The organism is Achromobacter sp. DH1f (assembly GCF_000633435.1).
Taxonomy (GTDB): domain Bacteria; phylum Pseudomonadota; class Gammaproteobacteria; order Burkholderiales; family Burkholderiaceae_B; genus Achromobacter; species Achromobacter deleyi.
In genome coordinates this window covers 57,672-265,773 of record NZ_AYMF01000025.1, presented here as the reverse complement: position 1 = coordinate 265,773, position 208,102 = coordinate 57,672, and the positions used below count along the sequence as shown (strand labels likewise).

The 208,102-nt window shown below is 68.1% G+C and carries 203 protein-coding genes and 1 pseudogene (1 of these 204 running past the window's edge); 112 read left to right on the top strand and 92 right to left on the bottom strand.

The window, feature by feature from the left end:
* Positions 1-59 precede the first annotated feature (59 nt).
* The 8 genes from U858_RS0122040 to U858_RS0122005 all read right to left on the bottom strand — a co-directional run bounded on the left by U858_RS0122040 (position 60) and on the right by U858_RS0122005 (position 8,594).
* Complete coding sequence (locus U858_RS0122040) at positions 60-542, bottom strand: YajQ family cyclic di-GMP-binding protein (RefSeq protein WP_006390968.1); 483 nt, start codon at positions 540-542, stop codon at positions 60-62.
* 76 nt (positions 543-618) lie between these two features.
* Positions 619-1,407 carry a heme ABC transporter ATP-binding protein gene (locus tag U858_RS0122035; protein WP_025139329.1) on the bottom strand — a complete coding sequence of 263 codons (789 nt, stop codon included), beginning with the start codon at positions 1,405-1,407 and terminating at the stop codon, positions 619-621.
* Positions 1,404-2,402, bottom strand: a complete 999-nt coding sequence (locus U858_RS0122030) for an iron ABC transporter permease (protein WP_029954200.1) — start codon at positions 2,400-2,402, stop codon at positions 1,404-1,406. The genes U858_RS0122035 and U858_RS0122030 overlap by 4 nt, the downstream gene beginning before the upstream one ends.
* A complete protein-coding gene (locus U858_RS0122025) occupies positions 2,386-3,219 on the bottom strand; it encodes a hemin ABC transporter substrate-binding protein (protein ID WP_025139327.1) in 834 nt (277 codons plus the stop codon). The genes U858_RS0122030 and U858_RS0122025 overlap by 17 nt, the downstream gene beginning before the upstream one ends.
* Positions 3,220-3,229: 10 nt before the next feature.
* On the bottom strand, positions 3,230-4,276 hold the full coding sequence (locus tag U858_RS0122020; RefSeq protein WP_025139326.1) for a hemin-degrading factor: 1,047 nt from the start codon (positions 4,274-4,276) through the stop codon (positions 3,230-3,232).
* Positions 4,277-4,358: 82 nt separating this feature from the next.
* Entirely contained in the window at positions 4,359-6,983 is a 2,625-nt protein-coding gene (locus U858_RS0122015; protein ID WP_081821676.1) for a TonB-dependent receptor, read from the bottom strand.
* Between the two features lie 121 nt (positions 6,984-7,104).
* On the bottom strand, positions 7,105-8,088 hold the full coding sequence (locus U858_RS0122010; RefSeq protein ID WP_232786581.1) for a FecR domain-containing protein: 984 nt from the start codon (positions 8,086-8,088) through the stop codon (positions 7,105-7,107).
* Positions 8,085-8,594, bottom strand: a complete 510-nt coding sequence (locus U858_RS0122005; RefSeq protein ID WP_025139323.1) for a sigma-70 family RNA polymerase sigma factor — start codon at positions 8,592-8,594, stop codon at positions 8,085-8,087. The genes U858_RS0122010 and U858_RS0122005 overlap by 4 nt, the downstream gene beginning before the upstream one ends.
* A 162-nt stretch (positions 8,595-8,756) precedes the next feature.
* Between U858_RS0122005 and U858_RS0122000 the strand changes: the two genes are divergently transcribed.
* On the top strand, positions 8,757-9,224 hold the full coding sequence (locus U858_RS0122000; protein ID WP_025139322.1) for a CopD family protein: 468 nt from the start codon (positions 8,757-8,759) through the stop codon (positions 9,222-9,224).
* Positions 9,225-9,381: 157 nt separating this feature from the next.
* Positions 9,382-10,245, top strand: a complete 864-nt coding sequence (locus U858_RS0121995; protein WP_025139321.1) for a hypothetical protein — start codon at positions 9,382-9,384, stop codon at positions 10,243-10,245.
* Positions 10,246-10,331: 86 nt separating this feature from the next.
* Here the strand turns inward: U858_RS0121995 and U858_RS0121990 are convergent, their stop codons facing one another.
* The gene (locus U858_RS0121990; RefSeq protein ID WP_025139320.1) at positions 10,332-11,273 is read right to left on the bottom strand and encodes a LysR family transcriptional regulator; all 942 of its coding nucleotides are present in this window, start codon (positions 11,271-11,273) and stop codon (positions 10,332-10,334) included.
* Between the two features lie 156 nt (positions 11,274-11,429).
* On the opposite strand from U858_RS0121990, the gene U858_RS0121985 reads away from it, so the two are divergent.
* From U858_RS0121985 to U858_RS0121970, 4 genes are all read left to right on the top strand, one after another.
* A complete protein-coding gene (locus U858_RS0121985) occupies positions 11,430-12,428 on the top strand; it encodes a tripartite tricarboxylate transporter substrate binding protein (protein WP_025139319.1) in 999 nt (332 codons plus the stop codon).
* Positions 12,429-12,544: 116 nt separating this feature from the next.
* Positions 12,545-13,450 (top strand): hypothetical protein, encoded by a 906-nt coding sequence (locus U858_RS0121980; protein ID WP_051593650.1) that lies wholly within the window; start codon positions 12,545-12,547, stop codon positions 13,448-13,450.
* Between the two features lie 155 nt (positions 13,451-13,605).
* A complete protein-coding gene (locus U858_RS0121975; RefSeq protein WP_025139317.1) occupies positions 13,606-14,298 on the top strand; it encodes a YafY family protein in 693 nt (230 codons plus the stop codon).
* 87 nt (positions 14,299-14,385) lie between these two features.
* On the top strand, positions 14,386-14,808 hold the full coding sequence (locus tag U858_RS0121970) for a VOC family protein (protein ID WP_025139316.1): 423 nt from the start codon (positions 14,386-14,388) through the stop codon (positions 14,806-14,808).
* On the opposite strand, the gene U858_RS0121965 is transcribed toward U858_RS0121970, so the two are convergent.
* Complete coding sequence (locus U858_RS0121965; protein ID WP_025139315.1) at positions 14,780-16,090, bottom strand: SLC13 family permease; 1,311 nt, start codon at positions 16,088-16,090, stop codon at positions 14,780-14,782. The two genes, U858_RS0121970 and U858_RS0121965, sit on opposite strands and share 29 nt — an antisense overlap.
* A gap of 122 nt (positions 16,091-16,212) precedes the next feature.
* Between U858_RS0121965 and U858_RS0121960 the strand changes: the two genes are divergently transcribed.
* Entirely contained in the window at positions 16,213-17,142 is a 930-nt protein-coding gene (locus tag U858_RS0121960) for a LysR substrate-binding domain-containing protein (protein WP_025139314.1), read from the top strand.
* On the opposite strand, the gene U858_RS0121955 is transcribed toward U858_RS0121960, so the two are convergent.
* Entirely contained in the window at positions 17,137-18,279 is a 1,143-nt protein-coding gene (locus U858_RS0121955; RefSeq protein ID WP_025139313.1) for a pyridoxal-phosphate dependent enzyme, read from the bottom strand. The two genes, U858_RS0121960 and U858_RS0121955, sit on opposite strands and share 6 nt — an antisense overlap.
* A 101-nt stretch (positions 18,280-18,380) precedes the next feature.
* Between U858_RS0121955 and U858_RS0121950 the strand changes: the two genes are divergently transcribed.
* Entirely contained in the window at positions 18,381-19,298 is a 918-nt protein-coding gene (locus U858_RS0121950) for a LysR family transcriptional regulator (RefSeq protein WP_025139312.1), read from the top strand.
* A 67-nt stretch (positions 19,299-19,365) separates the two neighbouring features.
* On the opposite strand, the gene U858_RS0121945 is transcribed toward U858_RS0121950, so the two are convergent.
* Positions 19,366-20,772, bottom strand: coding sequence for an amino acid permease (locus tag U858_RS0121945; protein ID WP_025139311.1), 1,407 nt, complete (start codon positions 20,770-20,772; stop codon positions 19,366-19,368).
* 62 nt (positions 20,773-20,834) lie between these two features.
* Positions 20,835-22,085, bottom strand: a complete 1,251-nt coding sequence (kynU, locus tag U858_RS0121940; protein ID WP_025139310.1) for a kynureninase — start codon at positions 22,083-22,085, stop codon at positions 20,835-20,837.
* 138 nt (positions 22,086-22,223) lie between these two features.
* Between kynU and U858_RS0121935 the strand changes: the two genes are divergently transcribed.
* Entirely contained in the window at positions 22,224-22,697 is a 474-nt protein-coding gene (locus tag U858_RS0121935) for an Lrp/AsnC family transcriptional regulator (protein ID WP_025139309.1), read from the top strand.
* On the opposite strand, the gene U858_RS0121930 is transcribed toward U858_RS0121935, so the two are convergent.
* Both U858_RS0121930 and U858_RS0121925 read right to left on the bottom strand, forming a co-directional pair.
* Entirely contained in the window at positions 22,694-23,332 is a 639-nt protein-coding gene (locus tag U858_RS0121930; protein WP_025139308.1) for a hemolysin III family protein, read from the bottom strand. The two genes, U858_RS0121935 and U858_RS0121930, sit on opposite strands and share 4 nt — an antisense overlap.
* Positions 23,333-23,481: 149 nt before the next feature.
* Positions 23,482-24,558, bottom strand: coding sequence for a P1 family peptidase (locus U858_RS0121925; RefSeq protein WP_232786580.1), 1,077 nt, complete (start codon positions 24,556-24,558; stop codon positions 23,482-23,484).
* A 204-nt stretch (positions 24,559-24,762) separates the two neighbouring features.
* Here U858_RS0121925 and U858_RS0121920 point away from each other — a divergent pair, with 204 nt between their 5' ends.
* From U858_RS0121920 to U858_RS0121910, 3 genes are all read left to right on the top strand, one after another.
* Positions 24,763-25,548 carry an amino acid ABC transporter substrate-binding protein gene (locus U858_RS0121920; protein ID WP_025139306.1) on the top strand — a complete coding sequence of 262 codons (786 nt, stop codon included), beginning with the start codon at positions 24,763-24,765 and terminating at the stop codon, positions 25,546-25,548.
* Positions 25,549-25,629: 81 nt separating this feature from the next.
* A complete protein-coding gene (locus tag U858_RS0121915) occupies positions 25,630-26,310 on the top strand; it encodes an ABC transporter permease subunit (protein WP_025139305.1) in 681 nt (226 codons plus the stop codon).
* The gene (locus U858_RS0121910) at positions 26,307-27,068 is read left to right on the top strand and encodes an amino acid ABC transporter ATP-binding protein (protein ID WP_025139304.1); all 762 of its coding nucleotides are present in this window, start codon (positions 26,307-26,309) and stop codon (positions 27,066-27,068) included. Before U858_RS0121915 ends, U858_RS0121910 begins: the two co-directional genes overlap by 4 nt.
* A 6-nt stretch (positions 27,069-27,074) precedes the next feature.
* Here U858_RS0121910 and U858_RS0121905 read toward each other — a convergent pair whose 3' ends face one another.
* On the bottom strand, positions 27,075-27,749 hold the full coding sequence (locus tag U858_RS0121905; protein WP_232786579.1) for a peptidoglycan DD-metalloendopeptidase family protein: 675 nt from the start codon (positions 27,747-27,749) through the stop codon (positions 27,075-27,077).
* A gap of 270 nt (positions 27,750-28,019) precedes the next feature.
* Here U858_RS0121905 and U858_RS0121900 point away from each other — a divergent pair, with 270 nt between their 5' ends.
* The 12 genes from U858_RS0121900 to cyoD (U858_RS0121845) all read left to right on the top strand — a co-directional run bounded on the left by U858_RS0121900 (position 28,020) and on the right by cyoD (U858_RS0121845) (position 39,360).
* Entirely contained in the window at positions 28,020-29,309 is a 1,290-nt protein-coding gene (locus U858_RS0121900; protein WP_025139302.1) for an MASE1 domain-containing protein, read from the top strand.
* The gene (locus U858_RS0121895; RefSeq protein WP_029954196.1) at positions 29,299-30,819 is read left to right on the top strand and encodes an acyl-CoA-binding protein; all 1,521 of its coding nucleotides are present in this window, start codon (positions 29,299-29,301) and stop codon (positions 30,817-30,819) included. Before U858_RS0121900 ends, U858_RS0121895 begins: the two co-directional genes overlap by 11 nt.
* Positions 30,820-30,929: 110 nt before the next feature.
* On the top strand, positions 30,930-31,367 hold the full coding sequence (locus tag U858_RS0121890) for a DUF2946 family protein (protein ID WP_025139300.1): 438 nt from the start codon (positions 30,930-30,932) through the stop codon (positions 31,365-31,367).
* A 62-nt stretch (positions 31,368-31,429) separates the two neighbouring features.
* Entirely contained in the window at positions 31,430-32,050 is a 621-nt protein-coding gene (locus U858_RS0121885) for an SCO family protein (protein ID WP_025139299.1), read from the top strand.
* A gap of 31 nt (positions 32,051-32,081) precedes the next feature.
* Positions 32,082-32,576 carry a copper chaperone PCu(A)C gene (locus U858_RS0121880; RefSeq protein WP_025139298.1) on the top strand — a complete coding sequence of 165 codons (495 nt, stop codon included), beginning with the start codon at positions 32,082-32,084 and terminating at the stop codon, positions 32,574-32,576.
* Between the two features lie 253 nt (positions 32,577-32,829).
* Positions 32,830-33,216: a DUF4148 domain-containing protein gene (locus tag U858_RS0121875; RefSeq protein ID WP_025139297.1), complete on the top strand. Its 387-nt coding sequence runs from the start codon at positions 32,830-32,832 to the stop codon at positions 33,214-33,216.
* 270 nt (positions 33,217-33,486) lie between these two features.
* Complete coding sequence (locus U858_RS0121870) at positions 33,487-34,689, top strand: HAMP domain-containing histidine kinase (protein ID WP_025139296.1); 1,203 nt, start codon at positions 33,487-33,489, stop codon at positions 34,687-34,689.
* 1 nt (position 34,690) lies between these two features.
* Complete coding sequence (locus tag U858_RS0121865) at positions 34,691-35,245, top strand: response regulator transcription factor (protein ID WP_369797704.1); 555 nt, start codon at positions 34,691-34,693, stop codon at positions 35,243-35,245.
* A gap of 259 nt (positions 35,246-35,504) precedes the next feature.
* On the top strand, positions 35,505-36,413 hold the full coding sequence (gene cyoA, locus U858_RS0121860) for a ubiquinol oxidase subunit II (protein WP_025139294.1): 909 nt from the start codon (positions 35,505-35,507) through the stop codon (positions 36,411-36,413).
* Between the two features lie 2 nt (positions 36,414-36,415).
* Positions 36,416-38,392, top strand: a complete 1,977-nt coding sequence (gene cyoB, locus U858_RS0121855) for a cytochrome o ubiquinol oxidase subunit I (protein WP_025139293.1) — start codon at positions 36,416-36,418, stop codon at positions 38,390-38,392.
* Between the two features lie 3 nt (positions 38,393-38,395).
* Positions 38,396-39,010: a cytochrome o ubiquinol oxidase subunit III gene (gene cyoC, locus U858_RS0121850; protein ID WP_025139292.1), complete on the top strand. Its 615-nt coding sequence runs from the start codon at positions 38,396-38,398 to the stop codon at positions 39,008-39,010.
* A complete protein-coding gene (gene cyoD / locus U858_RS0121845) occupies positions 39,010-39,360 on the top strand; it encodes a cytochrome o ubiquinol oxidase subunit IV (RefSeq protein ID WP_025139291.1) in 351 nt (116 codons plus the stop codon). Before cyoC (U858_RS0121850) ends, cyoD (U858_RS0121845) begins: the two co-directional genes overlap by 1 nt.
* A gap of 69 nt (positions 39,361-39,429) precedes the next feature.
* Here the strand turns inward: cyoD (U858_RS0121845) and U858_RS0121840 are convergent, their stop codons facing one another.
* Positions 39,430-41,961 (bottom strand): ankyrin repeat domain-containing protein, encoded by a 2,532-nt coding sequence (locus tag U858_RS0121840; protein WP_051593649.1) that lies wholly within the window; start codon positions 41,959-41,961, stop codon positions 39,430-39,432.
* A gap of 193 nt (positions 41,962-42,154) precedes the next feature.
* Here U858_RS0121840 and U858_RS0121835 point away from each other — a divergent pair, with 193 nt between their 5' ends.
* A complete protein-coding gene (locus tag U858_RS0121835) occupies positions 42,155-42,775 on the top strand; it encodes a nitrogen fixation protein NifQ (RefSeq protein ID WP_369797702.1) in 621 nt (206 codons plus the stop codon).
* Here U858_RS0121835 and U858_RS0121830 read toward each other — a convergent pair.
* Positions 42,769-44,820 (bottom strand): TonB-dependent receptor, encoded by a 2,052-nt coding sequence (locus U858_RS0121830; protein ID WP_051593659.1) that lies wholly within the window; start codon positions 44,818-44,820, stop codon positions 42,769-42,771. The genes U858_RS0121835 and U858_RS0121830 overlap by 7 nt on opposite strands.
* A gap of 104 nt (positions 44,821-44,924) precedes the next feature.
* Between U858_RS0121830 and U858_RS0121825 the strand changes: the two genes are divergently transcribed.
* Positions 44,925-45,140 (top strand): SlyX family protein, encoded by a 216-nt coding sequence (locus tag U858_RS0121825; RefSeq protein WP_006391018.1) that lies wholly within the window; start codon positions 44,925-44,927, stop codon positions 45,138-45,140.
* A gap of 79 nt (positions 45,141-45,219) precedes the next feature.
* Here U858_RS0121825 and U858_RS0121820 read toward each other — a convergent pair whose 3' ends face one another.
* Positions 45,220-46,038 carry a class I SAM-dependent methyltransferase gene (locus U858_RS0121820; RefSeq protein WP_025139287.1) on the bottom strand — a complete coding sequence of 273 codons (819 nt, stop codon included), beginning with the start codon at positions 46,036-46,038 and terminating at the stop codon, positions 45,220-45,222.
* Between the two features lie 217 nt (positions 46,039-46,255).
* Between U858_RS0121820 and U858_RS0121815 the strand changes: the two genes are divergently transcribed.
* Positions 46,256-46,615, top strand: a complete 360-nt coding sequence (locus U858_RS0121815; protein WP_025139286.1) for a DUF4148 domain-containing protein — start codon at positions 46,256-46,258, stop codon at positions 46,613-46,615.
* 226 nt (positions 46,616-46,841) lie between these two features.
* Positions 46,842-47,219, top strand: a complete 378-nt coding sequence (locus U858_RS0121810; RefSeq protein WP_025139285.1) for a hypothetical protein — start codon at positions 46,842-46,844, stop codon at positions 47,217-47,219.
* A gap of 137 nt (positions 47,220-47,356) precedes the next feature.
* On the opposite strand, the gene U858_RS0121805 is transcribed toward U858_RS0121810, so the two are convergent.
* Positions 47,357-49,651: an NADP-dependent malic enzyme gene (locus tag U858_RS0121805; protein ID WP_025139284.1), complete on the bottom strand. Its 2,295-nt coding sequence runs from the start codon at positions 49,649-49,651 to the stop codon at positions 47,357-47,359.
* A 106-nt stretch (positions 49,652-49,757) separates the two neighbouring features.
* On the opposite strand from U858_RS0121805, the gene U858_RS0121800 reads away from it, so the two are divergent.
* From U858_RS0121800 to U858_RS0121790, 3 genes are all read left to right on the top strand, one after another.
* On the top strand, positions 49,758-50,720 hold the full coding sequence (locus U858_RS0121800) for a LysR substrate-binding domain-containing protein (RefSeq protein WP_025139283.1): 963 nt from the start codon (positions 49,758-49,760) through the stop codon (positions 50,718-50,720).
* Between the two features lie 21 nt (positions 50,721-50,741).
* Positions 50,742-51,536 (top strand): AraC family ligand binding domain-containing protein, encoded by a 795-nt coding sequence (locus tag U858_RS0121795; RefSeq protein WP_025139282.1) that lies wholly within the window; start codon positions 50,742-50,744, stop codon positions 51,534-51,536.
* Positions 51,537-51,684: 148 nt separating this feature from the next.
* Positions 51,685-52,575 carry a DMT family transporter gene (locus U858_RS0121790; protein ID WP_025139281.1) on the top strand — a complete coding sequence of 297 codons (891 nt, stop codon included), beginning with the start codon at positions 51,685-51,687 and terminating at the stop codon, positions 52,573-52,575.
* 2 nt (positions 52,576-52,577) lie between these two features.
* On the opposite strand, the gene U858_RS0121785 is transcribed toward U858_RS0121790, so the two are convergent.
* On the bottom strand, positions 52,578-53,486 hold the full coding sequence (locus U858_RS0121785) for a LysR family transcriptional regulator (protein ID WP_025139280.1): 909 nt from the start codon (positions 53,484-53,486) through the stop codon (positions 52,578-52,580).
* 120 nt (positions 53,487-53,606) lie between these two features.
* On the opposite strand from U858_RS0121785, the gene U858_RS0121780 reads away from it, so the two are divergent.
* The 3 genes from U858_RS0121780 to U858_RS0121770 are packed head-to-tail and all read left to right on the top strand — an operon-like array spanning position 53,607 to position 55,999.
* The gene (locus U858_RS0121780; protein ID WP_025139279.1) at positions 53,607-54,200 is read left to right on the top strand and encodes an amino acid synthesis family protein; all 594 of its coding nucleotides are present in this window, start codon (positions 53,607-53,609) and stop codon (positions 54,198-54,200) included.
* On the top strand, positions 54,197-54,982 hold the full coding sequence (locus U858_RS0121775; RefSeq protein ID WP_025139278.1) for an alpha/beta fold hydrolase: 786 nt from the start codon (positions 54,197-54,199) through the stop codon (positions 54,980-54,982). Before U858_RS0121780 ends, U858_RS0121775 begins: the two co-directional genes overlap by 4 nt.
* Before the next feature lie 45 nt (positions 54,983-55,027).
* On the top strand, positions 55,028-55,999 hold the full coding sequence (locus tag U858_RS0121770) for a tripartite tricarboxylate transporter substrate binding protein (RefSeq protein ID WP_025139277.1): 972 nt from the start codon (positions 55,028-55,030) through the stop codon (positions 55,997-55,999).
* Positions 56,000-56,008: 9 nt separating this feature from the next.
* Here U858_RS0121770 and U858_RS0121765 read toward each other — a convergent pair whose 3' ends face one another.
* Positions 56,009-56,485 carry a MarR family winged helix-turn-helix transcriptional regulator gene (locus U858_RS0121765; protein WP_025139276.1) on the bottom strand — a complete coding sequence of 159 codons (477 nt, stop codon included), beginning with the start codon at positions 56,483-56,485 and terminating at the stop codon, positions 56,009-56,011.
* Between the two features lie 282 nt (positions 56,486-56,767).
* Here U858_RS0121765 and U858_RS0121760 point away from each other — a divergent pair, with 282 nt between their 5' ends.
* Complete coding sequence (locus U858_RS0121760; RefSeq protein WP_025139275.1) at positions 56,768-58,120, top strand: MATE family efflux transporter; 1,353 nt, start codon at positions 56,768-56,770, stop codon at positions 58,118-58,120.
* 17 nt (positions 58,121-58,137) lie between these two features.
* Here U858_RS0121760 and U858_RS0121755 read toward each other — a convergent pair whose 3' ends face one another.
* Positions 58,138-59,028, bottom strand: coding sequence for a LysR substrate-binding domain-containing protein (locus U858_RS0121755; protein WP_025139274.1), 891 nt, complete (start codon positions 59,026-59,028; stop codon positions 58,138-58,140).
* A 123-nt stretch (positions 59,029-59,151) separates the two neighbouring features.
* Here U858_RS0121755 and U858_RS0121750 point away from each other — a divergent pair, with 123 nt between their 5' ends.
* Positions 59,152-59,568, top strand: coding sequence for a hypothetical protein (locus U858_RS0121750; protein WP_025139273.1), 417 nt, complete (start codon positions 59,152-59,154; stop codon positions 59,566-59,568).
* Complete coding sequence (locus U858_RS0121745) at positions 59,565-60,335, top strand: sulfite exporter TauE/SafE family protein (RefSeq protein WP_025139272.1); 771 nt, start codon at positions 59,565-59,567, stop codon at positions 60,333-60,335. The genes U858_RS0121750 and U858_RS0121745 overlap by 4 nt, the downstream gene beginning before the upstream one ends.
* A 13-nt stretch (positions 60,336-60,348) precedes the next feature.
* On the opposite strand, the gene U858_RS0121740 is transcribed toward U858_RS0121745, so the two are convergent.
* From U858_RS0121740 to U858_RS0121730, 3 genes are all read right to left on the bottom strand, one after another.
* Positions 60,349-61,137: an SDR family oxidoreductase gene (locus U858_RS0121740; protein WP_025139271.1), complete on the bottom strand. Its 789-nt coding sequence runs from the start codon at positions 61,135-61,137 to the stop codon at positions 60,349-60,351.
* A 250-nt stretch (positions 61,138-61,387) separates the two neighbouring features.
* Positions 61,388-61,543, bottom strand: coding sequence for a hypothetical protein (locus U858_RS35985; RefSeq protein ID WP_175191165.1), 156 nt, complete (start codon positions 61,541-61,543; stop codon positions 61,388-61,390).
* Positions 61,544-61,730: 187 nt separating this feature from the next.
* A complete protein-coding gene (locus U858_RS0121730) occupies positions 61,731-62,618 on the bottom strand; it encodes a LysR family transcriptional regulator (RefSeq protein ID WP_025139270.1) in 888 nt (295 codons plus the stop codon).
* Between the two features lie 112 nt (positions 62,619-62,730).
* Here U858_RS0121730 and U858_RS0121725 point away from each other — a divergent pair, with 112 nt between their 5' ends.
* A complete protein-coding gene (locus U858_RS0121725) occupies positions 62,731-63,633 on the top strand; it encodes an alpha/beta fold hydrolase (RefSeq protein ID WP_025139269.1) in 903 nt (300 codons plus the stop codon).
* Positions 63,634-63,772: 139 nt separating this feature from the next.
* Complete coding sequence (locus U858_RS0121720) at positions 63,773-64,105, top strand: hypothetical protein (protein ID WP_025139268.1); 333 nt, start codon at positions 63,773-63,775, stop codon at positions 64,103-64,105.
* Positions 64,106-64,169: 64 nt separating this feature from the next.
* Here the strand turns inward: U858_RS0121720 and U858_RS0121715 are convergent, their stop codons facing one another.
* Positions 64,170-64,706 (bottom strand): GNAT family N-acetyltransferase, encoded by a 537-nt coding sequence (locus tag U858_RS0121715; RefSeq protein ID WP_025139267.1) that lies wholly within the window; start codon positions 64,704-64,706, stop codon positions 64,170-64,172.
* Between the two features lie 9 nt (positions 64,707-64,715).
* The gene (locus U858_RS0121710; protein ID WP_042885343.1) at positions 64,716-65,303 is read right to left on the bottom strand and encodes a helix-turn-helix domain-containing protein; all 588 of its coding nucleotides are present in this window, start codon (positions 65,301-65,303) and stop codon (positions 64,716-64,718) included.
* 91 nt (positions 65,304-65,394) lie between these two features.
* Here U858_RS0121710 and U858_RS0121705 point away from each other — a divergent pair, with 91 nt between their 5' ends.
* The 3 genes from U858_RS0121705 to alkB all read left to right on the top strand — a co-directional run bounded on the left by U858_RS0121705 (position 65,395) and on the right by alkB (position 68,394).
* Positions 65,395-66,936 (top strand): phospholipase D family protein, encoded by a 1,542-nt coding sequence (locus tag U858_RS0121705; RefSeq protein WP_025139265.1) that lies wholly within the window; start codon positions 65,395-65,397, stop codon positions 66,934-66,936.
* A 101-nt stretch (positions 66,937-67,037) separates the two neighbouring features.
* Positions 67,038-67,733 (top strand): 2OG-Fe(II) oxygenase, encoded by a 696-nt coding sequence (locus U858_RS0121700; RefSeq protein ID WP_025139264.1) that lies wholly within the window; start codon positions 67,038-67,040, stop codon positions 67,731-67,733.
* 1 nt (position 67,734) lies between these two features.
* The gene (gene alkB / locus U858_RS0121695) at positions 67,735-68,394 is read left to right on the top strand and encodes a DNA oxidative demethylase AlkB (RefSeq protein ID WP_025139263.1); all 660 of its coding nucleotides are present in this window, start codon (positions 67,735-67,737) and stop codon (positions 68,392-68,394) included.
* 55 nt (positions 68,395-68,449) lie between these two features.
* Here the strand turns inward: alkB and U858_RS0121690 are convergent, their stop codons facing one another.
* Complete coding sequence (locus U858_RS0121690) at positions 68,450-68,992, bottom strand: carboxymuconolactone decarboxylase family protein (protein WP_025139262.1); 543 nt, start codon at positions 68,990-68,992, stop codon at positions 68,450-68,452.
* A gap of 95 nt (positions 68,993-69,087) precedes the next feature.
* Between U858_RS0121690 and U858_RS0121685 the strand changes: the two genes are divergently transcribed.
* From U858_RS0121685 to U858_RS0121675, 3 genes are all read left to right on the top strand, one after another.
* Positions 69,088-69,978 (top strand): AraC family transcriptional regulator, encoded by an 891-nt coding sequence (locus U858_RS0121685; protein WP_051593648.1) that lies wholly within the window; start codon positions 69,088-69,090, stop codon positions 69,976-69,978.
* Between the two features lie 70 nt (positions 69,979-70,048).
* Entirely contained in the window at positions 70,049-71,041 is a 993-nt protein-coding gene (locus U858_RS0121680; protein WP_025139260.1) for a formylglycine-generating enzyme family protein, read from the top strand.
* A gap of 95 nt (positions 71,042-71,136) precedes the next feature.
* Positions 71,137-71,523, top strand: coding sequence for a VOC family protein (locus U858_RS0121675; protein ID WP_025139259.1), 387 nt, complete (start codon positions 71,137-71,139; stop codon positions 71,521-71,523).
* An 18-nt stretch (positions 71,524-71,541) separates the two neighbouring features.
* Here the strand turns inward: U858_RS0121675 and U858_RS0121670 are convergent, their stop codons facing one another.
* Together U858_RS0121670 and rtcR are read right to left on the bottom strand one after the other, a co-directional pair.
* Positions 71,542-72,081: an MgtC/SapB family protein gene (locus tag U858_RS0121670; protein ID WP_025139258.1), complete on the bottom strand. Its 540-nt coding sequence runs from the start codon at positions 72,079-72,081 to the stop codon at positions 71,542-71,544.
* Between the two features lie 98 nt (positions 72,082-72,179).
* Positions 72,180-73,808: an RNA repair transcriptional activator RtcR gene (gene rtcR / locus U858_RS0121665; RefSeq protein WP_025139257.1), complete on the bottom strand. Its 1,629-nt coding sequence runs from the start codon at positions 73,806-73,808 to the stop codon at positions 72,180-72,182.
* Positions 73,809-74,008: 200 nt separating this feature from the next.
* On the opposite strand from rtcR, the gene U858_RS0121660 reads away from it, so the two are divergent.
* The 3 genes from U858_RS0121660 (at position 74,009) to U858_RS0121650 (ending at position 77,279) form a co-directional block, all read left to right on the top strand.
* The gene (locus U858_RS0121660) at positions 74,009-75,238 is read left to right on the top strand and encodes an RtcB family protein (RefSeq protein ID WP_025139256.1); all 1,230 of its coding nucleotides are present in this window, start codon (positions 74,009-74,011) and stop codon (positions 75,236-75,238) included.
* A 55-nt stretch (positions 75,239-75,293) separates the two neighbouring features.
* Complete coding sequence (rtcA, locus tag U858_RS0121655) at positions 75,294-76,331, top strand: RNA 3'-terminal phosphate cyclase (RefSeq protein WP_025139255.1); 1,038 nt, start codon at positions 75,294-75,296, stop codon at positions 76,329-76,331.
* A gap of 174 nt (positions 76,332-76,505) precedes the next feature.
* Entirely contained in the window at positions 76,506-77,279 is a 774-nt protein-coding gene (locus U858_RS0121650; protein WP_025139254.1) for a short-chain dehydrogenase/reductase, read from the top strand.
* Between the two features lie 75 nt (positions 77,280-77,354).
* On the opposite strand, the gene U858_RS0121645 is transcribed toward U858_RS0121650, so the two are convergent.
* Positions 77,355-78,044 carry an HAD family phosphatase gene (locus tag U858_RS0121645; protein ID WP_025139253.1) on the bottom strand — a complete coding sequence of 230 codons (690 nt, stop codon included), beginning with the start codon at positions 78,042-78,044 and terminating at the stop codon, positions 77,355-77,357.
* Positions 78,045-78,182: 138 nt separating this feature from the next.
* Here U858_RS0121645 and U858_RS0121640 point away from each other — a divergent pair, with 138 nt between their 5' ends.
* Both U858_RS0121640 and U858_RS0121635 read left to right on the top strand, forming a co-directional pair.
* Entirely contained in the window at positions 78,183-78,938 is a 756-nt protein-coding gene (locus U858_RS0121640) for a DNA-3-methyladenine glycosylase (protein ID WP_025139252.1), read from the top strand.
* Positions 78,935-79,612 carry a 2OG-Fe(II) oxygenase gene (locus U858_RS0121635; RefSeq protein ID WP_025139251.1) on the top strand — a complete coding sequence of 226 codons (678 nt, stop codon included), beginning with the start codon at positions 78,935-78,937 and terminating at the stop codon, positions 79,610-79,612. The genes U858_RS0121640 and U858_RS0121635 overlap by 4 nt, the downstream gene beginning before the upstream one ends.
* Here the strand turns inward: U858_RS0121635 and U858_RS0121630 are convergent.
* Complete coding sequence (locus U858_RS0121630; RefSeq protein ID WP_025139250.1) at positions 79,596-80,594, bottom strand: tripartite tricarboxylate transporter substrate binding protein; 999 nt, start codon at positions 80,592-80,594, stop codon at positions 79,596-79,598. The genes U858_RS0121635 and U858_RS0121630 overlap by 17 nt on opposite strands.
* A gap of 86 nt (positions 80,595-80,680) precedes the next feature.
* Between U858_RS0121630 and acnA the strand changes: the two genes are divergently transcribed.
* Genes acnA through U858_RS0121615 form a run of 3 tightly spaced genes read left to right on the top strand, consistent with a single transcriptional unit; the run spans position 80,681 to position 85,413 of the window.
* Entirely contained in the window at positions 80,681-83,386 is a 2,706-nt protein-coding gene (acnA, locus tag U858_RS0121625; RefSeq protein ID WP_025139249.1) for an aconitate hydratase AcnA, read from the top strand.
* Between the two features lie 24 nt (positions 83,387-83,410).
* Positions 83,411-84,307 (top strand): GntR family transcriptional regulator, encoded by an 897-nt coding sequence (locus U858_RS0121620; RefSeq protein WP_025139248.1) that lies wholly within the window; start codon positions 83,411-83,413, stop codon positions 84,305-84,307.
* Between the two features lie 50 nt (positions 84,308-84,357).
* Positions 84,358-85,413, top strand: coding sequence for a lactonase family protein (locus U858_RS0121615; RefSeq protein WP_025139247.1), 1,056 nt, complete (start codon positions 84,358-84,360; stop codon positions 85,411-85,413).
* A 57-nt stretch (positions 85,414-85,470) separates the two neighbouring features.
* Here the strand turns inward: U858_RS0121615 and U858_RS0121610 are convergent, their stop codons facing one another.
* The 8 genes and pseudogenes from U858_RS0121610 to U858_RS0121580 all read right to left on the bottom strand — a co-directional run bounded on the left by U858_RS0121610 (position 85,471) and on the right by U858_RS0121580 (position 94,656).
* On the bottom strand, positions 85,471-87,933 hold the full coding sequence (locus U858_RS0121610; protein WP_025139246.1) for a TonB-dependent receptor: 2,463 nt from the start codon (positions 87,931-87,933) through the stop codon (positions 85,471-85,473).
* A gap of 119 nt (positions 87,934-88,052) precedes the next feature.
* Positions 88,053-89,003 carry a FecR domain-containing protein gene (locus tag U858_RS0121605; protein WP_025139245.1) on the bottom strand — a complete coding sequence of 317 codons (951 nt, stop codon included), beginning with the start codon at positions 89,001-89,003 and terminating at the stop codon, positions 88,053-88,055.
* Positions 89,000-89,521, bottom strand: coding sequence for a sigma-70 family RNA polymerase sigma factor (locus tag U858_RS0121600; protein ID WP_025139244.1), 522 nt, complete (start codon positions 89,519-89,521; stop codon positions 89,000-89,002). The genes U858_RS0121605 and U858_RS0121600 overlap by 4 nt, the downstream gene beginning before the upstream one ends.
* A 72-nt stretch (positions 89,522-89,593) precedes the next feature.
* Complete coding sequence (locus U858_RS0121595; protein ID WP_081821683.1) at positions 89,594-92,065, bottom strand: TonB-dependent siderophore receptor; 2,472 nt, start codon at positions 92,063-92,065, stop codon at positions 89,594-89,596.
* A gap of 109 nt (positions 92,066-92,174) precedes the next feature.
* Entirely contained in the window at positions 92,175-93,188 is a 1,014-nt protein-coding gene (locus U858_RS0121590; RefSeq protein ID WP_081821675.1) for a FecR domain-containing protein, read from the bottom strand.
* A complete protein-coding gene (locus tag U858_RS36235) occupies positions 93,185-93,397 on the bottom strand; it encodes a sigma factor-like helix-turn-helix DNA-binding protein (RefSeq protein ID WP_232786584.1) in 213 nt (70 codons plus the stop codon). The genes U858_RS0121590 and U858_RS36235 overlap by 4 nt, the downstream gene beginning before the upstream one ends.
* Before the next feature lie 127 nt (positions 93,398-93,524).
* Positions 93,525-93,704 (bottom strand): annotated as a pseudogene (locus U858_RS36230) (sigma factor); the annotation flags it as partial.
* Between the two features lie 151 nt (positions 93,705-93,855).
* On the bottom strand, positions 93,856-94,656 hold the full coding sequence (locus U858_RS0121580) for a LysR family transcriptional regulator (protein ID WP_025139241.1): 801 nt from the start codon (positions 94,654-94,656) through the stop codon (positions 93,856-93,858).
* 113 nt (positions 94,657-94,769) lie between these two features.
* On the opposite strand from U858_RS0121580, the gene U858_RS0121575 reads away from it, so the two are divergent.
* A complete protein-coding gene (locus U858_RS0121575; RefSeq protein ID WP_025139240.1) occupies positions 94,770-95,504 on the top strand; it encodes an SDR family oxidoreductase in 735 nt (244 codons plus the stop codon).
* A 45-nt stretch (positions 95,505-95,549) separates the two neighbouring features.
* Here U858_RS0121575 and fhuE read toward each other — a convergent pair whose 3' ends face one another.
* The 4 genes from fhuE to U858_RS0121555 all read right to left on the bottom strand — a co-directional run bounded on the left by fhuE (position 95,550) and on the right by U858_RS0121555 (position 100,037).
* Positions 95,550-97,871: a ferric-rhodotorulic acid/ferric-coprogen receptor FhuE gene (gene fhuE / locus U858_RS0121570; protein ID WP_369797705.1), complete on the bottom strand. Its 2,322-nt coding sequence runs from the start codon at positions 97,869-97,871 to the stop codon at positions 95,550-95,552.
* Between the two features lie 208 nt (positions 97,872-98,079).
* Positions 98,080-99,084: a FecR domain-containing protein gene (locus U858_RS0121565; RefSeq protein WP_025139238.1), complete on the bottom strand. Its 1,005-nt coding sequence runs from the start codon at positions 99,082-99,084 to the stop codon at positions 98,080-98,082.
* Between the two features lie 52 nt (positions 99,085-99,136).
* Entirely contained in the window at positions 99,137-99,640 is a 504-nt protein-coding gene (locus U858_RS0121560) for an RNA polymerase sigma factor (protein WP_025139237.1), read from the bottom strand.
* Between the two features lie 154 nt (positions 99,641-99,794).
* Positions 99,795-100,037, bottom strand: a complete 243-nt coding sequence (locus U858_RS0121555; protein ID WP_025139236.1) for a hypothetical protein — start codon at positions 100,035-100,037, stop codon at positions 99,795-99,797.
* A gap of 288 nt (positions 100,038-100,325) precedes the next feature.
* Here U858_RS0121555 and U858_RS0121550 point away from each other — a divergent pair, with 288 nt between their 5' ends.
* Positions 100,326-102,419 carry a PTS sugar transporter subunit IIC/EAL domain-containing protein gene (locus U858_RS0121550; RefSeq protein WP_025139235.1) on the top strand — a complete coding sequence of 698 codons (2,094 nt, stop codon included), beginning with the start codon at positions 100,326-100,328 and terminating at the stop codon, positions 102,417-102,419.
* Here U858_RS0121550 and U858_RS0121545 read toward each other — a convergent pair.
* Positions 102,412-103,254, bottom strand: coding sequence for a prohibitin family protein (locus U858_RS0121545; protein ID WP_115597002.1), 843 nt, complete (start codon positions 103,252-103,254; stop codon positions 102,412-102,414). The genes U858_RS0121550 and U858_RS0121545 overlap by 8 nt on opposite strands.
* Before the next feature lie 253 nt (positions 103,255-103,507).
* Positions 103,508-104,137 (bottom strand): DUF4375 domain-containing protein, encoded by a 630-nt coding sequence (locus U858_RS0121535; RefSeq protein WP_025139233.1) that lies wholly within the window; start codon positions 104,135-104,137, stop codon positions 103,508-103,510.
* 135 nt (positions 104,138-104,272) lie between these two features.
* Between U858_RS0121535 and U858_RS0121530 the strand changes: the two genes are divergently transcribed.
* From U858_RS0121530 to U858_RS0121520, 3 genes are all read left to right on the top strand, one after another.
* Positions 104,273-105,343: an ankyrin repeat domain-containing protein gene (locus U858_RS0121530; RefSeq protein ID WP_025139232.1), complete on the top strand. Its 1,071-nt coding sequence runs from the start codon at positions 104,273-104,275 to the stop codon at positions 105,341-105,343.
* A gap of 182 nt (positions 105,344-105,525) precedes the next feature.
* Positions 105,526-106,590, top strand: coding sequence for a M4 family metallopeptidase (locus tag U858_RS0121525; RefSeq protein WP_025139231.1), 1,065 nt, complete (start codon positions 105,526-105,528; stop codon positions 106,588-106,590).
* On the top strand, positions 106,587-106,925 hold the full coding sequence (locus tag U858_RS0121520; RefSeq protein WP_025139230.1) for a protealysin inhibitor emfourin: 339 nt from the start codon (positions 106,587-106,589) through the stop codon (positions 106,923-106,925). Before U858_RS0121525 ends, U858_RS0121520 begins: the two co-directional genes overlap by 4 nt.
* Positions 106,926-107,033: 108 nt before the next feature.
* Here U858_RS0121520 and U858_RS0121515 read toward each other — a convergent pair whose 3' ends face one another.
* On the bottom strand, positions 107,034-108,263 hold the full coding sequence (locus U858_RS0121515; protein WP_025139229.1) for an MFS transporter: 1,230 nt from the start codon (positions 108,261-108,263) through the stop codon (positions 107,034-107,036).
* A gap of 85 nt (positions 108,264-108,348) precedes the next feature.
* Between U858_RS0121515 and U858_RS0121510 the strand changes: the two genes are divergently transcribed.
* A complete protein-coding gene (locus U858_RS0121510) occupies positions 108,349-109,152 on the top strand; it encodes a helix-turn-helix domain-containing protein (protein ID WP_025139228.1) in 804 nt (267 codons plus the stop codon).
* Positions 109,153-109,207: 55 nt separating this feature from the next.
* Here U858_RS0121510 and tam read toward each other — a convergent pair whose 3' ends face one another.
* Positions 109,208-109,972 carry a trans-aconitate 2-methyltransferase gene (tam, locus tag U858_RS0121505; protein ID WP_025139227.1) on the bottom strand — a complete coding sequence of 255 codons (765 nt, stop codon included), beginning with the start codon at positions 109,970-109,972 and terminating at the stop codon, positions 109,208-109,210.
* 159 nt (positions 109,973-110,131) lie between these two features.
* Positions 110,132-111,130 carry a TerC family protein gene (locus U858_RS0121500; RefSeq protein WP_025139226.1) on the bottom strand — a complete coding sequence of 333 codons (999 nt, stop codon included), beginning with the start codon at positions 111,128-111,130 and terminating at the stop codon, positions 110,132-110,134.
* 107 nt (positions 111,131-111,237) lie between these two features.
* Between U858_RS0121500 and U858_RS0121495 the strand changes: the two genes are divergently transcribed.
* The 3 genes from U858_RS0121495 to U858_RS0121485 all read left to right on the top strand — a co-directional run bounded on the left by U858_RS0121495 (position 111,238) and on the right by U858_RS0121485 (position 113,284).
* On the top strand, positions 111,238-112,131 hold the full coding sequence (locus U858_RS0121495) for a LysR family transcriptional regulator (protein ID WP_025139225.1): 894 nt from the start codon (positions 111,238-111,240) through the stop codon (positions 112,129-112,131).
* Positions 112,132-112,218: 87 nt separating this feature from the next.
* Positions 112,219-112,620 (top strand): hypothetical protein, encoded by a 402-nt coding sequence (locus U858_RS0121490; RefSeq protein WP_025139224.1) that lies wholly within the window; start codon positions 112,219-112,221, stop codon positions 112,618-112,620.
* A gap of 49 nt (positions 112,621-112,669) precedes the next feature.
* On the top strand, positions 112,670-113,284 hold the full coding sequence (locus U858_RS0121485; protein WP_025139223.1) for a hypothetical protein: 615 nt from the start codon (positions 112,670-112,672) through the stop codon (positions 113,282-113,284).
* Positions 113,285-113,309: 25 nt separating this feature from the next.
* Here U858_RS0121485 and U858_RS0121480 read toward each other — a convergent pair whose 3' ends face one another.
* Positions 113,310-113,711 (bottom strand): hypothetical protein, encoded by a 402-nt coding sequence (locus U858_RS0121480; RefSeq protein ID WP_025139222.1) that lies wholly within the window; start codon positions 113,709-113,711, stop codon positions 113,310-113,312.
* A 95-nt stretch (positions 113,712-113,806) separates the two neighbouring features.
* Between U858_RS0121480 and U858_RS0121475 the strand changes: the two genes are divergently transcribed.
* The 3 genes from U858_RS0121475 to U858_RS0121465 are packed head-to-tail and all read left to right on the top strand — an operon-like array spanning position 113,807 to position 116,844.
* On the top strand, positions 113,807-115,153 hold the full coding sequence (locus U858_RS0121475) for a hypothetical protein (RefSeq protein WP_025139221.1): 1,347 nt from the start codon (positions 113,807-113,809) through the stop codon (positions 115,151-115,153).
* Positions 115,154-115,163: 10 nt separating this feature from the next.
* Positions 115,164-115,754 carry a vancomycin high temperature exclusion protein gene (locus U858_RS0121470; RefSeq protein ID WP_025139220.1) on the top strand — a complete coding sequence of 197 codons (591 nt, stop codon included), beginning with the start codon at positions 115,164-115,166 and terminating at the stop codon, positions 115,752-115,754.
* Positions 115,755-115,800: 46 nt separating this feature from the next.
* Entirely contained in the window at positions 115,801-116,844 is a 1,044-nt protein-coding gene (locus U858_RS0121465) for a histone deacetylase family protein (RefSeq protein ID WP_025139219.1), read from the top strand.
* On the opposite strand, the gene U858_RS0121460 is transcribed toward U858_RS0121465, so the two are convergent.
* The gene (locus tag U858_RS0121460; RefSeq protein WP_025139218.1) at positions 116,832-117,731 is read right to left on the bottom strand and encodes a LysR family transcriptional regulator; all 900 of its coding nucleotides are present in this window, start codon (positions 117,729-117,731) and stop codon (positions 116,832-116,834) included. The two genes, U858_RS0121465 and U858_RS0121460, sit on opposite strands and share 13 nt — an antisense overlap.
* Positions 117,732-117,874: 143 nt before the next feature.
* Between U858_RS0121460 and U858_RS0121455 the strand changes: the two genes are divergently transcribed.
* Positions 117,875-119,203 carry an aspartate aminotransferase family protein gene (locus tag U858_RS0121455; protein ID WP_025139217.1) on the top strand — a complete coding sequence of 443 codons (1,329 nt, stop codon included), beginning with the start codon at positions 117,875-117,877 and terminating at the stop codon, positions 119,201-119,203.
* 49 nt (positions 119,204-119,252) lie between these two features.
* Positions 119,253-120,272: an amino acid ABC transporter substrate-binding protein gene (locus U858_RS0121450; RefSeq protein ID WP_025139216.1), complete on the top strand. Its 1,020-nt coding sequence runs from the start codon at positions 119,253-119,255 to the stop codon at positions 120,270-120,272.
* Between the two features lie 40 nt (positions 120,273-120,312).
* On the opposite strand, the gene U858_RS0121445 is transcribed toward U858_RS0121450, so the two are convergent.
* Both U858_RS0121445 and U858_RS0121440 read right to left on the bottom strand, forming a co-directional pair.
* A complete protein-coding gene (locus tag U858_RS0121445; RefSeq protein WP_025139215.1) occupies positions 120,313-120,693 on the bottom strand; it encodes a hypothetical protein in 381 nt (126 codons plus the stop codon).
* Positions 120,694-120,700: 7 nt separating this feature from the next.
* Positions 120,701-122,035 carry an MFS transporter gene (locus U858_RS0121440; RefSeq protein WP_025139214.1) on the bottom strand — a complete coding sequence of 445 codons (1,335 nt, stop codon included), beginning with the start codon at positions 122,033-122,035 and terminating at the stop codon, positions 120,701-120,703.
* 224 nt (positions 122,036-122,259) lie between these two features.
* Between U858_RS0121440 and cyoA (U858_RS0121435) the strand changes: the two genes are divergently transcribed.
* The 6 genes from cyoA (U858_RS0121435) to U858_RS0121410 all read left to right on the top strand — a co-directional run bounded on the left by cyoA (U858_RS0121435) (position 122,260) and on the right by U858_RS0121410 (position 128,513).
* Positions 122,260-123,303 (top strand): ubiquinol oxidase subunit II, encoded by a 1,044-nt coding sequence (cyoA, locus tag U858_RS0121435; RefSeq protein ID WP_025139213.1) that lies wholly within the window; start codon positions 122,260-122,262, stop codon positions 123,301-123,303.
* 59 nt (positions 123,304-123,362) lie between these two features.
* Positions 123,363-125,366, top strand: a complete 2,004-nt coding sequence (gene cyoB / locus U858_RS0121430) for a cytochrome o ubiquinol oxidase subunit I (protein ID WP_025139212.1) — start codon at positions 123,363-123,365, stop codon at positions 125,364-125,366.
* Entirely contained in the window at positions 125,359-126,000 is a 642-nt protein-coding gene (gene cyoC, locus U858_RS0121425) for a cytochrome o ubiquinol oxidase subunit III (RefSeq protein WP_025139211.1), read from the top strand. The genes cyoB (U858_RS0121430) and cyoC (U858_RS0121425) overlap by 8 nt, the downstream gene beginning before the upstream one ends.
* Positions 125,997-126,392: a cytochrome o ubiquinol oxidase subunit IV gene (cyoD, locus tag U858_RS0121420; RefSeq protein WP_025139210.1), complete on the top strand. Its 396-nt coding sequence runs from the start codon at positions 125,997-125,999 to the stop codon at positions 126,390-126,392. Before cyoC (U858_RS0121425) ends, cyoD (U858_RS0121420) begins: the two co-directional genes overlap by 4 nt.
* 4 nt (positions 126,393-126,396) lie before the next feature.
* Positions 126,397-127,209 (top strand): SURF1 family protein, encoded by an 813-nt coding sequence (locus U858_RS0121415; RefSeq protein WP_025139209.1) that lies wholly within the window; start codon positions 126,397-126,399, stop codon positions 127,207-127,209.
* A gap of 197 nt (positions 127,210-127,406) precedes the next feature.
* Positions 127,407-128,513: a porin gene (locus U858_RS0121410; protein ID WP_025139208.1), complete on the top strand. Its 1,107-nt coding sequence runs from the start codon at positions 127,407-127,409 to the stop codon at positions 128,511-128,513.
* Here U858_RS0121410 and U858_RS0121405 read toward each other — a convergent pair.
* Positions 128,510-129,298: a helix-turn-helix transcriptional regulator gene (locus tag U858_RS0121405; protein WP_025139207.1), complete on the bottom strand. Its 789-nt coding sequence runs from the start codon at positions 129,296-129,298 to the stop codon at positions 128,510-128,512. The two genes, U858_RS0121410 and U858_RS0121405, sit on opposite strands and share 4 nt — an antisense overlap.
* Positions 129,299-129,388: 90 nt before the next feature.
* Between U858_RS0121405 and U858_RS0121400 the strand changes: the two genes are divergently transcribed.
* The gene (locus U858_RS0121400) at positions 129,389-130,570 is read left to right on the top strand and encodes a multidrug effflux MFS transporter (protein ID WP_051593657.1); all 1,182 of its coding nucleotides are present in this window, start codon (positions 129,389-129,391) and stop codon (positions 130,568-130,570) included.
* A 72-nt stretch (positions 130,571-130,642) separates the two neighbouring features.
* Positions 130,643-131,953 (top strand): ParB/Srx family N-terminal domain-containing protein, encoded by a 1,311-nt coding sequence (locus U858_RS0121395; protein WP_025139205.1) that lies wholly within the window; start codon positions 130,643-130,645, stop codon positions 131,951-131,953.
* Between the two features lie 29 nt (positions 131,954-131,982).
* On the opposite strand, the gene U858_RS0121390 is transcribed toward U858_RS0121395, so the two are convergent.
* On the bottom strand, positions 131,983-132,591 hold the full coding sequence (locus tag U858_RS0121390) for a glutathione S-transferase family protein (RefSeq protein WP_025139204.1): 609 nt from the start codon (positions 132,589-132,591) through the stop codon (positions 131,983-131,985).
* Positions 132,592-132,710: 119 nt separating this feature from the next.
* On the opposite strand from U858_RS0121390, the gene U858_RS0121385 reads away from it, so the two are divergent.
* Positions 132,711-133,694, top strand: a complete 984-nt coding sequence (locus U858_RS0121385; protein ID WP_025139203.1) for a YafY family protein — start codon at positions 132,711-132,713, stop codon at positions 133,692-133,694.
* Positions 133,695-133,773: 79 nt separating this feature from the next.
* Here U858_RS0121385 and U858_RS0121380 read toward each other — a convergent pair whose 3' ends face one another.
* The gene (locus tag U858_RS0121380) at positions 133,774-134,142 is read right to left on the bottom strand and encodes a hypothetical protein (RefSeq protein WP_025139202.1); all 369 of its coding nucleotides are present in this window, start codon (positions 134,140-134,142) and stop codon (positions 133,774-133,776) included.
* 175 nt (positions 134,143-134,317) lie between these two features.
* Between U858_RS0121380 and gvpU the strand changes: the two genes are divergently transcribed.
* The 4 genes from gvpU (at position 134,318) to U858_RS0121360 (ending at position 137,777) form a co-directional block, all read left to right on the top strand.
* Positions 134,318-134,773 (top strand): gas vesicle accessory protein GvpU, encoded by a 456-nt coding sequence (gene gvpU / locus U858_RS35980; protein ID WP_025139201.1) that lies wholly within the window; start codon positions 134,318-134,320, stop codon positions 134,771-134,773.
* A 52-nt stretch (positions 134,774-134,825) separates the two neighbouring features.
* Positions 134,826-135,476, top strand: coding sequence for a response regulator (locus tag U858_RS0121370; RefSeq protein ID WP_025139200.1), 651 nt, complete (start codon positions 134,826-134,828; stop codon positions 135,474-135,476).
* A 30-nt stretch (positions 135,477-135,506) separates the two neighbouring features.
* Positions 135,507-136,193, top strand: a complete 687-nt coding sequence (locus U858_RS0121365) for a pentapeptide repeat-containing protein (RefSeq protein WP_025139199.1) — start codon at positions 135,507-135,509, stop codon at positions 136,191-136,193.
* Between the two features lie 171 nt (positions 136,194-136,364).
* Positions 136,365-137,777, top strand: coding sequence for a DUF2252 domain-containing protein (locus U858_RS0121360; RefSeq protein WP_025139198.1), 1,413 nt, complete (start codon positions 136,365-136,367; stop codon positions 137,775-137,777).
* A gap of 1 nt (position 137,778) precedes the next feature.
* Here U858_RS0121360 and U858_RS0121355 read toward each other — a convergent pair whose 3' ends face one another.
* The 3 genes from U858_RS0121355 to U858_RS0121345 all read right to left on the bottom strand — a co-directional run bounded on the left by U858_RS0121355 (position 137,779) and on the right by U858_RS0121345 (position 141,357).
* Entirely contained in the window at positions 137,779-140,019 is a 2,241-nt protein-coding gene (locus U858_RS0121355) for a phosphocholine-specific phospholipase C (protein ID WP_025139197.1), read from the bottom strand.
* 40 nt (positions 140,020-140,059) lie between these two features.
* Positions 140,060-140,224: a hypothetical protein gene (locus U858_RS35975; RefSeq protein ID WP_198529750.1), complete on the bottom strand. Its 165-nt coding sequence runs from the start codon at positions 140,222-140,224 to the stop codon at positions 140,060-140,062.
* 155 nt (positions 140,225-140,379) lie between these two features.
* Positions 140,380-141,357 carry a helix-turn-helix domain-containing GNAT family N-acetyltransferase gene (locus U858_RS0121345; protein ID WP_025139196.1) on the bottom strand — a complete coding sequence of 326 codons (978 nt, stop codon included), beginning with the start codon at positions 141,355-141,357 and terminating at the stop codon, positions 140,380-140,382.
* Between the two features lie 72 nt (positions 141,358-141,429).
* Here U858_RS0121345 and U858_RS0121340 point away from each other — a divergent pair, with 72 nt between their 5' ends.
* A complete protein-coding gene (locus U858_RS0121340; RefSeq protein WP_025139195.1) occupies positions 141,430-142,242 on the top strand; it encodes a metallophosphoesterase in 813 nt (270 codons plus the stop codon).
* A 58-nt stretch (positions 142,243-142,300) separates the two neighbouring features.
* On the opposite strand, the gene U858_RS0121335 is transcribed toward U858_RS0121340, so the two are convergent.
* Genes U858_RS0121335 through nirB form a run of 3 tightly spaced genes read right to left on the bottom strand, consistent with a single transcriptional unit; the run spans position 142,301 to position 146,557 of the window.
* The gene (locus U858_RS0121335) at positions 142,301-143,566 is read right to left on the bottom strand and encodes a nitrate- and nitrite sensing domain-containing protein (RefSeq protein WP_025139194.1); all 1,266 of its coding nucleotides are present in this window, start codon (positions 143,564-143,566) and stop codon (positions 142,301-142,303) included.
* A 4-nt stretch (positions 143,567-143,570) separates the two neighbouring features.
* Positions 143,571-143,984 carry a nitrite reductase small subunit NirD gene (gene nirD, locus U858_RS0121330; RefSeq protein ID WP_025139193.1) on the bottom strand — a complete coding sequence of 138 codons (414 nt, stop codon included), beginning with the start codon at positions 143,982-143,984 and terminating at the stop codon, positions 143,571-143,573.
* Positions 143,984-146,557, bottom strand: coding sequence for a nitrite reductase large subunit NirB (nirB, locus tag U858_RS0121325; protein ID WP_025139192.1), 2,574 nt, complete (start codon positions 146,555-146,557; stop codon positions 143,984-143,986). The genes nirD and nirB overlap by 1 nt, the downstream gene beginning before the upstream one ends.
* A gap of 402 nt (positions 146,558-146,959) precedes the next feature.
* On the opposite strand from nirB, the gene U858_RS0121320 reads away from it, so the two are divergent.
* Entirely contained in the window at positions 146,960-150,892 is a 3,933-nt protein-coding gene (locus tag U858_RS0121320; RefSeq protein ID WP_025139191.1) for a sulfite reductase subunit alpha, read from the top strand.
* On the opposite strand, the gene U858_RS0121315 is transcribed toward U858_RS0121320, so the two are convergent.
* The 4 genes from U858_RS0121315 to dkgB all read right to left on the bottom strand — a co-directional run bounded on the left by U858_RS0121315 (position 150,886) and on the right by dkgB (position 154,652).
* A complete protein-coding gene (locus U858_RS0121315) occupies positions 150,886-151,677 on the bottom strand; it encodes a hypothetical protein (protein WP_025139190.1) in 792 nt (263 codons plus the stop codon). The two genes, U858_RS0121320 and U858_RS0121315, sit on opposite strands and share 7 nt — an antisense overlap.
* A gap of 27 nt (positions 151,678-151,704) precedes the next feature.
* Positions 151,705-152,754 (bottom strand): NADP(H)-dependent aldo-keto reductase, encoded by a 1,050-nt coding sequence (locus U858_RS0121310; protein ID WP_025139189.1) that lies wholly within the window; start codon positions 152,752-152,754, stop codon positions 151,705-151,707.
* 133 nt (positions 152,755-152,887) lie between these two features.
* Positions 152,888-153,778, bottom strand: coding sequence for an NAD-dependent epimerase/dehydratase family protein (locus U858_RS0121305; RefSeq protein WP_025139188.1), 891 nt, complete (start codon positions 153,776-153,778; stop codon positions 152,888-152,890).
* A gap of 70 nt (positions 153,779-153,848) precedes the next feature.
* A complete protein-coding gene (gene dkgB / locus U858_RS0121300; RefSeq protein ID WP_025139187.1) occupies positions 153,849-154,652 on the bottom strand; it encodes a 2,5-didehydrogluconate reductase DkgB in 804 nt (267 codons plus the stop codon).
* A 101-nt stretch (positions 154,653-154,753) separates the two neighbouring features.
* Between dkgB and U858_RS0121295 the strand changes: the two genes are divergently transcribed.
* Genes U858_RS0121295 through U858_RS0121285 form a run of 3 tightly spaced genes read left to right on the top strand, consistent with a single transcriptional unit; the run spans position 154,754 to position 156,418 of the window.
* Complete coding sequence (locus U858_RS0121295) at positions 154,754-155,656, top strand: LysR family transcriptional regulator (RefSeq protein ID WP_025139186.1); 903 nt, start codon at positions 154,754-154,756, stop codon at positions 155,654-155,656.
* Positions 155,657-155,703: 47 nt separating this feature from the next.
* Positions 155,704-156,063 carry a translation initiation factor Sui1 gene (locus U858_RS0121290; RefSeq protein ID WP_025139185.1) on the top strand — a complete coding sequence of 120 codons (360 nt, stop codon included), beginning with the start codon at positions 155,704-155,706 and terminating at the stop codon, positions 156,061-156,063.
* A gap of 4 nt (positions 156,064-156,067) precedes the next feature.
* A complete protein-coding gene (locus U858_RS0121285; protein WP_025139184.1) occupies positions 156,068-156,418 on the top strand; it encodes a DOPA 4,5-dioxygenase family protein in 351 nt (116 codons plus the stop codon).
* 5 nt (positions 156,419-156,423) lie between these two features.
* On the opposite strand, the gene U858_RS0121280 is transcribed toward U858_RS0121285, so the two are convergent.
* On the bottom strand, positions 156,424-157,335 hold the full coding sequence (locus U858_RS0121280; protein WP_025139183.1) for a LysR family transcriptional regulator: 912 nt from the start codon (positions 157,333-157,335) through the stop codon (positions 156,424-156,426).
* A gap of 155 nt (positions 157,336-157,490) precedes the next feature.
* On the opposite strand from U858_RS0121280, the gene U858_RS0121275 reads away from it, so the two are divergent.
* Positions 157,491-158,657: a mandelate racemase/muconate lactonizing enzyme family protein gene (locus tag U858_RS0121275; RefSeq protein WP_025139182.1), complete on the top strand. Its 1,167-nt coding sequence runs from the start codon at positions 157,491-157,493 to the stop codon at positions 158,655-158,657.
* Between the two features lie 24 nt (positions 158,658-158,681).
* Here the strand turns inward: U858_RS0121275 and U858_RS0121270 are convergent, their stop codons facing one another.
* Entirely contained in the window at positions 158,682-159,506 is an 825-nt protein-coding gene (locus U858_RS0121270; protein ID WP_025139181.1) for a helix-turn-helix domain-containing protein, read from the bottom strand.
* Between the two features lie 90 nt (positions 159,507-159,596).
* On the opposite strand from U858_RS0121270, the gene U858_RS0121265 reads away from it, so the two are divergent.
* A complete protein-coding gene (locus U858_RS0121265) occupies positions 159,597-160,787 on the top strand; it encodes an NAD(P)/FAD-dependent oxidoreductase (RefSeq protein WP_025139180.1) in 1,191 nt (396 codons plus the stop codon).
* Positions 160,788-160,866: 79 nt separating this feature from the next.
* A complete protein-coding gene (locus U858_RS33860; RefSeq protein ID WP_157838837.1) occupies positions 160,867-161,271 on the top strand; it encodes a lysozyme inhibitor LprI family protein in 405 nt (134 codons plus the stop codon).
* 66 nt (positions 161,272-161,337) lie between these two features.
* Here U858_RS33860 and U858_RS0121255 read toward each other — a convergent pair whose 3' ends face one another.
* The 4 genes from U858_RS0121255 to U858_RS0121240 all read right to left on the bottom strand — a co-directional run bounded on the left by U858_RS0121255 (position 161,338) and on the right by U858_RS0121240 (position 166,223).
* The gene (locus U858_RS0121255; protein ID WP_025139178.1) at positions 161,338-162,849 is read right to left on the bottom strand and encodes a tripartite tricarboxylate transporter permease; all 1,512 of its coding nucleotides are present in this window, start codon (positions 162,847-162,849) and stop codon (positions 161,338-161,340) included.
* 13 nt (positions 162,850-162,862) lie between these two features.
* Entirely contained in the window at positions 162,863-163,291 is a 429-nt protein-coding gene (locus U858_RS0121250) for a tripartite tricarboxylate transporter TctB family protein (protein ID WP_025139177.1), read from the bottom strand.
* A gap of 412 nt (positions 163,292-163,703) precedes the next feature.
* Positions 163,704-164,264 carry a CHRD domain-containing protein gene (locus U858_RS0121245; RefSeq protein WP_157838836.1) on the bottom strand — a complete coding sequence of 187 codons (561 nt, stop codon included), beginning with the start codon at positions 164,262-164,264 and terminating at the stop codon, positions 163,704-163,706.
* A 111-nt stretch (positions 164,265-164,375) separates the two neighbouring features.
* Complete coding sequence (locus U858_RS0121240; RefSeq protein WP_025139175.1) at positions 164,376-166,223, bottom strand: methyl-accepting chemotaxis protein; 1,848 nt, start codon at positions 166,221-166,223, stop codon at positions 164,376-164,378.
* A gap of 181 nt (positions 166,224-166,404) precedes the next feature.
* On the opposite strand from U858_RS0121240, the gene U858_RS0121235 reads away from it, so the two are divergent.
* The 4 genes from U858_RS0121235 (at position 166,405) to U858_RS0121220 (ending at position 168,888) form a co-directional block, all read left to right on the top strand.
* Complete coding sequence (locus U858_RS0121235) at positions 166,405-167,460, top strand: sensor domain-containing diguanylate cyclase (protein ID WP_025139174.1); 1,056 nt, start codon at positions 166,405-166,407, stop codon at positions 167,458-167,460.
* Positions 167,461-167,552: 92 nt separating this feature from the next.
* On the top strand, positions 167,553-167,867 hold the full coding sequence (locus U858_RS0121230; protein ID WP_025139173.1) for a helix-turn-helix transcriptional regulator: 315 nt from the start codon (positions 167,553-167,555) through the stop codon (positions 167,865-167,867).
* Positions 167,864-168,220: an SRPBCC domain-containing protein gene (locus tag U858_RS0121225; protein WP_025139172.1), complete on the top strand. Its 357-nt coding sequence runs from the start codon at positions 167,864-167,866 to the stop codon at positions 168,218-168,220. The genes U858_RS0121230 and U858_RS0121225 overlap by 4 nt, the downstream gene beginning before the upstream one ends.
* A gap of 62 nt (positions 168,221-168,282) precedes the next feature.
* The gene (locus U858_RS0121220; RefSeq protein WP_025139171.1) at positions 168,283-168,888 is read left to right on the top strand and encodes an ATP-dependent Clp protease proteolytic subunit; all 606 of its coding nucleotides are present in this window, start codon (positions 168,283-168,285) and stop codon (positions 168,886-168,888) included.
* Between the two features lie 44 nt (positions 168,889-168,932).
* Here U858_RS0121220 and U858_RS0121215 read toward each other — a convergent pair whose 3' ends face one another.
* Complete coding sequence (locus U858_RS0121215) at positions 168,933-170,183, bottom strand: MFS transporter (protein ID WP_025139170.1); 1,251 nt, start codon at positions 170,181-170,183, stop codon at positions 168,933-168,935.
* A gap of 243 nt (positions 170,184-170,426) precedes the next feature.
* Here U858_RS0121215 and U858_RS0121210 point away from each other — a divergent pair, with 243 nt between their 5' ends.
* The gene (locus U858_RS0121210) at positions 170,427-170,936 is read left to right on the top strand and encodes a DUF1993 family protein (RefSeq protein WP_025139169.1); all 510 of its coding nucleotides are present in this window, start codon (positions 170,427-170,429) and stop codon (positions 170,934-170,936) included.
* A gap of 68 nt (positions 170,937-171,004) precedes the next feature.
* Here the strand turns inward: U858_RS0121210 and U858_RS0121205 are convergent, their stop codons facing one another.
* On the bottom strand, positions 171,005-171,949 hold the full coding sequence (locus tag U858_RS0121205) for an AraC family transcriptional regulator (protein ID WP_025139168.1): 945 nt from the start codon (positions 171,947-171,949) through the stop codon (positions 171,005-171,007).
* A 93-nt stretch (positions 171,950-172,042) separates the two neighbouring features.
* Between U858_RS0121205 and U858_RS0121200 the strand changes: the two genes are divergently transcribed.
* A complete protein-coding gene (locus tag U858_RS0121200; RefSeq protein ID WP_232786577.1) occupies positions 172,043-173,254 on the top strand; it encodes an MFS transporter in 1,212 nt (403 codons plus the stop codon).
* Here U858_RS0121200 and U858_RS0121195 read toward each other — a convergent pair.
* Together U858_RS0121195 and U858_RS0121190 are read right to left on the bottom strand one after the other, a co-directional pair.
* Complete coding sequence (locus U858_RS0121195; protein ID WP_025139166.1) at positions 173,239-174,246, bottom strand: tripartite tricarboxylate transporter substrate binding protein; 1,008 nt, start codon at positions 174,244-174,246, stop codon at positions 173,239-173,241. The genes U858_RS0121200 and U858_RS0121195 overlap by 16 nt on opposite strands.
* Before the next feature lie 136 nt (positions 174,247-174,382).
* Positions 174,383-175,318 (bottom strand): 4-hydroxy-tetrahydrodipicolinate synthase, encoded by a 936-nt coding sequence (locus tag U858_RS0121190; protein ID WP_025139165.1) that lies wholly within the window; start codon positions 175,316-175,318, stop codon positions 174,383-174,385.
* A gap of 230 nt (positions 175,319-175,548) precedes the next feature.
* Here U858_RS0121190 and U858_RS0121185 point away from each other — a divergent pair, with 230 nt between their 5' ends.
* Positions 175,549-177,873, top strand: coding sequence for a molybdopterin guanine dinucleotide-containing S/N-oxide reductase (locus U858_RS0121185; RefSeq protein ID WP_025139164.1), 2,325 nt, complete (start codon positions 175,549-175,551; stop codon positions 177,871-177,873).
* A gap of 38 nt (positions 177,874-177,911) precedes the next feature.
* Here the strand turns inward: U858_RS0121185 and U858_RS0121180 are convergent, their stop codons facing one another.
* The 4 genes from U858_RS0121180 to U858_RS0121165 form a co-directional block, all read right to left on the bottom strand.
* Positions 177,912-178,787, bottom strand: a complete 876-nt coding sequence (locus U858_RS0121180) for an alpha/beta fold hydrolase (RefSeq protein ID WP_025139163.1) — start codon at positions 178,785-178,787, stop codon at positions 177,912-177,914.
* On the bottom strand, positions 178,784-179,233 hold the full coding sequence (locus tag U858_RS0121175; protein WP_025139162.1) for an acetyltransferase: 450 nt from the start codon (positions 179,231-179,233) through the stop codon (positions 178,784-178,786). Before U858_RS0121175 ends, U858_RS0121180 begins: the two co-directional genes overlap by 4 nt.
* Before the next feature lie 68 nt (positions 179,234-179,301).
* Entirely contained in the window at positions 179,302-180,177 is an 876-nt protein-coding gene (locus U858_RS0121170) for an NAD(P)-dependent oxidoreductase (RefSeq protein WP_025139161.1), read from the bottom strand.
* A gap of 63 nt (positions 180,178-180,240) precedes the next feature.
* Positions 180,241-180,948 carry a metalloregulator ArsR/SmtB family transcription factor gene (locus tag U858_RS0121165; RefSeq protein ID WP_232786576.1) on the bottom strand — a complete coding sequence of 236 codons (708 nt, stop codon included), beginning with the start codon at positions 180,946-180,948 and terminating at the stop codon, positions 180,241-180,243.
* A 58-nt stretch (positions 180,949-181,006) separates the two neighbouring features.
* On the opposite strand from U858_RS0121165, the gene U858_RS0121160 reads away from it, so the two are divergent.
* The gene (locus U858_RS0121160) at positions 181,007-182,431 is read left to right on the top strand and encodes an MFS transporter (protein ID WP_025139159.1); all 1,425 of its coding nucleotides are present in this window, start codon (positions 181,007-181,009) and stop codon (positions 182,429-182,431) included.
* Positions 182,432-182,441: 10 nt separating this feature from the next.
* Here the strand turns inward: U858_RS0121160 and U858_RS0121155 are convergent, their stop codons facing one another.
* Positions 182,442-183,413 carry a D-2-hydroxyacid dehydrogenase family protein gene (locus tag U858_RS0121155; protein WP_025139158.1) on the bottom strand — a complete coding sequence of 324 codons (972 nt, stop codon included), beginning with the start codon at positions 183,411-183,413 and terminating at the stop codon, positions 182,442-182,444.
* A gap of 90 nt (positions 183,414-183,503) precedes the next feature.
* On the opposite strand from U858_RS0121155, the gene U858_RS0121150 reads away from it, so the two are divergent.
* Together U858_RS0121150 and U858_RS0121145 are read left to right on the top strand one after the other, a co-directional pair.
* Positions 183,504-184,403 carry a LysR family transcriptional regulator gene (locus U858_RS0121150; RefSeq protein WP_025139157.1) on the top strand — a complete coding sequence of 300 codons (900 nt, stop codon included), beginning with the start codon at positions 183,504-183,506 and terminating at the stop codon, positions 184,401-184,403.
* A 101-nt stretch (positions 184,404-184,504) separates the two neighbouring features.
* Entirely contained in the window at positions 184,505-185,287 is a 783-nt protein-coding gene (locus U858_RS0121145) for a hypothetical protein (RefSeq protein WP_025139156.1), read from the top strand.
* 33 nt (positions 185,288-185,320) lie between these two features.
* On the opposite strand, the gene U858_RS0121140 is transcribed toward U858_RS0121145, so the two are convergent.
* Together U858_RS0121140 and U858_RS0121135 are read right to left on the bottom strand one after the other, a co-directional pair.
* Positions 185,321-186,082, bottom strand: a complete 762-nt coding sequence (locus U858_RS0121140; RefSeq protein WP_025139155.1) for a class II aldolase/adducin family protein — start codon at positions 186,080-186,082, stop codon at positions 185,321-185,323.
* 60 nt (positions 186,083-186,142) lie between these two features.
* Positions 186,143-187,588 (bottom strand): PLP-dependent aminotransferase family protein, encoded by a 1,446-nt coding sequence (locus U858_RS0121135; protein ID WP_025139154.1) that lies wholly within the window; start codon positions 187,586-187,588, stop codon positions 186,143-186,145.
* A 202-nt stretch (positions 187,589-187,790) separates the two neighbouring features.
* Between U858_RS0121135 and U858_RS0121130 the strand changes: the two genes are divergently transcribed.
* From U858_RS0121130 to U858_RS0121085, 10 genes are all read left to right on the top strand, one after another.
* A complete protein-coding gene (locus U858_RS0121130; protein WP_025139153.1) occupies positions 187,791-188,531 on the top strand; it encodes a sulfite exporter TauE/SafE family protein in 741 nt (246 codons plus the stop codon).
* Positions 188,532-188,682: 151 nt separating this feature from the next.
* Positions 188,683-189,558, top strand: coding sequence for a glycosyl transferase (locus U858_RS0121125; protein ID WP_025139152.1), 876 nt, complete (start codon positions 188,683-188,685; stop codon positions 189,556-189,558).
* Between the two features lie 261 nt (positions 189,559-189,819).
* The gene (locus tag U858_RS0121120; protein WP_025139151.1) at positions 189,820-191,205 is read left to right on the top strand and encodes an LLM class flavin-dependent oxidoreductase; all 1,386 of its coding nucleotides are present in this window, start codon (positions 189,820-189,822) and stop codon (positions 191,203-191,205) included.
* A 33-nt stretch (positions 191,206-191,238) separates the two neighbouring features.
* The gene (locus U858_RS0121115; protein ID WP_025139150.1) at positions 191,239-191,781 is read left to right on the top strand and encodes a carboxymuconolactone decarboxylase family protein; all 543 of its coding nucleotides are present in this window, start codon (positions 191,239-191,241) and stop codon (positions 191,779-191,781) included.
* A 32-nt stretch (positions 191,782-191,813) separates the two neighbouring features.
* A complete protein-coding gene (locus U858_RS0121110) occupies positions 191,814-193,040 on the top strand; it encodes an ABC transporter substrate-binding protein (protein WP_025139149.1) in 1,227 nt (408 codons plus the stop codon).
* Positions 193,041-193,820 (top strand): ABC transporter ATP-binding protein, encoded by a 780-nt coding sequence (locus tag U858_RS0121105; protein ID WP_025139148.1) that lies wholly within the window; start codon positions 193,041-193,043, stop codon positions 193,818-193,820.
* The gene (locus tag U858_RS0121100; RefSeq protein WP_029954171.1) at positions 193,817-194,560 is read left to right on the top strand and encodes an ABC transporter ATP-binding protein; all 744 of its coding nucleotides are present in this window, start codon (positions 193,817-193,819) and stop codon (positions 194,558-194,560) included. Before U858_RS0121105 ends, U858_RS0121100 begins: the two co-directional genes overlap by 4 nt.
* On the top strand, positions 194,557-195,417 hold the full coding sequence (locus U858_RS0121095) for a branched-chain amino acid ABC transporter permease (protein WP_025139146.1): 861 nt from the start codon (positions 194,557-194,559) through the stop codon (positions 195,415-195,417). The genes U858_RS0121100 and U858_RS0121095 overlap by 4 nt, the downstream gene beginning before the upstream one ends.
* Positions 195,414-196,295, top strand: a complete 882-nt coding sequence (locus U858_RS0121090; RefSeq protein ID WP_025139145.1) for a branched-chain amino acid ABC transporter permease — start codon at positions 195,414-195,416, stop codon at positions 196,293-196,295. Before U858_RS0121095 ends, U858_RS0121090 begins: the two co-directional genes overlap by 4 nt.
* A gap of 58 nt (positions 196,296-196,353) precedes the next feature.
* Entirely contained in the window at positions 196,354-197,082 is a 729-nt protein-coding gene (locus U858_RS0121085) for a hypothetical protein (protein WP_029954170.1), read from the top strand.
* On the opposite strand, the gene U858_RS0121080 is transcribed toward U858_RS0121085, so the two are convergent.
* The 3 genes from U858_RS0121080 to argH all read right to left on the bottom strand — a co-directional run bounded on the left by U858_RS0121080 (position 197,045) and on the right by argH (position 200,447).
* Entirely contained in the window at positions 197,045-197,710 is a 666-nt protein-coding gene (locus U858_RS0121080; protein ID WP_025139143.1) for a TetR/AcrR family transcriptional regulator, read from the bottom strand. The two genes, U858_RS0121085 and U858_RS0121080, sit on opposite strands and share 38 nt — an antisense overlap.
* Before the next feature lie 138 nt (positions 197,711-197,848).
* Positions 197,849-198,811 (bottom strand): tripartite tricarboxylate transporter substrate-binding protein, encoded by a 963-nt coding sequence (locus U858_RS0121075; RefSeq protein WP_051593643.1) that lies wholly within the window; start codon positions 198,809-198,811, stop codon positions 197,849-197,851.
* Positions 198,812-198,920: 109 nt separating this feature from the next.
* Positions 198,921-200,447, bottom strand: coding sequence for an argininosuccinate lyase (gene argH, locus U858_RS0121070; RefSeq protein WP_029954168.1), 1,527 nt, complete (start codon positions 200,445-200,447; stop codon positions 198,921-198,923).
* Positions 200,448-200,556: 109 nt separating this feature from the next.
* Here argH and U858_RS0121065 point away from each other — a divergent pair, with 109 nt between their 5' ends.
* Entirely contained in the window at positions 200,557-201,450 is an 894-nt protein-coding gene (locus tag U858_RS0121065; protein ID WP_025139140.1) for a LysR substrate-binding domain-containing protein, read from the top strand.
* Positions 201,451-201,481: 31 nt separating this feature from the next.
* Positions 201,482-202,702, top strand: coding sequence for a hypothetical protein (locus U858_RS0121060; protein ID WP_025139139.1), 1,221 nt, complete (start codon positions 201,482-201,484; stop codon positions 202,700-202,702).
* Between the two features lie 5 nt (positions 202,703-202,707).
* Here the strand turns inward: U858_RS0121060 and U858_RS0121055 are convergent, their stop codons facing one another.
* From U858_RS0121055 to U858_RS0121045, 3 genes are all read right to left on the bottom strand, one after another.
* Positions 202,708-204,069, bottom strand: coding sequence for a Fic family protein (locus U858_RS0121055; RefSeq protein WP_025139138.1), 1,362 nt, complete (start codon positions 204,067-204,069; stop codon positions 202,708-202,710).
* Between the two features lie 12 nt (positions 204,070-204,081).
* A complete protein-coding gene (locus U858_RS0121050; protein ID WP_025139137.1) occupies positions 204,082-204,561 on the bottom strand; it encodes a type III secretion system chaperone in 480 nt (159 codons plus the stop codon).
* 140 nt (positions 204,562-204,701) lie between these two features.
* Positions 204,702-205,838 (bottom strand): NAD(P)/FAD-dependent oxidoreductase, encoded by a 1,137-nt coding sequence (locus U858_RS0121045; RefSeq protein WP_025139136.1) that lies wholly within the window; start codon positions 205,836-205,838, stop codon positions 204,702-204,704.
* Between the two features lie 72 nt (positions 205,839-205,910).
* On the opposite strand from U858_RS0121045, the gene U858_RS0121040 reads away from it, so the two are divergent.
* Entirely contained in the window at positions 205,911-206,351 is a 441-nt protein-coding gene (locus U858_RS0121040; RefSeq protein WP_025139135.1) for a MarR family winged helix-turn-helix transcriptional regulator, read from the top strand.
* Here the strand turns inward: U858_RS0121040 and U858_RS0121035 are convergent.
* A complete protein-coding gene (locus U858_RS0121035) occupies positions 206,342-206,746 on the bottom strand; it encodes a PRC-barrel domain-containing protein (RefSeq protein WP_025139134.1) in 405 nt (134 codons plus the stop codon). The genes U858_RS0121040 and U858_RS0121035 overlap by 10 nt on opposite strands.
* Before the next feature lie 496 nt (positions 206,747-207,242).
* Positions 207,243-207,836 (bottom strand): TetR/AcrR family transcriptional regulator, encoded by a 594-nt coding sequence (locus U858_RS0121030; RefSeq protein WP_025139133.1) that lies wholly within the window; start codon positions 207,834-207,836, stop codon positions 207,243-207,245.
* A gap of 192 nt (positions 207,837-208,028) precedes the next feature.
* On the opposite strand from U858_RS0121030, the gene U858_RS0121025 reads away from it, so the two are divergent.
* Positions 208,029-208,102, top strand: partial view of a sugar phosphate isomerase/epimerase gene (locus tag U858_RS0121025; protein WP_025139132.1) — the beginning only. 982 nt of this gene lie beyond the right edge of the window; only the first 74 of its 1,056 coding nucleotides appear in the window; the start codon lies at positions 208,029-208,031; its stop codon lies off the right edge, out of view.

Sequence of the window (208,102 nt, the reverse complement as noted above, 5' to 3'; positions counted from 1 at the left end):
CCGAGGGGCGACCTACGAAGACCAAAACGCCCAACAAAAACAACAACGCCTAAAAAAACTCAATCCCGAAAGTTCTCAAACTGCAAAGGCAGATCCACATCCGTCTTCTTGAGCAAGGCAATAGCAGTCTGAAGATCATCGCGCTTCTTGCCACTGATCCTCAGCTTGTCCCCGTTGATCTGACTCTCGACCTTCAACTTCGCATTTTTAATAGCCGCGATCAACTTCTTAGCCACAGGCTGCTCGATCCCCTGCTTGATCGTCACCTTCTGCCGCGCCCCGCCCAGATTCTCAAGCGGATCCGCCACATCCAGGCAGCGCACATCGATCCCGCGCGCCGACAAGCGCCCGCGCAGAATATCCAGCATCTGCTTCAACTGAAACGCACTCGAAGCCACCTGCGTCACCACAAACCCTTCCAGCTCGAACTTGGCATCCGTGCCCTTGAAATCGAAGCGCGTCGCGAGTTCCCGGTTTGCCTGATCGATGGCGTTGGTGAGCTCGTGTTTGTCGACTTCGGAAACGACGTCGAAAGTAGGCATGACAAAAAGTCCCGTCAGTAAATGAAAAAATCCGGCTAACGCCGTTTGCCCCATTTTACCGGCCCCCGCGCCCCCGTCACGTCATCAGCACCAGCAGCCGCTCCGCCTGCAACGGATGCGCGATCACCTGCGCCTCGATGCCATAGGCCAGATAGAGATTTGCCGGCGTCAGCACCTGCGCCGGCGTGCCCAGCGCCACCGCGCGGCCGCCGCTCAAGAGCAACAACCGGTCGCACCAGCGCGCCGCCAGATTCATATCGTGCAGAATCACCAGCACCCCCGTATTGCCCTCGTGCGCCAGCTGCGCCGCGCGCCGCATCAGGTCCGCCTGGTGGCGGGGGTCCAGGCTGGCCGTCGGTTCGTCCAGCAGCAGATAGCGCGCCTCGCCCGCCGCGCGCCCCGCCCCGCACTGCACCAGCACCCGCGCGAACTGCACCCGTTGCTGCTCGCCGCCCGACAGTTCCGGATAGCGGCGGCCGTCCAGGTGCGTCGCGTCCGCCCAGTCCAGCGCCTGCTGCGCCAGCGTATCGACCTCGGCCGGCGACAGCTCGGGAAACGGATACGCTCCCATCGCCACCACCTCGCGCACACCCAGGTCGAACGTCAGCCCCGGCTTTTGCGGCAACACCGCGCGCTTGCGGGCCTGCTCGCGTAGCGGCATCGCCGCCAGCGAGCGGCCGTCCAGCGTCAGGCTGCCGCCGTCCGCGGCCAGTTCGGCCGACAACGCGCCCAAGAGCGTCGACTTACCCGCGCCGTTGCTGCCCAGCAGGCCCACCACCTCGCCCGGGCGGACGCTTAGCGACACCTGGTCCAGGATGCGCGCGCCGTTGCGCGCCAGCGTCAGATTTTCAGCAGCCAGCATCAACCGTGCCTCCGGCCGCGCGCCAGCAGCCACAGGAAGAAAGGCCCGCCCACCAGCCCGGTCACCAGCCCGATCGGCAACTCGGCGGGTATCACCACGATGCGCGCCAGCCAGTCGGCCAGCGTCAACACCAGCCCGCCGCCCAGCAGACACGCCGGCAGCAGCAGCCGGTGATTGGCGCCCAGCGTCATGCGCACCAGATGCGGCACCACCAGGCCCACGAACACGATCGTGCCGCTGGCGGCCACCAACGGGCCGACGATCAGCGTACATGCCAGTACCAGCCGGACCCGCACCTGCTTCAGCGAATAACCGAGGTGCTGGGCCTCGCGTTCGCCCAGCAGCAGCGCGTTCATCACGCGCCACTGGCGCATCAGCCACAACGACAGCACCAGCACCCACGGCGCCAGGAAAGCCAGCAGCTTCCAGCTCGCGCCGGCCAGGCTGCCCATGTTCCAGAACGTCAGGTCGCGCAATTGCGCATCGGTGGCCATGAAGGTGAACAGCCCGATCAGGCTGAAGGCGATGGCCGTGATGGCCACGCCGGCCAGCAGCAAGCCTGCCACCCCCGGCACGCGCCGGCCCACCGCGTAGGCCGACAGCGTTGCGATCAGACTGCCGATGAAAGCGCCCGGCGCGGTGTACCAGAAGCCGCCGTGCGTCAGCACAATCGCGGCCACCGCGCCCAGCGAGGCGCCCGCCGAAATGCCGATCAGGCCCGGCTCGGCCAGCGGATTGCGAAACAAGGCCTGCAACGCCGCGCCCGAAATCGCCAGGCCCGCGCCCATCACCACCGCCAGCAACACGCGCGGCAGGCGGATGTCGATCAGCACGTTGCGCCACAGCGCCTGCTCGGGCGTGGGCGTGCCCCCCAGCAGCGACGGCAGTTCGCGCAGCGGAATCGAAACCGCGCCGCTGGCGCTGGCGGCCAGCACCGCCGCCATCAGCACCACGGCCAAGGCCGCCAGCGCCAGCGGCGGATTAGCGCGCCATGACATGCGCGGCCTCTTGTTTGAGCTGGCTCAGCGCCAGCGGCAGCCGCGGGCCCAGGCCCAGGATCAGCAGATCATCCATCACGATGATGCGTTGTTTGGCCGCAGCCTGCGTGACGGCAATGCCGGGCAGGCGCGCAAAGCCCTCCAGGCCGCCGCTGGCCTGCAGCGATTCCCGGGTGACGATGATCAGGTCGGGCGCCAGCGCGCCGATGGACTCGGGCGACAGCGGCTTGTAGCCCTGCTGCCCATCCAGCACATTGACCAGGCCGGCCAGGTGCATGACCTCGGCCGCGGCCGTGTCGCGGCCGGCGCCCTGCGGCGCGCCGTTGCGGTTGATCAGCAGCAGCGCCCGCGCGCGCGTCGCCGGCAAGGCCTGGGCCTTGTCCAGGTCGCGCGACACGTCGGCCACCATCTGCTCGCCCGCCGCGGCCACGCCCAGGGCGTCCGCCACGGCGCGGATGCGCGCCTTCAATGAATCCACCGACGGTGCGTCCGGCACGCGCACCACGCGCACGCCGACCTCGCCCAGGCGCTTGAGCGCCTCGGGCGGGCCGGCCTGCTCCGAGGCCAGCACCAGGTCGGGTTTCAGCGCCAGCACGCCTTCGACCGGCACCGCGCGGTAGTAACCGACACGCGGCAGCTTGGTGGCGGCTTCCGGGTAAAGGCTGGACTGGTCGTCGCCGACCAGCCTGTCGCCCTGCCCCAGGCCGTACACGATTTCCGTCACGCTGCCGCCCAGGGTCACTACCCGCGCAGGCGGCGCCGCCTGCGCGCACGCCACCAGCATCCAGCCCGCCACCACCGCCAACCATGTCTTCATTGCGTCTTCCTCAAGCGGCCAGCGGCACGCGGCACAGGCCCATCATCAATTCACGCCACGCCGGCAGTTCAGGCTTGCCCGGCTTGCGTTCGCCAAAGAACTGCGCGATCAGGTCGCCGGTGGACGAATAGAGTTCCAGCGAGGTCACCCAGCCGTCGGACGTGGGCTTGTTGACCACCCACGCCGATTCAATGGCGGTGGTGTCCAGATGCAGATTGAACTTAGGGTCCAGCACGTTATACCAGGGGCCTGTGCGCCGCAATTGCTGCACCGGGCCGGTGTGGATCTGGATCATGCCGCGGTTACCCACGAAGCACATGATCGACAGGCCGCTTTGCGCGGCCGATTCCAGCATGCGCTCGACCGCGTCGGCCGGCACCGTCTGGGCCAGGTCTTCGCCGGCCGCGGCCAGGGCCGCCAGACGCGACACCTTGAACTTGCGCAGCAGCGGGAAGAATTCGTGCGTGTCCTGCATGCCCAGCCAGGCCTCGCGCCAGGCCGCGGCGTCGTCCACCTGCGGCGCATCAACGGCTGCGGCATAGGGCGTGGTCTCGGGCCAGCGCGACTCACCGGCGAACTTGGCCACCAGCGCGTCATACGCGACCCCGTCAGTGGCCTCGGTGCGGTACACCTTGTGCACCGCCACGCCCGCGCCGTCGAAGAACTGCAGGCTGTGGCGGCCGTCCTGCTCGACGGCCCAGGCCGACTTCCAGCACGAGAAGAACACGCGCAGGTCGATGTCGGCGCCCAGCACCAGGCCCACCGGGCCATCGGCCTGGATGTCCAGGTAGGCGCCATGGCGCTCGTGCACGCACCAGTCGTTGCGGGTCAAGGCCATCACCGGGCCCAGCGTGCCCAGTTCGCGAAAGATCGCCTGGGGCTGGCCGTGCAGTTCGGTGGCCTTGACCCCGGCACAGCCGGCGGCCACCCATTCGGCTTCGGACACGCCCAATTCCTGGGCCAGGTTGCGGGCGCGCAGGCCGGGCTTGGCCGCCGCCAGGGCTTCGTTGCGGGCGCGCAGCTCGGCGGCGCGGGTGTTGAAATCGGTCTGGTTCATCTCGTTGCTCATTGCGGGCTCTCCGGCCGGAATGGAAAATCGAAACTGCCGCCGCTGACGCGCAGCGGCGGCAGCGCGGGGGTCAGTATTGATAAGTCAGTGAGACGCGCAGGCTGCGTCCCGGTTCCGTGTACCAATCCACCGGCCGCGGCAGCGCCGTGGCGCCGGCGGTCGGCACGTTAATGGCTTCCCAGTACTTCTTGTCGAACAGGTTGAACACGCCAGCCTGCACTTGCAAACCCTTGACCTGCGTGGGGCGCCAGTAGCCCATCAGGTCCACCACACCGTAACCCGGCGCCTGGAAGTCGCGGTTGGGCGTGGTGGCGCTGGCATCAGGATATTCCACCTTGTTGCGGCGCAGGGCGGTGGTCAGCATGGCGTCCACGCCCCAGACGTCGCGGCCGTAGCCCACGCCCAGCACGGTCTTCAGCGGCGCCACCGAATTCAGGTACTGGCCCGTGCCTTCGTCCTTGCCCACGGCCCACGCCAGCGAGCCCCAGGTACGCCAACCCGGCGAGAACTTCCAGTGCGCGCTGGCCTCGGCGCCATAGATGCGGACCTTGGCGCGGTTGACGTTGCCCGTCACGCCCAGCGGGTACTGCCCGGCCCAGCCAGCTTGCCACTGCGGCGAGCCGGCATCCAGCGGCACGTTGCTGTCGATGAAGTTCTGGTAGCGGTTGTCAAAGAACGACAGCGCGCCGCCCAGCGCATCGGACCCCAGCTTGGCGCCCAGTTCCCAGCCCTTGCTGGTTTCCGGCTTCAGGTAGGGGTTGCCGACCCGCAGGTAGGTGCCCGGGCCGCCGTAGTTGGTGTAGAGCTGCGTCGGGCTGGGCGCCTTGAAGCCGTAGGCGTATTGCGCGTACAGGCTCAGTTCGTCGGCGGCCTTCCAGGTGGTCAGCAGCTTGGGCGAGAAGCGCCCGCCGCTGTTGGTCGACGGCAATGCGCCGGCGTTGCGATTGTTGGCGTAGCTTTCGGTGGACTGCGGCTTTTGTTCGTAATGGTCGTAGCGCAGCGCCGGCATGACCGTGTAGCGGCCCTCGGCGAAACTGAATTCGTCCTGCACCCACACCGCCCACTGGCTGCCCTTGGACTCGGGCACGTCGGCCTGGTTGGTGTGCAGCATGTCGCAAGCGCGCGGGCCGAACGGCGCCGGCGTGCCCGGCCGCACCACCGGGCAGTTGTCGTAGCCGCTGGAATTCTGCTGGGTCTTGTTGCCGAACCACTCGCCGCCCACCGTCCACAATTGCGCCACCGCGTCGCCCGCAAAGCGCTTGGTCAGTTCGGCGTTGGCGCCGAACATGGTCTGGCGGATGGAATTGTTGCGGCCATAGGCGCCGCTGGGGAAACCATAGCGGAAGGGGTCGCCACGAATGATGTCGGCGCGCGCATCGCGGCTGCGTTCGCCATCCAGGGCGCTGTCCAGCTGCATGCGCTGCCAGTACACGACCGCGGTGGCGCTGTCGATCAGGCCGCCGGTGCTGGGCGCCTTGTAGGAATAATCGAACGACACGCGCTCTCGCTCGGTTTCCTTCTTGGTGGTGTTTTCACCGATCAGGTAGCTGGTGCCCGGGCCTTGCTCGAACATGCTGTCCTGGGTGGCGTTGCGCTTGAAGTATTCGCCGGTCAGGCCGAAGCGGTGGCCGCCTTCGACGCGCTGCTGCAGCTTCAAGAGGAAACTGCGCTGGTCGTAGTTTTCAGGCGTGGGTTCGGTGCGGCGCGGGCCGTAGCCGCCGATGTCGCCGCGGTTGTCCAGCGCGTGGCCGTTGCGCAGGCCCGCCTGCACCAGCCAGAAGGTGTTGCTGTGGATCTGGCCGGCCAGGGCGGCATTGGCGCCCCAGCTGCTGTCAGCGGTGTCGTAGTCGGTCTTGGCCAGCGCGCCGAAGGTCTTGCCGTCGGTGAGCAGGTCGGACGGGTCCAGCGTGTGCAGGTCGGCCATGCCGGAAATGGCGCCCGAGCCGCCCGAGCTGGCGTCGGCGCCGCGCACGATGTCCAGGCGCGACAGCGAATTGAAGTCCACCGCTTCCAGGCCGCCCTTGACGCCGCGGGCGCCGTCGTCCAGCCACGGCAGCCGGATGCCGTCCACGCGGGTCAGCACGCGGTCCTGGTCCAGGCCGCGGATGTTGATGCTGTTGTTCTGGCGGTTGAAGCTCACGCCCGGCTCGGCGCGCTTGCCCAGGTCGCTCCAGTTCTTGATCTGCAGGTCGTCCATGCGCTTGCGGTCGGTGCGCGTTTCCCAGGCGGGCGTGGCGACCGCGCCTTCGCCTTCCACGGTAACGGGCGACAACTGCGTGACGCCGGCCTGCGGCGCCGGCTGCAGCACGAACACGCCAGGGCTGCGTTCCCGCGCGGCCAGGCCGCTGCCGGCCAGCAGGCGGGCGAAACCGTCGGCCACCGAGTATTCCCCGTTCAACCCCGCGCCGCGCCGCTGGCCCACCAGCGTGGCATCAAACAGCACCGTGACCCCGGCGTTGTCGGCAAAGCGCGACAGGTTCTCGGCCAGCGGGCCGGCCGGAATGCGGTAGCTGCGGGCCGCGCTCTGGGCGGCCTGGGCCTGGGCCTGGGCCTGCGCCGCGGCGGCCGGCCACAGCATCACGGCCGGCGCGGCCAGCGCCGTGGCCAGGCGCAGCGCGAGCGCCAGGCGGGTCAGGCGGCTGTGGGCGCCTGGGTGGGGGAAGCCGCTTGCGCGGCCGGCAGGGAAGTAAGCCATGGTCGTCCTTTCGATCCAACGGGTATCGGCATTCGTGTGCCTCTACTGACCATGACCCTCGGCAATCGCGGATCGGACAGCGCGTCCTCGTCTTTTTTGTAACAGTGGAAAATCCGCGCGTTCAGGCCTGGCCCTCGCGCGGTGCGATCGTCACCCAGTACGCGCTGCGATAGCGCACCTGCACCGGCAAGGTCGACGGCAACGCCGCCAGCACCGCGTCGGTGTCCTGCAACTGGAACGCGCCCGAAATGCGCAGCCCCGCCACCGCCGGGTCGCAGCGCAGGATGCCGGCGCGGTAGCGGCCCAGTTCGGCGGCGAAGGCTTCCAGGCGCCAGGCGCTGGCGTGCAGCACGCCGCGGGTCCAGTCGGCTGCGTGCGGGTCGGCGGGTTCGGCCTGCGGCGGGGCATTGCCGGTCAGCAGGGCCTGTTCGCCCGCCGCCAGCGCCACCACGGCGCCGCCGCTGTACACGCTGACCTCGCCTTCCTGCACGCTGACCAGGCAGGCGTCGCCGTCCTGGCGCACGCAAAAGCGCGAGGCCCGCGCGCGCACGTCGCCCTGGCGGGTGCGCACCACGAAGGGACGCGGATGCTCGCCGGTTTCGGCCACCGCATGCACGGCGATTTCACCGGCGCGCAGCCGCACCAGGCGCAGGTCGGCGTCAAACAGCACGTCGACCGCGCTGGCGGTGTTCAGGCGCAGCGACGAACCGTCGGCCAGGGCGACCTGGCGCTGCTCGCCGGTGGCGCTGCGATAGTCGGCCGTCCATTCGAACGGGCTGGCGCGCCACGCGGCCCAGCCCACCGGGCCGGCCACGATCAACGCGGCCAGCGCCTTCAGCGCGCGGCGGCGGTCGCCGGATTCGGGGCGGTTCAGTGTTGCCATGCCCAGCGCCGACGGAATCAACCCGAAACGCTGGTTGACCCGCTGCGCCCGCTGCCAGGCGTGTTCGTGTTCGGCCTTGCTGGCGCGCCATTGCTCGCAGGCATGGACGTCGGCGTCGGTGGCGCGCTCGGAACTCAGGCGCAGCAGCCAGCGCGCGGCTTCGCGCGCCACCTTGCGTTCGACGGCGGGCAGCTCGCCCGCCAGGCCCCATTGCGCGCTCACATCACCGCCATGATGCATTGTTCGTAGCCCTTGGCGATGTAGCGGTGCACCGAGCGCAGCGACACATTCAGCCGGGCCGCGATCTCGCCGTGGCTCAGCCCTTCCAGCTGCGCCATCAGGAACGCCTGGCGCGCCGGCAGCGGCAGGCCGGCCAGCATTTCATCGATTTCCTGCAGGGTTTCCAGGATCAGCAGGCGCTGTTCGGGCGACGGCGCTACCGCCTCGGGCAGCGCGGCCAGGGCCTCCAGGTAGGCCTGTTCGAGCGAACGGCGCCGGTGGTGGTTCAGCACCAGGCGCTTGGCGATCGTGGTCAGGTAGGCGCGCGGCTCGCGCAGCGCGTCCAGCTCGTGGCGATGGCGCAGCACGCGCAGGAACGTGTCCTGCGCCAGGTCGGCGGCGTCGAATGAATTGCCCAGCTTGGCCCGCAGCCAGTTGTGCAGCCACCCATGGTGCGCGCGGTACAGCAGGTGGACGGCGTCGCCAGAGGCAAGCGCAAGGTTGGACACGGCGGACTCCCGAACATTCTTGATTACAAATAACAATCAATCTCATTCTAAATGCAAAACCATGATGCAGGTCAAGCCGTCGTTGCGCGGGCCGTGCGGCGATATGATGGGGACAGATTCGTCCGCGGCTTGCGCGGCGCCCCCCTTTCCAGGCCCTTCCCCATGCTCTACAGCGTTCTGAAACTCGTGCACTTGCTGGCCGTCATCCTGTGGGTGGGCGGCATGCTGTTCGCTCACTGTTTCCTGCGGCCGGCGGCCGCGCAGCTGGAACCGCCGCAGCGGCTGCGCCTGATGGCCGCGGTGCTGGGCCCGTTCCTGAACGCCGTGCTGGCCGCGATCGTGCTGATCCTGGCGACCGGGGCGATGATGATCGGCCAGGAGGCCAGCCAGGCCACGCAGACCGGCGGCACGTTCTTCATGCCGCGCAGCTGGACGCTGATGGCGGCGGGCGGACTGGTGATGACGGCGATCTACGCCTATATCCGCGCGGTGCTGTATCCGCGGCTGCGCGCGGCGGTGGCGGCCTCGACGTGGCCGGCGGGCGGCCAGGCCATGGCGGGCATCCGCCGCTGGGTGGGAGTGAACCTGGTGCTGGGGCTGCTGATCGTAGCGGCGGTGTTCCTGGCCTGAGGCTTCGGGCCAGGTAAACAGCAGACGAAGTCGGCCCACCTATCGGGCCAACTCGGTTGGCTATCGGAATTCTTCGGTTTGGTGCAATACGCTGTACATCCGGCGTGGCCACACTGGACCGGACTCTCGCGGGTCTTACAACATAAAAGGAAAACCGATGATCAAACGCGTCTTGCAACTGGCCGCCCTGAGCCTGTCCACCGCTACTTTTTCCGCCGCCTTCGCCGCCGCGCCCATCGACAACAGCGCACTGGAGCAGCCCGGCTTTCGTGAACACAAGACCACCTACGGCCTGGTGTACCGCCTGCCCAAGGAAGTCAATGCCGTGCTGGACGCCAAGGTCTACAGCGCGCTGCGCCCCGACCTGGTGGCGCTGGGCTTGAAGACCGAGGCCGAAACGCCCAACATCCCGCACGTGACGGTGGTGCACATCCACAACGCCGACCCGGCCACGCCGCAGCGCATGCTCAAGGCGCTGCCCAAGCCGCCGGCCCCGCTGGCCATCACGCTCAAGAACTTCTACCCGACCGAAGCCGCCAAGGGCGCGGGCCACCCGTGGTGGCTGGACCTGGGCGTGGTCAAGAGCGGCGCGGGCTATGAGGCCATGATGGCCTACAACACCACCGCCACCGCCGCCCTGGCGCCGCTGCGCGACGGCCCGCTGCCGCGTGTGACCGGCCCGGTCTACGCCAAGATGGCCGACGCCGGCCGCGACCTGGTCAAGACCCTGGGCGTGAGCGGCGTGAACGTGGTCAAGGACGGCAAGGAAGTGCGCGCCCACAACCCGCACAACACGCTGGTCTACAGCATGGCGATCTACGACGAGCGCCTGGCCAATGCCATGAAGCAGGAATCGGACAAGTTCAATGCCGCGTTGCCCGACGGCATCGAAACGACCTTCAAGGACGTGTCCATCGTCGAACTGGGTTTTGCCGGCAACGTCACGCGCGAAATCTACCGCATCAGCCTGGAAGACGGCACCGTCACCGACGTGGCCACCGGCAAGGCCGTCAGCCGCTGAGTCAGCCCCCGCAGCCCTGCAACGGGGCTGCGCCAGCTTGCCCAAGGCGCGGGGCGCGTTACGTATACCGCCTCGCCGGCCGCGGCTCAGCCCTCGGCCAAGCGCTCGCGCAGCACCTCGCGCACCTGCCCGCGCAGCCACGCCTGCAAGGGCGAGGTGTGCTGGCGCCGCGCCCACACCATCGCCAGTTCCATCTTGCGCAGCCGCGCCGGCATCTCCAGCATCGCCAGCGGAAAGTGGCGGCAATGCACCCGCGCCACGCTGGCCGGCATGGTGGTGGCGTAATCGGTATCCACCAGCACGTACGGCGCCACGCCAAAGCCCGACAGGTAAGCCGAAAACGCCATGCGGCCGGCGCCCGGTTTGAGCAAGCGGTCGAAGGTGGTTTCGCGGCCGTACATCTGCTCGAAGGCGAACCACTTGATCGCGCCCAGGTCGGCCAGCGTCAAGGCGCCCCGATCCGCCCACGGATGCCGCGCCGACAGCACGCAGACGCGGCGATCGGTATGCAGCGCATCGCGGTGAAACCGCGCCGGCATCTTGCCGAACAGGCCGATGGCGATGTGCAGGCGTTCGGTGTCCAGGTCGTCGGGCGCGAAGTCGCCGTGCAGCGACTGAAAGCGCAGGGTCACGCCGGGCGCGGCGCGGTGCAGCCGTTCGATCAGCGGTGCGGCCAGCAGGATTTCGCTGTGCGCGCCAGTGCCGATATTGACTACGCCCTCGGCCCGCGCCGGGTCGAAGGCTTCGGGTGGACGCAAGGCCGTCTCGATCTGCGCCAGCGCATCGTGCACCGCGGCGTGCAGTTCCAGCGCCCGCTCGGTCGGAATGAAGCGGCCCTTCACCACCACCAGCAACGGGTCTTCCAGCCGCAGGCGCAGGCGCGCCAGGTCGCGGCTGATGGCCGGCTGCGTCTTGTGCAGCAAGGCCGAACTGGCGGTAGCGCTGCGCGTGCGCATCAACACATCGAAGGTCAGCAGCAGGTTCATGTCGAGCCTGCGCAGGTAGGGCAAGGGAGCGGAGTCGGTCATGCCGCCATGCTATGCCGTAAATGAATGCCTTGAAAGACCCATATCGATTTTGACATGGCGTGCTTGCGCCGCCGGCATTGGGCAAGCGGCGCGGCCTTGGCTACAGTCCGCCTCGGACCGGGCGTTTCGACCCGGCCGCCCCGCTACGGAGACACCATGGCCCCCCCCTCTTTCCGCCGCTTGCCGGCGCTGGCCCGCTGGGCCGGCAGCGCCGTGCTGGCGCTGGCCGCCGCCCTGCCGCTGGCCGCCCGCGCCGCCGACTTTCCCAGCCGCCCCATCACGCTGGTGGTGCCGTTTCCCGCCGGGGGCACGCCCGACATCCTGGCCCGGCTCATGGGCGACAGCATCGCCAAGCGACTGGGGCAGCCCCTGATCGTGGAAAACCGCGCCGGCGCCGGCGGCAACATCGGCGCGCAGGCCGTGGCCCGCGCCGCGCCCGACGGCCAGACGCTGCTGATGTGCGCCTTCGGCTGCACCGTGGCGCCGTCGCTGTACCAGCCGGCGCCCTACGACATCGTCAAGGACTTCGCGCCCGTCGCCATGATCGGCACCGTGCCCAGCGTGCTGGTGGTCAACCCCAAGGTGCCGGCCGACACGCTGCCGGCGCTGCTGGCCTACGCCCGCGCCAACCCCGGCAAGCTGAATTCGGCCTCGTCCGGCATCGGCGGGTCGGCCCACCTGGCCACCGAACTGCTCAAGCTGCGCGCCGGCATCGACCTGGCCCACATTCCCTACAAGGGCGCCGGCCAGGTCGCGGCCGACCTGCTGGGCGGACAGGTGGACATGTACTTCGACAACCTGCCCGCGTCGCTGGCCAACATCCGCGCCGGCAAGCTGCGCGCCCTGGCCGTGGCCAGCGCCACGCGCGCGCCGGCCATCCCCGACGTGCCGACCTTTGCCGAAGCCGGCGTGCCCGATTTCCTGATCACGCCCTGGTTCGGCGTGATGGCCCCGGCGGGCACGCCCGTGCCGGTGCTGGACACGCTGCACGATGCCTTCGACCAGGCGCTGAAGTCGCCCGAAGTGGCCGCCAAGATGCGTGAACTGGGCGTGGAAACGGCCCCGGGCACGCGCGCGGATCTCGCCCGCTTTGTCGCCGCCGAAACGGTGAAATGGCAAGGCGTCATCCAGGCCAATCACATCAAGGCCGAATGATGGCGCAGGTCATTGCCGTCGGGTCCGCGGCGGGTTCGCCTGCCGCAGGATCGCCTGCCGCAGGACCGCCTGCCGCAGGATCGCCTGCCGCCCTCCCTCCCATCCGGCTGCGGGACATGGGCGCGTTCCACGTCGGCGGCCGCGACATCCTGCTCGCCGGCCTGCCGCGGCGCGAACTGGTCATGGCCGAAGGCGGCCAGCCGGTGCAGCTGGACCCCAACGGCACCTACCGGGTCGAACAGATGTACGCCCAGTACTTCCTGGCCGATCCGGCCAGCGGGCGCACGCCTGTGGCGTTCTGGCATGGCGGCGGCATGACGGGCGCCGCCTGGGAAACCACGCCCGACGGCCGCCAAGGCTGGCTGCACTACTTCCTGCGGCGCGGCTGGGACGCCTACCTGTGCGACGCAGTGGAACGCGGCCGCGCCGGCGCCGCCCCGCAAGTCTGGCCCGAGGCGCCCGTGGTGCAGGCGCGGGAAGACTGCTACACCCGCTTTCGCATCGGCCGTCCGGGTACGCGGCCCGGACCCGGCAGCGCCTATCCGGATACGCAATTTCCGCTGGAATCGTTTCCTCAACTGGCCGCGCAGATGGTGCCGCGCTGGGTCCATACCGACGCCGCCATCGTGCGCGCCTACCTGGAATTCCTGGACCGCATCGGCCCGGCCGTGGTGGTGTGCCATTCGCAGGCCGGCGTGTTCGGCATCCGCGCCGCGCACGCCCGGCCGGCCGGCGTGCGCGCGCTGGTGGCGCTGGAACCGGCGAGCATCCCCGAACTGGACTCGGACACCCGGTACGACACGCCCACCCTGATCGTCATGGGCGACCACATGGACACCGACCCGCGCTGGCCGCGCATGCGCCAGCGCGCCCAGGCATTCGCCGCCCGCCATCCCTGCGTCACGCTGCTGTCGCTGCCGGACCTGGGCATCCACGGCAATTCGCACATGCTGATGATGGACCGCAACAGCCTGGAAATTGCCGAGCGGGTGCACGACTGGCTGATCGGGCAAACGGCGTAAACCCGGTGCAGTGAACGCCGTACCGCGCGGCCGGCCGGGGGATCCCGGCCGGCCGCCGCGGCGACGTCGGCTGGAAAACCCTTGCGCATCGCTTCCTGCCACTGCCATTTCGTGGCAGCATTGCAACCATCCCGCCTCAAGCCCCGCCGTCCCCCATGTCCCGCGCCGAACGCCTTCTGGATCTGCTGCAGACCCTGCGCTGCCACCGCCTGCCCGTCAGCGGTCATCGCCTGGCGGGCGACCTGGGCATCAGCCTGCGCACGCTGTACCGCGACATCGCCACGCTGCAGGCCCAGGGCGCCGAGATCGAGGGCGAACCCGGCGTGGGCTACGTGCTGCGCCCCGGCTTCATGCTGCCGCCGCTGATGTTCAGCACCGAGGAAATCGAGGCCCTGGTGCTGGGCACCCGCTGGGTGGCCGATCGCTCGGACCCGCGCCTGGGGCAGGCGGCCGCCAACGCGCTGGCCAAGATCAGCGCGGTGCTGCCGCAGGAACTGCGCGACGAACTGGACGCCATTCCGCTGCTGGTCGGGCCCAGCACCTGGGCGGTGGTGGACAAGGTCGACCTGGCGCTCATCCGCCAGGCGATCCGCGGCGAACAGAAGATTGCCATCACCTATCGCGACGACAAGGGGGCCGATTCCGAACGCGTAATCTGGCCCTTCGCGCTGGGCTTTTTCGACAGCGTGCGCATCGTCATGGCCTGGTGCGAACTGCGCCAGGACTACCGGCATTTCCGCACCGACCGCATCGCCACGCTGGCATCCGGGGAACGCTACCCGCGCCGCCGCCACGCCTTGCTCAAGGAATGGCGCGCCATCAATGCCGTCAAACGCGACGGCTGCTGAGCCAGTGCGACATCGCCCCAAACACTACTGACAAAATCTGACAGCATGCCTTTCTAAGATGAGCGCTCATTCACCCAGGAGCGCATCATGTCCGCCAAGAATTTCGTCATTTTCTACGTCGACAAGCCCTCGGCCAGCGCCGCGTTCTACAGTGCGCTGCTGAACCGCCCGCCCGTCGAAAGTTCGCCCACCTTTGCCCTGTTTGCCCTGGATTCCGGCCTGATGCTGGGCCTGTGGTCGCGCCACACCGTGGAACCGGCCGCGGCCGGACGCGGCGGCTGCACCGAACTGGCCTTCACCGTGCCCGACGCCGACGCCCTGAACCAGCGCCACATCGACTGGAGCCTGCGCGGCCTGCCCATCCTGCAGGCGCCCACCGACATGGACTTCGGCCGCACCTTCGTCGCGCTGGACCCCGACGGCCACCGCCTGCGGGTGTTCGCCCCGGCCCCCGAACCCGCTGCGGCCGAGGCCGAGCTCATCACGATCCCAGCATTCCCAGGAGCCTGAACCACAGGTAATCCAGCGGCACCAGCAGCACGAACGACACCAGCGCCGTCACCAGGCAGAGCGCCAGGCCGCTGCGCGCCGGCACCTGGCCCATGCCCATCGCCACCACGATGGGCGAGGCCTGGTACGGCATGATGACGGTGGCGTAGCCGGCCACCTGCGCCATCAGCACCGTCATCAACGGCAAGCCCGACGCCTGCGCCAAGGTCTCGGCCAGCGGCGTGTACAGGGCCGGCACGCCGTTGGCCGTCACCACGAAATTCAACGCGGCCGACAAGCCGACCAACGAAAAGAAGCTCTGCATCGGCGCCTCGGGCGACAGCGGCAGCCACGCCAGCAACGCCCGCCCGATGATGCCGCCCAGGCCGCTGTCGGCCACCATTGCGGCCAGGCCCAGGATGCCCGCCACGTAGATGGCGGTGCGAAAATTCACTTCCTTGCCGAACTGCTCGCCGCTGACGAATCCCACCTTGGGCAAGAGGCACACGCAGGCGGACGCCAGGCCCACCCAGGCCGGCGACACGCCATGCCAGCCGTCCGTCACCCAGCCCAGCAGGGTCAGTCCCAGCAGTACGGCCAGGCGCTTTTCGGCCGCCGACAGCGGCAGCGGCGCGGGCGCCGGCGCGGCCGGTTGCGGCGTATCGCGGAACAACCCCGCAATACAGGCCACCAGCACCGCGCCTTTCAGCACGCCCAGCACCGGCGCGTGCAACCACAGATAGGGCAAATACCCCAGTTGCAGGCCATAGCTGGTCTCGATGCTGCCCGCCATCACCAGGTTCGGCACGTTGGCCGGCAAGATCGAGGTCGACAGCTGGAATGTGCCGAAGCCCACCGCCAGCGCCAGCCCGATGCGGCCCCGGCTGCCCGGCGCCAGGCCGATCTGGTCGGCAAAGGCCAGCACGATCGGCATCAGCAAGGCGATGCGGCCCATGTTCGACGGCATGATGAAGGCCAGCAGGTACGTCAGCAGCACCACGCCCGCCACCACTACCGGATACGACCCCGACAGGCGCTGCGACAACGCGCTGGCCAGGCGGTCGGCCAGGCCCGTGTTCTTCAGCGCCAGGCCCAGCACGTAGCCGCTCAGCACCAGCCAGAACGCCGCCGACGCAAACCCCGAGAACACCACCTCGCGCGGCGCCACCGCCAGGATCGTCGCGGCGCTGAAGAACAGCAGCGCGGTCAGGTATTCCGGCAGGCGCGAAAAGGCCCATAACGCAATCGTGATGGCCGTGAGCAGCGCGGGTAGAATCGGAAAATTGGAGGCGACAAGATGCATGGGCAACCTACGGCGGTAACACGGATCGGCGCAGTGTACGGACCCTGTCCGCCGCTGGAAATGCGCGATTCGCAGAGGCTGCCTCAACGCGCCGCGTAGGCTCGTCGAACAGACCCCCCACCATGCGTTTCGACCTGACCGACCTGGCGCTGTTCCTGCACGTGGTGCAGGCCGGCAGCATCACCCACGGCGCGGCCCGCGCCAACCTGGCGCTGGCCGCGGCCAGCGCTCGCATCCGCAATCTCGAAGCCTCGCTTGGCGCACCGCTGCTCGAACGCCGCCGCCAGGGCGTCGTTCCCACCCCCGCGGGCCTGAAGCTGGCCACGCATGCCCGTGTCATGCTGGCCCAGGCCGACCGCCTGCGCGACGATCTGGCCGGCTTTTCCGGTGAATTCGGCGGCTCGGTGCGCATGCTGTCCAACACCAACGCCCTGACCGCGTTTCTGCCCGAGGCGCTTTCCGGCTTCCTGGCGGCGCATCCGCGCATCAACGTCGAATTGCAGGAAATGCTCAGCGATGAAATCGTCGAATGCATCGCCGACGGCTCGGCCGACATCGGCATCGTCGCCGGCACGGTCGATACCGGCGCGCTGGAAACCTATGCCTATCGCTCTGACCGCTTCGTGCTGATCGTGCCCGCCGCGCACGCGCTGGCCGGTGTGGACGAAATCGCGTTTCGCGACGTGCTGGACGAAGACTTCATCGGACTGGATCGCAGCAGCGCCTTGCAACGTTTTCTGGCGCGCCAGGCGCTGGTGGCAGGCAAGCCCATCAAGCTGCGGGTGCAGTTGCGCAGCTTCGACGCCATGTGCCGGCTGGTCGAAGCCGGCGTCGGCGTGGGCATCGTGCCCGAGACCACCGCGCACAGCATGCGGCGGCTGCTCAAGGTGGTGCCGGTGGCGCTGTCCGATGCCTGGGCCTCGCGCGAACTGCTGGTGTGCGTACAGTCGCGCCAGGCGCTCAATGCGCGCGCCCGGCGCTTGCTGGATCATCTGCTGGCGGACACCGGCGCGGCGCCTTTCATGCCGGCGCCGGATGCCGAGCCCTCATGAATACAGATCCGTCATGAATTGCGTGGCCTTCACGCCGGTGCCGGTCAGCAGCACCACCGTGCGCTCGGCCTGACTGACCGCGCCGCGCGCAGCCAGCAGGCCCAGCGCAGCCGCAGCCGTGGCGCTGGTGGGTTCGGCATACAGTCCCATGGCCGCCAGCTTGCGCACCGCGCCGATGATGTCGGCTTCCGGCACCGCCACGGTCTGGCCGCCGCTCGCGCGAATAGCCTGCAACACCTCGCGCAGGCGCACCGGCCGCTTGATGGACGTGCCTTCGGCCACCGTGGGTAACACCTCGCGCGCCACCGGCGTATCCACCCCCGCCTGAAAGCTGGCGTCCACCGGCGAACAATGCAGCGGCTGCGCCACGAACAGGCGCGGCAGGCGGCGGATCTGGCCGGCCGCCAGCAGCTCGGCAAAGCCGATAGCGCAGCCCAGCACATTGCTGCCCGCACCGGCCGGGATGACGATGTTGTCCGGCGCCTCGAAACCGAAGTCTTCCCACATTTCGTAGGCGATCGATTTGGTGCCCTGCAGGAAGAACGGCTGCCAGTTGTGGCTGGCGTAGAAAATCTCGTCGGACGCGCGGATCGCCTCGGTCTCGGAATTTTCACGCGGGCCTTCCACCAGCCGCACGTCGGCGCCAAAGGCGCGAATCTGCGCGACCTTGGCGCTGGACGTATAGGCCGGCGCGAAGATAGTGACCCCCATCTGCGCGGCCGCGCCGAACGCGGCAATGGCCGCGCCGCCATTGCCCGAGCTGTCTTCGGCGATAGCCTGCACGCCAATCTGGCGCAGCCACGACAACATCACGGCGGCCCCCCGGTCCTTGAAGCTGCACGTGGGGTTGAACCATTCCAGCTTGAAGTGCGGGCGCAGGCCGCCCCAGGCGCGCTCCACCATCGGCGTGCAACCTTCCCCCAGCGACACCGGCTGCGCCACGTCGCGCGGCAAGGCGGCGTGGTAGCGCCACAGCGACCGCTGGCTACGGTCGATATCGTCGCGCGAGATGCCGGGCAGTGGCGAGATCATCAGCGGCGTGCGGGCATCGGAACACCAGCGCGCTTCGTCCAGCGCATGGCGCGCGCCGGTGACGGGATCGAAATAATGGGGGTCGAAAGAATGGGAATCGGACATGGCAATCACTGCAAGGCGGAATGGCGATGCACGCAGTCTAGGTCCGCAGACCGGCCTCACGTTGCAATATCATGTTGCGATAAACGCAATGGAGAATCGCCATGGAACGAGGCGCGCTATGGGAATACCAGGTGTTCTGCACCGTCGCCGAACGCCAGAGTTTCGTGCTGGCGGCGCGTGCGCTGGGCGCCTCGCCCAGCGCCATGACCCGCGCGGTGCAGGCGCTGGAGCGCCAGGTGGGCGTGCAGCTGCTGTTGCGCAGCAAAAACAGCGTGGTACTGACGCCGCAGGGCGAAAGCTATTTCCAGTCGGCCCGCGACCTGCTGCGGCGGGAAGCGCAAGCGCGCGAGGCGCTGCGCGACACGCAATTGGGCGCGCAGGGCCGGCTGCGATTCTCGGCGCCGGACCTGTTGGGCGTGACCTTGCTGCCGGCCGTGTTGCGCCGCTATGCCGCCGACTACCCCGGCGTCACCGTGGACATCACCTACACCGATAAATCGGTGGACCCCATCGCCGAAGGACTGGACTTCGCCATCCGCGGCGGCTTTCCGGCATCCAGCGACCTGCTGGGCGCGCGGCTCTGGCCCTATGCACGGCTGCTGTGCGCCAGCCCCGATTACGTCGCCCGCATGGGCCTGCCGCGCGAACCCGAAGACCTGGCCCGCCACCGCCTCATCATGCATACCGGCCCGCGCGTGTTGAAGGACTGGCACCTGCGCCGCGACAAGCGCATCGTGCGCATGCATGCTGAACCTGCGGTGCGCGTCAGCACCGGCAGCGGCCTGATGGCGCTGGCGCTGCAAGGCGTGGGCATCGCGCGGCTGGCGGACTGGGCCGCCGCCCCCGAGATCGCCCGCGGCACCCTGGTGCAGGTCTGCCCGGGGTACACCGCCACGTCGGCGCAAGGCGCGTCGCCGCAGATGCATGCCGTGTACGCGTCGCGCACTCTGCCGGCGCGGGCCCGCGCCATGCTGGCCGCCATCCGCGAGTGCGCCGAAGACCTCCAGGCCCCGAAATAGCAAGGCCGGTCGATGCCGCCAGGAAACCCCGGGCAGCGCCGACCGGCCTGAAGGCTACGAAGCCGTATCAGGGGCGCTGTTCACGCGCCTTCAGCACCACCGTCTCCGCGGACTTCCTGAACAGCAGGTGATACAGCGCCGCCAGCGCCAGCAGAAACGGCACGCCGAACACCAGCGTCATCTTGAACACCCCCGTGAAGTAGGTGGTCAGCAGAATCGCCAGCATCGCGCCCGCCCCCAGCAGCGTCAGCAGCGGAAAGCCCGGCATCCGGAACGACAGCGCCGCACCGCCTTCACGCGCCCAGCGGCGACGGAAGAAATAGTGCGTGACGAAGATCATCATCCAGGTGAACAGCGCGCCGAACATCGAGATCGCCATCATCAGCGTGAACGAGCTTTCGGGGTACAGCACGTTCAGCACGGTGGCAATCGCGATGCCGCTGGTGGACAGCAGCAATGCGTTCAACGGCGTGCCGCTGCGCGTCAGCTTGCCCATCGCCGCGGGCGCATGGCCGGCCCGCGACAGGCTGAACATCATGCGGGTGGTGATGTACAGCTGGCTGTTCATGGCCGACAACGCCGCCACCAGCACGATGAAGTTGATGACGCCCGCCGCGTACGGCACGTTCACTGCCTGCATCACCGTCACGAACGGGCTGCCGCCCTTGCCGGCCTGGTCCCACGGCACGATGGCCAGGATCAGCGCCAGCGTCAGCAGGTAAAAGATCACCAGCCGTACGATGGTGGCGCGAAAGGCCTTTTTCACCGCACGCTCGGGGTCTTCGGCTTCACCCGCCGCCACCGCGATCATCTCCACGCTCAGGTAGCTGAAAATGGAAATGACCACCGCGATCCACATGCCCCACACGCCATTGGGAAAGAAGCCGCCGTGCGCGGTGTATTGCGCCGTGCCGAACTGCGGATTGCCCCAAACCACGTAGGCGCCCAGGATGATGAACGCCACGATGGCGCTGATCTTGATGGTCGAGAACCAGTACTCGATGGTGCCGAAGGCCTTCACGCTCATGGCGTTGATGAAGATCAGCGCCGCCGAGAACAGGCACACCCACTGCCACCCCGGCACGCCGGGGAACCAGTACTTCATGTACTCGGCCACCGCCGTGACTTCCGTGCCCACCGCCAGCACCACGCACGACCAGTACGCATAGCGCACCAGAAAGCCCGCCAGCGGGCCGATGTAGTGCTCGGCGTAGGCGCCGAACGAACCCGACGTCGAATGCGCCACCGTCATCTCGGCCAGGCAGCCCATCAGCAGCAGCGTGATCAGCCCGCCGATGGCGTAGCTGATGATCACGCTGGGGCCGGCAAAGCCGATCGCGAACTTGCTGCCCAGGAACAGGCCCGTACCGATGGCCCCCCCGATCGCGATCATGCTCATCTGGCCCGATGTCAGGCGCCGCTTGAGCCCCTGTTCCCGTTCGGTGATTTTCCCGAACCCTTGTTGTTGTCCCATGTCTCCTCCGGTACTGCACTCTCTTGATGGATGCGTTGATTGCCGGTCTTGCGCGCGGCGTATCAGGTCACGGCAGAACGCTGCTTGAATTCGGGCTTGTCCCAGGCGCGGCTGTCCAGCACGTCCTTGATGATCTCGACCGCGTCCCACACGTCGGCATAGCCGAAGTACAGCGGCGTCAGGCCGAAGCGCAGCACTTCGGGTTCGCGGTAGTCGCCGATCAGGCCGCGCGCGATCAACGCCTGCATGACCTCGTAGCCGTTGGGATGGCGCAGGCTGACATGGCTGCCGCGATCGGCATGGTTGCGCGGCGTCACCAGCGTCAGGGGATGGCCGGCGCAGCGTTCCTCGATCAGCGCGATGAACAGGTCGCCCAGCGCCAGCGACTTCTTGCGCACCTCGGCCATGTCGGCCTCGCGCGCCACGTCCAGGCCGCATTCGACCATGGCCAGCGACACAATCGGCTGGGTGCCGCACAGATAACGGCGGATGCCGCCGGCAGGCTCGTAGGCGACCGTCATGTCGAAGGGCCGCTGGTGGCCCCACCAGCCGGACAGCGGCTGCCAGAAGTCCTGGATGTGGCGCGGCGCCACCCAGATGAAGGCCGGCGCACCAGGGCCGCCGTTCAGGTACTTATAGGTGCAGCCCACGGCGTAGTCGGCGCCCGAGCCGTTCAGATCCACCGGCACCGCGCCGGCCGCGTGAGCCAGATCCCAGATGACCAGCGCGCCGCGCTCGTGGGCGGTGCGGGTGACGGCGGCCATGTCGTGCATCTGGCCGCTGCGGTAGTTCACATGCGACAGCAGCACCACCGCCACGGAATCGTCCAGCGCCTTGTCCAGCGGCAGCTCGTCGTCGATCAGGCGCATTTCGTAGCCCTGCTGCAGCAGGTCGATCATGCCCTGGATCATGTACAGGTCGGTCGGAAAGTTGTCGCGTTCCGACAGGATCACGCGGCGCTTGGGTTGCTGCTTCTGCTGGATGCGCAGGCTGGCGGCCAGGGCCTTGAAGATGTTCAGCGAGGTGGTGTCGGTGATCACCAGTTCGCCTTCGCGGGCGCCCAGCAGACCGGCCAGCTTGTCGCCCAAACGCGACGGCAGTTCGAACCAGCCGGCGGTGTTCCAGCTGCGGATCAGGCCCGTGCCCCATTCCTGGGTGATGACCTGGGCGGCGCGGGCGGCGGACGCGCGGGGCATCACGCCCAACGAATTGCCATCCATATAGAGCACGCCGGGCGGCAGGTCGAAACGCGCCTTGAGCGGCGCAAGGGGGTCCTGGCGGTCTGCGGCAACGCAGGCTTCGCGGGTATGCATTCAGAGCTCCTTCGGGCATTATGCTGCGACCATACTAGCAGCGCCGACGAGCCGAATAGTTGCAAAATCAGGCGTGGCTTACCCTAGGATTTCGCATTAAATTGCGTCCTGAACCATTTTTTCGAATTGGATTGCACCGTGCAACTAGACGCCATCGACCAGCGCATTCTGTATCGCCTGCAAGAGAACAGCCAGCTCAGCAACCAGGACCTGGCCGAGCAGGTGGCCCTGTCGCCGTCAGCCTGCCTGCGGCGGGTGCGCGCCCTGGAAGAAGGCGGCTTCGTCCGCGGCTACCGCGCCGTGCTCGACGCCGACAAACTGGGTTTCGAACTGGAAGCCATCGTCCACGTATCGCTGGACCAGTCCCGCGCCGGCTGGCACGAGCAATTCCTGGCGGGCATCGCCCTGTATGACGAAATCACCGAAGCCAGCATCGTCACCGGCGCGTCCAACTACATCCTGACGGTGCGCACCCGCAACCTGGCCGCGTTCTCGCAGTTCGTCGAGGAAAAGCTCAGCAAGATCGCCGGCGTGCGCGACCTGTGCTCGCATCTGGTCATGCGCAAGGTGAAGAACCGCGGCGGCATGCTGCCGCTGGCGGCCTGGCGCTAGGCAGCGCCCGCGCTACGAATGCCGCAGAAACCGAACACCGTGACGAAGTGGCAGGCCGAGCCGCCCATGACGAACAGGTGCCAGATGCCGTGGGCATGGCGCCAACGTTTGTCGTTGGCGTAGAACACGGTGCCCACCGTGTACAGCGCGGCGCCGGCCAGAAGCCAGGCCAGCCCGGCGGGGGACAAGGCGCTGGCTATCGGCGCGGCGAACACCACGCCCAGCCAGCCCATGGTCAGGTATAGCGGCAATGCCGGCGCGGCGCCGCGCGCCCACCAGAGTTCGCGGCCGATGCCATATAGGGCCAACAGCCAGATCGCCACCGCCATGGCGGCACCCCAGCCCAATTCCAGCGGCGCAAACGCCAGGGGCGTATAGGTGCCGGCGATCAGCAGGTAGATGGCGCAATGGTCCGCCTTGGCCCATAACGCCTTGCGGCGCCCGCGCGTGCAGTGATATAGCACCGACGAGGCATACACCGCGATCATCGACGCGGCGAACACCGCGCACGCCACGATCTGGCGCGCTTCCACCTTGAGTTCCGCTGCGCGCACGATCAGCGCGCCCGACGCGGCCACCGCCAGCGCCAGGCCGGCCAGGTGCGTGGCGCCATTCAAGCGTTCCCCTTCGTACATGCCGTTCCCTCCCGCGCAGGCGGTGCGCCGACGCTCTCCATCATGCCGACCCGATGTGACAGCTTGGGGTCAGCAGATGGCGCGGGAGGAGGCCCGCAAGGGGCGTGCCCGATCAAAGGCACGCCAGCGTCCTCCAGGAAAAACGGTGTTCAGGCGATGAAATCCACCGCGGCCGGATAGCCTTCCAGCGCCCGCGCCGCCAGGATGGCGCGCTGCACCGCAATCGCCATCGCTTCGGCCGCCATCACGCCCAGCAGCATCGGGTTGCCCGGCTTGCCCGACACGCCGGTGCCCAGCGCGAATACCGTGTCGCCATCCAGCATGGTGTGGATAGGGTTGATGGTGCGGGCCAGGCCGTCGTGCGCCATCTGCGCCAACTTCTGCGCCTGCGCCTTGGTCAGCTTGGCATCGGTGGCGACCAGGCCGATGGTGGTGGCGGCGCCCTCGCGCATCGACGTCGGCAGATCGCCCGCCAGGATCGCCGCGCGGGTGTCCAGCAGGTGCTTGCCGTCGGCCGTGCGGGCGCCGGCCAGGATGCGGCCGCTGGCCGGGTCCAGCACGTCGCCCACCGCGTTGACGGCCACGATAGCGCCCACCGTCACGCCGGCCACAGTCAGCGAGGCGCTGCCCAGGCCGCCCTTCATGGCGCGCTTGGCGCCGTACAGCTTGCCCACCGTGGCCCCGGCGCCGGCGCCCACGTTGCCCTCTTGCGGCGGCTTGGCCGTGGCCGACTTGCAGGCCTGGTAGCCGGCCGCGGCATCGGGCCGTATCGATGCGTCGCCCACGCCCAGGTCGAACAGGATGGCCGCGGGCACGATGGGCACGTGCGCCACCCCGACGTCAAAGCCGATCTTGCGTTCTTCCAGGTAGCGCATCACGCCGGTAGCGGCCTCCAGGCCAAAGGCGCTGCCGCCGGCCAGCATCACGGCGTGCACTTTTTCCACCATGTTGACCGGATTGAGCAGGTCGGTCTCGCGCGTGCCCGGCGCCGCGCCGCGCACGTCCACCCCGCCCACGGCGCCCGCCTCGGCAATGATGACCGTGCAACCAGTCGGGCGACGGGTATCGGTGAAATGCCCCACCTTCAGCCCGGCCACGTCGGTGATGCTGCCGCCGCCCGGCATGCGCCGCAAGCCGCCTCCGCCATGCGCCGGCGCCACCCCGGCCATCGCCGCGGCGCCCGCCGCGGCCATCATGAAAGCCCGCCTGTTCCATTGTTGTTGCACGCCTGTCTCCGTCTGTATCACGCTCTGAAATACCCCGTGCCGCTCGGCCCGGGGCGCGATCTATCCATATGACTTGCCGCTATATTTTTACTATTCCTTATGCTTTGTGGAAAAATAGACGCGTTGTTAGAGTGCGGCTACGCCGGAGGGCATCGCAAGTGCCACATGCTCTCCACAGTGATATCCCATCCGTGGAGCATTGCCATGAAACTCTTGCGCTCGTTGTTCATCGCCGGCCTCGTCCAGGTCGCCGCCCTGTCCGCCGCCCACGCCCAGTCGGGGCTGGACCAGATCAAATCCGCCGGCGTGTTCAAGATCGGCACCGAAGGCACCTACGCCCCCTTCACCTTCCACGACGCCTCCGGCCAGCTTACCGGTTTTGACGTCGACATCGGCCGCGCCATCGCCCAGCGCCTGGGCGTGAAAGCCGAATTCGTCGAAGGCAAATGGGACGGCCTGATCGCCGGACTCGACGCCAAGCGCTACGACGCCGTCATCAACCAGGTCGGCATCACCGACGCGCGCCGCGCCAAATACGACTTTTCCGATCCGTACATCTCGTCGGCCGCCGTGCTGATCGTGCGCGACGACAACACCACCATCAAGTCCTTCGACGACCTGAAGGGCAAGAAGTCCGCCAACACGCTGACCAGCAACTTCGGCAAGCTGGCGCAAAGCCACGGCGCCGACGTCGTGGCGGTGCAGGGCTTCAATGAAGCCATCGACCTCCTGACCTCGGGCCGCGTCGAAGCCACGGTCAACGACAACCTGTCGTTCCTGGACTTCAAGAAGCAAAAGCCCAACGCCAAGGTCAAGATCGCCGCCACTGACAAGGCCGCCGAGTTCAGCAATTCGGGCGTGCTGCTGCGTAAGAACAACCCTGAACTGGTCGCTGCCATCAACAAGGCGCTGGCCGACATCAAGGCCGACGGCACCTACAAGACCATCTCGGTCAAGTACTTCGGCACGGACCTGTCCACGCAGCAGTAAGCGGCCCGCTTCATGACGCTACCCTCGTGGCTGCAGGCCGTCCTGCCCGACTGGATCCTGGCGCAAGTGGCCGGCTGGGCCGTGCCGGCCTGGGTGCAGCTGATGGCCGACTCGTTCTGGCCGTTGCTGCACGCCGGGCTGGTGTTCACCGTGCCGCTGACGCTGATGTCGTTCGCGCTGGGGCTGGCGCTGGCCTTCGTGGTGGCGCTGATCCGGCTGTTCGGCCCCGCCCCGCTGGTGGCGCTGGTGCGGTTCTATGTCTGGCTGATCCGCGGCACGCCGCTGCTGGTGCAGCTGTTCGTGATCTTCTACGGCCTGCCCAGCGTCGGCATCGTGCTTGACCCGCTGCCGGCCGCGCTGATCGGCTTCACGCTGAACGTGGGGGCCTACAACTCGGAAGTCATTCGCGGTGCGATCGAATCCATCTCGCGGGGCCAATGGGAAGCGGCCTATTCGCTGAGCATGACGCGCGCCCAGGCGCTGCGCCGCACGGTGCTGCCGCAGGCGGCCCGGGTGGCGGTGCCGCCGCTGTCGAACTCGTTCATTGCGCTGGTCAAGGACACGTCCCTGGCCGCCGTGCTGACGGTGCCCGAGATCTTCCAGGCGGCGCAGCGCATCGCCGCCGTCACCTACGAGCCGCTGATCCTGTACACCGAGGCCGCGCTGATCTACCTGGTGTTCAGCTCGGTGCTGTCTGCCGCCCAGGTCCGCCTGGAACGGCGCTTCGGCCAGCATGCCGTGTTTACCGAGAACAAGCGATGATCCGCCTGGACAAGATCGAAAAATCCTTTGGCGGCAACCCCGTGCTCAAGCAGGTGGACGTGAGCATCGCCGAAGGCAGCGTCACCGCCCTGATCGGCCCATCCGGCAGCGGCAAGAGCACGCTGCTGCGCTGCGTCAACCTGCTGGAAGTGCCCGACCGCGGCCTGCTGGAAATCGGCCCCGAACAGGTCGAATTCGAGCCCGGCCTGAAACTGTCGCGCGATCAGGTCCAGCGGGTGCGCAAGCAGACCGGCATGGTGTTCCAGAATTTCCAGCTGTTTCCGCACCAGACCGTGATCGGCAACGTCATGGAAGGGCTGGTGACCGTACAGAAATGGCCGGCCGACCGCGCCCGCGCGCGCGCCGAGGAACTGCTGAAGAAAGTCGGCATGCTGGAAAAGGCCGAAGCCTGGCCGGCCAATCTGTCCGGCGGCCAGCAGCAGCGCGTGGCCATCGCCCGCGCCCTGGCGCCCGCCCCCCGTGTGCTGCTGTGCGATGAGCCGACCTCGGCGCTGGACCCGGGCCTGGCGGCCGAAGTGGTGGACGTGCTGCGCCAGCTGGCCAACGAAGGCATGACCATGCTGATGGCCACGCACGACCTGCGCCTGGCCGCCAGCGTCTCGCGCGAAGTGGTGTTCCTGCTGGACGGCACCGTGGTCGAATCCGGCGCCTCCCGCGACCTCTTCACCCAGCCCGCCGACCCGCGCACCGCTGCCTTCATCTCGACCTTGACGCAGGACGCGGGGCATCCCGGGTAGACCAGCCTATCGGCTCGGTAGGGAACCCGCGGGGTCGACGGCCTGGCCGTCGTACCGCAACTCGAAATACAGCCCGACCTGCTTGCTGTCGCTGTTGCCCATTTCCGCGATCTTCTGGCCCTGGCTGACCCGCTGGCCTTCCTTGACCAGCAGCTTGCTGTTGTGGGCGTAGATGCTGAGGAAACTGGTGCTGTGCTTGACGATCACCAGGTGCCCGTAGCCGCGCAGGCCGCTGCCGGAATAGGCCACGGTGCCGGCTGCGGCCGCCACGACGGGCGTGCCGGTGCTGTTGGAAATGACGATGCCGTTGGAGCCGGACCCGTCGTAGCCGCGCGTGACCTTGCCCTGCGCCGGCCAGACCAGCGAAATCGCCCCCGGCGGCGCCGTGCGCCGCTTGCCCATGGCGGGCGCCGGCGACTTGGTGCCTTGCGATGCCTTGCCGCGCGACTGGGTGGGCGGGGACGAACTGGCCTGACCCGCCGGGGCCTGGACCCGCAGCATCTGCCCGACCTCGATCGAATTGGAGTTGGACAGGTTGTTCCAGCGCACCAGGTTCGATACGCTGGTGCCTTGCTTGCGCGCGATCTGCGTCAGGGTGTCGCCCGACTGGACCCGGTAGTAGCCCGGCTGGACCTTGGTGGTGCCGCAGGCCGCCAGCAAGGCCAGCAGGGCGGCCAACAACGCCCACCGGAAAAACCGGGCGGCACGGACAGAAAAGTGTGCCGATACGCGCCCCGGCGCGGCGGCAAAATGGGAAGCGGACAGGGTCTGGGCGGGCAAGGAGAGCACTGAATCCTGAAGCAAGTGGGAAACGACTGCGTCCAAGGGTACCAAGATTTTCGGACGGAAGTATGCCCCGGCGGCTTTGGCAGACGGCCCCGGGGCGTGTATAACCCGCTCATTGCCACGAGCTGCGGCTCGTCATGGAACACCGCGTCTGCAAGGAACCACATGGGAACCCCCCAAGCGCCCCGAAGAAATCCGTTTTGCCTGCTATGGGCGATCCCGTACCTGCTGTGCGGCCTGTTTTCACGCCTGCTGAACGACCCGGTCAGCCACGCCGTCTTCGTCTGGCTGCCGCCCGGCGTGGCGGTGGGCGCCTATCTCTTGACGCAGCGCCGCAATTGGCCGTTGCTGCTGGCGGCCTTCTTCTTTGCGCAGATCGTGATCACCAGCTTCACCCGCGGCCAACCGGCCACGGCGCTGGTGTTCGCCATCACGGCCGGCCTGTCCAGCATCACCGCGGCCTGGACCATCCAGCGCCTGACCCCGCGCGATGGCGGCGTGGGCGCCGTGGCCGCGCTGCTGGCCGGCGCGGTGGTGGGCGCCGCCCTGTCGGCCCTGCTCAATGGCAGCTGGCTGTGGATGACCCAGGAAGCCCATGCCTGGGTCCGCTTGCGCACCTGGGTCGCGGCCTATCTGGGCGGCATCCTGATCCTGGCGCCGGCCGTCACCGGCTGGGCGCACTTTCGCCCGCGCCGCTCCGGCGGCCCGCGCATGCGCGACCTGGCGCTGGGCGCCACCGCCTATGTCGCCCTGATCGTCTCGACCTTCATGACGTTCGACGGCGACATGATCAAGAACCTGCCGTATGTGGTCACCTTCGAGCTGACCTACCTGCCGCTGGTGTTCGCGGTACTGACCGCGCTGGTGTGGGGGCCGCTGGGCGGCACCCTGGCCGTCATCACGCTGACCCTGATGGCGCTGTACCAGAGCGCGCAAGGCGAAGGCCCCTTCGTCGAGGCCAACGACCACTGGCACGTGCTGCTGGCCACCCAGGTCTACCTGGTCGTGACCGCGCTGCTGATCCTGCTGGTCAATACGCTGCGCGGCGCCCGCGCGCAGGAACTGGAAAACGCCGAGCAATGGCGCGGCCGCTTCGACCTGGCGCTGGCCGGCAGCCACCAGCTGATGTACCGCTACAACCCCTTTGACGGCTCGTTCGAACTGGCCGGCGATCTGCACGACGCCTTTGGCCTGCCGACCGGCGCGATCTCCAGCCTGGACGCGTTGCTGGCGCTGGCCCACCCCGACGACCGCGCCCGCCTGACGCTGCACTGGGCCGCCCGGCGCGCCGGCGGCCAGGACCGCACGCCGCTGCTGTTCCGCCTGGCGCACGCGGGTGGCGGCTGGCGCGTGGTGAGCGACCGGGGGTCGCCGCTGCCGGATTTCGATGGCAGCGTCGCCGTGGTGGCGGGCATGTGGCGGCTGGGCGAAGTCGAGCAGGCAGATGTCCAATAGCACAGGAGCCCTGCTCATCCACGGCTTGGGCGGCACCCAGTACGACCTGGGGTCGCTGCACAAGATATTGAAGCGCGCCGGCATCGAGACGCACACGCTGACGCTGCCGGGTCACGGCACCACGCCCGAGGACCTGCTGCCCGTGCGCGCCGAAGACTGGCTGGACGCCGTGACCGCGAAGTACCGCGAGGTGGCCGAGCGCTACGAGACCGTGCACGTGGTTGGCATGTGCCTGGGCGCCTTGCTGGCGGTGGAACTGTGCAAGCGCGTGCAGCACCGCAAGGGCAAGCTGGTCAGCCTGGCCGCGCCCGTCTTCATCGACGGCTGGAGCACGCCCTGGTACCGGGGCCTGCGCAACCTGGTCTACCGCATTCCCGGCCTGGCCGCGCGCATGCGGGTCGAGGAAGAAGAACCCTACGGCATCAAGAACGAGCTGGTGCGATCCATCGTCAAGGCCAAGTTCGAACGCGGCGAGAACTTCCATTACCGCTGGGTGCCGCTGGCCTGCGTGCGCGAGGTCGACCGGCTGCGGCGCTTCGTGCAACGCGGGCTGAACGCCATCACCTGCCCCAGCCTGATCATCCATGCCCACGAAGACGAGCTGACGTCGGTGCGTTCGGCGCACTACCTGAACGACGCCATTCCCGACAGCCGGCTGGTGCTGCTGGACAACAGCTATCACATGATCTGCGTGGACAACGACCGCGACCGCGTCGCCGCCGACATCCTGCAATTCATGGACAAGCGCCCCGCCGTCGCCACGCGCCCGGGCCGGGCCGCCGCCATGACCGGCGAAGACACCGAACGCCTGCTGCAGGCCTATCGCGATGCCATGCTGTCGGGCGAGTTCGAAGCGCTGTTCCCGCTGTTCGCCGAAGACGTGGCCTGGCACGAAGAGGGCGACAGCCCGCTGGCCGGCGTCTACCAGGGCCGCGGCGGCCTGGTGGATCTGTTCTCGCGGGTCATGGACTATTCGCGTAACACCTTCACCGTCGACAGCGTCGGCAAGCCCGAGCTGGCCGGGCGCTCGATCGCCGTGCCGCTGACCTTCCAGGTGCAGGACGGGGCCACCGTGTTCCGCGGCGCCTCGACCCACACGCTACGCCTGCGCAACCAGCAGATCGCCAAAGTCACCTCGACGGCGGCGGACCCGGCTGCCGAAGACGCGCTGTGGCGCCGACTGGCCGTGGCCAGCGGCCTGGAACCCGAAGGCGATGCGATGGACCGGGCCACGCTGGACATACCCGCCGACGCGCTGACCGATGCCTTCGAAGCCGCCGTGATCGAACTGCGCGCCCTGCCGCAGGCCCCCTCGACCGGCGTGGCCCTGCGGCTGCAAGCCTACGAGCAGCAGGCCCGCCACGGCGATGCGCCGGCCCAGGCCGACGCCGACGCCAGCGCGCGCGAGCAGATCGAACACGCGTCCTGGCGCCTGCTGGCCGGCCTGCCGCCGGACCAGGCGCAGCGCCGCTACATTGCCCTGATCCGGCGGCTGGACGCTGACGACTGAAGCCGATGCCTGACGCCCCTGACCGCCCCCACGCACGGCCCCGGCGCTGCGACACTGCGCCGCACGCTGCCGCCCCCTGGCCAGCCCGGCGCTTGCCCTAAAATCGCGCCATGCCTGCCTTGATCCGCCTTCTGCAAGCCTGCGGCGCCGTGCGCGTCCGGGGCGTGCTGTGGCTGGCGTTCCTGGCGGTGCTGCTGCGCGCCGTGGTGCCGGCGGGCTACATGCCCGATGCCCGCGCGCTGCACGACGGCCGGCTGGAAGTCACCTTCTGCTCGGCCGCGGGCGACCTGTCCACCTTCCGGATCGCGTTGCCCGCCGTTGGCAAGACCGCCGACGGCCCGGGCGAGCACCGCAGCGCCGACACGGGCGCGCAGTGCCCCTTCGGGCTGCTGGCCCACGTCACCCCTGCCCCCACGCCCTACGTGGCGCCGCTGGCCCTGGCCGCCGGCCGCCACGCGCCCCCGCCGGCGCCCCCCCCTGATGCGTTGCCCGTGCAGCCGGCCCAAGGGCCGCCGCTGGGGTCGCGCGCCCCGCCCTTCGTCGCCTGACTCCGCCCCTTGCGCGCGGCCTGCGCCGCGCCTGTCGCGAACCGTCTTTCGACGAGGTTTTCATGCATTCCCTTATCACGCGCGCCCGCCAGGGCGGCGCGACCACGCCCGACCGCCGTCGGCGCCTGCTGCTGTCCACCCTGGCCCTGCTGCCGCTGGCCGGCTGCGGCCCGGATGCCCCCAAGCTCAACGGCATGGACCTGTCCAGCATGCCCACGGGCGACTTCCAGCTGCAGGACACTGACGGCCGGCAACGCCAGCTGGCCGACTACCGCGGCCAGACCGTGATGCTGTTCTTCGGCTTCACCCAGTGCCCGGACATCTGCCCCACCGCCCTGACCCGGGCGCTGGAGATCAAGAGCCTGCTCGGCCCCGAGGCCGCCAAGAAGCTGCGCATCCTGTTCATCACCGTGGACCCCGAGCGCGACACGCCGGAAATCCTGCGCGCCTACACCCAGGCGTTCGACCCGGAATTCGTCGGCCTGCGCGGCGACGCCGAACAGACCCGCGCGGCCGCCCAATCATTCAAGGTGTTCTACCAGAAGGTGCCCACCGGTTCGTCCTACACCATGGACCACACGGCGCTGACCTACATCATCGACGCCCAGGGCAAGCTGCGCCTGGCCCTGCGCCACCAGCAAAGCGCCGAGCAGTGCGCCGACGACCTGCGCACGGTGCTGTAAGCGCCGCGCCCCTCTGAACAAGGAACTTCCCATGAAAAAGACCGCTTTCGCTTCCCTGGCCGCCGCCTTCGCCCTGAGCGCGCTGACGCTGGCCCCCGCCCCCGCCCTGGCCCAGGACGCCGCGCTCAAGGTGGAAGACGCCTGGGTTCGCGCCACCGTGCCCAACCAGCACGCCACGGGCGTCTTCATGCGCCTGACCGCCGCCGCCCCCACGCGCCTGGTCGCCGTCGAGTCCGACGCCGCCAAGCACACCGAAGTGCATGAAATGGCCATGCAGAACGACGTCATGAAGATGCGCCAGGTATCCGCCATCGACCTGCCTGCCGGCCAACCGGTGGAACTGAAGCCAGGCGGCTACCACGTCATGCTGATCGACCTGGCCAAGCAGATTTCGGTGGGCGATCCCGTCGCATTGACGCTGGTGCTGCAGGACGCCGCAGGCAAGCAGCAACGCGTGCCGGTGACGGCCGTGGCGCGCCCGCTGTCGGCCACCGCCGCACCGCCCGCCGCCGGCCACGGCCATTGAAATAAGGGCCTTTGCCGCTGCAAGCGGATTGACACCTGTATTTCAAGCTTGAAATAGCTGTTTGCAGGCCAGCACGCGTTTTCCTGCAACGTAAAGGCGCGCCCCCGGTCGAACTGAAAACGCCGGGGTGCGCCGCCACCCGACGCCCCCGGCAGGCATTGCCAGCATCACAGGAAATCGTCCCAAGACCGCATCCGGGACGACGGCGCGGCCACGATTCCCGGCCGTTTGCTTTGATTGCTAGGAGCGTTTCATGAAGACCCTGACAGCGACTTTGTTGCTCTGCGCCGGCCTGACCGCCGCCGCCACCACCGTGCAAGCCCAGCAAGTCCAGTCCACGATGCCCACCGCGACCTACAAGCGCGACGCGTTCGGCGACTGGCGGGTGAGCTACCCGGCCCCCACGGCCAAGACCTCGGCCCAGGTCAGCGCCGAATTGGCGCAGTCCAAGCAGGACGGCCAATACACCTTCGGCCAGGAAGACTACCCGCCCGCCGTCGCCACCAATGGCGCCATGGAAAGCCGGGCGCAGGTCGAACAGGACCTGCAGACGGCCGAAATGCAGGGGCAGATGGCGTCCGACCAGGAAAGCTACCCGCCCACCCCGATGGCCCATAGCGGCACGTCCGCCATCCAGTAGCACCCCGGCTCGGCCGGCCCCGGCACAGCGGCGCGCAGCCTCAAGGCTCGCCTGCCAGCCGCTGGCGGGGCTGATATCAGGGACGCATTGCACGCCCCCGCGCCTGCGGTGCGCCGTGATTCCACATACAATGCCAGCACATCCGCCGCCAGCGCCCTCGCGGGGCCTGACGGCAGCCGGTGCCCCTGCGCCGCGCCCCGGATGACAGCGTTCCGCGCCGCCGGGCGCCCGTAGCCGCCGGCGGTTGTGCCGGCAACCCTGTGTCTGGATATGCCCGGTAGTTCCGCCTTTTCCTTCCTGCGTACCCTCTGCAGCCTGCGCTGGCTCGCCATCGCGGGCCAGGCCGCCACCATCCTGGTCGCCAGCAGCGTGCTGGGCCTGGCCTTGCCGCTCGAACCCCTGTGGATCGGCGTGGGCGTGCTGATCGGCTTCAACGTCTACGCCAGCCTGCGCTTGCGGCACAGCCGCGACCTGTCCCACGCCACCGCCTTCGCCCACCTGCTGGTGGACATGGCCGCGCTGGCCTGGATGGTGGGCTGGAGCGGCGGCCTGAGCAATCCGTTCGGGATGATGTTCCTGATCCTGACCGCCCTGGCGGCGCTGGCGCTGCCGCGCAACTGGGCGCTGGCCGCCGCGCTGGCCGGCATTTCCGGCTACGCGGCCGCCGCCATCTTCGGCCAGCCGCTGCGCGGCGACGTCAACACCCACACCCTGCTGCTGTGGGGGCTGTCGGCCAATTTCCTGATTTCCGTGGTGGTGGTGCTGGTGTTCTCGACCCGCCTGGCGTCCGACCTGCGGGCCCGCGAACGCGAACTGGCCCGCCTGCGCGAACGCTTCACCCGCAACGAGGGCATCGTGGCCCTGGCCACCCACGCCGCGGCGATGGCGCACGAACTGAACACCCCGCTGGCCACCATGACCCTGCTGGCCGACGAAATCGCCGCCGAGGTCAAGGACCCCGACCTGAAGGACGACGTCGCCACCCTCAGCCAGCTGCTGGCCCTGTGCCGGGAACGCATCCGCAATCTGGCGGTCCCAACTGCGGTGGACCTGGTGCGCGTGGTGGGGCAATGGCGGCTGATCCGGCCGACCATCAACCTGCAACGCTCGGGCGCCCTGCCGACCAGCCTGCGGGTCGACCCGGCCATCGCCCACCTGCTGCAGGCCTTGCTGAACAACGCGGCCGATGCCGGCGAAGCCGCCGACGAGCCGCGCGTGGACCTGCACCTGGAATACGGCTACGGCGCCCTGCGGGGCGAAGTGCGCGACTACGGCCGCGGCTTCGACCCCGACCAGACGCTGCTGCCGGCCACCAGCCTGTTCAACAGCGGCAAGCCGGGAGGGCTGGGCGTGGGCCTGGCCCTGTCGCACGCCACCGTCGAGCAACTGGGCGGCGAAATGACCATGACGGCCGCCGACGGCGGCGGCACCCGCATCCGCTTTTACCTGCCCCTGGGCAGCCCCGGGACCTGACATGTTGAATCCGACCGATCTTGGCCTCTTGATCGACGATGACGAGCTGTATGTGCGCACCTTGCAGCGCAGCCTGTCGCGCCGCGGCCTGGAAACCCGAACCGCCACCGGCATCGCCGAGGCCCTGCGCGTGGCCGAGGAAATCCGCCCCGCCTTCGCCCTGGTCGACCTGCGCCTGGGCGAGGACTCGGGCCTGACCCTGATCCGTCCCCTTCGCGCCCTGCGCGCCGACATGCGCATCCTGCTGGTCACCGGCTACGCCAGCGTGGCCACCGCGGTCGAGGCCATCAAGCGCGGCGCCGACGACTACCTGCCCAAGCCCGCCACCGCGCCGATGATCCTGCGCACCCTGGGCCTGGTGAAGGCGGATACGGTTACGATCGAAAGCACCATGACGCCTTTGCACCGCCTAGAATGGGAACACATACACCAGGCGCTGCACGAGACCGGCGGCAACGTGTCGGCCGCGGCCCGCCTGTTGGGCATGCACCGGCGTTCGCTCCAGCGCAAGCTGGCAAAGAAACCGGGGCCGGAACGCGAGGTCCTGGTCGACTGATTGGCGCGGATACGACACATCGCAACAATCCATCATTGTGCAGGTGCGACATATCGTCGCACCCCCACCCTCCGCCGCAAGCCCTTGTCCCGCCAGGGAAAACCCCTAACCCAGGGTCTTGGGGGCAAATGCCGGCCAGGCAATGCGACCTTTCGTCGCAGCCTTGACCCAGATCAAGCCGATAGGATGGACGTTGCTGCCTAGCAGCATTCCAGTCTGCTGCTCCGCAGCATTTCCCACCCTCCATCCAAGGCTGTACGTGAAACACCCCCTCCTTGCGACCCTTACGCGCATTTTCGGCGTCGGCGCGGTCATGCTGCTTGGCGGCTGCAACATGGAAATCCTCTCCCCCAAGGGAGACATCGGCATGCAGGAACGGACCCTGCTGTTCACGGCGACGGGGCTCATGCTCCTGGTCGTGATTCCGGTCCTCTTCATGATTGTGTCCTTCGCCTGGAAGTACCGCGCGTCCAACACCAAAGCTGACTACCAGCCCAAGTGGGCCCACTCCACGGCCATCGAAATCGTGGTCTGGACCGTGCCTTGTATCATCGTGGCGATTCTCGCGGTGATCACCTGGCGCTCCACCCATGCGCTGGACCCCTACAAGCCGCTCGTGTCCGAGCACAAGCCGGTGACCATCGAGGTGGTTTCGCTGGATTGGAAGTGGCTGTTCATCTACCCCGAGTACGACATCGCCACCGTCAACGAGATCGCGTTCCCCGTGGACGTGCCGGTCAATTTCCGGATCACCTCGGCGTCGGTCATGAACTCGTTCTTCATTCCCCAGCTCGGCAGCCAGATCTATTCGATGGCGGGCATGGAAACCAAGCTGCACCTGAACGCGCGCGAACCCGGCACCTACGCCGGCATTTCGGCCAACTACAGCGGCGCCGGCTTCTCCGGCATGCGCTTCAAGGCCATCGCCACGTCGCAGGAAGGATTCGACAACTGGGTCAAGGAAGCCAAGGCATCGGCCACGACGCTGACCCCCGAGGCCTACCAGGAACTGACCAAGCGCAGCGAGCGCAATCCGGTCGTCAAGTACGCCTCGGTGCCGCCGTCGATGTTCGAGTTCATCCTGGGCAGCACCATGTCCAAGATGGCCGGCGTGGACTCCGCCACGTGCACCCCCACGTCGAATAATCTGATCGCAGGAATCAACTAACAATGCTCGGGAAACTCACCCTCGAGGCCATTCCGTACCATGAACCTATCGTCATGGTTACGCTGGCCGCCGTGTGCCTGGGAGGCCTAGCGGTCTTCGGCGCCCTCACCTACTTCCGCAAGTGGAAGTACCTCTGGACGGAATGGCTGACCTCGGTCGACCACAAGCGCATCGGCGTGATGTACATCATCGTCGCCCTGATCATGCTGCTGCGCGGCTTTGCCGACGCCATCATGATGCGTACCCAGTTGGCCGTCGCCTCGGCCGACTCCGCCGGCTTCCTGCCGCCGCACCACTACGACCAGATCTTCACCGCCCACGGCGTCATCATGATTTTCTTCATGGCGATGCCCTTCATCACCGGGCTGATGAACATCGTGGTGCCGCTGCAGATCGGCGCCCGCGACGTGGCCTACCCGTTCCTGAACTCGCTGAGCTTCTGGCTGTTCGGCGCCGGCGTCGCGCTGATGATGATCTCGCTGTTCGTGGGCGAATTCGCCGCGACCGGCTGGCTCGCCTATCCGCCGCTGTCGGGGCTGGACTACAGCCCAAGCGTCGGGGTGGACTACTACATCTGGGCGCTGCAGATATCAGGGCTGGGCACAACGCTTAGCGGCATCAACTTCATCGTGACCATCCTGCGCATGCGCGCGCCGGGCATGAGCCTGATGAAGATGCCGATCTTCACCTGGACCTCGCTGGTCACCAACGTGCTGATCGTGGCCGCCTTCCCCGTGCTGGCCGCCACCCTGGCGCTCTTGACCGCCGACCGCTACCTGGGTACGCACTTCTTCACGAACGACATGGGCGGCAACGTCATGATGTACGTGAACCTGATCTGGATCTGGGGCCACCCCGAGGTCTACATCCTGGTGCTGCCCGCCTTCGGCGTGTATTCCGAAGTGGTTGCCACGTTCGCCCGCAAGACCCTGTTCGGCTACAAGTCCATGGTCTACGCCACGGCCGCCATCGGCGTGCTGTCGTTCCTGGTCTGGCTGCACCACTTCTTCACCATGGGTGCGGGGGCCAACGTCAACGCGTTCTTCGGCATTGCCACAATGATCATCTCGATCCCGACCGGGGCCAAGATCTTCAACTGGCTGTTCACCATCTACCGCGGCCGCCTGCGCATCACCACGCCGGTGCTGTGGACGCTGGGCTTCATGATCGTGTTCGTCATCGGCGGCATGACCGGCGTGATGCTGGCCATCCCCGGCGTGTCGTTCGTGCTGCACAACAGCCTGTTCCTGATCGCCCACTTCCACAACACCATCATCGGTGGCGTGGTGTTCGGTTGCATCGCCGGCATGACCTACTGGTTCCCGAAGGCGTTCGGCTTCACGCTGAACGAGCGCCTGGGCCGTTACTCGTTCTACTGCTGGTTCGTCGGTTTCTTCATGGCCTTCATGCCCCTGTACATCCTGGGCTTCAAGGGCATGACGCGTCGCCTGAACCACTACGACAACCCCGAATGGCAGCCCTACCTGCTGGTCGCGCTGGCTGGCGCCGCGCTGATCATGCTGGGCATCTGGTTCCTGCTGCAGCAAGTGTTCGTCTCGGTTCGCCAGCGCAAGCAGAACCAGGACGTCACCGGCGATCCCTGGGATGGCCGTACGCTGGAATGGTCGATCTCTTCGCCTGCTCCCTTCTACAACTTCGCCCACGTTCCTCACGTCGATGAACTGGACCAGTTCTGGGAAGACAAGCAGAACGGCAAGGCCTACAAGCGCCCGGCCAAGTACGAAGACATCCACATGCCCAAGAACACCGGTGCCGGCGTGTACATCGGCGCCTTCGGCCTGGTCATGTGCTTTGCCTTGATCTGGCACATCTGGTGGCTCGCCATCGTTGGTTTCGTCGGCATGATCGGTTCGTTCATCGTCCGCGCCTACGACCGCGACGTCGATTACTGGGTCCCGGCCGCTGAAGTCGAGCGGATCGAGAACGCCCACTTTGAAAAAATGCAGAAGGCCGCCTGAGCCATGATTCAAGCCGTAGCCACTCACCCCCACGCGGGTCACGACGATCACGCGCACCATGACGATGGATCCAAGACCGTTTTCGGTTTCTGGGTCTACCTCATGAGCGACTTGCTGATCTTTTCGGTGCTGTTCGCCACGTTCGCGGTGTTGTCCAACGCCACCGCGGGCGGCCCGACGGGCAAGGAACTGTTCGACCTGAAGTTCGTGCTGGTCGAAACCCTGTTGCTGCTCTTTTCCAGCTTCACCTTCGGCATGGCCAACCTGAACGTGCACGCCAACAACAAGAGCCGCGCAATCGGCTGGTTGATGGTCACGTTCCTGTTCGGCGCGGGCTTCATCGCGATGGAAGTCTATGAATTCCATCACCTGATCACCGAAGGCGCGGGCCCCGGCCGCAGCGCCTACCTGTCGGCGTTCTTCACGCTGATCGGTACGCACGGCCTGCACGTCACGTTCGGCCTGATCTGGATCGTCATCCTCATCGACATGATCCGCCGCCATGGCCTGGACTCGATCAACAAGCGTCGTCTGGCGTGCCTGAGCCTGTTCTGGCACTTCCTGGACATCGTCTGGATCTGCGTCTTCACCTTCGTCTATCTTCTGGGAGCCCTCTGATGTCGCACTCCGCTGCGGCCGCACACGGCCACGACGATCACGCCGCCGACCACGGCAGCCTGAAGTCCTACATCATCGGTTTCGTGCTCTCGCTTCTGCTCACCTTCGGCTCGTTCGGCCTGGTGATGAGCGGCGCGCTGTCCCACACCATCACGATCATCGGCGTGGTGGCGCTGTGCGTGCTCCAGCTGCTGGTTCAGCTGGTGTACTTCCTGCACATGGGCGCTTCGAAATCGGCCCGCGACAACCTGGCCACGTTTGTCTTCACCGTGCTGATCATCGCCATCATCGTCGGCGGTTCGGCCTGGGTGCTGTACAACATGAACGTCAACATGGGCCACGCCATGTAAGACCCGTCACTCGCTGACGACAAAACAGGCGCCTTGCGGCGCCTGTTTTTTTTGCGGGATGCGCCTGGCTTATTGGCCCGGCGCCTTCACCACGAGCGTGATGCCCAGCCTGTCCGCCAATTGCCGCGCGGTCATGCCGACATACGGCTGCACCCGCGCGCCCTGGTCCAGATCGCAGGCAGGCGCGTTGGCGGCGCCGTCCAGCACCTGTTTCATCGCCCGCGCCGCCGACGGCGACAAGGGGCCGCCATCGCTGCCCTGCCAGGCCAGCATGTCCGCCACCGCCATGCCGCAACGCGCCGGCGTGGCGTACAAGGCGGCATCGTGCTCGAGCAGCATGCGCACCTTGGCCTCGTTGCCCTGCTGCAGCATGATCACCAGCGGCAGCGCGCCGGGGTCAGAAACGCCGCGCAGGCGCAGGGACCCGTCGCTGCGGTCCGACGGATTTGCCCCGGCCGCCAGCCAGGCCTGATACAGGTCATCCGGCAGCCACGGCAGCGACAGCGGCGCGATCTGGTTGTTCACGGTGCCCGTCGCGTTGGCCACATACGCCAACGGCACGCCTGCCGCCAGCAGGCGGTCGGCGGTGGCGCGCAGCCGGGCGCGCTGGCCGTTCCATTCGGCGCTGTTCTGTTTCGCGTCGGCCCGCAGTTCCACCTCGTTCCACTGCCGCAGCAGACTGGACATCGGCGCCATCGTCATGGGGGCATGCGGCTTGCCGGCGGCGGCCTGCGCCAGCTGGTCGACCAGTTCAGGCGACAACAGCCGCGCCGCCAGGCTGAACGCCTCGTCCAGGCCGGCGCGCACCTGGCCATCCTTGGGCCCGTAGCCGCCCACCGCCGGGTCCGCGCCTTGCGCCAGCGCAAACGCCACGCGCTCGGACGGGACGTAGGCGGACTGCGGCTTCAGGTCTTCGACGGGCGCTTCGCGCAGCGCCTCCAGCAGCGGGGTTTCCCACATGGCCTGGCTGCCGTAGTACATGCGGATATAGGCCGCGTTGATGTCGGCGCCCTTGGCCAGGAGCTTCTCGGCAAACCAGAACCTGGCCGGGCTGCCCATGGCCGCGTGCAGCACCGTGCGTCCGCTCTTGTCGCGGCCGTTGGGGTTGGCGCCCTTGGCCAGCAGGTAGTCCAGCGTGTCCTTGTCCTCGGCCGAATACGCCACCCGGCGCAGCAGCAGCGGCGTGCCGTTGGAATCGGGAGCTTCGAGCGACGCGCCCGCCGCCACCAGCACGTCGGCCAGCGCATAGCGTTCGGCCAGCGGGCGGGTATCGCGGCCATCCGGCAAGGCGCTGGACACGAGCGGCGCGCCGCGCGTGGGGGCGTCGACCCGTGCGCCCGCTGCCAGCAGCGCGCGCACCATCTCGATCTGCTTGGCCGACGTGGCCGCATTCAGCGCCGACACGCCGTTTTCGTTGACGCCGTCGGGGTCCTGCCCGCGCGCCAGTTCCGCGCGCACGGCGTCCAGGTCGCCCGCCCGGATCGCCTGGAAAATCGCCAGCCGGGGCCGGCACACCGCCGCATCCAGCGCCTTGGCGCCCAGCGCCGCGCCGATACGCTCGGCCACCTTGGCCGGAATCGGCTCGCCCGCGGCCAGGCGGCGCGTGCAATACAGGCGGTAGTCTTCCTGCGCCAAGGTTTCGAAATAGCTGCGCTGATCGCGCCGCTGGTCGCGCAGCTTCAGGCGTGCATCGGCGCGGTTCAGGTAGGCGGGCGTGCGCGCCGGGTCGCGCCGCAGCACCTCGCCCAGCACCGCGTCGGCCTCGGCCGGGTTGCCGGCCTCGGCCAGCCAGAAACCGTAGTCGTTCAAGGCGGCCAGGGCCTCGGGGTCCTGGCCAGCTGGATCGATCTCGCGATAGTCCGTTTCCAGCACGAAGCGGCGCAGGTCCGCCAGCGCCCGGTTGAACTCGGCGGCCTTGCTGCGGGGAATGGCGAACGCCACCTGGTGCAGCTTGCGGAAGGTGGCAGCCCCATCGACCGGCGCCTGGTATTCGTAACGAACGTCCGCGGGAAATGCCTTGAGCGGGCTGGGATACGCCACCAACGCGGGCTTGAGCGTGGCCAGCGCCGCCGCGCGCCGCGCGTCGTCCCAGGGGCGGTCGGCCGTCGCCACCACGCGGGCGGCATCCGCATGCACCGTCACCGCCGCGCCGGTCGCATCCACCAGAAAGCCATTGGCCTGGCTGCCGTCGGCGTCGTTATAGGTATAGGCCACCCAGTAGAACGACTGCCCCTCGCGCGGCGCCGCCACGCTGACGGTCTCTTGCCGCGAGACATTCCAGCCGGCCGGATCGATCACCAGCGGCCGCGACCGAAAGGCCAGTTCCGCCGCCGCGCCGGCTTGCGCGCCCCGGACGTAGCGGTACAGGTACAGCCGGTTTTCCATCTGCCCGACCAGCAGCGCGTCCTTGGCATTCTCGGTACCCCAGGCGCGGCGTTCGGGTTCGCGCAGCGGATAGCGCGACAGGCGCACCGCGTCGATCACGGCGCCGATGTCGTAGGCCGCAGCCGGCGGCGGCGCGGCAACGGCAAACAGGCCGGCCAACGTCAGTAAAGCGGCGCCAAGACGGCGGGGAAACACGGGCGGCAAGGCTGGGAGCATCCGGAAAGGGCCTGGAAGTGGAAGGCGGGCCGATGATACCGCCCTGGCTCGCCCCGTCCGACCACGGCGGACCCAGGCGGCGCTTGACGGCAGACAAGGCGAATGCGCGGCGCGTTCGTTATATATTTGAGCTTATATCGCTTTGATTAACACTTGAAGTAATTCATCGAGCCCCCCCTTCGCCATGCCAGCCGTGTTGACCGCCTCCGCTCCCGTCCAAGACCCCGCCGCGCCGGCCTGTCGCCTGCTGCGCCTGGCGGCCCCCGACGATCCCGACGCCGCCTTTTTCGCGACCGTGATCGGCAAGAGCCTGGCGCACGGCGACCTGGCCCGCAGCGGCCTGGCACCCGATGAACTGGACGACGTGCTGGCGCAGAGGTTCCCCGGCGCGCGCGACAGCCACGACCCGGCGCTGTTCGACCTGCCGGCCCGGCTGGCCGCGTACCGCGCACAAGGCCTGGCCGACCCCCAGCCGGGCTTCACCCTGCTGCTGCGCGTGCTGCTGAACGCCTATGGCGCGCCGCAGTGCGCCACGACCGCATGGGTCACCAGCGTGCTCGCGCACGCCTGCCTGCGCCCCGACCACCTGTGGCGCGACCTGGGCCTGACCGGCCGCGAAGACGTCACGGCGCTGCTGACCCGCCACTACCCCGGCCTGGTGGCGCGCAACACCCGCAACCTGCGCTGGAAGAAATTCCTGGCCTATTCCGCCTGCGAACACGCCGGCCTGCCGGCCGCCGCGGCGCCAGGCTGCGCGGCCTGTGAAGACCATGATTTCTGCTACGGCGATGGCGGAGACCGCCCCCCTCAATAGCGATAGGTCGCCCCCAACCCCATCCCCACGCTGCGTCCCGGCGCCGGTTCGTAATAGCGGCCGTTGCTTTCGTTGACGATGACCGAGCCCGCGTAGTGGCGATCGAACAGGTTGTCGACCCGCGCGTAGGCGCTCAACTCCCAGGCGCCGATCTGCTTGATGTACCCGGCCGAGAGCGCGGCCACGGCGTACCCGGGCGCCGCCGCGTCGTTGGCGTCGTCCGCGTACAGCTGGCTGAGATAACGCCCTTCGATGGCGGCCTGCCAGCCCTGCGGCGGCGCCCAGCCCAGCGACGCAAAGGCCGATTGCCGCGCGATGCCCGGGATGCGGTTGCCGGCGCGAATGCCGCCGCCCGCGTCGTCGCGATACCGCGCATCCAGCCACGTGTAGGCCAGCTGCGCGCGCCATTGGCCGGCAAAGCGCGTCGACCAGCCCAGTTCCAGGCCGTCGCGGCGGGTGCGGCCTGCGTTGCGGAAGGTGGTGCGTCCACCGCTGCTGCCGGCCGAGACGATCTCGTCGTCCGTCGATACCTGGAACACCGCGGCCGTGAGCAGGCCGTCGCCCACGCGGGCCTTCACGCCGGCTTCCACGTGGGTGCTCCACGCCGGCGCCAGGCCGAAGTTCAAGCCCGGCAGGCCGCCGGGCCGGTACGAGATTTCGTTCAGCGTCGGCGTCTCGAAGCCGCGCCCATATGACGCATACAGGCGCGTGCCCGCCGCAGGTTCATAACCGATGGCCGCCACCGGCAAGGCGCGGCGGTAGCGTGCGCTGCCGCTGTCGTCGCCGTTGCCGGGCACGATGTAGTGATCGCGCGAATCGAAATCCACCGTGCTGTAGCGCAGGCCCGCGTCCAGTGTCCATTGCGGCGCCACGCGCCACGAGGCCTGCACGTAGGGATCGGCGTTGTAGACGGTGTTGGTCTCGTCGCGCCGCAGCGCGCCCTGCACGCCCAATTGCTGGCTGCTGCCCGTGCCGGTGAAGTTCTGGTAGCCGCGGCGGGTCTCGCGCATCGTGTCGTAGGCAAAGCCGCCGATCAGCGTCAGCGGCCGCCCGGCCATTTCCAGTTCGGACGTCCAGCGCAGGTCTGCGCCGCCGTAGCGCCGCGTCAGGTCGATGACGCCGCCTGCCTGCGTCGGCGCGGCCTGGGCCGCAGGCGGAATCGCCTGGAACTGCGTGGTGTCGCGCTGGCCGTAATACAGCATCACGCGCAGCGTATTGGCGCCGTCGACATGGCGCTCGTAGACCAGGCCGCCCTGCGTCTGGCGCACGGTCTTGCGGGTGTCGTACTGCGAGGCCAGGTCGGCGCTGCGCGGATCGTCCTGGAACTGCGCATAGGTCAGTCCCAGCGGATCCTGCGCCTTGAGGTCGACGCTGTTGGCCACGAGGGTGAGGCGGCTGGCATCATCGAGCTGCACGCCCAGCTTGGCGTTGCCCAGGTTCTTGCGCGCCGCGCTGCGGTCGCGAAAGCCGTCCGTGGTCATGCGCGACAGGTCCAGCACATAGTCCACCGCGCCTTCTGCGCCCGACGCCTTGGCGCCATAGCGCCAGGTGCCGAAACTGCCGCCCCATCCCGAGGCCGACACCGACGGCGGCGCGGCGCCATCCTCGGTATAGGCCAGGATCACGCCGCCCGACGAATTGCCGTACAGCGCCGAAAACGGCCCGCGCAGCACTTCCACCCGATCCAGCGAGCCGATGTCGATGTTCGAGGTCTGCCCCTGCCCGTCCGGCATCGTGGCCGGAATGCCGTCCACATACAGCCGCACCCCGCGCACCCCGAAGGTCGACCGCGCCCCGAAGCCGCGGCTGGAAATCTGCAGGTCCTGCGCGTAGTTCTGGCGGTTCTGCACCTGCAGGCCCGGCACCCCGCCCAGTCCTTCCGACAGATTGATGCCGGGCTGGCCGCGGCGCATCGCGCTGCCCTCGACCACATCCACCGACGCGGGCGTCTCCAGCACGGACACGCCCAGCCGCGTGCCGGTCACCACCACCGGCGCCGTCTCGGGCGCCTGCGACTGCGCCACGGCCGCCATGGCCGGCGCCATGCCGAGCAGGCTGTGCAGAATCGGGCGGGACAGCGGGGCGCGGCGGCGGGGGTGATCGGTCACTCGAGGCTCCTGGGGCGCGGGGAATGGGTTCTAATACTGGCATGGAAAATTCGCAAGACATCGAACGCCGGCTGCTCGACCTGGAGGTCAAGGCCAGTTTCGCCGACGACCTGCTCGAACAGCTCAACCAGATCATCGTGCGCCAACAGCAGCAGATCGACCGGCTGCAGCGCGAGGTGGCCGACCTGCGCCAGCAAGCGCCCGAAGGCGCGGCGCCGTTTCGCAGCCTGCGCGACGAACTGCCGCCCCATTACTGACCAGGGCCGGCGCCACAAGTTGCCCAGGGTCCGCTGACTGCAACGGCGTCGCGCCCACCGCCGTGTCGGGATTCACCTCCTAAAAGCGGTATCGCAGCAGCCGCCCCACGCGCCGCAACGGCGCCAGCCGCCGCATCCACCCGATCAGCACCCGCGACAGCAGCGTATAACGCGCTACCTGGGCCGGGCTGCGCCCTTCCTGCACCATCTGCTCGGTGCGCAGCTTCAGACCCGGCACCTGCGCCTCCAGGTCCTGCGAATGGTTCAGGCTCCAGCGCGTGGTCGCCCCGGTCGCGCGGATCATGCGGTTGCGCGCCACCAGCGCCAGGCCCAGGTCGCTATAGGCATCGAAGATCACCTCGCCCGTCGGAAACTGGGTCGTGACGGTGCGCAGCAGCGCCAGTAGCGAGGCTTCGGGCAGATACAGGAACAGACCCTCGGCCACCACCAGCGTCGGCCGGCCCGCGGGCACCTGCGCCAGCCAGGCCAGATCCGTCACCGACGACGCGATCAGGCGGCAATCGGCGCGGTCGGGATACAGCTTGCGGCGTAGGGCGATGACCTCGGGATAGTCCACTTCGAACCAGGCCACTTCGGGCGGCGGGTCCACCCGGAACAGCCGGGTATCCAGCCCGCAGCCCAGGTGCAGCACGGTGGCTTCGCGGTGCGCGTCGATGAATTCGCGGGTCCAGCCATCCAGCGCATGGGCCCGCATGGCCAGGCCGATCATTTCATCGTCGCGCAGATGCAGCGTCGAAAAGTCGTGGTCGATGCGCGCCACCGCGTCCGCCGCGTAGTGGTCGCGCAACAGGGAATCCGCCAGGCGGCTTTCCTGGGCCTTGGCGTACAGGGTGATCAGCAACGTTGCTTTTACCCCCGAGAGGTCCAGCTTTTCCATGCGCATCCTGTGAGGGTAAGGGAGCTATCGATGCCATTAATGGAGACTAATTACAAAAATCATCAATAACTTTCCATTAATGGAAAAATCTTTTACCGATATACGGGTTTATCCCTAGGAAGAATCGGCGCACCATTCAGTCATCGGGAAACAACAACGAAGCACGACGGATAGGCCGCCTGATTCGCTCCCCGGCTTTTGAAATCGGAGATTCACCATGAAAAAGACCCTTGCCACCGCCCTATTGATGTCCTTGGCCGCCCTGAGCGCCGGCGCCTACGCGTCGCAGAACATCGAACCGAACAACGTGCCCTTCCAGGGCGTCTATGGCACCCCGTACGAAGGCCCGACCCGCGCCCAGGTGCAAGCCGAACTGGCTGCCGCCAAGGCCGCCGGCCAGGTGTCCAACGTCGAACCCAACGACATGCCGTTCCAAGGTGTGTATGGCGCCCCCCAGTCTGGCGTGACCCGCGAGCAAGTGCAAGCCGAACTGGCCGCTGCCCGCGCCGCTGGCCAGGTGTCCAACGTCGAACCCAACGACCTGCCGTTCTCGGGCGCGTACCACCGCGGCAACTGAGCCGCGCCGCGGCCGCCGATGCGCGGCCGCCCGCCTTGACCGATTTACCCCTCCCCTTGTTGTACCTTGGCCGCCTCTCCAGGCGGCTTTTTTTGCCTGTTCTGCGCCACATCAGGGCAGGCGCGCGCGGCTCAAGACAAGAGCCGGCAGCTTGGCTTACCATCGCAGGTGAACGCCGATGGGCTGCGCACGCAGCCTCCTGCCTATAACAACGAGGGAGTCCGCTTTGAAAACCACCCACCTGATCGCTATCGGCCTGCTCGCCTGCGGCGCGTCCAGCGTCGCTCTGGCAGCGCCCGCCGTGATGCTGAACCACGCGCTGATCACCGAAATCCCCAAGGCCGACCAACCCGTCTTCCACAAGGCGGTGGCCGACGCGTTGAACAACGCGGCCGATGGCCAGAGCACCCAGTGGTCCAGCACGCCCAAGGGCAAGCAGGCCCCCATCACCGCCAAGATCACCCCGCTGCAGACCAGCACGATGTCAGGCGATCGCACCTGCCGCCTGCTGGAAGGCGATTTCGCCCGCGCCAAGACGACCGAGACCTGGAAGTTCTGGTTCTGCAAGCAGCCGGACGGCACCTGGAAGGCCAGCTCGAACTGATGCGGCGCGGCCTGGCCGGCCGCCCAAAAAACAACGCCCGCCTCATCTACGGATGAGGCGGGCGTTTTCATTCATGCGGCGGCTGACGGGCGTTTGCGCCCGCTAGCGCCTTGCCCCGCAGGACAAGGCGCGCCGGATCAGCCTTCGACGCGGTTGGCGTCCAGCACCGTCATGGCCGTCATGTTGATGATGCGGCGCACGGTCGAGCTGGAAGTCAGGATGTGCACCGGTGCGTTGGCGCCCAGCAGGATCGGGCCGACTGCCACGTTGCCGCCAGCTGCCGTCTTGAGCAGGTTGTAGGCGATGTTGCCCGCGTCCACGTTCGGGCACACCAACAGGTTGGCTTCGCCCTTGAGCGTGGACGACGGCAGGATGCGCAGGCGCAGCGCTTCGTCCAGCGCGCAATCGCCGTGCATTTCGCCGTCGATTTCCAGTTCGGGCGCGGCCTCGCGCACCAGTTCCAGCGCGCGGCGCATCTTGGCGCCCGACGCCGAGCTGCCCGACCCGAAGTTGGACCGCGACAGCAACGCGACCTTGGGCGCCAGGAACATGCGGCTCATTTCGCGGGCGGCGGCGATGGTGAACTCGGCGATCTGCTCGGCCGAGGGTTCGTCGTTCACATGCGTATCCACCAGCACCACCGTGCGCTCGTTGAGCAGCAGGATGTTCATGGCGGCGTAGACGTTGGCGCCGGGGCGGCGGCCGATCACTTCGTCCACGAAACGCAGGTGGTCGTGATACGCGCCGACCGTGCCGCAGACCATGCCGTCGGCATCGCCCAGGTGCACCATCATCGCGCCGATCAGCGTCAGGCGGCGGCGCATTTCCACGCGCGCCATTTCCTTGGTGATGCCGCGGCGGCACATCAGTTCCCAGTACGTCGTCCAGTACTGATGGAAGCGCTCGTCGTATTCGGGGTTGGTGACTTCGACGTCTTCGCCCAGGCGCAGGCGCAGGCCGAACTTCTCGATGCGCGACAGCAGCACGGCGGGGCGGCCCACCAGGATCGGACGGGCCAGGCCTTCGTCGACGATGACCTGCACGGCGCGCAGCACGCGTTCGTCTTCGCCTTCGGTGAAGACGATGCGCGATTTACCGCCGCCACGCACGATGCGCTTGGCCGCCGAGAACAGCGGCTTCATGAATGCGCCCGAGTGGTACACGAACTGCTGCAGCTGTTCTTCGTAGGCTTCCAGGTCGGCCAGCGGACGCGTGGCCACGCCGCCGTCCATCGCAGCCTTGGCCACCGCGGGGGCAATGCGCACGATCAGGCGCGGATCGAACGGCTTGGGAATCAGGTATTCGGGGCCGAACGAGATGTCATAGGTGCCGTAGGCGGCGGCCACGACTTCGTTCTGCTCTTCTTCGGCGAGCTGGGCAATGGCGTGAACCGCCGCCATTTCCATTTCGCGGGTGATGGTGGTGGCGCCCACGTCCAGCGCGCCGCGGAAGATGTACGGGAAGCACAGCACGTTGTTGACCTGGTTCGGGTAGTCCGAACGGCCCGTCGCCATGACCACGTCGTCACGCACGCCGTGCGCCACTTCCGGCAGGATTTCCGGCGTGGGGTTGGCCAACGCCAGGATCAGCGGACGCGGGCCCATGGCCGCGACCATTTCCGGCTTGAGCACGCCGCCGGCCGACAGGCCCAGGAACACGTCTGCGCCGTCGATCACCTCGGCCAGCTTGCGGGCGTCGGTCTTTTGCGCAAAGCGCGCCTTGTCCGGGTCCATCAGCGTGGTGCGGCCTTCATAGACCACGCCTTCGATGTCGGTCACCCAGATGTTTTCCAGCGGCAGTCCCAGGTCCACCATCAGGTCCAGGCAGGCCAGGGCGGCAGCGCCCGCGCCGGAGGTCACGACCTTGACCTGGTCGATCTTCTTGCCCACGACCTTCAGGCCGTTGATGAACGCGGCCGAGACCGTGATGGCGGTGCCGTGCTGGTCGTCGTGGAAGACGGGGATCTTCATGCGCTCGCGCAGCTTGCGCTCGACCGTGAAGCATTCCGGCGCCTTGATGTCTTCAAGGTTGATGCCGCCGAAGGTGGCTTCCAGGCCGGCAATGATCTCGACCAGCTTGTCCGGGTCGGTTTCGTTGATTTCGATGTCGAACACGTCCAGGCCGGCAAACTTCTTGAACAGCACCGCCTTGCCTTCCATGACCGGCTTGGAAGCCAGCGCGCCGATGTTGCCCAGGCCCAGCACCGCGGTGCCGTTGGTGATCACGCCCACCAGGTTGCCGCGGCCGGTGTAACGGAACACATTGGCCGGATCCGCCACGATTTCCTCGCAGGCCGCCGCTACGCCCGGCGAATACGCCAGGGCCAGGTCACGCTGGTTGGTCAGCGGCTTGGACGCCACGACAGAGATCTTTCCCGGGGTGGGAAACTCGTGATAGTCCAGAGCGGCCTGGCGGTCGGATTGCGAATTCATGGGGCGGCGCCTCCTAGTCTTGAATAGGGAAAATTCTAGGGCCGAAGACATAAGGCGATCATTCAGATTTAATATTGTCACATCACCTTTTAATTATGGCTTGTCTATGACGCCGTTTTCCCCGGACGAGGTTATCCGCAAACTGACCTCGCGGCTGAAGATGCGGCACCTGATGCTGCTGCTACAAATCGAGCAGCATGGGTCCCTGACCCGGGTGGCCGAGCACATGGCCACCAGCCAGCCGGCTGTGACCAATGCCCTGGCCGAACTGGAAAGCATGTTCGACGTGCCGCTGTTCGAACGCTCGGTGCGCGGCATGACCCCCACGCCGCTGGGTGCGGTGGTGCTCGCCCGTGCCCGCGCCCTGGTGCACGACCTGGGCCACCTGGTGCAGGAAATGGAAGCCGTGGCCGCCGGCCATGCCGCCCACCTTCACATCGGCGTGATTCCGTTCGTGTCGGGGCAGATGCTGTCGGCCGCCATTGCCCGCACCGTGCCGCAGGGGCGCGGCATCACCGCCACCATCCATGAAGGCCAGGGGCCGGCGCTGCTGCGCCAGTTGCGCGACCACACGCTGGACGTGGTGGTGGGCTGGGCGACGCCGTCGGTGGACCTGAGCCAGATCGATTTCGAAGTGCTGTACCACCAGCCGCCGCGCCTGATCGCCAGCCGCCGCCTGGCCGCGCGGCTGGGCCGCACCCGGCTGGAATGGAACATGCTGGCCGACCTGGACTGGATTCTGGGCACGCCCGACAGCCCGATCCGCGAACAGGTGGCCGACATTTTCCTGCGCGCCGGCCTGGCGCCCCCCACGCCGTCGGTGCAAAGCGATTCGTCCAAGCTGATCGGCGAGATGATCGTGGCCAGCGACCGCGCCGTGTCCATCCTGCCGGCCGACATCGCCGACGAGCTGGTGCGCATCGCCGGCGCGGCCATCGTGCCGTATTCTTTCGACTGGACCCTGCCGCCGATTTCGCTGTTCACCCGCGCCGACGGGCTGCGCCGCAACGTGGATGCGTTGTTCGCCGCCGCGCTGCGCGACGTCTTCAGCCGCGGCGGGCGCGCCTGATCCCTCACCCGAGACCCCTTCATGGCCCTTGCCCAGTTCGTCATGCAACGCAGCGCCCTTGCCGGCGTGCAGGCCGTGGCCGCGCGCAGCGGGCGCACCTTCGCGCGGCACACGCATGACCAGTTCGGCATCGGCGTCATGCGGCTGGGCGCGCAGGTCTCGCACAGCGGCCGCGGGCAGGTCGAGGCCGGTCCGGGCCAGGTCATCACGGTCAATCCGGGCGAAGTGCACGATGGCGCGCCGATCGGCGGCGAACGGGCCTGGCAGATGCTGTACCTGGACCCGGCGGTGGTGGCAGACGCGGCAGATGGCCTGCCGCGCAGCGGCGGTTTTGAATTCGAACACCCCGTCATCGACGCCCCGGCGCTGGCCGCGGACGTGCTGGCGCTTTATGCACAATTGACCTCGCACGCCTCGCCGCTGGCCTGCGACGCCCTGCTGCTGCGGATTCTGACGCGCACCGGGGTACGCGCCCTCTCGGCCACCGACACCGGCATGCCCGCCGCCATCCGCCATACGGTCAGCCTGATCGACGACGCGCCGGCCGCGGCGCTGTCGCTGGCGGATCTGGCGGGCGCCAGCGGCCTGAGCCGCTTCCAGGTGCTGCGCGCGTTCCACCGCGCCACCGGCATGACGCCGCACGCGTATCAATTGCAGCGGCGCCTGCTCCTGGCGCGCAGCCTGCTGCGCCAGGGCACGGCGCTGGCCGATGCGGCCGCCGCGGCCGGTTTTGCCGACCAGAGCCACATGACCCGGCTGTTCTCGCGCGCCTATGGCGTGTCGCCAGGGCGCTACGCGCAGGCGGTCGCGGGCTGAATCACTGACGGCGGCATCGGTCCGGGGGACGCCCGGCCACGCACGGCGAGACCGTCGCGCCGACCAGAGCGGCCCCTGCAATTTCGTTCAAGACCGCGGCCTGCGCCGCCGCCTACGCTGCGGTTCCTCTTGAATGCAATCGCTATCCATGAACAGAACATTGCAAGGCTATGCCTGCCTGGCCGCGGCCATGGCGCTGGTGGGCAGCACGGTGGTGGCCAGCAAGGTCATCGCCGCCGGCTTGCCGCCCTTTACCGCCACCGCCCTGCGCTTCGCCCTGGCGCTGCCCTGCTTTGCGTTGCTGTGGCGCCTGACTGGCACGCGGCTGCCTGAGCTGCAATGGCGAGACTGGCTGTTGCTGACGGCACAGGCCATCGCCGGCAGCGTGGGCTACACGACTTTGCTGATCGCCGGCCTGCAGCGCACGTCCGCCGTGGACGCCGGGGTGATCCTGGGCACCCTGCCCCTGGTGTCGGCCGGCGTCGCCATCGTGGCGCTGGGAGAACGGCCGGGCCGGGCCACGTTGCTGGCGATCGGCGCCGCGGCCGCGGGCGTGTGGCTGATGACGCGCAGCGGCGCGGTGGACGGCGCGGGCTCCGTGGCCGGCAATGCGCTGGTGCTGGGCGCGGTGCTGTGCGAGGGCCTGTTCATCCTGCTGCACAAGCGGCTGCGCACACCGGTACCGCCGCTGGCGCTGTCGGCCATCATGTGCGCCATCGGCCTGCTCGTGTGCGTGCCGGCCAGCCTGGCGGAAATGCCCTGGTCCCTTGACGTTTCGACCGACGCGCTGCTGGCCGTCGCCTATTACGCGTTGGTGCCGACGGTGGGCGGGTTTCTGCTGTGGTACGCCGGGGCCGCGCGGGTCGCGGGGTCGGACGCCGCGCTGTTCACCGCGGTCGCGCCGGTGTCGGCCGTGCTGCTGGCCGCGGCACTGCTGGGCGAACGCCTGTCGGCCGGCCAGCTTTGGGGCATGGCCTGCGTGCTGGGCGCCGTCTTCATCCTGGGTTGGGCGCGCAAGCCCGCCGCGGACATGCCATAAGGTCAGACCAGGTCCGCCCCCTTGCGGCGCGTGAACTGGGTCAGCGAGCGCAGCGCCAGCGCGTGCATGGCAGCAACGGACGGCAGCAGGGTTTCTTCCTTGCGGGTCAGCACGCCGACAATGCGTTCCACCGTCGGCTCGCACAGCGGCACGAAGGCCAGCCCGCTGTCGGCGGCGGGCCGCGCCAACACCGGCAGCACGGTCACGCCCAAGCCGCTGACCACGCTGGCCAGCAACGACGCGCGGTTCGACACCACCATGGCCGGGTCATCGATGCCACTGCCCAGTTGGCGGTTCCTGAGCGTATCGAACGTGGCATTGCCAATCAGGCGTTCGGATGCCAGCGACGACCAGGGCACCGCCCCGCGCCGCCGCGCCAGGGGATGCCCCTTGCGGCAGACCAGCCCGAACGCGTCACGCGCCACCGGCGTGAACGCGACCTCGGCCGTGCGCGGCACCTGGCCGGCCACGCCGACCTGCACTTCGCCGTTCAGGACCAGCCGGTGCACATCCTGCGACGACTCGTCCACCGCCCGGATGCGGATGTCGGGGTGGCTACGCGCATAGCGTTCCAGCAGGCGCGGCAGCCATTCGTCCGCCAGCGATGGCATGACGGCCAGCGACACCGGGCCGGTGTGCCCCATGCCCAACTGCCGCGCCGCATCCAGCACCCGGTCGTGGGTGGCCAGCAATTCGCGCAGCAACGGCGCCACGGCCTGGCCCAAGGGGGTCAATTGCGCCCGCTTGCCGGCTTCGAACAACGGCGCGCCCAGTTGCTGTTCGAGATCCTGCATGGCCGCCGACACCGCCGCCTGCGAGCGATGCGTGCCTTCGGCGGCCAGCCGGAAACTGCCGTGGTCGGCTGCCAGAAGGAACTGGCGCAGGTGCTGGATTTTCAGGGACGCGGTCATGAAGGGCGGTGCATTGAATTCAGGTTTTCCGAAATTAACTTGAGTTAATTTGGATTGTCAAAATTCATCGCGGGCTTGAACAATGGCGCATCGCTATCCCTCACGCATTGGAGCAACGCAATGGCTTTGCAAGTACGCAAGATCGTCAGTTATGTCGAGAAGACCTGCATCGAAGGCGGCAAAGCCGCCGAACGCCCGCTGATCATGATCGTGGCGGCTGCCGTCATCCGCAATCCCTGGGCCGGCCTGCCCTTCCAGGAAGACCTGCGCCCGCAGATCCTTGAACACGCGCCGCCGCTGGGTGAACTGCTGGTGCAGGAAATCCTGCGCCAGGCGGGCTCGGCCGACCAGATCGAGGCCTACGGCAAGGCCGCGGTGGTCGGCACGTCGGGCGAGATCGAACACGCCTCCGCGCTGATCCACACGCTGCGTTTTGGCAACGCCTACCGCGACGCCGTGGGCGGCACCAGCTACCTCAGCTTCACCAACACGCGCGGCGGCCCCGGATGCGTGATTTCGGTGCCCTTGATGCACAAGCAGGATGAAGGCCTGCGGTCGCACTACCTGACCGTGCAGACCACCATCGGCGACGCGCCCGCGCCGGATGAGATCGTCATCGCCCTGGGCGCGGCCACGTCGGGCAGGCCGCACCATCGCATCGGCAACCGCTATTCCGATCTGCAGGAACTGGCGCAGGCGTCGCAATCGCAATGAGCGCGCCCCGCCGCCGTTCCGGCCACGGCACGCCGCTGGTGCTGCTGCATGGCGTCGGGCTGGATCACACGCTCTGGGATGACCTGGCGCCGCTGCTGCAAGCCGAGTTCGACGTGCTGCGCTACGACCTGCTGGGCCATGGCGCGGCGCCCGGCATTGCCGGCCCCGCGGACATCCAGGACTTCGTCGCGCAGCTCGATGCCGAGCTGGACCAGGCAGGCTGGGCCAGCGCCTGCGTGCTGGGGTATTCCATGGGCGGCCTGATCGCCGGCGCCTATGCCGCGGCGCGGCCCCATCGCGTCACGCGGCTGGTGCTGCTCAGCACGGTGTTCCAGCGCACGCCGGACGAAAGCCAGGCGGTGATGGCGCGCCTGGCGGCCGCCGCCACGCAGGATACGCAGGCGGCCGCGGCGGTGTCGTTGCAGCGCTGGTTCACGCCGGCCTATCAGGCGGCACGCCCTGACCGGGTGGCCGCCATCGGGCAACGCCTGATCCGCAACGACCGCGCCGACTTCCTGGCGGCGTATCGCCTGTTCGCGCACGGTGACCCGATCCTGGCGCACGCGGCGCCCGACATCGCCTGCCCCGTGCTGGTGATGACCGGCGAAGAAGATGTGGGGTCCACCCCGCGCATGACGCGCAGCCTGGCGCGGGCGCTGCCCGATGCCCGAGCGCGCGTCGTCGACGGCCAGCGGCATATGCTTCCGGTGGAAGCGCCCGCCGTGGTGGCCTCGGCCCTGCACGCCTTTTTATTGCAGAACAACGCTGAATCGCCCGCCTGACAGAGGCGATCGGCATCCCCGGAATCGGGTCGATGGAGACAAACCATGCATCGCAGAACCCTTCTGAAGCACCTGGCCCTGGGCGCGGCCGCGTCCTGCGCCCTGACGCTGAACCGCTACGCCATCGCCCGGGAGGCGCCGCTGCGCGTCATCGTGCCGTTTCCGCCGGGCGGCGGCACCGACGTGCTGGGCCGCGTCATCGCCGCCACGCTGGAAGGCGCGCTGGACCGTTCGGTGGTCGTGGAAAACAAGCCGGGCGCCAGCGGCATGCTTGGCGCGGACTACACCGCCAACGGCGCGAAGGACGGCAGCGTGCTGCTGTTCGCCGGCCTGGTGCCATCCGTGCGCTATTACACGCGCCCGCCCGAAGAGGTGCTCAAGCAGCTGGCGCCCGTCTGCCCGATCGCGCGCTCGCCCTACATGGTGGCGGTCAATAGCGGCCTGCCCGCCAAGACGCTGGCCGAGCTGGTTGCCCAGGCCCGGCGCGAGCCCAAGAGCCTGACCTTCGGTTCGCCCGGCAACGCCACGCCCCAGCACCTGGCCACCGAACTGCTGCAAGCCGCCTGCGGCATCGACATGCTGCACGTACCCTACCGGGGCACGGGCCCCATGATGACCGACCTGCTGGGCAGCCAGATCCAGGTGGTGGTGGCCACCGTGGCCGCCGTCGAGCCTTACTTGAAAAGCGGACGGCTGCGCGTGCTGGCGGTGACCAGCCGCGAGCGCCTGGCGAAGTATCCCGATATTCCCACGGTCGCGGAAAGCGGCTATGCCGGTTTCCAGGCGCAGATCCAGTTCGGCACGTATTGCGCGGCGGGCACGCCCGATGCGCTGATCGCCTCGTTGAACCAGGGCATCAATACCGCACTGCGCACCGAAGCGGTGGGCGCCAAGCTGGCCGAACAGGGCTTTCAACCGACGGGCGGCACGCCGGCGCAGTTGCAACAGGCTCTGTTGACCGAAATTCGCGACGTCGCCGCGCTGGTGCAGGCGGGCAAGGTGCGGGTGGATCTGTAGGGGCCGGCCTCAGCCGCGGCTGAACGCCAGCGCGAACTCGTCCGAGAAGATATCGGCCAGCGAATGCCGGAGCGCCGCCGCGCGCTCGGCGCCGTAAGCGGCCTCGAAGCGCTGCTGCGCGTCTTTCCACAAGCGCTTGGATTCAGACAGCTTGGCGCGGCCCGCGTCGGTCAGCGCGACGCGGCGGCTGCGGCCGTCGCGTTCGTCGCGCGCCATGCTGACATAGCCATCGCGTTCAAGCGGCTTGAGGTTGTGCGCCAGCGCCGAGCGGTCCAGCACCATGGCGCGCGCCAGGTCGGTCATGGACGGCGTGCCGGCGCGCGCGATGTGCACCAGGATCGAATGCTGCGAGACCTTCAGGCCGCAAGGAGCCAGCACGGTGTCGTATAACTGCGAGACGCGGCGGGTGGCCTTGCGCAGGGCGGCGCCGTTGCAGATCAGCGGGTCCTGGGGAATGGCGGAAACGGAAGGGTCGGCGTCGGACATGGCGGATTCGGACGGCTGGTTGAGCGGAAATGACGGCATCGGAAGCGGCGGGAACCCCGGCGGCAATACGCAGGGACCTGAGCGGGTGGCGGGTGGCAACCGCGCCAGGCGGACCCGGTCCATTACGCTACTTCCGCGCCGGGTTGGAGTCTAGCCCATTCTTGACAGATATTGGCATATGCACGTAAATTTTCCGGACTCTCCCCTTACGGCTGTCCCGCCCCCATGTCCGCCATCCCCGCCGCGCCCACGCCCCGCCCCGCCAATGCGCGCCTGCAGGCGATGCTGCATGCCCCCATCGCCCCCACGCTGGCCCGGCTGGCCTGGCCCAACATCCTGATGATGCTGGCGCAATCGGCCACCGGCTTGATCGAAACCTGGTTCCTCGCGCGGCTGGGCACGCCGGTGCTGGCCGGGGTGGCGCTGGTGGTGCCGGTGCTGATGCTGATGCAGAACATGTCGCAGGGCGCGATGGGCGGCGGCATTTCCGCGGCGGTGGCGCGCACCCTGGGCGCGGGCCGCCAGCAAGAGGCCGACCAGCTGGTACTGCACGCGGTGGTGCTGAATGCGGCGCTGGGCGCCGTGTTCTGCGTGCTGCTGCTGGCGTTCGGCCCGCAGCTGTATCGCGCGCTGGGCGCCGAAGGCGCCGCGCTGGAGGCGGCGCTGGCGTATTCCAACGTGATCTTCGGCGGCATCGTGCTGATGTGGCTCATGAACGCCTTTGCCAGCGTCATCCGCGGCACCGGCAACATGCTGGTGCCGGGCGCGGTGATCTGCGGCGGTGCGCTGCTGCTGGTGCCGCTGTCGCCCTGCCTGATCTTCGGCTGGGGTCCATTTCCCGCGCTGGGCGTGGCGGGTGGCGGCTGGGCGCTGGTGACCTACTACGCAGTGGGCACGCTGGTGCTGGGCGGCTATTGCCTGAGCGGCCGCAACGCCGCGCGCCTGACGCGCAGCCGGCTGCACCTGACCTTGCTGCGCAGCATATTGAGCGTGGGCGCGCTGGCCACGCTGAACCCGTTGCTCACCAACGGCCTGGTGGCGCTGACCGCCGCGCTGATCGGCGCCTACGCCGGCACGGCGGCCGTGGCCGGCTACGGCATCGCGGTGCGGCTGGAATACCTGATGATTCCGCTGGCGTTCGGCCTGGGCGCGCCGATGGTCGCGATGGTGGGGTCCAACATCGGCGCAGGCCAGCCCGAACGCGCGCTGCGCATCGCGCTGACCGGCGGCGCGATGGCCTTCGTGCTGGCCGAGACCATCGGCCTGGCGGCCGCATTTTTCCCCGAGGCCTGGCTGCGGCTGTTCGGCGCCCAGGACCACATGCTGGAAGCGGGTGCGGCCTACCTGCGCATCGTCGGGCCGCTGTACGGCTTTTTCGCGCTCGGCTTTTCGATGTACTTCGCCTCGCAGGGCGCGGGGCGCCTGAAGTGGCCGCTGCTGGCGGGATTCCTGCGGCTGCTGATCGGTGCGGGCCTGGGCGGCGCCGCCTTGCATTTCACCGGATCGCTGACGGTGTTCTTCGCCATCGCGGCGGCGGCCATGTGTCTGTATGGCCTGATCATCCTGGGCGCGGTCGCGTCGGGGTCTTGGTTCGAACCCGGGCATCTGCGCAAAGCGGGGCTGGCGGCGCGCTGAGTCCGGCGGGACACGCGCTACGACTTGGGTGCGTCGCGCAGCGCGTACGCCACCAGCTGTTGCGCATAGGCCGGCAATTCTCCGCGCACGCACAACACCAGGTCCCGCACGGCCCAGTCATCCACCAGCGCCACGCGCCGCACGCCGGCCGCGCGGCCATGCCGCACTGCCGCCACCCGCGGCATGATCGCCACGCCCACCCCCAGGCCCACCATCCGGCAGACCGCGCCGAAACTGCGCAGGCGCACCCGGTAAGACAGCACCTTGCCGCTGCGCCGCGCATGGTGCGCGATGTGTTCCTGCAAGGCGCTGCCCTGCACCAGGCCCACGAATTCCTCGTCCGCCACCTCGGCCAGGGTCACGCTCTCGCGCTCGGCCAGCGGATGCCCGGCCGGCACGACCAGCGCCAGCGGGTCATGCCGAAAACGCAGCACCTGCAAGCCATGCAGGTCGGTAGAGTCGGCCAGCACGCCGATATCGCAGGTGCCGGCGCGCAAGGCGTCGGCGATTTCGTAGCTGAGGCGCTCTTCCAGGTCGACCGACACGCGCGGGTGGTCCTTGAGAAATTCACCCAATACCTGGGGCAGGTATTCGCTGAGCGCCGTGGTGTTGCACAGCACCCGCACGTGGCCCTTGAGCCCCTGGCCGTAGTGATCCAGTTCGCCGCGCATGCGGTCCATCTGCGCCAGCACCAGCCGCGCGTGGTGGGCCAGCGTGCGGCCGGCGGGCGTGGCCTGCACGCCGCGATGTTCACGCAGCAGCAGCGGCACGCCCAGCGTGTCTTCCATGCCGCGGATGCGTTCGCTGGCGGACGCCAGGGTCATGTGCGAACGCCGCGCGCCGGCCGTGATGGAGCCGGTCTCTTGCACGTTCAGGAACAGGCGTAGGTCGGTCAGGTCGAAGCGCATGGAAAAAGCGTAGCACGGCTGGCTCAGGCTGTTCCATAGGCCAGGTACGCAAGATCCCGATACGGCGTTGCCCCGGGCCGGGCGCAGAATCTGCCCATTCATCATCGATGAAGGGAGATTTCCATGAAAACTCAGATCCTGCGACACCGGCTGGCCCTGTGGCCCCTGGCCTTGCTGACGGCTATGGCCCTGCATTCCTCAGGCCGGGCCGAAGCCCCGGCCGGGCTGTCCGCCTACGCGACCCCGGTGCAGAAATACGCGCTGGCGCTGGAGGCCCAGACCCAGGGCGACTACCCCGCCATGCTGACCTGGCTGCGCGCCGCAGCACGCGATGGCCATGCGCCGGCCCAGCGCATGCTGGGGATTGCGCTGCTGGGCGGCCCCGCGCTGTACGGCGGCGCCCAGCCCACCGACCTGTGCGAAGGCCGCCAGTGGCTGCTGCGCGCCGCCCGGCAAGGGCAGGACAACGCCGACGACGTGGCCTACGCGCTGTTCGGCCGTCCGCGCGACGCCTTGACCGCCCACTGCGAGGCCGCATGAGTCCGAACGACTGGATGGCCGGCGGCACGCCGGCGCTGCTGGCCGCGACGGTGGCCGTGTTTGTCCTGGCAGGCGTCGTGAAAGGCGTGGTGGGGCTGGGCCTGCCCACCATTTCGATGGCGCTGCTGGCGCTGGTGATGGCGCCCGCGCAGGCGGCGGCGCTGTTGATCGTGCCATCGCTGATCACCAACCTGTGGCAGGCGCGGCCCTGGCCGACCTTGATGCGGGTGCTGCGCCGCATTGCCGGCATGCAGGTGGGCGTCTGTGTCGGCACGATCGCCGGCGCGCTGTGGCTGGGCGCGCCTTCGGGCCACTGGGCCAGCGTGTGCCTGGGCCTTGCCCTGGTGGCCTACGCGGCCTGGGGGCTATTCGGCACGCCGCCCGCGGTGCCCGCGCGCCACGAAGGCGCGCTGGGCGTGGCAGTGGGCGCCATCACCGGCGTGATCACGGCGGCCACCGGCGTATTCGTGATTCCCGCCGTGCCGTTCCTGCAGGCGCTGAACCTGGGCAAGGACGGCCTGATCCAGGCGATGGGCATTTCCTTCACGGTGTCGACGGTGGCGCTGGCGGCGGGGCTGTGGCTGACGGGCAGCTACACGCCGGCCGCGGCCGGCGCGTCGGTGCTGATGCTGCTGCCCGCGCTGGCCGGCATGGCGCTGGGGCAATGGCTGCGCGACAGGCTGTCGGCACGCACCTTCAAGCTGTGCTTCATGGTGAGCCTGGCGGTGCTGGGCGCCTACCAGGCGGCGCAGGGCCTGGCCGGGTAGGCGCCGCCGCGCATCAGGCCGCCAGGCGGCGTTCGTCCACGCGCCGCTCGTCTGCCCGTCGTTCGTCCACGAAACCGATCGACACCGACATCTCACGCCAGCGCGCCAGTTCCTGCTGCACCGACTGGATCTTGGCGCGCGCCTGGTCAAAGGCATCGCGGCCCAGGAACAGATGCAGCGGCGCGTACTGCGCGTCGGCCGCCTGGATCAAGGCGCGCGCCGCCTTGGCCGGATCGCCTGCGGGGCCGCTGGTGCCGGGATACACCACCGACACGCGCACGCCATGCGGCGCAGCTTCGGCGGCCAGAGCTTCGCTCAGGCCGCTGACCGCGAACTTGGTCGCGCTGTAGGCGCCCCACCCCGCGTAGCCGCCATCGAACCCCAGGATCGACGACACGTTGAACACGTGGCCCGCGCGCTGCGCCCGCAGGCGAGGCATTACCGCGCGCACCACGTTCAGCACGCCGAACACGTTGATATCGAAGTTGTCGCGCAGATCGCCGTCCGACAGCGATTCCAGCGGTCCCGCCAGGCTGTAGGCGGCGTTGTTGACCACCACGTCGATGCGGCCGAAGCCGGCAATGGCGGCGTCGACCGCACGGCGTACGCTGCGTTCGTCGGCCAGGTCCACGGCCAGCGGCAGGAAGCGGCCTTCCAGCTTGGCGTCCACCGCGTCGAGCAAGGCGTCGACGTCCCGCGACGTGGCCGCCACCTTGTGGCCCTGGTCGAGCAGCATCCTGACCAGCGCCAGGCCCAGGCCGCTGGACGCGCCTGTCACAAACCAGATTTTTTCGGTGCTCATGCGATCTCCCTCTACTTGCGGCGGCCGGCAACACGCCGGCAACCCGCTCGCGCCCATCGATTCACGCGGAACCCATCGACCCCAAGCGTGAGAGGGATATTAAGAATCGCGCGGTGCAGCGTACAGGCTCGTTCTTGCGTGAAACCTGCCTATTTCTACAGGCTTGCCGAAACGCCCTTCACAACGGTCCGGCGCCATCACGTCCCGGCGCAGCGGCTGCATGCCGCCGCAGCCGAGCCGTCGTGCGGGCTCAGCCCAGCGCGCTGCGATAGTGTTCGCTGTCGAAACGCGGCGCAGACTGGGCGGGCGGTGCGTCAGACACCGCAACGGGCGCAGGCGCAGCCGCGGCGTCGACGCCAAAGAGGGAAAGTTCAGCGGTGACCAATGCAAGCAGGAAATTTGCCATGATGACTCCTTTGATTCACATGCCCGGACCGGCGGCGGCTGCGTCGGTCTTATATAAGACATAGGGGTCCATCTTGCTGATGGCCACGCCGCGCGTCCATTTGCTTGTGTCAATCGCGGCGATTGAGACAACTTAAGGGCGCGGAATCAGGGGCCAAACTCGTCGGGCAACACGCGCTGCGAGAAACTTAGCGCGTGAACCGGCGGCGCTGCCCCGTCTGGCGCACCGCTGCGACCAGCGCCTGCACCGCCGGTTCGGCCGAACGCAGGAAAGCATAGAAGCGGGCATTGGGCAGCGCCGGCATGCCGTCCTCGCGGGCCAGGGCGCGCAACCCCTGGCGCAACTGGCTGCGCGCCACCGGGGCCACGGCAAAGCCGGCCTGCGCGGCCGCCAGGCAGCCCGCCATGCTGGCGCTTTCGAAGGCGAGCAGCCACGCGCGGCGCGCGGCGCCCAGCGCGCCGATGGCCGCCTCGCGATACACGCAAGGTTCCGGAAACACCGCCAGCGGCACCTGCGGCCCCGGCTTCCAGGGCTTGTCTTCGGCCCAGGCCCAGACCAGCTCTTCTTCCCACAGCAGTTCGCCATCGTCCTGCATCCGGGCGCATTGCTTGCCGAACACCACGTCGAGCTTGCCGCGCGCCTGCTGGCGCAGCAGGTCTGCCGTGACGCCGACCTTCAGTTCGATCGATGCCTCGGGGTGGGCGCGGTGAAACGCCTGCAGCACCTCGGCCAGCCAGGCGCCGGCAAAATCTTCCGACGAGCCGATGCGCAGCCGCCCCTTCAAGCGCACGCCGCTCAGGCGGGCGCGCGCTTCGCGTTCCAGGTCGACGATGTTGCGCGCATAGGCGTACAGCGTTTCGCCGGCCGCGGTGAGCTCGAAGCTGCGGGTCGTGCGTTCGAGCAGTACGGAGCCGGCCACCATTTCCAGGCGCTTGATATGGCCGCTGACCGCCGAGGGCGTCAGGGCCAGCACGTCGGCGGCCAGCGCAAAGCCGCCGTTGTCCACGACTTCAAGAAAAGTGCGCAGCAGCGTCAGGTCGAGCACGGCGCCGGTCGGTTCGGCCAAGGTATCCATGAGGGGGTTTCCGCAATACATGATTTGTTGATAATAAAGCCGGATTATTCATCAATCATGACCATGCACGCCGCTATCGTGACCCTTCCCGCTACTGCAAGGACGCAATGCCATGGCCCCCTACGCCACGATCCGCACCCCGCGACTGGACATCGCCTACCTGGAATGGAACCCTGCCGGCGAGCGCGCTGCCGTGCTGCTGCATGGCTGGCCGGACAGCCCCGAAAGCTGGCACACGGTGGCGCAGCGCCTGGCGGCCGAGGGCTACCGGGTGCTGTGCCCCGCGCTGCGCGGCTTCGGCGCCACGCGCTTTCTGGACCCGGCCACGCCGCGCAGCGGCGAACTGGCGGCGCTGGGCCGCGACCTGCTGGATTTCATCGCGGCGCTGGGGCTGGTCCGGCCGCTGCTGGTGGGCCACGACTGGGGCGCGCGCGCCGCGGCCAACGCCTGCGGCCTGCAACCGGACGTGGCCGCGCAGCTGGTGTTGCTGTCGATCGGTTACGGCACCAACGATCCGTCGCAGGCGCTGGCGCTGGAGCAAGCCCGCAATTATTGGTACCACTGGTTCATGGCCACGCCGCGTGGCGCGGATACCGTGCGCAATGAGGCGCAAGCCTTCACGCGCTACATGTGGGATACCTGGTCACCCGCTGGCTGGTACACCGAAACAGAATTCGCGCAGGCCGCGCGCGCCTTCGACAACCCCGACTGGGCCGCCGTGGTGCTGCATTCCTATCGCCATCGCTGGAGCTTCGTGGCCGGCGACCCCGCTTATGCCGACGACAACGCGCAGCTGACGCCCGCGCCGCAACTGGCGGTGCCGACCCTGGTGCTGCACGGCGGCGCCGACACCTGCAACCTGCCGGCCACGTCCGAAGGCCGGGCCCACTATTTCACCGGCGGCTTCGAACGCCGGGTGTTGGACGGCGTGGGGCATTTTCCGCAGCGCGAAGCGCCGCAGGCCGTGGCCGACGCCATCCTGAAGTTCTGCGCGGCCTGGCCCGCAGCCCGCTGAATCCGCCCGTCAAGACGGCCGGCAGCCGCCCCTGTCCGGCAGGAAAGCGGCGAATGACGGATAATCCCGGATGTTTCCCGCCGCAACGTCGGCGGTTTTTTTCTCGGGCGCCTCTGCCCGACAGCATTCGGAGTCAGCTATGTATCGCGGCATTGAGGCGATTGAACACTTCATGGAATCGGTCGGCCTGACCTGGCGCCCCGGCAGCACCGAAGGCGCCGATCTGCGCGTCAGCTACCGCATCGGCAACACCCGGCCGCTGAACATCGACTGCACGCTGGTGGAATTCCACTGCGACGCCAAGCGCCCCAAGGTCTGGGTGCCCGAGTTCTCGCGCACCAGCTTTCACCAGTGGTTCGAAGTGCCCTTCCAGGAATTCGAATACACGCCCGGCGGTTCGATGCTGAAGATCAAGGCCGCCGCCCGCGGCAACGCCCCGCCCTACAGCGTGGGCATCAAGCCGCTGGCCTGATCGCCGCCGCATTGGGCAGCCGGGACCGCCAGCCGCCGCGGCGCATGCGCTGCCCCCGACCTGACTACACCGCCTTGTACATGATCGTCGTGCCGTCCACCTTGGACGGATCACGCGCATCGCGGCTGAATCCCGGTATCACCCCCACCGTCACATAGCCCAGCGAGCCGTACAGCGGCTCGGCGCTGTCGCCCGTACGGGTGTCCAGCGTGATCAGGCTGCGGCCCTGTTCCACCGCCAGTCTTTCCGCGTCCTGCATCAGGCGTCGCGCAATGCCGCGCCGCCGGAAGTCCGGGTGCACCAGCAGCTTGCGGATTTCGGCACGGTGCGGCTGGTTGGGCGGCGTATCGCAATCGAGCTGCACGGAACCGGCCACACGGCCATCCTGCACGGCCACCAGCAGCGAGGCCTTGCCGGCCGCCACCGACGGCAGCACCTTGTCGCGCCAGAAGGCCTGCGCGTCTTCCTGCGTATAGGGCAACACGAAACTGACGCTGGCGCCGTCCTGCACGCAGGCCTGCAGCAGCGCGGCCAGGCCGGGCAGAAGATCGCGGGCCTGATCCGCAGAGGGGCGAAGATATTCAAGCGTGGCAAAGGACATGACGGGGTCTCAGACAATGAAAAGCAGGTAACGGGCGCCGCAATGCGGCGGGGTATCGAAAGCGCTGGCGCCTTGCAGCTGGTAACGCAGGCAGTCGCCCGGCGCCAGGGTGTAGGCCTGGCCGTCGACGGTCAGGGACAGCTCGCCTTCCAGCATCACCAGGTGGTGTTCCATGCCGGCGCGCGGCGCCTGGTCGTAGCGGATGTGGACATCGGCAGCGAGCTCGCAGGCCAGCACTTCGCCGGCCAGCTTCTGCGACGGCGGCGATACCGAGCGGCGCGTGAAGCCCGTGCTGTCGTCGACCCACAGCGCCTGCGCGGCGGCGGGCACCAGCGGCGCAAAATCGTCTTCGACCATGCGCATCAGGCGCGACATGGTCAGGCCATAGGCGCCGCACAGCTTGCCCAGCACGTTGGCGGTGGGGCTGACTTCGGCGTTTTCCAGGCGCGACAGCGTGGCGCGGCTGACGCCGGCGCGGCCGGCCAGTTCGTCCAGCGACCAGCCGCGCGCCAGGCGCAGCGCCTTCAGCCGGCCGGCCAGGCGCTGGTCCAGGTCAGGGTCTTGGGTCGGCGTGCCCGACATCGATGAATTTTCCATATATGGGAATTTCTCCCAAATACGGAAAACCGTCAAGCCCTGCCTTTCCCTGCCCCGACCGCCTTGTCGACAATTCGGCACAATACGGCGTATGCATACCGCTCGATTCGTCTCCCTGACCGTCCTGTGCCTTGGCTTCCTGACGGGCTGCAGCCTGCCGCCCCTGGACCATCGCAACGCCTCGCAGGCGCTCACTCCGGAAGCCTCCCGCGATACGCCGCTGGGCCGCGCCATCGCGCCGCTGGCTGCCGAGCACCCGGGCAAATCGGGTATCCACCCGCTGGCCGACGCCTATGACGCCTTCGCCGCGCGCATGATGCTGGCGCGCGCCGCCCAGCGCAGCCTGGACGTGCAGTACTACATCTGGCATGGCGACATGACCGGCACCATGCTGCTCGAAGCCCTGCACGAGGCCGCCGACCGCGGCGTGCGCGTGCGCCTGCTGCTGGACGACAACGGCACCGCCGGGCTGGACGCGGTGCTGGCGGCGCTGGACGCGCATCCGAATATCGAGGTGCGCCTGTACAACCCGTTCGTGGTGCGCTGGCCCAAGTTCGTCGGCTACCTGACCGACTTCCGGCGCCTGAACCGCCGCATGCACAACAAGTCGTTCACCGCCGACAACCAGGCCACCATCGTCGGCGGCCGCAACATCGGCGACGAATACTTCGGCGCGGCCAACGGCGTGCTGTTCACCGACCTGGACGTGCTGGCCATCGGCGCGGCGGTGAACGACGTGTCGACCGACTTCGACCGCTACTGGGCCAGCGAATCGGCCTACCCGGTCGATCGCCTGCTCAAGCCCGCCGCCCCCGATGCGCTGGCCGAACTGGAACGCTCGGCCAGCACCGTCGAAAAGTCGCCCGAGGCCGCCGCCTACGCCGAGGCGATGCGCAAGCTGCCGTTCATCCAGCAACTGCTGCGCGGCGAATTGGCGCTGGAATGGGCCGATACCCGCATGGTCAGCGACGACCCGCGCAAGACGCTGGGCACCGCGCCGCCCGAAGCCATGCTGCCGCACCAGCTGCACGAGATCGTCGGCACGCCCAAGGTGGACGTGGAACTGGTGTCGCCCTATTTCGTGCCCACGGCCAGCGGCACCGAGGCCTTCGTGAAACTGGCGCAAAGCGGCGTGAAGGTGCGCGTGCTGACCAATGCGCTGGAAGCCACCGACGTGGCCGTGGTGCATTCCGGCTATGCGTCGCGCCGCCGCGACCTGTTGGCCGGCGGCGTCCTGCTATTCGAAATGAAGCGCCAGGCGGGCGCCGAGCGCAACAAGAGCCTGGGGCCGTTCGGCAGTTCAGGGTCGAGCCTGCACGCCAAGACCTTTGCGGTGGATGGGCATAGCGTGTTCGTCGGATCGTTCAATTTCGACCCGCGTTCGGCGCGGCTGAACACCGAACTGGGCTTTGTGATCGACAGCCCCACGCTGGCGCGCCGCATCGCCGAGGCCTTCGACAACGAGGTTCCGCTCACCGCCTACCGGGTGTGCCTGGACGACAAGGGCGCGCTCTACTGGCTGGAGCAGCGCGATGGCAAGACGATCCGCCACGACACCGAACCTGGCACCACGGCGTGGAAGCGCTTTTCGGTGTGGTTCGTGTCGCTGCTGCCGATCGAATCGTTGCTGTAGTCCCACGCCACGAAGGCAACTTACGGAGTGCCGCGCCGGCTGCCGCGGCGTAGACTGAACCGCATCCCGTATCTGCTGTAGCGCCCTTTGCTGTAACCCCCATGAGCAAGCTCGACACCCTGGACTGGACCCGCATCACCGCCGACCTGGACGCGCACGGCCATGCCGTGGCGGCCGGCCTGTTGACGCCCGCACAGTGCCAGGCGCTGGCCGACGCCTACGGCGACGACGAGCGCTACCGCAGCCGCATCGTCATGAGCCGCCATGGCTTTGGCCGGGGCGAATACAAATACTTCGCCTACCCCTTGCCAAGGCTGCTGCACAATCTGCGCACCGCCCTGTACCCGCGCCTGGCGCCCATCGCCAACCGCTGGAACAAGCAGATGGGCATTGCCGTGCAGTACCCGGACGACCACGCCGCGTTCCTGGCGCGCTGCCACCAGGCCGGCCAGCGCCGGCCCACGCCGCTGATCCTGCAATACGGCCCGGGCGACTACAACTGCCTGCACCAGGACCTGTATGGCGAACACGTGTTTCCGCTGCAGGTGGCCGTGCTGCTGTCGCAACCGGACACAGACTTCACCGGCGGTGAATTCGTCATGACCGAAACCGACAGCCACGGCCAGCGCGCTGAAGTGCTGCCGCTGCAACAGGGCGATGCGCTGGTCTTCACCGTCAACCAGCGTCCCGTGGCCGGCGCGCGCGGCTGGCGCCGCGTGGCCATGCGCCATGGCGTCAGCGCCTTGCGCGAAGGCCGGCGCCACACGCTGGGCGTGATCTTCCATGATGCGACCTGACATGGGCCCTACCCTGGATCTGTTCGGCGACGACGACACCGCGCAATCGGGCCGTGAAATGCTGGGCGCGCAATCGGTGGTGCTGCGCGGCTACGCTCTGCCCGATGCGGCGGCGCTGCTGGCCGGCGTGGACACCGTGACGCAGCAGGCGCCGTTTCGCAACATGGTCACCCCGGGCGGCTACACCATGTCGGTGGCGCTGACCAACTGCGGCCGCTATGGCTGGACGACGGACGCGCACGGCTATCGCTACAGCCGCAACGACCCGTTGTCGGGCCAGCCCTGGCCCGACATGCCCATCGCCTTCGACGACCTGGCGCGGCGCGCCGCCGCCGAAGCCGGCTTTCCCGGCTTTGCGCCGGATGCCTGCCTGGTCAACCGCTATGAACCTGGCTCGCGCCTGTCGCTGCACCAGGACAAGGACGAACGCGACTATGGCTGGCCGATCGTCTCGGTCTCGCTGGGCATGCCGGCGGTGTTCCTGTTCGGCGGCCACGACCGCGCAGACAAGAGCCAGCGCGTGCCGCTGTTGCATGGCGACGTGGTGGTCTGGGGCGGCGTGGACCGGCTGCGCTTTCATGGCGTGATGCCGCTGAAGGATCATCCGCATCCGCTGCTGGGCAGCCGGCGGATCAACTTCACGATCCGCCGTGCCGGCTGAGGACTGACACGGCGTGGTGCCCGGCCGGGTCCTCAAACCGGCACCCACCGTCCTGTCACGCCGCGCGCAGCGCCACTTTCGGAAAGTCCACCGGCACGTCGAACGCCACGTTGACGTAGTTGGTGAACAGGTTCAGCGCCACGTGCGCCAACAGCTCGACGATCTGGCCGTCGTCGAAACCGGCCTGGCGCAACGCGGCAATGTCGGCGTCGCGCAACTGGCCGCGGTCGCGCACCAGCTTCAACGCGAAATCCAGCACCGCGGCGGTCTGCGGGTCGTCGGCGCGGCCGGCTTGCGCGGCAGCCATCTGCTCGGCGCTGGCGCCGGCCTTCTTGCCCAACGCCGTATGCGCGGCCAGGCAGTATTCGCAGCGGTTGCTGTCGGCCACGGCCACGGCGACCTTCTCGCCCAGTTGCGCGGGCAGCACGCCGCTGCCCAGAGCGCCGAACGCGGCCCACATGCTTTGCAGGGCGGCGGGCGAATTGGCCACCGCGCGGAACATGTTGGGCGTAGCGCCGAACGCGCCATGGATCTGGCGCAGGATGTCACGGCTGGCAGCCGGGGCAGAGGTGGCATCGACAAGCGGAATGCGGGACATGAGAGGTTCCTTGGGGTTGAAGGGCCAGGCCGGAATGGCTGCTGGCTGGAACCCAGTATTCCGCTTTCCGCAGTAGCATTGGATACCTTACGTCCATGAAACATATCTATTCGTCCATGCCCGCGCCCCCCGCCCCCGTCGACCGCCTGTCCGCCCTGCTTGAGCAGTTCCGCGCCCGCGCCCGGCTGTTCCACAGCGGCCCGATGTGCGGGCTGACCCGCTTTGCCCCCGAGACCGGCCGCGGTTTCCTGCACGTATTGCGGCGCGGCCAGATGGAAGTGCGGCACCCGGCAGGCGCGGGCCTGCCGCGGCGGCTGGCGCTGACCGAACCGACGCTGCTGTTCTACCCGCGCCCGGTGCGGCACGACTTCCACAACCCGCCGCAGGACGGTTCCGATTTCACCTGTGCCACGCTGGATTTCGACGGCGGCGCGCGCAACCCGCTGGTACGCGCGCTGCCGGCGCTGATCGCGCTGCCGCTGGCCCGCGTGCACGGGCTGGAACAGGCGCTGGCGCTGCTGTTCGCCGAAACCGAATCCGTGCGCTGCGGCCAGCGCCTGCTGGCCGACAGGCTGTTTGAAGTGGTGCTGATCCAACTGCTGCGCTGGCTGATCGACCATCCCGCCGAATCCGGCATCCAGGCCGGATTGATGACAGGCCTGGCCGACCCCAGGCTGGCCCGCGCCCTGGTCGCCATGCACCAGACGCCCGGCGCAGCCTGGAGCCTGGCCGACCTGGCCGGCCACGCCGGCATGTCGCGCAGCGCCTTCGCCGCGGCGTTCAAGGACGCCGTGGGGCAGCCGCCGGCCGACTACCTGGCCGACTGGCGCCTGGCGCTGGCTCAGTCGCGGCTGCGCGACGGCCGCCCGGTCAAGGCGATTGCCGCGGAACTGGGGTATGCCAATGCCTCGGCCCTGTCGCGGGCCTTCAGCCGCAAGCTGGGCGCCTCGCCGCGTGCGTGGCTGGATTCAGTAGTTCCCGAGTGAGGGTTCGCCAGGGCTGGCGGCGGCGATGCCGGGGGCCTACTATCTGCGCTTTCCTTTCTTGCGGCCCGTCATGCGCCTACCCATCGCCCTGGCATTGCTCTGTACGCTGGCCACCGTGCCGGCCTGGTCGGCCGAACCGCCTGCCCTGGTCGAAAACTCGCTGGGCATGACCTTCGTGCATGTGCCCGCCGGCACCTTCCAGATGGGCAGCGACGAAACGCCCGAGGCCCTGGCGCGCGACTTCCCGCAGTACCCGAAAGAGCGCTTCGCCCAGCTGTTCGACGAAGCCCCGGTGCACACGGTGCGCATCACCCGCCCGTTCTATCTTGAACGCACCGAGGTCACCGTGGGCCAGTTCCGCCGCTTCATCGAGGCGTCCGGCTATGTGCCCGAATCCGAGGCCGACGGCACCGGCGGCTACGGCTACAACGCCGCCTACGACCCCGACAAGACCGAACGCGGCGACGCCTTCGAAGGCCGCGATACCCGCTATTCGTGGCGTAACCCCGGCTTTGCCCAGACGGATGAGCACCCCGTGGTCAACGTCAGCTGGAACGACGCCACCGCCCTGGCCCGCTGGCTCAGCCAGCAGGAAGGCCGCGTCTACCGCCTGCCCACCGAAGCCGAATGGGAATACGCCGCGCGGGCCGGCGGCCGTACCCGCTATCAGCACGGCGACGATCCCGCCGGCCTGCCCGGCGTAGCCAATACCTTCGACGCGGACGCGGCGCCGCTGTGGCCCAAGTGGCAGGCTTTTGCGGCCCCGCGCAGCGACGGCCACACCTTCACCGCGCCGGTCGCCACCTACGCCCCCAACGCCTTCGGCCTGCACGACATGCACGGCAATGCCTGGGAATGGGTGGCCGACTGGTACGGCGAAGACTATTACGCCCAATCGCCCCAAGACGACCCCCAAGGCCCGGCCAGCGGCAACGTGCGGGTGCGCCGCGGCGGCTCGTGGCACACCTGGGCGCTGTACTTGCGGTCGGCCTACCGCAACTGGAATACCGCCGAAACACGCTATCCGCTGGTGGGTTTTCGCCTGTTGCGCGAAGCCGACTGATGCCCGCACAGCGATCACGCCGGGGGCCGTGACAACAGCCCCTGCCGTATAGCGGTTAGCATAGCCGCACATACCACTACAAAGAGAGTCCTGACATGCACTCGCTGGGCCGTCTCGTCCTGCTCGTCAACGATTACGACACCGCCATTTCTTTCTACCAGGACAAGCTGGGCATGGAGGTGTTCGTCGACATGGCCGTGGGCCAGCAACGCTTCGTGCACCTGCGGCTGCCCGAACAGCCCTCGGTGGGCGTGTGGCTGTTGCAGGCCCAGACCCAGGCGCAACGCGACCGCGTGGGCGACCAGACCGGCGGCCAGCCGGTAGGCGTGTTCTACACCGACGACGTGGTGCGCGACCACGCCCGCTTCGCCGCCCGGGGCGTGCGGTTCACGCGCGAACCGGTGCACGATAATTTCGCCGTGTACGCGCACTTCATCGACCTGTACGGCAACGAGTTCGTGCTGGTGCAGTTGAAGAAGTAGGGCAGCAGGCCAACCCCTTCAGGCCTTGTCGCGTTCGACCAGGCCTTTTTCATTTTCGATCACGCGCTTGGCGCCCTTGCCGGCAATGCGCGCTTCGACCCGCCGCAACACGGCCAGCACGAACAACGCCATCAAGGTGCTGGCCACGGCGGTGGCCTCGCGGCCCATGCCCGCGGCCACGCCGATGGCCGCCGTCATCCAGATGCTGGCCGACGTGGTCAGGCCGCGGATCTCGCGTTCATTGCTCAGCTTGATGATGGCGCCCGCGCCCAGAAAGCCGATACCGGCGATGACGCCCTGCAGCACCCGGCTCAGGTCACCCACCTGCATGCCGTTCTGCAACGGCACCAGCACGAAGATCGCCGCGCCCAGCGCCACCAGCATGTGGGTGCGCAGGCCGGCCGCCTTGCCGCTGCGCTCGCGTTCGTAGCCCAGCAGACCGCCCAGGATGACCGCCATGCCCAGGCGCAGCACGATGCGCGTGGCTTCGCCCACATCCGGGATATCGGCAAACTCGCTGCGCAAGGTGGTCCAGACTTCCAACCAGATTTCCGACATCGCCGTCTCCGGGCAAGGGGGGGTGAACGCTGAATGGCGCGGCAAAGGGGCATCGCAGCGCCGGCCGGAACCAGCATAGCAGCCGTACGGACATGGCCCTACAGGGCCGCCCCCAAGGCCGCATCCCCCCGCAACTGCTCCCAATGCAGCCCATGCTTGGCCAGGTACTTGCGCAGGCGGTCCGCATCGTTGACCACACTGCGTTCGGCGCGGGACGCCTGGAACAGCTTGCGACCGGCGTCCGACAGGTTGCGGGCCTGCACGCAGACCTGCAGCACCGCTTGCAGTTGCAGCTGGTCAAACAGATCCATGGCGTCAACGCGCGCATCGCCCAGCAACGCACGCAGGTCCGGCGCAGCCGGCGTGGCCGCCGCGCCCTGCTCGTCGCGCTGCCACAGCCAGCGCAGCCGGGAAATCTCGGCTTCTACCAATTCCAGGCTGATGCGTCCGCCTTCGGCCAGCGTGGCCAGCCGTGCGATGCTGGACGACAGGTCACGGAAGTTGCCGCGCCAGGGGGCATCCGCACTTTGCGCGAAGGCCAGGTAGGCCTGGCGGGCCTCGACGTTGAAACGCGCAGCCCGGTGATGCTCGGTGACGTAGGCCGCCAGCAGGTGGTCGATGTTGGGTTCGATGTCTTCGGCCCGCGCCGCCAGGCCGGGCAGATCGTAGGTCCACATATTGATGCGGGCGTACAGGTCTTCGCGAAAGCGCCCCGCCGCGACCTCGCGCCGCAGGTCGCGGTTGGTGCCGGCGATCAGCTGGAAGTCGCTTTCGACCTCGCGGTCGGCCCCCACGGGGTAGAAGCGGCGCTCTTCGATGGCCTTGAGCAGCATGGCCTGTTCGTCCACGCCCAATTCGCCGATTTCGTCCAGGAACAGCACGCCTTCGTGGGCGGTGCGCAGCAGGCCCGCGCGGTCGGCGGCCGCGCCGGTGTAGGCGCCCTTCTTGTGGCCGAACAAGGCCGCCGCGGCCGTGTCGCCGCGCAGGGTGGCGCAATTGACCTCGACGAACGGCCCGGCGATATGGTGCCGCGCCTTTTTCAGTTCGAACATGCGGCGCGCCAGGAACGACTTGCCTGCGCCGGTGGGCCCGGCCAACAGGATGGGCGCGCGCGAGCGCAAGGCCACGCGCTCGATCTCGGTGATGAGCGCGTTGAACTTCGCGTTGCGCGTGGCAATGCCGCGTTTCAGGAAGTCGACCGCATCGCGCTGCTCGTCGGCAAAGCGCTGGGCGATCACGTCATAGCGCGACAGGTCCAGGTCGATCAGCGCCAGGTCGCCCGGCTGGCCCGGGCGCTGCCGCCGCGGCGGCGCCGTCTGCACCAGCACGCCGGGCAACACACGCGATTCCACCAGCAGAAACTGGCAGATCTGCGCCACGTGCGTGCCGGTGGTGATGTGGGCCCAGTATTCTTCGCGCTCGACGTCAAACGGATAGGCCCGCGCCCATTGGTACAGGCAGTGGTAGACCTCGCCGAAGTCCCAGGGGTCGGCCAGTTCGACTTCGATCAGGTTGACGATGGTTTCCGGCGACACGGCCGCGATGTCGGCCTGGATCAGCTCGGCCAGCCGGCGATGGCGGGCGGTATAGAGCAGTTCCATGCGGGCGATGACGCGGTCTTCGTGCTGGGTCAGCGCCACGGTGGGACGCCATTTTTCCCAACGGGCCGGCCCCGTCCCGGAATCGAGCTGCGTGCCGATGAACCCCACGACCACGATTGGTTTCATTTTCTATATTTATAGCTATATTTATAAGTTATCAGAATTCTAGACATACACCCCGCCGCAGGCAACCCTGCAACAACACACACCAATCCCTTTCACATCAATGGCTTGCAAGATTCATGCAGGCTATTTTCAAAAGCTGGCACGGCGATTGCATAGATAGAAGCAGGCGGCGCGCAAGGCCCGCCGCCCCTCACTATGCAATGGAGAAGAACATGACGTACAAGCTGCACCAAGGCGCCCAGGGCGTTCCCGTGAAAATGTGGACCGAGGGCGTGCCGGTCGAGGCCGAAGCCCTGCAGCAACTGGAAAACGCCGCCCGCCTGCCCATCATCTACAAGCACATCGCGGCCATGCCGGATGTGCACTACGGCATCGGCGCCACGGTGGGCTCGGTGATTCCGACCATCAAGGCCGTGATTCCGGCCGCCGTGGGCGTGGACATCGGCTGCGGCATGATGGCGTGCAAGACCACGCTGCACGCCAACGACCTGCCGGACAACCTGGGCCCGCTGCGCGCGGCCATCGAGAAGGCCGTGCCGCACGGCATCTCGCCGCGCCGCGGCGGCCGCGACCACGGGTCGTGGGAAACGCCGCCCGATGAAACCGATATCGCCTGGCGCGCCCTGTCGCCCGAATTCGAAGCGCTGTGCCAGGACTACCCGCGCCTGCGCAACACCAACAACTACAAGCACCTGGGCACGCTGGGTACCGGCAACCACTTCATCGAGGTGTGCCTGGATGAAGCGGGGTCGGTGTGGTTCATGCTGCACTCGGGGTCGCGCGGCGTCGGCAACGCCATCGGCACGATGTTCATCGAGCTGGCCAAGAAAGACGCCGAGCAGCACCAGCGCAACCTGCCCGACCAGGACCTGGCGTACTTCGAGGAAGGCTCGAAATACTTCGGCGACTATGTGCGTGCGGTGGGCTGGGCGCAGAAGTTCGCGCGCGCCAACCGTGAAGTGATGATGCATCGCCTGGTCGGCGCGGTGCGCTCGGTGATCAGCAAGCCGTTCGAGGCGCACATGGAAGCGGTGAACTGCCACCACAACTATGTCAGCCGCGAAACCCACTTCGGCGAAGAGGTGCTGCTGACCCGCAAGGGCGCGGTGAGCGCCAAGGCGGGCGAGCTGGGCATCATTCCGGGCAGCATGGGCGCCAAGAGCTACATCGTGCGCGGCAAGGGCAACCCGGAGAGCTTCATGAGCTGCAGCCACGGCGCCGGCCGCAAGATGAGCCGCACCAAGGCCAAGAAGCTGTACACGGTGGCCGACCAGGTGGCCGCGACCGAAGGCGTGGAATGCCGCAAGGACGCCAACGTGATCGACGAGATCCCGATGGCGTACAAGGACATCGACGCCGTGATGCAGGCGCAGCAGGACCTGGTGGAAGTGGTCTACACCCTGAAGCAGATCGTGTGCGTGAAGGGCTGAAAAAACCGGGCTGGACCCGCCCGGTTGAACAAGACGTTGAACAAGAAGAATGGCAATGATTGAACTGGATGGTTCCGAAGGAGAAGGCGGCGGGCAGGTGCTGCGCACCGCGCTCGCGCTTTCCATGATTACCGGCATGCCGCTGCGCATCGAGCGCATCCGCGCCAAGCGTTCCAAGCCCGGCCTGATGCGCCAGCATCTGGCCTGCGTGCAGGCGGCGATGCAGATCAGCGGCGCCGAGTGCGAAGGCGCCGAACTCGGCTCGCAACAGCTGCGCTTTGCGCCAGGCCCGATACGCGCGGGCGACTACCGCTACGCGATCGCCAGCGCCGGCAGCTGCATGCTGGTCTTGCAGACCGTGCTGCCGGCGCTGCTGCGGGCCGACGGCCCCAGCCGCCTGGAACTGCAGGGCGGCACGCATAACCCGCTGGCGCCGTCGTTCGATTTCCTGGCGCGCGCCTATGCGCCGCTGGCGCGCAAGCTGGGCGCGGGGCTGGCGCTGGACCTGCGCCGCCGCGGCTTCTACCCGGCGGGCGGCGGCATGGTGATGGCCGAGATCACGCCTGCGGCAGGCGGCCTCGCGCCGGTGAATATCGCGCAGCGCGGCGCGGTGCAAAGCCTGTCCGCGGAATGCATCGTGGCGGGCCTGCCGCGCGCCATTGCGCGGCGCGAACTGGACGTGCTGGCCGAGCAGCTGGGCTGGACGCAAGACCAGCTGCTGGTCGCCGCGTCGCACCAGAACGAAGGCCCCGGCAACGCGCTGACCGCGACGCTGGCGCACACCGAGGTCACCGAAGTGTTCACCGCGTACGGCGCCAAAGGCGTCAACGCGGAAACGGTGGCCGGCACGCTGGCGCGCGAGGTCGGCGCGTATCTCGCCAGCGAAGCGGCGCTGGGACCGCACCTGGCCGACCAATGGCTGTTGCTGCTGGCGCTGGCGGTGCACGACAGCGGCAAACCGGCGCATTTCACCTGCACCGAGATCACGGGGCATACCAGCACGAATGCGTCGGTGATCGAACGCTTCCTGCCCGTGGCCATCCGCCATGCCGCGCAGGCGGGCGGACATCGCGTCGATATTGCGCCGGCTTGAATGCGGGCGCAGACGGCATCCTGAATGCCGGCAGGCCGTTGCCTGACATCGGCCACGGCTGTTCCGGCAAGGGCATCTGGTTTACAACAGCGCTGTACGACACCGGGTTGCCGGGGTCGATTTCCCAACGCGCCCCGGCATCTCGTCCGTGGACGTGACCGCGAGGAGCTTCGGATGGATTTGCAGCTGCAAGGCAAGCGCGTGCTGGTGACAGGCGCATCCAAGGGTATCGGCCTGGCCTGCGCCACGGCTTTTGCGCGCGAAGGCGCCGAGCCGATATTGGTCGCGCGCGACGGCGCGGCGCTGCAGGCTGCGGCCCAGGCGATTCAGGCGCAGACGGGCAAGGCGGTGCGCACGCTGGCGCTGGACCTGGCCCAGGCGGGCGCCGCCGCGCGGGTGCTCGATGAGGCCGGCGCCGTGGACATCCTGGTCAACAACGCCGGCGCGGTGCCGGGCGGCGCGCTGGACCAGGTGGCCGATGACCGCTGGCGCGCAGGCTGGGAACTGAAGGTGCACGGCTACATCGACCTGGCCCGCCACTACTACCCGCTGATGCGGCAGGCCGGCACGGGCGTCATCGCCAACGTCATCGGCATGGCCGGCTCGGCGCCGCGCGCCGACTACATCTGCGGCGCGGCCGCCAACGCCTCGCTGATCGCCTTCACCCGCGCCCTGGGCGGCGATGCGCCGCGCCACGGCGTGCGCGTGTTCGGCGTGAATCCGTCGCGCACCCGCACCGACCGCGTGCTGACGCTGGCCAAACAGCGGGCGCAAGCGCGTTGGGGAGATGAATCGCGCTGGGAAGAAACCTTGTCCGACCTGCCCTTCGGCCGTCTGATGGAAGCCGAGGAAGTGGCGGACATGGTGGTGTTCGGCGCATCGCCCCGGGCGGGGTATCTCAGCGGCACGGTCATCGACCTGGACGGCGGCGAGCAGTACGCCCGCTGAATCCGGCGGGCAGATCGATGGCCTGGACGGCGGCGCCACCCTGAGCGGGCGGGCCGCCGGATTTCACCCGGCGCGTCAGCGCGCCGCGGCCCAGCCGGCCAAGAGGGCCGGCAATTGCTTCATGTCGGTGAACACATGCGCCACGCCCACGCTGCGCAGGGCCTCGGGGCTGCTGTGGCCGTTGGCGTCGGGGCTGTAGCCGAACACCGTTGCACCCGCCGCCACGCCGGCCGTGGCGCCGGTGACGGTGTCTTCGACCACCGCGCAGCGCGCCGGGTCCACGCCCAATGCGCTGGCGGCTGCCAGATACACATCGGGAAAGGGTTTGCTGCGCGGCATTTCATGGCCGCTGAAGACTCGCTCGCCAAAGCAGTCGGCGATGCCAACCTTGGCCAGCTGCAATTCAACCTTGCGGCGGTCGGCGCCCGACGCGACGGCGATACGGCCATCCAGCGCCTGGTGCAGGGCCCGCACCGCGTCAGGCGCGCCGGGAATTTCAAGCAGTTCGCGGTCCAGCGCGCCGTTGCGGCGTTCGCGGAACTGGGCGAACCAGTCGGGCGACAAGGCCACGCCGGTCTTCGATTGAATCAGGGGCAGCTCGTCACGCACGGCCTTGCCGGTGAAGATGCGGGTGGCCTCTTCGAACGTGATCGCCCAACCCAGCTCGTTGAGCATTTCGGTCAGGACACGGGCGGTGATGGGTTCGGAATCGACCAGCACGCCGTCGCAGTCGAACAGCACGGCGTCAAAGGGAAAATCAGTCATTGCGGGCAGCAGGGGAAAGGGTCCGGGAAGCCCTAGAGCATACTGCACCGCAACAGCCGGCCGCGATGGCAAGCACCGGAGTGCCAATCCCGGCGCGGGCCGCTATGCTGTCCTTCCCCCTGCCACGCCCCGTCGTCCATGACGCCACCGAAATCCGCCCCCGCTGCCTCGCCGCCCAAGCCTGCCCGGCAATCCGCCCGCCTATCCGTCCGCAAAACGCCCGCGGCCGTTGCCGCCGCAGCGCCCCCGATTCCGCCGCCGCCCACCGCCCTGTACAGGCGTGCCGCCAAGCACCTGGCCGCCCTGGACGACGACTGGGCCCGCCACGTCGCCGCCATCGGCCCGTGCCGCCACGAATCGCGGCCGGCGCGCGACCCTTACCAGGCGCTGGTGCGCGCCATCGCCTACCAGCAACTGCATGCGCGCGCCGGCGACGCGATCCTGGGGCGATTCCTGGCGCTGTACCCTGGCCAGACGTTTCCGCCGCCCGCCGCACTGCTGGGCACCGACCCGCAGGCGCAGCGCGACTGCGGCTTTTCGGCCTCGAAGCTGGCCACCATCCGCGGCATCGCCCAGGCGGCGCTGGACGGCGTCATTCCCGGCCGCGACGACGCGCTGGCGATGACGGACGATGCGCTGGTCGAACGCCTGGTGGCGCTGCGCGGCGTGGGCCGCTGGACGGTAGAGATGCTGCTGATCTACACGCTGGAACGCATGGACATCCTGCCGGTGGACGACTACGGCGTGCGCGAAGGCTATCGCCGCCTGAAGCGGCTGGACAAGGCCCCCTCGCCCGCGCAGATGCGCACGATCGGCGAGGCATTCAGCCCCTATCGCACCATCGCGGCGTGGTATCTGTGGCGCATGCCGGCAACGCCGACGGAGGCCGCATGAGCGCGGTGGCTCAGGGCCTGGACCGCTACGACTGGGCACGCATCGAACAGCAATTGGATGCTGAAGGCTGGGCACTATTGCCCGCATTGTTTACGCCCGCCCAGGCACGGGAATTGACGCAGCGGCTCGACAACCACAAGGGCGATGGCAACGCCAACAGCGTCCACCGCTTGCCCACCCCCACCGGGCAAGGCGAACGCGCCTCGCTTGATGCGCCCATGCCCACGGCGCTGGCAGGATTGCTGGCGGCGCTGCATGCGCGGCTTGAAGCCTTGGCGCAGACCTGGGCGCAGCGGCTGGGGCGCGACACGCACACCCTGCCGCTGGCGCTGCCGAACCCCGCCGTGATCCACCGCCTGCGCGCAGGCGATTCCCATCCCTTGGAATACGACGCCGATGAATCGGCCTTTCCGCTGCGGCTGGTCGCCCTGCTGACCGCCCCGGGCCACGACTTCACGGGCGGCGAATTCGTCATGACCGAGCAACGCCCCCGCCAGCAATCGCGCCCCGTGGTGCTGCCGCTGGCCCTGGGCGACGCCGCCCTGATCGCCTCCGCGCACCGCCCCATTCGCGGCACGCAGGGCGACTACCGCGCGACCTTGCGTCACGCCATCAGCCGCGTGCGCACCGGGGTGCGGGTGGGGCTGGAATTGGACCTCAATTCTCCGCCGTGATATGCCCATCCGCCACGACCTTGGCGAACACGGCGGTCTGGGCCTGGATGAAATCGCGGAACGCGTCCGGCGACATCGGCTGCACCTCGCCGCCCAGTTCGCGCAGGCTGGCCACCAGTTTTTCATCGCGCAGGCAGCGGTCGATGGCGGCGGCCAGTTGCTGGCGCACCGGGACGGGCGTAGCGGCCGGCACGAAAATGCCGAACCAGTTTTCCAGCGCGTAATCCTTGAGCGGCGCGTACTCGGCCACGGCAGGAATGTCGGGCGCAAACGAGGCGCGCTTGGCTGACGTCACTGCCAGCGGCTTGACCTTGCCGCTCTTGATGAACGGCAGCGCGCCCGCCAGGCTCACGAAGGTCAGGTCGACGCTGCCCGCGGCCACATCCACCAGCTGCGCCGAGGCGCCCTTGTACGGCACGTGAACCATCTTGATGCCGGCCAGCGATTGCAGCAGTTCGCCGTTCAGGTGCTGGGGGTTGCCGACACCGCTGGTGGCGTAGGTCAGGCGGTCCGGGTTGGCGCGGCCATAGGCCACCAGTTCCTGCACCGTGGCCACCGGCAGCTTGGGGCTGGCCACCAGCACGTTGGGCACGCGCGCCACCAGCGCAATCGGCGCCAGGTCGCGTTCGGGCTGGTATTGCATCTTGCCCTTGAACACCAACGGATTGATGGCGGTCTCGCCGGCCGAGCCCAGCAGCAAGGTCGTGCCGTCGGGCACTGAGCGCACCACCGTCTGCGCGCCCAGCATGCCGCTGGCGCCCGGCTTGTTTTCCACCACCACGCCCTGCGGCAGTTCTGCCCGCAGGCGTTCGGCCAGCAGGCGGCCCATGCCATCGACGCCGCCACCCGCAGCGAACGGCACGATCAGGGTGATGGGCCGGCCGCTGCCGACGCCAGGCGCGGCGGTGTCGGCGGCATGTAGCGGCGCGACGGTCGCCAGGGTCAGGGCCGCGCTGGCGGCAAGGGTGCGGATGAAGGGCATGGTCTGTCTCCTGGGTGGCCTGCTTCGTGGCGGCCGGGTTTTTCCTTAATTGCATTTTATGCATTCAATATGCAAAACTGGCAGCTATGGAAAACACCAATGCTTCGCCGCGCCGCACCAGTTTCACGCTGGACGGCGTGGCCTATACCCACATCGATTCCGCCGCGACAGTCGGCCCCGACTACCACCGCCTGCCGGTGGTGCTGCGGCTGCTGCTGGAAAACGCACTGCGCAACATGCAGGGCGTTGAGCGCGACGAGGCCGTGGCCGCGCTGATGGCCTGGCTGGCGCACGGCTCCAGCGAAGCCGAGATCGCGTTCCAGCCCGGCCGCGTGCTGATGCACGACACCACCAGCACGCCAGCGCTGGTCGATATCGCCGCCATGCGCGATGCGCTGGACGAGGCTGGGGTGGATCCGCGTGTGCTCAACCCGGTGCTGCCGGTGGACGTGTCGGTGGATCATTCCCTGGCCGTGCAGGCCTATGCGCAGCCCGATGCGGCCACGCAGAACCTGGCGCTGGAACTGCGCCGCAATGCCGAGCGCTACCGCTTTCTGCGCTGGGCCTCGAAGGCTTTGTCGAACGTGCGCATCCATCCGCCCGGCACCGGCATCATGCACACCATCAACCTGGAGCAACTGGCCACCGTCGTGTGCCATGACGCCGGCACGCTGCACCCGGACATGATGATCGGCACCGACAGCCACACGCCGATGATCAACGGCATCGGCGTGCTGGGCTGGGGCGTGGGCGGACTGGAGGCGCAGACGGTGATGTTCGGCATGCCGACCCTGCTGCGCATTCCCGACGTGATCGGCGTGCGCCTGACCGGGAAGCTGGGCCCCGGCGTCACCGCTACCGACCTGGCGCTGACGGTGACGCAGCGCCTGCGCGCCATCCAGGTATCGGGAGAATTCGTCGAATTCTTCGGCCCGGGCGTTGCGACGCTGTCGGCCGGCAGCCGCTGCGTGGTCGCCAACATGGCGCCGGAGTACGGCGCCACCACCGGCTATTTCCCCATCGACGGCGCCACGCTGGACTACCTGCGCCAGACCGGCCGCGACGAGGCCCACATCGCGCGGGTGGGCGCCTACGCCGAAAGCGCCGGCATCGCGCTGGACCCGGCGGCCCACCCCCGCTACACCCGCGAGATCGAGATCGCGCTGGACCAGGTGCAGATGCATGTGGCCGGCCCCAAGCGGCCGCAGGACCTGCACCCGTACCGCCAGACGCGCGAGATCCTGGCCGCGCTGAACTTCCAGCCGCAAGGCGCGCCGCAGTCCGCGTCGCCGGCCGATCGCGCGCCCACGCCGCCCGCCGATCCCGCATCCGCCCCAGCTCCCGCGCTGCCGCGCCACGCCATCGCCATCGCCGCAATCACCAGCTGCACCAACACGTCGGACCCGCGCCTGTTGATCGCCGCCGGCCTGCTGGCGCGCAAGGCCCGCCGCGCCGGGCTGATGGTGCCGGCCTGGGTCAAGACCTCATTGGGCCCCGGCTCGCCCGCGGCCGCCGACTACCTGGCGCGCGCCGGCCTGCTGGACGACCTGGCCGCCGTGGGTTTTGACATCGTCGGCTACGGCTGCACCACCTGTATCGGCAACTCGGGCCCGCTGCCCCAGGCCGTGCAGGACGCCATGGCTGCCGGTGCCATCCACCCGGTGGCCGTGCTGTCCGGCAACCGCAATTTCACCGGCCGCATCCATCCCGACCTGGACCTGGGCTTTCTGATGTCGCCGCCGCTGGTCATCGCCTTTGCGCTGGCCGGCGATGCCGAACGCGATCTGTCGCGCGAACCGGTGCAGGTCGCGCCCGACGGCCACGCCGTGCATCTGCGCGACCTGTGGCCCGACGACGCCGAGATCGACGCCGCGCTGGCGCAGGGCCTGCGGGCCGACGACTTTGCCCGAGCCTTCCGGATAGCCAGCGCCAACCCGCAATGGCAGGCGCTGCAATCGCCGGACACGCCGCGCTTTCCCTGGGACCCGGCATCGACCGCGCTGCGGCGCCCGCCCTTTGCCGCCGCCGGCCCCGCCAGCCAGTTGGGCCGCTACGCTGCCTGGCCGCTGCTGGTGTTGGGCGACGACGTCACCACCGACCACCTGTCGCCCGCCAGCGCGATTCCGCCGGACAGCCTGATCGCCGATTTCCTGGTCGCGCAAGGCGACGACCGCGACGACCTGAACGTGTTCGCCTCGCGCCGCGGCAACTGGGAAGTGATGATGCGCGCGGCCTTCTACAGCAAGAGCCTGGGCAACCTGTTGTGCCCCGGCGCCCCGGTAGGCCACACGCTGCACGCCCCCAGCGGCCGCCTCGAACCCATCTGGGAAGCCGCCGACCATTATCGGCGCGACGACGACGCGGTGGTGCTGCTGGCCGGCGAACGTTTCGGCACCGGCTCGTCGCGCGACTGGGCCGCCAAGGGCCAGCGGCTGCTGGGCATCCGCGCGGTGCTGGCAGTGAGCTTTGAACGCATCCACCGCTCGAACCTGATCGGCATGGGCATCCTGCCCCTGCGCCTGCCCGCGGGCGTCACGCCGCAGACCCTGAATATCCAGCCCGGCGACCGCATCGACATCGACTGCCCCGCCGACGCCCTGGCGCCGCGCCAGGCCGTCGCGGTACGCGTGCTGCGCGCCGATGGCCGCCAGGAGCCGCTGACCGCCACGGCCGCCGTGGAAACCCAATTGGAACTGCGCCTGTTGCGGATGGGCGGGGTGATTCCCGCTATCCTAGCGGATACCCTCGGCGCCCATGGACAGGCGCCGGCCGAACCGGGCCCAGGCAGCTGAGGCCCCCGCAACCCGGGCCATCCCATGAGCGCGCAGACCAACACCGTAAGCAAGATCCTGGAGCTGATCCGGCAAGACCGCCTGCCCGGCGGCGCCCACCTCACGGCCCAGAAACTGGCGGATCGCCTGCGCCTGTCGCGCTCGCCGGTCAATGACGCGCTGGGCATCCTGGAACAGCACGGCATCGTGGCGCGCAAACCCAACCGCGGCTACTTCCTGCAGCATGCCTATGACGCCCTGGCGCAAGCCCCCATGGACCTGGCCCCGCCCGCCGCCGACGACATCGTCACGCAACGCTATTTCCAGCTGGCCGACGAACTGCTGCGCGGTGAACTGCCCATGCAGTGCAGCGAGGCGCTGCTGCGCAGCCGCTACGCGCTGACCCAGGCGCAGACCCAGGCCTTGCTGGCGCGCGTGGCGCAGGAAGGCTGGGCGCAGCGGCGCCCGGGCTACGGCTGGGAATTCTCGTCCATGATGACCACGCCCGACAGCCTGTTGCAGTCGTACCGGCTGCGCCTGGCGCTGGAGCCCGCGGCCTTGCTGGAGCCCGGCTTTCGCATCGACAAGCCCGTGCTGGAACGCTGCCGCGCCGCCGAACGCCACCTGCTGGACGGCGGCATCGCCACCGACACGGCCGACCAGCTGCACGACCGCGGCGTGCGCTTTCATGAATCGCTGGTCGAAGCCTCGGGCAATCCGTTTTTCATCGACACCATCAAGCGCGTCAACCGCGTGCGCCGGCTGCTGTCGTACCGCTCGATGCAGGACCGCAGCCGCTACAAGCAGCACTGCGACCAGCACCTGGAAATTCTCGATCTGCTCGAACGCGAGCGCAACGAAGAGGCCGCCCAGGCGCTGGCCGCCCACCTGCGCAGCACGCTCGACAACCTGACCCGCATCAGCGGCATCCTCGCTTCGTAGGGCCTGCCTGGCATGGCCTTTTTCTTGTCTTACCGGAACAGGCCCTGGCCATGCACGTCTACATCGGTTCCCGCACCACCCGCGAACGCCATGCGCGCGGCGATGGCATCAGCGTCTTCGACTATGCGCCGGACACCGGCGCGCTGACGCCCACGCAGATCGTCGGCGACCTGGTCAACCCGTCGTACCTGCTGCCGCACCCCTCGCTGCCCGTGCTGTACGCGGTGCACGGAGACCGCCGCGAGGTCAGCACGCTGCGGCGCGATGCGCGCAGCGGCCGGCTGACTCCGTGGCGCAGCCAGTCGTGCGACGGCCTGAACCCCGTGCACCTGGCGCTGGCACCCTCGGGCCGCTACCTGATGGTGTCCAACCACCTGAGCGGCACGCTGGCCGTGCTGCCCGTGGCCGCCGACGGCAGCCTGGAGCCGGTGGCGCAGCAGATCGCCATGCCGGGCGAAGCGGGGCCGCACCGCAAGGAACAGCCCCACGCCAAGCCGCACTACAACCTGGTGGACCCGACCGGACGCTACGTGATGGTGCCCGACAAGGGCCTGGATCGCGTGTTCCTGCATGCCTTGCACGACGACCGCGTGGGCGATCCGGCGGTTCATGTCGCCACGGCACGCGAAGGGGCTGGCCCGCGGCACGCGGTGTTTCATCCCTCGGCGCCGTGGGCCTATGTCATCAACGAACTCGACAACACCGTGACAGCCTATGCCTTGGACGAACAGGCGTTGCGCCCCTTCCAGGTGCTGCCTTCGTTGCCCGATACGTACACCAGCAACAGCCGCGCCGCGGGCATCGCGATCGACGCGCGCGGCCGGCATCTGTATGTGTCGAACCGGGGCGACGACAGCATCGCGGTGTTCAAGGTGGATGCGCAGACCGGGCGCCTGGCCCCGGTGCAGCACGCCGCCACGCACGGCAGGACACCGCGCTTTTTCACGCTGGCGCCCGACGGCCGCTTCCTCTTCGCGCTGAATGAAGACAGCGACACGCTGGAACGCTTCCGCGTGCACCTCGACGACGGCACGCTCGCCCATGACGGCGGCACGCAGCCGGTCGGCAGCCCCGTCTGCATGGTGTTCGCGCCCAGGTTGGCATGAACGCCATGGCGGGGCGCAGGGCGTCGAAAAACAGGGCCGGCCCGGCCCTGCACGCGCTTAGAAATCCATCGACGCCGACAGCATCAGCGTGCGCGGCACGCCTTGCGAAATCGTGCCGTACGACGCCACGCCCGACCAGTAGCCTCGATTGAACACGTTGACCACGTTGGCGCGCAGCGTCACGTCCTTGCCCTGGATCTTCGTCGCATAGCGCGCGCCCAGGTCGAAGGTGGTCCACGACGGCACCGATTGCGTGTTGGCCTGATTGACGTATTCCTTGCCGGTGTGAATCACGCCGCCCGTCACCGTCAGGCCCGCCACCCACGGCGTATCCCATTCGGCGCTCAGGTTCGCCATCACACGCGGCACGCCCACCGGCTGGTTGCCCAGCACGGCGCGGTTGCTGGAGCGCGTCAATTCCGCGTCCAGCAGCGTCACGCCGCCCAACAGGCGCAGGCCGCGCAGCGGCTCGCCCGACAGGTTCAGCTCCAGGCCGCGATTGCGCTGCTCGCTGTCGGCCGCGTACACGTTGCCGGTCAACTGGCCGCTGGGCTTGGTGATCTCGAACGCGCTCAGGGTCAGCATGGCGCTGTCCAGGTCGACCTTGATGCCGACCTCTTTCTGCTTGGCCTTGTAGGGCTTGAACACCTGCCCCGCGTTGCTGGCGGTGGCCGGCGCCACGTCGCCCTTGCTCAGGCCTTCGATGTAGTTGGCATACAGCGACACATTGCGCCACGGCTTGACCACCAGGCCGGCCAGCGGCGTGGTGGCGCTTTCGTCGTAGCTGAGCGTGCGCGCGCCGGTGGTGGCGTTGAAGTTGCGCGACTCGATGCGTTGCTGGCGCACGCCCAGCGTCAGTTGCGCGCGGTCGTCCAGGATGCTCATCGTGTCGGCCAGCGCAAAGCCGGTCAGGTCCGACGACGACACCTTGGGCAGGTTGGCGGGCGCGGGAATGAACTGCTCGGGCCGCGTCACGGGATGGTAGATGTTGGACGACAGCGGCGTGCCCAGCACGCTGGCCTGCAGGTTGCGGTCACTGTACAGGCTGCCCATGAAACTGATGGCGTGGCGCACCGGCCCCGTGTCCACCTTGGCGCGCAGGCCCGCGTTGTAGGTGCTGCGGTCGATCTGGAACTTGGAGTTGTTCGGCGTCACCAGCGTGTCGCCGGCCGCGTTGACGATGGTGGGCGTCTGGTCGGACAGGCGCGTCACGTATGTGTCCGAGCCGCCCGCGTCGGCAAACACCGTCAGGCGGTCGCTGATGTCGTATTCCACGCGCAAGAGCGCCGACTGGCTGTCGGACTTCCACCACCCCCAGGGCTGGGTCGCATTGCGACGGCCGTCCGGCGCGCCCGGCACCTGCAGACCCGACGCCACCAGGAAGGGCCGCGTGGGCGCATCGACCTTTTCGTTCTGCATCACCACGTCCAGCGACGCGCGCAGCCGCGTGCCCTGATAGTCCAGCGACAAGGCGCCGATGTCGGTGCGCGAATGCAGATTGTCCAGCGGCGTATCGCCCTGGCGGTGCATGGCATTGACGCGCACGCCCCATTCGCCGTCATTGCCGAAACGCCGGCTCAGGTCCACCCGGCCGCCGAATTGCGACGAGCCCACGTAGTCGGCCGACAGGCGCGTCAGGTCTTCGGGCAAGGCGCGCTTGGGCACCATATTGATCACCCCGCCCACGCCGCTGTTGGGCGACATGCCGTACAACAGCGCCGCAGGGCCTTTCAACACTTCGACGCGTTCGATGTAGTCGGTGAACACGTGGTAGTTGGGCGCCACGCCATAGACGCCGTCAAAGGCGATCTCGCCCAGGTTGCCTTCGCCGATGGGAAAGCCGCGGATGTAGAACGAATCGGTCACGCCGCCGATCTGTCCGGTAAAGCGCACGGAAGAATCCACGTTCAGCGCATCGGCCAGGGTGACGGCCTGGCGGTTGGCCAGCAGATCGGACGTGTAGTTGGTGACGCTGAAGGGCGTGTCCATCACGTCCTGGTTGCCCAGCAAGCCCAGCCGGCCGCCGCGCGCCACCTGGTTGCCGGCGTATTCGACGGGCAAGGCCGAGGGGCTCACGCCCGCCGCGGCCACGGTCACGGCGGGCAACGTCGTCACGCCGGCTTCCGGCGCCGGCAGCTTGCGCAGCGAATAGGCGCCGCCACCCTGCTCGGCCAGCGCGTAGCCGGACCCGGCCAGCAGGCGTGCGAAGCCGTCACGCACCGTATAGACGCCGTTCAGGCCGCTGCTGCGCTGCCCCGCCAGCACGGCCGGGTCGAACGACAGCGGCACGCCCGCCGCCGCGGCGAATTGCGCCAGCACGTCACCCAGCGGGCCGGCGCCGATGGCGTAGGCCTTGCCGGCCGGGGCGCTGGCGGCATCGGCCGCGCGCACGGACGGCGCCGCGGTGGCTGCGAACAGCAACGCCACCCCCAGGCTGACGGCCCGCACCGCGCTCACCGCGGGCGATGGCGCGGCCGGGGTACGGTAAACGGACTGGGGATGCGAGCTTCGGGAAACCATGTGACGATCCTTCGTTAGGGGCTGGGCGTCGCGGCCGGGCCGCGATCATTCACCCGGTACACCGGACGAAGGCGAAAAAAGTGTCAGAACTTGGGCGATTGATTTGTAACGGTGTTGCGTCAGCGCGCCGTGACGCTGACCCAGTACGGCGTGACCCGGCTGATCCGCACCGGCAGCGTCTTTTCCAGCAGGCGCAGGCCGGCGTCGATGTCGTGCAGCGGAAATGCGCCCGACACCCGCAGATCGGCCACGGCCGGATCACAGCGCAGAAAGCCGCGGCGATAGCGCGCCAGCTCGTCCACCAGATCGGCCAGCCGCCAGTTGGTCGCGGCCAGCATGCCGTGCTCCCACGAAGCCTGTCCGGCATCCGCGTCGGTGGCCGCGGCGACGTGCCCGGCATCGAACACCGTCTGCTGCATGGCCTGCAGCACGCGATGCGTGCCGCCGCCCGCCGGCCCGATATCCACGGCGCCTTCAAATACCGCCACCCGCACGCGGCTGCCTTCGTCGCGCACCAGGAAGCGCGTGCCCAGCGCCTGCACCGTGCCCTGCGCCGTGCGCACGATGAAGGGCCGGTGCACCGGCGACGGGTCCTTGCCGGTGGTCAGCAGGATTTCACCCGCCCGCAGCCACACGACACGCTGATCCGCGGTGTACAGGATGTCCACCGCCGTGGCAGTGTTCAAGATCAGTTGCGTGCCGTCGGCCAGTTGCAGGCGGCGCTGCTCTCCGGCAGCCGTGCGGGCATCGGCCGCCCATTCGCGCCACGGCAGTTCACGCCAGGCCAGCCACGCGGCCGGCCCCAATGCCAGCAGGCCCGCCACGGTGCGCAGCACCTGACGACGCCCCGGCCGGTCCAGCCCCCGCAAGGCCTGTGCGCCCAGGGCGGGCGGCACCTGCCCGAAACTGCGCAGCATGTCCTCGGCGCGAGCCCAGGCCGCGGCGTGCGCCGCGCTACGGCCGCGCCAGCGTTCAAAGGCGGCATGGTCCGACGCCGACAGCGCTTCCGACTGGAACCGCACCAGCCAGCCGGCGGCCTCTTCCAGCAGCGCGCGGTCCGCCGCCGTCATGCTGCGCTCGCGTGATAGGCCACCAGGCAGGCCGTCAGCGCCTTCTGCATGTGGCGCTTGACCGTGGCCAGCGACACGCGCTGCACCCGCGCGATGTCGGCATAGGCCATGCCGTCGAATTGCGAAGCCAGGAATATCTCGCGCGTCTTGGCGGGCAAGCTGCGCAGGGTGGCGTCGATGGCGTACAGGGTTTCGAGGATCAGCGCCCGCACTTCCGGCGACGGCGCCTCGCACGGCGGCAATTGCGCCGCGGCCGCCTGGTAGGCGTCTTCCAGCGCGCGGCGGCGCCAGTGATCCACCACCAGGCCCTTGGCGATGTGCGTCAGCAGCGCACGCGGCTCGGCCCCGCCGCCCTCGCGCACGCGCGCCCCCATCAGGCGCACGAAGGTGTCATGCGCCAGGTCGGCGGCATCGAAGGAATTGCCAAGCTTCTTGCGCAGCCACCCGGACAGCCAGCCGTGGTGGTCGCGGTAGATCTGCGTGACAGCGTCGTTGGGCAGGGAGTCGGTCGAGGACACGGCGCGGCTCGCGATGGAATCTAAATGGGAATAATTATTATTTTATCCCATCACGGCCGCCCCGCCCCCGCGCTACAGTTTCGGCGCGTAGCGCACCGTCAGCATCACATTGCGGGGCTCGCCGTAGTAGTTGTTGCTGCTGATCGTGTTGTAGGACGGCACGTAGTATTTCTTGTCGAACACGTTGTTCAGGTTCAGGCCGAAGCTGAGCTCGGACGTGGCCTGGTACCCCACGCGGGCATTCCACACGGAAAAGCCCGCCAGCGCGAACTTGCGGTCCGAGCTCAGCGTGTGCGTCTGCGTGTTGACGCCAGCGCCCACGCTCAGGCGGTTCCAGTCACCCGGCAGCTTGTAGTTGGCCCACAGGCGCAGCATGTGCTTGGGCGTCCACGTGTTGAAGATCTTGCCCTGGTTGTCCGGGTCTTCCAGGTACTTGGTGGTGTTGTAGGTGTAGCCGGCGAACAGTTGCAGGCCCTGGATCACCTCGCCCGACACTTCCGCCTCGAAGCCCTGGCTGCGCACCTTGCCGGCCGCGCGCGAGCAATACCAACCGTCGCAGGCAAAGCCGTTGTCGTAGTCGGTCACCGAGCGGTTCTTGTGGTCGTAGCGGAACACGGCCAGCGCCACGTTGACGCGGCCATCGGCCAGTTCACCCTTCACGCCGGCTTCGTAGTTGGCGCCTTCCACCGGCTTGAGCAACGCGCCCGATACGCTGCGATCGGTCTGCGGCTCGAACACGGACGTATAGCTGGTGTAGACCGACCAGTCGCGGCTCAGGGCGTAGACGATGCCGGCATAGGGAATGAAGCGGCCGGATTCCGTCGTGGCCGAGGTCTCGCCGGCCGACCGGTACGTGAAGTCGTACCAGCCCACGCGGCCGCCGCCGATCAACGACAGCGACTCGGTGGGCTTGACGCGCCACGTGCCGTAGATGCCCTTCTGCCGGATGTCGTAGGCGCTGCGGCTGTCGTAGCCACTGGCGGCTGCGATGCTGTCGATATCCTGCCACGGCCGGTTGTGGTCGATGTCGAAGATATTGCCGTCGCTATCGCTCCAGGCCCGCGTGAAGCGGTCTTGCGTGGTGAGCTTGGAATAGTTCGCGCCCAGCACGACTTCCTGCTTCATGCCCAGCGCCGTGAAATCGCCGCTGACCGACATGTCCAGGCCGCGCTGCTTGCTGTCGAAGTCCACGCCGAAATTGCCATACGACAAGCCGCTGCCGTCGCGCTGCACCGCATCGGCCACGCGCTGGTGCACGGTGGTGTTCTTCTCGTTCATGGCAACGCCGCCCAGCTTGAAGCGCCAGGCTTCGTTGAAGCGGTGTTCCAGGTCGGCGTAGAACACGGTCTGGTCATTCTTGGCGCGGTTCCAGGTCGACCCCGTGTAGGTGGAACGCGGCAGGTCGATGTCGCCGCCATCGGCAAAGCGCGGAAAGCCCACGAACATGGGCCGCGAGCGGCTGAAGCGGTTGCTGACCGCGATGCCGGCGGTGGTGTCGGGGCTGATGTCGTAGTCCAGCGCCGCGTACAGGTTGCGGGTCTTGTCCCAGACGTAATCGGTGTACGAATGGCTGCGGTCATCGTCCAGCACCACCCGGCCGCGCAGCGTGCCGGCTGCGTTCAGCGGGCTGCCGGCGTCCAGCTGCAGGCCATAGCGGTCCCACGAACCGACCTTGCCCGTGACCACCACCGACGGTTCGGCGCCGCCACGCTTGCGCACCAGGTTGACGGCGCCGCCCGGGCTGCCGGCCCCTTGCAGCAGGCCGGCCGCGCCGCGCAGGATCTCGACGCGGTCGTAGAACACCAGCGAATCCTGTTCCCAGTTGCCCAGGCTGTAGTTGTTGCGCAAGAGCGGTACACCGTCGTACTGCAGCATGTCCACCGGAAAGCCGCGCGAGTTGATCGCGATGCCCGGGCCCACGCCTTGCACGCCCACCATGCCGGTGGTGTTGTTGATCGCGTCCGGCAGGCTGGTCATGTCCTGGTCGTCCATGCGCTGGCGCGTCAGGATGGTGATGGACTGGGGAATGTCCTTCAATGCCTGCGTGGTCTTGCCGATGGTGGCCGCGGGCGAGGTATACGACCCTGTGCCATCGGTGGTGGCCTGGTAGCTGCCGGTCACGGTCACCGGCGCCAGCGTCTGCGCCTGGCCCGTCCCCGCCTGGCGCAATCGATAGCCGCCCTCGCCGCGCGCCACGGCCTGCAATCCGGTCCCTGCCAGCAGGCGCGCAAGCGCCGCATCCACGGAATAGGCGCCCGACACGCCATCGGTGTGCGCGCCCTGCGTCAGCGCCGGGTCGGACGCCACCATCACGCCCGCCTGCATGCCGAAGGCGCCCAGCGCCGCGCCCAACGGGCCAGCAGGCACATTGAAGGACACCGTGCGCGCGGCCGGCGCGGCCTGGGCCTGGACGGACGCGGCGGGCCACACCGCCACGACCAGCGGCAGGGCCAGCGACAGCGCCACGCACAGCCGCGTGCGCGGCAGGACGCCGCGGCGGGCGGCATTCGCGGCGCGGGCCGCGGAAAGGGAATGGCAAGGCATGAAGAAGTCCTGGTTCACGAGGGAGGAATGCGACCCGTCGAGCGGGCTGCTTTCCCTACATGAAGCGTGAGAACGCCGATCACGCCGTTCCGGTTACAAATCAATCGCGTCAGGCCAGGTGCACGTTGACCCAGTAGCGCGTGTAGCGCTGCACCCGCACCGGCAACACGTCCTGCAGCATCGACAGGACCTGGTCCGTGTCGGCCACCGGAAACGCGCCCACCACTCGCAGCGGCGCCGCCTCCGGCGCACAGCGCAACACGCCGGGGCGGTAATGCCCCAGTTCGCGCAGGAAGTCGGCCAGCGGCATGGCATCGGCCAGCAGCATGCCATCCAGCCAGGCCGAGACGCCCGGCGCCAGCGCCGCCGGCACGAAATCGCCCGCAGCGGAAAACTCGGCCTGCCCGCCCGCCGGCACCCGCTGCGGCGCCGCGCCGGCCTGGCCGTTCGCGACATCCACCGCCCCTTCCAGCACGGCCACCCGGACCCGTCCCGCGCCCAGGTCGCGCACCAGGAAGCGCGTGCCCACCGGCGTCAGCACGCCGGCGCGCGTACGCACAGTGAAGGGACGGCCTCGCGGGTCCTGTCCGGTGGACACCAGGATTTCCCCCTCGCGCAGCACCAGCTCGCGCCGCGTATCCGTGTAGCGCAGGTCCACCGCGCTGCCGGCATTCAGTTCGACGCGGGTGCCGTCAGCCAGCACCACGCTGCGTCGTTCGCCCGTGCCGGTGCGCAGGTCGGCTGCCAGATTGCGCAGGGCCTCGCGGTCGTTGACGGCCCAGGCGCCCAGCCCGACGCCGGTCGCCGCCATCATCCAGCGGATGGCGTTGCGCCGCGCACGGATCAGCGGCGCCTGCTGCAGGGTGCGCGACGCAACATCGGTGCCGGCCTGCTCGGCGCCCAGGGACACGCCCCGGGTCAGCGCACCCAACCGTTGCCAGGCCAGGTCGTGGGCGGGCTGCGCCTGGCGCCAGCGCTCGAAGCGGTCGCGCTCGGTGGGCGTTGCGCCATCGCGCAGGCGCGCCCACCAATCGGCCGCCTGGCGGATCACCTTGGGGTCGAGCTTGCCGGCTTCCGGCGCCAGCGGCCGGAGCAGACGGGCGCTATCCAGCGGGCCGCTCACCCGTAGACCGCCGCGTAGCAACGCACCAGCGCTCGGGCCAGCGATTTCTGCACGGCGTTGGGCGTCAGGCCCAGGCGTTCGCCGATCTCGATGTTGGACAGGCCGTCGATCTGCGCCATCAGGAAAATGCGGCGGCTGGTCATGGGCAAGGTATCCAGCAGTTCGCAAACCTGTTCCAGCGCCTCCAGGATCAAGGCGCGCGACTCCACCGACGGTTCCACCGCCGCCGGTTGCAGGGCCAGGGATTCGGCATAGGCCGCTTCCAGCGCGGCGCGGCGCGGCGCGGCGCGCGCGCCCGATCAGCAGGCGATTGGCGATGGTGCGCAGGTAGGCGCGCGGCTCGCTCAAGGGCTGGGCGACGTTGGCGCGGATCAACCTTTCGAACGTGTCGTGGGTCACGTCGGCGGCATCGGACGCGTTGCCCAGCTTGCGATGCAGCACGGTGCGCAGCCAGGAATGGTGCGCCTGATAAACGGACTGCACCTCGGCGTGAGGCGCTAGGGAAGTGGAGTGCATGACGGCCCGGCCCCAGCCGGGACCACCAGAGACGTTAATGTAATGGAAACTATTCTCATTATAGTCCGGCTGCACGCCTTGAACAGATCCCCCGCCCCAACCCGCGGCGCCAGTCCCGTGCGCCGCAGGCCAGACGGCCCGGGCCGGGGGGTCAGGCCCGGATCGCGTCGCTGAGCTGTTCGGCCAAGAGCGCCAGCGCGGGTGTATCCAGCGCCTGCGCCGCGTAGCACAGGCCCACGCGGCGCGACAGCGCCAGCCCGTCCAGGGCGCGCGCCACCACGCCGCCCTGCTGGTCCACCAGCGAGCGCGGCGCGATGCAGGCGCCCACGCCGGCCCCGGCCAATTCCAGCGCCAGGCGCAAGGACGCCGCCTGTGCGGCGGGCGTATTGGCGGCGGCGCCGTAGTACGGCAGCAGGCGCTGATGGCTGGGGTGGTCGGGGCAGACGATCCAGTCGGGCGCGACATCGGCCGGCGCTCCGACCGGGGACGCAATGGCGTACGGGTCGTTCCACAGCGGCAGGAACAGTTCGTCTTCGCAGCGCTCGTCTTCGGTGGCCAGCCGGGCGTCGCCCGCGCACCCTTCCAGCAGGTGCAATTGCAGGGTGGGCACGGCCTGCCGCGCCCGCGCCACGAAGGCGCGGATATGGGCGCCGGCAATCTCGCCTTCGATGCCGATGCGCAGTTCGGCCACGCGGGCATCCTGCCGGAACTGACGGGTCAAGGATTCGGTTTGCGCGACCAGGCGGCGGGCCTGCGGGTACAGGATGCGGGCCGCGTCCGTGACGGACACGCCGCGCGCCTGGCGCTCGAACAACTGCGCGCCCAGCAGGCTTTCCAGGCTTTTGATGGTGCCCGACAAGGCCGGCTGGCTCAGGTGCAGGCGTTGCGCGGCGGCGGTGATGTTACGCTCTTCGAACACCGCAATGAAGGCGTTCAGCTGGCGGCTATCCATAAGTTTTCCCGATTGATGCAAGAAGAATAAACCATTTTTCAACCGGGAAAAGCCGCCATACACTGGTTTTCAGTCATTCTGACATACGAATCACCGATACCTGGAGCCCCACCATGAGCACCCCCAAACTTCCTCTCGTCGTTGTCACCGGCGCCAGCTCGGGCATCGGCCTGGCCACCGCCCGCCTGTTCTCGTCCCACGGCCATCCGCTGTTGCTGCTGGCCCGCCGCCTGGCGCCGATGCAGGCCCTGAACCTGCCCGACACCCTGGCCCGCCAGGTCGACGTGACCGACCGCCAGGCGCTGGCCGCCGCCCTGCGCGAAGCCGAAGCCCAATACGGCCCGGCCGACGCCATCGTCAACAACGCCGGCGTCATGCTGCTGGGCGACATCACCCGCCAGGACCCGGAACAATGGGACCGCATGCTGGACGTCAACGTCAAAGGCCTGTTGAACGGCGTGCATGCCGTGGCGGCCGGCATGGCCGAACGCGGCCGCGGCACCATCATCAACATCAGCTCGGTGGCCGGACGCAAGACTTTCCCCAACCACGTGGCGTACGTAGGCACCAAATTCGCCGTGCATGGCTTGTCGGAAAACCTGCGCGAAGAACTGTCGCCGCACAACGTGCGGGTGGTCACCATCGCCCCCGGCGCGGTCGAAACCGAACTGCTGGGCCACACCACCGATGACGGCATCAAGAGCGGCTACGAGGCCTGGAAGGCCGACATGGGCGGCAAGGTGCTCGCCGCCGAAGACGTGGCCAACGCCGTGTACTACGCCTACTCGCAGCCCCCCGGCGTGTGCATCCGCGAGATCGTGCTGGCCGCGACGCGGCAGCAGGCGTAGGCCCTGCACCCGCGCCGGCCTGGCTGGCCGGCGCCTCTGCAAACGCTAGAACGTCGCCTTCAGGTTCAGGAACACGCTGCGCGGCTCGCCGTAATACACCTGGTTGGCCACGCCGCCCAGGTAGTACTTCTTGTCGAACAGGTTGTTCACGTTCAGCTGCGCCGACAGGCGCGAATTGAAGTCGTAGCGCGCCATCAGGTTGAACAGCGCCGTGGCCTTCTGCTTGGCGGTCACGCTGCCCTCGTCCAGCTCGACGGTGCTGTACGTGCTGATCTGCCAGTTGACGCCGCCGCCGACGGTCAGCTTGTTCCAGGCGCCCGGCAGGCGATAGGTGGTGAACAGCATGGCGGTCGCGCGCGGGCGTTCGGTGTTGACCGACACGCCGTGCACGTCGCGGCTGGTGTAGTAGGTGCCGCCCAGCGTGGTGTTCCAGCCCGGCGCCAGCTGGCCCGTCACTTCCATTTCAATACCGCGGGTGGTGACGCCGTCGGCCGTCTTGTAGGCGCCGTCGGTGGACCCCGGCACCATGTAGCCCGGGTCCGGCACGCCGGTCTTGCTTTCCTTCACCTTGAACAGCGCCACCGACGCATTGAGGCGGCCGTCCAGGTATTCGCCCTTCACGCCCACTTCGTAATTCTGCCCTTCCACCGGGTCCAGGTAGTTGCCGCTGCGGTCACGGTAATCCTGGGGCTGGAAGATGTCGGTATAGCTGGCGTAGGCCGAATACGTGCTGTTGATGTCGTAGACGACGCCCGCGTAGGGAATCAGGCGCGAGTCTTTCTGGTCGCGGGTCGGCGAGCGCGATTGCCACGTGGCATAGCGGCTGCCGGTGATCAGCGTCAGGCTGTCGGTCAGCGACCAGCGCGCGGCGGCGTACGCGCCGCGCTGGTGCGTGATGGTGTCGCGCAGCGTGGTCGTCGTCCAGTAGGGCTGCGCGTACGAGCCGTCCCAGTCGTAGAACGAACCCGTGTCGGGCATCGCACCCTCGCGGCCATAGCTGTAGAAGTCTTCGCTGTAGCGGCTGCGCATGGCGCCCAGCACCAGCTCGTGGCGGCGGCCCAGCAGCTGGAACGGCCCCTTCACCTGCAGGTTCAGCGAGGTCTGCTGCGCATACGAATTCCAGTAACCCGGCAACGCCCCCAGGCCCTCGCCGGTGTCGCGATCCGGCTGGCCGTACAGGTACAGCAGCTTGGCGTCGTACTTGCTCTTGCGCAGCGACCAGTCGGCCTTGGCTTCCCAGTCATTGTCAAAGCGGTGCGATAGCGACGCAAAGGTGGTGCGCTGCGTGGTGTGCCAATAGGTCCAGTCGGCCGCGGTGGTCTTGGACCGGCGCCAATCGGTCGGCGTCCCGTCGCTGAACACCACCGGCAGGCTGCCCCAGGTGGTGCCGCGCGGCCGCTTGTCCTGCGAATCCATGCCCACGCTCAACGTGGTGGACGGCGTCAGGTCCGCATCGATCACGCCGTAGAACACCTTCTTGTCGGTGTGGTACAGGTCGATGTACGAATCCTTCTTCTGGTACAGCGCCACCATGCGTGCGCGCACCGTGCCTTCCTGGTTCAGCGGCGTGCTCAGGTCGACCGAGCTGCGGAACTGGTTCCACGAGCCCACGCCGGTGTTGATCGAGCCGGTGAATTCCCGGCTGTTGGCATGCTTGCGCACCAGGTTGATCGAGGCCGACGGATTGCCCGCGCCGGTCATCAGCCCCGTGGCGCCGCGCACCACTTCGATGCGGTCGTAGATGATCGAATCGTTGTCGGATTCGCCGTACATCGACAGGCCGATGGTGGTGGGCACACCGTCGTACTGCAGGTTGTCGATGTAGAAGCCGCGCGACCAGAAATCGGTGCGGTCGCTGTCTTCGGCCACCACCTGCACGCCCACCACACTGCCCATCACCTCGTCCAGCGACCGCAGGTTCTGGTCGTCGATGCGCTGGCGCGTCACCACCGACACCGACTGCGGCGTTTCTCGCAGCGACAGCGACAGCCCGGTCGCGCTCGCCGTCGCCGGCGTGGTGTAGGCCCCCGTGCCCTCGGTCACGGCCGGATCGCGCGCGCCCAGCACCGTCACCGGCGCCAGGCTGGCCACCTCGCCGTCGCGCGACAGGATGATGCTGTCGCCCTGCCAGCGGTAGGCCACACCCGTGCCTTGCAGCAGGCGGGCCAGCGATTGCTCGGGGCTGCCGCTCATGCGCAGGCCGGGGCTGCGCAATCCGGCGACCACCTCGGGCGCGTAGAACACGCGCTGGCGGGTCTGCGCGGCCCATTGCAGCAAGGCATCGCCCAGCGGCATGGCGGCGATGTCCACCGCCACGGACTGGGGAGAGGTTTGGGCTTGCACGGCGGGGCTGGCACCGAGTGCCATGGCCAGCGACAGCGTCAGGGAAGACAGGGCAAAACGGGTGGTGGCGCGCGCGGGGCGCCAGACAGGAAGGTTCACGGTCAGCTGCGGAATCGGTTCAACGGCAAGAAGGAAAGTCCCCGGGGCGGGAACGCGGCGCGACGCGCCTTCTCACCTAGAACGATGCAGCGGCGAAAAAACCTGAATGCTTCGTCCGATTAATTTGTAACGGTCAGCGCGCCGACACGTCGATCACGCCGTCTGCGGCGGGCGCCAGCTTTACCGGCGCCACCGCCGGCAAGGCGTCCAGCAGCGCTTCAGGGCGGTCCAGGCTGAACGAAGCGGACACGCGCAGGCGCCCCGCCCGGCTGTCGGCCACGCGCAAAGGCGTAGCCAGGTAGCGGTTCATCTCGCTGACTACCTCGATCAGCGGTGCATTCTTGAACACCACGCGCCCCGTCTGCCAGGCCAGCGCCGTGTCGACGTCGGTGGGCGCCGGCACGCCGATGGCGCCGCTGCCGGGCACGCGGATGCCATGGCCGCCGCGCAGCACCGCCAGGCCCAGGTTCCACCAATGGCCGCCGGTGACTTCCACCGTGCCGGAACGCACCAGCACCGTGACGACGTCTTCATCGCGCCGAACATCGAACACTGTACCGGTCACGCGGACCTCGCCGCTGCCGGCGCGCACCAGGAAGGGCCGCTCGGCATCAGGGCTGACGGAAAAGAGAATCTCGCCGCCCTGCAATTCAACCTCGCGGCGGCCGGCGTAGAACTTCACCTCGGCCAGCGTGTTGCCGTTGATCTCGAGCACCGAGCCATCAGGCAGCGTGACCTGCTTGCGCTCGCCGCGGTCGGCACCGACCACGGTCGTGAAGGACGGCGCCTCGCCGGGCAGGCTCCACCACCCCGCCAGGGCCACCAGCGCCAGCAAGGCGCAGGCGAAGCCCACGCGCAACGGCGCAGGTAACGGCAACCATCGGCGCCCCTTGGGCCGGGCCGGCACGGCCCCGCCCAGCAGGGCCTGGACGCGGTCTTGCGGCAGCCGCTCGGCCGCCTGCCCCAGCTGCTGCATACGGTCGAAGTCGCGCGCGGCGTCCGGCTGCTCGCGGCGCCAGCGCGCGAAGGCGCGGCGCTCGCGGCGCGTCATGTCGCCCGAATGCCAGCGGGCAAACCACCAGGCGGCGGTAGCGGGCTGGCGCGGGTCGTCGGCATCGCGGGTAAAGGACTCGGTCATCGGTGGCTGCCGTCCGCGTCCGGGCGCGGATCTGTGGTGAAGGAAACCTGCGTCACGGCGCGTGCTCGCGCAGACGCTCCTGCACGTATTCGATTGCCCGCATGACGTAGCGTTCAATCATATTCTTGGATAGCCCCATGTAGGTGGCCACCTCGGCCTGGGTCCAGCCTTCGATGCGATTCAGCACGAACGCCTGGCGGCACTTGGGCGGCAGTTCCGCCAGCACGCGGGCCAGGTCGTCGGCCAGGCGCGCGGCGCGCAGCGGCGCATCGGGGTCGGACGCGGCCGGCTGGTCGTCTTCGGCCAGGTCATCGAGCGGCACGTGCTGCTCGCGCCCCTGGCGGCGCCAACGGTCGATCAGGCGATGCCCGGCCACCTGGAACAGATAGCCGCGCGCCTTGGCCGCCACGCTGCCGTCCGCCTTGAGCAGATGCTCGATCGCGTCGTGCGCGGCGTCTTCGGCGTCGTGCCGGTTGCCCGACCGGCGCGTCCAGGCGCCGATCAGCTCGTCATAGCAGGCGAGCCATCCGGGGCGGGACGAGGCAGGGCGGGACATGGGGCGATCCGGTAGCGTAGGGTGGGAACGCTGCGGATTTTACAAATAATTCTCATTATCGCAACTGGCGCCCGCGTTCCGCGCCCGCTACGGGCCGCTCGCACCGGTCATGTCACCCAGGAAAATCAGACGCATCTGATCTGCCGATTCGGTCCTAATAATCCATCGGCACATGGCTCTGGGCCGCACGCAGCTCCTGGATGTGCCGTTCGGCCTCTTCGCGTTCGGCCGCCGGCGGCAAGGCGCGCCAGCTCACCATATTGCCCGGCGCCTTGGCCGGCATCCATCCCAGCACGCTGTACAGCGAAATCGCGGTACCGCCCGTGTCCAGCCTGGTCTCGTAATAGCCCTGCCGCTCTGGCGTCTTGTCGCCAGGCACCCACTCCAACTGAGACATCTTGTCGTCCTCTCGGTAACGCCCTTGCATGACACCGCCGTTCCCACGAAACGGACGCCGTCGAATTGATCGTATAGCGCTGCCTGCCTCCTGATAAGCGCACGATGCGCCGCCTTTTCAATTCTTGACAGAGGGGAATCCCTAGGATTTTTTCGAAACGCGATTGCTAAAGCGGGAACTCAGGCGCTAGGATGCCGCAAAGCATTCTTACAAAGCCCAGGTCGCCGGCACGATGCGGTCCCTGGGACAGCCCTCCCTCGGTTGCGGGCTTTTAAGGGCGACACCGGTATGCCGACATCGAGCTTCATGCGCTATCCGAAAGATCGGCTGGCGGCCCTGGCCGGCGCAAGCGCGCTGCGAGCCATCCGCGAAGGCCTGCTCTGGACGATGCCCTGCCTGCTGGTGGCCGCGCTGTTTCTCGTGCTGGCCATCGTGGCGCGCCAGCTGGGGCTGCCGCCCCATGTCGCCGATGTCCTGTCGGGGGTGCACGACAAGCTCAATGCCGTCATGCCGATGCTGGTCAGCACGTCCATCGGCTACATGCTGTCCATCCGCTACCGCGTCCCCAACCTGCCGGCCGCCTTCCTGTGCCTCTCGTACCTGGTGATCGCCGAGGGCCTCCTGGCGCCCTACCCGCACGCCGCCGCCACGCTGACCCTGTTCATCGCCATCGTCGCGCCGCTGGGCACGGTGCCGCTGCTGTCGTGGCTGCACCGGCGGCGCTGGACCCGCCTGGCGCCCGACGGCCTGATCGGCGAGAACGTGCGCGGCACGCTGAACATGGTGATACCGGGGCTGCTGGTCGCCGGGGTCGTCGTGCTGGTCCTGAGCGCGGTGCTGCGCGTGCCCGGCGTCACGCAGTTCAACATTCCCGTCGACCTGGCCTCGCTGGACAGCCCCTTCACCACCGGCCCGATGATGGCCGCGATGAACTCGATCTTCTGGTTCTTCGGCATCCACGGCTACCACGCCATGGCGCCCATTCTGGATGTGCTGGACCAGGCCACGTCGCTCAACGCCGCCAGCGCCGCCGCCGGCTACCAGGGCATGTATGCGCTGAACAGCACGCTGCTGGGCGCCTTTGCCTTCATCGGCGGGGCCGGCGCGACCCTGTCGCTGGTGGCCGCGATCCTGCTGTTCTCGCGCAGCGAATCACTGCGCCTGCTGGCGCTGGCCAGCATCCCGGTGTCGCTGCTGAACGTCAACGAGATCCTGCTGTTCGGCCTGCCCCTGATCCTGAATCCGCGCCTCTTGATCCCGTTCGTGCTGACGCCGGTGTGCAACGTCATCATTGCGCTGGCCGTGGTGCAGCTGGGCTGGCTGGACCCCGCCACCGTCACGCTGCCGCTGACCTCGCCGGTATTGCTCAACGCCTACCTGGGTTCGGGCGGCCACCTGGGCGGCGTCGTATTGCAGGTGTTCCTGATCGCGCTGGGCACCTGCCTGTACGCGCCCTTCGTGGTGGCGCTGGAACGACAGCGCAAGGCCGATGCCACCGTGTATTTCAAATCGCTGGACACCACCTTTCCGCGCCTGCAGGAAGAATCGCTGCTGTTCGCGCATGACCCCGTGGTATCGACCTACGCCAACCGTGCGCGCCGCAGCGCCGAGATCTCGCGCATCCGCACCATCAGCGAGTACGACTTCTATCTGGAATATCAGCCCCAGGTGTCGCTGCGCAGCGGCCTGTGCACCGGCTGCGAGGCGCTGCTGCGCGCCACCGGCCCCGAAGGCACGCAGCAGGCGCCGCTGGAGTTCCTGCGCTGGCTGGCACAGGCCGACCTGATGCGCGAGGTGGACCTGTGGGTGGCCAAGCAGGCCGTGCTGCAATGCCAGGCCTGGCGCCGCGCCGGTTTCGCCCTGCCGCTGACCATCAACGTCACCAGCAGCACGCTGACGTCGGCGTCGTACCTGGACAAACTGGTGAAGGTGCTGGAACAGGCCCGCGGCCAGGTCTCGGTGGAACTGACCGAAGACGCGCTGGTGGAAGACGCCGAGGCACTGCACACGGCGTTCGGCCGCCTGCACGGTATCGGCTGCCGCATCTACATCGACGACTTCGGTACCGGCTATTCCGCCCTGAGCTACCTGCACCAGTTCCAGATCGACGCGGTCAAGATCGACCGCAGTTTCGTGCTGGCCCAGCGCAGCGAACGCGGCGCGCAGGTGATGAGCGGCCTGCTGCGCTTTTGCGAAGCGCTGGACCTGCAGATCATTGTCGAGGGCGTGGAAACGCAGGAACAGATTTCGGCGCTGGAATCCAGCGCCGAAATCATCGTGCAAGGCTGGTTCTACAGCCGCGCGCTGCCGGGCGACAGCGTGGTGCAATTCGCGCGGCAGCGCATGCAGGCCGCCGCGCAGGACACTGCCGCGCCTACTTGATGCCGATGAACGGCATGGCCGAACCGGGCACCTGCGTAGACGGCAGCACGCCATCCCACTTCTCGACGGCGTTCAGGCTGACCAGGTTGGTGTTGGCGGCCAGGGCTTCGGCCTTGGCGCGGATGGACGCCGCTTCGGCTTCGCCGCGCATGCGGATGCCGTCGGCTTCGGCCGTGAACTGCTGGCGGCGCGCATCGGCTTCGGCCTTGGCCTTGACCACCTGGATCTCGGCGTTGATCATCGCCGTTTCCTTCTGCTGGCGCGTGGTCTCGATCTGCACCTGGGCCAGCATGCGCTGCTCGATGGAATGCTCGTAGGCCTGCGAGAAGCCCACTTCCTCGATCTGCACGCCCACCACCTGCACCGGCGCGCCTTCCATCGTCTTGAGCACGGCGTTGTTCACGTCCAGGCCCAGCTTCTGGCGTTCCTGGATGGCGCGCACGGCGGTGTACTGGCCGAACACGTTCTTGACCGCGTCGGGTGTCTTGCGTTCCAGCACGCGCATCTGCAGGTTGCCGATGGTGCCGTATTCGGAATACAGCTCGGCCACATGCTCGGACGGCACGCGGTAGGTGACCGACACGCGCAGCGTGGCCGGTTGCTGGTCATAGCTGTAGGCTTCCAGCTTCTCGAACACGAAGGTGTGGTCGCGCACCGACACCATCATGACGCTATCGATGAACGGCGTCTTGAAATCCAGGCCCGGCTCGGACACGCGCACCAGCTTGCCGTTGCGCAGCACCACGCCGCGTTCGCCCTGGTCCACCTGGAACCACGAGCCGAATGCAATGAACAGAATCAGCAGGAACAGCACGCCGGTGACCACGGCCACCATCAGGCTGCGCGGCTTGGCGGATTTGACGATCTGCAGGTCGGTCGGCTTCACTTGGAGTCCCTTTCTGATTTATTGCGTTTACGGTCCGAGAGCACGGCGGCGATGCCGCGCGCGAGCAAATAGGCGACCACGGCCGCCCCAACCAAGATCAGGAAATAACGCATCTGGCATTCCCCCCCGGGATAGAAGCCAGCGATTCTAGCGCGACTCCGTCCCCGGAAATCGACATAAAAGTTACGGTTGTTTCGTCTTGTCAGGCGCCGTAACACGCCAATCCCAAGCGGGCCAGGTTGTCCAGGTACTCGAAATACGCCTCGTCCAGTTCATGCAAGCGCGCCTGTTCGTCTTCGGTCATCGCGCCGTAGATGTCGTTCAGCTGCACCACCTCGGGCGATTCCTCGAAGCGGTCGATCAGGCCACGCATGTCCGCCAGGATGGCATGCGTGCGCTCGGCCCCGATCTTCTTCAACGCGCCCAGCGCCAGTTGGCAGGTGGGGTCGCCCCAGTTGCATAGGAACTGCATGAAGCCACCGTTGTTGATGTCGGCTTCCATGCGCCACAACGCCACCAGTTCCTGGTCGCGCGGCGACAGGCTGTCCAACTGCCAGCCAGCCGCCTGCAGCGTGGCCAGCGCGCGCTCGTAGACCGCATCCCACAGCAGGTCGCGCACGTTCAGCATGCCTTCTGCCGACGGCGCCAGCAGCGCCGGCCAGACCACGCCGTGGCCGTCGTCCACCAATTGCCACTGCGCGCGCTCGCCCGGGCTGCCTTTGTCCAGCCGGATGTGGCGGCGAATGGGTTCCTGCAGCGTGCGGCCATTGGCCAGGGTCAGGACGATGTGGGTGTCGGTCAGCGAGAGTTCGCGGATGCGGTAGTCGGACATGCGGTGAATTCCTGGAAGGGGCAACATGGGTGGGCGCGGGGTCGCCCGGCGCGATCGCCGAACCTTTGGCAAAATCGCCGCGTAATCAATGGCTAGTCGTGCGCGGCTATCCGTGCGTTTCCGGAGTTCTACCACATGGTCAACATCGCAGGTCTCGGCAAATTCGCAGACGTGCCGCCTTTCGCCACCGCAGTGCTGGCGAACGACGTCGCGGCGCTCGATGCGTTCCTGGCAGGCGGGGCGGATATCAACGCGGCCATCGTGCTGAGTCCGCACGTGCAGGTCTTGCCGATCGAACTGGCGCTCGTCGCCCAGCGCACCGCGTCGACACGTTGGCTGGTCGAACACGGCGCCCACCTGAACGACACTCGGGCGCCTGCCTTCGTTCTGTCCGCCCGCCACGCTACCCCCGACATGATGCGCTACCTGGTGCAGCATGGCGCCGATATCCATGCCCGCCTGAAAGTCGGCGGCGATGCGTATCACCAGGCGTTGTACGGCAAAAAATTCAACCACCTGCCTGTCATCGACGCCCTGGGGCACACCGTTGCCGTCCATGCGGGCGGGGCCTTCCGCTCTGCGGTCTTCAACCGCCATTACCCGGCGATCACGTTCTTTCTCGCACATGGCGTGGACGTCAATTTCCGCGAGCGGGATCAGGTGTTTCCCGACTGCGCGACGCCCTTGATGGTCGCGGCTCGCAATCGTGACGCGAAGACATGCCGCCTGCTGGTCGAACACGGGGCCGACGTCACGCTGACCAACCGTGACGGTGAACGCCCCTACACGATTGCCATGGAACAGGAGGACGCGGCGCTGGCGGACTATTTCAAATCGCTGGAAACCCCCGAGCTGCACAGCGTGGCCCACAGGCTGCATGCGCTCAAGCCGTACAAGCTCGTTCCGGAACTGCTCGCCTTCCTGCAAGGCACGCAGCGGCGCATCGAATTGCCGGACAGCGACTTCGGCTTCGTGGAATTCTTTTCGCTCACCGACACCATTGCGATGCAGGCCGGGCGCAGGAAGGTGCTGCGCTTGAGCCGCGCGTCGGGAGACTACTCCGACATCCTGCTGGTGTGGAATCCCGCGTCCCAACGCATCGGCTATTGGGATATCGAGCACGAGGAATACGGCGACATCGCCGGGTTCAACGAATTCATGGCCGCGCCCGACCTGCACATGAACCGCGTGCTGGAAGGCGATTAGGGCCCCGTTGTCGTCGACACCGCACGGCGGCTGATCCCGGCGCCGCCAGGCTCATCGTTCCTCGCATCGCGCCGCACACTGTTACGCCTGCGCCCCGCCGCCCTCTGCTACCGTAAAGCGTGGGCCGAACGCCCGCTCGCAGGCCTGGCGCCCCCCGCCCGGTCCTCAGACGGAGACCGACGATGACCCGACCTTCCGAGTCCGCGCCGCTGATCGGCGTGATCCCGCCTTACGTGCTGGACCGCCTGGCGCAGCATGCCGATGCGCGAGTCAGCATGCCGGCAGTCAAGACCCTGATCATCGACCAGCAACAACGCGGCCTGCGCGAAATGGCCGAGCAGCCGCCCCGCGCACGCCTGGCCGCCCCCCGCCCCAATGCCGCCGCCGGCGACCCGCAACGCGCCGTGCACAACGCCGACAACGGCACCACCCTGCCCGGCCGGCTGGTGCGGGCGGAAGGGGCACCCGCCAGCGGCGACGCCGCGGTCGACGAGGCCTATGCGCACCTGGGCGCCACCTACAAACTGTTCTGGAACATCTACCAGCGCGACTCCATCGACGGCAGCGGCCTGCCTTTGGTGGGCAGCGTGCACTACGGCGAAGACTACGACAACGCCTTCTGGAACGGCGCGCAGATGGTGTTCGGCGATGGCGATGGCGAAGTCTTCAACCGCTTCACGATCGCGGTGGACATCATCGGCCACGAACTCACGCACGGCGTCATCGACACCGAAGCGGCGCTGGCCTACCAGGGCCAGTCGGGTGCGCTGAACGAATCGCTGTGCGACGTGTTCGGCGCGCTGGTCAAGCAGTACGCGCTGGGCCAGAGCGCTCGCGAAGCCGACTGGCTGGTGGGCCAGGGCCTGTTCCTGCCCAAGGTACAGGCGCGCGGGCTGCGCTCGATGGCCGAACCCGGCACAGCGTATGACGACCCCGTGCTGGGCAAGGACCCGCAACCCGCCCACATGAGCGCCTATGTCGACACGCCGCGCGATAACGGCGGCGTGCACATCAATTCCGGCATCCCCAATCGCGCCTTCTACCTGGCCGCCACCGCGCTGGACGGTCCGGCCTGGGCAGTGGCCGGCCGCATCTGGTACGACACGCTCTGCGACAAGCGGCTGCGCCACGATGCCGACTTCGCGGCGTTTGCGCGCCTGACCGTCGACATTGCCCGCACCCGCCACGACACGGCGGTCCACAAGGCCGTGGCCAGCGCCTGGGCCGCGGTGGGAGTACAGCCATGATCGACCTGCCCCCGTTGGAATTCGCGCTGCGCGTGAGCTTGACCCGCGAAGGCGGCCTGGCGTACCTGCCCGGCCTGGCGCAGCCGCGCAGCATCGACCTGGCCGCCTGCCCGCCCGGCCTGCGCGAACAGGTCTGCGAAGCGCTGCAAAGCGCCGCGCCGGTGGCGTCGCCGGAATGCGGCGCGCAGGGTGGCGACCAGCGCTACTTCCATGTGGAATTGGTCTTCAGGGATCCGACCGATGGTGCGACTGCCAGCCTGGTGTTCGACGTGCCCGAAACCGAGGCGCCTGACTCCCTGGTGCAGCTCTGGCGCAGCCAGGGCGCCAGACCGTGATGGGGCGGTAGACCCGCCCGCGAACGGGTTGCGGGATCGACCCGGGGCCCGCTCCCGCGTGGCCCCTGGCCACGTCCTCGGCATGTGTCTACCCGCGTGTCGCGACCCTTACCGCGCCTGGGCCTTCGCCGCCGCGCCATGCGGGCGGAACTGGCCGATCTGGATGGCACGACCCGCCAGCAGCCCGCAGCCGGCCATCACCAGGCACAGCGCCGCGCACAGGCCCAACGCCAGGGACCAGCCGCCCAGCCGGTCGTGCAAGGCGCCGACCAGCGCCGGACCGCTCGCCGCGAACAGGTAGCCCACGCACTGCGCCATGCCCGACAGCGCCGCCGCCTGCTGCGCGTGGCTGGCGCGCAGGCCGACGAACATCAGCCCCAGGATGATGCCGCCGCCGGTGCCCAGGCCCAGCAGCACGATCCACAGCACGGCCCAGGCCGGCGCCAGGATCAGGCCGGCCAACGCCACGAAGGACGCGCCCGCCGAGCAGAACGCCGCGGCGCGCTGGTCTTTCATACGGCGCACCACCGGCGCCAGGAACAGCGCCGGCCCCGCCGACATCAGCTGCAGCAGCCCATGCAGCGAGCCCGCCCGTTCGGCCGAATAGCCCGCGTCGCGCAGAATCGCCGGCAGCCAGCTCACGGCCACGTAGAACACGAAGGAATTGATGCCCAGGTACAGCGTCACCTGCCAGGCCAGCGGCGAATGCCACAGCCGCGCGCCATGCGGCGCATGCGCCGTGGTAGCCGCGGGTGGCGTGTGGTTGGCCAGTTGCGGCAGCCACAGCAGCACGCCGGCCAGCGGCACGGCCAGCAGGCACAGCGACGAAAAGCGCCAGTCGCCGCCAGCCAGGCTGGCCAGCGGCACCGCCAGCGCCGACGCGGCGCCGGCTGCGATGCTCATCGTCAGCACATAGGCCGAGGTCAGTCCGGCCACGCGCTGCGGAAAGTCGCGCTTGAGCAGGCTGGGCAACAGCACGTTGCCGATGGCGATGCCGGACCCGATGACGGCCGTGCCGGCGTACAGCGCCCAGGCGGCGCCCTGGCTGCGCAGCACGATGCCGACGCCGATGATGACCAGCGCCGCGAACAGCGTGCGTTCCAGGCCGTAGCGCCGCGCCAGGCTGGCGACGCCGAGCGAGACGATGGCGAATGCCAGCAACGGCAACGCGATCAGCATGCCGGCGGCGGACGACGACAGGCCGATCTGCTCGCGGATCAGGCCGATCAACGGCGCAATGCCGGTGAACGGCGCGCGCAGGGCCATGGCGATGAAAAGAATGCCCACGATCAGCAAGACGGGGCGTTGGGAAGCAAGAGAGGGGGCAGGAGCATTCATGGCGACTAGCTTAAGCAATGGCGCTTCTGCTTAATTTCGAGATAATGACAAAATATCCCTAAATTCTGCCAAGCGCCGCCGCGCCATGTATCCGCCCGACCAGCACAGCCCCTATTTCGACCCCGACACCCCGTCGCAATGGACCTACGCGATGCGGGTGGACGCGGCCCGCAACGAGCACGAATCGCCCACCCATCGTCACCGCATGGGGCAACTGGTGCTGTCGCTGCAAGGCGGGGTCACCAGCTTCGTGCCGCAGGGCCTGTGGATGGTGCCGCCGGGCAGCGCGGTCTGGATTCCGGGCGGCGTGCCGCACAGCAACCGCGTCACCGACAACGGCCGGGTCTGCTTCCTGTTCGTGCCGGCCGATACGCCCGGCCTGCCCGCCCAGTGCTGCACGCTGGCGGTGACGCCGCTGGTGCGCGAAATGGTGGCCTACCTGGCCGACCTGCCCCCCGCCGCCACGGGCGAACCCGCCAATCGTCGCCTGGCCGGCGTGCTGGTCGACCTGCTGGCGCAACTGCCCACCGAACAGCTGCACCTGCCGCTGTCCGACCACCCGCGCCTGAAGGAAATTGCGGCCGCCCTGCGCGCCGATCCGGCCGACCGCAGCACCGTGGCCGAATGGGGCCGCCGCCTGGCCATGAGCGAGCGCACGCTGGCGCGGCTGGTGCAGCAGGAAGTCGGCATGAGCTTTGGCCGCTGGCGCCAGCAGATGCACATCGTGATGGCGCTGCAACGCCTGTCATCGGGCGTGTCGGTGCAGCGCACGGCCGAAGACCTGGGCTATGAATCGGTCAGCGCCTTCATCACCATGTTCCGCAAGGCGCTGGGGCAGACGCCGGCGCGCTATTTCTCGGACAAGGCGGAGGAACGCGGCGCAATGTAGGAAGGGCCGCGCCGCCAGGGAAAGGCCGCGCTACCCACAAGGTCGGCTCAAGGGTTTACTTCGGCCCCGCCACCAGGAACAGCCGCGGGAACGGCAACAGCACGGTGCCGTCCGCCAGTGCGGGATAAGCACGCGAGATCTCGTCCAGGTAGCGCGCCAGGAAGGCCGCCTGCTCGTCCGCATCCAGCCGGTTCAGGTAGGGCCGCAGTGCCGTGCCCTTGAACCATTCCACCACTGCCTGCGCGCCCGCCAGCGGATGCATGTAGGTCGTGCGCCAGACATCCAGCCGGCCGCAATGCGGCTTGAGCAATTCGTAGTACCAGGCGGCGCTGTGGCGCGGCGGATGCTTGACCGTGCCGATCTTGGCGGCCCAGGGGCCGTCGGCGGCCACCTGGCGCGCCAGCCGGTGGGCAGGCTCCTCCAGGTTGTCCGGCGTCTGCACCGCCAGGCTCCCGCCCGGGGCCAGCTTGCTGACCAGGCGGGGGTACAGCGTCGCGTGGTCGGGCACCCATTGCAGCGCGGCGTTGGCCAGGATCACGTCGTACTGCTGCGGCGGATTCCAGGTTTCGATGTCGGCCAGTTCGAACGCGATGCCGGGCAGGCGCTTGCGCGCGGCCTGCACCATGTCGTCGGAACTATCCATGCCGGTCACGGCGGCCTTCGGGTAGCGGCTGGCCAGCACTTCGGTGGAATTGCCCGGGCCGCAACCCAGGTCGACCGCGGTGGCGATGTCTTCATTGGGCAGCGCGGCGACCAGGTCGCGCACCGGGCGCGTGCGTTCATTTTCAAAGGCGGAATACTGTTTGGCGGACCAGGTCATGGCGGCTCCTTCACGTGGGTCTGTGTACGCCCTGCACTCTACGCCGCACGATTCCATATGACAAATATATAGTCGGCACAAAATCAATATCGAATAGATATGTCAAAAGCCCCGGAGCCCGCCAATTGGCAGGCCCCGGGGCGTTGACGCATATTGCGATTACTCGGTCTTCAATTCAGGCTGCGACTGCCCCGAGCGGGTTTTCCACAGCGAGAACAGCACGCCGCCCGCGATCAGACCGAAGGTCACCGACAGCGACACCACCGCGGGAATCTTGCCGATGAAACCCACCAGGAAGATCTTGGTGCCGATGAACACCAGAACCAGCGACAGCGCGTACTTCAGGTAGTGGAAGCGGTGGATCATCGCCGCCAGCGCAAAGTACAGCGCACGCAGGCCCAGAATCGCGAAGATGTTGCTGGTGTACACGATGAACGGGTCGGTGGTGATGGCGAAGATCGCCGGCACCGAATCCACCGCGAACAGCAGGTCCACGAACTCGATCAATACCAGGGCCAGGAACAGCGGCGTGGCCCAACGCACCGGCTTGGACGTCGCCGGATCCGGCTCGCGCACCCAGAAGGCATTGCCGCGCAGCCCGTCCGTCACCCGCATGCGGCGCTTGAGGAACTTCAGGATCGGGTTGGTGGCGATATCCGGCTCTTGATCCGCGATCATCCACATCTTGATGCCCGTGAACACCAGGAAGGCGCCGAACAGATACATCAACCAGCCGAAGTTGCTGACCAGCGCGGCGCCCAGGCCGATCATGATGGCGCGCAGCACGATCACCCCCAGGATGCCCCAGAACAGCACGCGATGCTGGAACTGGCGCGGGATGGCGAAGAAGCTGAAGATCAGCGCGATCACGAAGACGTTATCCAGCGACAGCGACTTCTCGATCAGGAAGCCCGTGTAGTAGGCCATGCCGCTGGTCGGGCCCATCTGCCACCAGACCCAGCCGCCGAACAGCAGGGCTGCCGTGATGTAACCGGCCGACAGCAGCAGGCTTTCCCGCACGCCGATCTCGCGATCGTCCTTGTGCAGAACGCCCAGGTCAAAGGCCAGCAGGGCCGCGACGATGCCCATGAAGAGCAGCCAGCTCCAGGCCGGCGTGCCGACGAAGTCGGTATGTAGAAAAGAGAGCAAGGCTTCCATGATGTTCCCGCTTGTGTTCGAAGGCACCCATGATCCGGATCCTGGCCTACCGGAGAAATCAGCCTGAAAGTGAGTTATGGTTCGAAAAAACCGAAGTGAACTCCGTCATGCTCAATTACCGTCACCTGTATTACTTCTGGATGGTCGCCAAGGAAGGCGGCTTTTCCCGCGCCGCCGAACGCCTGGACATGGCCATCCAGACCATCAGCGCCCAGGTGCGCGAACTGGAAAAGAACCTGGGCCACCAGTTGCTGCGCCCCGCCGGCCGCGGCGTGGCGCTGACCGATGCCGGCCAGGCCGCCTTTGCCCGCGCCGAGGAAATCTTCCAGATCGGCCAGGAACTGCCGCAGGAAGTGCGCGCCGCCGCCACCAAACCGGTCATCCGGCTGTCGGTGGGTCTGTCCGACGGCATTTCCAAGCTGGCCGCCCACGCGCTGCTGGGCCCCGTGCTGGACACCCCCGACCTGCGCCTGACCTGCCACGAAGGCGAGGTCGAGGAACTGCTGGGCGAGCTGGCGCGCCACCACCTGGACCTGGTGCTGGCCGGCCAGGGCGCGCCGGCCAACCCCAACCTGCGGCTGACCAGCGACCGGCTGGTGTCTTCGCCAGTGGACTGGTACGGCCCCATCCGGTGGGTGCGCAAGGCCGACACGCAGGACTTCCCGCACTGTCTGGAACGCCTGCCGGTGCTGCTGCCCACCGGCCATTCGGTGCTGCGCCAGACGCTGGACCGCTGGTTCAACGAACAGGGCCTGCGGCCCAACGTGGTGGGCGAATTCGAAGACAGCGCCCTGATGTCGGTGTTTGCGGCCCGCGGCCTGGGCGTATTTCCGCTCAGCCGCCTGGGCGGCGACGACGTGGGCCTGTTGCGCGGCCTGCGGCCGTTGGCGCGCTGCGACAGCGTGCACGAGGAAATCTACGGCATCCGCAACCGCCGGGGCCAGCACCACCCCCTGGTGCAGCAGATCCTCGCGCACGCCAAGACTTCGGTTTTTTCTTAATGATTGTCACAAAGACGCTGGTTTTTCGGGAAGGCAATCCGCTCTATCGTTGAGCTTCTTTTTTTGAATCCTCGGAGTACCACCGCAATGAAGAAAATCATCTGGCTCGCTTTCGCCGTGCTGGCCGCGCTATGGACCGGGCTGGTGGCGATCACGCTGCAGCTCGCGGACTGGGTGCTGGCCACGATCGCCACCGCGCAGGTGCCTGGCGCCGCGGCGCTGCAATCCACGCCGTGGCAGGCTCCGGCCTGGGCCGCGCCATGGGCCGACGCCGGCCTCATCCAATCGCTGCAGGACAGCCTGGTCTGGCTGGTGGGCGCACTGAACCAGGTCCTGCCGGCCGCCGGCAGCCTGGGCACCTGGATCGCCGTGCTCGGCTGGATCTTCTGGGGCTTCATCATGGCGGCCCTGCTGGTGCTGGCCCTGATCCTGCACTGGCTGGCGGGCAAGCGGGCGCAGGCCGACGGCCCCGGCCGCCAAGTGGTGTAATAAGGCAGGCGACGCGGCATCCCGGCGCGCTGCCTCTCAGGAGCGTATCGTGCCGTCCCGACTTATCCGCACCGCCAGCCTGCCCGCCGCCGTCCTCTTCACCGCGTTCGCGCCGGCCCACGCCAGCACGGGCGCCACGCCCTACGGCGTCGAGGTCTGCACGCTCACCGGCACGTCGGGGCAGTACAGCGTGCGGGTGCGCAACACCGGCACGGCACCGCTGGCCCGCGCCGACGTCACCGGCGTGACACTGGACGCGGGCGGCCAGGCCCAGGGCAACATCAGCGTCAGCCTGACCGCCATCCCGCCCGGCCGATACGAAACCGCCATCCTGGCGCGGCACGGAGAGTCCGCCGCGCTGGTCAGCATCGCCACCTACCAATCCGTCAACGGCGTCGAAACCCGGCAGCAGGAATTGTTTGCCGGCAAGGTCGCGCACGTCTCGCCCGGCTCGGCGCTGCAATACACGCTGGCGCCGCTGGCGGTGCGCGGCTGGACGGTGGCCTATGGCGGCCCCAACACGCCCAAGCTGGACGCGGGCAGCGCCGTGCTGTTGGCCTATCCGGCGCGCAGCGGCAAGAAAATGGATACCCGGCCCGAAGCGGGCCGCGTGCCGACCGACGTCGTGCCGCTGGCGCCCTGCCCCGTGCCGCGCGGCAAATAGGGCCAGTCCCCGGCAAGCAACGGCGCTACGTGCCGTTCAGCAGGTCGCGCTCGTTCAGAAGCGCGTAGACGATCTCGGGTTTGTTGTCGAAGCCGCGGCGGATGGCGGCCGGAATCGACGAACGCGTCTTGCGGCACAGGCCCGGCTGTTCATCGAGCTGGATGGCGATGCCGCGCGAGGTGCGCACTTCGTTGTCGCTGGGCGTGATGCGCACCACGATTCCCAGCTGCGCCTGCATGCGGCCCTGCATGGCGCGCAGGTCTTCCAGGCTATCGATACGCTCCAGCCGCGCCACCAGAATTTTTTCCTGCTCTTTGGTCAGCATGAGAATGCGCGCGTCCGCCGCCGGGTCAGCCAGCAGCCGGTCGCGGTCGCATTCACAGGCGCCCGGAGGACATTCTTGACGGATGGGAAATGGAAGGTTCATGGCACGCATCGCAAGCTATCCGCCGATTCTACTCACGAACGCGGGCGCCCCGCTAAGGCATAATTCGCCGAAACGAAAATCCCGGAGGCGGTGCCTTGAAGACGTTTCTGCTTGCGGCCGTGCTAACCACCGTTGCCGCGGACGCCAACGCGCGTGATGTCCCCTACGCCATCAAGCCGGATCTGCCGGCGGTCGTGACCATCGACGGCAGCGGCACGCAACGCGTCAGCGTGCGCGTGCGCGGCGGCGCCCCGCAGGAACTGGCGCGCCTGGACGACGAGGCCGTCGACCAGATCCAGACCCCGGACATCAACCACGACGGGTACCGCGATCTGGTGATCGGCCAAAGCGGCGGCAGCACCCAGGTCTATGCGCGTCTGTTCCTGTATCGCCCGCAAGACGGCACCTTCCAGGAAATCCGGCATCCGGCGCCCGATGCCAGCCCCTGCCACCAGTTCGTCAACCCCGAATTCGACGCCAAACACGCCGCCTTCTCGGTGGGCTGCCGCTATGGCGCAGACAGCTATGGGTCCGAAGACTACGTGCTGCGCGCCGATGGCACGGCGCGTCCGGTGCGCTGGATGAGCCGCGCGCTGTTCGACCTGGAAGACGAGACGTTCGACGTGAACACCCGTTTCGATGACCAGGGCGCGGTGGCGCACATCCAGATCGATGGCGATGGCTCGCCCCTGGATGGCGACAGCCGCGTGCCGGTCAGCCGGCTGGACCTGTACGACGAACCCCACGTCAAGGCGCCGGCCACGCAGACCGCCCAGGCCGGCGAACCGCTGAACGTGGTGGCGCTGCGGCCGCAGTGGCTGCAAGTGCGCTATCCGGCAGACCGGGCGGACGCGCCCCTGAAGTGGGTGCGCTACGCGGACCTGAAGATCGACAAGCATGCCTACGTGCCGCAGCAGCGCATGCCCACGCGCGGGTTGCAGCTGTCGGTGCGCGGCCACCTGGGCACGCAGCGGTACGAAGCCGGCGGCCGCTTCACGCTGTATGTGACGAACCTCGATCCGAGCCCGGCGACGCTGGCCTCGCCGCGCATCTGGCTGCTGTTCACCGATGCACAAGGGCGCCGCACCTTGCAGCCCTTGTACTCACGCCCCGCGGTCACGCTGGGACCGCCTGCGCCGCCGCCCGCCCCGGCGGTTGACCCATACGCATCCCAGGCCGAAGACCGCCCCGCACCGCCGCCCGTGGCCGCGCCGCGCCACGTCGCGGACTGGGCCGACGACCCCGTCGTCTGGCGCGCCGGCGAAGACGGCAAGCCCCAATACCAGGTCAGCGCAGGCAACGGCCAGTATGTGCCGTTCTTTCCCGACCTGGCGCCGGGCCGCTACCGCCTGGCCGTCGTGCTGACCGACCCGGGCCTTCCGGAACCGGTCTATTCGAACGAGATCGAAGTCGACTACCCGTTCCCCAAACGCCCGTCGTGATGGGCCGACCATGAACCGCAACGAGAAGACGGGTGTGATGCGATGGCTGTGGCGCGCCCTGGCCGCCGGGGTGGCTGTCGTGCTGATCGCAGCAGGCGCCGTGATCGCCACCGGCCTGCTGGCCGGCGCCCCTGCCGCCGACGTCGCCGTCGTGCTGGGCAATACCGTGGGCGCCGACGGCAAGCCTTCGCCGCGCCTGGCGGCCCGGCTGGACCGCGCCTACGACTGCGTGGCCGCCGAGCGCTGCAAGATCGTTTTCGTGAGCGGCGGCGTCGACCCGGACGGCCACGACGAAGCCGTCGTGATGCGCGACTACCTGCTTGCGCGCGGCGTGCCCGCCGCCCGCATCGTGGTCGACAGCCTGGGCAACGACAGCTGGGCCACGGCCCGCCACGCCAGCGCCTATATGCGCGGACACGGCTACACCAGCGCCACGGCCGTCACGCAGTATTTCCATGTGCCGCGCACCATGCTGGCGCTCAAGCGCCACGGCGTGGCGCAGGTGGGCGGCGCCTCGCCTCGGTTCTTCGAAACCCGCGACCTGTATTCCATCCTGCGCGAGTTGCCGGCCTTGGCCTGGTACGCCGTCCGGCCGCTATAGTTTCGCTTTCCCCTTCCCCTTCCCCCTTTCCTGCGCAGGCGACCCCGTGCATATCTTCCACAACCCCGTCCACAGCAAACACGATGGCCGCCAGGAAATGTTCCGCGGCAAGCTGGTGCCCTGCCACGAAACGCCGGCACGGCTGGAATACGTGCTGGACGCCCTGCGCCAGCGCGGCATCGGCGCATTGCAGGCCCCGTCGGCGGCTGACATGGACCTGGTCCGGCGCGTGCACAGCCCGCGCTACGTCGACTTCCTGCAAAGCGCCTGGGCCGACTGGATCGCGCTGGACCCCGCCAACGCCGACCTGGACATCCTGCCGTCGGTCTGGCCGGTGCGCGGCTTTCGCCACGACATCTCGCCCACCAATTTCGCCGCCCGCGTCGGCCTGTTCTCGTTCGACAGCGGCAGCCCGCTCACCGCCGGCACCTGGGAAGCCGCCACGGCGGGCGCGGCCTGCGCCATCGATGCCGCGCGGGCCGTCTCGGCCACCAGCGGCCCGCGCGCCGCCATGGCCTTGACGCGCCCGCCCGGCCACCATGCCGGCGCGGATTTCTTCGGCGGCTATTGCTTCCTGAACAACGCGGCCCTGGCCGCGCAGGCGCTGCGCGACGCGGGCGCCGCGCGTGTCGCGGTGCTGGACGTCGACTATCACCACGGCAACGGCACGCAGAGCATCTTCTACGAGCGCGGCGACGTGCTGACGGTCTCGGTGCATGGCGACCCCACCACCGAATATCCGTTCTTCCTGGGCTATGCCGACGAAGCCGGCCACGGCAACGGCGCAGGCTGCAACCTGAACCTGCCGCTGGCCGCTGGTACAGACTTCACCACCTGGACGCAGGCGCTGGACACCGGCATCGACGCCATCCGCCGCTTCAAGGCCGACGCCGTCGTCATCGCCCTGGGGGTGGACACCTACGAAGGCGATCCGATCTCCAAGTTCAAGCTGCAAAGCGCAGACTACTTCCAGGTGGGCGCACGACTGGCGCAGCTGGGCCTGCCGGCAGTGTTCACGATGGAAGGCGGCTACGCGGTGGCCGAGGTCGGCATCAACGTCGCCAACGTGCTGGAAAGCTACGCGGGCTGAATCCCCGCGCGCATTCGCTGCCACAGCGCGTCCACCGCGGGGCGCGCGTCGCTGCGGTCCCTGAACGCCAGGATCGCCACCTCGATATCCCAGGCGCGGTTGGCCAGCGGTTGCAGATCGGCCGCCGCCAGCCGCTGCAGCGCGCTGTCGGCCAGCCAGGCCACGCCCAGGCCCTGCGCGGCCATGTCGCCCAGCACATCCGACATCTCGGCTTCGAACAGCCGCACGCCGTGCAGCGGCTCGGCTGCGTTTTCAATCGCGGCGTCGATCAACCGTGCGAAATAGACGCTGGGCGAATACATCAACAACGGCACCGGGCGGGCAATGCTGCCCGGCAAATCCAGGCCGTCGCGCGCGATCAAGGCCGGCGACGCGTAGGGCCGGATCAGCTCGGTGCCCAGCATCAGGCTTTCGTAGCGCGCCAGGTCCAGCGGCAGGGGTTGCGCCACCTGATGAAAGCAGATCAGCAGGTCCGCCGTGCCCGACGTGAAGGCCGACACGGTGTCGTGCACATTGCCCGTCTGCAGGCTGCAACTGAGCTGCTGCCCTGCGCTCCAGTCGCGCCACCACGCCGACAGGTGCGTGGTCGCCAAGGCATATGACGTGGCCAGGCGCAACTGGTTGCGGGCCGGCACGGTGGCGATGCCGGCCCGCGCCTCGACCAGTTGATTGACCAGTTCGATCGCCGCGACGCGAAAGCGCTCGCCGGCCTCGGTCAGCTGGGTAGGAAATGCGGAACGATCGATCAGGCGCGCGCCGGCCCAGTTTTCCAGGCTCTGGATGCGGCGGCTGAATGCGGCCTGCGACAGATTGCGGGCCTCGGCCGCGCGCGTGAAATTGCGCAGCTCCGACAAGGTGATGAAGTCCTGCAGCCATCGGGTATCCATACTGATCCTTGCGCGATTCACATGGCCCATGCGCGCCATGCATGCCGGCGCATGCGTACTTCGCATTGGACGCCCGCGCCGCGCCGCCAGACACTGCGCCCGACGGTTCCGCATTGGAACCTGCCCACCGCCGGAGTGTAAACATGGACCAAACCCTGCGTGCCGCCGCTCGCGAATACCTCATCCGCTACGGCGGCGACACCTTTCCCAACCTGTTCAAGTCGGCCAAGGGCACGATCGTGCGCGACGACACGGGCCGTGAAATCCTGGATTTCACGTCCGGCCAGATGTGCGCCACCATCGGCCACAACCACCCCGCCATCGTGGAAGCCGTGCACCGCGCGGGCGAAACCGCGTTCCATTTCTTCAGCGGCATGATCCCCGAGGCCGTGGCGCAACTGGCTGCGACGGTGGCGCGCGACTGGATGCCGACCGGCATGACCAAGTCGATTTTCGTGAACACCGGCTCGGAAAGCAACGAGATCGCGCTGCGCATGGCCAAGATGTACAAGAGCGGCTTCGAGATCCTGGCCATCGGCGGGTCGTGGCATGGCGTGACCAGCGGCGCCGGCTCGGTGTCGTATGCCAGCGACCGCAAGGGCTATGGCGTGCCGCCGCCCGGTGTGTTCGTCATGCCCGAGCCCAATGCCTACCGGCCTTACATCGCCGGCCTGGACGGCGAGCAATCCGCCCTGGCCTGCCTGGAAATCGGCCTGAAGATGTTCGACATGGCGTCAGCCGGCCGGCCCGCCGCCATCATCGTCGAACCGGTGATCAGCGCCGGTGGCGTGCTGGTGCCGCCCAAGTCGTACATGCAGGCCTTGCGCCGCGCCGCCGACGAACGCGGCATGCTGCTGATCTTCGACGAAGCCCAGACCGCCTTCGGCCGCATCGGCTGCCGCACGGGCGCCGATCACTTCGACGTCACGCCCGACATCATCAGCGTGTCCAAGACCCTGGGCGGCGGCCTGCCGCTGGCCGCCACCATCACCACCCCGGCCATCGAGCAGGACGTGCACGAAAAGGGCTTCACCTTCTACACCAGCCACGTGTCGGACCCGCTGCCGGCCACCGTCGGCCTGGCCGTGCTGGAGACCCTGCAGCGCGAACGCCTGATCGAACGCGCCCGCAAGCAAGGCGACTACCTGCGCCGCGGCCTGCTGGAACTGCAGCAACGCCACGAAGCCATCGGCGACGTGCGCGGCCTGGGCCTGCTGCTGGGCGTGGAACTGGTGCGCGACCGCGGCACCCGCGAGCCCTACCACGAGCTGGGGGCCTTGACGACGCAGCGCTGCTTTGAACTGGGCCTGTCGATGAACATCCGCCGCCGCCCCGAACGCGGCTCGGTGTGGCGCATCGCCCCGCCCCTGACCGTAAGCAACGAGGAAATCGACCGCGCCATCGCGATCCTGGACCAGGCGCTGACCGAAAGCCTGGATGCGATGGCCAAACCCCGCGCACTGACCGCGTAAACCGCCTTTGCAAGCACCGGGCCAGGCCCGACAGGAGAATGCAATGCCGATGTTCCAACCTGTGTTCCGAACGACGGCCGGCGCCCTGGCGCTGGCCGTGACCTGCCTGGCCCACGCCGGCCCCACCCTGGACAATGTCAAGAAGCGCGGCTACGTGCAATGCGGCGTGTCCACCGGCATCCAGGGTTTTTCCGCCCCCGACAGCAAGGGCGATTGGCAAGGCCTGGACGTCGATCTGTGCCGCGCCATCGCCGCCACCGTTTTCAACGACGCCAGCAAGTTCCGCCTGTCGCCGCTGACCACCCAGGCCCGCTTCACCGCCCTGCAATCCGGTGAAGTGGACGTCCTGACCCGCAACGTCACGCCAACGCTGGCCCGCGACACCACGCTGGGCCTGCTCAGCGTGGCGGTGAATTACTACGACAGCCAGGGCGTGATGGTGGCCGCCAAGCTTGGCGTCAAGACGCTGAAGGAACTGGACGGGGCCACGATCTGCGTGCAGCCCGGCACGGTGACCGAACTGGCCCTGGCCGACTGGTTCCGCGGCAAAAACCTGCACTTCAAGCCCGTGGTGATCGACAAGTACGACGAAATCGTGCGGGCCTTTTCCGCCGGCCGCTGCGATGCGTTCACGTCCGACAAATCGCAGTTGGCCGCCTCGCGCACCACGCTCGAGCATCCCGACAGCTATGTGATCCTGGACGAGAACATCACCAAGAGCCCGCTCGGCCCCATGGTGCGCCAGGGCGACGAGAGCTGGCTGAACGTGGTCCGCTGGACCTTCTATGCCTCGCTGGAAGCGGAAGAATTCGGCCTGACCTCGGCCAATGTGGACAGCCAATTGAAAAGCGCCAATCCCAACGTACAGCGCATCCTGGGGGTCACGCCCGGCATGGGCCGCAACCTGGGGGTGGACGACAAGTGGGCGTATACGCTGATCAAGCAGGTGGGCAATTACGGCGAAAGCTACGAGCGCAACCTGGGCATGGCCAGCGCCATGAAATTGCCGCGCGCGCTCAATGCGCAGTGGCATGAAGGCGGGTTGATGTATGGGTGGCCCGTGCGTTGATGATTGCGGGCAGGCGTCGCGTTCGCGGCGCCCCGCGATATCACGCGGCCTTCGGCCCGCGCCGCCACCACAAGGCCTCGAACAGCCATAACAACGGCCAGGCCAGCAACAGCACCGCCAGCAGCGTCGGCATCCAGGCAACGGCAGTGCGCCCGCCTTGCAGCAGGACCGGGCTGTAGAGCAGGAAGGCGGAAACGAACCCCCGCGACCAGATATCGCGAAAACCCGGCCCGCGGCCCAGCGCCGCCGCCAGCATGCACACGATCACGAACAGCACATCGCCCGCGCCGACATACCAGGCGGGCAACACCCGCGCATCCAGGGGACGATAGAAGGCGATCGCGGCCAGCACCGCGCCCAGCACCAGGGCGCGCACCAGCCGCAAAGCGGAAGGCGGGGTCTGGCCGCGCGATGCCGTCATGCCCGGATCAGTCACGCGTTTCCAGCGCTTTGTTGATGCGCAGCGCCAACAGCGTGCAGGCCGTGCCGGACAAGAGATAGATACTGACCGCCACCAGCCCGAAACGCGCCGACAGCCCCAGCGCCACCAGCGGCGCGAAGGCCGCGCCGATCAGCCAGGCCATGTCGGTCGTGAGCGCCGCGCCGGTGTAGCGAAAACGCTTGCTGAAGTTGGCCGTGACGGTGCCGGACGCCTGGCCATAAGACAGGCCCAGCAGCGCGAAGCCGATCAGGATGAAGGCGTCCTGCGCTTTGGGGCTGCCACCCAGCAGCCAGGGCGCGAACAGCGCGAACACGCCGATCAGCCCCGCCAGCAGCCCCAGCGTCGTGCGCCGCCCGATGCGGTCGGCGATCAGCCCCGAGGCGATGGTGCCCAGGATGCCGACGAATGCGCCAATGATCTGCACGATCAGTACGTCCGATATCTGCTGCGTGGCGCTGACCGCGATCCAGGACAGCGGGAACACGGTCACCAGGTGGAACAGCGCGTAGCTGGCCAGCGCCGCAAACGCGCCCAGGAACAGGTTGTAGCCCTGCTCGCGCACCATCTGCGTGGTGCTGATGGGTTCGAGTTCGCCTTCTTCGAGCAGCTGGGTGTATTCCTCGGTCAGCACCAGGCGCAGCCGCGCGAACAGCGCCACCACGTTGATGGCGAAGGCCACGAAGAACGGATAGCGCCAGCCCCAATCGAGGAAGTCGGCTTCGGTCAGGGTGATGTGCAGGTACAGGAACAAGGCGCTGGCGATCATGAAGCCGATGGGCGCGCCCAATTGGCCCAGCATCGCGTACCAGCCGCGGCGATTGGGCGGCGCATTCAATGCCAGCAGTGACGGCAAGCCGTCCCAAGAGCCGCCGAAGGCCAGGCCCTGCAGGCAGCGGAACACGGCCAGCAGCACGATGGCATGCGCGCCGATGACGTTGTAGCCGGGCAAGAACGCCATGCCCACCGTGGCCGTGCCGAGCAGGAACAAGGCGGTGGTGAGCTTGGTGCCGCGGCCCCAGCGTCGCTGGATCGCCATCGACAGCGCCGTGCCGATAGGCCGCGCAATGAAAGCAAACGAGAAGATGACGAAGGCCCAGAGCGTGCCTTCCAGCTGTGGCTCGAACGGGAAGAAGACCCGCGGAAACACCAGCACGCAGGCGATGCCGAACACGAAGAAGTCGAAATATTCAGAGGCGCGTCCGATGACGACGCCGACGGCGATCTCGCCAGGCGCCACCTTGGCGTGGCTGGGCGCGGCGCCCGCCGACCCCGGCAGGGGCAAGGGGGAGACGTGACCGGGAACCTGCGTGGTGGTCGCCATGTGATTGCTCGCTGAAAGGAAGTTTGAAAGACGCCTTGTCTACGCTTTTGCAATACACCGGTATGCACGGCCGCCAAAGGCTTTGCGGGCCGCGGCCCGACAGTGCCCGGCCCCGCCCCGCACGCCTTTGACGTGCATACTTTTGCTCTTTTTACCCTAGATTTTTCGCGGCTTCCAGCGTAGTGTTGCGTTTACCTCCCACGGTTACGTTTCGAGGTATGGCCATGCCGTCTTTCCCCAGGCTTAGTGGATTGATCCTGTTTGCCGCCCTGCCATTGCTCGCGGGATGCAATGCAGTGTTGCTCTCGCCATCCGGCGACGTGGCGCTGCAGCAGCGCAACCTCATCATCATCTCCACCGGCCTGATGCTGCTGATCATCGTGCCGGTGATCTTCCTGACCTTCCTGTTTGCATGGCGCTACCGCGCCAGCAACCGCGAGGCCCACTACGACCCGGACTGGAACCACTCCACCATGCTGGAGCTGCTGATCTGGGCCGCGCCGCTCCTGATCATCATCGCGCTGGGCGCCCTGACCTGGGTCAGCACCCACCAGCTGGATCCTTACCGGCCGCTGGCACGGCTGTCCGAAGGCCGGGAGGTGCCGCCGGGCACCAAGCCGCTGGTGGTCGAAGTGGTGGCGCTGGACTGGAAATGGCTGTTCCTGTATCCCGAACAGGGCATCGCCACCGTCAACGAAATGGCCGCCCCCGTCGACCGCCCGATCCAGTTCAAGATCACCTCGTCGACGGTCATGAATTCGTTCTTCGTGCCCGCCCTGGCCGGCCAGATCTACGCCATGCCCGGCATGCAGACCACGCTGCACGCGGTGATCAACCACCCCGGCGACTACGAAGGCCTGTCGGCCAACTACAGCGGCGCGGGCTTCTCGGGCATGCGTTTCCGCTTCCATGGGGTCGACGCGCAGGGTTTCGATAAGTGGGTTGCCGATGCGCGCGCCTCGGGCAACGCGCTCAGCCGCGAAACCTACCTGAAGCTTGAGCAGCCCAGCGAACGCAACCCGGTGCAGCGCTACGCCAGCGTGGCGCCCGGCCTGTTCGACGCCATCGTCAACCGCTGCGTCGAACCCAACCGCATGTGCATGAAAGACGCCATGGCGATCGACGCGGGCGGTGGCATGGGCATACCGGGCGCGCACAACATCGCCAGCCTGGATGCCGCCACGCGCGAACGCCTGGGCCTGACCGACACGCCGCCGCGCAAGTACGTCGGCGCGATGTGCACATCAGCCGCCGAATTGACGATGTAAGGCCGGCCCGGCACACCGGTCCGGCCGCATGAAATCAAGGTCTTCACCCTGGAACCGAGATGACTGATCAACCAGACCTCACCAAGCTGATCTTCGGTCGCCTGACCTGGGATGCCATTCCCTTTCACGAGCCCATCCTGCTGCTCACCTTCCTGATGGTGGCGGTGGGCGGCGTGGTGGTGCTGGGCGCCATCACCTACTACAAGAAGTGGGGCTACCTGTGGCACGAATGGTTCACCAGCATCGACCACAAGAAGATCGGCATCATGTACATGATCCTGGGCATCGTGATGCTGCTGCGCGGCTTTGCCGACGCCATCATGATGCGGCTGCAGCAGGCCGTGGCCTTCGGCGATTCGACCGGCTACCTGCCGCCGCACCACTATGACCAGATCTTCACCGCCCACGGCGTGATCATGATCTTCTTCGTGGCCATGCCGCTGGTCACGGGGCTGATGAACTACGTGGTGCCGCTGCAGATCGGCGCGCGCGACGTGGCTTTCCCGTTCCTGAACAACTTCAGCTTCTGGATGACGACGGGCGGCGTGGTGCTGGTGATGATGTCGCTGTTCGTCGGCGAATTCGCCCGCACCGGTTGGCTGGCGTATCCGCCTTTATCAGGCATCGCGCAAAGTCCCGACGTAGGGGTCGATTACTACATATGGGCCTTGCAGATCGCAGGGGTAGGCACATTATTGTCAGGGGTGAACCTGCTGGTCACCATCGTCAAGATGCGCGCGCCGGGCATGTCGCTGATGCGCATGCCGATCTTCACCTGGACCGCGCTGTGCACCAACGTGCTGATCGTGGCGGCCTTTCCGGTGCTGACCGCGGTGCTGGCGCTGCTGTCGATGGACCGCTACGTGGGCACCAACTTCTTCACGGCCGACTTCGGCGGCAACGCCATGATGTACGTGAATCTGATCTGGATCTGGGGCCACCCCGAGGTCTACATCCTGATCCTGCCGGCCTTCGGCATTTTCTCGGAAGTCGTGGCCACCTTCTGCAGCAAGCGCCTGTTCGGCTACGCATCGATGGTGTACGCCACGGTCGTGATCACGGTGCTGTCGTACCTGGTGTGGCTGCACCACTTCTTCACCATGGGGTCCGGGGCGAGCGTGAACTCGTTCTTCGGGATCACGACGATGATCATCTCGATCCCCACGGGGGCCAAGATCTTCAACTGGCTGTTCACCATGTACCGCGGCCGCATCCGCTTCGAAGTGCCGATGCTCTGGACCATGGGCTTCATGGTGACCTTCGTCATCGGCGGCATGACCGGCGTGCTGCTGGCGGTGCCGCCGGCCGACTTCGCGCTGCACAACAGCCTGTTCCTGATCGCGCACTTCCATAACGTCATCATCGGCGGCGTGCTGTTCGGGCTGATGGCCGGCATCACCTACTGGTTCCCCAAGGCCTTCGGCTACAAGCTGGACCCGTTCTGGGGCAAGTGTTCGTTCTGGTTCTGGCTGGTGGGCTTTTACTTCGCCTTCATGCCGCTGTACGTGCTGGGGCTGATGGGCGTGACGCGCCGCGTCAACCACTTCGAGGACATGTCGCTGCAGATCTGGTTCCAGGTGGCCGCGTTCGGCGCCTTCCTGATCGCCATCGGCATCGCCTGCTTCCTGATCCAGCTGGTGGTCAGCTACCGCCGTCGCGAATCGCTGCGCGACCTGACCGGTGACCCCTGGAACGGCCGCACGCTGGAATGGTCGACGTCATCGCCGCCGCCCAACTACAACTTCGCCTTCACCCCGCGCGTGCATGACCAGGACGCCTGGTGGCAGATGAAGCAGCACGGCTACCAGCGCCCGCAGAACGGCTTCATTCCCATCCACATGCCCAAGAACACCTGGGCGGGCATCGTGCTGGCGGGCATCAGCGTGGTGATGGGCTTTGCGCTGATCTGGCACATGTGGCCGCTGGCGGTGCTGTCGTTCGCCGCGCTGATCATCGTGTCCATCGTCCATACCTTCAACTACAAGCGCGAGTACTACGTGCCGGCCGACGAGGTCGTGCGCACGGAAGACGCCCGCACCCACTTGTTGGCGAAACATGTCTAATACCCTGGCCCCCACCCTGCCTGGCGGCGCCACGCCGCCCCCGGAGCCCGTCTTCCACGTGCCCGGCGAACACCACCCGAAGAACGGCACCCTGCTGGGCTTCTGGGTCTACCTGATGAGCGACTGCCTCATCTTCGCCTGCCTGTTCGCCACCTACGGCGTACTGGGGCGCAACTACGCGGCCGGGCCGTCCGGCGCCGACCTGTTCGACCTGCCGCTGGTGGCCGTGAACACGTCGCTGCTGCTGCTGTCGTCCATCACCTACGGTTTCGCCATGCTGGAAATGCGGCGCAATCGGGTGGCCGCCACGCAGGGCTGGCTGGCGGTCACCGGCATCCTGGGGCTGGGCTTCCTGTGCCTGGAACTGTATGAGTTCGCGCACCTGATCCACATCGGCGCCGGGCCCCAGCGCAGCGCGTTCCTGTCGTCGTTCTTCACGCTGGTGGGCACGCACGGGCTGCACGTCACGTTCGGCATCGTCTGGCTGGTGACCATGATGGTGCAGGTCCGCATGCATGGCCTGATTCCCGAAAACCGGCGCCGGCTGATGTGCCTGTCGATGTTCTGGCACTTCCTGGATCTGATCTGGGTCGGCGTGTTCACCTTTGTCTATCTGATGGGAGTGCTGCCATGACCGCCCATGCCGACCACGCTGGCCACGGCGGCCACGACCACCACGACGACGACGACGGCGCCGCCCACGGCACCCTGAAAAGCTACGTCACCGGCTTCGTGCTCGCGGCCATCCTGACGGCGATTCCGTTCTGGCTGGTGATGGGCCGCGTATTCGACAGTTCGCGCACCACCGCCCTGATCATCCTGGCTTTCGCGGCGGTGCAGATCGTGGTGCACATCGTGTACTTCCTGCACATGGATGCCAAGTCCGAAAGCGGCTGGAACATGTTGGCGTTAATATTCACCCTGGTGCTGGTCGTGATTACGCTCAGCGGATCCATCTGGATCATGTATCACTTGAACTCCAACATGATGCCCATGTCCATCCACGACATGCGGAATATGCCCTGATGTGATGGCGGCAATAAAAGACTCTTCCCTACCCGGCGACACCCCCCGCAGTCCCCGCAAGGCAACCACCCTGGTCATACTCGGGGTGATTGCCGTTGCGCTGTTCGCGGGCCTGTGCACCCTGGGCACCTGGCAGGTGCATCGGCTGGCCTGGAAACAAGGCCTGATCGCGCAGGTAGACCAGCGCGCCCATGCGACCCCCACGCCCGCCCCCACGCGGGCCGACTGGGCCGCCCTGAATTCCGACAACGCCGAATACCGCCGTGTGTCGGCCTCCGGCGTCTACCAGTACGACAAGCAGACGCTGGTGCAGGCGGCCACCGAGCTGGGCAGCGGCTACTGGGTCATGACGCCCCTGCAGCTGGCGGATGGCGGCGGCACGGTGCTGGTGAACCGCGGCTTCGTGTTGCCCGAGTGGCGCAAGAGCCAGGCCGCCGGCCAGGCGCAAGCCCAGGCCGAGGCTGCAGCGGCCCCGGTGCAGGTCACCGGCCTGTTGCGCATGGGCGAACCGGGCAGCGGCTTTCTGCGCAACAACGATCCGGCGTCCAACCTCTGGTATTCGCGCGACCTGCCGGCCATCGCGGCGGCGCGCGGGCTGACGGCGTCGGACGTGGCGCCCTATTTCATCGACGCGGACGCCGCCCCTGGCGCCGCCCGCGATCCGGCCAAGGCGCCCGTGGCCGGCCTGACGGTGCTGACCTTCCCCAACAACCATCTGGTGTATGCCATCACCTGGTACGCCCTGGCCGCCATGATCATCGTGGGCGCGGCCATCGTGGTGCGGGAAGAGCGACGCCTGCGCGGGCGTCGCGGCTAGGGCAAACGCGACCGTCTCGGCGCCCGTGGCTGGGCGCTCAGACCGGTCTGATAATTGCCGTAAATAGCCAGAAATTCGACCAAATTGCCGGAAAATAGACCGAACTGGTCTACACTAGAGTCTGGGAACACCGCTGGGCGCCTCGCCTAACGTGCTGTTCCCTTTGTTTTTTCCACCCCACTCTAGGAGTTTTCCGGATGAAAAAGACGTTGCTCGCAGCCGCAATGTTCACCACCTTTGCAGGCGTCGCTCAGGCAGAAACGTCAGTCACTCTCTATGGTGTCATCGACACTGGCCTCGGCTACAACAAGATCAAGGGCGATGGCTATGACGGCAGCAAACTCGGCATGATCAACGGCATCCAGGCCGGCTCCCGCTGGGGCCTGCGCGGATCCGAAGATCTGGGCGACGGCCTGCGCGCCGTGTTCAAGCTGGAAAGCGGTTTCGATTCGGGCAACGGCTCGCGCGCCCAGAACGGCCGCCTGTTCGGCCGCCAGGCCACCATCGGCCTGACCAGCGACGCCTGGGGCACCGTGGAATTCGGCCGCCAGGCCACCGTGGGCTCGAACTACCTGGCCGACATCGACCCCTTCTACACCAGCTACACGCAATCCAACCTGGGCCTGGGTTTCAGCGCGGCCAACACCATGCGCTGGGACAACATGGTCATGTACCGCAGCCCCTCGATGAGCGGCTTCGAGTTCGCCGCGGGCTACTCGTTCAACGCGGACGACACCAACGCCAACGAAACGGGCTTCCGTACCGCCGACAACTCGCGCGGCATCACCGTCGGCGCGCGCTACGTGCAGGGCCCGCTGAATTTCACGCTGACCTACGACCAGCTCAACGGCTCGAACCGCGCCGCCATCGACCACGACGCAACCCCGCGCCAGTACGCCGCCGGCATCTCGTACGACCTGGAAGTCGTGAAGCTGGCCGCCGCCTACGGCCGCACCACCGACGGCTGGTTCGTCGGCCAGGACCTGCCCGGCGGCACGCCGTTCAGCGATGAATTCGGTACCAACCGCTACGTCGACGGCTTCAAGGCCAACGCCTACATGCTGGGCGCGACTATCCCCGTGGGCGGCGCCAGCAGCGTGTTCACGTCGTGGCAGCACGTGTCGCCGTCCAACGACCGCCTGACCGGCGGCGATGCCAACATGAACGTCTGGAGCGTGGGCTACACCTACGACCTGTCCAAGCGCACCAACCTGTACGCCTACGGCTCGTACGGCAAGGACTACGCGTTCATCGACGGCCTGAAGAGCACCGCGGCCGGCGTCGGCATCCGCCACGTGTTCTAAAGCGCCACGGCGCGCCTGTGCAGCCTTCGTCCCGGAGGCTCGCCATAGGCGCGCCGAAACATCGCAATGAAGGCGCTGTCGCTGGCATAGCCCACCGAATGCGCCACTTCCGTCACCGAGGCACCCTCGGCCAGCCGTGCCCGCGCGATCAGCAGGCGGCACTGGGTGCGCCACCGGGTGAACGGCAACCCCGTCTCGGCCAGGAAGGCCCGCGCCAAGGTGCGGCCGCTGGCGCCCACCTGCTTGCCCCAGTCTTCGATGGACCGCGGGCAGGCCGGGTCGGCAAGCAGCGCGCGCGCAATCGGCGCCAGCCGCCGGTCACGCGGCATCGGTAGATGCAGCGGCGCCGTGGGCGCCGCCGCCATTTCATCAAGCAGGGTCGCCACCAGGCGTTGCCGGACCGCGTCCAGCGGCTGGTCCGACGGCCATTGCGTAATGCGCACGATCATCTCGCGCAGCAAAGGATTCACGTCCAGGATGCCCGGCTGCCGCGGCAGATTCGGAAAGACATCCACGTCGAAATACAGGCTGCGATAGGCGAACGCGCCCTGCATGACCGTGCGGTGCAGGCACCCCGCCGGCAGCCAGGCCGCCTGCAAGGGCGCCAGTTGCCCCACCCGATCCGCCAGATACAAGGTCACCCCGCCCTGCACTTGATACAGCAGTTGGGCGCGCCGATGGGCGTGCCAGTCCGAGGCATGGGCCCGGGTATCGATGGCCTGGCCCACGACGGGACAGACGACGCTGTCGGGATCTTCGACCGAAGTGGGGGAATAGACAGGCATGTCCGATTGGCGATGTTTTATGGCGTGATGTCGTGATTTTGCGCAAAGCCGGCCCGATACGCTAGGGTCCTTTTGCCGCACCGCTTCGCCATGCCTCACACCGCTACCCCTTCGTCCGCGCCCGCATTGCCCCCGCGCTGGCTCATCATCGCGCTGCTGGCCCTGCCCCAGATCGCGGAAACCATCCTGGCCCCGGCCCTGCCGGACCTGGCGCGCCACTGGCGCCTGGACGCGGCCGCCACCCAACCCGTCATGGGCATATTCTTCGTGGGCTTTGCCTGCGGCGTCCTGCTATGGGGCCAACTGGCCGACGTCTGGGGCCGCCGCCCGGCGTTGCTGACCGCACTGGCCACCAGCCTGGCGGGCACGCTGGGTGCCCTGGCCGCGCCGACCTATGCGTGGCTGCTGGCCGGGCGCTTCGTCCAGGCGCTCGGCCTGGCCGCGTGCTCGGTCGTGACGCAGACGCTGCTCCGGGACTGCCTGGCTGGCGAACGCCTGACGCGCTACTTCGTGACGCTGGGCGCGGTGCTGGCGTGGTCCCCCGCCGTGGGCCCGCTGACGGGGCAACAGGTGTCGCAGCGCCAAGGCTATGCGGGCGTGCTGGCGGTGATTGCGTTGGCCATTGCCGGGCTGTTGCTGTGCGCCGTGCGCCACTGGCGCGAAACGCGGCCGGCGGTCACGGCCACGGTGCCGCTGGCGGCGCTGACGCGCCAGATGCTGGCCGACGCCGAGCTGCGCCTGGCGGTGCTGCGCGTGGCGGGCCTGAACCTGCTGATGTTCTCTTTCTATGCTGCGGGGCCGTTCATGACCGGCGAACTGCCCGGCCTGGGATTCGGCTGGGTGGGGCTGGGCGTTGCCCTGGCCGGCACGCTGGGCGCGATGCTGAACCGCGTGATGCCCGCCGCCATGACGGCGGCCACGCGGGTACGCCATGGCCTGCGCGGCGTGGCGCTGGGCGCAGTGGCGCAAGCCGTGGCCGTGTGCGGGCGGCCGGAACCGGGCTGGCTGTGGGCGGCGGCGGCGCTGCCGATCTTCGTGGGATATGGCCTGGCTATTCCCAATCTGCTGGGGCCGGCCTTGCGCCGCTATGGGCATTGCCTGGGACGGGCCGGCGCGCTGTTCGGACTGGCCTATTACAGTTTGCTGGGCCTGGGGCTGGCAGCCAGCGCGTGGCTGCCGTTCGACACGCCGCGGCCGCTGTCCGCCGCCTGGGTGGCCGTGGCCATGATACTGATGGTGCTGCGTGCGCCGACAATTTTGTCGCGCACATGACAAGTGCAATGATCACGCAACACGGTTCCGTCATCATTGGATACTTCTCTGATCAATCCCCCCTCGACGCCCATGCCCCGCACGCCTTCCCCCGTTGCTCCCTTGCCCTTTGCCGCGCGCTGGCGCCCCGCCCTGCGCGTGCTGGCGCTGGCCTCGTTGCCGCTATGGCTGGCCGCCTGCAATGGCAGCAGCGACGATGACGACGCCCCCACGCCTCCCGTCGCGGAAACCCCCGCGCCGCCGCCCGTCGACACCCGCAACCAGGCCTACCTGACTGCCAAGACGGGCGACGTGCTCAAGGTGCGCATCGAAGAGCTGCGCCCCACCCAGGCGGCCATCGGCTACGACCAGATCTACTACAAGCTCGGTCGCTGGCAGGGTGACTTCGCCCGCCCCACCTGGGCCGGCAATGCCGTCAACCAGCTGGACTATGTGAACCGCACGGTCGGCAAGAAATTCAGCGACTACTGCGAAGACATGGGCGGCACCACGGCCGTCGCATTCACCTCGGTCGCCCAGGCCCAGGCCGCCCGCCTGGACAAGCCCGACAGCTTCGCCTGCACCGCCGCCCCCGGTAGCGACCCCACCAACCTGAAGACGGTGGTGATCGGCTGGGATGGCAATCTGTACCTGACGGACGGACACCACACGTTCTCGTCCTTGCGTGAAATCTTCGACGGCGGCCCCAAGCTGCCGGTGTGGGTCAAGGTCAGCGCCAACTACAGCACCTTGGGCACGTCCTCCGCGTTCTGGCAACGCATGGTCGACGAACGCCGCGCGTGGCTGCGTGATGGCCAGAACCAGCCGATCACGGTGGACCAGTTGCCGTCGCGCGTGGGCATCGCCAACGCGCAGGAAGCCGGCGGCATGCAGGAAGACCGCTACCGCTCGCTGGTGTATTTCACCCGCGACATCGCCTACAGCAACGGCAGCCTGCCGGAATTCGCCGAATTCCTGTGGGGCGACTGGCTGCGCCGCCAGGTGGCAGGCGGCCAATTGGCCGGCCTGGACGCGTACGCCATGGTGGCGCCGGCCACGCCCGCACAGATCCTGACGGTCAGCACGCTGAGCGCCGCGCTGGCGCCCACCGGCGCCAACGACGGCTACGCCGCCGCGGTGCGCAATGCCGCCCTGAAGATGACCGCGCTGGCCGACACCGACATCGTGTTCCAGGACAGCACCGCCGCCAGCCTGGGCCGCATCGTGCTGGTGGCCGGCGCCGCCAGCGGCACGCCCACCAAGGCGGCGCGCGACGCGCTTGAAGAACTGCCGCGCAACGACGTCAAGACCAATGGCGATCCGCGCACCGCAGGCAAGCTCTGGTATTCGGTGAACTACCGCGCTTGCGGCAAGCCCGCCGCCGGCACCTGCTGGGGCTGGTAAGCGAGCGGCCTGGCGCGGCGTTTTCAGATTCAGACGTCGCCCTGCATCGCGGGGCGGCTCTTGACCTTGCCCAGCCAGGCCTGCACCTTCGGGTGCGCGGCCACCGGCGCGCCCAGGAAGGCCGTATAGCCGACCACCGATCCCACCACCAGGTCGGCCAGCGAGTATTTGTCGCCCAGCATCCAGGGCTGGCGCGTCAGGTGCGCATCCAGCAGTCCCAACAAAGAATCCAGGTCGGCGATGGCCCGCTCGGCCTGGCGCGCGTCACGGCCCGCTTCGTCGCCATGGGCGGCGGCGTGCAGACGCGAGATGACCGCACCGTAGGTCACGTAGGCCCAGGCGCACCACGACAGGGCGGCCAGCCGCTCGGGCGTACCGGCGGCGGGCCACAGGCCTTGCTTGACGCCCCAGTTCTCGCCCAGCCACAGATGGATCGCCAGGGCCTCGAACATCGGCGCACCGTCCACCGTCAGCGTGGGCACCTTGCCATTGGGATTGAGGGCCAGGAATTCGGGGCGGCGCTGCTCGCCCGCGCGGATATCCACCTTGACGCGTTCGTGCGGGACCTGCAATTCGGCCAGGGCGCAGGCGATGGGGGAAGCGCTGGACTGGGGGTGCCAATAGAAAACGATAGACATGGAAAAGGCTCCGGATTTCGGGGGTGAGTGCCGCGGCCCCATGGCCGCTGACGACGGACGAACTGTAGAATCCATTGCGGACAGTTTCCGCCCTCGATACGAGGTAACGTCGCCTCACCATGCTCAGTTCCAGCAACCGCCTGCTCCGCCTGCTTTCCCTGTTGCAGACCCGCCGCCATTGGGCCGGCGCCGAGCTGGCGCAAGCCTTGGCGGTGCACCCGCGCACGCTGCGGCGCGACATCGACCGGCTGCGCGAACTGGGCTACCCGATTCAGGCCAGCAGCGGCGTGGCGGGCGGCTACGCGTTTCGCGCGGGCAACACGCTGCCGCCGCTGCTGCTGGACGATGACGAAGCCATGACGGTAGCCATCACGCTGCGCACGGCGGCCACCGGCTCGGTCGGCGGGGTGGAAGAAGCCGCGCTGCGCGCCCTGGTCAAGCTGGAACAGGTCATGCCCACGCGGCTGCGCCACAAGCTGGACGCGCTGCGCTCGGCCATCGTGCCGCTGCCGCGCGCAGGCCCCTTGGTGGACGCCGGCCAGCTGGCCACGCTGGCGGCGGCCTGCCGCGATCAACTGCGCGTGAATTTCGACTACGCCGACAGCCGCGGCCAGGCCAGCACGCGCCAGGTCGAGCCGCAAGGGCTGGCGCACACGGGATGGCGTTGGTATCTGGTGGCGTGGGACCCGGCGCGCGACGACTGGCGCACCTTCCGGCTCGACCGCATTGCCGGCCCCGTGGCGCTGGGCGCGCATTTCGCGCCGCGGCCGCCCCCGGAAGGCGGCGACCTGCGCGCGTATGTGGCGCGTTCGGTGGGCCAGGCGCCCAATGCCGAAGAAGCCCGCATCGTGCTGCACGCGCCGCGCGCGGTGATGGCGGCGCGCATTCCCGCGTCGGCCGGCCAGGTCGAGCCGCTGGACGACGACAGCCGCTGCCTGCTGCGCTGCACAGGGCAATCGCTGGAATCGCTGACGTACTGGCTGATGGCGCTGGAAGTGGAATTCGAGGTGCTGGCGCCCGACTCGCTGGCGCAGCGCTTTCAGGCGGCGGGCGAACGCGTCGCCCGCATGCTGCAACGGCGCGAGACGGGCGGCCCGGCTTGAGCGCGCAGCAGGCTCGCCAACAGGGAGGCTGACGTCGTGCCGAAAGGCGGAACTGACGTGTCGTCGCCCCGGACGAAGGTCAGCTGGCCAGCTTGGCCTGGTCGGCCTTGGACAGCTGCTGCATCATCAATGACACTTTCTCGGCGACCTTCAGCTTGTCGGCGGCCGACATCGCGTCGTAGTCTTTCTTGGAAATGCCCAGCGACGCCAGGGCGGCGTAGAACATCTTGTCCTGCAGCGACATGGACGCGTAGTCCATGAATTCCTGCTCGGCCGCGGAAGCGGCTACCGGGGCCGCGCCCTTCACGCCGCCGGCCAGGGCCGAGGCGTTGCGTTGCTGCGCATCGGCAAAGGCCGCGCGAAAGGCGCCACTATCCGCCCCGTTGGTGGCGTTGGTCTTGCGGGCGTCCGCGGCAGTGGCGGCGGTCGACGGATTCACGATGGTCATGGTCTGGCCGGATCGGTCAAAGTCTCGATTCTCCGAAAGTTACTCCTGCGCCGCCGCCCTCGATTGGCCGGACTGCCGCCCGATCCGGCGCCTTATCCGCCGATTGCGCCTGATGCGCATTCGGCGCGGTTCGAGTATCTTGTGACTCCCTCGCATTCACCGGAGCGCTCTTGCCATGAGTCTCGACCCGACCCCCGATACGCCCGTTTCCCCCGTCGCCGCCAATCCGCAGGCCGACGTGTTCCTGCAATTCCTGGTGAACCTGGTGAACAACGGCGGCCAGCTCAAGAGCATCGGCGTCACGCTGCAGATGGGCGGCATGCTGGTGTCCGGCTCGATCGTGTCGGGCGCCGAATACTTCGACCGCTTCGCCGAGAGCTTCGCGGATTCGCTGACGGACATGGAATCGGCGGGCCGCCAATCGGTGCGCAGCTCGCTGGCCGAGCTGGGCGACGTGTTCCGCCTGCCGCAGCCGGCCGAACCGCTGCCCAACTACATCCACCTGGCCGACGCCCTGTTCTTTACCGCCGACGGCACGCCCATTGCCGGCCAGCCCACGCTGTGGCGCGGCCGCAGCAACGCGGTCGATGGCTTCATCCTGGGCCGCCTGCAGGCCGAGCAGATCGGTTGAGCGGGCTGCTCGATCCCGTCTGCCTCCCTGCCCCCACCTGACCACGCCCCGCATGCAAAGACTCCGCATCGTCCTCGCCGATGACCATCCGCTGGTGCTGATGGGCATGAGCGACCTGCTGAGCAAGGACCTGAGCTTCGATGTCGTGGCCACGCTGTCCAGCCCGACGGCGTTGGTCGAACACCTGGCCCGGGATCTGCCGCAGGTCGTCATCACCGATTATTCGATGCCCGGCGACGAGACCTACGGCGACGGCATCCGCCTGGTCAAGTACCTGATCCGCCACTACCCGGCCACGCGCATCGTGGTGCTGACCATGGTGTCCAACCCCATGATCATCTCGGCGCTGTACGACGCGGGGGTGGCGGCGGTGGTGCTCAAGCACGACGACCTGGCCGAAATCGTCACCGCGCTGCACACCCTGCAAGCCGGCCGCCGCTACTATCCGCCAGACTTCCAGCGCGACGGCAGCGCGGCGGCGCGCACCCGCTTCCTGGGCGAACGCATCAACAGCCTGACCCCCAAGGAATTCGAGGTGCTGCGGCACTTTGTGCGCGGCGAATCCATGATGCAGGTCGCCGACAGCCTCAAGCGCAGCGTCAAGACCGTCAGCGGCCAGAAGATATCGGCCATGCGCAAGCTGAACGTGCAGACCGACCAGGAACTGGTGACGTTCTGTGCCGAAAGCGGCATGTTCCAATAGCGCCTGTCGCAACCCCCAAGAGAAGATGGCATGACGCAGCCCCCGATAACGGGCCTGGCGCTGGACCGCAAGGCAATGCAGGCGCTGATCGAACAGGCACAAGAAGGCCCCCTGGTCTTCGAAGACTGCGATTTCCAGGACGCCGACTTTTCCCGACTGGACCTGCGCGGCGCGCGCTTCACCGCCTGCGCCATCGCCGACGCCTCGTTCCAGGGCGCCACGCTGGCCGATACCGAATGGCTGCGCTGCCGCGGCGGCCATGCCGTATTCGCCTCGGCCGACGCCAGCGATGCGGTGTTCTCCGGCTGCGACCTGAACAATTCCAACTGGCGCCGCGCGCGCCTGGCCACGGCCCGCTTTCGCGGCTGCAAGCTGACGGGGTCCGACTTCGACGGCATCGCCTGCCTGGGCTGGACGCTGGAAGAATGCCTGCTGGTCGGCGCGCTGGTGCGCGGCATCTCGTTTCGCAAGACCGCGCTGCACCAGCTGGATTTTTCCGATGCCGACCTGACCGGCTGCGACTTTCGCGATACGGTCTTCCACGGCGGCAGCCTGCGCAACGCCACGCTGAAGAACGCGCGCTTCGAAGGCGCGGACCTGCGCGAGGCCGATCTGGGCGGCATCGACCTGTCGGCGGCCGCCCGGCTGGCCGGCGCCGCCATTTCCAAGACCCAGGCAGCCACCCTGCTGGCCGAACTGCGCATCACCGTGATCTGACTCGGCGACAAGGCCGGCCCTCACGCCCCGCCGTGGCGGGGGCATAGCCAAGCCGCCGCCGGCCCCGTACACTTGCCCGACCAGGGCCTGCCGACGTTCAGGAACGCTCCCTTGCGTATTCGCAGCCCCTGGCCAGCCGTCGACTTCTGTGTATGACCCGGGAGATTCCCCATGCTCGAGACAGACAGCATCCAGGCGCGCAAGTCCCATGGGCACAAGGCCCGCGAACACGCCAGGCGTTCTTCCCATGCGGCGATCGGCAACGTCGACCGCGATCCGGTCAAGCTGCTGCGCATCAACAGCGCCGGACGCGTCAAGGCGCTGATCCCGCTGCGCTACGGCCGCATGGCCGCCTCGCCGTTCACCTTCTTTCGCGGCGCCGCGATTCTGCAGGCGCACGACCTGGCCGGCACGCCCCACACCGGCATTTCCATTCCCATCTGCGGCGACGCGCACCTGCTCAATTTCGGCGGCTTCGCCACGCCCGAGCGGCAGCTGCTGTTCGATCTGAACGATTTCGACGAAACCGCCACCGGCCCCTGGGAATGGGATGTGAAGCGCCTGACCGCCAGCCTGGCGGTGGCGGCGCAGCACATGGGGTATGGCCGCGGCGACACCGCGGGCATCGTCATGGCGGCCGCCGCCGAATACCAGCGCCGCATGACCGAATATGCGCAGAACAGCACGCTGGACGTCTGGTACGAAGGCCTGACCTTCGAACGCATGCTGCAGGACGCCGAAACGCAGGAAGGCCGCCGCCTGATCCAGCGCGCCATGGAAAAGGCCGCGGGCCGCACCAACGAAAGCATGCTGCGCAAGATGGCCTGGCAGGACGAAGGCCGTTGGCGCATCCGCGATGCGCCGCCCGCCCTGTTTCACCCCACCGGCCCCGCCACGCTGCTGGGCCCCGGCGAGCACTGGCCCGACACCGCCGCCTGGAAAAAGAAGATGGCCAAATGCTATGCCGGCTACCTGGACAGCCTGGCGCCCGACCGACGCGCGCTGCTCATGCACTTTCACCTGCAGGATGTGGTCTTCAAAGTGGTGGGCGTGGGCAGCGTCGGCACGGTCTGCCTGGTGCTGCTGATGGTGGACAGCTGGGGCAACCCGCTGTTCCTGCAGGCCAAGGAAGCCCGCCAGTCGGTCATCGACCGCTATGCGCGCGGCAAGGACCCGGGGCATGAGGGATTTCGCGTGGTGGCCGGCCAGCGCCTGCTGCAGGCCGCCAGCGACATTTTCCTGGGCTGGTCGACGGGGCCGCGCGGACGCTACTACTACTTCCGCCAGTTGCGCGACATGAAGGTGTCGGCCGATGTCGAGAGCTTCAATCAGAAGATCCTGACCGGCTATGCCCGCATGTGCGCCCGCGCGCTGGCCCGGGCGCATGCCAAGGCCAGCGGCCACTCGGTGGAACTGGCGGCCTACATGGGCCGCTCGACCCAGTTCGCCGAAGCGCTGGTCGCCTACGCCCAGGCCTATGCGCGGCAGAACGAGAAAGACTACCGCCACTTCCTGGACGCATGCCGCGCGGGCAAGCTGCCCATGCGCACCGACGAGGACATGGCGGCGGACTTTCGCGTTTGAGTTACGCCGCCACCACGCCCATGGCCGGATCGCTGACCGTGTGCGCGCCGGTCTCCACGCGGCCGGCGAAACGGCGATAGAACGCCGGGTCGCTGGAACACGTGACGGCGAAGTCGTACCACTGCCCGCTGGCGGCCAGCGCCCAGTTCATCGACGCCTTGCCGCCGCCCTGCACCGACTGCGGCCAGGGGCCGTCCTGCCGGTACGCCACCGGCGTGATGGTGAAGGTGCAGGCCTTGCCGCCGGTGTTCAGCAGTTCGGTGTAGACCTCGCCATTGGCGATGTCGTAGCAGACGCGGATCTCGGGCAACGAGCCGCTGTCCGTGATGCGGTTGGTGTCGCCCTTGAAATGGCGCAGGTAGCCATTGGGGCCCAGCACCCACAGGTCGTACATGCCCAGGTTGTCGGCCAGCGCGTTCCAGGTGTCGTCCAGGGTCTTGCCCGGCTCGACCGCATAACGGCGCGGCAGGCGATCCAGGTGGTAACGGTCGTACACGTGGAACACTGCGCCCTGCGTGCCGGTGTTGGCGAACACCAGCTGCACCGTGCCGGCCGCGTCGCAGCGGGCGCTGGTGTGCAGCTCATACGGCAAGGCGCGCGACGGCCGCGTGCCGCTGGCCTGGATCGGCAGCTGCATGTCGGTGGGCAACGGCATCTGCGGCAGCGCTTCCTGCGCGGTACGCAGCTGGTCCGCCGCGCTGCGGGTGGCGCGTCCGGCCAGGGTCGGCAGCGATTCCGTGTTGGGCGTCTTGAAATTGAAGGCGCTGGTCAGGTCGCCGCAGATGGCGCGGCGGAACGGGCTGATGTTGGGCTCGGCCACGCCGAAGCGCGCCTCCAGGAAGCGCAGCACCGAGGTGTGGTCGAACACCTGCGAACTCACCCAGCCGCCGCGGCTCCAGGGCGAAATCACGTACATCGGCACGCGCGGGCCCGGGCCGTACACGCGGCCGTCCTGGGCGGGCTGGCTGGTGCTGCCGGTGGGCGCGGGGTGGTTGAAGTATTCGAACGCCATGTCGGCCGCGGGCAGCGTCGTCTTGCCTGCAAAGGCGCCGCCGCCTGCGGGCGCCGGGGCGGACGGCGACGGCACGTGGTCGAAGTAGCCGTCGTTCTCGTCGAAGTTGATCAGCAGCACCGTCTTGCTCCAGACATCGGGCACGGCGGTCAGCGCGTCCAGCACCTCTTGCAGGAACCAGGCGCCCTGCACCGGACTGGACGGGTCGGGGTGTTCGCAATAGATCGACGGCGCGTTCATCCAGCAGACCTGCGGCAGCTTGCCTTCGCGGATGTCGCGTTTGAAGGCATCCAGATACTGCTCGGGCGCCGTGCCCGGCAGCGTGTTGGCAATGCCCTTGTAGAGTGGATTGGCGGCGTTGTCGGTGGCCGGATCGTAGGCCTTGTACGGCAGCGCCTGGCCGGTGTTGGCGTACGGCGAACCGGGCGAGCCGCCGCTGGACACCGGAAAGCCCGAGGCGATGTTGGCCTGGCGGAACTGGCGGAACGCACCCAACATGTTGTCGCCCCATTCGTCGGGCATGTTCTGGTACGAGATCCAGCTGACGCCGGCCGCTTCCAGGCGCTCGGCGTAGGTCTTCCAGGTGTAGCCCTTGTTGACGCCGGCCGGCAGGCCGTCGATCCAGTCCCATTCGTTGTTGACGAAGGCGGTGTTGGTGGCCGTGGCGCCGTTGGTGCCGGTCAGGTGGAACGAGCGGTTGGCGTCGGTGCCGGTGTGCATCGCGCAGTGATAGGCGTCGCACAGCGTGAAGGCGTTGGCCAGCGCGAACTGGAACGGAATCTCGCGCTCTTTGAAGTAGCCCATCGAGATGTCGGTCTTGTACGTGGGCCACTTGGCCATGCGGCCGTGGTCCCAGGCGTTCTGGCTGTCGTTCCAGCTATGCGGCGTGCCGTTGGCGCGCTGCGCGTTGTTGGCGCTGCCGTCCAGGTGGAAAGGCGTCAGCACGGCGCCGTTGCTGCGCTGCTGCTGCCAGACCTTGCGGCCATTGGCCAGCGGAATGGTGATGCGGTCGCCAAAGCCGCGCACGCCCTTGAGCGTACCGAAGTAGTGGTCGAACGAGCGATTCTCCTGCATCAGGATGATCACATGCTCGACGTCCTTGATGGTGCCGGTGGCATTGTTGGCGGGGATGGCGAGGGCGCGGCGGATGCTGGGCGGAAAGGCGGCCAGGGCAGCGGCGGCGAAGCCCGCGCCCGTGGCGGTCTGCAGGAAATTGCGGCGGGTAGTCATCAAATGTACTCGGAATCGTTGAGGACGGCGCAACCGCCGCTTACGGTGCGCAGCGCAGCTGGGGCGCGGGCTTGGGCTGTTCGGTCACCGGCGGCGTGGGCTGCGCGGGATCATCATCGGAGGAGTCGTCACCGCCACAGGCGGTGAGCGTGGCGGCCGCGAGCAGGACCGCGGCAAGGCTTCTTGCAAGACGCTTGGAGGGCATGGGGAGGTTCTTCAGAAAGGGAGAGACCGACCTTGCCGGGCAGTACCGGCAAGACCCCAGCGAGTCTAGGAACGTGAAGTGACAGCGCCGTGAAAGGTGGCGTGTTCAAGCGGGCCGCGGCGCGTTTGCGCGGCCCTTTAGTGTGTCCAGATGCGTCAGCGCGCGGGCCGGCTGAAGCGCTGCTCGACCACCACACCGCCCCACTGCGTGCCCTCGGCTTCGTCGGTCAGCACGAAGCCGGCGGACTCGTACAGGTGCCGCGCGGCGTCCAGGCCCTTGAAGGTCCACAGATACGTTTCGTCAACATCGAGCGTGTCGGCAAAACGCAGCGCGCGCGCCAGCAACGCACGCCCCACGCCCATGCCGCGCAGCGATTCGTCGACGATGAACCAGCGCAGGTGCGCGGTGCGCGCGGCCGGATCGCTGTCGATGGCGATCGAGGCCAGCGTGCGGGTGCCGTCGGTGTAGCGCCACAGGTTCTTGCCGGGCGCGGGCAGCGCTTCGGCGAAGGCGGCCAGCCCGGTAGCCACCAGGCGTTCGAACACCACGCCGAAGCCGGCGGCTTGCGCGTAGTAGCGGGCATGCAGGCTGGCCACGTCGCCGATGCAGCCGGGTGCGTAGCCAGCCTGGATCTGCGCGTCGATGGCCTCGGCGGCCTGGGCGGCGCGGGTGTTGGGGTTCTCGCGGGCCAGCGCGTCGGCATACAGCGACAGGTAGCGGATCAGCGCTTCCTGGTCGTGCGGCGCCAGCTGGCGCAGCGCCTTGGACACCTGGTCGGTGGCGAACTGGTCGATGCGCTTGCGCAGCTCGACCCCGGCCGGGGTCAGCGACAGGCGCGAGGCGCGGGCGTCGCCGCTGTCGGTTTCGCGGCTGACCAGGCCGGCGGCTTCCAGCTTGGCCACCTGGCGGCTGGTATTGGATTTGTCCAGCCGCAGGATCAGCGCCAGGTCGCGCGCCTGGATGCCGGGTTGCAGGCCGATCTCGATGATGGCGTGCACGGCGGACGGCGCCAGGTCGCTGTCGGCCAGCGACGCGCGCATGAAACCCAGCTCGCGCACCAGCTTGCGGGAGAATTCCCGCAGGTCGCGGATGGTCTGGTCACGGGATCGGGCGGGAAAGTCGATAACATCCATGATGGCGCGTCCTGAAGTTGCGGGTCGCAACCAATATACTTGCGCGTCGCAACCAAAACAAGCCCCTGGCCCATGAAAATTCAATTGCTGTCCGATCTGCACCTGGAGAACAACCCCACGTTCGTTGCGTCCCCCACCCCGGGGGCCGACCTGCTGGTGCTGGCGGGCGACATCGGTTCCTATCAGCAGCGGTCCAGGCTGACCACTGACGACTTCGGCCTGGGCACCTATTCGCCGCGCAACGGCTGGCCGACGCCGGTGGTCTATGTGCCGGGCAACCACGAATACGACAACCTGGATTTCGACGAGACCCATGACCGCCTGCAGGCGCTGTGCCACGCGCTGGACATCCAGTGGCTGGAGCGCGAGACCCGGGTCATCGACGGCGTGCGGCTGGTGGGCACCACGCTCTGGACCGACTTCGACGCGCTGGCCGCCCCCGGCGACACGCTGACGCAGGCGCTGAACAAGCGCGGCAAGGCGTTTCGCGCGGCGGACTTCTACCTGGAAAAGGCGCAGATGCGGCGCCACGGCGCGCCCTTCATGGCCGAGCAGATGCGCGAGCAGGGCCTGGCCTGTCAGGCCTGGCTGGAAGACGCGCTGCGCACGCCGTTCGATGGCCCGACGCTGGCCATCACCCACTTCGCGCCGTCCCTGGCCAGTGCCGACCCGCGCTATGGCGTCACGCCCGGCACGGCGGGATTCTGCAATGCACTGGATGCGCTCTTGCCGCTGGCCGACGTGTGGATGCACGGCCACCTGCACTGCGCGCTGGACTACGTGAAGGACGGCTGCCGCGTCATCGCCAATCCGCTGGGCTATGCCAAGAAGGGCGAACAGGAAGGCTTCCTGCCGGACGCGTTGTGGGACGTGCCGGGGCGCTGATGCCTCGGGAGCAAATGGCGCCGGCGTGCGCCGATACGGCGGCTGATGATTCACCCGTTCAAGACGTCGCCTCCAGCTCGATCAGCACCTGCCGCGCGATCTCGTCCAGCGACCGCCGCTGGTCCATCGCGGCGCGCTGCAAGCGGTCGTGCGCGGCCTGCTCGCTGACGCCATAGCGGCTGACCAGCAGCCACTTGGCGCGTTCCACCCGCTTGCGCTCTTCCAGCGCGCCGCGCGCCAGCGCCAGCGCATCGTCCGATTGCCGCAGGCGCAGCGCCTGTTCGCGCATCAGGTCCAGGATGGACCGTTCCATTTCCTCGCCCACGCCGTCTTCGGGCGGCACGTCCAGGATGCGGCCTTGCAGCTTGAACAGCATGGCGGGCGCATCATCGCGCGCCTGATCGGCGAAGCGGTTCAGCAGCAGGCGATGGTTGTCGAGTTCGGCGCGGGTTTCCACGATACGCCGGTGGCATTGCAGCGTCAGCGCTTCGGCCAGCAGGCTTTCCACCGCGCGCATGGCGTCGATGCGTTCGGTGCAGACGCCGAACCACACCTCGGCCAGGCCCGCGTCCACGCGGGCGGCGTCCGACGTGCGCAGCGCCATGTCGCGCAGGCGCTGCACCTGGCCGGCGCCGGGCGCCAGTTGTTCCCAGGCCGCCAGGGCATCGGGCGCGGCGCATTGCGCAAAGCCGTCGAAGCAGCGCTTTTGCAGGTCGGCCAGTTCCAGCAGGCGGGCCTTTTGCGGCTCGGTGAAAAAGCCCGCGGTGTAGCCCATGACGCCGTGCGCCCTTTCCTGGCCGCACAGTTCCTTGCCCTGCATGAAGTTCAACAGCGCCACCAGCAGCTGCGTCACGCCCGCGTCCAGCGACGAATCGGCGGCTTCGAACACCAGCGCGAACAGGCTGGCGATCAACTTCGTGAAGGCCGCGCCGGCTTCCTCGGCCACCACCCGCCGGTCGCGGATGCGGCCGCGCAGGCGCGGCAGTTCGTCCAGGCGGTACAGCGCGTAGGCCACGCAATTCAGCAGCCGCGCCTTGCCGGCGCTGCGGGTCACGTCCGGTTCCAGCCGGTCGAGAAAGCGGCGCACCTCTTCTTCCACGGCAGAGGCGTCCGAACTCAATCCGGACAGCGTCTGGCGCAGTGCATCCTGGCCGCCGCACAGATACAGGTTGGAGCAGCCGCGTTCCTTTTGCAGCACGTGCGCCAGCTTGCTGACGCGCGTGGCCAGCTCACAGGTGCTGGCCAGCGTTTCCAGCCCGTGCAGTTCGCTGCGGCGGGCGGCAAGCAGAAAGCGCAGCGTGGGGGGCATGGCGTAGGCGCTCATCGTTTCACGCCGCCGCGGGCGGCGCGATTTCCACCGCATCGCCGTTGAAGCGCGCCGGCCAGGCGCGCAGCGACTGGTCGGGGTATTCCACGCAGGCGCCGTCGCGCAGGCGAAAGTGCTGCTTGTACAGCGGCGAGGCCACCACCAGTTCGCCACCCAGGTGGCCCACGATGCCGCGGCCGATCACGTTGGCGCCGGATTTCGGGTCGCGGTTGTCGATGGCGTACAGCGTCGGACCATCGACATCGGGCAGGTAGAACACGGCCACCTGGCAGCCATCGACCAGCGCCACCACGCCGGAATGGGCGACCAGGTCGCGGCGCATGCAGGCGGGTTTCCATGCGGCGGCGTCAAGGGTCGGCACCGCGGACGTGCCAAGGGTCGGCACAGCCGCGCGGACAGCGGTTTGCGGGGGCATCAGGCGATCTCCTCGTTGATGGGAATGACACGTGGGCGCTCGGCGGCGTCCGGCGCCATGGGCGCGGGGCGCGGCTGGCCGCGTTCCTGCACGAAGCGGATATCGGGATCGCCCCCCGCGCGGTTGACGAAGGTGCGAAAGCGCTTGAGCTTTTCCGGGTCGGACAGGGCGTTGGCCCATTCGCATTCGTAGCGGTCCACCACGGCCTGCATCTGCGCTTCGAGTTCGGCGCCCAGGCCCAGGCTGTCGTCGATGACGACCGCTTTCAGGTAGTCCAGCCCGCCTTCGAGCGACTCGCGCCACACCGAGGTGCGTTGCAGCTTGTCGGCGGTGCGGATGTAGAACATCAGCAGGCGGTCGATGTGGCGGATCAGGGTGGCATCGTCCAGGTCCTGCGCGAACAGTTCGGCGTGGCGCGGACGCATGCCGCCGTTGCCGCACACGTACAGGTTCCAGCCGTTTTCAGTGGCGATGACGCCGATGTCCTTGCTTTGCGCCTCGGCGCATTCGCGGGTGCAGCCGGACACGGCAAACTTGAGCTTGTGCGGCGCGCGCAGGCCCTTGTAGCGGTCTTCGATGCGCAGCGCCATGGCCACGCTGTCCTGCACGCCGTAGCGGCACCAGGTGCTGCCCACGCACGACTTCACGGTGCGGGTCGACTTGCCGTAGGCGTGGCCGGTTTCGAAGCCGGCGGCGATCAGCTCGGCCCAGATGTCGGGCAGCTCGTGCAGTTGCGCACCGAACAGGTCGATGCGCTGGCCGCCGGTGATCTTGGTGTACAGCTGGTACTTCTTGGCCACGGCGCCGATGGCGATCAGGCCGTCGGGCGTGACCTCGCCGCCCGGGATGCGCGGCACCACCGAATAGGTGCCGTTCTTCTGCATGTTGGCCATGAAGGTATCGTTGGTGTCCTGCAGCGGCACCAGGTGCGGGTCCTGGATCGGCCGGTTCCAGCACGAGGCCAGGATCGACGCCACCGTCGGCTTGCACAGGTCGCAGCCGACGTGGCCGCGGCCGTGGCGCGCCAGCAGTTCCTCGAACGACTCGATGCCCTGCACCCGCACGATGGCGTACAGCTCCTGGCGGGTATGGGCGAAGTGTTCGCACAGGCTCTTGTCCACCGCCACGCCGCGGCGCGCAAGCTCGTGTTCCACCACTTGCTTGAGCAGGGCCGAGCAGCCGCCGCAACCGGTGGCCGCCTTGGTGCAGGCCTTGACGCCGCCCAGGTCCGAACAGCCGGCATCCAGCGCGTCGCAGATCGCGCCCTTGCTGACGTTGTGGCACGAACAGACGGTGGCGGCCAGGGGCAACGCATCCACGCCCAGCGCGGGCGCGCCCTGGCCCTGGGGCAGGATCAGGCTGGCCGGGTCCTTGGGCGGGGCGATGCCGTTCTGCGCGTACTGCAGCAGCGTGTCGTAGTAGCTGTTGTCGCCCACCAGCACGGCGCCCAGCACGCGCTTGCCGTCTTCGGACACCACCAGGCGGCGGTACGACGCACCGGCCTCGTCGATATAGCGGTAGCTGCGCGCACCCGGTGTCACGCCGTGCGCATCGCCGATCGAGCCCACGTCCACGCCCAGCAGCTTGAGCTTGGTGGACATGTCGGCGCTCTGGAAGGCCGCGGCATCGTCGCCGCACAGGTCCGCAGCCGCGGTGCGCGCCATCTGGTAGCCCGGCGCCACCAGGCCGAAGATGGCGCCGTTCACCGCCGCGCATTCGCCGATGGCGTAGATGTGCGGGTCGCTGCTGCGGCACTGGCCGTCCACCGCGATGCCGCCGCGCTCGGCCACCGCCAGGCCCGCGTGGCGCGCCAGCGCATCCTGCGGCCGGATGCCGGCCGAGAACACGATCAGGTCGGTTTCCAGCGGCGCGCCTTCGGCAAAACGCATGCGATAGCGGTACTGCGTGCCGTCCTTGATTTCCTGGGTGGCGCGCGACAGGTGCACGCCCACGCCCAGCGCTTCGATGCGCGCCTTGAGCGCCGCGCCGCCGGCTTCATCCAGCTGCACCGGCATCAGGCGCGGCGCGAATTCCACCACGTGCGCCTCCAGCCCCAGCGACTTCAGCGCGTTGGCCGCTTCCAGCCCCAGCAGGCCGCCGCCCACCACCACGCCACGGCGCGCGCCATCGGCCGCCTCGCGGATGCGGTCCAGGTCGTCCAGCGTGCGGTAGACCAGCTTTGAGGCGCCCTCGGCGCCCGCGATCGGCGGCACGAACGGGTACGAGCCCGTGGCCAGCACCAGCTTGTCGTAGTGAAGGCTGCCGTTCGCCGTGACCACCTGGCGCTGCTGGCGGTCGATGCGCAGCACCGGCGTGCCCAGGCGCAGCGTCAGGCCCGGCTGTTCGTAGAAAGCAGCCTCCCCCATCGCCATGGATTCGGCATCGCGTCCACCCAGGTATTCCGACAGATGCACGCGGTCGTAGGCGCGGCGGGTCTCTTCGCCGAACACCACGATGCGCCAGCGCGCGAGCGCGCCGCGTTCCACCAGCTGCTCGACGCAGTGGTGGCCGACCATGCCGTTGCCGATGACGATCAGGGTCTGCATGGAATTCGAGGAAGTCGCTGTGCTCATGGTGTGTCGGCTGCCGTTGGGGTTTTGAAAAGACAAACGGCGCCCAGGACTGGAGGGTCCGGGCGCCGTTGCCTGCACTGCATGCGTTGTCTGGCCGGACTCGGGCCCGGTATGGGTTTCAAAGCAATAAGCGTGCCATCGGCACGGCGCCCGCCTGGGTCCCTCGGCGCCGCTGCGCATGCCGCTGCGCACGCCCCCAAAAAGGTGCGCTCACGCACCATCGCGGTGCAGCCGCGCACCGCCCTGCGCGGGCCGCGCCCGGGCCTCCAGGCGAAACCCCACTGGCATGGAACTTGCATCGAATGCCGTATCGACCCGGCAACGCCGGGCACCAGGGCAATGGCGCCCTGCCCGTCCGGCCCCGCGGCCGCACCGGCAGGGCGCTTTTTTTTGGAAGCGAGCATGAGCGGCAACCCGCGCACCGTGGATACCGTCTGCCCCTATTGCGGCGTGGGCTGCGGCATGACCCTGCACGTCGAAGGCGAACAGGTGGTGAAGATCACCGGCCACCGCGAGCATCCCAGCAACGCCGGCCGCCTGTGCACCAAAGGCGCGTCGGCCCACGTGGCACTGCGCCAGTCGGGACGGCTGGAACACGCCTATGCGCGATGGCAGCGCGGCCAGGACCCGGTGCCGCGCCCCCTGCGCGAGACCGTGCAGGACACCGCCCGGCGGCTGCGCGCCCTTATCGATACCCATGGCCCGGACGCGGTGTCGCTGTATGTGTCGGGGCAGATGTCGATCGAAGCGCAGTACCTGGCCAACAAGCTGGCCAAGGGGTTCATCGGCACCAACAATATCGAATCGAATTCGCGTCTGTGCATGGCCAGCGCCGGCAGCGGCTACAAGCTGTCATTGGGTGCGGACGGGCCGCCGGGCGCGTATCAGGACATCGACCGCGCCGACCTGTTCCTGGTCATCGGCGCCAACATGGCCGACTGCCATCCCATCCTGTACCTGCGCATGATGGACCGCGTGAAGGCCGGCGCGCGCCTGATCGTGGTGGACCCGCGCCGCACCGCCACGGCCGAGAAGGCCGGGCTGCACCTGGCCATCCGCCCCGGCACCGACCTGGCCCTGCTCAATGGCCTGCTGCACCTGCTGCACCAGGCCGACCAGACCGACGCCGCCTTCATCGCCGCGCATACCGACGGCTGGGACGCCATGCCCGCCTTCCTGGCGGACTATGCCCCCGAGCGGGTCGAGGTCATCACCGGCCTGCCCGCAGCGCAACTGCGCCAGGCGGCCGAATGGATCGGCGCGGCGCGGGAATGGATGAGCTGCTGGACCATGGGCCTGAACCAGAGCACCCACGGCACCTGGAACACCAACGCGCTGTGCAACCTGCACCTGGCCACCGGCGCGATCTGCCGTCCGGGCAGCGGCCCGTTTTCGTTGACCGGCCAGCCCAACGCCATGGGCGGACGCGAGATGGGCTACATGGGGCCGGGCCTGCCGGGCCAGCGCACCGTGCTGTCCGCCGACGACCGCGCCTTTGTCGAACAGCGCTGGGGCGTGCCGGCCGGTACGCTGCACACGCGCCTGGGCAAGGGCACCATCGATCTGTTCCAGCGCATGGCGCAGGGCGAGATCAAGGCCTGCTGGATCATCTGCACCAACCCCGTGGCCAGCGTCGCCAACCGCCAGACCGTGGTGGCGGGCCTGCGCGCGGCCGAACTGGTGATCACGCAGGACGCCTACCTGGACACCGAGACCAACCGCTACGCCGACGTCCTGCTGCCCGGCGCGCTGTGGGCCGAGGCCGATGGCGTGATGATCAATTCCGAACGCACCCTGACGCTGATGCCGCAAGCCGTGCCGCCCCCGGGCGATGCCCTGCCTGACTGGCGCCTCATTGCCGACATCGCCTGCGAGATGGGCTATGCCCACGCCTTCACCTATGCCAGCGCGGCCGACGTGTTCGAGGAAATCACCGGCTTCTTCAACCCCGCCACCGGTTACGACCTGCGCGGCGCCAGCCATGCGCGGCTGCACGACACCCCGCTGCAATGGCCCTGTGCGCGCCCCGACGGCCCCGCGCGCAACCCGATCCGCTACCTGAACGATGGCGTCAGCCAGACGCTGCGCGAGGACGCAGACGGCACGCGCCCGCGCCTGGCGTTCGCCACCGCCAACGGCCGGGCGCAGTTCTTCGCGCGGCCGCACGTCGACCCGGCCGAACTGCCCGATGCCGAGTACCCCTTGATGCTGAACACCGGACGCGTGCAGCACCAGTGGCACACGCTGACCAAGACGGGCAAGGTGCCGATGCTGAACAAGCTCAATCCCGGGCCGTTCATCGAGATTCACCCCGACGACGCCCAGGCCCTGGGCATCGGCGCGGGCGACAGCGTGGAAGTGCGTTCGCGCCGTGGCCGCGCGGTGCTGCCGGCCACGATCACCGACCGGGTGCAGCCAGGGCAGTGCTTTGCCCCCATGCACTGGAACGACGTGTACGGCGACGACCTGTGCATCAACGCGGTGACCCACGACGCCATCGACCCGGTGTCGCAGCAGCCCGAACTGAAATGCTGTGCGGTGGCGCTGTGCCGGGTGGCGGCTGCCAAGCCCAAGGCCGTCGCGCGGAGCGATGCGGCCGACGCGGCCTTGGCCGACACCGAGGCGTTGGCCGTCGGTGCCGTCCACATCGTCGGCCCCCGCCCCCGTGTGACGCTGCTGTGGGCCTCGCAGACCGGCAACGCCGAAGCGCTGGTGGAAAGCCATGCCAATGCCTTGGCCGAAGCCGGCTTTCAGTTGCGCACGGCCTGCATGGCCGATGTGACAGCAGAGGCGCTGACGCGCAACCCCTACCTGCTGCTGATCAGCAGCACCTTCGGCGATGGCGACGCGCCGGACAACGGCCAGGACCTGTGGCGCGCGCTTTCAAGCGCCGATGCGCCGTCGCTGGCGTCGGTGCGCTACGCGGTGCTGGCGCTGGGCGACAGCAACTACGCCGCGTTCTGCGGCCACGGCCGCAAGCTGGACGCGCGGCTGCAAGCGCTGGGCGCACAGCCACTGCTGGCGCGGGTCGATTGCGATACAGACTTCCAGGCGCCGGCCGAGGCCTGGCTGGCCGACGTGGTGGCCGCCATACGCGCGGCAGAGGGCAGCCAGCCTGCGCATCCCGCGCTGCCTGACGCCATGGCCGACGCGTTGGCGGCCGAGGATGCCTGGCCCTCTGCCGCCGCGCCGGGCAACGCCGAGCCGTCATCGTCGGCCCCCTCCAGAACCCGCCCCGCCCTGGCTCGCCTGGTCCAGAACCTGCGCCTGAACACCCCCGGCGGCGCCAAGGACACGCGCGCCTTCGCGCTGGATATCGGCGCGACCGGCCTGGCCTACGAGGCCGGCGACGCGCTGGGCGTGTGGCCCGAAAACTGCCCGGAACTGGTGCTGGAACTGCTGGCGCAGACCCGCCTGCCGCCCGACACCCTGGTGACCGTGCCGGGCGTTGGCGACATACCGCTGGCCCAGGCCTGGGCCCAGCATTACGAGATTGCGCGGCCCGCGCCCGCCGCGCTGGCGTTGATCGCCGAGCGCACCCGCGACGCGGGCCTGCGGCAGTTGCTGGACGCGGCGCATCGCGCGGACCTGCAGCAATGGCTGTGGGGCAAGCAGCTGGCCGACGTGCTGCATGCCTACCCGGCAATGCTGTCCGCCCACGAATGGCTGAGTGTGCTCAAGCGCCTTCAGCCGCGGCTGTATTCCATTTCGTCCAGCCCCAAGGCGCATCCCGGGCAAGTCCACCTGACCGTCTCGGCGGTGCGCTACGACAACGGCCGGCGTGCCCGCAAGGGGGTGTCGTCCACCTTCCTGGCCGACCGCGCGGGCAACGGGGATGTGCCCGTCTTCGTGCAGCCCACGCGTCACTTCCGCCCGCCGCAGGGCAGCGATACGCCGATGATCATGGTGGGCCCGGGCACCGGCGTCGCGCCGTTTCGGGCGTTTCTGCAAGAGCGCCAGGCGCGCGGCGACCGGGGCCGCAACTGGCTGTTCTTCGGCGAGCAGCATGCGGCCAGCGATTTCTACTACCGCGAGGAATTGCAGGCGTTGCAGGGCCAGGGCCTGCTAACCCGGCTGGACCTGGCATTTTCACGCGACCAGGCCGCCAAGGTCTACGTGCAGGACCGCATGCGCGAACACGGGGCGCAGCTGTGGGCCTGGCTGGACGCGGGCGCGCACTTCTACGTGTGCGGCGATGCCAGCCGCATGGCCAAGGACGTGGACGCCGCGCTGCGGCAGGTGGTGGCGGCACAGGGCGGCATGGACGCCGATGCCGCCGCGGCCTATGTGGCGCAGATGGCGACGGACAAACGGTACGTGCGGGACGTCTACTGACGCGCGCCGTGGGGATCCAGCGGATCGACGGGATCAACGGGATCAACGGGATTGACGGCTTCGTGCGACGCCTCGGCCGTGCGCCCGGCGCCCAGCCCCATCCCCACGCCCATGCCCGCCGCGGCCCCGCCACCGGCCCCTGCGCCGCCGCCCTTGCCGCCCCCGCGCGCCTCGCCGCGGGCATTGCCTTCGCTTTTGCCGCGCGTGCCTGCGGGCCGGGTCGGACCCTGCCGGGGAATCTCAAGCCCCACCGGCACGGGTTCCAGATCCAGCACGCCCCGGATGAAGTCGCGCAGCGAAATCACCAGTTCGGCGGTCTGGATGCTGCGTCCGGCCGTCAGGTCGGACGCGGCGCGCGCCGCCAGCCGCACCTGTTCTTCGGTGCCCAGCAGGATGATGTCGGACAGCGCGGCCTCGACTGCGTCGCGCACGCGTCTGCGGCGCTCGCCGCCAGGCAGATCACCGCCCGAGAGGTCGGCGCCGGGCGCGTCGATCCCGTCAGGGTCGGCATCCAGGTCCGCCTGCGCCACGGGCGCGCCGCGGCGCAGGTCGCGCAGATGGGTCGGGTCCACCGCCAGGTTGCCGGTGAACGAGCCGCCCAGCGTCTTGTAGGCCGCGATCAATGTGCGCAGGCGCTCGTTGATCTGGCGGTTCTCGCGTTCGCGGCGCTGCTGGATGGTCTGCATGACCAGCAGGCGGATCCCCACCCCGATCAGGGTGATGACCGCCAGCCCCAACAGGGTGGACAGCACGGCTTGCCAGGAACTGAAGTCGAGATTGCGCATGCGTGTCCTTGTTCCCGCGCGGCGGGATCAGGGCGCCGGATTCGGGTGGCGCACGTGGATCTGGTCAATGGCCTTCTGCACGTCGGCGGACAGTTCCACGTCGACGCTGTCGATATTTTCCTTCAATTGCTCCAGGTTGGTGGCGCCGATCAGGTTGCTGGTGACGAACGGGCGCTGGTTGACCCAGGCCAGGGCCAGATGCGTAGGCGACACGCCGTGCTGGCGCGCCAGTTCGACGTATTCGCGGGTGGCGGCCTCGGCCTGCGGGTTGCTGTAGCGCGTGAAGCGCGTGTACAGCGTCAGGCGCGCATTGGCCGGACGGGCGCCGTCCAGATACTTGCCGCACAGCATGCCCATTGCCAGCGGCGAATAGGCCAACAGGCCCACGCCTTCGTGGTGGGTGAATTCGGAAAGGCCGATTTCATACACGCGGTTGAGCAGGCTGTAGGCGTTTTGAATGGACGCGATGCGCGGCAGGCCCAGGTTGTCGGACGCCTTCAGGAATTGCGACACGCCCCACGGCGTTTCGTTGGACACGCCCACGTGGCGCACTTTGCCGGCGCGCACGAAATCCTGCAGGACCGACAGGGTTTCTTCGATCGGCACGGTGTGGTCGTCCTTGACCCACGGGTACGACAGCTGGCCGAAGGTCGCGGTGGTGCGGTCGGGCCAATGCAGCTGGTACAGGTCCAGGTAGTCCGTCTGCAGGCGCTTCAGGCTGGCGTCCAGCGCTTCGGTCAGGTTCTTGCGGTCCAGGAAGGTCTTGCCGTCGCGGATGTGGCCGGGGCGCTTGGGGTCGCGCACCGGGCCGGCCACCTTGCTGGCCAGCACGATGTCCTGGCGGCGCTTGCTGCGCGCCAGCCACGTGCCGATATAGGTTTCGGTCAGGCCCTGGGTTTCGGGCTTGGGCGGCACGGGATACATCTCGGCCACGTCGACCAGGTTGATGCCGCGCTCCAGCGCGTAATCCAGCTGCTGGTGGGCTTCGGCCTCGGTATTCTGCTCGCCCCAGGTCATGGTGCCCAGGCCGATCAGGCTGACGTCCAGGTCGGTACGGCCGAGTTTGCGGTATTTCAAGTTCTGCTCCGTGCGGTGTCACTGAAGGGGAACGGTTACCTTACCGCAACTCGGTTGGCGTTTTGCTGACGGCGGCCGGCCGTTGGGCCATCCCGTGGACGGCCGCAGCGCCAGGCATGGGGCGCGCCCCGCCTTACGCGATGGCGTCGCGCACCCAGGCGATCACGTCGCCGTGGCGCGGCGCCCACCCCAGTTCGCGGCGCGCCTTGCCCGACCGGACCCGGCTGTTGGAACCCAGGGCATAGGCGCCCAGGTCCTGCCCCCAGTACGCCACCGCCTGAACGGGGTCCCACGCCTGGGCCGGCCCCAGCTTCAGAGCCTGGGCAATGGCGCCCACCAGGTCGACAAAGGCCGTTTCGCCGTTCTCGACAAAATAGAAGCTGCCCGCCGGCGCTTGAGCCAGCGCCAGGTGGTACAGCTCGGCCACGTCCGCAATGTGCACGTTGGACCAGCGGTTCAGGCCCCGGCCCACGTGGCGCGCGATGCCGCTTTCGCGGGCCTGCGCCACCAGCGGCGGAATCTGCACGCTCTGCGCGCGCGGCGCATCGGTAGAACCATAGATCAGGCTGTGGCACAGCACCACGCTGCGCACGCCCGGCACGGCGCCCAGGATAAGGTCGTTGATGGCAATGCGCGCCACCTTGCCGGGCACCGGTTCGACCGGCGTGGTTTCGTCGAACACCGCGTCCCCCGGCTCGCCCAGCGCATCGTCGCTGACGAGGCTGCTGCCGCTGGTGTGGATGAACGCCTTGCCGCTGCCGGCCAGTCCGGCCAGCAGCGCTTCGACCGCGCCGCGGTGGTCGCTGCTGGCCGCGTTGATGACGGCGTCGGCGGCCTGCGCTTCGGCCTTGAGCAGTGCGGCGTCGTCCAGCGTGCCCAGCACGGGTTCGATGCCGAATCGGCGCAGTTCGTCCGCGCGGTCCGGGTTGCGGATCAGGCCGCGGACCTGATGGCCGGCGCGGACCATCGAGGCCGCGACGGCGCCGCCGATGAAACCGCTGGCGCCTGTGATGAATAGCTTCATGATGCGTTGCTCCTTGCGTGCCGCGTCCGGGGCCAGGCCCGAGGACGCGGGGGTTCGATCGTGGCGGATATCAATCCCAGGCGGCGGCCAGGCCGTCGGGGCTGACTTCGCGGCCGTTGCGATCCAGCGCGGCGATCTGCGCCATGTCGTCCTCGGTCAGGCGCAGGTCGCGGGCCAGCAGGTTGCTGGCCAGGTTGTCGCGCTTGGTCGACGACGGAATCACGGCAAAGCCGCGCTGCAACGCCCAGGCCAGGGCCACCTGGGCCGGCGTGGCGTTGTGGCGCTGCGCGATCTGGCCGATCACCGGGTCCTTGAGCACCTTGCCGTAGGCCAGGGTCATGTACGAGGTGATGTGAATGCCCTGCTCCTGCAGGAAGCTCACCAGCGTGGGGCTTTGCAGGTACGGGCTCAGTTCGATCTGGTTGGTGGCGATGGCGTCCTTGCCCACCGCGGCGATGGCCTCGCGGGTTTCGGCAATGGGGAAGTTGGAAATGCCGATCTGGCGCGTCAGGCCCTGTTCGCGGGCATCGGCCAGCGCGGCCATGAATTCGGCCACGGACACGCCGTTGCCGGGCGCGGGCCAATGGATCAAGGTCAGGTCGACGTAGTCGGTGCGCAGCTTGGCCAGGCTTTCCTTCAGGCTGGGCACCAGTTTCGCGCGGCTATAGTTGGGCACCCAGATCTTGGTGGTCAGGAACAGGTCGCCACGGGCCACGCCGCTGGCCTCGATGGCCTGGCCGACCTCGGCTTCGTTTTCATAGATCTGGGCGGTATCGACGGCGCGGTAGCCCACGTCCAGCGCGTTGCGCACCGAATCGATGACGACCTGGCCCTGCAGGCGGAAGGTACCCACGCCAAAAGACGGAATGCTCATGTAAAAACTCCGGATAAGTGTTGGAATGGGTTCAGTGTGCCTGCGCGATACTTGCGGAATAAGCCCTGTATCGGCGAAATACTTTTGATATAACGTCAAATATGAAGACGACACTCGACGAAATGCAGGTCTTTATCGCCATCGTGGACAGCGGCTCGATCACCGCCGCCGCCGATGCGCTGCAGCAGACCATTTCCGCCACCAGCCGCACCATGAGCCGCCTGGAGGAAAAGCTGCAGACCACGCTGATGCGCCGCACCACCCGCCGGCTGGAACTGACCGAAGAGGGCCGCGCCTACCTGGAGCAGGCCAGGAAGATCATCGCCGCCGTCGAGGAAACCGAAGAACTGATGACCGCGCGCCGCAACCAGCCGGCCGGCCGCCTGCGCGTCGATGCGGCCTCGCCCTTCATGCTGCACGTCATCGTGCCGCTGGTGCCGGGCTACCGCGCGCGCTATCCCAAGGTCGAACTGGAACTGAACAGCAACGAAGGCAACATCGACCTGCTCGAACGCCGTACCGACCTGGCGCTGCGCATCGGCAGCCTGAAGGATTCGTCGCTGCACGCGGTGCCCATCGGCCGCAGCCGCGTGCGGGTGCTGGCCAGCCCCGACTACCTGGCCGCGCATGGCACGCCCAAGCGCATCGACGACCTGCAGGCCCACACGCTGCTGGGCTTCTCGCAGCTGGAAGCGCTGAACCAATGGCCGCTGGCCGACAGCACCGGCGAACCCTTGCACATCCAGCCCGCCATCCGCTCGCACAGCGGCGAAACCCTGCGGCAACTGGCGCTGCACGGCGCCGGCATCGTCTGCCTGTCCGACTTCATGACTCGCGCCGACCGCCAGTCGGGCGCCTTGCAGCAGCTGTTTGCGCGCCAGACGCTGGACGTGCGCCAGCCGATCAACGCGGTCTACTACCGCAACACCGCGATCTCGTCGCGCATCAAGTCGTTCATCGACTACCTGACCGAAACCCTGGGCCCGCGCGGCTTTGATGAGTAGGCGGTGCGGCATAATGGCCGCTTGAACCCGCAACACCGCGCAACACCATGAAGAACAGCTCCAAAGGCGGACTCGTCTATTCCACCGACGGCGGCCGGATGTGCCCGGATTGCCGGCGCCCGCTTGCCGATTGCCAATGCCAGGCGCCAGCGCGCCCTGCCCCGGCCCCCGGCGGCGTGCGCGTCATGCGGGAAACCAAGGGCCGCGGCGGCAAGGCCGTGACCGTGGTGAAAGGCCTGCCGCTGGACACCGACGCGCTCGCTGCGCTGGGCAAGCAATTGCGCACCGCCTGCGGCTCGGGCGGCACCGTCAAGGACGGCATCATCGAAGTCCAGGGCGACCACTGCGACCGCATCCTGGACGCACTCAACAAACTGGGCCACCGCGCCAAACGCGCCGGAGGCTGACGCCATGACCCTGAACCCCGAACTCGTCGACAGCTGGCACGCCCACGTCTATTTCAACGCCGACAGCCGCGACGCGGCCTGGGCCCTGCGCGAACAGGTCATCGCGCACTTCGGCGACACGGTCGACATGGGCCGCTTCCATGAGCGCCCGGTCGGCCCGCATCCGCAATGGAGCTACCAGATCGCGTTCGCGCCGCCCGCGCTGCATCAGGTGATGACATGGCTGACGCTGAACCACGGCGCGCTGGACGTGTTTCTGCACCCCAATACCGGCCAGTCACTGCGCGACCACCGCGACTGCGCCGTATGGATCGGGCATAGCCATGTGTTGAACCTGGCGGCGCTGGGCGGCTGACGTCGCTAGGCGGCTGGCGATGCCGGCGCCTCGAACCGCGCCATCAGGAAATCGATGAACGCGCGTGTGCGCGCCGACAGGTTGCGCTTGCTGGGGTAGTACACGAACAGGTCCGCCGACGGCAGGATGAAATCAGGCAGCACCACGCGAAGCCGGCCGCTTTCCAGGTACTTGGCCAGGTCCCATTCCGAACGGATCAAAATGCCGTGGCCGTCCAGCGCCCAGTTCAGCACGATGTCGCCGTCGTTGCTGGACAGCGCGCCGCGCACCTTCACCGTGTCGGCGCGGCCGTCATGCGTGAAGCGCCATACGCCATAGGCATCTTCGTTCTGGCGGTGGATGATGCACTGGTGCCGTTCCAGGTCTTTCAGGCTGGCGGGTTCGCCATGCTGCGCCAGGTAGCGCGGCGCCGCGCACAGGAAGCGCCGGTTCGACAGGACGCGCCGGGCCACCAGGCGCTGGTCGGGCAAGGCGCCGAAACGGATGCCCAGGTCCACCCCGCTTTCGACCAGGTCAATGGGCCGGTCGGTGACGTCCAGCTGCACCTCGACCTGCGGATGGCGCGCGGCAAACTCGGACACGATGGGCGCAATGGCCGTGCGGCCAAAGCCCAGCGTGGCATTGATGCGCAGCAGGCCCTTGGGCACCGAGCGGCTGGACGACACCACGTCTTCCATCTCGCGCACATCGGCCAGGATGCGCGTGGCGTAGTGCAGGTAGGTTTCGCCTTCGGGTGTGAGGCTGATGCTGCGCGTGGTGCGGTTCACCAGCCGCACGCCCAGCCGCGCTTCGAGCTGGGCCAAGCGCTTGGTGGCGGCGGGCGGGGTCAGGTCGAGCATGCGCGCCACCGCCGACAGATTGCCGTGGCGGGCCAGCAGCACGAAGAATTCCAGCGAAGACGCCAGGTCGTGGTTCATGGAAAGCCCTTGCCCGAAGGCGCGACCGCAGCCGATGCCTGGCGCGGCTTTATTCACTTAAAGTTAATAAAGATGTGATTTCCAGCGAATCATAAGGCGAGTCGACGCGAATAATCTACGATTTTCCCCATCCGCCGCCCGGCCCAGGAGACAGCATGAAAATCATCGAGATTCGCGAGAAGACCGTTCCCATCAGTTCGCCCATCCGCAACGCCTACATCGATTTCAGCAAGATGACGCTGAGCCTGGTGGCGGTGGTGACCGATGTGGTGCGCAACGGCAAGCGCGTGATCGGCTACGGCTTCAATTCCAATGGCCGCTATGGCCAGGGCATGCTGATGCGCGAACGCTTCATTCCCCGCCTGCTGGAAGCGGACCCCGCCAGCCTGTTGAACGACGCGGGCGACAACCTGGATCCGCACCGCATCTGGAACACGATGTACACCAACGAAAAACCCGGCGGCCACGGCGAACGCTCGGTGGCCATCGGCACGCTGGACATGGCGGTGTGGGACGCGGTGGCCAAGATCGAAGGCAAGCCCCTGTTCCAGCTGCTGGCCGAACGCTATGGCAACGGCCAACCCGACCGCCGCGTGTTCGTCTACGCGGCCGGGGGCTACTACTACCCGGGACAGGACCACGCCAAGCTCAAGGACGAAATGCGCAGCTACGTCGACCGCGGCTACACCGTGGTCAAGAAGAAGATCGGCGGCGCCTCGCTGGACGAAGACCTGCGCCGCATCGATTCGATCCTGAGCGTGCTGGGCGACGGCCGCAAGCTGGCGGTCGACGCCAATGGCCGCTTCGACCTGGACACCGCCATCCAGTACGCCAAGGCGTTGTCGCAGTACGATCTCTTCTGGTACGAGGAAGCCGGCGACCCGCTGGATTTCGAACTGCAGGCCACCTTGCGCAACTACTACGACAAGCCGATGGCCACGGGCGAAAACCTCTTTTCGATGCAGGACGCGCGCAACCTGATCCGCTACGGCGGCATGCGCCCCGACCGTGACTGGCTGCAATTCGACTGCGCGCTCAGCTACGGCCTGGTGGAATACCTGCGCACGCTGGACATGCTGCGCCAGCATGGCTGGTCGGCCAGCCGCTGCATTCCGCATGGCGGCCACCAGATGTCGCTGAACATCGCGGCCGGCCTGGGGCTGGGCGGCAACGAATCCTACCCCGACCTGTTCCAGCCATATGGCGGCTTTCCCGATGACGTGCGGGTCGACAACGGCTACGTCACGCTCCCGGAATTGCCCGGCATCGGCTTCGAGGGCAAGTCAGACCTGATCGCCGAAATGCACAAGCTGGCGGAATAAGGGCCTGCCTCAACGCGGCCCGGGCTAGTCCTGGCCCGCCGCCCCTTGCAGATAGCGGCCCGGCGTCATGCCGTAAGCACGCTTGAACATGGCGATGAAATTGCTGGGCGTGGCGTAACCCAGCGCGTCGGCCACCTGCGCCACCGGCTGGCCGGCGCTGAGCCGTTCCAGCGCGTGGATCAAGCGCAACTGCTGGCGCCATTGCGCAAAGCCCAGGCCGGTTTCGTCGGCGAACAGGCGCTGCGCCGTGCGGGGCGCGAGGCCCGCTTGCACGGCAAGCGCGTCCAACGAGCGATTGTCGGCGGGGTCGTCGGCCAGGGCCTGCGCCAGGCGGGCCAGGCGCCGATCGCGCGGCCACGGCAGGTGCAGGGGTTCTTGCGGCGCGGCTTCGATCTCGTCCAGCAACACCGCCGCGAACCGCGACTGCGCCGCATCCAGCGACAGCTTGTCCGGCCAATCGCCCGCGCGCCGCACCATGGCGCGCAGCAGGCTGCCCACCCCCAGCACGCACGGCGCGACCGGCAGGCGGGCGGCGGCCTCGGGATGCACCAGCGCAACCCAGCCGCCGGCCGCGTCCGCCACGCTGACCTGGTGCCGCTGGCCAGGCGGAATCCAGCCCGCCCGTTGCGGCGGCAACAGCCATGCCCCCGCCTCGGTGCGCACCTGCATCGAGCCGCTGTCCACCCCGAACAACTGGCCGCGCGCGTGCGCATGCCAGTCGTAGTCGCGCGAGCCCAGGCGGAATTCGTTGCCCGGCGCATCCGCGCCGTGAAACACGCACAGCGCCGGGCCGTCCAGCAGTTCGCTGTAGTCGGGGCAGGGCGGGGAATCGGGCTGTCGGGTTTGCATGGTTTGTTGGCGCACCGGCATTACCGGCGCAAGACCGCTTGCGCGCAAGCTGCAAGGGTACCGGTCGATCCGGCTTTCTTCGAGAGCATTATGCAGAATCTCCATGTTTCCATCATCGGCGCCGGCCTGGGTGGCCTGTGCCTGGCGCAGGGCCTGGCGCGCGCCGGCATCGACGTCGACGTCTACGAACGCGATGCGCGCACCGACAGTCGCGTGCAGGGCTACCGCCTGCGCATCGACGCCACCGGCCAGGCGGCGCTGGCGCACTGCCTGCCGCCCGCATTGAATACCCTGTTCCTGCAAAGCTGCTCGGCCCATGACCATCCCGGCCCCATGCTGGACGCCCGCTTGCAAGCGCTGCCGCAACGGGCAGCCGGCACCTGGCAGCTGGACGACGGCGCCGTGCCCGACCGCTCGGCGCACCGGCAGACGCTGCGGGAGATCCTGTTGTCCGGGCTTGAAACACGCGTGCATTTCGACCGCAAGGTGGTCGGCCTGGACGCGGCGGGCTTGCACCTGGATGGCCTGCCCATGCGGACCGACACGCTCGTCGTGGCCGCCGACGGCGTGCATTCCGTGTTGCGGCGCCAGCATCTGCCGCAGGCCCAGCCTGAGGACACCGGCACCGTCACGATCTTCGGCGTGGCGCCGGCGGACTGCCTGGCACGCAACGATCTGCCTGCGGACTTGCAAGCCGGCGCGGGCGTGGTGTTCGGCCCAGGCTACGCGCTGGTGCTGGACGCCATGCAACTGCCGGCGCTGCCGCCGCTTGCGCGACAGTGCGCCGCCGGCCCGCTCAGCGACATACCGTCCTACCAGTACTGGGCCGTCATCGGCGAACGGGCCGCCGTGCTGGGCACGGACGCGGTCTGGCGTGACATCGACGCGGCCCCGCACGATGCCCAGGCGGGCCAACGCTGGCAACGCGCCGCCGAACGCCTGCTGGCCCCGGTGCACCCCGCGCTGGCCGCCATGGTGGCCGCCAGCGATCCGGCCGGCATCGCCTTGAAAACCGTCTACAGCGCCCCCGCCCTGCCCCGCTGGACGCAACCCGGCCTGACCTTCCTGGGCGACGCCGTGCACGCGATGAGCCCGGCAGGCGGACTGGGCGCGAACACGGCCCTGGCCGACGCGCAATCGCTGGCCACCTTGTTGGCGCAGACGCGACAAGGCCTGCCGCCGGGGCAGGCCTTGCAACGCTATGAAGCGGATCTGCGCCAACGTGGGGATGCCGCCGTACGCCAATCGGCGCTGGCCGCCGCCCGCATCATGGGTCGCTGACCCGCCGGGCCGGATGGACGATAATCGGCGGCTTGAGGTTGCCATTCGGCATTCCCCCCACCCCACGGCCCCTATGCGCATGCGTTCAACACTTCGCCGTTGCGTCTTTGCCGCGCTCGTCCTGGCCGCGTCGTCCAGCGCGCAGGCGCAGGACTGCAAGGCGGACGACTACTCGCCCATCTGTACCGACATGCGGGCACAGGCCGCCTACGAGGCGGCCGATGGTGATCTCAACAAGGTCTACCAGCAGGTGCTGAAACGGCTGTCGCAGCCTCGCACCGAGGATATCGACTACCCCGCGCTGAAAACGAAATTCACCCAGGCCCAACGGCAGTGGGTGCGTTTTCGGGATAGCGAGTGCGATGCCTGGTACGGGGTCAACCAGGCCGGGACCGGACGCAACGCAGACCAGATGGCCTGCCTGCTCAAGAGAACGCAACAGCGAACCGGGCAGTTGCAGGAGTGGCAGGCCTATCTGCCCTAGCACGTGCCAGGGCAATCCGTCTGGCCCTGTCCACCCGGCAAGCCGGGTCGACAGGGCCATGCGGCCTCAATGGTCGGCGGTCTGCGGGGCCAGCGCCGGGGCTTTGCGCGCCTTGCGCAGGAACACCACCAGCTGCCACACCACCGCGGCGCCGATCAGGCCCAGCAGCGTGCCGCTGATCGGACGCGAGAAGAACGTACCGAACTCGCCGCGGCTGAGCAGCATGGCGCGACGGAAGTTCTCTTCCAGCATCGGGCCCAGGATGAAGCCCAGCATCAACGGCGCCGCTTCCATGCCCAGGCGCAGGAACAGGTAGCCGATCAGGCCGAAGATCGCCGTGATGTAGATGTCGTCCAGGTTGTTGTTGATGCTGAACGTGCCGATGCAGCAGAAGAACAGGATCGCCGGGAACAGCACCGTGTACGGGATCTTGAACACCGACAGCCAGTAGCGCACCAGCGGCACGTTCAGGATCAGCAGGAAGCAGTTGCCCACCCACATGCTGGCCACCAGGCCCCAGAACAGGTCCGGGTGGGTGGCGATCATGTTGGGGCCGGGCTGGATGCCCTTGACGATGAATGCGGCCAGCATCAGCGCCATGACGGCGTTTTCGGGGATGCCAATGGCCATCAGCGGAATGAAGCTGGTGCGAGCGGCCGCTTCGTCGGCGGCGGCTTGACCGGCCACGCCTTCGATGGCGCCGCTACCGATTTCGTCGCGATACTTGCTGAAGCGCTTGTCAGCGGCATAGGCGGCGAACTGCGCGATGGTGGGGCCGCCGCCGGGCAGGATGCCCAGCACCGAACCGACCACGCTGCCGCGCAACGCGCTGGGGATGATGCGCTTGAACTCGGGCCACGTCGGAATCAGCTTGATCTTGCCGTTGAACGGCGTCAGCGTATTGCGGTTGTCCAGGTTCTTGACGATTTCGGCGATACCGAAGCAGCCCAGCGCGATGCTGATCAGCCCCACGCCGTCCTGCAGGAAGGCCAGGTCCATCGTGTAGCGCGCCACGCCGCTGTTCACGTCGGTGCCGATCACGCCCAGCAGGATGCCGATCATGGCCATGGCCAGGCCGTTGAGCAGGCTGCCGCTGCTGACGAAGCTGACGCAGAAAAAGCCCAGCAGCATCAGCGCGCAGTAGTCGGCCGGACCGAACAGCAGGCCCACTTCGCCCAGCGCCGGCGCCATCGTCGACAGCACCACGATCGCAACCGTGCCGCCGATGAAGCTGGAGACGCCCGCGGTGAACAAGGCCAGGCCGGTCTTGCCCTTCAGGTTCATCTGGTAGCCGTCGATACACGCCACGATACTGCTGGCATGCGGGATCTTCATGGTGATGGCGCTGACACTATCGCCGTATTGGGCGCCGTAATAGATGCCGGCCAGCATGATGAGCGCGCCGCCGGTGGGAATGGAATAGGTCAGCGGCAACAGCAGGCTGATGGTGGACAGCGGGCCCAGGCCCGGCAGCAGGCCGACCAGGGTGCCGACCACGCAACCGATGGCGCAGTACATCAGGTTCTGCAGCGTCAGCGCGTGTTCGAAACCGAACGCGAGGTTGTTCAGGATTTCCATGGATGTCGCTCTATCAGAACAAGGGCAGGTTAAGGCCGAGCAGATTCCGGAAAGCGAATGCCACCGCGATCAGGCCCAGGGAAATCTTGATGTTGCGCACCACCGAATACGAGGTGCCAGCCAGCGTCGAGCAGAACACCAGGAAGATGATGCCGACGATCATGTTGATGAAACCGGACACCACCGCAAAGCCGCACAGGCTGAGCATGATGATCGCGATGTTCTTGAAGCTGTAGCTGAGCGGCACCGGCGGCACGAAGCGCGAGCGCAGCACGGTGATCAGGCCGATCACCCCCAACAGCGAACTGACCATCAACGGGAACAAGCCCGGTCCGGATCGGCTGAACGTCCCCAATTGATATTTCGTGGCCGCCAATCCGAACAACAAAGCGAAGGCGATCATGAAGAGCCCCGCGACGAAGTTTCTATTGCTTAGATACATAAGACACGCCCTCCCAGGCGATGCATTTTTTGCTTATTTTTTCTGCCCGGTTCTCACACCGGCCAGCTTTGCTCGCCTGTCTTCCCGCTGAAAATTTCGGTGCTGCGGACGAGTTCGGCAGATAGTAGAGATCGACACTTCCAATCTGCTTTCGCTTTTTGCGCCGGAACGCGCCAAACACTTATCGCTTTCCCGTAGGTCGCGTGACATGAAGCTGACTGTTTTCTGAATGCATGTAAAAATTCAGGAAGCCGTCAGGCACGACCCCATTTTCAGCAAGATAAAAACTGCGCGCGCAGGCCGATCCGACGCTGCGGACAACGCCAGCGAGAGGGGAAACATGGGATGGAAACCCGGGCGAAAAACCCGGTGGGAAAGCGGTGCTGAAAAGCGGTGCTGAAAAGCGGTGCGATCAGCCGCCGTGCACCCCGCCCCGATAGGTCTTGATCTGCCCGCGCAATTCGCCATCGGGATGCGCCGCGGTGGATGCGCTGACATACCAGCGCTCGGCGATCAAGTCTTCGATCTGCGCCGGGGTCAACGTGCTGCGGCCCTGCAATTCACGCGCGCCACGGTCTTCTTCCAGCACGAAGGGCGGCAACACGATGACGGCGGGCGCGTTCTCGCGTTCGGTCGCGGGGCCGTGAAAGGCCGCCTGCGTTTCAGGCCCGGTCATGCGCGCCAGCGTCACGCGCCATTCCAACACGCCGGTGGCGGTGTACAGCGTGGCGCGCATCGAGCCGCCCGCCGGGGCCTTGACCGGCGGCACCACGTTCGAGGCATCGATCGAGGCATCGAAGAACATGAACTCGGGCCGTGGCGCTGCGCCCCCCGCCTGGGTCGACGCGCCGCGTTCGGATGCAGACGGCGCCACGCCGAAGCCGCCCGACCAGGCGGCGCGCCCCAGGACAAGCCCTGCCGTGCCCGCGGCCAGCCTGAGCAATGCGTGAAGGGTCTGACGTCGGCTGAACATGGGCATCCTTTTTTAAGGACCAAAAGGTAAGAAGAGGAAGGCGAAAAAAATCCCGCCGGACTGCGGCGGGACTATCGTAGCGCGGGCCAGCCGTGCGCAGACGGCGGCCGGTCAGGCGTGCGCCAGGGCCAGGCGCGGCTGCCCGGCGGCCTGCACATTGTCGCGCAGCTTGAACAGCGCCACCGTGCCGGCCAGGGCGCGCGCCTGATCGCTCAGCATGGCCGAGGCGGCGGCTGACTCTTCCACCAGCGCGGCGTTCTGCTGCGTGGCCTGGTCCATGTCCGACACGGCGCGGTCGATCTGGCTGATGCCCACGCTTTGTTCGGCCATGGCGCCGTGAATCTCGCTGACCAGGCGCTGCACGCGCGAAATGCCGTCGACGATCTCGCCCATGGTCACACCGGCCGCCTGCACGCGTTCGGTGCCGCTCTTGACGTTCTGCACCGAGGTCTGGATCAAGCCGCGGATCTCTTGCGCCGATGCCGCGCTGCGTTGCGCCAGCGTGCGCACTTCGCCCGCCACCACCGCAAAGCCGCGGCCCTGTTCGCCCGCGCGGGCCGCTTCCACCGCGGCGTTCAGCGCCAGGATGTTGGTCTGGAAGGCAATGCCGTCGATCACGCTGATGATCTCGGTGATGCGCTCGGACGATTGCGAGATCGCGCTCATCGTCGTGACGGCGTCCGTCACCACCTGGCCGCCGCGTTCGGCGGCCGAGCTGGCTTCGGTGGCCAGGCGCGTCGCCTGTTCCGCGGTCTCTTCCGTCTGGCGCACGCTGGAGGTCAGCTGCGTCAGCGCCGACGAGGTTTCCTGCAAGGAACCGGCCGACGTTTCCGTGCGCTGCGACAGGTCGCGGTTGCCCATTTCGATTTCGCTGGTGGCGGCGGTCATGGAATGCACGCCGGTGCGCACGTCCAGCATGACGTGGCTGATCTTGTCGACAAACGCGTTGAACGATGCCGAGATCTGCGCCACTTCATCATGCCCCACCACCGCCAGGCGATGCGTCATGTCGCCGTCGCCCGAGCCGATCGTGTCCATGGCGTCGCGCACCGCCGACAGGCGCTTGAACGCGCGCGAGGTCACCACGCTGGCCAGCAGCACGGCCACCAGCGTCAGCACCACCACCGACACCAGCGTGGCGTTGAGCACCTGCGTGAGGCCGGCGGTGGCCTCGGCCCGGTCCAGCGCGATCACCAGGAACCAGTCGGTGCCCGGAATGGCGCGCGCCTTGAGCAACTTGGGCACGCCGGCCAGCGTCACCGCCACCGGCGCCGCGCCGTCATGCGCCATGCCGGCCAGAACCGCGGGCGTGAGTTCGGCGGCCACGTCGGTGGACGGCTTCAATGCCAGCTTGTCGTCCACGTGCGAGATCACCTGGCCATCGGCGGCCAGCACGAATGCAATGCTGGACGGCGTGGGCCGGATGGCCTTGATGATGGCCTGGATGCCGTCCAGCGGCACGGCGCCGCTCAGGGCGCCGACGGTCTGGCCGCTACGCACCATGGGCGTGGTGAAGGCCACGTACAGCTTGCCCGTGCCCGAATCGCCATAAGGCTTGGTCACGGTCAGCTTGCCCGCGGCCACCGCGCTCTTGTACCAGGGGCGCGCCGTGGGGTCGTAGTCGGCGGCCGTCTGCGTGGTCGACAGATAGCTCTTGTCCGACCAGCCGATGGTGGTGATGGGAAAGCCGTTGGTCTCGCCCATCAGCTTGGCCAGGCCGCGCGGGTCGCCCTTTTCGACGACGGCGGCGGTGGCGGTCACGGCCTGGGCCTTGTCGGCCGACCAGCGTTCGATGGCGCTGGCGTTGCCGGCGGCGATGGCGTCCAGGTCGGCCGAGATGGTGGCCATCATGTTGTCGCGCACGATCTGGTACGTGACGATGCCCGAGAGCACCAGCGCGCCGATGACGGTAACGCAAGTAATCAACAGGATCCTGTTGCGCAACGAGGTGATTTTCATGCTTGCCTTCTGACTGCAACTGCCCATGCCGGAGGGCACGGGTATCCAGGTACACGGCGCTTGCGGCCGCGTCACCCTGGCTTACGGCAGTGCAACATGGGACTTTAGGGGCAAGGCATAATGGTGCGACCGTCGGCCGCAGGCCGGCGGCGATACGCCAGCGTTTTCCAGGGAGCTTTCGTTGGACCCCATTCTTGCCGAACTATCGGCGTCGCTGCAGGCGGCCAAATCGGTCGAGCAGTTGACCCGCCCCTTACTCGACATGCTGGGCGCCGTCACGGGCCTGGAATCCACCTACCTCACGTCGATCGACCCGGACGCCGACCAGCAGCACGTGCGCTACGCGCGCAACGTCGGCACCTTGCAGATCCCCGAAGGCCTGTCGGTGCCGTGGTCCGACACGCTGTGCAAGCGCGCGCTGGACGAAGGCCGCATGGCCACCAGCGACGTCGCCGCCTGCTGGCCCGATTCCGACGCGGCGCGGCAACTGGGCATCCAGACCTACGTCAGCGCCCCCATCCGCACCGACGACGGCCTGCTGCTGGGCACGCTGTGCGGCGCCAGCGCCCGCCAGCAGGCCGTGGCGCCGCAGGCCGAATCCATCCTGCGGCTGTTTTCCAGCGTGATCGCCAATTTCATCGAACGCGAACAACTGGTCGCGGAACTGCGCCAGGCCAATATGCAGCTGATGGCCTACGCGCTGACCGACCCGCTGACCGGCCTGCCCAACCGCCGCGCGCTCTACGAAGAACTGGACCGCCTGCGCAGCCGCGCGCTGCGCGATGGCGACAGCGTGCTGGTGGGCGTGGTCGACCTGGACGGTTTCAAGGGCATCAACGACACCTACGGCCACCAGCAGGGCGACGTCTTCCTGCAGGAAATTGCGCGGCGCCTGGCCATGGCCGTGCGCACCTCGGACATGGTCGGCCGGCTGGGCGGCGACGAGTTCGTGCTGATCGGCCCCGGGCCCGCACTGGCGCGCGGCGATGCCGCCCCGGGCCAGGACGCCGAACGCGGCGACGCCCAGGAAGCCGCCCGCTCGCTGGAAGACCGCGCGGCCGCCGCCACCGTCGGGCGCTATCAGCTGGGCGACACCGCCCTGCCCTACGAAGGCGCCAGCGTCGGCGTCGTGGCGCTGGACCCGCGCGGCCTGGCCGCCGAAGAAGCGGTGCGGCTGGCGGATGCCCGCATGTATGAGATCAAGCGGGCGCGCAAGGCGGCGCGCACGATTCACTGACGCCGGATCTCGCCCGGCCCCGGACCTTCCTGCCGCCACCGCCCCGATACTCGGGGCTTGCGCAACACATAAGCATTTGCTAATGTGTTGCCATGCAAGAAAATGACGTCTTCAAGGCCCTGGCCGACCCGACCCGCCGCGCGATCTTCGACAAGCTCGCCGCAGGCAGCATGAACGCCAGCGCGCTGCGCGAGGGCATGGCCATCAGCCAGCCCGCCATCTCGCAGCACCTGGCGGTATTGCGCCAGGCGCGGCTGGTGCGCGAGGAACGCCAGGGGCGCTTCGTCAACTATGAAGTCGACCCGGACGGCCTGGCACTGCTCGCCGGCTGGCTGGGCAAGTACCGCGCCTACTGGCCGGCACGGGTCGACGCGTTGAAAACGCTGCTCAAGGACATGGACCAATGAACGCCACGGAACCCGACCTGGACACGACGCTGGTGCTGGACTACGAGCTGGACGCCCCGCCCGAAAAAGTCTGGCGCGCCCTCAGCATCCCGGCGCTGCGCGATCAATGGCTGCCCGGCGGCGACCTGGCCGACGCCGAACCGCTGGCCGCCACGCCCGGCGTCGAGGTCCGCTACCGCCTGCGCGACACGTTGCCGCCCTGCCTGGAAAGCGTGGTGACCTTCCAGCTGCACCCCACCGCCGACGGCGGCACCCGCCTCACCATCATCCACACGCCCGACGACGCCCGGCTGGCGCGGCCCGTGCCGCAGGCCGCCAACGGCCCCTGGCAGGCGTTCAAGCTGGCCGCCTGACGCCACCCTTTTTTGTTTTTCAATGCGCGGCCGTTCTGCGGCCGCCTGACAGGAGCTCGCCCATGCGCGACACGATGCAGCTCGTCCCGATGGTCGTGGAACAGTCCGGCCGCGGCGAAAGATCCTTCGACATCTACTCGCGCCTGCTGCGCGAACGCATCATCTTCCTGTCCGGCGAGGTCAACGACGCCGTGTCGGCCCTGGTGTGCGCGCAGCTGCTGTTCCTGGAAGCCGAGAACCCCGGCAAGCCGATCCACCTGTACATCAACTCGCCCGGCGGCGTCATCACCAGCGGGCTGGCCATGTACGACACCATGCAGTTCATCAAGTCGCCGGTGCACACGCTGTGCATGGGCACTGCGCGATCGATGGGCTCGTTTCTGCTGATGGCAGGCGAACCCGGCTACCGCGCCGCGCTGGCCAACGCCAGCCTGCACGTGCACCAGCCGCTGGGCGGCTTTCAGGGGCAGGCGTCCGACATGCTGATCCATGCCGAGGAAATGCAGCGCACCAAGCAGCGCATCATCCGGCTGTACGCCGAACACTGCGGACGCAGCTACGAAGACGTCGAGCGCAGCCTGGACCGCGACCGCTACCTGAGCGCCGAGGAAGCCGTGCAATGGGGCCTGATCGATCGCGTGATGGACCCGCGCACGATGGGCAATTGATCGGGGCGCCCGGCAGCCGCGAGGCTCGCCGGGCGGACGTCGCGCTAGGCCTGGGCCAGCGGCCGCTGGTGGCGCGCACGCAGCACGGCGTTGACGGCAGCCCCCACGGCCAGCAGCGCCGCAGTCCCCAGGAACACGGCCGGCATGCCGAAATGGCCGCCGATGAAACCGCCCAGCACGGGGCCTGCCACCTGGCCCACGTACTGCGCCGAAATCGACAGCCCCAGCACATTGCCGCCCACGCCGTCGGGCACGTTGTGGCGGATCACGCTGGTCACGCAGGGCAGCAGCCCGCCCAGCGCCAGGCCCATCAGGAAGCGCAACGCCACCAGTTGCCAGCCCTCGGTCACAAAGGCTTGCGGGATCAAGAGCAGCGCGGCCACGGCCAGCGCGCCGACGATCACCGTCCAATGGCCCACGCGGTCGGCCAGCCGGCCCAGCCGCGATGCCGACAGGATGGCGCCCAGCGCCGCCGCCGACATCACCACGCCCGACACCAGCGTGACGCGGGCCGGGTCTTGCACCAGTTCGCCCACGTAGACCGTGATGATGGGTTCGATCGACATGGTGGCGAACATCAGCAGCATGCCGGTGGCCAACATGGCGGCCACCGGCCGTTTGTCTGGAATCTGCGCCCAGCCGCCCTTCCTGGGCCCGGCCGCCTTGGCGGGCCTGGCCGGACGCGGCATTTCCTTGATGAGGAACACGGTGGCCAGGAAGGCCAGGAAGATCACGCCGCCGGCCAAGAGGAACGTGGCGCGGATGCCGATCAGCGGCGGCAGCGCGCCCCCGATGAGCGGCCCCACCAGGTTGCCCGCCATGATGCCGGCCGACAGCACGCCCAGGGCCCAGCCCGACCGCGCCTTGGGCGCCTGCATCGCCACCAGGATGGTCGAGCCCGACGCGTACCCGCCCGCAAACCCCACCAGCAGCCGCAGCAGCACCAGTTGCCACACCGACTGCACCATGCCCGTCAGCGACATGCAGATCGCCATGCCCAGCGAGGCGCGCACCAGCATCAGCTTGCGGCCGTAGCGGTCACCCAGCCGGCCCCACAGCGGCGCCACCAGCGCGGCCGCGAAAAACGTCGCGCCATAGGCCACGCCCGACCACTGCACGATGGCGGCATGGCCCACCGCGCCCAGCTCTTCCACATACAGCGGCAGGAACGGCAGCAGCAGCGTCATCGCCACGATGGTGCTGAACGAACCGGCGAAACAGACCGCCAGATTGCGCCGCCAGTGGACGTTTTCGTCCGGCGAGGCGGGCGCGGCGCTGGCCGTGGGGGAAGTCATGGAAGGAGTCCTTGTGGAGGGGTCGGTAAAAGCGCGCCATGCGCGCATCCCGGATTGTTGCCAGCCGGCCGGCCTGCAACAAGACCAGCCCCGATACCGGTATTGCGGCTACCCCCCACCGGCGCATCCGCCTGCCCGCGGCGGGCAGGTGCCCGCCCCGCCGGCCGGCTGTCACAGGAATGCTGTTAGTCTTGCAGCGCCGCGCGGCATCTTCCGCGTCCCTTCTTTTTCCGCGAGTCCCCCATGACCAGCCCCCTGTACCAAGCTTCCGTGCCCGTTCTCACGCAGATGCTGACCGCCCTGTCCGGCGTGCTGCAAAAGGCCGAGGCCCACGTCGTCGCCAAGAACATCGACCCCAGCGCGCTGCTGCAGGCGCGCCTGTTCCCCGACATGTTCCCGCTGGTGCGCCAGGTGCAGATCGCCTGCGACTTCGCCAAGGGTATTTCGTCGCGCCTGGCCGGCGCCGAAGTGCCGTCCTGGCCTGACAGCGAAACCACGTTTGCCGAGCTGCAAGCGCTGATCGCCAAGGCCCTGGCCCACGTCGGCTCGTTCCAGCCGGAACAGTTCGCCCAGAGCGAAGGCCGTGAAATCGTGCTGCGCCCGGGTACTCCCAAGGAAAAGAAGCTGAGCGCCAGCGCCTACCTGCTGCACTATGGCCTGCCGCAATTCTTCTTCCACGTCACCACCGCCTACGACCTGCTGCGCCACAACGGCGTGGAAATCGGCAAGCGCGACTACATGGGCGCGTACTGATCCGCGAGGGCGGATCAGACGTTCAAGCGGCCGGGCGGCTTACGCGTCCGGCCCGAGACCGGCGCCGGTCAGGCGCCCCGCAGCCAGGCCTTGGGCGTCGCCCCGTGGTGCGCCTTGAACGCCTTGATGAAATGGCTGAGGCTGGCAAAGCCGATGCGGTAGCCGGTTTCGGTCACCGAGCAGCCGCGCGCCAGCAGGCTGGCCGCCGCATCCATCCGCGCCTGCAGCAGGCAGGCGTGCACCGAACGGCCGTATAGCGCCATGAAACCGGCCTGCAGGCGCTTTTCGCTCAAGCCTACCGATTCCGCCAATTGCCGCACCGTGCGGCAGTCGGCGTAGTCGCGCTGGATGCGCCGGTAGGCCTCGGCCAGGCGCCTGCGGTCAGCCGGCGCCGGCAGGTCGCCGCCCGGCCGGGCCAGGTGTTTCAACGTCAAGGCCAGCGCTTCGTGCGCCTTGCCTTGCAGGTATAGCGACGCAATGTCGCCACGCTCGCGGCTCCAGGCCAGGATCTCGTGCGCGACGCGCTCCAGGCCCGACCACAGTGGCAATGCCGCCAACTGGGCGCCCCGCGCGGGCACGCTGCCATCCATCGAAAACAGGCCGGCGGGCGCCCCTTGCAAGGTGCGCTGCCATAAGGCGCGGACGGCTTCGCCCGAAAAACGGATATCGACGCTGCGGATCGCCCGGCGGCCCTTGAAGTCGTCCCAACCCGGCGCGGGTTCGCCCGTGGCGTGCAGGATCACGCTGCCCGGCCCGACCTGCATGGCTGCGCCGCCGTCGAACCCCAGGCCGAAGCAGCCATCCAGCACCACCGCCACGCCGACGCTCGATTGCGCCATGCCGCTGGCGGCCCAGTCCGAATCAGGGCGGCCGTCGAAGCAGCCGATGGAAATGTCGCCCGGCAGGGGATGCACCGTCCGGATCTCGCGCCAGTCGGGCGGCATCAGGCCGAGCATGTCCTGCGCGGTCAGCGGCGCGGCGTCGCCCGGGAGGGCATGCGGCGGGTAGGCCATATTTTCTCGATTCCGCAATTTCCGGCGCGGATTCGCTAGCGCGGCCGTCGCCTCGCCTGGATGATAACAATTTTCATCCTCATCAAGGCCGACATGCCCCCTGCCTCTTCCCCCAGCCCGCGCCGCGAGGCTGGCGTCCTGTTCGTCTTCAACATGCTGTGCCTGACCGCCATGATGGCGTTCGTGCCGGTGATCGGCCCGGTGGTGCGGGGCCTGCGGCTGGCCGAATGGCACGGCGGCCTGGTCATCACCATTGCCGGCCTGTTGTGGATGCTGATGGCGCGTTACTGGGGCCGGCGCAGCGACCGCATCGGCCGCCGCGCCACCTTGCTGCGCGCCGCCGCCGGCTACATCGTCAGCTACCTGCTGCTGGCCGCCGGGCTGGACCTGATGCTGCGCGAACCGCCGCCGCTGTGGCTGGCGCTGGCGGCGCTGCTGGTGCTGCGCGCCCTGATCGGCGCCTTCTATGCCGCGATGCCGGCGGTCAGCGCCGCGCGCATCGCCGACATCACCGCGCCCGAACAGCGCGGCGCGATGATGGCCAAGCTGGGCGCGGCCAACGCCTTCGGCATGGTGCTGGGCCCGGCCATCGGCGGCCTCCTGGCCAAGGGCAGCCTGATCCTGCCGCTGTACTTCGCCGCGGCGCTGCCGCTGTTGGGCGCGCTGTGGCTGGCCCTGAAGCTGCCGTCAGACGCCGCGCATCAACCGCGCCCCACGCCGCCGCTGAAACTGAGCGATCCGCGCCTGCGCCTGCCGCTGGCCGCCATGGTGCTGGCCATGAGCGCCGTCATCACCGCGCAGATGATCGTGGGCTTCTATGCGATGGATGCCCTGCACCTCGATGCCGTGGCCGCCGCGCGCGCCGCCGGCATCGCGATGACGACGGTGGGCGTGGTGCTGATCCTGGTACAGCTGGGCCTGGCCAAGACGCGGCGCATGAATGCCGCCCGCTGCCTGACGGCGGGCGCGGTATTGGCGGGCGTGGGTTTTCTGCTGGTGCCCTGGCTGGGCGGCGCGCTGGGCCTGTACGGCTGCTATGCCGTGATGGCCGCGGGCATGGGGCTGGTGTTCCCGTCGATCCAGACCCTGGCCGCCAATGCCGTCAACCCCGAAGAGCAAGGCATCGCCGCCGGTTCGGTCACCGCCGTGCAGGGCATGGCGATGGTGGTGGCGCCGCTGGCATGCACGCTGCTGTATGGCGTGCGGCCCTGGCTGCCGTACGTGGCCGCCGCCAGCCTGTTGCTGCTGCTGGCGCTGGCGGCGGCCACGCATCTGCGTCGTGCGCGGGCCTATTCCGTGATCTGAATCTTGGCCTGGTCGATGATGACCTGGTAGCGCTTCATCTCGGCATCGATGAACTTGGCGAACGCCGCCGAGTCCTTCACCGAGGGTTCAAAGCCCAGGCCGTTCAACTGCTCGGCCACCTTGGGGCTGGCCATGACCTTGGCCGACACCGATTCCAGCTTGCGCAGGATCGGCTGCGGCAGGTTGGCCGGGCCCCAGACGCCGTACCAGGAATAGAACTCGAAGTTCTTCTGGCCCTGTTCCTTCATGGTGGGCACGTTGGCCAGCAGCGGACTGCGTTCGGCGCCGGTCAGCGCCACGGCGCGCAGCTTGCCCGCGCGCACCATCGGCAAGGACGACAGCATCGGGTCGATCAGCCCCTGCACCTGGCCGCCCACCATGTCCGACAGAGCCGGGCCGCCGCCGCGATACAGCACGATGGGAATCTGCTCCAGGCCGTTGTCGTGCAGGAACGAGGCCGCGGCCAGGTGGCCGGCCGAACCGAAGCCGGTGGTGGCGAACGAGTATTTCTGCGGGTCCGCCTTCAGCACCTTGACCAGCTCTTGCACGTTGTTGGCCGGCACCTTGGGGTTGACGCTGAAGATCAGCGCGCCCTGCGCCAGCTCGCTGATCGGCGTGAAGTCCTTGACCGAATCGAACTTGATGGTCTTCTTGTACAGCAGCGGATTGATCGCGTGGATCGACGCGTTCAGGTACAGCGTGTAGCCGTCGGGCGCCGCACGCGCCACGTAGGCCGCGCCGATCATGCCCGAGGCGCCGGCGCGGTTTTCCACCACCACGGACTGGCCCAGCTCTTTGCCCAGCTGCTCGGCATACAGCCGCGCCACACCGTCGACGGAACCGCCGGGCGGGTGCGGCACCACCAGCGTGATGGGGCGCTGCGGATAGGCGTCTTCGGCCAGCGCGGCGGCGCCGGACAGCGCCCCCACGGCCAGCAGGGCGACGCTGAGCAGCCGCTTGAGCGGCGTGGGGCGGGACAGGAATCGGGACATGATGGTCTCTCTAGGCGATGGCGCAGTCATTTCGAGCGCGCAGCAGCGGTCCACGCCATCGGACGCGATGCGCGCGTCCGCCATGCCGTGGATCGTCAGGATGGGTCCGGCGGCCTCACGCCGCCGGACGGGGAAATCAGGCCGCCTTGAGCTGCGCGGAGCTGAAGCCGTACTTGGTGTCCAGCCCCAGTTCGCGCACGATGCGCAGCCCCTTGGCCAGGGCCTCGCCCTCCAGGCCGCGCAGCGGACGGCGCAGGTCGCCCACCGGCAGGCCCACCGCCTTCATCAGCGACTTGATGGCCACCGGGTTGATGGCCGAATACGAGTAGTGCAGCATCGGCAGCAGGCCCAGGTAGCCTTCGCGGAAGCTGACCGACACGTCGGGCGTGTCCCACGGACGCGAGATGTCGGCCATTTCAGCCGGCGCGATGTTGCCGGTCATGTTGGCGGTGCCATGGCCGCCCAGGCTCATGGTGGGCACCACCAGCCCCAGATTGGGCGAATCGCAGCACATCACCGACACGTCGGGACGGCCGCGCAGCACCTGCGCCACCTGGCCCACGCGCGTGGTCGATTCCTTGTGCACCACGTAGTTCGGGTGCTTGAAGATGCGCAGCAGCTGGTCCCAGTGCAGGTCGCTCTTGACCCGCGGCGGGTTGTTGTAGATGCCCAGCGGCAGGTCGGTGGCGTCGCCCACTTCCAGGAAGTAGGCTTCGGTATCGGCTTCGGACGCGCAGATGTAGGCCGGCGCGGCCAGGATCGCGCCATCGGCGCCGTTGGCCTGCGCGAACTTCAGGTATTCGATGGTGCTGTCGGTGTTGTTGCCGGTGCAGCCGTAGAACAGCTTCATCTTGCCGCTCTTCATCTTGGCCGTCTCGACGATGACCTGGCGGCGCTCTTCCGGGGACAGCAGCGACACCTCGCCGGTGGAGCCCATGATGAGCACCGCGGCGGTGCCGTTGTCCTCCTGGAACTTCAGCAGGCTGCGAAAGGCGCTGAAATCGACGCTGCCGTCGCGGTTGAACGGCGTCACGATAGCGACGAAGGACCCCTGGATTTTCATTTTGCTCATGAACCACTCCACATGCGGAAGGACTGCTCGACAAAAAAGCCAGGGGCGCGCGTGATCGGCGCTACCACCTGACCATTCCCCTTGTTGCTTACGCAGTATAGGAAGAGCGGCCCCGAAAATTTTTCTATTTTCCACACTTTAAGCGGGTCCGAAAGACAAAGAATTTCTAAGGCAATGCGTTTAAGTTATGAGGATTTCCATAACAATACGTTTTTGACTGCGTGCCCCTCATGTCCGAAGCGACCTCTCGCCATCCGTCCCTGTCTCATTGGGGCGCCTACACCGCACTGGTACGCGATGGCCGCGTGGTGGGCTGCGAACCCTTCGCCCACGACCAGGCACCGTCCCCACTTATTCACACGATGCCCGACATGGTGCATTCGCCGCTGCGCATCGCGCGCCCCAGCGTGCGCGCCAGCTGGCTCAAGCATCGCGGCACGCCGGAATTGCGCGGCGTGGACGGCTATGTCGAAGTCGATTGGGATACCGCGCTGGACCTGGTGCAGGGCGAGCTGCAACGGGTGCGCGCGCAATATGGCCCCACCGCGATCTTCGGCGGCTCGTACGGCTGGTCGTCGGCCGGGCGCCTGCACCATGCGCGCACGCTGACGCACCGCTTCCTGTATGCCGGCGGCGGCTGCGTCGACCAATCGGGCAACTACAGCTGGGGCGCGGCCCAATTCCTGCTGCCGCACATCATCGGCACCTACGCACCGGTCACCGGCCGCATCACCGACTGGAACAGCGTCGTGAAACACACGCGGCTGCTGATCGCGTTTGGCGGCATCCCCTTGCGCAACACGCAGATCGCCTCCGGCGGCGCGGGCGACCACAGCGCCCCGGGCTGGCTGGCCCAGGCCCGCCAGGCCGGCATCCGCAGCGTGGTCATCAGCCCCACCCGCGGCGACTCACCGGATGCGCTGGCCGCCGAATGGATACCCATCCGGCCCAATACCGACGCCGCGATGATGCTGGGCATGGCCCACACGCTGCTGGTCGAAGGCCGCCACGACCAAGCGTTCGTGGCCCAGTACTGCAACGGCTTCGAGGCCTATGCCGACTACGTGCTGGGCCGCCGCGACGGCCAGCCCAAATCGGCGGCCTGGGCCGAGGCCATCTGCGGCGTGCCCGCCGCCACCATCCGCGAACTGGCGCTGGCCGCGGCCGGCTGCCGCACGCTGCTGTCGTTGTCGTGGTCGTTGCAGCGCGGCCATCGCGGCGAACAACCCTATTGGGGCAGCGTGGCGCTGGCTGCGCTGCTGGGCCAGATCGGCCTGCCCGGAGGCGGCTTCGCCTTCGGCCACGGGTCCATGAACGGCGCCGGCAATCCGCGCCCCGACCTGCCCGCCCCCGAGATGCGCGCCGGCCGCAACCCGGCCGCCACGTCCATTCCGGTGGCGCGCCTGACCGACATGCTGCTTACGCCGGGCGAGTCCTATGAATTCAACGGCAAGACCGGCGTCTATCCCGACATCCGGCTGGTCTACTGGGCGGGCGGCAATCCGTTCCACCACCACCAGGACCTGAACCGCCTGGCGCAGGCCTGGACGCGGCCCGAGACCATCATCGTGCACGAGCCCTGGTGGACGCCCACCGCGCGCCGCGCCGACATCGTGCTGCCCGCCACCACCACGCTTGAACGCAACGACATCGGCGGCTCGTCGCGCGACCGCTACATCCTGGCCATGCGCCAGGCGGTGGCGCCGGTGGGCCACAGCCGCAACGACTTCGACATCTACCGCGAACTGGCCGCGCGCGGCGGCTTCGAACACGCCTATACCGAAGGCCGCGACGAAATGGCCTGGATCCGCCACATCTACGAACAGATGCGGCCGGCCTGGGAAGCCGCGCAACTGACGCTGCCCGCGTTCGACGAATTCTGGGACCGCGGCCACATTGCGCTGCCGCCGCCCACGCGCGACTTCGTGCTGTTCGAGCAGTTCCGCCAGGACCCCGCCGCGCATCCGCTCAAGACCCGCTCGGGCAAGCTGGAACTGCACAGCGAGGCCATTGCCGAATTCGGCTACGACGACTGCCCGCCCCACCCCGCCTGGCTGCCGCCGGTGGAATGGCTGGGCGCCGAGCGCGCCGCGCGCTGGCCGCTGCACCTGGTGACCTGCCAGCCCGCCGACCGGCTGCACTCGCAGCTGGACCCCGCGCCCGCCACCCGCCGGAACAAGGTGGCCGGACGCGAAGCGGTGCTGCTGCATCCCGATGATGCCGCCGAACGCGGCATCGCGCAGGGCGACGTGGTGCGCATTTTCAACGACCGCGGCGCCTGCCTGGGCGGCGCGCAGCTCAGCGGCGATCTATTGCGCGGCGTGGTGGTAATGCCCACCGGGGCGTGGTTCGATCCGCAAGGCGCAGCATTGGAACGCCACGGCAATCCCAACGTGCTGACGGTGGACGTGGGCACGTCACGGCTGGCACAAGGGCCCAGCGCGCTGTCGGCGCTGGTGCAGGTGGAACGCTGGCAAGGCGCCGCGCCTGCGGTGCAGGCGTTTGAACCCCCGGCGCTGGAAACGCTGACGGACGGCGGCGCGGCCGCGCGCTAGCGGCCGGGACGCAGCCGCCTCGCGCCGCGCGGCCCGCGTCATGCCGCAGCCGCAGTGTCCGTCGAGGTGTCTCGCAGAAAAGCGAGCACGCGTTCGTTCTGGCCGCGCACGAAGTGGCGCTCTTGCGGCAGCAGCGTCACGTTGGCCTGCGGCACCAGGCGCTGCAGGCGGTCGCAGGTGCCCTGCGAGTCCAGCATGACGTCGCGCCCCCCGACCACCACAAGCAGCGGCGGCGCCAACTGGCGCAAGGCCTCGTCGCTGAACACCGGAATCTTGCCGAAGCGGGACCGAAAACCCTGATCGATGGCGCGCATCAAGTCGAACTGGGCGCGATCGGCGGGCGCCGGATCGGCCGGCAGCACGCCGATGATGCGGCGGCGTATCAGCGCACGCCCCGCCGGCCCCAGCAACAACAGCGGCAGGACCCAGGGCAGGATGTTCTTCTGCCGGCCAATGCCCGACGGGCACAGCAACGCCAGGCGTTCCACCCGGGCCGGGCGGCGCACCGCGAAGTCCAGCGCCATCCAGGCACCCAACGAAATGCCGCAGAACGCGGCGCGCGCGATGCCCAGCCCGTCCAGCACCGCATCCAGCCACGCGGCATGCGCGTCGCCATCGAGCGGCAGGCGTGCGGGCGCACTCAGCCCCGCCTCGCCGATCAGGTCGATGGCGTAGAGGCGGAAATGCGGCGCCCAGGCCTCGGCCTGCCGTTGCCAGCTGGCTGCGGTGCTTTGGGCGCCGTGCAGCAACACCAGTGGCGGCGCATCTTCGCGGCCGCACACCAGCACGTGCGTGTCGCCGACGGGCGTGGGCACCGTCTGGCGCCCCCACCCTTGCGGCCAGTGGGCGAGCGCGGCGTCGTAAGCCGCGCGCACGGCTTGCGCGTGGCGCTCAGACTTGTAGACCGGATTCATGCCGGCACGTTGCCGCGATAGCGCAGATGGATCAGCGGATACGGCCGTCCCTGGCTGTCCTGGCCGGACCGGCCGATGCGTTCGAAACCCAGCCGTTCGTAAAAGCCCACGGCCTGGCCGTTCTGCTCGTTCACGTCCGTCGCCAGTTCCGGATGGCGCCGCAGCGCATCCTGCACCAGCAGGCGGCCGACGCCCGTGCCACGATGGTCCGGGTCCACGAACAGGGCTTCCATGCGGTCGCCGTCCAGCAGCATGAAGGCAACGGGGCGATCAGCCGCGTCCACGGCCAGATCGAGCGTGGCAGCGGGCAAAAAGCCGACGACTTCGGCGTCGATGGCAAGGCGGTCTTCGGGGGTCAGGAAGTGATGCGTGGCATCGACGGCGCGGCGCCAGATGTCGACGACGGCGGCGCCATCGGCAGGCGTGGAGGGTCTAAGCGTGAACATGATTCAAGAAAGGCGGTGTCAATGGGAAGAAGGCGGCAAGATACACGCTTGCCGGCCGGCGCCGCGGCTCAACCCGCGGCGGTGCGTTGTTCGATGGCGCGGATCACCGCCACCATGTCGGAAGTACCCAGGCCCAGCGCCTCGGTCTCGCCATACAGCGCATGGCTGGCGTCCAGCAGCGGCGAGGCGATGCCGATGCTGCGCGCGGCCTCGGCCACCAGGCGGCTGTTCTTGAGCACATCGGTAATGGCGGCCTGCACCGAGTAGTCCTGCGTGACCAGCTTGCCCAGTTTCACGCGGGACACGTCGCTGGCCATCGGCCCGGCGTTCAGCACGTCGGCAAACAGCGCCAGGTCGATGCCCTGGCGTTCGGCGAAATGCACGGATTCGGTCAGGCCGGTGACCATGGTGATCAAAAACAGGTTCACGGCCAGCTTCATGGCCAGCGCCGACGGCACGGCGCCACAGACGAAACTGTCGCGGCATAGCGGCTGCACCAGCGTGCGGATCGCGGCCACGTCGTCGGGTTCGCCGGCCAGCATCACCACCAGCTGGCCCGCTTCGGCGGGCTTGCGCGAGCCGGACACCGGCGCCTCGACATAACGGCCGCCGGCCGCCCGGATGTCCGCGCCCAGCTGGCGCGAGACGTCCGTCGACGTGGTGCCCATGTTGACGATCAGGTGCCCTTGCACCCGCGCGGCAAAGTCTGGCGTGCCACGGCCCAGCGTGGCGTCGATGGCGGCGTCGTTGGCCAGCATCAGGATGACCGTGCGGCATTGCGCGTAGACCTCATCGATCGTGTCGGCAATGTGGGCGCCCGCCGCGCGCAAGGCGTCGAAGCTGCCGCCCGAACGGCTCCAGGCCACCAACGGCGTGCCGGCGCGGGCCAGGTTCAGCGCCATGGGCGTCCCCATGACGCCCAGGCCGATGAATCCGATAGTCATGCGTGTCTCCTGCGTGTTTCTGGTGAGGAAAAGGGTTGCGCGGAAAGCGGCCTTGCACCCGCCTCAATGCGGTGCGGAGTCGATCCGCAGGCCGGCGGCCTTCCAGGCCGGAAAGCCATCGCCCAGTCGCTGCGCCTGAAACCCGTTGGCGCGCAGCAGTGCCACGGCCCGCATCGACAGCACGCAGTAGCGGCCGCCGCAGTAGGCCACGATGGCCTGGTCGCGCGGCAACTGCGCCAGGTGGGCCTCCAGCGCTTCGGTAGGCAGGTTGACCGCCCCCGGAATGTGGCCGGCGGCGTAATCGTCGGGCGAACGCACGTCCAGCAGCAGCGCGCCGTCGTCCAGCTTGGCGACCAGCGCTTCGATGGACACGGCTTCGAGCTGCTCTGGGCGGTTCACGCTGTCGGACGCCACGCGCTGCATCTCCTGGCGCTGGTGCGCCAGGTAATCCTGCAAGGCCGACAGCACTTCAGACACGGGCCCCGCGCCGCCGCGGTACAGCACGTGCTTGCCATCGCGGCGCGACTGGATGAAGCCGGCGCGCTTGAGCTGCTGCAAGTGTTGCGAGGCATTGGTGATCGACAGGCCGGACAGCAGTGCCAGCTGCTCGACCGTGCTTTCACGTTGCAGCACGGCCTGCAACAGGGCCAGGCGATGGGGATGCCCCAACGTCTTGGCGGCGTCCGCCAGGTCATCGAGCGAGTCGGCGGGGTCGGCCAGGGGCAAGGGCATAGACGGGGACGGCGGCAGGGTCTTCATTGACGGGAACATAGCATCTTCCTATCATTCCATCATTTGTTGGATTGATAATTTTAAAGGAGACACGTCCATGTCATCGAGCCCGAGCCTGACGGCGGCGGAACCGGCGTCCGCGTCCTGGGGCGACCTGCTGCGCGGCGGCAATGGCCTGCGTTCGATCGCCCTGGCCGGCGGCGTGGCGCTGCACGCCGTCAACATCTACGTGGTCACCACCATCCTGCCCACGATCATCCAGGAGATCGGCGGCCTGACGTATTACGCATGGAACACCACCCTGTTCGTGGCCGCGTCCATCGTCGGCTCGGCGCTGTCGGCCAAGCTGATCGAGCAACTGGGGCCACGCCTGGCGTACCTGGTGGCGCTGGCGGTGTTCTCGATCGGTGCGGTGGCCTGCGCGATGGCGCCGTCGATGCCGGTGCTGCTGCTGGGGCGCACCGTGCAGGGCCTGGGCGGCGGCGTGCTGTTTGCGCTGAGCTACGCGCTGATCCGCGTGGTGTTCGACGCCCGGCTGTGGCCGCGCGCCATGGCGCTGGTGTCGGGCATGTGGGGCGTGGCCACGCTGGGCGGCCCCGCCATCGGCGGGATGTTCGCGCAAAGCGGCCACTGGCGGCCGGCGTTCTGGGTACTGGTGCCGGTGGCGCTGCTGCTGGCGCTGATCGTGGCCAGCCAATTTCGCGGCAAGGCCGCGGCCGACGCGCCGCCCGGCCGCGTGCCGTGGCTGACCATCGCGTTGCTGGTGCTGTCGGTGCTGGCGATTTCCGCCGCCAGCCTGTCGCAGCGGCTGCTCTGGAATGCCGCCGGCATCGCGGCCGGCGTAGCCATCGCCGCCTTGATCGTGCGCATCGACAGGCTCGCCCGCGCCCGGCTGCTGCCCAGCGGCGCCTACTCGCTGCGCGCACCGCTGGGCGTGCTGTACGCCGTGATGAGCCTGCTGGTGGCGGCGCTGACCACCGAGATCTTCGTGCCGTATTTCCTGCAGGTGGTACACCAGCAGACGCCGCTGGCCGCGGGCTACATGACCGCGATGATGGCCGGCGGCTGGACGGTGGCGTCGGTGTACAGCGCCGGCCGCAGCGCCCTGCAAGCGCATCGGCTGATCCGGATCAGTCCATGGGTCGTCTTCGCCGCGATCGTGGCGCTGGCCGCGACCATGCCGGTGACGGCCTGGAATCCGGTGTGGTTCGGCACGGTCATCTACTGCGTGGCGCTGACCGCGGTGGGCTTTGGCATCGGGCTGGCCTGGCCGCACCTGCTGACGCGCGTGTTCTCGGCCGCCGCGCCCGGCGAGGAAAACCTGGCGTCGTCCTCGATCACGACCGTGCAGCTGTATGCCACCGCATTGACCGCCGCGCTGGCGGGCGTGGTGGCCAACGCGGGCGGCCTGACCGAACCCGGCGGCGTGGAGGGCGCGCGGACGGCGGCCCTGGCGCTCTTCGGCGTGTTCGCGCTGGCCCCGGCGCTGGCGGCCGTGCTGGCGGGGCGCCTGGCGCGATAGGACCAGTGCGTCAGCCAAGCACAGCCGGGTTGACCACGTGTATCGGCTTGCCCGCCGCGTACGACACGATCTGGTCAAACACGTCCGAGAACTGCGTTTCGTATTCGTCTTCGGTGACGTAGCCGATATGTGGCGTGCAGATCGCGTTGGGCAATTGCAGCAGCGGATGCTGCGGATCACGCACCGGTTCTTCTTCGAACACGTCCACCGCCGCCGCCCCCGGGCGGCCCGCGCGCAGCGCCTGCACCAGCGCGCCGGGTGCGATCAGCCCCGCGCGGCTGGTGTTCACCAGCAGGGCCGACGGCTGCATGTGCGCCAGATCCTCTGCGGTGACGATGCCGCGGGTGGCCGGCACCAGGCGCATGTGCAGCGACAGCACATCGCTGGTCGCAAAGAACGTCTGCTTGTCGGGCGCCACGGCCCAGCCGTCGTCGCGAGCGCGCTGGCGCGAGGCCTCGCGCGCCCACACCTGCACCTTCATGCCGAAGGCCGCGCCGTAGCGCGCCACCTCGGCGCCGATGCGGCCATAGCCGTAGATGCCCAGCGTGCGTCCGCGCAGCGTGCGGCCCATGCCCGTCTGCCAGACGCCTTCCTTCAACGCCTGCACCTGTTCCGGAATGCGGCGCATGCCGGCCAGCGCCAGCGCCCAGGTCATTTCCGCGGCGGCGTACGACGGCGTGCCGGCGTGCTGGTTCGACGACACGATGACGCCGTGCTCGGTGCAGGCGTCGATGTCGATATGCGGATAGACGCTGCGCTGGCTGATCAGCCGCAGCTTGGGCAGCCGGGCGATCAGCGGCGCACGGATCTGGGTGCGCTCGCGGATCAGCACCAGTATCTCGGTGTCGCGCAGGCGCTCGGCCAGGGCGTCCACGTCCTGCACGTGATCGTTCCAGACGGTCATGGTGTGCCCGTCCAGCTTGCGGAAACAGGGCAAGCCCCGCAGCGTGTCGAAATAGTCGTCCAGAATGGTGATGTTCATGATCTACCTGCCTCCTCGGGAACGAGCATTGTGAGCGCCGCCCCGCGGGCCGTAAAATGAGATTAATTCGCTCATTGATGCGTTTTCCTCATGAAAATAGACGTGCTCGGCGTGCAGGCCTTCGTCGCCATCGCGGACCACAAGAGCTTTCGCCGCGCCGCGAGCGAGCTCAGCATCACCCAGACCGCACTCAGCCGCCGCTTGCAGAACCTGGAATCTTTCCTGGGCGTGCGGCTGGTGGAACGCACCACCCGGTCCGTCGCGCTGACGCCGCCCGGCGACAGCTTCCTGCCGCAGGCGCGGCGGCTGCTGGCCGACCTGGCCGCGGCGCTGACCGAAATCCGTGAAACCGGCAAGGCCCAACGCGGCGACGTGACGCTGGCCTGTGTGCCGACCATCGGCGTGCACTACCTGCCGCAGATCCTGCAACGCTACAGCGCCGAACACCCGCAGAACCGCGTGAAGGTGCTGGACCATTCCTCAGGCGCGGTGGCGCAGGCGGTGCTGACGCGCGAAGCGGAATTCGGCATCAACATCGCCGAATCGCATCCGCCCACGTTGCAGAGCATTCCGCTACTGCAAGACGATTTCGTGCTGATCTGCCGCGACGACCATCCCTTCGCCCGCCGCCGACGACTGCCCTGGAAACAACTGGAAGGCCACCGGCTGATCTTTCCCGGCGCCAGCAGCAACAACCGGCCGCTGCTGGACCACGCGCTGGCCCACCAGGCCTTGCAGCTGTCCGCGTTCTATGAAGTGCAGCGCAGTTCCACCGCGGTCGGCCTGGTGGCGGCCGGCGCCGGCATTGCCGTGGTGCCCCGGCTGGCGTGGCAGGCGGGGTCGTATCCGTCGTTGCGGGTGGTGTCGCTGCACACGCCAGTGGTGGGGCGCACGTTTTCGCTGCTCAGCCGCAAGGGCGCGCACCTGTCGCCTGCCGCGCAGGCCCTGTACGACCTGATCCTGCGCCACCGCGAAGACCTGCCGGCCTAAACGGCCGCGCAGGATTCGAAGCGTTTTAAACAATTGGTGACGCCTTGTCCGGCAAATCGGGTAACAATGCGCCCGCGCCTATCCGCCACAGAGGAATCACCATGAATAAAGCGTTTGCGTTGCTGATCGCCGGCCTGATGCCCCTGGCCGCCGTCGCGGCACAGCCCGATGTCGAGTCCCTGACGTTGAACCCGCAGAACAAGCTGTACTGCAACGCCCAGACCGATTGGTGCGTCGGCATCAAGACGGACGGCTCGATGCAGGACAACGGCCCCTTCGCCACCAGCCGCACGCTGCGCGCCGAATGGCCTTTCTGGGACCTGCCCGACATTCCGAATTTCTCGCACTTCACCGTCTGGCCGCACCTGATCCGCCTGGACGAAGAACGCGCCCTGGTCGGCGTGATCGGCCCAACCGAGCCGGACTACAAGGAAGAAATCCAGTTCTCCGGCGGCAGCTTCGCACGCAAGGACCTGTACCTGTTCATGGTCAACCTGGGCGACAACGTGTCCGGCCTGGTGCACGTGATGCCCTACACCGCCAACGCCCGCATCCGCGCCTGCTTCAATGACGCAGACGAGACCCGGCGGGGCGGCGACTGCATCGATACCTACCGCTTCCAGGCGGCCCTGAAGGCGCTGCCGGGCGGCAAGTATCCGGATCTGCAGGTCACCACCCACGCCACGCGTGCGCCGGCCGGCGTCAGCCGCTATGCGGACTCAAGCAAGCTGCCGGCGCCCACCGAAGCCCAGAAGGCGCCGCAGACCGACAAGCAATGCAGCTACACGGTGACCTACAAGTGGCACGAAGACACGTCGGTCTATCGGCCCGCGACGCCGGTGCCCGATTGCGCCGAGTTCCTGCAAGCGCAGCCGAAGAAGTAGTAGACCGGCAGTAGACCGGCCGGGCAGCCCGCGTCAGTCGGCGTAGCCCGGGTTGCGTCGGTCCAGCCGGCGCAGCAGGCCGGGCCAGGCCAGCGCGGCCTTGTGCGCGCGATCGGCCGGGGATTCGACCGCGGCGCGCGCCAGGATCTCGGGCGGGATGTAGGTGAGTTCGCCGCCCGCCTGGGCCCGCACCTGCACCATGCAGGCCGCTTCCAGCCGGTGCATGGCCTGGAAGGCCTCGGCCATGGTCTGGCCCACCGTCAGCAAGCCATGGTTGCGCAGGATCAGGTAGTTGTTGCTGCCCAGGTCGCGCACCAGCCGCGGCTGCTCTTCGGGGTTGAGCGCCAGCCCTTCGTAGTCGTGGTAGCTGAGCGAGCGCAGCGCGATGAACGCAAACTGCGACAGCGGCAGCAAGCCGCCCTTCTGTGCCGACACCGCCACGCCGTTGATCGAATGCGTGTGCAGCACGCACATGGCATCCTTGCGGGCCGCGTGGATACAGCTGTGGATGGTGAAGCCGGCCGGGTTGATGTCGTATTCCGAGTCCATCACCTTGCGGCCGTCCAGGTCGATCTTGACCAGGCTGGACGCGGTGATTTCGTCGAACATCATGCCGTAGGGGTTGATCAGGAAGTGCTCGGTGCCCGGCACCTTGGCCGTGATGTGCGTGAAGATCAGGTCGTCCCAGCCAAACAGCGCCACCAGCCGGTACAGCGCCGCGAGATCCTTGCGGACCTGCCATTCCGTTTCGCCGACCTGTTCGCGCACGCTGGCGCCCTTGCCTACCGTATCCATGCTGTCTCCCGTTATGGTGTTCTGCCCGCGGCATCCGCGCCACGGGTGCCTGGCACTGTACTACTGCGCCGCGCCGCGCAAAATGGCCGCCAGCGCCTGCGCCAGGGCCTCGCAGCGCGCGGGCGTGCCTTGCGCGATGCCGAACACCAGCCCCGGCACTGGCGCCGCGAGGCAAAACTCGGAAAATGTCCGGGCGCCGTAGCCGCGTTCGGCCAGCGCCTGCACCACGCGGCGATCGTCCACGCCGTGGTCACGCAGCCGCACCGCCAGCTTCAATCCGCCGCCGCCATCAGCCACTTCCAGCCATTCGCCGCAGTGCTGCGTCAGCGCGCGCACCAGGTTGTGCATGCGTTCGGCGTACACGCCGCGCATGCGGCGGATGTGGCTGCGGAAATGGCCGTCGTTCAGGAAATCGGCCAAGCCCGCCTGGATATGGATCGGCACATCGCCCTGGCGCAGGGCCATGTCGGCATGGCAGGCGGCCACCAATTCCGGCGGCAGGATGGCATAGGCCACGCGCAGCCCCGGCGCCAGCGTCTTGGAAAACGTGCCGACGTAGGCCACGCGCTGACCGGTGTCGATGCCTTGCAGCGCGGCGATGGGCCGGGCGTCGTAGCGGAATTCGCTGTCGTAGTCGTCTTCGATGATGAAGGCGCCGTGCCGCTGCGCGGCGTCCAGCAGCGCCAGCCGGCGCGGCAGGCTCATCGTGACGCCCGTGGGGCACTGGTGCGAAGGCGTCACGTAGATCAGGCGCGGGCCGGCGCCCGCTGCGCGCGACAGGTCGATGCCGTCGTCGTCGCACGGCACCGGCACCAGCTGCGCGCCCGCCCGCAGCAGCAAGGCGCGCGCACGGGGCCAGCCGGGGTCTTCGATCCAGGCCGTGTCGGCTCGCGGCGCCAAGGTCACGCGGGCCAGGGTATCGATGGCAGCGGCCGCCGACGGAAACACGGCCACCTGATCCGCTTGCGCCACCACGCCGCGCGCGGTGCTGGCGTGCGCCAGGATGGCGGCCCGCAGCGCTGGCAGGCCGGCCACCGGCCCGTAGCCCAGGTCGTGGATGCGCAACGACTTGATCCGGCCGCCCACGCAGCGCGCCCACGCCGCCGCCGGAAAACTCTTCAGGTCCGGCACGCCGGGCTGGAACGGCAAGGCGCGCGGGGCCGGCGTCGCGGCTGCGGGCAGCGATTCGGCGGGCGCCTTGCCCGCCGATGCCGGCGCACGGCCACGCGCGGCCCCCGCCAGCGGCCGGGGCCGCGCCGTCGACACCCGCGTGCCCGACCCGCGCACGGTCTCGACATAGCCTTCGGCGCGCAGGCGTTCGTAGGCCTGCACCACCGTCGACCGGGCAATGCCCAGCGACAGCGCCAGCGCGCGAGTCGACGGCAACGGTTCGCCCGCGCCCAGCCGGCCGGCGCGCACCCGTTCGCGGATGGCGCGGCACAGCTGGCCTTCGAGATCGCCCTGGGGCCGGTCAAGCACCAGCCAGGTCACGGCTTGGGAAGTCATGGGCAAGGATGCAAAAAAAAGCGCGCGCATCGCGCAGCGGGTCTTGCGGGAATTTTAGGGGCAACGCCGCGTCGATGGACGGCCACTGGTAGGACGGACATCGGCAAAGCGGACGGTTCGCGCGCCAAGGATCGGCGCTACAACGAGGGCCCCGATCCGCTTCACACACAGCTTCCCACACAGCTTCACACACAGATTCCACGTGCTGACCTCTACGCTTCTTATCACCGGCGGCGCCCTGGCTGGCGGCCTGGTGTCCGGACTGACCGGCTTTGGCACCGGCCTCACGGCGCTGCCGATCTGGCTCCTGGCCCTGCCCCCGGCCCTGGCCTCGCCGCTGGTCATCCTCTGTTCGGTGACGTCGCAGTTGCAGACGCTGCCGTCGATCTGGCACGCCATCGACCTGCGCCGGTCGGCCCCCTTCATCGTGGGGGGCTTGCTGGGTGTGCCGGTCGGCGTCGCGGCGCTGCCTTATGTCTCGCCGCGGCTGTTCGAGGGCGGACTCGGCGTGATCCTGGTGACGCTGTGCGCCTTGTTGCTGCTCAATGGCCAGGCCCGCCTGCCGCGCACGCACCCGCGGATCACGCTTCTCGCCGACGGCCTGGTGGGGTTGGGCGGCGGCCTGCTGGGCGGCATTGCGGGCCTGTCCGGCCCCCTGCCCACGCTGTGGGCCGGCCTGCAGGGCTGGACCAAGGACGAGCGCCGCGCGGTGTTCCAGTCGTTCAACCTGTCGATCCTGACCGTGGCGCTGGTCTCGCAGGCCGTGTCGGGCATCGTCACCGCCGAGGTCGTCTCGCTGGCCTGGCAGGCCCTGCCCGGCACGATCGTCGGGTCGTGGCTGGGGCGGCGGCTTTACCACCGCATCAATGTCGTGGTCTTCAACCGCATCGTGCTGCTGACGCTGCTGGCGGCGGGGGCCAACATGATGCTTCGGGTGCTGTGAAGCGTCTTGCGCCCGCGACACATTAGGACAGATTTACGCAAAAACTCGACACTTTTTAACGTGTATTGGCTCTGATTCCCCTACAATTCAGCAATAATTCAGGTTCGTCGGCCTCGAGGACCGGCGCCATTGCCAGGGATGACGAGACAACATGCACAACGCCATCAGGATTTTCGTCGGCTGCGACCCCAACGATTGCGACCTGGAACAGATGATGGTGCTGGAATACAGCGCCCGCAAACATGCATCCCGCCCGGTCGAGATCACCTGGATGCGCCTGTCGCGCGACCCCGCCAGCCCCTGGTATTGCGACCCCGCGCGCGGCCGCGGCTGGCGCACTGAAAAATGGTCGACGCCGTTCTCGGCATTCCGTTGGGCGGTACCCGCCGCCGCCGGCTTCCAGGGCCGCGCCCTGTACATGGACGCCGACATGCTGGTGCGTTGCGACATGGCCGAGCTCTGGGACCTGCCCCTGCACGGTGATGCCATCGTCGCCGGCCGCCGCGATGGCGACGGCAACGGTTGGCGCTCGTGCGTGGCCTTGTGGGACTGCGAACGCGCACGCGCCCATCTGCCGTCCCTGGAAGCGCTGCGCGCCAAGCGCCACGCCAACCGCGAGATGAAGCAATACTTCGCCGATCGGCCGCACCTGGTGCAGCACCTGGACGCCCGCTACAACAGCATCGACGGCGAAGGCCTGGCCGCAGACGACATCCGCATCCTGCACTACTCCGACATGGGCACGCAGTTCTCGCACCGCTACGCGCTGCCGCGCCTGCGCGCCGAAGGCCGCCATCACTGGTTCGATGGCGAAGTCGTGCCGCACGCCCGCCACGACCTGACCGAGCTGTTCGACCGCGACTACCGCGACGCCATCGATGCCGGCTACACGCCGGACGCCTACCGCAACGCCGTCCCGTTCGGCGACGTGGTCAAGGCTTCGCAGAAGGACTACACCGGCAACCGGCCGCGGCCCGAGCGCCGCTCGTGGTTCCAGCGGCTTTGGGCCGGCGCGGCGCGCGGCTGACAATAGCCATTCCCCCCTGCCTGATCGCGACGACGCGCGCACGCTCTCCTGCGCGCTCGGGCGCGGATAAGGCACGCCCGGCCTCCTGTAAAGCCCACGGCGCGCGAGCGTCCAGGATGTGTTTATAGCCAATCCATATTGGCGGCGCGGCGGCGCGCTACCTACACTGGGTTCACGCGATTTCGGCTTTGTCTCCGTATCACACGTTCCAGCCGGCTTGCCCTGCAAGCCGGTTATTTTTTTCGCCGCCGCTTTCCCCCGATGCCCAAGATCCTACGTTTCAATGCCTTCCTGATGAACTGTGCAGGCGGGCACCTGGCGCCGGGACAATGGCGGCACGGGCCGGATGCGGCGGCCTCGTATCTGGACGCCGAACACTGGACGAATCTCGCCCGCCTGCTGGAAGCCGCGTGCTTTGACGCACTGTTCCTGGGTGATGTGCTGGGCGTGTATGACGTCTACGGCGGCAGCGCCGACGCGGTGCTGCGTTCGGGTGCGCAGACCCCGATGAACGATCCGTTTCCGCTGGCCGCCCTCATGGCGGGTGCGACGCACCACCTGGGGTTCGGCATCACCGCGTCTTCTTCGTACGAAGCGCCCTACGTGCTGGCACGCCGCTTCACCACGCTGGACCATCTGTCGCGCGGCCGCATCGCGTGGAACGTCGTGACGTCGTACCTGGACAGCGGCGCGCGCAGCCTGGGGCGCGACGCCTTGATGTCGCATGACCAGCGCTACGACCTGGCCGATGAATGCCTGGATATCTTCTACCAGCTGTGGGAACGCAGCTGGGACGACGCCGCCGTGGTGCACGGCGCGCGCGACGGGCTGTACGCCGACCCCGCGCATATCCGCCCCGTGCGCTATCGCGGCCGCTACCTGCAATCCGAAGGCGTGTACCAATGCGAGCCTTCGCCGCAACGCACGCCGGTGCTGTTCCAGGCCGGCGGCTCGGCGCGCGGGCTGGGGTTCGCCGCGCGCCACGCCGAATGCGTGTTCGTGGGCGCGCCGACGCTGGCCGGCACACGCAAGGCCACGGCCCAGGTGCGCGAGGCCGTGGCCGCCGCCGGCCGCGACCCGCGTGCCGTCAAGATCTACGCCATGTTCACCGTCATCGTCGACGCCGACGATGCCGCCGCCCAGGCCCGCCTGGCGCGCTACCAGGCGCAGGCGGACACCACCGGCGCCGCCGCCTTGCTGGCCGGCTGGACGGGGGTGGACCTGTCGCGCCATGCGCTGGACGATCCGCTCGAATACGTGGACACCATCGCGGGCCAATCGGCGCTGGCGGCGTTCAGCAAGCTGGACCCGACGCGCCGCTGGACGGTGCGCGATGCGATCGACTACGTCGCGCTGGGCGGACGCGGGCCGGTGATTGCCGGCGGCCCGGCCACGGTGGCCGACGCGCTGCAAGCGTGGGCCGACGAGGCCGACCTGGACGGCTTCAACCTGGCTTGCGCCGAAACGCCCGGCACCTACGCCGACATCGCCAGCTACCTGGTGCCCGAGCTGCAACGCCGCGGCGCCTACCCCACGCGCTACGCGCCCGGCACGCTGCGCGAAAAGCTCGGCGCCGCCAGCGCCCGCATCGATGCGGCACACCCGGCGGCGCGCATCGCCGCCGACATCGACCGCCTTGCCGACTGATCTTCCCCTTTCATCGATCCACTGGAACCGACCATGCCCCGTGTTGCCGAACGCGCCCCCGACACCCTCGACCCCGCCCTGCGCGCCCTGTACGACAGCTATACGCAGGGCGGCACGGTGTTCGCCGACCAGTTCTCGGTGCTGGCCCAGGTGGACCCGGCCGCGCGCCACCTGTACGGCATGCTGGCCGAACTGAAGGCGCGCGCCGCCGTGCCGTATCGCTACATCGAAATCGCCATCGTGGTCGTGTCGTTGCTGAACGACTGCCCCTATTGCGTGGCCAGCCACGCGCCGCGCCTGGCGGTCGAAGGCATCACCGAAGCCGGCGCCAACCGCCTGCTGGACTATGCCGACCACCCCGAACTGACCGACGTCGACAAGCTGGTGGTGCGCTACGCCATCGAGGTCACGCGGTCGGCCCAACGCGTGCCCGACGACCTGTTCGACGCATTGCGCGCGCATTTCACCGAAAGCCAACTGGTCGAGCTGACGCTGCGCATCGCGCTGTGCGGCTTTTTCAACCGCTTCAACCAGGCCCTGCAGATCGGCGAACACGCGTCCGACGTGCACGCCTGAATCCTCTTCCTTCACGCCCTCTTTACGCCGCCATGTCGATGCCCACCCTGAACCGCCGCCACTTCCTGTCCCTGTCCGCCGCCGCCCTGACGCTGCCGCTGATCCCGCGCCTGGCGCGCGCCGCCACCGGCGAACCCGTGCGCATCGGCGTGCTGGCGCCGCTGACCGGCGGCGGCGGCCCCTATGGCCAGGGTATGGCGAACGCGGCGCAAAAGGCGGCCGAGACCATCAACGCAGCCGGCGGCGTGCTCGGTGGACGGCCATTGGAAGTGGTGGTGATCGACGACGAAAGCAACCCCACGGCCGGCGTGGCCGCGGTGCGCAAGCTGCTGGACGTGAACAAGGTGATCGCGATTGCCGGTGTGTGGAGCAGCGCGGTCGCCATGGCCATCAAGCCCATCACGCTGGAACGCGGCGTGCCGCTCTTGGTCAGCGGCTCGGGCGACGAAGTGACGCAGGGCGACAACAAGGGCCTGGTGTACCGCTTCCAGGCGCGCGGCAGCGACTGGGGGCCGGTGTTTGCCCGCGCCATCCACAAGGCCGGCGGCCGCCGCGCGTCGGTGCTGGCCTTGCAGACGCCGTTCACGCTGAGCCTGGCCAACCCCTTTGCCGAGACCTTCAAGGCGCAGGGCGGCGAGATCCTGGACGTGGTCTATTACAACCCCAACCAGGCCTCGTACCGCGCCGAAGTGGAGAAGGTCTTTGCGCGCAAGCCCGACGCCGTGTTCGTGCCGAGCTACCTGCCCGACCTGTCGGCGATTGCCCGCGAGGTCTACCGGTCCGGCTTTGAATCGCCGATCTACGCCAACTCGTCCGCGGCCGACGCCGAAGGCGCCTTCATCAAGGCCGTGGGCCGCGACGTGGCCGAAGGCATCCACCACATCCAGTCGATTCCGCCCGTCAATTCGTCGGCCTACAAGCGCTTTGCGCAAGCCGCCGGTATCGACCCTGCCACGCTGGCGATCTTTCCGTCCAATGTGTGGGACCAGATCTCGGTGCTGGCGCTGGCGATCGAACAGGCCGGCAGCGCCGATCCGGCGCGCTACGCCGCGGCCATCCCGCTGGTGGCCAATGGCCAGGGCGCCAAGGTGGAATCGCCGGTCGACGGGCTGAAGGCGCTGCGCGCCGGCCAGGCCGTGGCCTACAGCGGCGCCGGCTCGCAGTTCACGTTCACGCCCAACGGCGACCAGCTCAACCGCGAGTTCGGCCACTTCGTCATCAAGAACGGCGCCAACCAGCTGCTTGAGGTCTTGCATTAATTGACGCCGTCCCCCGCTTCCCCGCTGCTGCGCGCCGATGACGTGGTGGTGCGCTTTGGCGGCGTCACCGCGGTGAACGGCGCCAGCCTGGCCATTCCCGCCGGCGCCATCACCGGCATCGTGGGCCCGAATGGGGCCGGCAAGTCGACCTTGTTCGACGTGCTGGCCGGCGTGCGCCGCCCTGACGCCGGCCGCATCCAGTTCGACGGCCACGACATCACTCGCACGCCGCTGCACCAACGCGCCGGCCTGGGCCTGGCGCGCAGCTTCCAGATCGCGCGCGAGCTGGACAGCCTGACCGTGCTGGAAAACCTGCTGATCGCCTCACCCGGCCATCCCGGCGACGCCTTGTGGCGGGTGTTTCTGACCCCCGCCCACGTACGCCGCCACGAGGCCGCGCTGATCGCGCGGGCCGAGGCGCTGCTGCGGCGCGTGCGGCTGGACGCCCATGCCGACCGCCAGGCCGGCGCCCTGTCCGGCGGCCAGAAGAAGCTGCTGGAGATCGCCCGCGCCCTGATGCTGGCGCCGCGCCTGGTGCTGCTGGACGAGCCCGCGGCAGGCGTCAACCCGGCGCTGATGGACGATCTGTGCGACCTGATCCTGGCGCTGCGCGGCGAAGGCGTGGCGTTCGCCATCGTCGAACACAACATGGACGTCATCGCCGCCCTGTGCGACCAGGTCTACGTGCTGGCTGAAGGCACTGTCCTCACGCGCGGCAGCTTTGCCGAGGTCACCGCCGACCACCGCGTCATGCAGGCCTACCTGGGAGAACCGGCATGAGCGCCGCCCCCGAACATGGCGGCCTGGCACTGCGCGGCATCGAGGCCGGCTATGGCGCATCCACCATCCTGCACGGCGTCGGCCTGGACCTGCCGGCCGGTTCCGCGCTGACGGTCGTGGGCCCCAACGGCGCCGGCAAATCCATCCTGATGAAGACCGTGGTGGGCCTGCTGCGACCCGGGGCCGGCCAGGTCTGGCTGGCCGGACGCGACGTGACGCGGCTGGATGCACCGGCGCGGGCCCGCGCCGGCATGGGCTACGTGCCGCAGGAAGCCAATGTGTTTCGCAACCTGAGCGTGCTGGAAAACCTGCGACTGGGCGGTGAATTCCTGCTGGACCGGCGCGCCCGCGCGGGCTGGCGCACGCGGGTCGAGGAAGTCCTGGCGCTGTTCCCCGAGATCCGTCCGCGGCTGGCCACGCCAGCCGGGTTGCTCAGCGGCGGCCAGCGGCAGATGGTGGCGATGGCCGCGGCGCTGATGCCGCGCCCGGCGCTGCTGGTGCTGGACGAACCGTCGGCCGGGCTGTCGCCGCGCAACGCCGGATTGCTGTTCGAGGCCATCGCGCGCATCCGTACGGGCGGCGCCACGCTGCTGCTGATCGAACAGAACGTCAAGCTGGGGCTGTCGGTGGCCGAACGCGTCGCGGTGCTGGCCGCGGGACAAGTGCGGCGCGTCGACACGCCGCAGGCGCTGCTGGCCGATCCGGATTTCCAGCGGCTGTACATGGGGGTCGCGACGTGATCCAACTGCTGTTCAATGGCCTGGTGACAGGCCTGCTGGTGGCGCTGCCTGCGCTGGCGCTGTCACTGACATTCGGCGTGCTGCGCTTTGCCAACTTTGCCATCGGCGCCATGCTGACGGCGGGCGCCTATCTGATCTGGGCCTTCAACGCGCTGGCCGGCTGGCCGATGCCCGCGGCCGTGGCGGCGGGCGCCGCCGGGTCCGCGCTGCTGGCCCTGGCAGCGGACTGGCTGGTGTTTCGCCCCTTGCGCAATCGCTCTGGCGTGACCTTGCTGGTGGCATCCATGGGGCTGGCCTTCGTGCTGGAGAACGCCGTGCGGCTCGCGGCCGGCGGCGCCACCCGCGGTTATGAGGTGGCCGCCTCGCGGCCCATCCGGTTGGCCGGCCTGCGCATCAACCAGGAACAGGTGCTGACGCTGGCCGTCACCGTGGCGGCGCTGGCGGCGGTGTGGCTGCTGCTGCGCCACACCCGGCTGGGGCGCGCTATGCGGGCGGTGGCCGACAACGCGCCGCTGGCCGCCGTGCGCGGCATCTCGCAAGGCCGCGTGGTCGCGGCCACCTGGGCCGTGGCCGGCGTGCTGACCGCCTTGGCCGGCCTGCTGGTCGGGCTGGACATCGGTGTTGACCCGCTGATGGGCTGGAACTACCTGCTGCCCGTCTTTGCCGCCGCGATCCTGGGCGGCATCGGCCAACCCTTGGCCGCCGTACCGGGCGCGCTGCTGCTGGGCGTGGCGGCCGAACTGTCCACGCTGTGGCTGCCGCCACACTACCGCGCCGTGGTGGCCTTTGCGCTGATGGCGCTGTGCCTGCTGCTCCGCCCTGCCGGGCTGTTCGGTTCCCGTTGGGTGACGCGATGACTCCCTATCTGATTTCCATCCTGACCCTGGTGTGCCTGGCCGCCATTCCCGCGCTGGCCCTGAACCTGCAATGGGGCCTGGCGGGGCTGGTGAACTTCGGCCTGTTCGGCTTCTACATGCTGGGCGCCTACGTGGCCGCCTTGCTGACCCAGGCGGGCTGGAATCCCTGGGCCGCGCTGGCCGCGGCCGTGGCCGCCAGCGCCGGGCTCAGCGCGCTGGTCAGCCTGGTGTCGATCCGGCTGGCCGACGACTACCTGGCCATCGTCACGCTGGGCTTTGCCGAAAGCCTGAAACTGATCGCCATCCACGAAGACCGCTGGACCCGCGGCAGCCTGGGCATCTCGGGCATCGCCCGGCCGGTCGAGGGCGACGGCGCCTTCCTGGCCGTGGCGGTCGCCGCGCTGGCGGTCGTGTTCATCCTGGCGCAGATCCTGACCCGTTCGCCTGTCGGCCGCACCGCCCGCGCGCTGCGCGACGACCCGGTGGTGACCGCCACGGCCGGCAAGAACGTGCTGGGCTTTCGCATCCGCCTGTTCGCCACGGGCGGCGCGGCCATCGGGCTGGCGGGCGGGCTGCACGCCTACTACTACCAGTACATCGACCCCACGCAATTCGGCGCCATCATCACCGCCTATGCCTTCATGGCCGTCATCATCGGCGGCCGCGGCAGCCATGTGGGGGTGTTGGCCAGCGCGTTCACGGTGGTGCTGCTGCTGGAGGGCACGCGGTATCTCGATGCCTACACGACCTGGCTGACGTCCGCCCAGCTTGCCGCCCTGCGGCTGATGCTGATCGGCGCGGCGCTGATCGCGGTGCTGATCTTCCGGCCCCAGGGCATGCGGCAGCCGTACCGGCTGCAGCGCGGGCCCAGGACCTGACGACGGAGCAGGCCCGCCGCCCCCGGCGCCCGCCCCAGGCGGTAACATGGTCGCCGCCATGCCCGCCCTTTTTCCTTCCCCGCAAGCGCTGACCTCCTATTTCTGGAGCGGCGACGTCATACGCAGCCGCAGCATCAGCGCCCGCGTGGCCACGGCCACGCTGGACGTGCCCGAAGCCCCCGCCCGCCTCGCGGCCGACTGGGTCCGCGAAATCGAATCGCGGCTGGCGCTGGAACCCGGCGATGTGGAACAGATGCCGCTGGCGCGCACCATGACGCGCTGGGCCGACTACGGCCTGTGCCTGAAGGCCATGCGCGAGTGGACCGCCGCGCTGGGCCTGGGCGACGTGCTGGCCTCCAGCGACATCGCGCTGATGGCCTGCCGCGGCGCGCGCTATCACCACGACGGCATGCAGTACGGCAGCGCGGCCTTCTGCAATCTGTTCATCAGCGAGGACAAGGGGCTGGACCTGATCTACCCCGGCACCGGCCAGCGCATTGCGCTGACGCGCGGCACTGCCGTGCTGTTCGACACCTGCCAGCCGCACGGCGTGGTGCCGCGCGGGGCTAGCCGCTTCGACGAGGCGGATTTTCCCGATGCGCGGGACCTGTCGCAGGTGTTCCTGACGTGGGAATTGCCGATCGAAGACGCCCGCGTGGCAAGCGCGCTGGACATCGCATTCGATGTGGCCGCCGACGCCGCGCGGCAAGACGAAGAGCAGCTGCGCGGTGACGGCGTACGCCTGGGGGTCAGGCCGGATTGCGGGGCGTGGGAGCCGGCAGGGTAGCAGCCGGTCGCAGCGCGTCCATGGTGGTCTGCACGATGTGGGCGCGCCATTCGCGCGTCAGGCCCGTGCGCACGGCCTGCATTGCCGTCATGCCCATGCCCGAGAACGCACAGGTCACCCGCACGATGCGTTCCATATCCAGTTGCTTCAAGTCGATGCCCAGCGCTTCGTACGCGATCATGCCGATCTCGACCAGTTGCGGATCGCCATCCGGTTCGCTGTCGGCAATGCCGCTGGACAGGGCCGATACGCCGGGCCAGTCGTAGGTGAACTGCACCCCCGCCTCGACCACGGCGCGGTCGCGCTCGGGGCCGACCGGCAGGTCGCGCACGTCGGCCAGCACCTGCCGCATGTGGGCGCGCAGCGTGTCGATGGCGGCTTCGTAGATGGCGAACTTGCTAGCAAAGTGCGTGAGCAGGGTGTCGCGGGTTTGCTTGGCCGCATCCGCGATCTGCTGCATCGAGGTCTGGTCGAAACCGCGCCGAGCGAACAAGGCGGCGGCATGATCGATGATGTCGCCCTGGGCTTCGGCCTCGGTCTGGGTTTCAGCTTCGGCCTCGGCCGGGGTTGCCCCCCGGTGGTCGGATGGGAGATCGGCGGGGAATTCGGAAGAGGAAAGCGTGGACATGCCGTGGCGGGTTCCGTGTAAGGCGCTGAGGCGGCCGGCGCAGGCCGGCCGCAGGGTTTGACGATCCCGCATGATAAACCACAACGGTATATTTTCAACCGTATTGGTTGGTATTTATTTTTCCCCGCCCGGCCTCGGTCATTCGACCCGGGCCCCTGATGTGCGCACCAGCTCGCGCATGTCGGTGTAGTCCTTCGCGAAGAACGCGGCGAACGCATCCACGCTCATCGACGCCGGCTCGATACCCGCCTTGTCCAGCGCCGTGACGACGGCCGGATCCTTGATCGCCCTGGCCGCGGCCGCGTTGATCTTTTCCACCACCGCGCGGGGCGTGGCCGCCGGCAGCAGCAGGCCGTACCAGGAGTCGTACGTGAAGCCCGGCAGGCCGGTCTCGCTGACCAGCGGCACCTGCGCCAGCGCGCCGCTGCGGCCGATGGTGGACGTCAGGCCGATGACCTTCAGCCGCTTGCCCGCGATGAACGGCATGATGCCGATGGTGGGGGCCATGATGACCTGCGCCCGGCCGGCCAGCACGTCGTTGATGGCCTCGCCGGTGGATTTATAGGGAATGTGCTGCATCGCGATGCCCGCCATTTCCAGAAAGCGCGCCATGCCCAGATGGCCTGCGCTGCCGTTGCCGGCCGACGCATAGTTCAAGCCTTCGGGATGCGCCTTGGCGTAGGCAATCAGCTCACCGGCCGATGACACCGGCACGTCGTTGGCCACCGCCAACGCAAAGCCGGTCCGGCCGATCAGCGCGGCGGGCGCAAAGCTCTTTTGCGCGTCGTACGGCAGCTTCGGGTAAAGCCAGGCGCTGGTGTTGTGGCTGGACGACACCAGCGCCATCGTGTTGCCATCGGGTGGGCTGGTGGCCACCACCGCCATGCCCACGGTGCCGCCCGCCCCCGCACGGTTCTCGACCACGATGGTCTGGCCCAGCGCCTGGCCGAGCGCGGGCTGGATGGCGCGGGCCACCAGGTCCTGCGTGCCCGCCGCGGCAAACGGCACGATCAGGCGCACTTGCGCCAAGGCGGGTGGCGCGGCCGCCGCAGCGGTGACCGCCAGGGATTCCAACAATGCTGCGCGGGAATGCTTGAACATGGATGTCTCCAGAGTGCCCGATGCGAAATGCCCAGGTCGACAGGCCCGGGTCTGCGCGCCCGGGTTGATCAATGCGATGAATGCGTGCGAATGACGCGGGGCCGGCAAATCAGCGCTGCAATTGCGCCACGGCATCGGCCAGCGACCGGCCCGCCGATTGCAGGCGCGTGCCGATGCGCAGCAGCGCGGCGTCGTCGTCGGCCAGTCGAACGCGCGACTGGTCCAGAATCTGCCGCGCATCCGTTGGCGACGGACCGCCGCACCCCACGCGCCGCGCCACGGCCTGCGCCGGATCGAACGCGTCGCGCAACGCCGCGGCATCCAGGTGCAGCGGATGGCCCAGGATTTCCTGCGAAGCCTGCGCCACCAGGTCCGGCGTGATCGCAGCCGGCGCGATGCCCTGGTCGATGGCCCGGCGCACGACCCGGCCCGTCACGTGGTGGGCATCGCGGAACGGCAGTTTTTCGCGGTGCACCAGCAGGTCGGCAAAATCGGTGGCCGTGGCAAAGTTGGCGGCGGCCAGTTCGGCCATGCGCGCGCGCTGCGGTTCGGCGCCTTCCACCACCAGGCGCACCACGGGCAGCAGACCAGCCACGCCGTCCAACGCGGCCCAGAGCCATTGCAGGCCATCGGCGTTGCTGTCCAGCACATGGGTGAACGGCGCGGCGCGGAAGGCGGCAAAACCGGTCATGGCGGCGCCCAGCAGATGGGCCTGGCGCCCTTTCAGGAATTCAAGCACTGCCTGGTTTTTCTTCTGCGGCATCATGCTGGACGTGATGGCCAGGCTGTCGGGCAGCGCCAGCGTACCCACCTCGAATGTGGACATGAAATAGAAATCCTGCGCCAGGCGGCCGAAAGTGGTGGCCACGAAGGTCGCGGCGATCAGCAATTCCAGCAGCGCGTCCTTGGAGGCCACCGCGTCCAGCGTGTGCGGCACCGGCGCATCGAACCCCAGCAGCACGGCCGTCAGCTTGCGGTCGATGGCAAAGGGGTTGCCGGCCAGCGCCCCCGCCCCCAGCGGGCAGTGGTTGATTTCCTGCAACGCCGCCAGCAGTCGCCGCGTATCGCGCTGCAAGCTCTGCTCGATGCCCAGCAGGTAAAAGCCATAGGTGATCGGTTGGGCGTGCTGCATGTGGGTGTAGCCAGGCATGACGCAATCGAGCAAGCCATCGGCGCGCGCCAGCAGCGCGCGGCGCAGGCGCAGCGTTTCGGTCAGGAGGGTGACGGCGACATCGCGGGCGCGCATCCGGTCCAGGGTCGACTGCAAGTCGTTGCGGCTGCGCGCCAGATGCAGCCGCCCGCCCAGTTCGGGGCCGACGCGCCGGATCAGTTCGGCCTCGTAGTTGAAATAGACATCTTCCAGCGCGCCGTCCAGCGCAAAGGCATCGGCGCCCGCGGCGTCCAGCGCGGCAATCTCGCGCGCCAGGGCCGCGGCATGTCCGCGGTCGATCAGGCCGGCGGCATCCAGCGCCGCCAGGTGCGCCTGGTTGACCTGCGTCAGCAGCGGCAGCGATGCCGCGAAGCCGGCTTGTATCCAGGGCAGGAAGATGCCGTGCTGCGCTTCGGGCGCCAGGGCGTGGCGCAACAGGCCGCTGACAGCGGATTCAGCCTGAGAGGGGGTGTGTGTCGTGTTCATGGGGTCATTACAGAACCGGCCATACATTCCGTCAAAGGACCTTTTTTCATTGAAGCAGTAGCTGAACTCATGTACCGTCTGGGCTGTTTCCCCCCTGGTCGAGCCCCGCATGCTGTCCCTGCGCCACATCGAAGTCTTTCGCACCGTGATGCTGGTGCGCAGCATGACCGTCGCGGCCGACACGCTGTTCGTCACCCAGTCCGCAGTCAGCAAGATCATTCGCGAGCTCGAGGAAGACGTCGGCTTCGTGCTGTTCGAACGCCGCCATAGCGGGCTGGTGCCGTCGGCCGAAGCCAAGTCGCTGTTCGTCGAGGTCGAACGCGTGTTTTTGGGCCTGGACAAGGTGTCGCGTGCCGCCGAGCGCATCCGTTCCCGGCGCGAGGGGCAGTTGCGGCTGGTGGTCATGCCCAGCCTCAGCAGCCATTTCATTCAGGGGGTGATCCGCTCGTTCAGCGCCGAATGCCCCGGCGTGGGCGTGTCGCTGTTCACCTACAACTCGCCCGAAGTCATCGAGCTGGCCGCCTCGAGCCAGTTCGACCTGGGCTACGCCATGACGCCCATCGACCGTGACCGCGGCGTCGATTGCGATGTGATGACGGCGAACTGCGTCTGCGTGCTGCCGCCCGGACATCCGCTGGCCGCCAAGTCCCGCATCGACGTGGCCGACTTCGACGGCCAGGCCTTCGTGGCGCTGGCGGCCAACAATTCCACCCGGCTCAAGATCGACGCCATCTTCCGCAGCGCCAACGTTGCGCCATCCGCGCGCTTCGAGGCCAGTTGGTCCGCCGGGGTCATGGGGTTCGTGGCGCAGGGAATGGGGCTGGCCATCCTGGACCCCTTCAGCGCGCAGACCGCGCCGCTGTCCGGCTGCGAAGTGCGGCCGCTGACGCGTCCCATCGATTTTTCTTTTGCCGAGATCAAGGCCAGCCACAACGCGCCGAACGAACTGACCGAGATCTTCGGCCGCCACTTCCGCACCGCGTTGCGCGCACTGGTATATTGATCCGACCCCCAAACTCCTGGACGGCGATCCGATGCCCCGCTTCTCCACCCGTTTGCACGGCTGCCTGCTTGCCGCGCTGTCTCTCGGCGCCGCCCACGCCGCCCCGAAAGTCGTCTACACCGGTACGCTGCAAGGCGCCGGCGAAGTCGTGATGGAACTGGATGCCCAGGCGGCCGCGGACGGCGTGCTGAGCGGGCGCTACTTCTACCCGAAGACGGGCGTCGACATTCCCCTGCGCGGCACTGCGCAGGCGCTGGCGGAACCGCCGCCCTTCTGGAAGCGCGATCAACCGGGCAATACGGCAGCGGCCGAGACGCCGCCCACCGCGGCCACCTGGCAGGGCACGCTGGATGCGCAGGGGTATCGCGGCACCTGGACGGATGCGCGCAACGGCAAGCCGCGCGCATTCGAACTGCGCCGCGTGGCCGAATACGACCCCAAGGCGCGGCCGGCCACCGAAGTCCACAACGGCATTGCGACCTTGCCCGAGATCAACGCCGAGCAAGCCCCCTACGACACGCTGAAGCTGACCGGCCACGCCGAACCGGTGGGCGACGAAATCAGCCAGGGCGCGGTGGCCTACCGCATGTGGCGCGATCCGCGCACGCAGTTTCCGTATCCGCGCTTGACGCGCCATCCGGATGAACAGGTCCGCACGCGCGTGAATCACCTGCTGGAACAGCGCCATTGGCAAAAGAGCCTGGGCGCGCTGCAATGCAAAGCCGAGGCCTACACCCGCATGGGTGATTTTCCCGGTGCAGGCACGCTGGGCAATGTCGACGATGAGGTCATCACCGTCACCTGGCTGTCGCGCGCACTGATGACGGTGACCGAAAGCGGCAGCCTGGATTGCGGCGGCGCGCACCCCGACAACCATTTCGAACCCTACACCTACGACCTGCTGCGCGGCGAATACCTGGACTGGAACCGCGTCTTCGACGCCTACGCGCCGCGCGGCCGTGGCCGCCCCCAGGCCAGCGCGACCCTGGTCGACATCACGGCCACCGTGCAACGCACGCTGGCCGCTGCCGAAGCCGAAGGCACCACCAAGGACCCGTCCAAGGATGGCTGCGCCAGCCTGTGGCCCGACAACCTGGTGCTGGGCGCCCAGGCACCCGGCGCGCTGAGCCTGTCGGTGTCCGGCGTGGGCCACGCGTCGGGCATCTGCCTGGGCACGCTGGCGCTGGTGCCGTTCAGCGATCTGACGCCGTACCTGAAGCCGGGCGGGCAGGCGTACCTGGCGACCGACTGAGGCGATCAGGTCGACAGCAACTCGCCGTACAGCGCTTGCCCTGTCCGGATGAAATCGACGATCTCTTTGATCGAATGCATGTCCAGCACATTAGGATCCTTGAACAGCGCTGGACTCATGTCGTTCTGCAGCAGCAGCTTGTTGAGCGTCAGGAACGCCGCGGTGCGGATGTTGCCGTCCGCGAAAAGGTGATGCTGATCAAGATCCTGGCAACACTTGGCGATGCAGGCGAGCTTGCCTTCTTCATCCTGCGCCAGGGCGAGCTCATCGTGGTAGGTCTGGATGATGGCGGCCGCCTTTTCCCTGCATTGCTGCGCCGGCTTGGCCTGCGCCACCACGTAGTCCGCCAGTTGCACGGGATGCTGCATAACTCTCACCCAGGCCTGGGGATCGCTCGCCTTGGCCGAAGCCTCGAATTCCAGCCTGCCTTCCACGGACCAGTTGCTCAGGCCCAAGCCGAACATGACCCCTTCGTTGTCCCGATACCCCTGCTGAAACAGGCTACCCGTTCCCATCTGGTCGCGCTTGTGCACCCCTGCCACTGCGGTGTCGTGCAAGGCCAGGTAGCTATCCGCGGTCAATGGCTGTGTCACTTCGTCCAGCATCAGGTTCAAGGCACTCAACATACCTGCCATGTAGCCGCGCTCGTTCTCGAAGTAGGCCGCACCATAAGCGTGGTGTTGCCCGTCCATAACCAGCTTGTAGACATCGCTGGCAGCATCCTCGAGCTCGCCCAATGAGGTGTGCGTCAGCTGTTCGGCACGTTCTCCGAAACGAACCTGCTCCAACCGCATGCGCAGCACCGAATCGGTCTTTTCTCGAATTTCCGGGCCGATCCCCTGTGCATCACGCAATTGGGCAATCATCTCTTCCAGCCCTTGCCGCATCTGCCCGGGCTGGGCGTCGGCGCCGAACTGCGTAATCAACCGGTTCATCATGACGATGTCGAGTTCGCTGTGGAACGCATAGCCCAAATCGGTACGCGGCGACAATACGTCTGTCTGACCGATGACATCCCACTTTCGGCATAGCGCCACGCAATCCGGCGGCGCGAAGTCATCGGCCACATGCAGCGCTTGATGCACCAAAGCGCCGGTCAGCGGCAGGCCGCTATCCCGCGTGCGTTCCAATAAGTCACGCAGCACTCCCATCGCCTCATCGGAATGCCCCGTCCCATGCAAAGCCGAGAACAGGTTGTCGAATGCCTGCTGGTTTTGAACTGCGTAGTCGGGCGCAGTCTGCGGCGCATCCTGACCATGGACGCCGCCGCTGCCGTTCAGGACCACCCGCATCGTGTCGCCCGCCTGTGCGATCTGCCGCCATTGTTCCATTCCGACTGGATTCTGGATATTGCTCTCGATGCCCATGTCTTACCCTCCTCAGGCCCGGTTGATCAATGCGCCCGGATCGCCGGCGCTTGCGGTAGCCACGCTCTCATCAACTGCGTTTTGCCGCGCGGCGCGCTCTGCCAGCCGCGCAGTCCAATACGTCGCCATGCCACTGAAGGACTCGAACACGGCGCCAAAACGCTGTGCGTGCAGGGTCTCCAGCGGTTCGTGATAGCAATAGGTGATGGCGTCAGTCAGCTCGCTTACGCCGAAATAGCCGCCGGCGGTCAGAGCCCTTTGCATGTTGCAGCGAAGCAGATGCCGGAACAACGAGGCGTGGCCCGCGCCGACGACGCTGCCCACTAGCGCGGTCCAATGCACCCGGTCGTGCTCAGCGTCGTAGCTGATATGCACCCAGCATGACTCGTTCACTTGAATCGAACAGACTTGCCCGTCGTTGACAGGCAAGTCGGGTTTACCGAGCAACTGGCCAAGCTCGGCAACACGTAAGCGAAAGACTTCGGCACGCATGGTCCTCTCCCTGGGGTGAGGTGCGCACGTCGGCGCACCAGGGCCTTCGCCTTGATGGTTCAGGCGGTCGAGGCATTAGTAACCGGCATGGCCGCGAGGTTCCATCACAGGGCGCGCTTCGTGCCCACCCCGGCGAGAAGCTAGCGTCGATGCGCATCCAGCTGCGCCTGCAAGGCCAGCCCTCCCTCTTTCTCGAACATCTCTTCAAACGACTGGGCGCATTGCGCCGCGATCTCGCCAGCGCGGTCCAGCATACGGGCTTCGTAACGTTGCTGCGCCGCCCGCCAGTCGCCGCCGTCGACCAGCGCTTCGGCCAGTTCCGCCGCATCCAGCATCGCCAGGTTCACACCCACGCCCAGCGGCGGCATGACGTGGGCGGCATCGCCGACCAGGGTCAGGCCGGCGCGGTGGGGCCAGCGCGTGCCTGGCGGCAAGGCGACGATGGGCCGCAGCGCGGCGATCCGGTCTGCCTCGCGGATCATGGCCAGCAGCGACGGCGCCCAGCCGGGAAAGCGCGCCAGCAGGTCTTCGCGGGTCATGCCGGCCAGCGACAGATCGGGGCGGTCGGTTTCTTCGGGGCTTGTGCGGATCGCGGCGTAGACGCGCAGGGTGGCGTTGCCGTTGCGCTGCGCGACGATGCCCGCGCCGCCATGCATCGCAAAATAGGTGCCGTGGCCGACGCGTCGGGCGATCTCTGGATGACGCCGGTCGACATCAGTAAGCCATAGCTCGACGAAGGTGACGCCCGTGTAGGCCGGTTGCACGGGCGTCAGCGCGGCGCGCACTTTGGACCAGGCGCCGTCCGCGCCCACCACCAGGTCGTAGGGGCCTGCCAGGCCGTCCTGGCATCGCAGGTCGTAGCGGCCGTCGGGGCGCGCCACTACCTCGTGCAGGCGTACGCCCCAGCGCACCGTGTCGGGCGCCAAGCGTTGCAGCAGCAGTTCGCGCAACACCACTCGGTCGATTTCCGGATGATCGCCGGCGCCGGGTTCGGGGATTTCCTCGCGCAGCAGTTCGCCGGTGGCATGGTCGGCCAGGCGCTGTTCCTGGTCTTCGTGCCGGGCAATCGCCATGAAGGCATCGAACAGGCCCGCTTTGTGCAGCGCCAATTGCCCTTCGCCGGGATGCAGGTCCAGCGATCCGCCCTGGTCGCGGGCGCCCAGGGCGGCGTCGGCCTCGAAGAGGTCGGCGCGCCAGCCGTGGCGCTGCAGCACATTGGCGACGGTCAGGCCGGCGGGGCCTGCGCCGATGATGGCGATGGCAAGGGGTTGCGGCATGGCGGCATTTCCTTTAACTTGATAGGTGCCTATGTATATTACATAGGTGCCTATTAAAGTAAAAGGATATTCATGGCCGACCCCGTCGATTGGCAACCCCGGCAGATGCCGACCCTGCTCATCAACCAGTACGCCCGCGTCATGGCCAAACAGGTCGACGAGCGGTTGCGGCCGCTGGGCGTGACGGCGTCACAGCTGCCGGTGCTGGTGGCGTTGAAGGGTGGCGGCCGGATGACGCAAAAGGCATTGGCCGAGACGACAGGGGTGGAGCAGCCCAGCATGGCGCAACTGCTGGCGCGCATGGAACGCGACGGGCTGGTGCGGCGCGAACCGTCGCCGACTGACGGGCGTAGCAGCCTGGTGTCGCTGACACCGGCGGCGATGCGCAAGCTGGAGCCAGGCCGCGCCGTCCTGAAACAGATGGACGACGAGGCCTGTGCGATTTTCGAGCCGGCGGAACGCGAGCTGCTGGCCCGCCTGCTGCTGCGCCTGGTGGAAAGCGCCTACCAGTAGATGTCCTGGTTGTAGTACTTGTGCAGATCGCGGGCCCAGGTTTCATCGGCCATGCGGGGCCAGTTGTCTTTGTCGAACCCGGGCGCGTTCTTGAGGGTTTCCTTGTCGACGTGCAGCACGAAGCACTTGCGATCGGTATCCAGTTTCAGGGCGGCCCAAGGAATGGCGAAGAGCTTTTCGCCCATGCCCAGGATGCCGCCGCGCGACAGCACGGCGTAGGCAACGCGCCCGCGCGGCACGTCGATCATGATGGCCTTGATGTCGCCAAGGGTGTCACCTTCGGCGTTATAGACGTCGTTGCCTTCGAGCGTGTTGGCGGCCATGACTTCGGGGCCGGGGCCCTGGGCCGAGGTCTTGGGGTCGCCGACGATATGGGTGGTCTGCTGTTGTTCCATCGCTGTTCTCCTGTGCGGGGTTGCCGCGCTGTCCATCATGGGAGGTGTCGTCTTGCCACTTGCTTGAAGAAATGACCGGTGCTTGGGGAAGGCCGGCCAGGTTCGGAGCGGTGTTTGCGCTCGGAACCTGGGTATCCGCAAGTGGCGTTCCAGGGGGAGTGGCCCTGGTTTTTTTGGTTTTGGACTCGCGCGTTGTTGTACGTGGACGAGTGGGGTTCTTGAGCCGCCTGTTGCGTGCGTGGCCTGTGGGGCGGGGCTACGATTGCGGTCCGGAGCCTTCGCTCCGGACTTCCCCATCCTCATCCTCGTCCTCGCCTTCGGCGACTCCTTCGGATTCCGTCGGGCGCATCTACACGCCCCGCCCCACAGGCCACGCACGCAACAGGCTCATGACGGCTGCAATTTGGCGGGGGCTGACGCACGTCGAGGTGCTGGTTTTGGACGCGAGTTGGGGCGCAGGTTGAAGCGGACTTTTTTTATAGCGACGAGCGCTACGTCAAGCCTTGGCCTCGGCCAGCGGCGCCATGGACGGCCCGATCAGGGCCAGCAGGCGTGGGCGGCTGACGCCGTCGCGGGCTTGTACCGAGAGGCCGTGCAGGACGGCGGCGTAGTAGTCGCCCAGGGCTTGCACGTCGGTGCCGGGCTTGAGCTCGCCGCTGCGTTGCGCGGCGTCCAGGCGGTCGATGATGGATTGGGTGCGGGCCTTGCGGTGCGACGTCAGCCAGCGCATGACGGGCTCGTTGTCGGCGGCATAGTTGGTGGCGGCGGTGACGACCATGCAGCCTTGCGGACGGCCTCGGCGGGTGTAGGTGGCGACGGCATCCTGCAGCATTTTTTCGACGGCTTCGCGTACGTCGGCGGATTGCAGGGCGGTTTCGGCGAAGCTGCCGTCGCCGGTTTCGTAGCGTTCGACCGCTTCGCGGAACAGGGATTCCTTGGAGCCGAAGGCGGCATACAGGCGCGCCGACGCCAGCCCCGTGGCGGCAACCAGATCGGCCATGGACGTGCCTTCGTAGCCATGCTGCCAGAAGGCCAGCATGGCCTGTTGCAATGCGGTGTCGCGGTCGAATTCGCGGGGTCTGCCTGCCATGTCGTGCCTGAAGAGTTGATGTTTTTCGTAGTGTACCGCCGCGCCTGACGATAGCGATGTGCGCAGCGGCGCTTGCGCGGGGTGCCTGTTTCGGTCTATTCTTTGTCGGTTGACAAACAATTGAACCTGCCGATTGGCGGCGGGTCACTGACTGAAATCATCATGCACACGCACTCCAAGCAAGCCCCTGCCCTGCAGACCCTCAAAGGCCCCAGCATCCACCTGGCGCAATTCAGCGACGCGGCCGCGCCGTTCAACAGCTTGCC

Bases quoted from the DNA above. Each gene is read 5' to 3' on its own strand.
- U858_RS0122040 (WP_006390968.1), bottom strand. From the start codon at position 542: ATGCCTACTTTCGACGTCGTTTCCGAAGTCGACAAACACGAGCTCACC.
- U858_RS0122030 (WP_029954200.1), bottom strand. From the start codon at position 2,402: ATGTCATGGCGCGCTAATCCGCCGCTGGCGCTGGCGGCCTTGGCCGTG.
- U858_RS0122025 (WP_025139327.1), bottom strand. From the start codon at position 3,219: ATGAAGACATGGTTGGCGGTGGTGGCGGGCTGGATGCTGGTGGCGTGC.
- U858_RS0122020 (WP_025139326.1), bottom strand. From the start codon at position 4,276: ATGAACCAGACCGATTTCAACACCCGCGCCGCCGAGCTGCGCGCCCGC.
- U858_RS0122015 (WP_081821676.1), bottom strand. From the start codon at position 6,983: ATGGCTTACTTCCCTGCCGGCCGCGCAAGCGGCTTCCCCCACCCAGGC.
- U858_RS0122000 (WP_025139322.1), top strand. From the start codon at position 8,757: ATGCTCTACAGCGTTCTGAAACTCGTGCACTTGCTGGCCGTCATCCTG.
- U858_RS0121995 (WP_025139321.1), top strand. From the start codon at position 9,382: ATGATCAAACGCGTCTTGCAACTGGCCGCCCTGAGCCTGTCCACCGCT.
- U858_RS0121990 (WP_025139320.1), bottom strand. From the start codon at position 11,273: ATGACCGACTCCGCTCCCTTGCCCTACCTGCGCAGGCTCGACATGAAC.
- U858_RS0121985 (WP_025139319.1), top strand. From the start codon at position 11,430: ATGGCCCCCCCCTCTTTCCGCCGCTTGCCGGCGCTGGCCCGCTGGGCC.
- U858_RS0121980 (WP_051593650.1), top strand. From the start codon at position 12,545: ATGGGCGCGTTCCACGTCGGCGGCCGCGACATCCTGCTCGCCGGCCTG.
- U858_RS0121975 (WP_025139317.1), top strand. From the start codon at position 13,606: ATGTCCCGCGCCGAACGCCTTCTGGATCTGCTGCAGACCCTGCGCTGC.
- U858_RS0121970 (WP_025139316.1), top strand. From the start codon at position 14,386: ATGTCCGCCAAGAATTTCGTCATTTTCTACGTCGACAAGCCCTCGGCC.
- U858_RS0121965 (WP_025139315.1), bottom strand. From the start codon at position 16,090: ATGCATCTTGTCGCCTCCAATTTTCCGATTCTACCCGCGCTGCTCACG.
- U858_RS0121960 (WP_025139314.1), top strand. From the start codon at position 16,213: ATGCGTTTCGACCTGACCGACCTGGCGCTGTTCCTGCACGTGGTGCAG.
- U858_RS0121955 (WP_025139313.1), bottom strand. From the start codon at position 18,279: ATGTCCGATTCCCATTCTTTCGACCCCCATTATTTCGATCCCGTCACC.
- U858_RS0121950 (WP_025139312.1), top strand. From the start codon at position 18,381: ATGGAACGAGGCGCGCTATGGGAATACCAGGTGTTCTGCACCGTCGCC.
- U858_RS0121945 (WP_025139311.1), bottom strand. From the start codon at position 20,772: ATGGGACAACAACAAGGGTTCGGGAAAATCACCGAACGGGAACAGGGG.
- kynU (WP_025139310.1), bottom strand. From the start codon at position 22,085: ATGCATACCCGCGAAGCCTGCGTTGCCGCAGACCGCCAGGACCCCCTT.
- U858_RS0121930 (WP_025139308.1), bottom strand. From the start codon at position 23,332: ATGTACGAAGGGGAACGCTTGAATGGCGCCACGCACCTGGCCGGCCTG.
- U858_RS0121920 (WP_025139306.1), top strand. From the start codon at position 24,763: ATGAAACTCTTGCGCTCGTTGTTCATCGCCGGCCTCGTCCAGGTCGCC.
- U858_RS0121910 (WP_025139304.1), top strand. From the start codon at position 26,307: ATGATCCGCCTGGACAAGATCGAAAAATCCTTTGGCGGCAACCCCGTG.
- U858_RS0121900 (WP_025139302.1), top strand. From the start codon at position 28,020: ATGGGAACCCCCCAAGCGCCCCGAAGAAATCCGTTTTGCCTGCTATGG.
- U858_RS0121895 (WP_029954196.1), top strand. From the start codon at position 29,299: ATGTCCAATAGCACAGGAGCCCTGCTCATCCACGGCTTGGGCGGCACC.
- U858_RS0121890 (WP_025139300.1), top strand. From the start codon at position 30,930: ATGCCTGCCTTGATCCGCCTTCTGCAAGCCTGCGGCGCCGTGCGCGTC.
- U858_RS0121885 (WP_025139299.1), top strand. From the start codon at position 31,430: ATGCATTCCCTTATCACGCGCGCCCGCCAGGGCGGCGCGACCACGCCC.
- U858_RS0121880 (WP_025139298.1), top strand. From the start codon at position 32,082: ATGAAAAAGACCGCTTTCGCTTCCCTGGCCGCCGCCTTCGCCCTGAGC.
- U858_RS0121875 (WP_025139297.1), top strand. From the start codon at position 32,830: ATGAAGACCCTGACAGCGACTTTGTTGCTCTGCGCCGGCCTGACCGCC.
- U858_RS0121870 (WP_025139296.1), top strand. From the start codon at position 33,487: ATGCCCGGTAGTTCCGCCTTTTCCTTCCTGCGTACCCTCTGCAGCCTG.
- U858_RS0121865 (WP_369797704.1), top strand. From the start codon at position 34,691: ATGTTGAATCCGACCGATCTTGGCCTCTTGATCGACGATGACGAGCTG.
- cyoB (WP_025139293.1), top strand. From the start codon at position 36,416: ATGCTCGGGAAACTCACCCTCGAGGCCATTCCGTACCATGAACCTATC.
- cyoC (WP_025139292.1), top strand. From the start codon at position 38,396: ATGATTCAAGCCGTAGCCACTCACCCCCACGCGGGTCACGACGATCAC.
- cyoD (WP_025139291.1), top strand. From the start codon at position 39,010: ATGTCGCACTCCGCTGCGGCCGCACACGGCCACGACGATCACGCCGCC.
- U858_RS0121840 (WP_051593649.1), bottom strand. From the start codon at position 41,961: ATGCTCCCAGCCTTGCCGCCCGTGTTTCCCCGCCGTCTTGGCGCCGCT.
- U858_RS0121830 (WP_051593659.1), bottom strand. From the start codon at position 44,820: ATGGCGCCGGCCATGGCGGCCGTGGCGCAGTCGCAGGCGCCCGAGACG.
- U858_RS0121825 (WP_006391018.1), top strand. From the start codon at position 44,925: ATGGAAAATTCGCAAGACATCGAACGCCGGCTGCTCGACCTGGAGGTC.
- U858_RS0121820 (WP_025139287.1), bottom strand. From the start codon at position 46,038: ATGGAAAAGCTGGACCTCTCGGGGGTAAAAGCAACGTTGCTGATCACC.
- U858_RS0121815 (WP_025139286.1), top strand. From the start codon at position 46,256: ATGAAAAAGACCCTTGCCACCGCCCTATTGATGTCCTTGGCCGCCCTG.
- U858_RS0121805 (WP_025139284.1), bottom strand. From the start codon at position 49,651: ATGAATTCGCAATCCGACCGCCAGGCCGCTCTGGACTATCACGAGTTT.
- U858_RS0121800 (WP_025139283.1), top strand. From the start codon at position 49,758: ATGACGCCGTTTTCCCCGGACGAGGTTATCCGCAAACTGACCTCGCGG.
- U858_RS0121795 (WP_025139282.1), top strand. From the start codon at position 50,742: ATGGCCCTTGCCCAGTTCGTCATGCAACGCAGCGCCCTTGCCGGCGTG.
- U858_RS0121790 (WP_025139281.1), top strand. From the start codon at position 51,685: ATGAACAGAACATTGCAAGGCTATGCCTGCCTGGCCGCGGCCATGGCG.
- U858_RS0121785 (WP_025139280.1), bottom strand. From the start codon at position 53,486: ATGACCGCGTCCCTGAAAATCCAGCACCTGCGCCAGTTCCTTCTGGCA.
- U858_RS0121780 (WP_025139279.1), top strand. From the start codon at position 53,607: ATGGCTTTGCAAGTACGCAAGATCGTCAGTTATGTCGAGAAGACCTGC.
- U858_RS0121775 (WP_025139278.1), top strand. From the start codon at position 54,197: ATGAGCGCGCCCCGCCGCCGTTCCGGCCACGGCACGCCGCTGGTGCTG.
- U858_RS0121770 (WP_025139277.1), top strand. From the start codon at position 55,028: ATGCATCGCAGAACCCTTCTGAAGCACCTGGCCCTGGGCGCGGCCGCG.
- U858_RS0121765 (WP_025139276.1), bottom strand. From the start codon at position 56,485: ATGTCCGACGCCGACCCTTCCGTTTCCGCCATTCCCCAGGACCCGCTG.
- U858_RS0121760 (WP_025139275.1), top strand. From the start codon at position 56,768: ATGCTGCATGCCCCCATCGCCCCCACGCTGGCCCGGCTGGCCTGGCCC.
- U858_RS0121755 (WP_025139274.1), bottom strand. From the start codon at position 59,028: ATGCGCTTCGACCTGACCGACCTACGCCTGTTCCTGAACGTGCAAGAG.
- U858_RS0121750 (WP_025139273.1), top strand. From the start codon at position 59,152: ATGAAAACTCAGATCCTGCGACACCGGCTGGCCCTGTGGCCCCTGGCC.
- U858_RS0121745 (WP_025139272.1), top strand. From the start codon at position 59,565: ATGAGTCCGAACGACTGGATGGCCGGCGGCACGCCGGCGCTGCTGGCC.
- U858_RS0121740 (WP_025139271.1), bottom strand. From the start codon at position 61,137: ATGAGCACCGAAAAAATCTGGTTTGTGACAGGCGCGTCCAGCGGCCTG.
- U858_RS35985 (WP_175191165.1), bottom strand. From the start codon at position 61,543: ATGGCAAATTTCCTGCTTGCATTGGTCACCGCTGAACTTTCCCTCTTT.
- U858_RS0121730 (WP_025139270.1), bottom strand. From the start codon at position 62,618: ATGGATACCTTGGCCGAACCGACCGGCGCCGTGCTCGACCTGACGCTG.
- U858_RS0121725 (WP_025139269.1), top strand. From the start codon at position 62,731: ATGGCCCCCTACGCCACGATCCGCACCCCGCGACTGGACATCGCCTAC.
- U858_RS0121720 (WP_025139268.1), top strand. From the start codon at position 63,773: ATGTATCGCGGCATTGAGGCGATTGAACACTTCATGGAATCGGTCGGC.
- U858_RS0121715 (WP_025139267.1), bottom strand. From the start codon at position 64,706: ATGTCCTTTGCCACGCTTGAATATCTTCGCCCCTCTGCGGATCAGGCC.
- U858_RS0121710 (WP_042885343.1), bottom strand. From the start codon at position 65,303: ATGGAAAATTCATCGATGTCGGGCACGCCGACCCAAGACCCTGACCTG.
- U858_RS0121705 (WP_025139265.1), top strand. From the start codon at position 65,395: ATGCATACCGCTCGATTCGTCTCCCTGACCGTCCTGTGCCTTGGCTTC.
- U858_RS0121700 (WP_025139264.1), top strand. From the start codon at position 67,038: ATGAGCAAGCTCGACACCCTGGACTGGACCCGCATCACCGCCGACCTG.
- alkB (WP_025139263.1), top strand. From the start codon at position 67,735: ATGGGCCCTACCCTGGATCTGTTCGGCGACGACGACACCGCGCAATCG.
- U858_RS0121690 (WP_025139262.1), bottom strand. From the start codon at position 68,992: ATGTCCCGCATTCCGCTTGTCGATGCCACCTCTGCCCCGGCTGCCAGC.
- U858_RS0121685 (WP_051593648.1), top strand. From the start codon at position 69,088: ATGAAACATATCTATTCGTCCATGCCCGCGCCCCCCGCCCCCGTCGAC.
- U858_RS0121680 (WP_025139260.1), top strand. From the start codon at position 70,049: ATGCGCCTACCCATCGCCCTGGCATTGCTCTGTACGCTGGCCACCGTG.
- U858_RS0121675 (WP_025139259.1), top strand. From the start codon at position 71,137: ATGCACTCGCTGGGCCGTCTCGTCCTGCTCGTCAACGATTACGACACC.
- U858_RS0121670 (WP_025139258.1), bottom strand. From the start codon at position 72,081: ATGTCGGAAATCTGGTTGGAAGTCTGGACCACCTTGCGCAGCGAGTTT.
- rtcR (WP_025139257.1), bottom strand. From the start codon at position 73,808: ATGAAACCAATCGTGGTCGTGGGGTTCATCGGCACGCAGCTCGATTCC.
- U858_RS0121660 (WP_025139256.1), top strand. From the start codon at position 74,009: ATGGAGAAGAACATGACGTACAAGCTGCACCAAGGCGCCCAGGGCGTT.
- rtcA (WP_025139255.1), top strand. From the start codon at position 75,294: ATGATTGAACTGGATGGTTCCGAAGGAGAAGGCGGCGGGCAGGTGCTG.
- U858_RS0121650 (WP_025139254.1), top strand. From the start codon at position 76,506: ATGGATTTGCAGCTGCAAGGCAAGCGCGTGCTGGTGACAGGCGCATCC.
- U858_RS0121645 (WP_025139253.1), bottom strand. From the start codon at position 78,044: ATGACTGATTTTCCCTTTGACGCCGTGCTGTTCGACTGCGACGGCGTG.
- U858_RS0121640 (WP_025139252.1), top strand. From the start codon at position 78,183: ATGACGCCACCGAAATCCGCCCCCGCTGCCTCGCCGCCCAAGCCTGCC.
- U858_RS0121635 (WP_025139251.1), top strand. From the start codon at position 78,935: ATGAGCGCGGTGGCTCAGGGCCTGGACCGCTACGACTGGGCACGCATC.
- U858_RS0121630 (WP_025139250.1), bottom strand. From the start codon at position 80,594: ATGCCCTTCATCCGCACCCTTGCCGCCAGCGCGGCCCTGACCCTGGCG.
- acnA (WP_025139249.1), top strand. From the start codon at position 80,681: ATGGAAAACACCAATGCTTCGCCGCGCCGCACCAGTTTCACGCTGGAC.
- U858_RS0121620 (WP_025139248.1), top strand. From the start codon at position 83,411: ATGAGCGCGCAGACCAACACCGTAAGCAAGATCCTGGAGCTGATCCGG.
- U858_RS0121615 (WP_025139247.1), top strand. From the start codon at position 84,358: ATGCACGTCTACATCGGTTCCCGCACCACCCGCGAACGCCATGCGCGC.
- U858_RS0121610 (WP_025139246.1), bottom strand. From the start codon at position 87,933: ATGGTTTCCCGAAGCTCGCATCCCCAGTCCGTTTACCGTACCCCGGCC.
- U858_RS0121605 (WP_025139245.1), bottom strand. From the start codon at position 89,003: ATGACGGCGGCGGACCGCGCGCTGCTGGAAGAGGCCGCCGGCTGGCTG.
- U858_RS0121595 (WP_081821683.1), bottom strand. From the start codon at position 92,065: ATGCCTTGCCATTCCCTTTCCGCGGCCCGCGCCGCGAATGCCGCCCGC.
- U858_RS0121580 (WP_025139241.1), bottom strand. From the start codon at position 94,656: ATGGATAGCCGCCAGCTGAACGCCTTCATTGCGGTGTTCGAAGAGCGT.
- U858_RS0121575 (WP_025139240.1), top strand. From the start codon at position 94,770: ATGAGCACCCCCAAACTTCCTCTCGTCGTTGTCACCGGCGCCAGCTCG.
- fhuE (WP_369797705.1), bottom strand. From the start codon at position 97,871: ATGGCACTCGGTGCCAGCCCCGCCGTGCAAGCCCAAACCTCTCCCCAG.
- U858_RS0121565 (WP_025139238.1), bottom strand. From the start codon at position 99,084: ATGACCGAGTCCTTTACCCGCGATGCCGACGACCCGCGCCAGCCCGCT.
- U858_RS0121560 (WP_025139237.1), bottom strand. From the start codon at position 99,640: ATGTCCCGCCCTGCCTCGTCCCGCCCCGGATGGCTCGCCTGCTATGAC.
- U858_RS0121555 (WP_025139236.1), bottom strand. From the start codon at position 100,037: ATGTCTCAGTTGGAGTGGGTGCCTGGCGACAAGACGCCAGAGCGGCAG.
- U858_RS0121550 (WP_025139235.1), top strand. From the start codon at position 100,326: ATGCCGACATCGAGCTTCATGCGCTATCCGAAAGATCGGCTGGCGGCC.
- U858_RS0121545 (WP_115597002.1), bottom strand. From the start codon at position 103,254: ATGGTGGCCGTGGTCACCGGCGTGCTGTTCCTGCTGATTCTGTTCATT.
- U858_RS0121535 (WP_025139233.1), bottom strand. From the start codon at position 104,137: ATGTCCGACTACCGCATCCGCGAACTCTCGCTGACCGACACCCACATC.
- U858_RS0121530 (WP_025139232.1), top strand. From the start codon at position 104,273: ATGGTCAACATCGCAGGTCTCGGCAAATTCGCAGACGTGCCGCCTTTC.
- U858_RS0121525 (WP_025139231.1), top strand. From the start codon at position 105,526: ATGACCCGACCTTCCGAGTCCGCGCCGCTGATCGGCGTGATCCCGCCT.
- U858_RS0121520 (WP_025139230.1), top strand. From the start codon at position 106,587: ATGATCGACCTGCCCCCGTTGGAATTCGCGCTGCGCGTGAGCTTGACC.
- U858_RS0121515 (WP_025139229.1), bottom strand. From the start codon at position 108,263: ATGAATGCTCCTGCCCCCTCTCTTGCTTCCCAACGCCCCGTCTTGCTG.
- U858_RS0121510 (WP_025139228.1), top strand. From the start codon at position 108,349: ATGTATCCGCCCGACCAGCACAGCCCCTATTTCGACCCCGACACCCCG.
- tam (WP_025139227.1), bottom strand. From the start codon at position 109,972: ATGACCTGGTCCGCCAAACAGTATTCCGCCTTTGAAAATGAACGCACG.
- U858_RS0121500 (WP_025139226.1), bottom strand. From the start codon at position 111,130: ATGGAAGCCTTGCTCTCTTTTCTACATACCGACTTCGTCGGCACGCCG.
- U858_RS0121495 (WP_025139225.1), top strand. From the start codon at position 111,238: ATGCTCAATTACCGTCACCTGTATTACTTCTGGATGGTCGCCAAGGAA.
- U858_RS0121490 (WP_025139224.1), top strand. From the start codon at position 112,219: ATGAAGAAAATCATCTGGCTCGCTTTCGCCGTGCTGGCCGCGCTATGG.
- U858_RS0121480 (WP_025139222.1), bottom strand. From the start codon at position 113,711: ATGAACCTTCCATTTCCCATCCGTCAAGAATGTCCTCCGGGCGCCTGT.
- U858_RS0121470 (WP_025139220.1), top strand. From the start codon at position 115,164: ATGAACCGCAACGAGAAGACGGGTGTGATGCGATGGCTGTGGCGCGCC.
- U858_RS0121460 (WP_025139218.1), bottom strand. From the start codon at position 117,731: ATGGATACCCGATGGCTGCAGGACTTCATCACCTTGTCGGAGCTGCGC.
- U858_RS0121455 (WP_025139217.1), top strand. From the start codon at position 117,875: ATGGACCAAACCCTGCGTGCCGCCGCTCGCGAATACCTCATCCGCTAC.
- U858_RS0121450 (WP_025139216.1), top strand. From the start codon at position 119,253: ATGTTCCAACCTGTGTTCCGAACGACGGCCGGCGCCCTGGCGCTGGCC.
- U858_RS0121445 (WP_025139215.1), bottom strand. From the start codon at position 120,693: ATGACGGCATCGCGCGGCCAGACCCCGCCTTCCGCTTTGCGGCTGGTG.
- U858_RS0121440 (WP_025139214.1), bottom strand. From the start codon at position 122,035: ATGGCGACCACCACGCAGGTTCCCGGTCACGTCTCCCCCTTGCCCCTG.
- cyoA (WP_025139213.1), top strand. From the start codon at position 122,260: ATGCCGTCTTTCCCCAGGCTTAGTGGATTGATCCTGTTTGCCGCCCTG.
- cyoB (WP_025139212.1), top strand. From the start codon at position 123,363: ATGACTGATCAACCAGACCTCACCAAGCTGATCTTCGGTCGCCTGACC.
- cyoC (WP_025139211.1), top strand. From the start codon at position 125,359: ATGTCTAATACCCTGGCCCCCACCCTGCCTGGCGGCGCCACGCCGCCC.
- cyoD (WP_025139210.1), top strand. From the start codon at position 125,997: ATGACCGCCCATGCCGACCACGCTGGCCACGGCGGCCACGACCACCAC.
- U858_RS0121415 (WP_025139209.1), top strand. From the start codon at position 126,397: ATGGCGGCAATAAAAGACTCTTCCCTACCCGGCGACACCCCCCGCAGT.
- U858_RS0121410 (WP_025139208.1), top strand. From the start codon at position 127,407: ATGAAAAAGACGTTGCTCGCAGCCGCAATGTTCACCACCTTTGCAGGC.
- U858_RS0121405 (WP_025139207.1), bottom strand. From the start codon at position 129,298: ATGCCTGTCTATTCCCCCACTTCGGTCGAAGATCCCGACAGCGTCGTC.
- U858_RS0121400 (WP_051593657.1), top strand. From the start codon at position 129,389: ATGCCTCACACCGCTACCCCTTCGTCCGCGCCCGCATTGCCCCCGCGC.
- U858_RS0121395 (WP_025139205.1), top strand. From the start codon at position 130,643: ATGCCCCGCACGCCTTCCCCCGTTGCTCCCTTGCCCTTTGCCGCGCGC.
- U858_RS0121390 (WP_025139204.1), bottom strand. From the start codon at position 132,591: ATGTCTATCGTTTTCTATTGGCACCCCCAGTCCAGCGCTTCCCCCATC.
- U858_RS0121385 (WP_025139203.1), top strand. From the start codon at position 132,711: ATGCTCAGTTCCAGCAACCGCCTGCTCCGCCTGCTTTCCCTGTTGCAG.
- U858_RS0121380 (WP_025139202.1), bottom strand. From the start codon at position 134,142: ATGACCATCGTGAATCCGTCGACCGCCGCCACTGCCGCGGACGCCCGC.
- gvpU (WP_025139201.1), top strand. From the start codon at position 134,318: ATGAGTCTCGACCCGACCCCCGATACGCCCGTTTCCCCCGTCGCCGCC.
- U858_RS0121370 (WP_025139200.1), top strand. From the start codon at position 134,826: ATGCAAAGACTCCGCATCGTCCTCGCCGATGACCATCCGCTGGTGCTG.
- U858_RS0121365 (WP_025139199.1), top strand. From the start codon at position 135,507: ATGACGCAGCCCCCGATAACGGGCCTGGCGCTGGACCGCAAGGCAATG.
- U858_RS0121360 (WP_025139198.1), top strand. From the start codon at position 136,365: ATGCTCGAGACAGACAGCATCCAGGCGCGCAAGTCCCATGGGCACAAG.
- U858_RS0121355 (WP_025139197.1), bottom strand. From the start codon at position 140,019: ATGACTACCCGCCGCAATTTCCTGCAGACCGCCACGGGCGCGGGCTTC.
- U858_RS35975 (WP_198529750.1), bottom strand. From the start codon at position 140,224: ATGCCCTCCAAGCGTCTTGCAAGAAGCCTTGCCGCGGTCCTGCTCGCG.
- U858_RS0121345 (WP_025139196.1), bottom strand. From the start codon at position 141,357: ATGGATGTTATCGACTTTCCCGCCCGATCCCGTGACCAGACCATCCGC.
- U858_RS0121340 (WP_025139195.1), top strand. From the start codon at position 141,430: ATGAAAATTCAATTGCTGTCCGATCTGCACCTGGAGAACAACCCCACG.
- U858_RS0121335 (WP_025139194.1), bottom strand. From the start codon at position 143,566: ATGAGCGCCTACGCCATGCCCCCCACGCTGCGCTTTCTGCTTGCCGCC.
- nirD (WP_025139193.1), bottom strand. From the start codon at position 143,984: ATGCCCCCGCAAACCGCTGTCCGCGCGGCTGTGCCGACCCTTGGCACG.
- nirB (WP_025139192.1), bottom strand. From the start codon at position 146,557: ATGAGCACAGCGACTTCCTCGAATTCCATGCAGACCCTGATCGTCATC.
- U858_RS0121320 (WP_025139191.1), top strand. From the start codon at position 146,960: ATGAGCGGCAACCCGCGCACCGTGGATACCGTCTGCCCCTATTGCGGC.
- U858_RS0121315 (WP_025139190.1), bottom strand. From the start codon at position 151,677: ATGCGCAATCTCGACTTCAGTTCCTGGCAAGCCGTGCTGTCCACCCTG.
- U858_RS0121305 (WP_025139188.1), bottom strand. From the start codon at position 153,778: ATGAAGCTATTCATCACAGGCGCCAGCGGTTTCATCGGCGGCGCCGTC.
- dkgB (WP_025139187.1), bottom strand. From the start codon at position 154,652: ATGAGCATTCCGTCTTTTGGCGTGGGTACCTTCCGCCTGCAGGGCCAG.
- U858_RS0121295 (WP_025139186.1), top strand. From the start codon at position 154,754: ATGAAGACGACACTCGACGAAATGCAGGTCTTTATCGCCATCGTGGAC.
- U858_RS0121290 (WP_025139185.1), top strand. From the start codon at position 155,704: ATGAAGAACAGCTCCAAAGGCGGACTCGTCTATTCCACCGACGGCGGC.
- U858_RS0121285 (WP_025139184.1), top strand. From the start codon at position 156,068: ATGACCCTGAACCCCGAACTCGTCGACAGCTGGCACGCCCACGTCTAT.
- U858_RS0121280 (WP_025139183.1), bottom strand. From the start codon at position 157,335: ATGAACCACGACCTGGCGTCTTCGCTGGAATTCTTCGTGCTGCTGGCC.
- U858_RS0121275 (WP_025139182.1), top strand. From the start codon at position 157,491: ATGAAAATCATCGAGATTCGCGAGAAGACCGTTCCCATCAGTTCGCCC.
- U858_RS0121270 (WP_025139181.1), bottom strand. From the start codon at position 159,506: ATGCAAACCCGACAGCCCGATTCCCCGCCCTGCCCCGACTACAGCGAA.
- U858_RS0121265 (WP_025139180.1), top strand. From the start codon at position 159,597: ATGCAGAATCTCCATGTTTCCATCATCGGCGCCGGCCTGGGTGGCCTG.
- U858_RS33860 (WP_157838837.1), top strand. From the start codon at position 160,867: ATGCGTTCAACACTTCGCCGTTGCGTCTTTGCCGCGCTCGTCCTGGCC.
- U858_RS0121255 (WP_025139178.1), bottom strand. From the start codon at position 162,849: ATGGAAATCCTGAACAACCTCGCGTTCGGTTTCGAACACGCGCTGACG.
- U858_RS0121250 (WP_025139177.1), bottom strand. From the start codon at position 163,291: ATGTATCTAAGCAATAGAAACTTCGTCGCGGGGCTCTTCATGATCGCC.
- U858_RS0121245 (WP_157838836.1), bottom strand. From the start codon at position 164,264: ATGTTCAGCCGACGTCAGACCCTTCACGCATTGCTCAGGCTGGCCGCG.
- U858_RS0121240 (WP_025139175.1), bottom strand. From the start codon at position 166,223: ATGAAAATCACCTCGTTGCGCAACAGGATCCTGTTGATTACTTGCGTT.
- U858_RS0121230 (WP_025139173.1), top strand. From the start codon at position 167,553: ATGCAAGAAAATGACGTCTTCAAGGCCCTGGCCGACCCGACCCGCCGC.
- U858_RS0121225 (WP_025139172.1), top strand. From the start codon at position 167,864: ATGAACGCCACGGAACCCGACCTGGACACGACGCTGGTGCTGGACTAC.
- U858_RS0121220 (WP_025139171.1), top strand. From the start codon at position 168,283: ATGCGCGACACGATGCAGCTCGTCCCGATGGTCGTGGAACAGTCCGGC.
- U858_RS0121215 (WP_025139170.1), bottom strand. From the start codon at position 170,183: ATGACTTCCCCCACGGCCAGCGCCGCGCCCGCCTCGCCGGACGAAAAC.
- U858_RS0121210 (WP_025139169.1), top strand. From the start codon at position 170,427: ATGACCAGCCCCCTGTACCAAGCTTCCGTGCCCGTTCTCACGCAGATG.
- U858_RS0121205 (WP_025139168.1), bottom strand. From the start codon at position 171,949: ATGGCCTACCCGCCGCATGCCCTCCCGGGCGACGCCGCGCCGCTGACC.
- U858_RS0121200 (WP_232786577.1), top strand. From the start codon at position 172,043: ATGCCCCCTGCCTCTTCCCCCAGCCCGCGCCGCGAGGCTGGCGTCCTG.
- U858_RS0121195 (WP_025139166.1), bottom strand. From the start codon at position 174,246: ATGTCCCGATTCCTGTCCCGCCCCACGCCGCTCAAGCGGCTGCTCAGC.
- U858_RS0121190 (WP_025139165.1), bottom strand. From the start codon at position 175,318: ATGAGCAAAATGAAAATCCAGGGGTCCTTCGTCGCTATCGTGACGCCG.
- U858_RS0121185 (WP_025139164.1), top strand. From the start codon at position 175,549: ATGTCCGAAGCGACCTCTCGCCATCCGTCCCTGTCTCATTGGGGCGCC.
- U858_RS0121180 (WP_025139163.1), bottom strand. From the start codon at position 178,787: ATGAATCCGGTCTACAAGTCTGAGCGCCACGCGCAAGCCGTGCGCGCG.
- U858_RS0121175 (WP_025139162.1), bottom strand. From the start codon at position 179,233: ATGTTCACGCTTAGACCCTCCACGCCTGCCGATGGCGCCGCCGTCGTC.
- U858_RS0121170 (WP_025139161.1), bottom strand. From the start codon at position 180,177: ATGACTATCGGATTCATCGGCCTGGGCGTCATGGGGACGCCCATGGCG.
- U858_RS0121165 (WP_232786576.1), bottom strand. From the start codon at position 180,948: ATGTTCCCGTCAATGAAGACCCTGCCGCCGTCCCCGTCTATGCCCTTG.
- U858_RS0121160 (WP_025139159.1), top strand. From the start codon at position 181,007: ATGTCATCGAGCCCGAGCCTGACGGCGGCGGAACCGGCGTCCGCGTCC.
- U858_RS0121155 (WP_025139158.1), bottom strand. From the start codon at position 183,413: ATGAACATCACCATTCTGGACGACTATTTCGACACGCTGCGGGGCTTG.
- U858_RS0121150 (WP_025139157.1), top strand. From the start codon at position 183,504: ATGAAAATAGACGTGCTCGGCGTGCAGGCCTTCGTCGCCATCGCGGAC.
- U858_RS0121145 (WP_025139156.1), top strand. From the start codon at position 184,505: ATGAATAAAGCGTTTGCGTTGCTGATCGCCGGCCTGATGCCCCTGGCC.
- U858_RS0121140 (WP_025139155.1), bottom strand. From the start codon at position 186,082: ATGGATACGGTAGGCAAGGGCGCCAGCGTGCGCGAACAGGTCGGCGAA.
- U858_RS0121135 (WP_025139154.1), bottom strand. From the start codon at position 187,588: ATGACTTCCCAAGCCGTGACCTGGCTGGTGCTTGACCGGCCCCAGGGC.
- U858_RS0121125 (WP_025139152.1), top strand. From the start codon at position 188,683: ATGCACAACGCCATCAGGATTTTCGTCGGCTGCGACCCCAACGATTGC.
- U858_RS0121120 (WP_025139151.1), top strand. From the start codon at position 189,820: ATGCCCAAGATCCTACGTTTCAATGCCTTCCTGATGAACTGTGCAGGC.
- U858_RS0121115 (WP_025139150.1), top strand. From the start codon at position 191,239: ATGCCCCGTGTTGCCGAACGCGCCCCCGACACCCTCGACCCCGCCCTG.
- U858_RS0121110 (WP_025139149.1), top strand. From the start codon at position 191,814: ATGTCGATGCCCACCCTGAACCGCCGCCACTTCCTGTCCCTGTCCGCC.
- U858_RS0121100 (WP_029954171.1), top strand. From the start codon at position 193,817: ATGAGCGCCGCCCCCGAACATGGCGGCCTGGCACTGCGCGGCATCGAG.
- U858_RS0121090 (WP_025139145.1), top strand. From the start codon at position 195,414: ATGACTCCCTATCTGATTTCCATCCTGACCCTGGTGTGCCTGGCCGCC.
- U858_RS0121085 (WP_029954170.1), top strand. From the start codon at position 196,354: ATGCCCGCCCTTTTTCCTTCCCCGCAAGCGCTGACCTCCTATTTCTGG.
- U858_RS0121080 (WP_025139143.1), bottom strand. From the start codon at position 197,710: ATGTCCACGCTTTCCTCTTCCGAATTCCCCGCCGATCTCCCATCCGAC.
- U858_RS0121075 (WP_051593643.1), bottom strand. From the start codon at position 198,811: ATGTTCAAGCATTCCCGCGCAGCATTGTTGGAATCCCTGGCGGTCACC.
- argH (WP_029954168.1), bottom strand. From the start codon at position 200,447: ATGAACACGACACACACCCCCTCTCAGGCTGAATCCGCTGTCAGCGGC.
- U858_RS0121065 (WP_025139140.1), top strand. From the start codon at position 200,557: ATGCTGTCCCTGCGCCACATCGAAGTCTTTCGCACCGTGATGCTGGTG.
- U858_RS0121060 (WP_025139139.1), top strand. From the start codon at position 201,482: ATGCCCCGCTTCTCCACCCGTTTGCACGGCTGCCTGCTTGCCGCGCTG.
- U858_RS0121055 (WP_025139138.1), bottom strand. From the start codon at position 204,069: ATGGGCATCGAGAGCAATATCCAGAATCCAGTCGGAATGGAACAATGG.
- U858_RS0121050 (WP_025139137.1), bottom strand. From the start codon at position 204,561: ATGCGTGCCGAAGTCTTTCGCTTACGTGTTGCCGAGCTTGGCCAGTTG.
- U858_RS0121045 (WP_025139136.1), bottom strand. From the start codon at position 205,838: ATGCCGCAACCCCTTGCCATCGCCATCATCGGCGCAGGCCCCGCCGGC.
- U858_RS0121040 (WP_025139135.1), top strand. From the start codon at position 205,911: ATGGCCGACCCCGTCGATTGGCAACCCCGGCAGATGCCGACCCTGCTC.
- U858_RS0121035 (WP_025139134.1), bottom strand. From the start codon at position 206,746: ATGGAACAACAGCAGACCACCCATATCGTCGGCGACCCCAAGACCTCG.
- U858_RS0121030 (WP_025139133.1), bottom strand. From the start codon at position 207,836: ATGGCAGGCAGACCCCGCGAATTCGACCGCGACACCGCATTGCAACAG.